Genomic DNA, 230,686 nt, shown 5'->3' with positions numbered 1-230,686 from the left:
GAGCTTATAAATCATGCCGAAGACCCTATTTTTGTAGAAATTTATGAAAAACAACTCAGTAATGCTATTGGTGTGTTTATAGAAATATCCATGAAAGTATCTTTTGCTTTCGTTTATAGCTTGATTGATGCTTATGATAAAGCAGTGAGTGCGAAGGATACAACTCAAGCAACGACTATATTACGACAAGTGGAACACGAAACAACATTTATGCAGCAATCTTATTTAGATGCTCAGCGTGATGGCCGCAGCCAAACCGCAGCCTTTATTGATTTTGAGAAGGACTTCTCTTATCTGCTTAAAAATTTAGAGGAATCTAAAAAGAACGCAGTGATAGAGCAAATGTGCACTAATTTTGCTAATGCAATAAATTTTAAAGAAACAAAGCAACAATTTTTTTATTGGTCCAGAAGCATGGCTATAGAGACACAGCCATCAAATACCCTAGGGGAATCACTCTCCTTGAAGTAATGATTCTACTAACTATTAGCCTAATGGCACTCCCTTAAGAAAAGGAAGGAAAAATCGTAGTCCGTATTAGCGCAGCATAATACGGGAATGCCTTAGCTCAGTGTACTGAAATCCCTGATTATGGGCACAAAAGCTTAAGGCAGCGCATGGGTTAAAGGATTCTCGACAATTACTCGAGCCGATCAGCCTCAAACATTCATCAATAAAAAAAGGAAACTTCCCCAGAAACAACATCGTATAAGCCACCGATGATTTTAATACTGTTTTGAGCAATGAGATCTCTTATAATACTGCTTTCATTCAAAATCATCTGTATACTTTCCGTAACATTAATTTTAGCAACTTCATTCACATAGGGTAAGTTTTTCCCATTTCTATCTTTTTTAAAAGAAGTTTCCTGTTCAATTGCTGGTTCAATTTTACGCAGCAACTGTGTTAAATGCCCTAACTGCTCCTTATCACAAGCTCCTTTTATGGCCCCACAATTCGTATGCCCAAGAACCACTATTAATTTAGAACCAGCAATTTTACAGGCAAACTCTAAACTACCGATAATGTCACTATTTACAATATTACCAGCAATACGAATACTAAAAACATCGCCCAGTCCCTGATCAAATATTAATTCGGCAGGAGTTCTAGAATCAATACAACTTAAAATAGCGGCAAAGGGATATTGATTATCAGCAGTTTCATTCACTTGTTGTAATAGGTTGCGATTAAATCGCAAATTTTGTATAAACCGCTGATTTCCCTTTATAAGCAAATCTATTGCATGATCCGGAGTAATATTAGACAGCTCTTCCTTACTGATAGTTTTCATAATAACTCCTTTTGAGTCAACTTAATTGGCTTTTGCTTATCCCCCACTTAGACGTCCAACCTCATAAGATACTTCCTCCACCACTTCTGCTGATTTTGTCTTCGTAAGTTTTGCTTTAAAGAAATCGATGATGGCATCAAGCGCCTTAATACCAGTATTGGACGCCTCATGTTGTTCTAGATGCGGCTTAGCCTTGGCTATTGCATTGGTGCATTTCTCGCAGAACTCGTTCATATCTTTATTTTTAGTTAAGAAAGTATTTCTTGCCTCGACTAAAGAGTTACGAAGCTCTTCTGCATGACCATATTTATGTTGCTTGGACGGAGATGCTTTCAAGCGATCTACCATTTTTTCTATTTCTTCTAAATGATGATCAAAAATTTCAAGTCCATTCTTGACGTGTACTAATTTTGCTTTAAAGTTATGATGTTTATGTCCTTTTTGACTTAAATCATTTTTATAGTCATGTACTGCTTTATCTATTCGCTCTCCAGCTGCTTTAAAGGCATTCTCTATTACTGTAGGTAGAGTTTTAGATATACTTAAATTATCTATACAACCTAAATCTCTTCTTGCCTGCTTATAGGCAATGCGCAATTCTTGATGCATCGCTCTTGCTTCCGTCCCTGCTCCTGAAAGTGTTGTTTCCTTAAATTTTATAGGAAAATCATTGAACTGCTTTTCATATGCGGCGATTAGAAGTGCATCTGATTCAGCCTTAATCTTATCTACTTTTGCTTTTTGTGCCCATAAAACAGCATCTTGATTACTTACATCAGCATACTCAGGCTTTTCTCTTATATTTTTTATTTCCCTCAGAAGAGCATTTCTATGTTCCCTTACTCCACTGATTGAATGATCCGGATAACTTACAGTTATTGCCTCAATCTCTCTTTTACACTTTGCTATTTTATCTTGTGTAACAGGAATTGGAATTGGGGTTATAATTGGAATTGGAGTTACAATCAGAATTGGAGCCCTAAGAAGATCCTTTACTAGCTGTCTCACGTCAGGAGTTAGTTGATCGGGAGCTTTAAGCCGCTGAAGATCGATTTGTTTAAGCTGTTCAAGTTTAGCTTGGGGTAAAGCGCCCATTCTAGCACCGATATTGGCTATATCTCGAAATAGTTCTTCCTTTTCTTTGGCACTCAATAATCCATCGTGATAGGGATCATTATTATATTCCTCTTTAACTTGCTCAATAACTCTAGCAATTGCATCCGCCCCTTTCCCTTTGACTCGACCGATAAGTATATTAACCTCCCCTAGTATTGTGTCTTTAACTTGAACTTTATCGTGTTTTAAATGCTCCTCTATAGCAGCATCTATTATTTGAGCTTTAGCAACAAAAACGCCCGTAATTTCAGGAGGATCACTTTTCAGACCTAACGCTTTCTTAGCAAGTATGTAGGAATCCTCATTTAATATGGAGCGTAAATCAACAGCGCGCTGTTCAAGCTGCTGAGTGTTTAATCCACCTAGATTGACTGGAAAATCCTTTATTTTTTGCACATGATTGTCAATAATTTTTTGTGCCGACTGCTGTTTAATTTGTTGTAAATGCCGTAGTTCTATTGTTGATACTTCCCTCATTTTAGCATCCAATGCCTGCTGGATTTCTGGAGGATTAGTGGGCATTCCCAGTACTCTTTTAGCCCTTTCTAATTCAGGATTTTTTGCTAAGTCCTCAAGCAGAGTGCGTAGTCTTTTGGAATGCTGATTAATCGCATCAACATTCGTTGGATCAGGGTAAACCACTGGTATCGAATTAATTTGCCTCACATTATTAGAAATTAATATTTGCGCATCAATTTTTGCTTGCTTATTACCATCCACATCCAGCCAATTTGATAAATCTGGCGAACTGACTGCACTTGCATTTTGGGCAAATCGTTCAAATGCTCCCGGATAAAATCCATCTACTTTTTGACGTCCTACAGTCAATAAATGCTTGGCTAAAGCAGGATTAGTGGCACTTAATTTATATAAGTCTTCACACAGCCGCTTCACATCAGAACAACGAGCTTTTGTAAAAAAATCATTAGCAAAACCTGCATCTATTTGTGTTGGAGTTACTTTACTAAAAAAATCAGTCAACCCAACGGGGATTGGATCCCTCGTATTTAAAAAATAATGAAGTGATTTAGAAAGCATAGTTGGCTGAGATAAAACTTGTGGTAAAGTCCTAATATCAATAACACCCGCATCAATAAAGGCTCTGAGATTAGGCTCAGTAACATAATTTTTGTTGCCTGATAAATAGTAATTAACTAATTCATGCTCTATAGAAGTTCGTGCTAAAGCCTTATCTCCCCCCATCATTGGATCTGATGATGCTTTTTGCTCAATAGCACCATCCAATATTCGTCTAACGAAATGATGAGAAGAAAAATACTGTTCCAATGGAAGGTCTTTTCGATATTTTGCATCCACGGCCATATCTCGAAGAATAGGACCAGTTAATCTTATGGGTAAAGAACTAAGCAAACTTTGATCAGGATGATAGACGAGTTGATTGACAATACCGCGCACTAAGAGATCTTCTCGCTGGTTGCTATATTGTATGTTAGTCGCTAAACGTGCAGCCTGAGTTGGATCACTAAGCAATTTATCTATAACAGGTAGTAGTTTGGGATTATTTTTATGAGTATTAACAAGTAATTCGATTATTTTCGGATTATTGGCTAAGTGCGGTGCTTTATCTTGAAAAGTTAGCAATGTTTTCATTAAATCAGGATTAGCATAAACATGCTTTCCTATTTGAGTACTACTACAAGCCAATAGAGTTTCAGTTAATGCGGAATGTTGACTGCTTGGACTATAATGGCTAAACCATGCATCTCTAACTTTTAAATCGGCGATATTGAATACTTGGGTTTCTAATCGGGTATTATTCCACGGATTAACTACATGCACATTATAGCTTCCTCGTCCATCTGGTACTATTTTTTCAACTCGTACGGCATGACGACCATGTATTTTGCCAAAAGCATCAGGCTGCCCCCAATTCAATTCTAAATAAACAGGAGCATAAGGATTCATTTCTCTTAAACGAATTAACTTGTTCACTTTATCATCGAAATTCATTTGTCTATCGTATAGTCGTCCAAATAGTTGATCTACATGAACACCCATTAAATTGGCGACGAAATCGGTTGCCGTTCCCATATAGCGCTCACCATGCCCTTGATGATTATGGGCTATTAGGCTTTCCCCAATTCCCGCAATTTTGGGGGGCTTAACATAGTAATATGAACTAAGACGTTCCATAATTTTTACCGCAAGGCAATTACTTTTTGCTCCATTACCCGGAGCATCCATGCGATCTATTTCTGATTTGGGAATATGCCAGTAATCAAAATTGGGATCACTTTGATCCAAAACATATTTTGAACCAATTACAGCAGGATTAAGATGAGGAGAATGTGGGTTACGAGGGATTTGTACACGCACGGAGCCATCGGGATATTCAACAAAACGCTGTTTCGCTAGGGCTCTTCCTCCTTGCATTTTATTAAGAACGCAATCTAGACCTGCTAATAGATAGCAGTTACCCACCCTTCCTTGTTCTATTTGTACGAGCTGATTATCAGGAGGGAAAAGAGGTGTTGGCATAAAGAATCTCCAATGCATTAACATTATGACTAAATTATAGACAATTAAATTATAGTTTATTCAAAATGAATGCTTTTTAAGATCATGTATTCGTTAGAGAATGGGATATTAAAAAATCAGGATATAATCATAGAGATCGGGATAATAGGTAATTTTAATTTCATTTAGCTTTATCGAAGAAAATTTGGTTCAATCTTCAAACAACAATCTCTATTGAGGTATAACTTGCCAAACACACCTATACACTATCTTCAGCATACTTGTCGTTATTTGCATATTTGGTAGATTGGGCGCGCACTAATTTCCTTATTAGCCCAAGACTTATAGGATCAATTGCCAGTGCTTTATTGCCCCAAATATTAACAGCGACCAACAAATCGTCGTAATTATAATTGCTATTAATGTTTTCTATTTCTCTGATCGCATGCAGGCCATGGAATGAACGTTGATGCTTATGAATTAATTGCTCCAAAAAAGCTCTGCCTTGACCTCGAGGTACCACATGATCCACGATACCGCGCCGGCACCCGTTCTAAAACAACTATTATTAAACATAGCAGATGCTCACTCACGAACACCATATCGACAATGAAATTTCCCGCCTTATTCGAATTGCCGACGAAAGTCGGCATCCATAAAATGTTGAAAAGCATTATAGATACCGGCTTTCGCCGGTGATCCGTCTCTCTTGCCAAACTCGCTGTGGTGAAGGATGTACGAGGATTACGCTGCGCCGATCGAGGCTACATTTATAATTTCTCCTCGATCTAACGCCCCTCCGTTATCCCTGCAGGTAATCCTGAATTTCCCTCACAAAAAGTAATGAGATATCCAGTGGAGTTCGGTTGACTTGGAAGATTATTAGTACAACTAAAACCACTTGTTTTATCATCAAAAGGATAGGTGTACGCTGAAGGACAGGTCGCTTTCATCCATTGAATCATAGGTTGTACGTATTGATTCCATTGAGGATCAGTTTGAGACATACAACTCGCTGCCGTTGAATTGGCCCCTATGGCCACACCACCAGTTTCGGAACTATTCCACCAATCAACACAACCGCAACAGGTTTGAATCTGCTCAGCAGTATAATTAGGATATGATAAATAACATGAGTTATAGGTTGGATTGGTGCTTCCTGTGGGGACAGAACATGCCATTAAGCTATAGAGAGTTGCTCCTGTTGGAAAATTCCCAGGTAAGGCCTGCTTGCATAGGAAATAATTGCTTACGGTAGAAGAAAGATTACTTTGAGAGCAGACTTGATCTGCTGACCAGTATCCTAGGAAATTACCGCAAGTTTGGTTAAAACTACTGTTTAAACCACAGAGTTGTCCAGCAGGACACTGAGTAGTTGTCGTATTAATATTACAACTACTGCCACCACCAGTTACCCAATAATAACCATTTTTTGTTGATGGAGGTATAGCATTGTCCCAATTACATGAACCAAACCCATTAGTGGTAACTCCGCCATTGTACCCTCCTGGAATACCACAGGTGTAATTATTTGCTGTCGCAGGTATACCAGAATAATACATAGGTGCCATGGAAATGGGGATATGGAACCCATTAATTACCTCAACATCATAGCTGTCATCGGTATTTAAATTCATGGTAATCTCAGCCTGCGTAGCCGGTTGAGTAAAGCCAATTCCAGGGGAGCAAGCGGTACTTCCATTACTATTTCCACAACTGGCTTGCCCACATGCACCACTTGGAGAACTTGGATTACACAAGGTACTGGCAGAAATGTTGCCACTCCATTGAATCCCGTTCGAGCTAAAAGATGGAGTAGGAATGGTAACAGTTGTTGTTCCACCACCCGATGCTAATTGGTAAGTTCCTGAATTGGGGCCGTAATTATTCCAGTAGCACTCGCCAGTACTTGCATTACAGCTGGTTCCAGAAGGACAACCTGCAGCACACGTCTGATTACTCACAGAGGAACCATTCAAAGAGAACCATACTGGAAAATTACATTGGTTTATCAAAGTAACAGTACGCGTCGTTGGAAGCGAAGCCACGACAGAACCGGAAGTAACCACTGTTGCGGGAGTTCCTGTACCGGTAAAACTTAACTGAGCTTGAATATTATAAGTCATTGCAGGAGTCGTTGCTGCTGGTGCTGTAAATGTCCCGGATATTTGACATGCCCCGGTGGTCGGAAGGGAGGGAATATTACAGCTATTATTGCTAGCAATGAAAGATATTTGTGCTGAGCAATCATGACCATTACTGTCCGTACAGGTCACACTGTTTGAACCTAGATTAATAGATCCTGAAGTGACGTTGGTGAATAAAAACTGTACGTTATGAGTAGTCCCTTGCACTATCAGCGGAGGAAGATAATTAGGACTGACTAAAGATCCCACTATATCACCAGGAGGCGCAGTTATTATGGTACTCGTAGATGCTGTAGCAGGACTTCCAGATGCTCCACTAAAGGTCAATTGTGCGGATACATTTTGCACACTAGGAGAGGTAGAATTTGAAATATATACCCCACTGACAGTACATGAACTGCCACTATTTAAAGAGTTAGTACAATTATTGTAGGTAATATTCGCTGTTCCAACAGTTTGGGATACGGAAACTGATAAATTGCTCGCTGTTGTCTTGCCCTCATTCGTGAATACAAAGCTATAGCTTGCACTCACGCCTGCCTGTAAAGTGCTAGGTAAGGATTGAGTTGTTCTCCCCTGAACCCCTGACTGAATTTGTCCTGTAGCCTCTGTTGTTATTTGAGGTAAAGGGACTTGATTATTATCGTATCCTGCAATCGTTAATTGCATCGATTTAGTCCCATTAACTAGCGGATTAAGATTAACTTGCACAGTACAGCTTTTTTTCGATTGCAGGCGAACTCCTGAGCAATTATCGACATAGCTGAACTCGCTCTGAGGACTGGCATTTTTCTTGATAAGAAGAGGCTTCACTAAGGGGAAAGGTAATTGATTCGTCAGGGTATATGTAATGCTTGATGTACGGCCAACAGGTACGGCATCACCAAAATTTTGGTTCAACTGCCAAGAAATTGGATTGGCTCCTGAAATAGCTTGTGAAGACAACAAAAATAGAGCAAGAAAAGAACACGATTTTATATTAGTCATTATACATTAATCCTTTAATGGCTATTTTTCAAATAGATAACTGACGCTAGCAAATACATCATTGGACTGATAAGTTCCTAAATTCAATGATTGACCAGACCAAGTCTGCATACCCAGACCCGAAGAGAAATGGCCCAAGTTGACATAGTTATATCCAACTGAAACAATCAATTGCGGTTTAATTTTGTAATCAAGACCAGCCCCAACCATGTATGCAAACTGATTAGTTGTATTGTCAGTAAACCCGGGGGTTATCCTAGGCGTCACTCCAGGTAAAGCCGCTTCGCTGTACCCGCTAGCCTTATTAAAGGCCCCGCCAATACCACCATTAACGAAAGGAGACAACTTTTGTGCGTAGTCAAAAAGATTTAACTTCGCTGATGCCATTACAACATTTGATGATAAATTCAAATTGTAAGTATAGTTGGTGAACTCTGGAAGAGAATATTGCATCACCGTACCACCAGCATTGGTCTCAAAAAAGTACTGATAAAGCACGCCTAGAGAATAAGATGGAAACCACTGACTATCTCGTTCCCAACGACGCCCCGCTGTCACACCAATAATTCCTTGGCTCGTATTACTAGTTGAATAGATATCTACGTCAAAAGGTGGTGGGAAGTCTGAATTATTATTAACGACCATATTGGAGTTAAATTGAGGAAATTGTGCCCCTCCCCCCACTGAAACAAACCAGTTTGCCGTATTATGCGCAGGAATTAAAACTGGAGTGACTCTAGTAACAACAGAAGTCTTGGATTGTTGCTCAATATGGTTCTGTTTTGTTTTCTGTGAAACCGGCTTTTGACGCGCACTAATAGTAATAGGCTTTGTTTTCATTGAAGAAGACATTAACCTACCGACTCGTCTTACTTCTGAAGATCGATGAATTGGACCTATAATCACCCTATAAAAATTATTATTTTTTACTATTTTTATGGGGTATGTGGTTTTTGATTGTAAAAAATATTGATATTGAATTGCTCTAGATTTGTTTGTAAAACTACCTGCCTGAATATAAAAATTGCTATTAGCTTTTTGGGTAAATTGCTGCGCCATGCCAAGACCAAATATGGTTTGTGCCGCTGCATCTTGTGCACCAATTGTTATACTAGCAAGTATTACCTCAAAAGCCAAAACGCTATAAAAACATTTTCGTATCATTGCCATAAATCCATTTAGTCCAGTTCACCTATTCTAGTGCCCAAGACTATAATCGATTAAATAGTTCAATTGCAAACTAAAAATAGCAAACCAAGAAAGTTCTCAATCAAAAAAGAGCACTATTCGTTGGATGCGACTACCTGAAAGGCACTTGCGACCCCGGCAGACTAAGTGCTATGTTTAATATGAGGATTTTTAAATGGAGTTAAAAATGGAAGCGATGATTGATATAGTAGGCTATATCGCTGCTTCATTGGTTTTTGCGACTTTTTATGTCAAAAGGATTTTGACATTACGTCTCATTGCCGCAAGCAGCAACGTGGCATTTATTTTTTATGCAGTGGGTAGCAATTTATACCCAATTTTTATCCTGCATTCTTTATTATTACCACTAAACTTATATAGGATATTTGAAATAAAAAAGACGGAAAGTGATTTTTCTCGTCTCAATAACACAAATTTAAAAACTTCAAATTAACTTTTTTATATTAGCTTAATGGGCATTTAAATTGTTAAAAACAACCTATAAAAATTACAAAATTAAGGTACATTATTTTTTTATTGGAGTCTAGTAATAATAAATATTTTTTAACAATATAAGAACCATTATAATTACTGCCATCTTTATTATTCTGAGCACAACAAAGGCTTTCTTTATTAGGTTGCTCATTGACGCCAAACCTTTATAGTGCTCAGGATTGACAACCACCTGATTAATTAAAGTCAAGCGCTTTATAAGGAACTCAATGAACTATTGGAAATTAGTAGTTGGCTTATGTCTTACATATAGCTCCACTGGGCTACAAGCCAAAAATTATACACCTAATTGCCCTAAACAAATAAATAGAATAGAGCATATCAATATTGCACCTAATAATTGGGAAACTATTTCTGATATTCCCAACAATTTTTTAAGTGGTATCTCTTTTTATTCGGGACATCCCAAAGAAGGAGCCAGTTTAAAACCCTATTCCATTACTAAAAAAATGGCTAAATGGCGATTCTCTTCCAAGGAAAAAATTTTTATCGTATGTGAATATCATCAAACAGGCATCAAATTAACCCAACCATTAGCTGCTAAAACCACCCGATGTACAATAAATTACAATCAGTATGTCAGAAGTGATAATGGCTTTTTGCCGAAAAAAATTTGGTGTGTTAAATAATATTTCTACATGAGCAACGGCAAGCGTCCAGGAAATAAATCGTAATGAAGAAAAGCTCGGTTATCGGTGATTTGATCTTTCTCTTACTCTTTTGAATATAGCGTTTAAAACAGGTAAAGCCCTCTGGTTGAAATGCTATCCAAAAGAAATTGGGCTTTTTTAAATAGACCTGATATTATTCATGTTTTGAATTTTACCACGATGTATTAATACGCATATGCAGTCCACCAAGGAAATGTCTTTTCAAACTCAAGAATACTATACTATCCGCGCGTGGTCTTACTTCATTATTAATTACAAGGACAGGCTATAATGCATACCCAACAAATGCCAGATACTTTAGAACGTTATCTTTCTTTTCTAAAACAAGATGAAAACAACCTCTCTTTATTGGTAGAGATAAGTTCTCTTTATCTCGAGCACGATAACCTGGAATTAGCTCAAAGCTACCTGGATAAAGCTAAAGCAATTGATCATGATGCTTGTTTAGGCCATCAAGGTTTACTCTACTTAAGCCAAGGCCAATTACCGCAAGCTGAGAATTGCTTCGTTGAAGCATTAAAATATATGGACACCCCGGCTCTTCGCTATAACTTGGGTTGTATTTATTTCATAAATCAGGACTTAGAAAAGGCATGGGAGGTATTGGCCCCACTTCTTGATGGCGATCATCATCCGGAAGCAGATCTGTTAATGGCTCGTATTCTACATAGGCAAGACTCAATGGATGAAGCCATTAGTTTGGTTGAAAATATACTGGAACTGAATCCTAATGATGCAGAAGCCCTAGGTTTTCTTTCCCTTCTTTACTTTGATCTCCAAGAAGAAACCCTCGCAAAAGAAACAAGCATTCGTGCTCTAGAATTAAGCGTTGATAATTACGATGCCAAGCTAGTCAATATTATGATTAGACTCATGACACAAGAAACATCTATTGAAGAAATTGAAACCTTATTACAAATTAGTCCGCAAGACAGCAGACTGTGGTTTGCATTAGGCACCACTTATATGGCCCAAGGAGAGTTTAACTCCGCAGAAAGTATCTTGCGTAAGGCCATAGAAATTTATCCTGAATTTTATGATTGCTATATCTCTCTAGCCTGGTGCCAACTACTTAATGACCATATTAATGAAGCTCAGAAAACTTATGAAAATGCAGCTGTACTGGCTGATGAATTAGCTGACGCCTGGGGTGGCTTAGCTTTAGTGCATGTCTTAAAGGAAGATCTTGTTAAGGCAGAGCAATTTATTGATAAAGCCAACGGTTTAGAGCCTGAATGTTTTCTCACGGAAATTGCACAAAGCATTTACTTTAATCATAAAAATCCTGAAAAAGCGAAGAAAAAATTGGTCAAAGCATTAAAAAATCATGCCATGCCAATTAATGAAAAATTGAGCCTTTTTATTGAGGGATTATAGAGGGGTAGCCAAACAAAATATCGTTCACCTTTCGAAGGCCCTCTCACTACCCCTCCCACGCGATTGACTATTGGATAAGAGTTTCTCGCGCAGGGGAGGGAATTTTTCGTGCTATATGAATAGTATCTAACAAGGTTGGGTTAAACAAAGTACAACCCAACCTACCTCGCTGATGTATGCCGTATTTTCTCAGTGCGTTTTTCGTTCAAAAATATGGCTCGAGGATGCAGCGTGAACACTTACATCAATTCTCGTCTATCACCCGACAATGCGTTTCTTTAATCACTGTTAACATAATCAAGGATAAAATCAAAGAAAGGGGCAATAGAGATAACGATAAGTAGTATCCTTTAATAGAAAATTGATGCATTCCATTGAGTATCTCCCCTCCCCAAGTCCAGTCCAGTATGGCTCCCACTACCGGTTCAAATAATGCTTCAAATACAGCATTAAAAGTATTCATAATGCCCAGAACTGTAGCCACTAGAACTAGGGGAAACAATTCGCGAATCATGGCAAAACTGGTGAAAAAGCCACTAGCACCAAAGCCAAAGATAAAAAGTAAAACCATCAAGGTGAACAAAACTTGACTTGGGCTGTAGAGTACTATTAACAAACAGATTAAAGCGGAAAATGTACCTATAAATAGAACGGGTTTTCTACGTTTAATATAGTCAGAAAACCATCCCCAAAAAGGTGCGCCAGCAGCGAAACCAATAAAAATACAGGATACTGCAAGTGCCGCATCTGTACGCGAAAGCTGATAAGCCTTCTCTAAAAATGGTACTCCCCACAATCCGCCGAATACTGAGACAGGAGCAAAGGCTAACCCACTGTATAAAGAAAGTGCCCATGCTTGTTTATTAGTCACAATATGTTTTAGCAAATGAGTGGCTTTTTCCTTATTATGATGAGGATGTACTGATTTTGTTGGTTTATCTCTGAGTACCAAGAAGTAAATCACACCCAGAACAATCCCCATGACACTGACAATTTCAAGCGCATTACGCCAGCCTTGATTTTGAACAAGGATCGATAAAGGCACTTGTCCGCCAACAGCACCTAGCATCGCTGCAGTCATGAACATTCCCGAAACTAATGCAAAACGTTTAGGGCTAAACCATACCGCTGCTAATTTAAAGCAAGATACTGCGGCAAATGCTGCTCCTGCTCCCATTAACGCACGGCTTGCACAAGCCACCCAGAACGTATCTGTTTGAGAAAAAATATAAGTGCTGATACTGCAAACAAAAATGGCTGTTGTTGTTAATAAGCGAGGGCTGTATCTATCTAACATCAACCCCACTGGAATTTGCATCACTAGATACGCGTAAAAATAAAATGCAGATAAATTACCCAAGCCAGCCCCATGAACCTGAAACGCCTTCATCAGATCATCAGTCATCACGCTGGGAGAAACCTGAATTAAATATTTATAGAAGAAAAAGCTCGCTGCTATGGTCCAAATAATCCAAGGATATGCTTTTGCTATCCATTGATGTTTATCTTTAAATGTATTCACTATAACTCCTAAAAATATTGTCAGGGCTTAAGAAAAACGCACAATATAATCATTATTTTCATTTCTATCTGCCTGGTCTATCGCCCTGAGGCGGGGCAGATAAGTTAGAGAGTTAGCCGGCTCAGAGCTTAGGAATGGGTATAGTGAAGCACCACCACAAGGACGAGTAACACTAAGACTACACGAACAAAAGAAGACCCTACAGTCAATTTACTGTAACTCGCATTACCGCATGTAGGATTAATCTTTAAATTCATTATCTAAAATATTCTTTATGTTAGATTCGATAGAAAACGAAGAGTTAATAGTATCAACTTAAGCACATATCGCTTGGTTGCTTACAGCCGAGCTTAAACTTTGTTGACGCCATTAACGATTCAAGTTCTGTATGCTAACTTTTTAAGCAATAATTTGTCAAGAATGAGAACGCTTAAAAGTATAAATAATCCTACCAACATGAATATCTGGATGCTGGTTCATCCTCATCAAAATCAACATATCCTCTGTACGCTGATGTTTGAGATACTTCTATGCCATTAGGGTGTACTATATTTTTCGGATTAAACTCATTTGACCGAAGCAGTTCATACAAGGATTCGGCACTGTTTTCTGGAAGGTGGCTTTTAGATAAGGTTTCTGCTTTACTGGCAAAATCTAGTGCTTTGTTCCTATCCGCAGAGACAAACACCCATTCCCCATCAATAAAACCAATGCGGTTATTCTTATATTCTTTTTCTTCATTACTATAAAAAGTAACAGTAAGAAGACCTACAACTGAACTTTCTCTCAATAACCAACAGGCTTTAGTATCCAGAAGATGCGCTCCTAAACAGGTTAGTTTAGCTGCAGCCAAGTCAACATTAATTTCTCTTGCAAAAATAATAGATGTACTTTCAGATGATGCATGCATAATAAATCCCAATTAATTATTCATTGCTCTATTATACAATAGACTTCTTATGTCACTAGCAGACTTTTTTTGAGAACAAAAGATCTAATAAATGATATACGCATTAGAACGATTAGGTATTGTTAGCTGTCCCAAATGCCATCCCAAATTTTTTTGCAAAAACACGCAAGCCCCCACTCAATATTTATTTGGATGCTATAATTAGATATATGGTTGTCTCAAAAGGAATAGCATCATGTCCAAGCGCACAAATACCAAACCTCCTCTTCTTTCACGAGAGGAATGTGATGCTTTACTTCCAACTTGTTGTGTTAATGCAATGTCTGCTCACAAGCTAAATTGCGAAGATTCCTATCTTGCCGAAATAGACTCTTTATCGAAAATATGTGACAACTTGGTAACTCATCATCATGAAACCTTCCCTTCTGTTATTGCTCAAATGGAAAAAGTAATGACTGATGCTCATAATCATGAAATGGAAGAAATAGATAAAAAAATCAAACACTTATTTAACCTTAGAAAGCAAACACCTTGTAATTCCTCCTATTGCGAGCAAGAAGTGATAAAACTTACTACAGAAATCCATATGTTGGAAGAACGAAAAGCAATACCAGTTAAAGATACAATTCAAGGTATTATTTATGAGTCAGTAGATAAAGCAATCCGCGTACTGGGCGCAGAGCCTGGAAATTTTAATCTGTCGCAATATGAATATCGACCCGTTTTTAATGAATCAGACACCAAACATCAAGCAAATCATGGTAATGAAACTACAAAATCGAATAAACAAGTTTAAGTTAACGTCAGTTTGAATAATGGATGTAGCATTGGGTTTTGTGAGTAAGCACTTGGATTTATCTCTGTTAAGCGTCATTCAGTCATGAATGATCCTTGAGAACACAACGAAGTGATTTTGCATCCCATCCCCCTCCTAGCGCCTTTATCAGCCCTACTTCAGCAGACATCTGTAATCCCGCCACATCATTAGCTGCTTTTTGTGCTGTATAGGCTGTAATCTGCGCTGTAATAACGCTGGTGTAATCTACAGTACCTGCCTTGTACTGATTAAATACCAATTTGAGAGCATATTTAGAACTGGCTGCAGCTCTATTTTGTACCAAGCGTTGTTCTCCTAAAATACGCAAAGCAATAAGGTTATCTTCAACATCTTGAAATGCAGTAAGCACTGCTTGGCGATAAGCAGCTATCTGAGCATAATAGGCGGCTTTCGCTGCTCTGACTGTGGCAGCTCGAAGTCCCGCATCGAATATTGTTTCGGCTATTTGTACGCCAGCGGACCAACCGATTGAAGGAGTATGAATGAGATGATGGAACGTATTGCCTGCAGCACTTGCAGTACTGGTTAAAGATAGAACCGGAAAGTAAGCAGCAATCGCCACACCAATAAGAGCGCTTGTTTTCTGCACCAGTCGCTCTGCCTCAGCAACATCAGGACGTCTTTCCAACCAGACGGATGGAACCTCTACTGGGATAGTTGGTGCTTTTAAAACCAAGGGCATAAACTTCAACGATAAAGAGGCGGGCGGACGTCCCATAAGCACGGCAATAGCATGTTCATATTGTCCGCGTAATATACCGTTATTTAAAGCTTGGGCTTCCGCTGACTCCAATTGAGCTTTAGCTTGAGCGACGGCTACTTGAGAGGCAACTCCAGAAACATATTGATTACGTGTCAATAATAATGCTCTCTTATACGATTTAACTGTATCATCTAATAATTTTTGATCGGTGTCCAAAGTGCGTAATTCAAAATAATATTGCGCTAAAGAACCTTGAGCTGATAAACGAGTATAAGCTATCAATGCCGCATTAGATTGAGCGGCAGCTAGATCTGATTCAATGGTACGTCTGGCTAATCCCCACACGTCAGGCTCCCAAGAAGCACTTAATACAGAAGAAAAAGAAGTCGTCGTTGCCGATGAGCCTGTTACTCCTGTTGTTGTTGTAGCTGTTGACGTTGCTCCGCCCGATGAACTAATTAATGTGGTAGTACCGCCCCCCTGCTTTTGACGAAAAATTTGAAAAGAACCCGCTACTGTAGGAAATAAACTAGCACGAGCCTGCTCAACGATGGCCAGCGCTTGTATATAATTAGCTTGAGCATTCACTATGTTTTGGTTGTACCTATTAAGCTGTTCTTCTAGTTCATTTAATAAGGGGTCATTAAATATCTCCCACCATTTACTATGCTGACAATAATTCTGCGGCTCTATAGGCTTCCAATCATTACTTGGTGGGGGCTCTTGTTTTGCTTGTTTTTGCCCTTTCATTTCTTTAAATTTAGGAGGGATAAATACTTTAGGGGCCTTATAATCAGGACCAACCATACATGACGGCAGCAGTAAGCCACCAATAAACATTAACGTTAATTTATTCGTTAGAGAACGACTGACTTTATAATTTTTTTTACAAACCACGGGAATTGCAAAAGAACTAAGTTCATCATTGTTAGTGTTCATAAGCACCTCTTCGTGATTTAATTTTTTCCAAAAATTGATGAAAGCGTAAAGAAGCATTTTCCATGCTTAAGTAGATAACGGGTGTTGTATATAAAGTTAAAAGCTGACTGACCACCAAGCCACCAACAATAGCGATACCTAGAGGACGTCTTAATTCAGACCCTAAACCAAAACCAATGACCAACGGCAAAGCACCTAATAGAGCAGCCATAGTTGTCATTAATATGGGACGAAAACGTAATAAAGCCGCTTCATAAATAGCATCACGAGAGGACTTATTTTCATTTCGTTCTACATGCAAAGCAAAGTCAATCATCATAATCGCGTTCTTCTTTACTATTCCTATAAGTAAAATAATTCCAATTAGAGCAATAATACTAAGATCCGTGCGACAAATTAATAAGGCAAGTAATGCCCCCAAACCAGCGGAGGGTAAAGTAGATAAAATAGTAATAGGATGAATTAAACTTTCATAAAGCATGCCTAAAACTATATAGACAGCCAATAATGCTGCCGCAATCAGATAAGGCTCATTAGCTAAAGATTGTTGGAATGCTTGAGCAGTTCCCTGAAATGAGCCAGTAATAGTCGGTGGTAATTTCATATCGTTTACCATTGCACTGACCTTTTGCACAATGTCCCCCAATGCAACCCCAGGCATTAAATTAAATGATAAAGTTGCAGCAGGCGCCTGACTTTGGTGATTCACCGATAATAAAGTTGAAGAGGGTGCAAAACTAGAGAATGCTGAAAGAGGTACCTCATTTCCAGAAGAAGATTTCACATAGATATCATTTAAAGTTTCAGGATATTGCCAATACTTAGGTGCCACCTCCATAACGACATGGTATTGATTCATAGGCATATATAAAGTAGACACCTGACTTTGCCCAAAAGCACTATATAACACGTTATCTATCTGTTCAGGAGTGATGCCAAAACGAGAGGCTGTATCATGGTCCACGTTAACATAAACTTGTAAACCATGGCTGAGTTGATCGCTATTGAGATCAGCTATCCCTCTTATTTTAGATAACTCCTCCATAACCCGAGGTGCCCAATAGTTTAGCTCCTGCAAGTTACTGTCTGAAAGAGTATATTGAAACTGGGCGCTATTTTGCCGTCCACCTATAGTCAAGTCTTGTGGTACTTGCATGTACAAGACCGCCCCTTGCACCGCCGTCAGTTTACTGCGTAATCGATTCAGTACCACGCTTGTTGATACCCCACGCTCCCGTAGAGGTTTTAGCATAATAAAAATGGACCCGGTATTAGAAGTATTTCCTCCTGGCCCTCCACTACCCATAAAAGCGGCAACATTCAACGTTGCCGGATCTTCTTTTATCAACTCAACGATTTGTACCATCTTCTTTTTCAAATTCTGAAATGAAATATTCTGATCTGCTTGTAATGAACCAACAAGTCGCTCGGTATCTTGTTGAGGAAAAAAACCTTTAGGTGTTACAACAAATAAATATCCAGTCAACACCACAGTACCCAAGGTAAGTAATAACATGGCAGAAGGATGTAACAAGGCCCATTGTAAACTGTGTGCGTAACGCTGGCGCATCGACTCTACAAAACGCATAAACATATGAGTTTTTTCATCACCTTCCTCGCGTAAGACTCTAGAACACATCATCGGTGTTAGAGACAAGGAAACAATTAATGAAACCAAAATAGCCACTGAAAGGACGACAACAAACTCATGAAATAAACGTCCAACAATACCCTGCATCAGCAAAATTGGAATAAAAACGGCGATCAAAGAAATACTCATTGAGACCACGGTGAACCCTATTTCTTTCGCTCCGTCCAATGCGGCTTGAACAGGTTTCTTACCCATAGCTAAATGACGAGATACATTCTCTAACACCACCACCGCATCATCAACAACAAAACCAGTAGAAATAGTTAATGCCATTAGCGATAAATTATCCAGGCTGTACCCCATCAACTGCATCACGCAAAAACTACCCAGTAACGATAATGGGACAGCGACACCGGAAATAATCATCGTGCGGAAACTACCTAAAAAAAGATAGGTCACAAAAATAACCAACAACATGGAAATCAATAAGGTTAACTCAACATCATGTAATGAGGTACGAATAGTAGAAGTACGATCTAATAACGTAGTTACTTCTATAGCACTAGGAATAGAAGCCTTGAGTTGAGGTAGTATCTGCTTTACATGATCCACCGTTTTAATAACGTTAGCCCCTGGTTGCTTGTATAGCACGAGTAATACCGAAGGTTTACCATTTGCAAACCCTGCATTGCGCAAGTCAGCAACAGAATCAACAACCTCCCCAACATCAGAAATACGGACTGGGCTATTATCCTGATATTTAATAATCAATGGCGCATATTCTGCTGCTTTAAACATTTGATCATTAGTATAAATAGTAGAAGTCGTTCCATCTGGACTGGTTATTTGTCCTTTTGCTTGATTGGTATTGGCTTGGGCAATTATAGTAGCCACTTGCTCCAAACCAATATTATATTGATTAAGCGCTGTGGGGTTAAGCTCTACTCGCACAGCAGGTAATGAGCTGCCCCCTACGTTCACTTGCCCAATTCCCTCAATACGCAAAATCTTCTGTTGTAAAATAGTAGACGCCACATCATACATCTCCCCGGTAGTATACTTATCTGAAGTAAGCGCCAGAATCATAATAGGCGCATCAGCAGGATTTACTTTACGGTAGGTCGGGTTATTCACTAAATTAGAAGGTAACTGGCTCAAGGAAGCGTTAATGGCTGCCTGCACGTCACGAGCAGCACCATCTATGTCTCGAGACAAATCAAATTGCACCACTATAGTCATTTGCCCAAGCATGCTAGAAGACGTGATCTGACTAATACCAGCAATCCGGCCTATCTGACGTTCAAGAGGAGTAGCAACTGAGGTCGCCATAACAATGGGGCTTGCACCAGGTAATTGCGCCTGTACTGTAATAGTAGGAAAATCAATTTGTGGTAAAGGAGCAACTGGCAACAGGTTAAAAGCAAGTATGCCGGCAAGTGCCAATCCTATGGCCAATAAGGTGGTCGCAATAGGTCGTTGGATAAACAGTAGCGATAAATTCACGTTATTGCCTCTGGCCAAAGAGAACACATGCAATACAGAGCAGAAGTATCGACAAAGTTTATCATGTGCTTTCCAACGGTAATTTCGACTGACCTATACTCATTATCCTGCGCCCCATTCTATCAAAAGCTAAATAGATAACGGGAGTGGTATATAGGGTAATGAGCTGACTAACCATTAATCCCCCGATAATAGCTATTCCCAGCGGCCTACGTAACTCACCACCGATTCCATAACTAAAAGCCAAAGGAATTGCTCCTAACATAGACGCCATCGTAGTCATTAAAATTGGCCGAAAACGCAAGAGAGCCGCTTCATAAATAGCATCTTGTGGCTCTTTCAAATATTTACGTTCTTGTTCTAAAGCAAAATCGATCATCATGATTGCATTCTTCATTACCAATCCGATTAACAAAATAATGGCAATCAAAGCGATCACACTCAGATCATTACGAGTAAGAAATAAAGCGAGTAAGGCCCCCATAAAGGCGGACGGTAATGTAGATAAAATAGTAATGGGATGAATGTAACTCTCATAAAGTACTCCCAATACGATGTAAACAACAACAATTGCAGCTAAAACTAACCAACCTTCGTTTCTTAATGCATCCTGAAAGCTTTTGGCTGTTCCTAAAAAGTCCGCATGGACACTTTCAGGTATATTCAGTTCTTTTTTCACTTCGTTGATTGCACTCACTGCATCCCCTAAAGAATAATGAGGAGCCAAATTGAATGACAAAGTCGCTGCAGGAAATTGATCCAAACGAGTGACCTGAAGAGGGCCAACAGTATGAGTTAAAGAGGAAAAAGTACTAAACGGTACTGAGCCACTAGTTGTGACTGTGTTACTAGAGTTAGCACTAACGCTAGCAGGGGAAACAGGACTAAGAGCACTAGTATTAGGTGCTATTGCCGTCAGATTAGTAGAGCTAGGTTGAGTTGAATGGGTTACAGTTGAATTAATATATAGATTTTTAAACGCCGTGGACGCACGCTGCAACCAAGGGAACACTTCCAGTACCACACGATATTGATTGCTTTGCGTAAACATAATGGATATTTGCCTTTGCCCAAAAGAATCATACAAAGTATCATCTATCATCTGCATGGTAATACCCAAGCGTGATGCAGTATCGCGATCGACTTTAATATAAGAAACTAAACCTTCATTTTGTTGATTGGTATTCACATCACTCAGCATAGGAAGATGACGCATTTTATCCAACATCAATGCAGACCATTTATTCACTTCAGCTGCATCAGGAGCACTGATACTGTATTGAAATTGAGTACGGCTCACCATAGTATCGATGGTTAAGTCCTGTACCGGCTGCATATAGAGAGTCGCGCCAATTACCTTTTGCAGATTAGATTGTATGCGATTAATTACCTCCATAACACCTGGACGTTCCTCTAAAGGTTTCAAAGTGATCAATATTCGACCGCTATTTAAAGTACTGTTAGTTCCATCAATGCCTATAAATGAAGATAGATTTTCAACGGCTGGATCTTCAAGTACCACTTTAGCTAAGGCTTTCTGTCGGTCAGCCATTGCTGGAAATGAAATAGTTTGTGACGCTTCGGATATACCTTGAATAACCCCTGTGTCTTGAATAGGAAAAAATCCTTTGGGTATTGCAAACAGCAAAATTGCATTAATCAGCAGAGTTAATAAAAAAATGCATAGTATCAAGGGCTGATGAGACAAAACCCACCCCAAAGACACTTTATATTTCTCAATAAAATAATTCAGGCCTTGTTCTAATGTCTTTTCGAGCTTACTACCTTTTTCATGCTCTCCACGATGATGTAATAACCGCGAACACAGCATGGGCGTAAGTGTTAAAGAAACAAAGGCTGAAATGAGAATGGCAATGGTCAAAGTTAAAGCAAATTCTCGAAACATTCTACCCACCACATCCCCCATAAATAATAAAGGGATTAATACTCCAATCAACGAAATGGATAAGGACAGAATGGTAAAGCCAATTTGTTTTGCGCCATTATGAGCTGCTTCTAACGGAGTTTCTCCTCGCTCCAAGTAACGCATAATATTTTCTATCATCACAATGGCGTCGTCCACAACGAAACCTGCCGCTATGGTTAACCCCATCAACGTTAAATTGTTCAGACTAAAACCCAATAAATACATAATACCCAAGGAACCTACCAATGCCAAAGGCACTGAAATACTAGGAATGATGGTGGCAGATAAGTTACGTAAAAACAGAAAGATAACCATGACCACAAGAGCAACAGAGAGCAGTAGTTCAAATTGAACATCATTAACTGAGGAGCGAATACTAACCGTTCTATCGGTTAAGACCTCAGCCTTGAGATTATGGGGCAATGCCGGGCGGAGGCGCTCCAATAAATCCTTTACTCTATCAGCAACCTCTATCACATTGGCACCGGGCTGACGTTGCACATTAACAATTACAGCAGGCTCCATGTTCATCCAAGCGGCCTGCTTCGTATTTTCAGCCCCATCAATTACCTTGGCAACATCAGAGAGGCGAACGGGGCCGTTATCATTATAGGCAACAATTAATGGCCTATATTCCGCTGCGGTTAATAGCTGATCATTGGTGTTAATGGTGTACGATAATCTAGGTCCGTCAAAATTACCTTTTGCAGCATTCACATTTGATGCACTAACAAGATTTCGTACATTTTCCATGGTCAACCCATAGGCAGACAAAGCATCTGGATTAGCTTGAATACGTACTGCAGGACGCTGACCACCCCCGATACTGACTAAACCAACACCCGATAGTTGTGATAATTTAGGCACCAGCCGTGTTTCAGCATAATCTTCGATTTGGGGTAATGACAAACTATCCGACGTTAATGCCAGGGTGATAATTGGTGTATCTGATGGATTAACTTTGCTATAAACAGGTGGATTAGGTAATCCTACAGGCAAATAACTACTCGCTGCATTAATAGATTGCTGCACCTCTTGTTCTGCTACATCTAAGCTAATCGCTAGATTAAATTGCATAGTAATAATTGAGGCGCCAGTAGAACTATTGGAGCTCATTTGCTCCAAACCAGGCATTTGGCCAAATTGACGCTCAAGAGGTGCAGTGACTGAAGAGGACATCACTTCTGGACTACCGCCGGGATAAAAAGTAGAGACTTGAATGGTAGGATAATCTACATCGGGTAACGAAGACACTGGTAATAATTTATAAGAAAGAACCCCTGTTAGTAAAATAGCAAACATTAAAAGTGATGTTGCTATCGCTCGGGTTATAAATGGACCAGAAATACTCATACTATGCTGTGTTTTGGGTTAGCAATTATTCTCTTCTTAACATTAGAGAATAATTTAGAAGAATGCCCCGCTACCACTTCAGAACCATCTCTTAATTTATCAGCCCCTTCTACTATGACTAGCTGTCCTGGCCCTATTCCCTTATTAATAACGGTATCATCACCGCTAACAGGTCCAGTAACAACGGGTTTAGTAGTGACCGTATTGTTCTTATTTAAAATGAATACAAAATCTCCTATTGTTGTAGAATGTTGAATCGCCGCAGTAGGCACGATGGTGGCATTACGTAAAGTCTGGGTTAATATCTTCACGTTGACAAACTGGTTAGCAAATAACTTATTGTCTTTATTGTCAAATATGGCGCGTAATTTTACTGTGCCTGTAGTTTGGTTGATCTGATTATCAATCGTTAATAGTTTTCCTGTCGCAAGTAATTGATTTTGCTGCCGGTCATATGCATTTACCACCATGGTTTTATCAGCATAAGCATACGGAATTATTTGCGGTACATTGTCTTCTGGTAAAGTAAAAATAACTGTTATGGGATTAAGCGTATTGACTATAGCAATGCCATTAGTGTCGCTAGTTTGCACCACATTGCCCGGATCAACCAAACGTAAACCAATACGTCCATCTACGGGCGAAGTAATGTGACAATAGATTAAATTGATTTTAGTTCCTTGAATCAATCCTTTATCAACTTTAACAGCTCCTTCATATTGCTCTACTAAAGAGACTTGAGTTGCAAGCACTTGTTGCGAAATAGAATCTTGTTTCCATAACTTTTGATAACGTTGTAGATCGATGCGAGCATTAGCAAGTAATGCAGTATCGCGCTTTAAATCCCCTTCATATTGAGTCAACAAAGCTTCATAAGGCCTGGTATCGATAAGGGCTAACAAATCACCAGCCTTAACCATTTGACCTTCTTTATATAGAACCTTCATCAAGATGCCATTGATTTGCGTTCTTACGGTTACTGAATATTGAGGGGTAACACTCCCAAGACCGGAAAGATAGATAGGGACATCTCGACTTGAGGAAGAAGCGGAAACAACTGGAATTGGTTTCACTACATTTTCTTTATGCTTATCTCTAACCAGAAAATACCAAATCAAAACTATCAACAAGATAATGACTATGATTATTCCCCAATTCCATGCTGGAGGTAACCACTCCCATTTACTTTTGGGAATCATCGATTCGTTATGGTCATTATCCTCGATTTGTTTTCCTTCCATCGGATACCATTATCCCTTACTTGTTAAGAATTATGTTAAGAATTAAGAGCATTTCATCATAGCGAATTTTGGGTCGGGTAGCAAAAAAAATGTTCCCTAATTATCCCCTTTCCTTTGCTAATGCAGGGGTTTTATTCAGAATTATCCAGATTGGACTCAAATAGCATGATTTTTAGGCGCCATTAGGCCTCTGGCATAACCGCGAAGGTTAAGGCATAAGTGTTTCGCGGAGCGGAGTATGAGCACCGGAGAAACACTTATAACGCAGCCATCAGGCAAAAGTCGCAGTTATGCTGCAACCAGGCACGTGTTGACACCATTAAGGGAACTCTCAGCGTGACACCATCTGATGAAGTTCAGGTCTGAACTTCATCCATTCATAAAAAGGAGAAAGCTCAGGATTACCCATTTTCTCTACAGGGAGGTAAAAGGTTTGCTCTAATAAATATTGACCACTTAGCGCCGCATGTGACACATGATCCGTGAAGACTATCCAAGAACTTTGTGCAGGAAAATCAATACGCGTTTTATCTACTTGAGTCTGATAGTGATCATCACGTTTCATCGTATCATGTAAATGAAGCATGTAATGATCATAAGGAGAACGTAAGGTTTTGGTTGTTTTGACTAACTTTAAAATTCGCGCGGTCAGTTTGCTGTATGAACGAATTTGTGGAGCAAAACGATCAAGCACGGTAGCAAAGGGCTCTCCAAGATTCCACACCCGAGGCTCTTGCTGTGGATTAACATTGCAAAAAACTCGCAAAATTCTTAAACCATTCACCGGACTCGCTGAAAATGAATCGACATGTAAACGAGTATCATCTTTTCGTTTAGACGTTATTCTTCCGCTAATTTGTGCGGGCCTAAAACTGGTTCGCCCCCACTGCAAATGAGAAATATAAGCTGGTAAAGCAGTCTGAATCAGTTGATAAGCAAATTCTGCGTAACCACGCATTAAATGCTCCAGTTTATTCTCTAACCCGGGAATATCTTTTTTATAAGCTCCTAATTGATTACGCTTATAATCATAACTCACATTTTTATGAGTACCATGTAAGATAGCTTCGGACATTAAGGATTGCTCTACATCAGAAAAATAATGCTCTGGAAAAAACAATATTTTGCCATCCTCTAATTGCTCCATGTTTTCCCGGTGATTGATTTGCTCCATATTTTGTGTCAACAGATAAGAGTTCATTTTTTTACCTTGCTTCCAATAGTCAACTTAGTGTAACAAATTAGTAGTACTCTATACTACAGATTCTAGGATGTTATGGACTAAGCAGAACACGCTAACAATAAAACTCTACTGCAGTGAGTTTGGAGAAAGTTCTAATCCCTTTGGTTTAGCAAAATCCGCATAGAACTCATCCCACATTCTATTACAATAGGCGACTATATTATTCTGTTTTAGGACATGATCTTTGAACGAGTCATCAAGAGGTGTGCAAATGATATTGGTTAAAAATGAAAAAGCAGTGGCATCTACAGTGGTTGGCTTATCTCCCAAGAAGTATTTTTTTTCACCTAATATGGTTACTAGTGCATCTAAGTTTTTCATTCCTATCAGCACTACTTCTTGCAAACTATGCCTTCCTGTTCCTTGATGATCTAATTGTTTTAACATGTATTTTCTAATCATGTTGGGTATAAACAATTTGGCGAGGGCTGGTACTTTTTCAAACATGCTTTCTTTAATATGCTCCCAACCAGCATCATACTGCCAACGCAAGTAAACAATTATCCAATACAAACTTTCACAAAATGCAATATCAATCAATGTTCCTAGTGCTTTTTGTTCTTCAGTTAACTCTCTATCTAGTTCATCACCGTAACGGGATTTTAATTCGCTTATAATCAATTCACTATCAGGATAAAACTTACCATCTATTCTAATATGCGGTAGCTTTCTCTTTGGACTCTTTTGTGGGTTATTCACAAATTTGCTTTCATAAGGCAGTTTAGCCATACGTAGATATGTTTCAACTTTCATACAGAAAGGACTCACATTAGGCAGTCCCCAAACTCGGTAAAACTGAAATAAAGTAATCATCCTAGAATATCCTTACGTTCTATACCTAGCCCAGAAATAAAACTCATCATGTCCTTACGCTCTGTTCCACTGCCATTAAGTTAAGATATTTCGAATCCACGCAGCTTGGACTGAGAGAGCCATGATGTGACTCCAGTTACAGATACTGCAGTCGAGGCGGCAGTAATTCGGCATTAAATAATCCCTTAACTTAATGGCAGTGACACCCCGCTTCTATTAGCTTCCGCGTAGTCTTAAGTTTTTAGTGAAGGAGCCCCTGAACCGGCATTGTGCCATACCTTGAACCCCTTCGCCACGCCCTGCATGACAATGGGATACTATGGGTAATATAGAAACACTTCCAATAATGAGAAAGACAATGATCTGCGTTCATATGTCATTACTAATAATTCACTATGAGTACGATATTCTATACAATAAGCTATAAGTCTTAATTATTAATCATTAAGGTCATTCAATGTCACATTGCCCTTGTGGTTCTGAAAAATCTTACGAACAATGTTGCGGACTGTTCATAGAACAAAAGCAAATACCACAAACCCCTGAGCAATTAATGCGCTCCAGGTATACGGCTTATAGTTTAGCCAAAACAGATTACATTAAAAATACCATGAAAGGAAAAGCCTTAACTGGATTTGACGAAGCAGAAGTAAAAGCATGGGCTCAATGTGTAACCTTGGTGGGTTTAAAAGTAATCCAAGCTTATGATGAAACGTCTGATAAAGGGTTTGTTGAATTTTCAGCTCGCTTTAAAGAAGGAAGTCAATTTAGAAAAATTCATGAGCTTAGTGAGTTTCATAAAGAAAATGGCGTTTGGTATTACGTAGCAGGACAACATCAAGATGCCGCTGTTAAAAATAACAAACAAAAAACATCACGTAACAATCCCTGTCCCTGTGGTAGCGGCAAAAAATTTAAAAACTGTCATGGTAGAGATTGAACAATTAATGGTATCAACTCAAGATCAATGGTATTTTAATAACAGATTACTAAACGTAGGTCGGGTCTTGGCTCATGGGTGTCATGGTTAAGAAGAGAGGGGCTTAGAACAATATTTTGTTCTTAACGGGCTCCTGGCCCAACAAAAGGTGTTGAGTTAAGCAAAAGCACATGTTGAGCCTGAGAGCCTAACCTACTTAAGTTAACGCCATAAAGTAAACAGTTACAACTCAGGCTTATAATATATGGGACAAAATCTTCTATTAAATACATTTATCTTCCTTGCCGCAGCCAGTTTCATGGTTCCTCTAGCCAGTCGCTTTAAAATGGGTTCAGTTATAGGTTATCTGATTGTTGGAATTCTCATTGGACCCTACGGCTTTAAACTCATAGGAAACGCAGAACAAATTATGCATTTTGCAGAATTTGGCGTGATCATGATGATGTTTCTGATAGGATTAGAATTAGAACCGCCCCAATTATGGAAACTCAGAAAATTAATTATAGGCTTAGGCGGCTTTCAAGTACTTCTGACTGCAAGTACCTTGACTGGAGTTGGTATCCTTTTAGGTTATGAGTGGCGCCCTTCTTTAGCAATGGGCATGGCACTAACTCTCTCCTCTACAGCCTTGGTCATACAAATGCTTCAGGAGCGAAATTTATTAAAAACCACCGAAGGTGAAGCTTCCTTTGCAACCTTATTATTTCAAGATATCGCTGTCATTCCCATTTTAATCATTATCCCCCTACTTTCCATCCAGGGTGATGTTACTGTTAGCACCCATGAACCTACTTTTATTAGCCAACTTCCCAAATGGCTTCACGCTCTATTAAGCACTGGCGTGATTGGTATAATTATTCTCACAGGCCACTATTTATCCCAACATTTATTTTTAATGATTGCACGCTCTCATTTACGAGAAGTCTTTACTGCCTTTTCACTCGCATTAGTTGTAGGAATTACTCTATTAATGGAATGCATCGGAGTATCTCCTGCTCTAGGAGCGTTTATTGCCGGTGTTGTTTTGGCTAACTCGCAATACAAACATACTGTTGAAGCAGATATTCAACCATTTAAAGGATTATTGCTTGGCTTATTCTTTATCTCTGTAGGTATGGGGATGAATTTCACCCTGTTATCTCAAAAAATGTCTCTGATTATTGCTGCTGTCTTTGGTTTAATGGCAATCAAAACACTTATTTTACTGATACTAGGGCGGATTTTCGAATTAACAAAAATCCAGACTATAGGTTTTGCTGTAGCGCTCTCTCAGGGAGGTGAGTTTGCTTTTGTCCTCTTTAAATATGCAACCAAAACAGAAGTGATTCCTGATGCTGCCGGAGCATTTTTCACCTTGGTTGTTGCCTTATCCATGTTGGCAACACCTTTTTTAATGCTCCTGTACCTTAAATATGCGGTACCTAAACTTATGAGTCTTATCCCGCAAAGAGAATACGATCATATATCAGAAAAAAATGGCATCATACTCGCAGGTTATGGGCGTTTCGGACAAATTATTGGTCGCATGCTTAATGGCGAAAAGATAAAAGTCACGGTATTGGAAAAAAATCCAGAACAAATTGAGTTATTGAGAAAATTTGGATACAAAGGATATTTTGGTGATGCCAATAGACTCGATCTTTTGCAAAGTGCGGGAGCCCAACACGCCAAATTGTTAATCGTTGCAGTCGGAAATGCAGACACCAATTTGGAAATAGTCAAGCTGGCCAAGCGGGAATTCCCCCACCTCAAAATTTATGCTCGTGCACGAAATCGTCGACATGCCTACGAATTGCATAAATTGGGAGTAGACTACTTCCGAAGAGAACTATTTGATTCTTCTTTAGTCATGACTAAAGAAATATTGAAGTTTCTTGGTTATAAAGCTGAGGATGCAGAGAAAAAAGTCACTGCTTTCAAGAAGTTTGATGAAGCAAGCTTGCGTAAATCGTTCGAATTTTTTGAAGAAGAAAAAGATCTTATTAATTTTGCACGTCAGGCCAAGGGTGAGTTAGAGCGTATTCTTCAAAACAATTAAATTGATGATAGAAGGAAAGTTCATGTTTATAAAACTTATAACCACCTTAAATCCGCATTAAAAAATAGGGGTATCAAAGTTCAATCGTGCAAAACTAAAAATAATAAGTCTCTAGATCAATAACTAGATCCGCAAAGTTCTTTGGGAAGAGGGTTCTGCATCTTCTAGTTCAATTTGTTCCTGCAGCATATTTCTCCCTAATAACTGGCTCAGAATGCTAACTGCTTCTCCTAATTTCATTCGTTTATTTTCTTCGGGGTGTGTCAGTCCTTCTATAACCTGGCGCAAACATTTCCCTTTTTCCTTCAAATACAGCATGTTTAAAATTAAATTGACGTTGTCCTGTCTCTGGATCTGGTGGAATCTGATAAGGCTCTTCATTGCCCTTTAGGCCAACAGCATACAGATAAATTGTCAATCCAAAAGGCTCCCAGGTTAAGGACGAAATACCTTTCTTAGGCCCTGGAATCCGACCTACTTTTATGTCAACAAATAATAGCTAAGATGCGCCAAAGTAAAAAAATATTTTATTCAATTAAAGTAATTACCAGTTGCTTACCGTAGCCTCAAAATGTTTAAATTAATCACTTTAAATTATCCTCTTTAAGCAACCCATGATTCATTTCCATGAAATTACTTTAAAAACTTTTCTCAGTGAATACTGGCAAAAAAAACCACTAGTAATCCGTCAGGCATTGCCTGATTTTATCAATCCTTTATCACCTGATGAGCTTGCTGGCCTAGCTCTTGAAGAAGATATAGAAAGTCGTATTGTCATTGAAACGCCTAAGGCTATGCCTCACTGGCATTTAAAGCGAGGACCTTTTACCGATGCTGATTTCAGCACATTACCTAAAACTAATTGGACGCTTCTAGTTCAAGGTGTTGATCGCATTATTCCTGAGGTTTATGAGTTATTAAATCATTTTGATTTCATTCCTCAATGGCGTGTCGATGATGTGATGATCAGTTACGCAGCACTTCATGGCAGTGTCGGACCTCATTACGACAACTATGATGTGTTTTTATTTCAAGCTCAAGGACGACGTGAATGGTCTTTAACCTCACAGAACTGTAATCCTAGTAACTATATAGAGAACCTTGAGTTACGTATCATGAATGAATTTAATGTAGAAGAGCGATTCATTCTCGAAGAAGGAGACATGCTCTATCTTCCTCCCCATATAGGTCATTATGGCATTGCACTTTCTGACGAGTGTATGACTTATTCTTTTGGTTATAGAAGCTACCAAGGACAAGAATTATGGGATAGCTTAGGGGACTATTTATCCGAAAAAGAATATTTTAAGACCTTGTACCAGGATCCCGACTGGTCTCAGTTAAAAAATACTTCTGAACTCACTGAATCATCCTGGAAAAATGCTCAATCTTTGTTACAGCAACTATTAAATGATGAACATCTTATTAAATCCTGGTTTGGATGTTTTTCCACCCGTCTGGATCAAAGTTCAGAACAGCACCTCCCTCTAGCCCTAGAAGAGAATGAGCTTATTGATCTACCTAGTTTTATAGGAGAACTGCAGCAATATTCCGGATTAGTTAGAGACCCTTGTTGTCGATTTGCCTATCAAGGTAATCAAAATTCAGAATATCTATTGTATATCAATGGCTGTCAGTGGGATGTTGAAGGTGTTTCTCCTGATCTGATTAAACTAGTCGCCAATAATCGCTTTCTACCAACCCAAGACTTACAACACTATTTGGATAATGATAATAACCAATTATTCCTGTATGAGTTATGGAAGTTGCAATGGTTGCAGTTTCAAGAAAACGAGCAATAGACCTTCCTAAAGGTGGAATAAAATTGGGCAAGCCATACACAAAAACATGATTCTTGTGTATGGTTTGCCCAATTTTATTTTTATTTGTTCTGGCTTATGCCTAAAGAGTACTCTTTAACGATGCCGATCTAACTATACTGGAACCCCATGCGGCACTGTTCGCTGCAAAAGGAGATAAAAAACTATCTCACTTCTATGATATTCTTCTGCCGTTAAAGCATCCCCATCATTCCCTACCTATCGAGCACAGTTCAGTTTTAGAAATTAATTAATGCCAAGTCGGCATAAAGAGCATCACCATGCTTTTTATGCCGCACCACGACGTTTGTCTGGAACTTTCACTGGTGCAAAAAAGTCAATACAATGAACTTATTGGATAAATTAGGAATCATATAGTATATTTAAAGTACACAACATGACAAGGACAGCCAATGAAAAAAATAATACTGGTCTTAATGGTCGTTGCCGCCTCTTCTTTACTTAGTAGTTGTTGTAGCGATGGAGGTTGTGGTTCTAGCGTTTGTGGCGATAGCTGTTGTGGATGCGGTGGCGTCGGTAATTGGTACTAAATAAAATGCCAATGAAAACAAATAGCATCCTAGGAATTTCTGAAGAGGGGTTCCATAATATGGTTTATACTGAATGGGGAGAGGCCTCTGAGCAGCTCCCTGCGGTAATTTGCGTACATGGCTATTCGCGTAATGGTCGTGACTTTGATGCATTAGCTCAATATCTTAGTATGCAAGGTCGTCATGTTTTTTGTCCCGATGTTGTCGGGCGTGGCGATAGTTCTTGGTTTAAGCAGTCTCACCATTATAATTTCAATCAATACATGGCTGACCTGAATGTTCTTATTGCACGAACGGGCGCTCAATCTATTGATTGGATAGGCACCTCAATGGGTGGCATGATAGGAATGATGTTAGCGGCTCAGCCCGGATCACCTATCAAAAGATTAATACTAAACGATGTTGGTCCACAAATCCCCATCCATGCGTTAAGGAAGCTGGCCAAATATATAGGTAACGAGCCCGAATTCAAAAGTGTAGAAGAAGCAAAACAATATTACAAAAAAAACTATTCTGACTTCGGTCAATTAAGCGAAGAACAATGGGATGATTTTACAAAGAATAGCATTGTACAACAGGAACCTAATCTATTCGTGGTCAAAGCAGACCCCGCAATTAAAAACCCCAAATCAACAATGCACGTTGTAATGGATTTCTTTCACCATCCTCATAAAGCGCTAGAAGGAATATTTTATGATATCGATCTGTGGTCTTATTGGGAGAAAATTTCTTGCCCTATTTTAGTCATCCGTGGTGCGCGATCTGAATTACTCCCTCTAACAATTATAAGAAAAATGCGTAGAAAAAAACCTAACATAGAGGTATGTGAAATTGAAGATGCAGGACATGCTCCAGCCCTACTCCAAATATCTGACCATGAAATGATTAATCATTGGTTAAGTTATTCAACACTCACAAAGACAAAATAACTATCTCAGGAAGTTACTCTGCTTGTTCTGATAGCAGTTTCTGCGATGCCCCTATTTTATGACTAAATAAGGTAATCAAAGCTCCAGCTAACACAAAAATAACGCCTAAAGCATGCCATGACTCCAACTCTTCATTCAATAAAAGTACACCTAATATGACAACAAATACAGGTTCTAAAACCGATAAAATAGATGCTTTTTCGGAGCTAATATATTTTAAGCTATGTAACATCAATAAAATAGGTAATACAGTGGCTACTATCCCTATCCCTAATAAATTCAACCACACTTCCATTGAAGTAGGTATCGTTAACGTATTAGTAAAAAAAGAAACGAAAAAGCTAGTCATCATACAGCCAAGACTAACCATCAAGGTAGAAACATTAGGAGAGACGGGGTTCTTCTTACTAAACATAATATAACCCGCATAAAACAATGCAGAAGCCAATCCTAGGAAAATACCGGTCAAATCAAAAGCCATCTCCTTCATATCAACTAGTAACACCATACCAGTCAACAGAATGAAAATGGCAAGATAATAAGCTTTAGGTATGGCTTGTCCATAAAGAAAATAATTTAATAGCATAATAATGACTGGATAGGTAAAAAATATCACCATAGACAGCCCCGAACCTAAGTATTGGCTCGCAAAGAAATAAAGTAAGGTCGAAATACCATAATAAAATGCACCACTGATAAAAGCGCCAAACATCTGTGTATAAGAATCATTAATGCGTTTTATTTGAGGCAATATAATAATCAAAATAATAGCGCTGGAAATTAAAAATCGCCAAAATAACATATTGCTGGCTGAGAGGTTGCCATTAATGGCACTTAATCCAAAATAGCCAATAAAACCATAGAGAAGTCCTGATATTATTGCGTATAAAGAACCTTTATATTCACGGGATTTCATGTTGTGATTATCCAATAATTTAAAATATTGTTTTTTCGTGAGTCCAAAAAATATACACGATATAAAAAAGCATAATATTATCATTTTTTAATCAAAAAGTAAAATATTTACCATTATTCTGACTTTTAAAAAACGCCATAAATCAACATGTTGATATCTCTATTGACAATAAAATATACACAATGTATCATACTCACACTTTGAATTTGGCCCATCACTATGCCTCGTTTTCTTATACTATTATTGTCCTTATTCATAATTGTCCCGACTGTTTCTGCTGAAAACGCTTCTTGTGATAAACATCAATGCATCACTGTGATTGATGCAGGAAGTACTGGCTCTAGAGTTCACATCTATGCATACGATCTGGACGAAACCAACACCCCTACAAATATCAATGAAATATGGACCAAAAAAATCAAACCAGGTTTTGCTACTATTGATCCTAACTACAATACTATTGACGCCTATCTTACCATTTTATTATCGGGTGCTCCTACTCAACAAGGACCAGTATATTTTTACGCTACAGCGGGCATGAGACTGTTACCTGCATCAAAACAGAAACTTTATTATCAAGAATTACAACGTTGGTTTACTCAGCAAACTCAGTGGCATTTTGTTGAAGCAAAAACGATAACCGGCAATGAGGAGGCTTTATACGATTGGCTTTCTGTTAATTACCATTTAGGCACCTTAAAATCCGTTCAGAATAAAGCTATAGGTGTTATGGATATGGGTGGAGCTTCAGTACAAATTGTTTTCCCAATACAGAAAAATGAAAACATACATGGGCGCTCTCAAGTCGAGCTCAATATCTATGGCCAACGTATCAACTTATTTGTGCATAGTTTTTTAGGGCTAGGACAAACTGAAATGTCACACCAATTTCTAAATTCAACCTCCTGTTTTACTAATGACTATCCTCTTCCTGACGGTGAAATGGGACTAGGTAATGCCTTATCGTGTGAGCAAGAAGTATCCTCCTTAATGAATGCAGTCCACGGGGTGAGTAAAACCATACAGCCAGTACTGGCAGCAAATTCTGTAGATTCATGGTATGCCATCGGAGGCCTAACCAATCTGGCTGATAATAAACTATTTAATTTTGTAAATGGTCAATTAACTAACCAAAGCTTAATTGAGCAAGCAGATAGTCAAATCTGTCATCAACAATGGAGCAAATTGGATGCACAATACCCAAATGATGACTACATCTATGGTTATTGTCTTTTTTCCTCTTATTTTTATGCATTAATGGTTGATGGATATGGAATTTCTCCTGAACAGACAGTGAATTACATTTCACCAAGTATCAACCTTGATTGGACAAAGGGCGTGGTATTGCATCATCTGAGTTAGTAAATGGTCAATTGGATCCTTTTGTCCCTCTGTAGTCTTGATGCAGCACTACGCTGCATCAAGACTACAGAGGCTTCTTACCAAATTTGCGATGATGATGTTGTTATAAGTTCTACAGATCGCCCAACACAAAATCCTCAATTTTAAATTCCGCTGACTGTTTGTAAAAGGAACATAAAGCCATACGAAATTGATGAGCGCGTTCAGATAGTCCATGCTGACAATAATGCAGCACTTGAGCGTGGATGGCTTTTTTAAACGTATCATTCTCAGTTGCCTCTCCGTTTAAGTTATCGCTACTAACGCGAAACTTATGCCCAGTCGCTTGAGACAAGATCCATTCAATGGCTTGAGGCTTTACCTCAACCTGTTGAAACAGCGCTTGTTGCTCTGCATTACGCCCATCTGGCATATACCAATAACCAAAATCGACTAATTTTCTTCGATCCTCGCCCGCAATCAGCCAATGCGAGCATTCATGCAAAGCACTGCTAAAAAAGCCATGAGCAAAAAATAAAGCGTTATAATGACGTTCACCATCAGCAGGAAGATAAATAGGCTCATCATCACCTTTTATCAAGCGAGTATTATACGTAGAAGCAAAGCATTCATTAAAAATAGTAATTAAATCTTGGTAATAGTGCACAGGACAACTCAAAAAAACAGATAATAAGCGTTTTATTTTATACAATTCGAGCCATATTGCGAATCATAAATTCATAGACATTGATACAATTAGGATTGGTAGGCCGTATAGGGTTCGAACCTATGACCAAGAGATTAAGAGTCTCCTGCTCTACCAGCTGAGCTAACGACCCAACCCAAATTAAGCATACCCAATCAGGAGAAAATTGCAAGTCTTGAGTCTGTTTACCTTGAGAAAAAATGCCCCAAAAGCGCGACATACACGTAGTATGTGAGCATCGGAGCGCAGAAATCAGGACAATCTAACCAAGACAGTAGAAATGTAAACCGGCCCTATTGAAATTCAATATTTTTTGCTGCATCAATTAGAATATTTTCGACTATTATATTTTTAAAAGTGACATGTTGGTGCAACCCTGCTGCAATAACAGATGGAGCCAATTCTCGCATCATCTCCATTGCTCCTTGTTTTTGTTGTTCAGAAGAGTGTGGATTTTCCAGGATATTAATATTCGCTAAGAAAGCAGCAATGGTCCCTTTTCTCACTACAGCTCCATTGATAGAGGTATTATCTGCTCCATCGGGGATAATATCCTCTGGTCTGACCGAGTAAATCGTTGACATCATATACCCTCATAATATTTAGTAAATCCAGGCTTAGATTTACTATTTATCTGCTCTAAATACAATGGTGTAACTAAGAATGTCCTTAAGTATATCAAAACCACTTAGGTCACTATAATATGGAGTAGAGCTTAAGAAAGCTCAGTCATGCTTACCAATACTATAGGTTTTATAATCGTGTTCTGCTGCTTGTTTCAAAGCGTGCGCATTTTCAATTCCTAGCTGTTCGACTAAAGTCAAAACATGGCGGATATGCACTGCTTTTGCTTTTGTTGTAGTGATACGAACTATCTTATCTTGATTTTCAGGTTGTTCACTAGCGAGCAATACCTCTTTTTTAGACAGTCCCTGAATCAATTGCTTTGAGCTATTATCATTGGGTATAAAATCTTTTTCTTTTACAAGGCCACGAATCACTTTATAATAAGTATTTATATCCTTATAGGTCAGTTCTACTTCCATCGTATTGTCTTTATTATAAATATCCATAGAAGGATTGCGAGGCAACGACGGATCATGGAGACTAGCAAAGTTTATATCCTGCTCTTTAGTCTCTTGTGAGTATGTGTTGCCTAATTTAGAGGCAATAAAAATACCGCCAGCAACTGTGGCGACAGCCAAAGCACCTAATAAAGCAGCCAAAGGTAAAGTGCCTGTGACGGCCAGCACAGCCAAAACACCCAAACCAATGAAGGAAAAAAAAGCTAAAGTACAGGCGGCCCAGTGTTTAGTGACAAAGTATGCAAAGGGGCGAATTACATAATTATATGGAATAATTGCTGAATAATAAATAAGGCTTCTTACCAGTGAATAAACTAAGAAATTACGAACTCTTCTTTTGGCATTCAGTTGCTCCGGATCCGTATAGGTAAATTCCGTTTCTGCAAAACCAGCATAATTCAAGAAGTGATCGCATAAAGCATTGGGGCCTTTCTTATCCGCCGGAGGATTTACCCATAAAATTTGCCAACCTTTTTTCCACACCCCAAAAAACGACACAGGATCATTAGCTTGCCGTTGAACAACTACCTGCGGTTGGGAATTTAAATTATCCCATTGATCATAGGGACTCTTATACCAACCATCATGCAAACCAGCAGGATTTAAAGCATCAACTCGTTGTAGATGCTGTCCCATATGTAACGCAAGAAGCAAGCTTAAGGAGCCACCAAGGCTCACACCGCAAACATGAGCCTTATCTTTTTGTCTCAACAACCATTGCTTAATTCTGTCTATACCGCTCTCATACAAAGATTTTCCTACAGTCTCAAACCCCTGAAGATCTGTTTGAATTTGCGGTATGAATCCTTGTCCAGCAGGATAAGTAGTCCCCATAAAGATCAAATGGGGCTGAGCATGTAAGTGACTAATTGGTTCAAGGCCATACGCAAAAACACGATCACTATCTTGAATAAAATAACTGTTAAATCCCGTCGTTGGTGTCAATTCAATCGGGGTGACAGAATATTCAACCAATTCCCACTCACCATTAATACTTTGAGGAATCTTAATAGACTCATAAGGGGTTAAATCAGAATAGGGTAATATACTCAGACAATTGCTCAGATAAAGCTGAACTTGCTCGTTTTGTTCTTCACTTAACTGTCTTCCTTGTAGTTGGGTAAAGAGCAATTCAAATCCCTGCTGGAAAGCAAAACGCAATTCTTTTAATAATGCCGGATCACGATAAACAAAAATTGCTTTTAAAATAGGCCAGGAGATAAATTGTTTCCATGAATCGGAGGGCCATCCCATCATTAACAAACGTAAAGCATTACGCGCTATAATAGGAGCGTGCTCTGATTGAGCTACATGATCTAAAGATTCAAATTCTGAATTAGCAACAAATTTTAAATTTAAGCCACCTTTAAACGTATCATTCATTGATTCTCCAATAATTGTATATTGTTTTTTACTCCATTAATTCATTTAATCGCGTGCAGAGCACTAACGTCAGTTTCTGATAAGAATGTCACTTACTTCAGAACCGTTCGTGCTGAGGAGGGATGGTAGCCATCTCGAAGCATCCATCAAGACAAAAATCGTGTGTCTATGCTTTGAGACGGCGCAAAAAAAACGCCTCCTCAGCACCAACGGGTTGGCGAGATGCCTGGACACTAATCTCCTTATCTGAAACTGACGTTAAATTAAGGATCGAAATGAAGGTAACCATTCGTTTATCCCTTAACTAAATGATAGTATAAATCTAATACAATAATTCACTCTTATTACCATGCATCAAAAAATTTTTTATGGCAATAATTATTCTTAGCCGATCTGATTTGCTTGCGCTTGCTCCAAATTTTCTTCTATTTTGTCAAACAATTGGGCCGTTGCTGACTTTCTTTTAAAGATAGTAAAACAAGCAAGAAAATCATCAACAAGGTTAGTTTCTCTTAACTCATCGATAACTAAATGATTTTCCGCTCTCCAGCTTTGAATGCTGACCAATAATTCGCTCAAGGATTGATCTTTTTTCGGACCAGCCATTTGCACATACAAATCTTTCAAACACTGAAATTTTCTTTGGGTTTGAACAGAGTTCGGGGCAATTAATAACATATGTTCCATACGTTCATATAGCTGAGATAATATATTTCTTTTGTGCTCGCTTAATTCCGGATACGCTGTTGGGGCTACAGGCAAGACATAAAAAGGAATATCTTGACTGGGACTGCCGTACTCCAATTGTGTTTTATAAGGTAAATCAGACATATAGTTAGTTGAAACTAAAGAGGGCAAAGGAGTATGAGTAGTTTCTTCAACCATTTGTATTGCCGAGTGACGACAATTATTATCAATGCTCAGCTTACATGTATTATCTTTTAACTTGTCTGTATTTACTTTGTCACTAAAAACTAAATCCGTAGTTAATTCTAGCGTAACCTCACTACCCTCTTCTTGTATCGGTTTAAAAACCTTAAATTGATTTTCGTTTGTTTGTAAACCTTCTAGAAGCTGAATAAATTCCTTATATTGCCGATAACTAAGCTCATAGGCTTGGTAGCTGATTGAAATTGGATCAAATTTGTTTCTAGCTACTCCCTCATCAGAAAGTTGAGCTTTAGCACCATTACCAAATAATATTTGCCATAGTTTGCTAAGAAAGAACAAACATCCTGAGTCTTCATCTCCCCCTTCAGAAGTAAACAACTTACCAACACGACAAAGCACTTGCTTTACTTTATTGTTTTTGTCGTAAACCCCTAACATAACAAATGAATGTCCCTCTTTCTTACAAATAGCAATAAATAAGTTATCTTTATCTTTATTAAGGGAAATCAGCTGTCTTTGTTTCTCTCTAGGCATAGAACACCTTATATGAATAAATATTTAACACTATACTACATTTTTATTAAAGTATTATTAAGACTGCTATAGCAGGTTCGGTCTTTAAATGAATATAGGTCATAACTTGGTCTATGTTTTCTTTTGTTAATTAGCAATGAGTTAATATAACCTTAAGAATAAAGTGATAAAGTTCGTTACTTAATTTAATCAATGTGAGTTAATTATGACCAATAAATATAGTTTCCAAGACACAGGGGTAACGCATATATTATACCAAGAGCAAATGGAACAATTTGATTTATCTATGGAGGCACTTAAAGAATTTGCCTTTGCATTGCGAAACGGTGACCTAGGCGCAATAAAATCCATGTTTACCCAGCTTACCCTACAACAAAAAAAAGGTTTATTGGCTGTAGAACTCGACTATTCTGTTCTTGATAATCCATTTGAATGGGGAACTCCGAGGCAAACAGCAACAGCAATGGCTCAACATTTCGCGCACGAACACATATTCAATTATTTGAATCAGCCTCTGTCCGCACCAACACTGTTCAAGAATACACTTGTACTCTTTCCACCAGATGCAATTTTTCCTTTTGAAGAACAAAAAGATGAGCCCCAATTTAATATGCGGAAGTGAGGAATAAGTAAGTCGGGTAATTTATTGTCCAATGGCGCTCCCTTAAGAAAAGGAAGAAAAAATCGTAGCCCGTATTAGTGCAGCATAATACGGGAATACCCTAGCTCAGTGCACTGAAATCCCGGATTACGCTGCGCTCATCCAGGCTACAAAAACTTAAGGTAGCGCCATTGGGTAATTTATTGCCCGGCTTACGATTGGCAGAAAATTATATCGATTTTAGCCCAATTAGATAAATTATGGGTTTACTAGAGCTCGTTATTGAAAATAACCTATAAAGAATAACCCGTTTTCAATTTTGCATTATCTTCTTTTTCACCATCCTGGATCTTAGTTAAAGGTTTGTACAATCGAGGACTGTTTTGTTTCAGCGAGGCTATTCTCTCATATTTTTTTAATACTTTTTCACAAGCAGGGGTTGGCTCAAAATCTAGCTTTGCTCGATCAATTTTTGCACCAGCGTTAAGCAATATAGTCGCTGTTTTTGCATATCCCCATCTTAGGGCTAGGTAAAGCGGGCTATTGGAGTGTTCTAAAAATTGATTCGGGTTTGCACCTCGTTTAAGAAGCTCATTAACGCCTTGTTCAAAATTAATCGCAACTGCGTAACTGAGAAGTGATATGCCTTTTATTTCTTGAGAAACATCAGCTCCATATTCGCACAATAAAATTAATGCATTAACTGATTGATGCGCAATAGCGTCAAATAATGGGCTACGTTCAATTTGTGGTTCCTTTTCACCATCGGGAAGATAGCTCGTGTAGTAATAAACCGCATTGGGATCGGCTCCTTTTTCGAGATATAATTTCGCGCACTCTAAAAATGAGCTCTCTCTAGAGCCTTTCTTTAAACAGCGAATCACAGTGTGTAATAAAGTTTCTTCTTCGCTATCGTAGTTAAACGCAACAGTATACTCTTTTCTGGTATTGGCCTTCAAAGTTCTCGGATCGATTCCATAATACAGATCTTTGGCCACTTTTGTTACTTGCCCATAAATAGCGTGTATGTGATAAGTACTGTATTTATAATGTCGTGTTATGTAATGACTATTATAATATTCCTTGAAGGCGTTTATCCCCTCAACCACGTAATTATATGAGGCTATTTGTAATGTAACCTTCCATATATTGTCTGCGCCCCCCTCTTCATTATTTTCAAACCTCAGAGTAAGCCAGCCAAGTGCCATGTTACTTGTTCCAAAGTCATTCTCTTTAAATAAATCATTTATGGATGGATCATATTTATAATCAGTAATTGCTAGATTAAGCGATTTTCTAGCCCTTGCTAAACTGTCTTTTGGGGAATAAAACATCCATAACTCTGCTATGTCCTTTTTTATAAGCCATGGAAAATGAAAATACTTGTAAGAAGGAAAATTGATTTTTAAATGTTCTGCGGCACATACATTGGTATCCAACACATAACCGCCCTCACAAGCCATCAAGAAAAAAGAAAATAAATTTTTGAGGCGAACTCTATCTTTAATCTGAATATCTACATCCGTTGTTCTTGATTTGAGTTTGTGGAAAACGTGCAACACTGCTGAAGCTTTTGTTCTAACATAAACCTCGCCACCATTCATCTCAAGCTCTGTCAAATACTCCTCAATTGCATTAACCTTGGCTGAAATTCCCTCTTTCCTTAGAAACTCAATATAATTATCTTTGTACTCATCTTGGCACCAAAAAATAAGCGGATTTTTCTGACCAAACCGTTTGAAATTTTCTGCTATCGAGGTTATACCAATAACATCTTGCCCGCCTTGATTGTATTTGGGAGGACCTATCCATATAAAGTTAATAACTTCTGTTCTTTGTTCTACTAACTCTTCAACTTGTTCATTCATGACAAAATTCAATGTCCAAAAATAATAAAAAAATATACATATTGTGCTTTTATTTTCTTAAAGGAATCTTAATATGAAGGAGATTTAGGACGGTTTTAGGCTAGGTCATTTGTATAGCACAGAGATATCATTCAACCCAATCTACAAAGCGACATATCATTAGCCTAGCTCCAACAGAGGTTGTTCAGGTCTATCGTCGGGCAATTGGATACCCGACGGTGATATAAGATTTCGAGTTAAAAACTATCTTATTGGGCGTTGGCAGCCCTTGCCTTTATCTTCTCCAGCGCCACGGCAAGGCGAGTTAATACCCGCTGTTTACCTAATAGGAACAATGTCATATCTATAGAAGGAGACATACTTGCTCCAGTAACGGCTACCCGTAAAGGCTGGGCGATTTTACCCATATTCATGTCAAATTGAGCACAAACATCATTAATACATTCTTGTATCATATCATTTTGCCACTCGCTAATGCTCTGAAAACGCTCATACAAAGCGGTTAAAGGCTCTAAAACAACTGGACGTAAGTGTTTTTTTACTGCATCTTCATCGTACTCAATAGAATCTGAATAAAAATACTGACTTATCTGACACATTTCGGCCAAAGTTTTGCATCGCTCTGCTTGGGTTGCAACTAAATCTTTTAATGCAGGCCCCTTACTTAGATCAATACCTGCTTGTTCAAAATGCCAACATAAGGCATCTGCCACCGATTCTGGTGAGTCACTTTTTTGATAGTGTTGATTCAACCAATATAGTTTGTCATAGTTGAAACTAGAAACACCCCTGCTCACGTGTCCCAAATCAAAATTAGCTATCATTTCCTCGACACTGAAAATTTCTTGATCACCATGAGACCACCCTAAACGAACCAAATAATTTAATAAGGCATGCGGTAAAATTCCCATTTCTTTGAACTGCAATACGCTCACTGCCCCATGTCTTTTGGATAAACGTTTACCATCATCACCTAAAATCATTGGCAAATGAGCAAAAACAGGGATAGGCGCATTGAGTGCCTTAAATAAATTAATTTGTCTTGGGGTGTTATTAATATGGTCATCGCCACGAATGACATGAGTAATGTTCATATCAATATCATCAATAACCACAGCAAAATTGTAGGTTGGATGACCATCAGAGCGAACCAAAATCAAATCATCTAACTCACTATTTTCTACATGGATGTCACCATAAACCTCATCATGAAAACTTACGGTGCCACTGTCAGGGTTTTTGAAACGAATGACAAAAGGAGTATCACTCTCAGGCAAATTCTTATTACGACAATGCCCATCATAACGTGGTTTTTCCTTCGCATTTAGCTGAGCTTCACGTAATGCTTCTAGTCGCTCCTTGCTGCACTCACAGCGATACGCCTTACCTTGTTGTAAAAATTGCTGAGCGACCTCATTATAGCGATGATATCGCTCTGTCTGATAAAATGGACCTTCATCACTATCCAAACCCAGCCAAGACATGCCATCTAAAATGGCTTGTACCGACTCTTGCGTTGATCGCTCTCTATCCGTATCTTCTATGCGAAGAATAAAGTGACCTTTGTGGCGTTTAGCATAAAGCCATGAAAATAATGCAGTTCGTACTCCCCCAACATGCAAAAATCCAGTTGGGCTTGGCGCAAATCGAGTTCTAACAGTCATAGTGTCTTCCATTGTAAGGAATAAAATAATCGGGCTATAATAGCCCAGTTTACCAGCAACGCAAAGATTCAACCGCTGAATTAACATAATCGGGAGTTATCTTGAAAAGTATTGGTATTAAATATCAGCTTAGAATCACTACACTTATCCCTGCTTTTTTAGTCGCTGTCCTTTTTGCAGTTTTTTATAACGATCAATTTGGTAAAGACTTACAACAACATACGTCTCGTTTGGGTGAGGCTTATATCCGTCAGTTACTGCCGGCTGCTCAATATGCATTGCTTCGTCATGATACGCGAACGCTGCAGGGGTTAATCAACGCATCCACAATCAATCCAGAGGTGAAAGCTTTAGCCTTTTATAACGCTAATGGGCAATTGTTAGCTTATCGAGGAGGAAAACATTCACTGCATAAACCGTTTAATCCCCCTGATTTCACAGGTGATTATATAGAAAGCAGGCAAATTAATCCCTTTACTATTAACTTTATCGCACCAATTACTATCCCTAAATTTAATCTCTACTCCAAAAGCTCCGTTGCCAACTCGTTAAGTCCTTCTGTATTTCAAGCCGATGACATCTTAGGATGGTTGTCTATAGATATAGATACCCAATCCACACTTATCAAGCGCTATCAAATGATGATAGTAACTATCTTCATTACCTTATTTGGTCTGTTAATAGGATTGACCATCCATTACTTTTTATCGAAGCAGATTTATGTGCCCATCGCTCGTTTACGTCGCAGTATGAAACAGATACTAAGCAATGAATTTGAAACGGAAATTCGCGTATCCAGTAAAGGAGAGTTAGGGGTTATTGAAAAAGGATGCACTCACTTACAGCAACAGTATTTAAGTACCATTCGTGATCTCAACCAACACATTGAGACAGCAACTGAGGATTTGCAACAAAGTCTAGAACTCTTAGAAGAAAAAAATATAGAGCTGTCACTGGATAAGAAAAAAAGCGAAGAAAAAAGCCGGCAAAAATCAGAGTTTATAGCAAATATGAGCCATGAAATTCGTACTCCTATGAATGGCGTTATAGGCTTCACCAATGTTTTACTTGAAAGTAAATTGGATCCGCTGCAATTGGATTATGTCAAAACAATCAAACAATCAGCCCAAGATTTATTAGGTATTATTAATGACATACTTGATTTTTCTAAAATAGAAGCAGGTAAATTACATTTGGATTGCATCCCCGTTGACATTCGTGGATGTGTTGATGACGTACTGGCTCTAGCCAGTCCTAATGCTCATAAAAAAGGAGTAGATTTAATTCCGATCACTGAAGTGAATGTGCCTAAAACTGTTTTAGGTGATCCCTTTAGGATTAAACAAATCATCAGCAATCTAGTCACTAATGCTATAAAATTTACTGACCATGGTCATGTATTAATCCGTACCAAAATCGAGCAAGAAACTGAAAAAGACTATACCTTATGTATTACTATCATCGATACCGGTATAGGGATTTCACCAGAAGATCAAAACAGGCTCTTTACTGCCTTTAACCAAGCAGATACAAGTATCACCAGGCGATATGGCGGTTCCGGTTTAGGGTTGGTTATATGCAAAAAATTATGCGAAGAAATGCAAGGACGTATCACCCTCGCTAGTGAATTGCACAAAGGCTCCGCTTTTTCGGCCTATATTAGAGTAGAAAAATTGATGGCCTATGAGATAGAAAAAAATCAACCTCATCGTTTTGCTCATCTAAAAGTACTCTGTTTTGATGATAATTCATTACATTTAGAAGCATTATGTAATGGTTTGGGTTATTGGGGAATAGAATGTGTTCCCGTCCATGCATTTAACAAATTAGCCAAAGCCATAGACAAAAATAAAGACTGTAAAATAGCCTTCGTTAGCGTCAATCAAGGTTATGAACAACAAATTGCAGAACTTATAGCCAAACACAATCACCTCCCTTATGTATTACTCTCTAAATGGCCAATAAATAATTACACGGCCCTTGGAGCTCAAGGCTTCGTGCATAAGCCAGCCATCATACAAAAACTTCAAGAGCTCATCGAGTCATTAAGTCCGATAAATAATGAGGTTTATTCTGAGAAAACGTTCAACCATGAATTGGATAGTTTGCGTGAACAATTACGCTTTCTCCATCCTGAGTTGTTAATTGCGGAAGATAATCCAGTTAATAAAATGCTGCTTAATTCCCTGCTCAGTGACAACGCCACCGTTACTGCGGTAGATGATGGCGAAATGGCTGTCTCTGCTTGTGAAGAAAAGAAATATGACCTTATTCTACTGGATCTGCATATGCCGAAATTAAACGGCTTGGATGCAGCACAGACGATAAAGCAAAAATCATCACTCAATAAACATTCCCCTATCGTCGTCATCAGTGCTAATGGAAACGAGATTAGCACCGCTGATTTGAAAAAATCTGGGGTAGATTTCTGTTTGCAAAAACCAATAGATGAAAAGCAATTATTAGTACAAATACTGCGTATCGTCGATAAAGCAAAACATGCCGCTATTGATTGGCAACTATGTATACAAAAAGTTTCTGGTAATCAAGCGCTAGCTGAAGAGTTTCTTGCCAAATTTATCGAAGAGCTCTATAAAAATCGCGAAGAGTTTATTCAGCTAATGCACGAAAAAAATATCAAAGGCATGGGAGATGCGGCCCATAAACTTCATGGAGCCTGCTGTTTTTGTGGTGTACCCCTATTACAAAAGAAGGTAATGCAACTAGAGAAATTAGCGCTACGCGCTACAACAATTGAAGAATTAAATGACCCTTTTGCTGAGTTAATACAGAGTATCGATGCAGTAATTAGTGAGTATGAAAATCAATACTCTCAGTAAACATCAATCAATGGAGATAAAATGGCTGTGAAAAATGCAATATATGCTCAATCTGGTGGAGTGACCGCTGTTATTAATGCTTCAGCTTGTGGTGTCATTCAAACCGCACGCATTTACCCTCAACAAATAGGTAAAGTCTATGCTGCAAAAAATGGAATCATTGGTGCTTTAAATGAGGAGTTGATTGATACCTCTTTTGAAAGTGATGAAGATATTGCCAAATTAATGCAGACTCCTTCAGGAGCTTTTGGCTCATGTCGTTATAAGTTAAAAGACAATGGTGAAGAATACCAACGTTTAATTGAAGTATTTAAGGCACATGATATAGGTTATTTTTTCTATAACGGTGGTGGAGACTCACAAGATACAGCACACAAAATATCGCAATTGGGCACCAACATGGGCTATCCCATTACCTGTATAGGAATACCTAAAACTGTAGATAATGATCTACCCTTCACTGACAATTGCCCAGGTTTTGGTTCTGTCGCCAAATACGTTGCTATTTCCACCAAAGAAGCTGGTTTTGACGTTGCTTCCATGGCTGCTTCATCAACCAAAGTCTTTATTCTTGAAGTAATGGGACGCCATGCAGGATGGATAGCGGCGGCTAGTGGGTTAGCCAGCGAAAACGCGAATGAACCACCCCATATTATTTTATTACCTGAAATCACTTTCAATCCCCAAAAATTCTTGGCGAAAGTCGATGAATGTGTAAAAACTAATGGTTATTGCGTCATTGTGGTCTCTGAAGGGATTCGCAATGCAGAAGGACAGTTTTTAAGTGATGCCGGTTTGAGAGATGCTTTTGGTCATGCTCAATTAGGTGGTGTAGCGCCGGTTATAGCCCAATTAGTAAAAACAGAATTAGGTTATAAATATCATTGGGCAGTTGCTGATTACCTACAAAGAGCGGCTCGTCATATTGCCTCTCAAGTGGATGTAGATCAAGCTTATGCCCTAGGTAAAGCCGCTGTAGAATATGCCATTAAAGGACAGACTGCGATTATGCCAGTCGTTATTCGTGAACAAGATGAACCTTATCAATGGTCTATAGGAAAAGTAGCTCTAGCTGATGTAGCTAATCAAGAAAAAGCAATGCCCGAAGAATACATTAGCGAAGATGGTATGGGGATTACTGCTGCTTGTAAACGTTATCTAGCACCATTAATTCAGGGGGAAGCTTATCCGAGCTATATCAATGGTTTACCAGACTATGTGAGACTAAAAAATATTTTAGTTCCCAAAAAACTAAAATAAATATCTTCGAAGCCCCTATCCCTCACTGCCATTAAGTTAGCGTGAGTTTCGGATAAGATCACGGGACAAGCCTGGGTGCAGCGCCAGCATAACCCAGGAACGAAGTGGCACCAAAAATCAGGATAAACACGGTATGAGAACTTCTTTATATGCCTAATTAAGTGCAATAAAGTTAACCCTGATCCTGGGTTACGCTGGCGCTGCACCCAGGCTACAAACGGAGGAGCCTTGCGGCGAAGGAACTCCTGAATGGGGAATAATACGTTTTGCAGAAGCTCCTTCGCCGCGCTCTGGATGACAGTAATAGTAAAAGTAGCAACTATTGGATGCAGTTCAAGACAGTTGCTACATTAGACCTCTTGCATAACCAGTATCTTTTGTTTTATTGAACGGAGTAAGCGTTTCGAGGAGCGGAGTTTACAGAAGGCAAAAGATGCAGGTTACGCAAGAGGTCTATTACTGAAAGACCTAACTGCTTATTATGCGACAGTAACTGGTAAGTGAATCGTCACTTTTAGCCCGCCTTCCTGGGGATTAGTTAAAGTAATAGAACCTTGATGCATTTGAATGATTTCTTTAGCAATAGTAAGTCCAAGCCCAGTACCACCTGTAGCACGTGAACGGGAGTTTTCTCCTCTATAAAATGGAGTAAAAACCTCCTCCATATCGCTTTTAGATAATCCCGGACCAGAATCTGTTACGGTAATTTCTATATGATGCGATGTTGCTGCTAGTTGTATGCTTGCTGAACCACCATAGTAAATTGCATTATTGATAATATTGTTAAATGCTCTTTTTAATAAATTCACTGCTCCGGTATACACTAATTTATTCAACTCCGTTTTAAAAACGACCCCCTCATGAAGTTCAAGAGCATCTTCTTGTATCGAATTGAGCATTGCCACCAGATCAAAACGCTGAAATTTTTCTTCCCTATGAATATCATAAAAATAATCGAGAGTTTCTCGGATCATTGTTTCCATTTCATTGATATCATCGAGCATTTTTTCATAATTAGCATCACTACTTAGATATTCGGTGCGTAGTTTTAAACGAGTCAGGGGCGTGCGTAAATCATGAGAAATCGCGGTGACTACCCGAGTACGGTTAGAGAGTAATTTGTTTACTTTACTTTGCAATTCATTAATTTTATTAAGAAGAGTTTTTTGATCAGTATTACCCGTTAAAGGAATGGGAGACCATTCCTCCTGAATTTTATTATCATCCAGACTTTGAATGACTGTTTGTATTGGCTGATTTAATGTTCTAACGGCCCAATAATTAATAAAAAAGAAAGCACCCAATAAGATAATACTCAAGCTCAAAACCAAATGAGATCGATTAGAAAAAAGCGATAAAATTTTAATATTAAGCCAAGCGTCTTTGGTAATAAAAACAGACATTTCCAGTTTTTGATGTGATTTAATTAAATCAAATACAGTAGCCGCATTAAGCTTTAGAAGAGCATTATTGAGGTAAAGAGGTTTATCCGACAAAGTGATTTTTGACCAAGGAGTAGATTGCTTCTCTAGTATCATTGTCCAATCAGTTTGCGGACTACTCTGCAATTTTTTAACTAAGCTTGTTAACGATTGAATGGCATGAGGAGGTATAACGGGTTTTCTATTACCATAGTAGTATTGCATTAATTGGAAAAATGACAAAATAATCAATAAATTTCCTAGAACAAGTCCTATCAATGTCTTTTGCGCGGTTCGAGTCAATTGGATCATGATGGACTGATCCTGCTTTTTAATTGATAGCCACCGCCACGAATAGTTACTAATAAATGAGGATTGCGCGGATCTTGCTCCAACTTCTTACGCAATCGACCAATTAACACATCTATTGTTCTATCTTGAGCATCACAATATTTATCGTATAAAAGATCCATCAACTGATCTCTACTTAATATTCTGTGAGGGTTTTCTAAGAAGACTAGCAACAGTTCGTATTCTCTCTGGCTCAGCGGAATGGCAATGCCCTCGGCATCAATTAATGAATGCGTTTCTCTGTCTAAAATCCAATTATCAAATTGGATTTGCTTTAATGGCGTAAGACGTTTGGTATCCGAATTTAATTCACCAGAATTACGTCTTAATTGCGCTTTAACTCGAGCCAACAGTTCACGGGCACTAAAGGGCTTGGAGATATAATCATCTGCCCCCAACTCTAATCCCGCGACTCGATCAGAAGTGCTATTGGCGGCACTGAGCATAATGATCGGTAAATCATGCGTTTGTCTAATCGTTCGACAGAGAGTTAATCCATCAACTCCTGGCAACATGACATCTAAAATAACGAGATCAAAATTATTTTCTCGCATTAAGGCATTAATATTCAAACCATTCAAAGCCATAGTAGTGCGATAACCATTTTTTAGTAAATAATCACTAATCAGCTCTGTGATTTCCTTATCATCATCAATAATTAAAATATGATTTTTTCTATTGCTCATCGCATATCCAAGATTAAATCGCTATCACTTATGGACTATTATAGTTGTCTCATTGTGATTACCGTTAGTATTGTAACAGCTCTGTTACATCAAAGATGCTCTTTGTCATATTCCTATTACATTCGTTCACTACCATTAACGGTGTAACCAATAGGAGAATATCATGACTATAAAACGTTTTTTACTTATTAATACTTTGGCACTTTCTTTAGGTGTTTCATCAATGGCAGCAATGGCAGCACAACCAGCCTCAGAAAAAATTGCTACATTGAGTGCCCAACAAAGCCAGCCTAAGCACCATCGTTGGGGAGGCCTACTCACTCAAGAACAAAGAGCTGAATTAAAAAATTACATGCAAAGCATGCGTCAAAAGATGACGCCCTTAGTCAAGGAAAAAAAGGCATTAAAATTACAACTCATGGGAAAAATAGCAACTCCAGGTGTACAATGGGATGAGATATCTAAATTGGTAGACCAAATCAATGCCAATAATGCACAAATGACTACGCTCTATGCACAAACTCAACTACAAGTCTTCCAAAAACTAGGTGTTTTATTGCCACCTCCACATAAACATCATTCTCGATGGCATAAACATATGGGATAAACATTAGGGTATATTCGCCAACTTGTCCTGATTGTCTGTGCTTCGGAGCACAACAGTCAGGTAATTTTAATCTAGAAAACGCAGTTGAATCGTAACGCGAGTGACTACTGCGTTTTTTAGGTTTAAATAATAACCAACACTACAATTCACTTGATTGAATCTCCTTCATCTGGATAAATCACCGAATTTTCGTGACTGTCGTTCCATATTTCTTCTTCGCTCAATTGGGTTTCTATAAACTCAATAGGAGTCCCTGACTCAATGATCATAGCTACTTTAAATCCAACGAAAGGCTCATAGGGGCCTAAAATAACATCTTTTCCTCGAGTCGCTTCTTCTATATTGTCCACTTTAAACGCAATATGCGGTATCGATTGAATTAAAGGATGTAAAGGAGAGCCTTCTTCAAATCGGTGGTACTGAATGCGAAACTCACTGTCTTGCCCTCCACTAGTATACATTTTAAAAGTGGAGCTGTATTTCTCTCCCTCTCTAATTTCCTTAGTCGGTATCCCCATATGATGATAGATATAATTTACTGTCTTCATTATGATCTCAAGTTATTAGACCTATTGGATAACTAGCGGATTTTGCTTTTGGTCTAGTGTGTATGTATAGAAAGATTACTATTCATTCCTTATTATTGTAAATGAACTTATTATTCATATACTATGAACTAATAGTTCATAATAAAAGGGATCTCCCTTGCACTTTTATAACCGTGGTCAAATTATCAATTTCCTAAAAGTTGCAGAATTGGGAAGTTTCTCTTTAGCAGCTGACTCCTTACATTTAAGCCCTACAGCAGTGAGCAAACAAGTGAAAAACTTAGAGGCAGCTATTGGGGAGCAATTATTTCATAGAACCACCCGGCAAGTGCATTTAACTGAATTTGGTACCTTGTTTTATCAAAAATGTAAGATGATAGAGGAACAAATTTCTTCGGTTAATCAATTTATAGAATCCACCAGAGAGCTACCTCAAGGAGAACTAAAAATTCTAGTATCGACCATCACTGCTAAAAACTGGGTCTTAAAGCAACTCAATCACTTCATGGAGCACTATCCTCTTTTGCAGTTAGAAATTGACTTTTCTGAAGAAGATGCCGCTTTAGCTCGCTCGGATATAGATATCATGGTTGGATTTCCCGTTATTCCACCGATAACAGAGCATCTGAAATACAGAAAAATGTTTGAGATCAATAATATACTTTGTGCTTCTAAAGAGTTTGTTGGTCGTTATGGTCAGCCCACAACAGCTGAAGAGTTACCTCAGTTCAAAATCATATCTCATACCTTACGAAAACCCGCTTATTTTTTACCATTGGCCAATGGCGGCCAATTACACTGCGCCCAACCAATTTTATATATGAATAACTTTGATGCATTAAACCAAGCTTGTCTTGCTGGCATAGGGATGTTTTTAACAGGGGATACTCTTGTTAAGCCTTGGTTGGAAAGTGGAGATTTAATCCAACTACTACCCCAATATGACTTTAGACAGTACGAAATTTTTATGTTTTACCGCACTTATGATTTTGAACTTCCCAAAATAAGGGCATTTCTTGATTTCTTTACAATGGGTTACCGTTCTTAAATTGATCCCAATATTATTTCACCATCTCATCATCTACAGCAATAAGCTTGCAGTGTTTTGGGCTATAACGTTTACAATAGGCTAAAGCATCTTGTTTTGCCTTCTCTGCCGTGTGTTGGCCGGTTCGCCATCCAAAAGCACCATCGGATGATAAAGCGAATGCTTTATGCGGCCCGCTAATGGCATAAGTTGCAAACGCTTTTTTTGCTGTTGTTGACAAATAATCAGGGGTCTTTAATGGAGAAGGTAAAGGCAATAATTGTTTTACCAAGACTAAATGTTGCTCCCGTAAAAAGGCATCGACTAAGGGCACCCATTGCTTTATCCCTTCTGCTGAAAAGAGAAAATGTCCCTCTGCTCCATAAGGTGCTGCGGAGATAAACTCAACTTTCCCCCCTTCTTTGGTAAAAGCAGAGTAAAAATGAGCGGCTAGAGAGGGATTAAAAAAATGATCATTTTTAGCATAAACCCAGAGCATTGGAACTCGTGATGTTTTACCTAAGTCATCAAAAACAGCAACGAGATTGTCTGCATGGCAGACCTTATCAGGAGCCATAGAACCCCGTCCTCCGGCAAAACTAATAGCGGCTTTTAAACCTGGAGGAGGATCAATAGCGGTTAACGCAACCGTGGCAAAACCACCGGCAGAGACACCTACAGCAATCATCTCGTTGGTATCAAACTGCGGTAATGATCCTAAATATTTTATTGCAGCATGTAAGTCCTCAGAAGATGCAACAGCTGACTGTTTATAATTAGAGAATTGGCACTTCTTATAGCCTTCGACCCATCCCCCGCCCGAGGATCCGTACCCACGTCGCAAAACTACGGCAACAGAAAATCCTCGTCTCGCAAATTCTTTAGCTATCGGCAAAAAGGATAAGGAAGTCATTTGCGCTCGCTCTGCTCCATCGCGTGGAGAACCATGGCTAATCAAGGCTAAAGGATGTTTTAAACCATCATGGGGCCATACTAGTACAGCCTCCAATCCCTTGGAACCAGCTGCTGCCATAGGGATAGTAGTTTGTTGCCAGGATATTTGTGTTTCTGCCATGCACTGAAACGATAAGAGTAAGAAACAAATAAAACCCGCGACAATTCGAATCATGGTGATTATTCCTAATCGTTTATCTATTTTACTTACTAAACCCTGTATATTTTGTTTTAGTGCAAGACCTAAGCATTTCGTGGAGCAGAACCGGAGAAACGCTTAAAACGCAGCAATAATGCAAAAGATGCGGGTCTACTGATTCACTCACCAATAACCTACAACTCTCTGTATTAAAGGCTAGTATCTTAACTGTTCTGCTCAATAGAAGCATAATGTGTTTCTAAAGATAAAGCAGAATTATCTAATTCCTTGGGTCCTATTTCAGGTTGACGAGAAAAATAATAAATCGCTACTAGAGCGACTATGATAATGACTATCATTGATATAATCCCAATATACTCATTTTTAGTATCTTTTTTCATGATCATCCTCGAAAAAATCCTATACTAAATTATAGTATGTTCCGAAGTCAGTGTCGCAACTGTCTTGAACTGCATCCAATAGTTGCTACGACTGACTCCAGAATGGGGCGACGTTGACTCACGCAGAAAAAGAAGCTTTCATTAACATGGATTCTAAAGTCAATCCGGGTCCAAAGGCGCAGCTGAATATATTTTTATTATGAGCGCTCTTATCTAATGCATCCCAAATGTTCTTTAAAACAAATAACACCGTCGCTGAAGACATATTGCCGAAGTTGCGTAATACCTCATAAGAGTACTTATTATCTTCAACGGAAATATTTAATGACTCTTCGCAGGATTGAAGAATTTTCAGGCCACCAGGATGAATGGCATAATAATCTATATCATTGAATGACCAATTAGATTGGCTAAGCAGTTTTTCCGTAAACGTAGAAATACCGTATTTTATTACTTTAGGAACATAAGCGCTTAAAATCATATCAAAACCATAATCACCAATACTCCATGCCATCTCTTGCTCTGTGTTAGGCACTAAATCAGTATGGAACGATACCAGTTTGAAGTGTTTTTGTTGTGCCGGTCGGCCTTGAACCAAAACGGCAGCAGCTCCATCAGCAAAAATGGCATTAGAAATCACATTTTCTAGAGAGAAATCATTTTGAAAATGTATAGAACATAATTCAACACAAACCATTAAGACGTTCGCATTAGGCTCCGCCTTGCAAAAGGCATCAGCAACTTTTAAACCATTAAACGCACCGTAACACCCCATAAAATTTATGGCTGTACGCTTGGTAGTTGGACTTAAACCCAATTGCTGAACGATTTCAATATCAATTCCTGGCGCATACATGCCTGTACAACTGATGGTGATTAAGTGAGTGATTTCTTTCTTATTAAACTCCTCGACAGCACTAAGACAGTTATTTATAGCAGCAAGAGCTAATGGTAACGCGCTGCTTTGATATAATTTCATCCGTTCTGATGTGGAGGGAAATGTATCTTGATAATGATTAGGGAAAAATTGAAAGTCGCCAGGGGCTTTAACATAATCTGCAATCACGCTATGCCTATACTCAATTCCTGAAGCTTTATAAATGGCTTTCAATGCCTTTTTCTGAGCCGCCTTTAACTGAAATCCCTCACAAATTAGTTCAGCAACCTCATGTTGTGCCCGTCTGTATGGTGGGTTAGCCACCCCAATGGCTATAATATTTGATTGCATTAGTTATCCTTATCAATAATATCAGTCAATTCCGTGCGTACTACTTGCTTTATTTTGCCGCTTAGTTTTGCCCCATAAGTTAGAATTCCAGGAAAGTATTTGATTAATTGAATCATAACAGCCTGCGACCATGGTCGCATAGCTACCTGAGAAAACAACGCGGCAGCATGAATACGAGTTGCAAAATGCTTGTACCATTGTTTGCTGTACTCTTCACCTGCTTTATTGCGCTCGGCCTCGGTCATCAACTTTCCTTGCCGTCGCAGCAAAGTAGAAGCCAGGATCCATGCTGATTGCATTGCCATACTGATTCCTTCAGCAACAATAGGATGTGCTTCACCAGCAATGTTACCTATATAGAATATCCCCTGATAATAACGATAACGAATCCCAGGGCGAATAGGTCCACAAGCGAGCCAACTACCCTCACGTTGAGCAGGCTCCAATACTTTTTGCACGCCTAAACAATATTTTTTTATATAACATAAAGAAGCTTCCCCTGCTTGCATTCCAGGATACAATTTTCTCACTTGTTGTAATACATCTCTACGAATACAAAAAGAAAGGGATACTCGTCCACGATCACTATGTACCAGCCCACCATATCCTCCAGGAAAGGCAATAAGAGGCATCAAATCGCTATCAAGCCCTGTATTTCTAAAATGAGTTTTGAATGCCAAAAGATCAGAAGGCTTATGTAAAAGTGTATTGAGTTGAGTGTTGCTTCCTTCCCAAGACCCGCAAGCCATTATTAAAAAGCGCGCAGAAATTTCTTTTATTTCACCATTGCAGTCCACAGTACATACATGTACCCCTTGTTTCTGTTGCATGTTCTGCACAACACCAGGCTGCCATAAAGCAACACCAAGCTGTTTCGCCCTATTAAGCAATGTAAAATCAAGATGATCTCTACCAAATGCTCTCCCCCACTTTTTCAAAGCACTATTTTCCGCAGGCATCTTTGTTGTCAAAACTGAATCTCCTGCAAATAATCCCACTCGTTTTATTTCAGGGCCACTGGCAGCAAGATAGAAATCAGCAAGACCTAATTGGCGTAGCAAGTCGAGATTAGTGACGGATATAAATTCACCACAAACTTTTGAGCGTGGAAAAATTTTTTTCTCAACAAGTCCAACAGACCAACCTGCTTGAGCGAGAAGTATAGCGGTAGTTGACCCAGCAGGGCCGCCTCCAACAATGAGCGCATCAAAAGACGTAATTATTTTTTCCACACTACAACACTCCATCGGAACGGAAAGCACCATTTGATTTGATAATTATAAATATCGGCACGCCGTAGAAGATAAGCGAGCTCTTGACGGGTGAAGCTTCTTTCAATGGAAACTAATCCATCGTTTCTGATTAGTCTATTCCGGAAAAATAAAGGGCATAGTAACTTGTATGCCCAGTAGGCCACTTTATTTCTATGCAAATCATTAATAATTAGCCCAACACGAACAGACTTAACTGCCTTTTTTAAAAAAGTAATTAATTCTTCATCTTCGAGGTGATGACATACCAAATTTAATAAAATAACGTCACTACTATCAGGTGATAGTCCTAGCTCATTCCCCTCTTGTAATGCAAAGCGAACATTGATGGTTTCATTGCCTTTTTTCCATTGCTCTAATTCATTTTTTGCAATGACTATGGCTTCTTTTGAAATATCCATTCCCAGCATCTCCATGTCGGGATAATATTTACTAAGATGCAAGAGAAATAATCCCCCACCACAACCTACATCGCTAATAGAACTATTTTTAGGAAATTTTTTAAGTAATTTTACTGTATGACCGAAAATACCGGTTATTTTATTTATTTTAAATAATTGCTTTAAACATTGCTCATATTCTTCTTGAGTATAAAAATCCCCCCCAAGATCCATTAATTCTTTTTCTGCGGAACGGTTTGTCAGCATGAGTCTTTCCTTACTTGGAATCCATGTTCAACGAATAGACCTTGATTATGCTGCACTGCATCAAGGCTACATTTGAATAAACACCATCTCGAAATCTGTTGATTTGAACTATAATTTAGGTGAAAGCTCCTCCAGGAAGACATCATGCTGGGTACCGTTTTATTGGTTTTATTACTCCTATCTTTTCTAGGAGGATTACCTTATTGGGGATACACTAAGGACTGGGGCTATGGACCAAGCGGTCTTCTAGGGCTCCTATTAGTCATCTATTTAATCCTGGTATTAATTGGCAAAGTTCCTATAGGCTTTTAGTTTAGATCCGCTTGCGGACGTACTGCTTTCCTAGCTTTCCTAGCCTTCCAGTTTTCTTCCCAAGTTTGTAGCATCACATAAAAAGCCGGCACAAATACCACAGCCAAACAAGTAGAGGCAAGCATACCGCTGCATACCGCAATTCCAATAGAGCGACGTGAATTAGCGCCTGCCCCTGTTGCAAATACTAGTGGTAGTACCCCTAGAATAAAAGCAAATGAAGTCATCAAAATAGGGCGAAAACGTGTTTTTGCCCCCAATAATGCAGACTCCATAATAGTCTTTTTATGAATTAACCTATATTCTCGTGCTACTTCCACAATTAAGATCGCATTTTTAGCGGCTAACGCAATCAATAGTAAAATACCAATCTGAGTATATATATTATTGGCAACACCGAGAGAAGATAAAGCCAATACCGTGCCTAATAATGCCAAAGGCACACTAAATAAGATGGCTGCGGGAGTAACCCAGTTTTCATACTGTCCGGCTAAAATCAAATACACCAAAACCAATGACAAAATGAAAATATAATAACTTAAGTTACCCGCTACTTTTTCCTGATAAGCAGTACTAGTCCATTCAAAAGACATACCTGCTGGCAACACTTGATTAGCTATGCTTTCTAATTTAGCAATAGCTTGCCCAGAACTGTAACCTTTAGATGACATCCCATAAATATTACTCGAAGGATAAAGGTTATAAAGAGAAATAATAGAAGGGCCAATAGCGGGATGGAAATCAGTAAGAGTTCCTATTGGAACCATGCCGCCGGATTTATTTCTAACATAATAGTTGCGTACATCCTCAACCGTCATCCGTGAATTGGCATCTGCTTGAACATAAACCTGAAATACCTGACCAAATTTTGTAAAAAGGTTTACATAAGATGACCCAAGATATGTTTGTAGTGTATCTGATGCATCACCTACTTCGACACCTAATGATTCCGCTTTATATCGGTCTATAGGTGCATAAAGCTGAGGGACAGACGCTCTAAAGGAAGTCATTAGTCTACTTAATTCTGGTTGCATACTGGCATAATGAATTAATTGGTCTGTAGCAATTTGCAATTTACGATAATCAAAAGAACCATCTTGTAACTCAACCTGCATCTGGAATCCACCCGCAGCTCCTAACCCTTGAATAGGTGGCGGTACCATAACTAACACTTTGGCATCTAATGTCTTTTGCGCAATATCATTAAGTTTGTTATAAAGCGACAGCAAGTCTTCATCTTTTCCCCTAACGCTCCAATCTTTAAATATGATATAAAGAGCGCCAGCATTGGCAAGGGTGGCGCTGTTATCTAAAAGCGAAATACCATCAATGGTTATCACATTATCAATCCCTGGAATTTTAGATACTTTGTCACTCAGATTACGCATCAGTGTTTCCGTACGGTCTAATGTAGCACCGTCAGGTAATTGAACACTCATCATGGCATAGCCCTGATCTTCAATAGGAAGAAAACCTGTAGGAATTTGGGACAAACCAAAAATAGCTAATAAAACTAAGAAACCACCAACTAAAGAGACCGATTTATTCTGGTGAACGAGCTTATCGATGAAACTTAGATACCTATTTTCAATAGGGTAATAAATTTTATCAAAAGCACGAAACACGAAATTTTTCTTTTTCTGGGGATCAACTGGTTTAAGCCATAAAGCACACTGTGTTGGCTTCAAAGTCATAGCATTAATAGCACTAATAAAGGCTGTAGCAGCAATCACCAAAGCAAATTGTGCGTACATAGCACCAGTTAACCCTGGCATAAACCCCGCTGGCACGAATACAGCCATGAGAACTAGAGTGATACCGATAATAGGCCCTAATAACTCACTCATCGCCTGAATGGCTGACTCTTTTGGCGATGTTCCTCTTTCAATATGCTGAGTTACCCCCTCGACGATAACAATCGCATCATCCACGACTATACCTATCGCTAAGACCAAGGCAAATAAAGTTAATAGGTTAATGGAGTAACCCAAGAGAAGCATGGCAAAAAATGCACCAATTATGGTCACAGGAACAGTAGTAGTAGGTACCAAAGTAGCGCGATAGTTTTGCAAAAAGGCGAGAATAACTATTAAAACCAAAATACCTGCTTCAAACAGTGTTTTATAGACCTCATCAACAGATGCCTTTACGAAAATAGTCGTATCAAATGGAATTGAATATTGCAGTCCAGGTGGAAATTTTTTAGCCATTTTTTCCACTATTTTCCGTACATTTTCCGCAACTTGCAGCGCATTAGCTCCGGGAAGTTGGTAAATCCCAATAGCAGCTGTTGGTTTATTATTTAACTTTGCCAATTGGTTATAGCTTGAAGAACCTAACTCGACCCTCCCTACATCTTTTATTCGTACGATTTGGGCCGTAGTATTGGAATTAGCGGATTGATTGGCTTGCGTAGGATTGGATTTGATTATTATGTTAGCAAATTCGTCCGGATCGACTAATTGACCAGGTACATTAACAGTAAATTGATAAGCTTGTTTACCTACAATTGGTGGCCCTGCTACCTGTCCTGCCGATATAGCCTTGTTTTGCTTACTGATAGCATTCAATACGTCTTTGGGATTCAAACCAAAGGCAAGCATTTTCTGTGGATTAAGCCATATCCGCATGGCGTAACTACCTGTTCCAAAAACAAGTACATTACCAACGCCATCCAAACGCGCCAATTCATCCTGCATATTAATTACCGCATAGTTATTCAAAAACAAGCCATCATATTCATTATTTTTTGAAGTTAAGGTAATAAATTGCAGAATAGCCGTAGATTTTTGCTGGACAACGACCCCCTGTTGTTGCACAGCCATAGGTAATTGAGCCATAGCCGCTTGGACGCGGTTTTGTACTAATACTTGAGCAAAATTGAGATCGGTACCAATAGCAAAAGTTACAATCAGTGTATAGGTTCCGCCATTAGTACTGGTGGATTGCATATAGAGCATTTTTTCCACGCCATTGACCTGCTGCTCGATAGGAAGAGCGACTGTCTCAATTAGAGTTTTAGCATCAGCTCCTGGATAAGTGGTAGTCACTTGGATAGTTGGTGGTACTATGGCGGGATACTGTGAAACGGGTAATACAATGATGGCGACTAACCCAACAAGAACTAGGAAGAGCGCAATCACATTCGCTAATATTGGCCGTTCAATAAAAAATTTAGAAATCATTCTTCTTCTTTCTCACTTATCCTGTGATGCATTGTTGTTAATTTATGGAGTCATCGTCGTACTAAACTTTAACTCCTTGGATCAACCTACATTAACTATGAAGGAAGCCCTCTCCCTAACCCTCTCCCGCGATTTATTATCGATTACCAAACAAGATCCCTTGCGCGGGCGAGGGAACTTTTCGTGCCATATTACTTATCCCCTCGCCTTCGAGAACACTTACCCAATTTAACACTCTTTGCCGGGCTAAGGCCTCTCCCTAACCTCCCGCGATTTATTATCGATTGCCAAACAAGATCCCTTGCGCGGGCGAGGGAACTTTTCGTGCCATATTACTTATCCCCTCGCCTTCGAGAACACTTACCCAATTTAACACTCTTGGCCGGGCTAGGGCCTCCCCCTAACCTCTCGCGATTTATTATCGATTGCCAAACAAGATCCCTTGCGCGGGCGAGGGGTCTTTTCGTGCCGCGAATTATTTTTCTACTTCTTATTCCCTCTCCCTCGAGGGAGAGGGTTAGGGAGAGGGGGAAAGCTATCGCGTTTACTCCTTAGTCTATCGATTATGGACCAACGGTCAAACCTACAATTACAGCTCAAAAACCCCAACCCTATTTAACTTTTTTTTCCTCATTCTTTTTTTGTTCTTGAGCTTGCACTTTATTTCCAGGAGTTGCATTTTGTAACCCAGCAACAATTATATTATCTTGAGCCTCTATCCCTTGAGTAATTGCCCTCACTCCCAATTCCACACCGCCTAGTATTACGCGTTTCAATACAACCACATTATTTTTATCAACCACTAATAAGTAAGGACCGATTTGGTCATAAAGTAAGGCTGTGTCAGGTACGGTCAATTGTTTTGCCGGCTTACTAATAGGGACTCGTACCTGAACAAAAAGACCAGGCACAAATAGATGTTCCTTATTATCTAATAATGCGCGCAACTCCATTGTTCCAGTTGAAGCATTTAATCCCGTGTTAATGAAATCAAGTTTTGCTTTATGGTTAAATTCCGCCTCATTTTGCAAACTGACATCAACAGTGACTTGATTAATATCTTTGGCTGTAACCCCTTGAGCACGCGCGGCTTGGCGCAATCTAAGTAAATCAAGCTCATTAAGATTAAAATAAACATAAAGGGTATCAACTTGATCTATAGTAGCTAAAACAGTAGCAGCCCCATTACCCACTAAATTGCCGACATCAACAAGATGACGTCCAATACGTCCATCAAATGGTGCTAATACACGAGTATAACTGTAATTAATAGCCGCTATCTCTGCATCAGCTATTGCCTTATCCACTTCGGCATCAGACTCATGCATCTTTGCTAACCATACTTCCACACTATTTAACGAAGTTGCATTTTGGCTATACATTCGTTTCTGGCGGGCATATTCTGATTTATCATAAGCACTGGCAGCCTTGTGCGCAGCTACAGCGGCCTGAGCCGCTTTTAATTTTTCTAGATAGGGTTTAGGCTGAATAACAAAGAGTTCTTTACCCTTTTTAACATAAGTTCCATCAGTAAATTCTATTTGCTCTAAATAGCCTTCAACACGAGCAACCAAATTAACCGAGTTAAACGCTACAGTAGTTCCCGTTTGAGTCACGTACTCAACCATTTCAGCCATTACGGGTTTTTGAACGGTCACAGCAGGAATAGGAATTTCAGGGCCTTTGGGTTTTGAAAAGTGATGAACTATCAAATAAAGCAGAAATAAACCAATAACAACCATCCCTGCTATTTTGACTTGTTTTGGATTTTTATCAAAATTCATACTGTTTACCATCTTGGTAGATAAAGTTGTTTAAATTCCTGTTTCTTGGTTAAAGCAGGCTCATGATTTTCTTGCTTTAATAAACTGCCCCAATTAGTACGTTTTGCCATTTCCTCTTTTATTTCTGTAGGAACAATATCATTGCCATCGCGAATTTGCCAACCGCCACCCAGTGAACGATAAAGTGCTACTACAGCTTGAGGAATATCCCCTTGAGCATTAGCTAGAGAAGTTTGAATGCGCAATAATTGTTGTTCGGCATTAAGCACCGGCGTAAAATCTGTTTCCCCTTCTTTATAGCGAATCAGTGTTAATTTGAGGGTTTCTTTTGCTGCATTATTGGCTTGAATCAGATAATGTTCTGCCTTTTTGGCTTCAATGTAACCACTAATATTATCCTGCACTTCTTGTTGTGCTTTAAGCACTAAATTCATGTAGTTTAATAACGCCTGTTGAAACGCCGCGTCCTGAGCACGTACGGAGTTGGTGATTTGACCGTAGTTCAATATTGGCCAAGTCATTGTTGGTCCAGCAGTTATTGCTCTATTTTGCCACTGAAACAGATCAGTTATCGAATTACTACCAACACTGTTTGAACTAAAGACAAAGGTTCCAGCCAATGAAAGAGCGGGGAAAAGATTCGCCTTAGCGGCGCCTATAGCCTCAGATTGTGCAATAGCCTCCTCGCGAGCTTGGTAAATGTCAGGCCTCTTTGCTAAGGCCTCTTTGGGAATACCTACGGCTATAGTCATAGGCGCCTTAGGAATACCACGACTTTTACGTAATAGATCATTCGCTCCATTGGGAACAGTTCCTAATAAGACAGCCAATGCATCTTGTTGTCGTTGTAATTCATTGACTAACGAAGGCAAACTTGCTTGAGTTTCAGAAAGTTCCGCCTGAGCCTGTTCCACATCGACAAGACCTGTTTGTCCTGCATTGTGGCGTGCGGTAGCTATTTTTAAACCGATTGTTTGTACTTGTATATTGGCTTTAGTCACCTTGATTTTGGTTTCAAGAGTACGAATCTTAATATAGATACTGGCAATATCTGCAGTGAGTGTGACTAAAGCATTATCATAAGCCGCAAATGAAGCTAAAAAAGCAGCATTATTAGACTGAATGGCGCGGCGGTATTTTCCCCAAAAGTCGATTTCCCAGGTTGAAGTAAAACCCAATAGAGCAGTATCAAATGTTTGCGGTAAAACAGACTGGAATTGTCCACCACCGATTCGATTATAGTTATAATTACCCATCAAAGCTTGCTGCTGGGGATACAACTGCCCCGTTGCTTGTGCCAGTTGAGCTCTTGTCTGAAGTACTTTAACCCCTGCACTTTGCAAGGATAAGTTGTTCTCGTAACCCTTATTGATTACAGAAGTCAACACAGGATCGTGGAAGACTTTCCACCATTTGGCATTTACAAATGGGGCTTCTTTAACTGATGCGTCTTTTTTAGGCCAATGCTGGGCCACTTGCTTTTTCGGTTCCTTATAATTAGGACCGACCATCATACATGCACCGAGGAGCAAGCAAGCTATAAGGGTAAAAAACTTTAACATATGCGCTAATATTTCCCTATATAAAACTATTTCATCCAAAAATGGAAACTCAATAGATTTGCATCAATCCCTATGCTCAATAGAGTTAGTCTTTATTTTCGATAGATAACTGATTGAACTGAGCCGTCAATGCCTGAGAATAAAATCTTCTGTTACAAGACTTTATCATCATTATTTCTTATTTGGTAGAGCGTGACTTAAAAACTAATTATCTCTAAATAGCCCCCAAGATCACGCCATTTGCTCCGAAAAAGTCGAGGCACTAATAATTTCATCCTGAATCTCTAAGTGACTCATCATGATAAAATAAAGTTTCTTTAATACCTTATTTTTCGTTTTTAGAGTCAGACAATTATCGGCCCCTTGGGTATAGTGCATTATTTTTTTGTTTAATGCCGTGAAAATAAAAGGATCTTTCTTCTGCAATTCAGGGAGCTTCTGCTGGATTTGCTCCATTAAAGCTAATTTCTTATTCGTTCTTGCTATAGATAAACGCAACTCCAATCTATCCATCAAGTCTTTTAATTCATCCTCAGTAGCACTACAAGTAATACGCATAAAGCCACAATCTTTTGCTAATCCAAAATAAGATAAAGGGGCAATCATTACTGCATCTTTAAATAATAAGTAGTAAGACAATTCTTCCCCAGTACTTACTCTGCCTGTTTTCTGTAGCGCCCTTTGGGCTTCTCTGGGCAATTCCAAATCGAATAGGTCACTAAAATCGGCTAAAGCATAGAATGTTGCTTCGACTTCATACTGGGAATCTGGCATGGCAGCTCCCATAGTCTGTAAACGATGGATGACATAGTCCACTTTCTTTTTATAAAAATCAGCCAGTTTTGCTTTCTCTTCAGCATTAAAATGCTTCATTGTTTGTGCATAAGCGATTTGCGCCGAGCGAGGAGCATGAATAAAATAGCTAATATTTTTATTAAGTAGTTCATTCATTAAAATTGAGTCAAAAACCAAAAGCACCGCCATACGTTCACCAGCAGCTGATAAGGCTTTGGTTGCAGAACGCATGATGATAGTTCTATGTTTTAAATCCGGAGCAATCTTCAAAAATGACGGCATTTCCTTATACGCCATTTCTGTATAAGCCTCATCAAAAATAAGATGTAGCTCAGGATAACAGCGCAATACGTTTGCTATTTTTTGTAATTCTGCCTCATCAATAATAGTCCCTAAGGGGTTAGATGGATTACAGATTAAAATAGCTTTTGGCCATCCCTGATCAGTTTCTGCTAAAAGATAAGCCTCTTCAATAGCCTTTTCTAATGCTTCCGCGGTCAATTTATAACCGGGTTCTTTCATGACATCAACAGGATGTAACCGATGTAATGGATTATTAGCATACGCACTATAATGAGGAAAAGGGGTAATAATTCTATAACCTGGTATCTCTTCGTAGTGGGTATTGAATGTTTCAAATAAAGTCCGCAAAGCGCCTATGCCCCCTACGGTAAATAGGATATGTTCTGGACCAATCTCGGACTCATACCATGCGGACATGCTCTCAGCCATCATAGTCCGTGGTATTTTATCACCGCGAGGATCTCCATAATCAATGGCTGTACTTTCTTGCATTTCCTCTGGATTAAGGCGCTCTTGTTGTCTTAAATCCTTTAATTTTTGCCAGTAAGAAAGATAGGATGTAATAGTTTGAGCATTAATAGGGTATGTGGGTTTTCCCATTCCAGCTGCAATTAGCTTTTTAGTTGTAACAGGATCCTGAAGTTCTTTTTCTTCTTTCAAAGCATTAGCCCACAAAGCGAGCAACATCACTTTTTCTATCTTATTGGCAGTCTGACCATTTGGAGTTAACATCATACAAACAAACATTTTTATTGGCGAAATACGATACCATTTAATCAAATTATCGTCAATTGCAGTTTATTAAAAAACCATATGACCTATATAAAAATCAACATGAACGGGAAATGGGTTATTGACTATACTTGTTATAGCGAAACAAAACTTACTTACCCCAAGGCTTCAATACATGACAAAACCAAATAGTGCGCATAAATCTTGTTCCGAATTGGAATATAAAAAGACTATTCAAAAGCTGAATCATAAAATTGAAGAATTGTCCGCAGAGAATTTTCAGTTAAAAAATTTAGTAGATACTCTTCCTGGAGATATCTATTGGAAAGACACAAAAGGTGTGTGGCTTGGATTAAATACCCGCTGTGTTGAAAGCTTATATAGACTAGGATTCATTAATGAGATCGATAAAAAACAAGTTATTGGAAAAACAGACTATCAACTCTTTGATCAAAAATCGGCAAGTGGGTACAGACAAACTGAGCTAGAGGTCATGAAAAAAGGAGCTGAGCTCTCTAGAGAAGAACTAGCCCATTTACCTTCCGGAGAAATAGTCACTCTGCTATCAACTAAAAGACCTCTATGGGATAAAGACGGCAAAATCATTGGCATCATAGGCAACACCATTGATATTTCTCGTTTAAAAAAAATTGAAATGGAACTTCATCAAGCTAAAGAAGCAGCCGAAGTAGCTAACCATGCCAAAACAGCATTTCTTGCCAATATGCGTCATGATATTAGAACACCTTTATCTGGTATTGTCGGTTTTTCCGAAATTATAAAATCAGAATCAACTGAGCCTAACATCAAAGAACATGCCGCAAATCTCGTCGCCTCAAGTCATGCCTTGCTTGATCTGCTGGATGAAGTACTAGAAGCGGTTAAAATCAGCTCCGGCGAAATACCGCTACTTAAAAGAAAATTTAATTTAGTACAAAATTTTGAGCACATAACCGCCCTCTACTCAGCAAAAGCTCAGGAAAAAGGATTAAATTTGTCTTTTACTATTGATGATTCCTTACCTAAATTTGTTATAGGAGATAAAATTCGAGTCCACAGAATTGTACTGGAATTGGTTGGTAATGCCCTTAATTTTACCCAGGTTGGTCATGTCACTATTGCAGTTATCCTTGCCAAACGAGAGCATCGTAATTTAACTCTCAAAATCACAGTAACTGATTCTGGTATCGGTATCCCCCAAGAAAAACAACAAGAGGTCTATATTCAATTTAATAGACTCACCCCCTCTTACCAAGGAATTTACAAAGGATCGGGTCTTGGCTTATATATTGTTAAAAAATTTATTGAAGAACTTGGTGGAGAAATTTATGTAGAAAGTGAACTAGATAAAGGGACTTGCTTTACTTGTCTTATTCCTGTCCAAGAGCCTCTTCTAGATGATGACTCGGGAATAGATAAAACAGAATATTCAAAAACTAAGCCCATCGTTACCCCCCCGGTTAAATCTTCATTAAACAATACAGCAACTCTAATAGATACAAATACAACCTCAGAAAAAGTCCAAGTATTAGTAGTAGAAGATAATCAAGTTGCCCAATCAATAGCTAAAACTCTTCTAGCGACACTCTCCTGTCATGTGGATATAGCGGCCAACGGCAATGAGGCGTTAACTCTTTACGCAAAACGCTCTTATGACTTAATCTTCATGGATATAGGTTTAGGCGAAGGAATGGATGGTTATGAGGTGAGTCGCCAAATTAAAAACATGAGCAATAAGCCTAATTCTCCCCCTATTATTGCTCTTAGCGCCCATGAAGATGAAGAAAACAAACAACGAAGTATTGAGGCTGGCATGACCGCGGTTCTAACAAAACCGCTAACTCAGGCTAAGGCAACAGAAATCCTTAAACAATTTATTACATCGAGTAACGCCACGCTGCCTAAAGATAATGTAGCAATTGGAAAAGATTTGCCAAATACTGATGCCGAATTATTTCAATTAGAACAATATGCTTTGCTCGATACGGAACAAGCTCTTAAAAATTGCGGAAGTATGTCGCTGTTAATCCAATTATTAACAGTAGTCTCTCAAGATGTTCCTGCTAATTTAATACAAATGAAAAAAGCATATGAAAACCAAGATTATCCTTCAGTAGAAAAAATTGCTCATTATATTAAAGGAAGCGCGGTCTACGTGGGCACAATACGAATGAAATATGCTTGTCAATATGTCGAACGCTATTGGAAATCAGGGGAACGTAAGTTCTTTGATAAATTATACCATCAAGCAGTACGTGCTATTGAAGAATCGTGTAACTACATTAAAGACTGGTTGCAGAAAAATCAAAAGTAAGTTGGAACTTTTGTAACGTCTCAACAAGTCATCTCAAACGAAGTGGGAGATCTCCAGACATTAGCACTGTGCCTGAATTTGGAGATCCCTCACTTCGTTCGGGATGACATTTTCCCCTGGGGCTATTGAAAAGTTACAGCCTTTTAACCCAACAACAATACTACGCCCAATTATATATTTGTGACTCTACATAAAGTGATAACAAACGATGCGCTTCATCAGTTGGGTGCAGGGTATCGGCAAAGATATAACCCGCTGGAGTGCCAGGAGGGCAGAATAAGGCACTGATAACATTACCACATGCAGGAGTATTATAATTAACAAAGTTGAATGTCTTCCCCGCCACTACATAAGGTTTCCCCTGCTGAGCCGCTAAAATCACATTATCTAAAAGATCATAAACATCTACATAAAGAACTTTAGTGTAGGGATGGGAAGCAATTACTTTACCAATGGATTGATTTAACATGGAGTTAAAGCTAAAGGTAACACTTTTTATGCTAGCAGGTAGCGATGGATTAGACGCAGCAGCTCCGAGTATTAAAGGAGTATACCCTATATTCGGCAAACTCATGATTACTATTCTTCTTGCCCCTCGGTCGCTTAAAAGAGCCACTTGATTGGCTATATTAGTAGCCGCATAATTTGCCGCCATCAATAGTTGAAATTGTGTTGGTGGAGTAGGTGATAAAAGTAGCTTTAGTAAATCATTTGCTCCAGACCATACAAAAATCACATCATTTGGCTCTATTACTACTTGATTAAGGAAATTACTTACTTGAGCAGCTAAAGATGGGGCATATGGAGTACCAACTCCTGTTGAATTAGTGGTACTACCTCCCGCGGCATAACATACACCATCCAGGACTGGTGAAACAGGCGCAACGACTGGTAATGAAAGAGGTGTAGTATTATTAGTGATCGTATCGGGAGGATTAGGTACAGGATAACCAACAGGTAATAAGAACCCTTTAACATCTCGCGCCACATATTGCGACCAAGTGTACCCACCATATGTAGTATAAGTAGGTGCTTTACCCGCAGGAAAATTCGGTGTAAAAGGCAATAAATTATTAAAGCCACTGTCAGATAAACTATCACCAAAAAAATAAACTTGATGAATCTGATTAAATGGCAGCGCCTGTACAGAATCAGTTATACCGCAGCATAGAAAGACAGAACTAGCCATAACAGCTAAGCGCGTCCTTGTGCGTTCTGCCAATGTTATTATTCTCTTTAACATGCCTTACTCTCCTTGAAATTAGTTAAAGCGATATCTTAATGCCAGTGCCACGATATCTACTGAACTCTGGTAAGTGGCATTGACTTGGTTTATTTCCAGAGGCACGGTGCTCGTTGCGCTGGTTCCGCTTGCTTGAACGATATTAACTGTCTGATCTCTTACAAAAATATGGGCATAAGCACCATCTATAGATAGATGTTTGTTCAAGGTATAGCTTGCTCCCACGTTCAACCAATAGCGGTCTGCATCAGGGATGCGAGGATCACGGAAGGCTGTTGTTGGTGTTTCATCATAAGCCACCCCACTACGGAAAGTCCAAGTAGGCGACATATGATATTCAGCACCTAAAGCACCGAACCAAGAATTTTTCCATTGTGTTTGAATAGTGCTATTAGTTGCAAAAGCTGCTGGCATATTAATACTGAGCTGATTAAATACATTCCAGAAGTTAATTTGCGCTGATGCCTTAAGAGTCCAATTAGCAATATCGCGAGCGGCACTAAAGGTCAAAACATCTGGGGTTGTAATATTCGCAAAAACCGGAGTTTGAGCATTGAATAGAAAGTTTTGTGATGGTGCGGGAACTACATCTCCTGGAGATACATACTGCTGACCATTGCCCTTAAGTCCCTGTTTAACTCGAGATCTATATCCTACACCTAAACGTGTTTTTTTATCAGGACTGTATATAGCACCAAGATTATAACCATAACCCCAACTATAGCCACCGAGACTGGTTGGATAAGTAGACGCTATAAAGGCATCTACAGGAGCATATCCTGTATAAGGTCCATTAAAATTAGCAAAGACCGCTTTTAAGTATTGAGCTTGAAAACCAGCACCAACTGCTAATTGATCAGTAATGGCATAAGATACTGCAGGGTTAATATCTACCGTTTTCACAGAGCTATAAAGTGCGTCAAACCGTACTACAGAATTTTGCGAATAGGCCGTTTTCAAACCAAAAGGAGCATTAAAACCTAAACCAACAACCATTTTGTCATTAATACGCAATCCCATATAACCGTCAGGCACAAAAGCAGAAGGCGAAACATTCCCTTGATAATTCTGCCCCAGTACCGGTGCAGTAATACTGCTCGCAGGAAAGCCTGGAATATTAACTGAATGCACTGCACCAGCATTAGTCATATTCACATGAGGAAAAATTTCGCTAGCGCCTAAATAACCCTGACTGTCTTTTAGAGTAGCTAGCGTAGCTGGATTAATAAACATAGCGGAAACATCATCAGTTGCTGCCGCGGCTCCTGCAGTCGCATCACCTTGTAGACTTGGACTAATCTCATTAATTTGGAATCCTGCAGCAAAAACAGACATGCTAACGAGAGACTGTGATACTAAAAAAGCGATTACTGATTTTTTGGGCTGTGTATATCTCATTCTTCTTGCGTCCTTGACATAAAATGAATAACACAGTCTGCCGAAGAAATTTTTAAAAGTCTATAGCCTTTTAGGTACATAAAGAAAAAATAAAACTTCCTTTATGTACCCCACATCAAGCCTAGCACTTACACGGGAATTCTAGCACCGTATCGACGAAGCCATTTCCCACCACATTCGAATTGTCGACGAAAGTCGGCATCCATTAATGGTTCAAAACCATATGGATACCGGCTTTCGCCGGTAATTCGTCTAAAATTAGACTTCGTTCCAAACTCGCTGTAGTGAGGAACGTGCAGGGAGACACAAAGCGCAGAACCAGGGTACGAGAATTCGAGTAGCGTATCGACGAAGCCATTTCCCACCACATTCGAATTACCGGCGAAAGCCGGCATCCATCAATGGTTCAAAACCATATGGATACCGGCTTTCGCCGGTAATTCGTCTAAAATTAGACTTCGTTCCAAACTCGCTGTAGTGAGGAACGTGCAGGGAGACACAAAGCGCAGAACCAGGGTACGAGAATTCGAGTAGCGTATCGACGAAGCCATTTCCCACCACATTCGAATTACCGGCGAAAGCCGGCATCCATCAATGGTTCAAAACCATATGGATACCGGCTTTCGCCGGTAATTCGTCTAAAATTAGACTTCGTTCCAAACTCGCTGTAGTGAGGAACGTGCAGGGAAACACAAAGCGCAGAACCAGGGTACGAGAATTCGAGTAGCGTATCGACGAAGCCATTTCCCACCACATTCGAATTGCCAACTAATCGGCATCCATTAATGGTTCAAAACCATATGGATACCGGCTTTCGCCGGTAATTCGTCTAAAATTAGACTTCGTTCCAAACTCGCTGTAGTGAGGAACGTGCAAGGAGACACAAAGCGCAGAACCAGGGTACGAGAATTCGAGTAGCGTATCGACGAAGCCATTTCCCACCACATTCGAATTGCCAACTAATCGGCATCCATCAATGGTTCAAAACCATATGGATATCGGCTTTCGCCGGTAATTCGTCTAAAATTAGATTTCGTTCCAAACTCGCTGTAGTGAGGAACGTGCAAGGAGACACAAAGCGCAGAACCGAGGTACGAGAATTCGAGTAACGTATCGACGAAGCCATTTCCCACCACATTCGAATTGCCGACGAAAGTCGGCATCCATCAATGGTTCAAAACCATATGGATACCGGCTTTCGCCGGTAATTCGTCTAAAATTAGACTTCGTTCCAAACTCGCTGTAGTGAGGAACGTGCAGGGAAACACAAAGCGCAGAACCAGGGTACGAGAATTCGAGTAGCGTATCGACGAAGCCATTTTCCACCACATTCGAATTGCCGGCGAAAGCCGGCATCCATCAATGGTTCAAAACCATATGGCTACCAGAAAATCCATTAGTGCCGGGGTATCAGGAACGTCCAATTTACTGCATTGATTATGTTTGTAGGAGTAAACTAATTCACGAAGATCTGCAATTTTAATTTTAGGATTCTGGCATGCCGTATTATTTTCAGCGTGACTATTGATAAGATTTGATAATAAGAAAAGAGAACAAATCAATTTATTCATTTGCAACTCTTAATAATTAAAATAATTGCTTTTGCGGCGAATTAAATAAAGGCTACAATAAAGCTATGAACAATGGATGTAAACATTGGGAGTCAATTTTGAATATCATCGTCGTAGGTGGCGGAGCTGGCGGCTTAGAGTTGGTTGTTTCTTTAGGGCGAGCCTATCGCAATCGCAAAGATATAAAAATTACCTTAGTGGATCAATCACTAACCCATGTATGGAAACCTTTATTTCATGAAGTAGCCAGTGGCAGTCTTAACAACGTTTATGACAAAATGGGCTACTTAGCCATTGCCAAAAAAAATCAATTTCATTTTGAATTAGGTCAACTAAGACAAATTGATAGAAAAAACAAAACTATATTAATCCACAACCCTAATGAAGAAGAGAGAGCCGAGCAATTAACCCTTTCCTATGACATTTTGGTTCTAGCTATTGGCAGTGTTACCAATAACTTCAATACGTCCGGAAGTGATCAGTTTTGTTATTATCTAGATGTAGAAGCCCAGGCAAAAAAAATTCATAAGGTTCTTTTTGAAAAATTAATTAATAAACACTATGAAAATTACGAGCAACCTATTCGGCTAGCTATTGTAGGTGGCGGTGCTACAGGTGTTGAATTAGCGGCATCACTACGAACATCCTTATCAGAACTGAGCGCACTCATTTCACAAAAATATGTCCCCAAAGAGATCGCCACTATTACTATTATTGAAGCGGCCTCTCGTATTTTGTCGCCCTTACCAGAGAATATTTCTGCAGTAACACAAAAACAATTAAAGCATATGGATATTGATATTTTAGCCAATACTCGAGTCACTGCTGTAAAAGATAATGGATTGATGACTCAAGACAACCAATTTCTGCCCGCCGATATGGTGATTTGGGCTGCCGGGGTCAAAGGCCAAGAGGGCGTAAAAACTCTAGCTGATTTTGAGTTAAATAATGCTGGTCAAATTAAAGTGAAACCAACATTGCAAACTACCGTTGATGATACCATTTTCGCACTAGGGGATTGTGCGTGCTGTATGATGCCTGATGGAAAGCAGGTGCCAGCTCGCGCGCAAGCGGCTCATCAACAAGCCAGCTTATTAGTTAAATCAATTAAGCATCGGTTAAAAAATAAACCACTGCCTAATTATCGCTATGTCGATTATGGTTCTTTAGTCTCTTTAAGCCATAATCGAACAACTGGTGCGTTATTTGTAGGCAATGAAAAAAGTGTATTTATTACGGGGTATTTAGCTAGAATGATGTATTTGTCTCTCTATAAATCACATCAAATTAAAATAATAGGTTACTGGAAAGTAGGCGTCATGACTGTCGCTAATTTTTTGATGAGGCGAGTACGTTCTGCTCTTAAATTACATTAACGTATTAAGGCTGGTAAGTCGAGCAACAAACTACCCGACACTAAGCTTGTGTTTGACTCAACATCCGTTGTTGGATCTTGCCCCAACTCAGATTAATGCATCCCACTGAAATTTGCTGACTGCAGCCCTTCCTCCACGTGCTCTTCAGGATGCTCTTTTATCTCTTCGATTGCATGCTTGAAATCGCGAGTTTTTTGGGCCAAGTGTGTTTAGCACCAATTGCAGTCCCAATGCTAGCCAATGCCAATGCACCGGCTACAGCCATACCAACAATAAGCCCAATGCCCGTGGGAGCAAGAACAAGCGCTCCGAACGCAGCAGTTATAGCAAGAGCTTGTGCGGAGACCTCATTCCTAAAACATCCATCTAAATCAAACGAATGATACACCATTGTACCCATAATGAACTCCTCACAAGCTAAAACAGAGATCTGAGCACTCCTATACTCAAGTGATATCGTTATCTTAAGTAATACTATTGATTATAGCTCTTTATATTATCTACTCTGAACGCTCTATAAATTAAGAAGATCTGCTCTTCCATTAAACTAGTTTGATTTTTTTTATCATGAATCAGCCTGCCATGACCTTGTTGGCTATAACATCAGATTCTCTATGTTCTTGATACATTAGGACACTTAATATAGAAATCGCTATGCCAGCTAATGGATAAATAGTCACCGCCAAAGGATTATCAAATAGCTTAATAAATAAAGTTACAAAAAATTGAGCGAAAGAACCAAATAATAATACGGATACGTTAACACTCAGAGACAAACACGTTGAACGAACATTAAATGGAAATATTTCAGTAATAGCAGCCTGGATTGCTCCGTAATACATTGCCAAAGGAAAACAAATAATACATTGAACCATAACAAGTCTTTGGAATGAGGGGGCTGCATTGAGCCATAAAAAACAAGGATAAAGTTCACTGAAACAACACAGCATAGATAATAATACTAGGCTCTTTCTTCCCACTTTATCAGATAACCAGCCAAAATAAGGAATGAATACTATCATCAAACCTACGCCGATTAAGCTGGAACTATAAGCATCAAAAGCATCAAGATGTAAGTACATTGTCACATAAGTTGGCATGTAGGATAAAAGGACATACATTGCGACCGTTCCACCACTAACCAAGCCAGTGACTATAAGCAAATTGCGCCGATTATGCTGCGTCGTTCTTAGTAATGACTTTTTTGATGATGTTGGCACAATAGCTAAAGGCTCTTTCACACAACGCCTAATATATACACCTACTGGAATAATGATTAATCCAATAAAAAATGGAATACGCCATCCCCAATCTTCAATCTGTGGGATTGATAGGTACTTTGCCAATAGTACGCCTATCCCCAAGCTCAAGAATACAGCAACCATCTGGCTAAAAGTGTGCAAAGAACAATACAGCCCTCTTTTATCTGCAGGTGAGGACTCAAATAAAATAACTGGAGAAACGCCACATTCACCCCCTGCAGAGAATCCTTGAATCAGCCGAGCAAATAAAACAATGCATGGAGCAATCACCCCAACCTTATTGTAGGTTGGCGCAAAAGTGATTAAGGCTAAGGCTAGAGTCATCAAGGCAATGGACCAATTCATTGCTCGAATTCGACCGTACTTATCAGCAACCATTCCCAAAACAATGCCCCCTAACGGACGCATAAAAAATGCAGCGCCAAAAGTGGCCGTTATAGCTAATAAAGAATTAAGCTCATTAGAGCTTGGGAAAAATATTTTGGCTAAATACACACTTAAAAAAGAGTAAACAAAATAGTCGTACCATTCAATTGCATTACCCATAATAATAGCCGTAATGTTTTTAAATGATAAATTGTTCTTCATAAGCTGTCTTTGATTAAAAGGATCGATGTATGTGCGCATTATAAAGCGAAATTAACGCGTCAAGAAGGCGTGATGTAGTAAATTTCTCTATGCATGCGGGACAATGTAGCCTGGACACCGCGTTCGCGTAACCTAGGAACCAGTATCAGGATAAACACAGCATTACAAATTCTTTATATAGTGAATAAGGTGCAATGAAGTCAATCCTGATCCTGGTTACACGAACGCGGCCCCCAAGCCACCAACTAAATCTCATTAAACTTTTTGAGAAAAACTCCCAGGTATAAAGCGCGGTTGACCTAAACAGTAACTACTATTTTCCCAATTTGCTCATTGGACTCCATAAAGCGGTGTGCTTCTACTATCTGATCCAAACTAAAAGTGCGGGCAATTTTGGGTTTAAAGGTTCCCTCTTGCAAACGGTCAAAAGTATATTGTTGTGCTTCAGCACTTACCTTTGGATCAGCGAAGAGCTCAAACAAAGTGTATCCACGCACAGAAAGTCCTTTAGCAAGAGCAGCAAACAGTGGAAATGGAGTAGGCTCTGGTGCTAAGGCTCCATATTCAAATATAGTTGCTCCTTCAGCTGCCGCCTCTGCAAGCTTTTCTAAATTTTTACCGCCAATGGGATCAAAAATAATCCTGGCTCCTTTGCCACCACTAATTTCATGAACGCGACTGACCAAATCCTCATGTTCAGTCACAATAACATGCTGAGCACCCAGTTTCAGTAGCTCCGCTTTTTTACTGCTTTTTCGGGTTATGGCAATACTCACAGCACCCTGGGCACGAGCTATCTCACAAGCAGCAATTCCCACGCTACTGCTTGCTGCAGTAATAAGGACATAATCCCCCTTGGCAATTTTTCCAAAATGAATCAGTGCTCCATATGCCGTAAGATATTGCATCCAAATGGAGGTGGCCTCACTAAAAGATAGTTTTTCTGGATAAGCCGCCAAGGCATAGGCAGGCACTATGGCCACTTCGCCATAAACACCGTATCGCCCCATATTAAAACAGGGAACTGTACTGAACTTGCGACCAATGAGTTGATTATCGACTTCTGGTCCAACCGCCTCAACAATTCCCGAGGCTTCATAACCGATATGAGAAGGCAACTGGGGTACAACAAGATAGCGCCCTTCTCTAAACATAACTTCAGCACGATTTAATCCAATAGCCTTAACACGTAGCCGCACCTCACCCTTACCTGGCTCAGGTAAAGGCATTTCTTCTAGGCGTAATACTTCAGGACCGCCAACTTCATGAAAACGGACAATTTTAACTGTAGAGTTTGCCATAACCTATCCTTGTTCAATAATACCCGGATAGGAGTATAGCCGAAAAACCATTCATTAATCTTTAAATCCCTTATAAATTAACACTAGCCCCAGAATGACATCGATACTGGCCGCAGTGTAAGATATAGACATGTTGCGTACAAAATGTATGGTAACGGTATCAAGATATTTAGGGAAGTAGATGATGCTAACGCCCTTAAACAAAATTAACCAAGCAATAATCGTGATAATTAATCGCCAACTCCACTGCCAGACATTATGGCTTACAACCATTAATAACCCCAAAATGAGTACAAAAAACCCCGAAACAAACATTAATTGAGTGTCATTAATGAGTTTTACAACATGACTGGTAAATTGATGCATGTTGAGCAGCATGGCACTACCAATTATAAATAAATAAAACCCTAGAACTTTACTTAAAAATTTTGATGTCTCCATGACTATCCCTCCTAAAGACTAAAGAAACTACTTGCAAATTTTCTAAAAATGAAACAAAAATCTTAATTTTGGGGAGTCGCGAAAAATATTGAGCTTTGATCACTATTAGTAGAACTTACAAACACAATCTAAAACTCTACCTAAAATATAAATGAGGTACTTAAAGTATAAGATACTTTGAGCATTAATTGAGCTCTTTGATGCAATTACTTATCTGTTACTTTACCCGAAGGCAACAAATAAAGCATGAGATAAGTTAATAATTGAAATCCCCCCTGCACCATATGATTTTCTTCTAAATCAAATTTCATCACCAGCTGATCTGCCAGAAAAAAAGCAAGCCAAAAACTAATAGAAATAACAAAGGCAATATCTGCTCTTCGCATCCATATTGTAACTTCTCGATGTAAGCTCATGCCTGTCCATACAAAGGCAGCGGTCGAAATGAATGACCAAAGCAAAATACCTATAAAAAATAGGTGAGGAGCCCATGAGGGAAGAGAATACATTTTTAAGGAATCAATTAAATGAGGTAGATTAGTATTGGGAGCCCAACTTTTAATCAATAATCCGTGATGAGCTAAAAGCCCTACAACATCAGTCCACAAAGCAATAAGCCACCAGATCATCCAAAAAATAATAATGATCTTTTTAAAAACCTCTTTTGGATCTTTTGTGAACATATGTATCAACCTGTGAGAATAATAAATACGACGCGTTAATTTAACAGATTACTCCTTTAGTAGAAATAGCACAAATAGTACAAGCATGACACGGTATGAGGTATAGGTATTCCTTAGCTCGCAGTCTATAGACCTGACAACTGCTTTATACAGCTAGCGAAGAAGCTTATTGTATCCTGAGGAGCATCACTATTTATTTGACAAAGTACAGTAGTTCCTCTTAAAGTGACACTATATCCATAAGGAATTTTATGCATGAAGCTGATAGTACTTATTATCTTATTAGTGAGCAATGTTCTTGCTTATGGCGACAAACTTAAGGTGGGTGTATTACAATTTGCCCCCCCTTTTTCATCAAAGTCAGATACCTCAAATCATTATTACGGTTTCGTAATTGAGCTTATGAACACAGTATGTAAACGCTTACAAGCAGAATGTGAATATGTCGCTATCCCTAAACAAGGCGAGCTTAGTGGACTAGATCAGGGAATTTTTGATATCACCTTCACCCCTAAGCCTATTACTTCGTTCTTACCTGACTCCTACCTTTACAGCCTTCCTTATTTACCTAGTCATGGTCAATTTTTAACGTTAAAGACCAACTCCATCAAAACACCTGAAGATATTAATAATAAGAGAGTTGGTTTTTATAAAATTAACTTTCAAGAGGCCCCTATTTTAAGTAAATATAGTAATATGAATACCTTCATAGAGTTTACGGATCCGGCGGAATTAATTAGCGCACTGATGAACAAAAAAATTGATGTTATTTTGATAAATCATTATGCCGCGCGCTATATTGTGACTACTGTTGGTCGCTCTACTGATAGTAATTTAATGCTAGTTGGCGACAAAATACCTATAGGAAGTGGTTACGGGATCATATCCCTCAAAAGCAATGCGCCCTTAATTGATAAAATAAACCATACCTTACTCGATATGGAAAAAGACGGCACTTATTCAAAAATTTATAATGAGTATTTTGGTTATAATCCGAGTTTTACTCATACTGAACATTGATACATATTGAGGGTCGCTTGAGTTATTTTGACCCAACTTACTATGATTGTAGCCCAGAGAATTGATGGTGGAAAACCCGGATTACGCTGCGCCGCATCCAGGTTACAAGGAACTACAAAGAACGTGCTTTAAGTTCAGCCATCTCAAGACGCATCTGGTAATGTGGTACAGGATGCCAAGAAGCTATAAATTCACCAATAATGCTAAAACCCGCTTTTTTATACACATGTATTGCTCGTGAATTACTCTTTTCCGGATCAATAAGAACGGACGAGACATGAGGAAATTGGCTGAGTAAAAATTCATGGATCATCTGTACCGCAAGTCCTTTCCCAATATAATCCAGTCTGCAAATGAATAAATCTAACGTTACAACTTTTTCAGGTTGTTCAATGGATGGCTCAACGTCAGAAGTGATAAGATAAGCAAAAGGCCTCTCTTTATCATAAGCTATCCAATGAGTCGCCCATGATTCCCCTTTATTGACAAACTGCTCTAAATCCACAATAGTATTGTTTAATCCATCGCCATGAAGCCATTCATTAATATGTGGCTGCGCAAACCAATCTAAAACTAGTTGCTGTTGTTTTTTCTCAACAGGTTTATAGGTAAAACGAAAGTTCCCCGTCATAATATCCTCTTTAATTTCGCATTCGACTGTTCTAGAGCATGTTAAGAATTTGTCCTTAATTTAACGTCAGCTTTGGATAAGGAACTCGGATTTTATCTTGCCCCGTTCGTCCTGAGGAGGGCTTTAGCGCCCCCTCAGGACGAACGGCTCGAGATAGAAACTGGATCTAATAAGTTTCTTATCCAAAGCTGACGTTAAATTAGGGAAGAATTCTTTAACTCGATTTCACACTCTTCTGCAATCATTGGATTAGAGTAATAAAATCCTTGAATCTCATCAATACGTTGATCTTGTAAGAACTTAAGTTGCCCCTCACTTTCAACACCTTCGGCAGTGACTTTAATATTGAGTTTATGAGCAATGTTGGTAACAGCAGAAATGATGGTTTGATCCAAATAATCATTATCACAATGCTTAATAAAGGCCTTATCTATTTTTATCTTGTGAACAGGCAAATGTTTTAAATAAGATAAGCTGGAATAGCCTGTGCCAAAATCATCGATTACTAATTTAATATTCATATTCTTTAACGCAGTAATTTCCTTATTCAAATTATCGGTATATTCAATAAAACTTGTCTCTGTAATTTCCAACTCGATACACGAAGTATCCAGTTGAATTTCAGCTAAGTTATTAGCAAGTAATTCACTTACTGAATGACGAATAAACTGCACCGCTGACACATTGATGGCTACAGAACCAGGAAGAATTTTTTTCTCATACCAGTCTTTGGCTTGTTGACACGCTGTTTTAATAACCCATTCACTGATAGGAATCATTAACGGGCTTTTTTCTAGGGTATGAATGAAATCTCCCGCTGGTATAATTCCTTTTTCAGGATGATTCCAACGTAATAAAGATTCCACACCAATAATTTGTCCTGTGCGACAATGATAGAGCGGTTGATACATTAAAAAGAATTCTTTCTTGTCATAGGCTCGTTGTAAATCTCTACCTAAACCATGGGATTGTTGGTAATCCTCATAAAGTGCTGTTGTATAAAAATGAAATTGATTTCGACCTTTTTCTTTCGCTTGGTACAGTGCCGTATCAGCCAATTTAAGCAGAGTTTGGATTTCATGACCATCAGTGGGATAAATACTAATCCCCATGCTTGAGGTAATTTGTATGGAATGATTATCAATTGGTACTGCTCTAGCCATTTCCCTAAGCAACAGTTCTACTATAGCAATGATTTGCTCAGTCGAGGGATTATTAGCAAGGATAACCGCAAACTCATCCCCCCCCATGCGCGCAGCGACATCACCTTCGCGCAAACAAGCATTTAATGTTCTGGCAACATGAATCAATAGTTTGTCACCGTTATCATGTCCTAAAGTATCATTAATTACCTTAAAGTAATCTATATCCAAAAATAATAGAGCGACTCGTTCCTGAACATGATTCGCTTGCTTAGTAATTTGATGGAATAAATCATAAAGTAAATTTCTATTAGCCAATCCTGTCAGCGGATCATGGGTTGCCTGATAGTAAAGCTTAGCATTCTCTAATGAAGTCATTGCTTGGGCGGCTAATAATTGTAAACTGTCTAGATGATTAGGAGTAAAAGTATAACTGCTACTATTATTTTCCAAATAAAGTATTCTGCTTAATTGTCCCTTATAAAATAAAGGCATCATCAATAGTGACAGAGGTTTCTCTTGCTGCACATAAGCATCTTGGAAAGTAAGATCAGATTGAATAGCATCATTTAAAATGATTGGTTTTTGAGTTCGCTGCACATAATTTAAAATAGATACAGGATAATTTGCAGATACTTCTGACGCGATAGGATTATTAAGATAAATAGTTTGCTGCTCTAAATTACCTTCTGCCTCGACCACCCACTGGTCATTCATTCGGTTGAGAATAATACTTCGTTGTGCCCCAGCATTTTCTAGTACGATAATCAGAAATTTTTGCAATAATTTATCCAAACGAATTTCACTGGATATCACTTGGGTAAATTTAAAAATAGCTAACATATCTAACTCTTGAGTATTCGTCTTAGTCAATAATTGATTGGATAATGCTGACTTATAATTTAAATGATGGTGATCATTATTTAAGCAAGAATAAGTATCCTCTAATAACTCTACCTTGGCGATTGCTCCCCACTCCTTAAAATATCTATGGGCATTTTGTAAATATAATTTAGCTACTCTTTCAATTTTTTGGTTCATGCAATAATGCCCCGCTCTCTCGCTGGCGAGAGCAGCAATTAACATAAGCCCTGTTGCAAGGGCTGCCTCTATTGTTTGTTCGTAAAGAGCCAGTACATGCTGGTCTTGATGTTCAAAACGAGCAAATTCACTGTCTATGAATAATGAATAGGCCTTAAAATTATCAGGACACCATGCAGTATGTTTGGCTATGAAACGTTGCAATTTCTTTAATAGTTTTAAGCTAGACTTGCGCTCATTTTTAGGTATCTGAGGTAAATAAAAAAATAAAGCTAAAGCATAGAAAAACTTTCCATCCAGGTGAATCATTAAGCCTTTATTATAGTCTGAATAAAGTTCATGCTTTTTACCCGCATCGATTGCTTTTGTAAAATTTCCCGATAGGAGATATAACATAGTCAGTGTGCTATAAAAAAAGCTTAATTCTGTTTTACTTTTCCCTAATAAAATATCGTTTTCAAAAACAGCAGCTCGATCGATATCTGCGAGTTCAGAATTTTCTAAACATTGAGTCAAATAGTCCCAAAATTTGGCCACGGTAATAAAATCAGAAATTTTGATTCGCGACATAAAGGTTAGGGTCGCTTGAATACTCCTCTTTATCTCTGTTAAATTTTTCCCAATTGAGAATGAATGGATGACTAATACCAAATTACTGTAATTGCTGTAGACCAAATCCCCAACTTCACAACATAAGCTAAATGCTTTGACTACCGCCTTATTGCAAGCCACAATGGATTTTTGGTAAGGCTCAATAAAGGAGCCTATAATAAATTGATTTTTCCCTTCAAAATTGGAACTACCGTACTCTTTTTTTAGACGGTTATAAAAAGTTACAACTGAAATTGCTTCGTCATACAAATTAAGTGAGTGCATCAGAATAAAGGCATAAACAGGAAGAGACATTGAGGTGCTTTCCGTGTATCCGTGTTTTAAACTTAAGCTAATATTCTTACAGGTCAACAAAACAAATAATTGTTGATTGGTAATAAAGGCGCTATTAAGTAATTGTGTAATTAAATCAACAATTGCTTTATATTTTAAATCTGTCATTGGCGGTAAATAGACATTCGCCATTTTTGTTTTTCTGAGCTGAAATCTAATTTTATAAATTGCAGTTAACATATGAGTGATATTAGGCTTATTGGGTATTTTTATGCCAAAATTGTGCAAAGCGCTAATTCCCATTGCTAAAGCTTCAGTATGTTTACCTAAAGTAGATAACATCTCGATTTTAAGTTTATACACTTCGAGAGTATCTAAGGAGTTTCTGGCTCTATTTAACAGTTCAGAAAAATACTCATCTGCTGCGGCAAAATCGCCAACTAAATACTTACAAACGGCTAATTCTTTATGCAGTTGGAACACTAAATTATAGTTTTCATTCCAATTTTCCAAATCTAACAAAGTGACACCGGCCATCAAATACTCATTAGCAGCATCATAGGCAGCAGCCGATTTTGCTTTTAATCCTGACCAGTAATTATATTTTGCTAATAAAAGCCGTTCATCCATATCTTCAATAAGGGATATCCCTTGATTAAAATGCTCCATGACATCAAATAAGCGTTCATCATGTTCTTCTAAAGGCTTTTCTTTTAACAACAAGCGACCTATCTTAAGGTGAATTTCTGGCCTGTCTTTTCCTTTAATGAGTGCATAAGTTGCTTGTTGAATGCGATCATGAGCAAATCGATAATGTAAGGCACTGACATTAAGCTCTATCATGGAATCATCTAAACCAACTAAACCCAGTGTTTTATAAGTTTCTTCAAGTGGATAAATTAAGTTGGCCTTTATTGCTTGCGCTAATTGGGTCGCTGTTTGGCTAATTGTTTGACCGCTAATAACCAATAAGGTATTAAAATCGAATTGGTGTCCTAAACAAGAACAGAGTTTTAATACATCCTGTGTTAACTTGGGGAGTAAATGAATTTTAGTGGTCAAAAGACTAATAACATTATCCGTGGCACTTTGCTGCTGGATCTTAGTCAAATCCCATTGCCAGACACCGTTTTCATAAGAAAAAAAGAGGATGTTTTCTTGATAAATAATTTTAAGAAACTCATTAATAAAAAAGGGGTTTCCTTGAGTTTTATCGTAAACGCCCTGAACAAGACTAGGAATTTTTTCTAAGGCACCCGATAAAGTATCCTCTAATAGTTGTTGAATATTCTCTAATTGTAACGGCTGTAAGGTTAATGAAGTACAAGGAACCTCGTGATTATTCAGATTATTGATGCATAGTTGTAAAGGATGGTTCTCATCAATTTCATTATCTCTATAAGCCCCAATGAGGAGTAAATAGTTAGTTTCCCCATCCTGTAATAAATTTTCTATAAAATTAAGGGACGCATTATCTGCCCATTGTAAGTCATCCAAAAATATCACTAAAGGATGCTCAGTCTGAGCAAATACTCTAACAAAATTTTGAAACACCAGATTAAAGCGTGTTTGAGCATCTGCTGGACTAAGAATAGGCACTGATGGTTGGCTGCCTATAATTAACTCCACCTCGGGAATAACATCAATCACGACTTGACCTACATTACCCAGAGCTTGAACCAATTGGTTTTTCAATACAACCAACCGCTCTTCACTTTCGGATAGCGCTTGTTTCACTAAATTTTGAAAGGCAACAACAATGGCACTATAAGGTATACTACGTTGTAATTGATCAAATTTTCCATGAATATAGTACCCTTTATGCTGTACTATTGGTTTATGTACCTCTTTAACCAAAGAGGTTTTACCAATGCCGGAATAGCCAGAAATCAAAACAATTTCTTTAGTACCTAAACTAACCCTATTGAATGCTTCAATTAAATGGAGAACCTGTTGTTCTCGACCATACAAATTACGAGAAATGGTTAAATGATCTTTAACGTCATTGATACCGAGAAAAAACTCATTCTTATTGTTTTCTTGCAACCATCGTTGCCGACATTCCTGAAGGTCGGATTTCAAACCAATAATACTGGAATAACGCTTTTCAGGCATTTTTTCCAGCAGTTTATCGATAATAGCCGCCAACATTTTGGGAGTATCATGTCTTATTTCTAATACTGTCGGCGGTTTTTTGGCAATATGACAATGAACTAACTCTAAAGCATCTTTCGTTTGAAAGGGTAATTGATTCGTCAAAAGTTCATACAGCGTAACGCCCAATGAATAAAAGTCAGTGCGATAATCTACTGGTCGGTTAATCCGTCCTGTTTGCTCTGGGGAGATATACGCTAAACTATCTTTAAACTCGATTAAATTCAAATAATTAAACGATTCTTCTGAAAGCTTAATCGAAGCACTTAAATCTACTAATTTAAGAGTTAATTTTTTAGGATCTATAACAATATTAGACGGCTTAATTTGTTTATGAATAATATTTCTTTGGTGTAGCTCGCCAATGATATCAACTAATTGTAGGGCCAAATTAAAAAAATCACCGAGTTGCATGAGATTCGTTGCAATATAAGAACACAGTAGTTGTCCTTTTACCCCTTCTAATATTAATGCAGGAACAGAATTGTTTTGTAGAAAATCATAAGCTTTTATAATGGAGGGAGTTTCTATCATTTTCAATAAATGAAACTCATGCTGTAATATTGCAAAATTTTCAGAGGGAGCAGAGTCGTTGCTAGGAATTTTTAATAAGACTTTACGCTTATCCTTTTGCCTTTGGGCGTAATAAGTGTCAATATTATGGTTATGGCGCATTTTTTCGTGGATAATGTATCCTGCTATAGAAATCATTTAATCCCTTGCTTTCTATTCAATAACCTCTCAATAAGTCGGACAAGTCAACGTTTTTTACGGCTCTCAATTTGTCCTTACAATCACCTAAATGAGTCATTGCACTCTCGCTATTGAGCCGAATATCGTAGGCAAGGTTTTTGACCATTATTTACTGAGACGTTACCGTATTTATAATCCATTGAATGGAATATTCATTCCATATCAATACTAAGCAACTTTAAGCAAGAAATGCATCCACTGCCTATCTTTAATTTTAGTTCTATTTTGGGTATTTTCCAGGTTAAGCTTAGAAATCAGGGGCTTTCCGGGCTTATTTTAACGTCAGTTTGAGATAAGAAATTCAATTACTCCTGAACCCTTCTTGCTGAGAAGGGGATAGTCTCATCTCGAAGTACCCGCCAAGAGAGAAATCTTGTGCTTATGCTTCTAAACGACACAAAAAGATGCACCTTCTCAGCATGAGCTGCTTTGTCCAGCAACGTTACTCATGCTGAAAAATCATTTCATAATATGCTGGATTTGCCGCAACATAACGATTACCTTTAGTTTCTAATTTGATATCAATTGATTGGCAATTATTCTCAGCGATGCATAATGTTACATGCATGCTACACAATTTCTGTTGTAGTTCACTAGCAGGTAAAACCATGCATAAACCTCCTGTTGTTTTAATTGCATCGGGGTCTTTAACAGAAAGATAGGGAGAAAAATGCTGACAATCGTGACTGACATCAACGGTAGATGAATAGAGCGAGCTTTTACTCGTATTAATTTTAACTACAGCAATAAGATCGCTGTCTTTTTTATATAATTTGTCCATAGCCAAGCGGCAAAAGTCTTCGCTTAATGCATAACTTGAATAAAGGGCTGTAAATAACACAATAACTATATTCTTATTCATATACATCTTCTTCTATAAAGATTGTTAACTGAAGTATGGATGATAATTTCTGAACAAGACAAAAACTGAAGGGCTATTGTGAGCTTTAACAAAGCCTGTGTAGGTTGGTCAACAATAGATTAAATCTTGCGGTAATTGTGGAATCAAATCTCTAATTGTGCAAATATAAATTATAAATATTGATCTATTTACGAATGCTCAAGGAGACAACAATGAAGGTTGGAGCTGTAAGGACGATTATCAACACAATAAAAAAAGAGTTTGAAAGGATTTCCCATCTAAGATCACAACAATTAATCCAACAAATAGAAGATTTATTTGATGAGATGCCTGACGAAGAACCCGCAGACAAAGCACTTGGCATCCTAGTAAAAAACACTATTGCAACATTTTGGCGCGAAGCAAGCCAAATACCGGTAACTAAAGATTGGGGTACTAATGCCGTAGTCTCCTCTTGGCTAAAATTGCAAAAAAATTTACAAGAAACAGAATGGGACATTCAACGGGCACACCATGGCTATTTTTATCACTGCCTGCAATTTCAGTACAACCAATCTGGTAATGGTATAATAAATACCGATAAATTAATGCCTATACTAATAGGTCTCTGCCGTAGAATCGGCTACGCAGAAAAAGATGGAATAGATAAATATCCCTTTCCTTTTTTGGAAGTGACTATACAGCGTATTGAAAAGGAAAAAAGAGGTCATCTGATAGAAGGATTTTCATTCATAGCAACTTCTTTTGCTATGATGTTTTATCTCCTTTATCACCATTGCTCTAAAGAGCAATGGGCTATATTACCGCAATTAATAAAATATCGCGCGAATACCACTGATGAGGAAATACGCTCAGAAACAGCCATGATAACAAACATGCTTAACTCACCTGATAAGGTATTAGCCTTACTAGCAACGATGGAAGTTTATATCGATGGCAGACCACTTTTAATCAATCCTCTTTTATCGACTTTGCCAGATTGCATTCCAAAATCGAAAAAAAAATTACTCGACTCAACCATAGAAAAACGCTTGTATTATGGCATTACGCACAGCCTCCATAATGCAGCCCCCGCAGAGCTCTCTGATTCTTTTGCCACAGTTCTAGAAAGAGACTTTGCGCTACATCAAGACCAATCATATCCAGCAGCAATAAATTTTGCGATGAGCGTAAATGCTCAATTTGCAGATTTACCCCCTACAAATCAAGAGCAATTATTTTCCGCTGCTTATACTTTCTCTCTTGGTCAGTACATTAAGTTATGTGAGAGTAATCAAGCTCCTAATCCTTATCTTTGGTTTTCTCACGAAACCAAATCCAGTGCCGCTAAAAAATTGCGATTACAAGAAAAAGGTGTGCCCACAGATATGAGCTTGTGTGAATGGGCAGCAACTCATGAAGGACGACTACACACATTAAAATCACAATTTGAAGAGCATAAAAAAAAGCTTCTGCAAATGCCTAATAGTGCCTTAGAAGCATAGTCAGCGCACTATTACTGTCATCCAGTGCTGAAAGTCGCGGCAAAGGATCTCCTACAAAACGCATTGTGCCCCATTCAGGAGATCCTCCGTCGCAAGCGTCTTTCAGATGACTGCACCGCTAGGGCGGTTTGTTGCTCAATGGCACTACCTTAAGCAGCTAGTGCCTCTTTTTCTAAGAGTTTAATTTTTTTATCTACTTTTTTTTGTAATTTAAGCTTCTGTACTTTCCTCGAAGTTCTCAGAATAGGAAAGGGCTTTGGTTGGAGTTTTACTGAGCGAGGCTCGCAGCGTCCCGGCCTATTACCTACTTTTTTTGTTACAATGAGGCATAAAAGCTCGTGATAAAGTGATATAGCCATTTCCGTTTACTAGAACAAGTGGATAGGTAAGGCATCAATTCATTAATCAATTGCAGAGCCCCTTTAAAGCTGATTTTGTTTGGCGGTAGGTCATGTTGTGCGGCTGCACTAACCATGATATAGCGAATGATAGTGTACGCTAAAAAATAGAAGCCTATCTCTTTTTTGACCATATCAGGCGATTTGCATGCGAGTTGGTTCATTCCCATAATTGTTTTAATAGAGTTCAAATGGATTTCTGCTTCCCAGCGCCGTTGGTATAGTGAAGCAAGCTCTTTTTTAGGATACTTTTTTTCCTCTAACAACGTCGTAATATAAACGGTGCCGCCCACTTTAAATTCTCTTATCTGAATATGATTTGGATAGTTTGCATAGTCCCTTTGCGACATGCCCACTGGCTTTCTAGGTTTTGGCCACATCACAATATGGTCTTTTTTGCCCAAACGAAGTCCTTTGCGAAAGTCATAACGGCGTTGATTATGTCCTGGAACAATAAAGTCAGCGTGCTGTTTTAACAAGTCGCAGGTTAAAAAAAATTACAATATAAACGATCTGCCACGAGTAGATCATTCTCTTTAATACTGCTTAATAGGTTTCTGAGCAAGGTAATTTCTCCTGTTCCTTTGCCTTTACACGCCGCTATCTCATAGTCAACCACGCTGCCCGTAGTTAGCGACATCACTGCCACTATGCGAGCGACTGGAAATCCAATGTGCTTCTTTTTATTGGCATGTTTGGGAAATTCTTTGCTGTTGGCTTTGGTATCAGGCATTTGAACCGTCGTACCATCAGCCAGTTTCACCTCTCGTCCAAAAGGCATCCATGCTTTGTTGACGCGTTTCAATGATTCTTCCCACACTGCTTTGACCAGAGCACGAGGGGTTTCTTCTGATAGTCGTTTTCTGGCTCTTACATAGGGTCCTGTATTCAAACTAATGGCCTTTTTTCCTTCATTAAGGCGCTCTGCTGCCAGACTAATAACCGCATTACTGCAAGAATGATCGGCATCAAGAATTTGCTTTATGAAACTTCGAATGATTTGAAATGGCGTATAAATGCGCTCTCGTATTGGACCACTTGCTTTTATAATCTCCTGGCAACATCTTAAATTTAAGAGGGTCGTTAGGAAATTCATTGCCCCTTCTTTTTGTAAATCGATTTTTAACTTTTTTATTTGAACTGATATTTTGTTTTGTTTACACTGCATTGGTCAGTTTCCTTTTGTTGATCGTTTTTGGCGAAATAATCATACATAAAAAGGAAACTGATTTCATTCAAAATCAAATAGTTAAAACCATTTAACGCTAACCTTTTGCGCTTAAGGTAGTGCCATTGGGCAATTGGTTGCCCAATGGCACTACCTTAATAAAAGGAAGAAAAAATCGTAGCCCGTATTAGCGCAGCATAATACGGGAATACCCTAGCTCAGTGCACTGAAATCCCGGATTACGCTGCGCTCATCCAGGCTACAAAAACTTAAGGTAGCACCATTGGGCAATTTGTTGCCCGACCTAAACTTGTTTATTGACAGACCAACTTTAGCGCTATAAATTGATACCAAGTTTAGTTTAGGATAGCTAATGACTCGTGATCTTATGGGATATGGCCCCCATCCAATAGCTAAGGAATGGCCAAACAAAGCAAAAGTTGCCATTAATTTTGTTATCAATTACGAAGAAGGAGCGGAATTAAGTCCGGTCAATGGCGATCCTACGGCAGAAGTCTATGGCAGTGATTTTCCCTTTAGCGCCAAACTGCCGGGAATGCGTAACTACAGTATTGAATCTTTTTACGAATATGGAAGCCGTGTGGGAATATGGCGTTTACTTAGATTGTTTGATCAACATAATATTCCTCTGACTTTCTTTGTCTGTGGTTACGCTTTAATCCTTAACCCCTTTTTTTCCAATTACTTAGCACACTCTAATCATGAGGTAGCCGGTCATGGATGGCGTTGGATAGACTACTCCAAAGAATCCAGAGCAACAGAAAAAAAGCATATAGAGCGCTGTATTAAAACTTTAGAAGAACTCACCGGCCAAAGACCTCTAGGTTGGTACACCGGTAGGCGAAGTGAACACACTCGGGATTTGCTAATAGAAATCGGGGGATTCATTTATGATTCAGACAGTTATGCAGATGAATTACCTTATACAATAAATAACCATCTCGTTATTCCTTATTCATTAGATAATAATGATTTCCGTTTTACCACATCCCCTGGATTTCATAATACCAATGATTTTTACTTGCAATTAAAAAATACTTTTGACTATCTCTACCAGGAAAAGAGAACAACCATCATGACCATAGGCCTACATCCCCGCCTTAGCGGAAAACCTGGTTATTGTATGGCAGTGCAGTTATTTCTTGAATACATCAAACAATTTCAAGATATTTGGATCGCCAAACGCATCGATATAGCTCAATATTGGTTGGCTCAAAAAAAGTAAATCTTTGGATGCCCGCTGTAAATTGGAGCAAAATGCCCTATGATCGTCAAGTTAAGGAACAGAGACCTATCTAAACCCTCTCCCTAGCCCTCTCCCGCGATTTATTCTCGATTTCCAAATAAATTCCTTTTCGCGGGCGAGGGGACTTTTCGTGCTCCTCAGTTTATTCTACTTCTGATTCTCTCTTCCTCGAGGAAGCTCGGCAAGGTAGGGTTATACGAAATGCGACGTAATCAAGGTTCCAGCCTTGCGCCGTTCAAACTGAAGATCAATTTAAGGCATTTCCGGAGCCAATGACCGTTCACCTGGATACCCCATTACTTCACCAAAATGAGTGCGATTATTCCATGAGTAGGTCGCCTCTTTGATTTCCTGTTTTGTCCGTGCAACAAAATTCCACCAAATCAGCACTTCCTCTTTGAATGGCTCGCCACCAATCAGCAAAACACGCGCATCTTGGGGCAGCTGAAGAGAAAGCTGGGTTCGGCCGCAGCCAAGATAGAGCATAGTATTTGTATCTATTGCCTCACCTTCCACCTCTATATTTTCTGTCAAAGGTAAAATGCCATATTCAAATTGAGGCTGTAAAGGTAGGGTCGAGGTCGTCTGCTCTTCGGCTTGCAGATGTAAGCCAATTAATGGAGAGTAAACCTTTGTTGGTGCCCTTATGCCCAATAATTCTCCAGCCATGACATCTATAGAAATCCCCTCATGACTTAATTTAGGAACCTCTGAATAATGAATAAAATTGGGCTCCATATGTCTTACTGAGTCAGGTAGGGCTATCCATAATTGCAATCCATGTAAAACACCATCCGGAAGAGATTCTTCCGAATGGGAAATTCCGTTACCCGCTGTCATTAAGTTGACCTGACCAGGTTGAATTACCTGTACGGATCCTAGACTGTCTCTATGAAGAATTTCTCCTTGTAGAGTCCAGGTAAACGTTTGTAACCCTATGTGAGGATGCGGTGCTACTTTTAGTCCATTACTCTCTTTTAAATTGAGAGGACCAAATTGGTCAAGAAAACACCAAGCCCCTATCATACGCCGTTCACGATGAGGTAAGACTCGTTTTATCGTTAAGTGTTCGCCGAGCAACGCAGTACGAGTGATAATTTTTTGCAGAATGGGTTTTTCTGAAAAGGCAGGGCAATCTTTCGAGTCTGATAATTGGGTTTTAGCTAATAAATCACTCATTTTCTTTCCCTTTAAAGTTTTAACTCAACATGTCGATAGCACATCAAATACACTTGAAATTAGGAGATTATATCATGGCCGATTATCATGAGCATTCCGATCTTAATTTATTAAAAGATTTGTTTGCCCTTGCTAAACCGGAGTCAGATGGATACCTCGCACTGAATAAAGCATTCAATCGAACTGATGGTGCTATTCCTAAAAAATATCGAGAACTTATGGCTCTTGCCGTCTCGTTTACAACTCAATGTCCTTATTGTCTTGACGTGCATATCGCTGCGGCAAAACGTGCAGGGGCGACTAAAGAAGAGGTTGCCGAAGCGTCCTTAATAGCCGCTACCCTGCGAGCCGGAGCGGCAATAACCCATGGCACTCTGGCATTAAAAATCTATGATCGATCGTAACAATATGCTTGATAGGGCAACTTGATGCATTGCAGTTGCTCTGTTTTTCTATTCCCGCCCTTTTTATTGTCCTTTTAGGCAATCTGCTTCTTAAATAGAACCATTTGATCAAAGACATACACAATCTTGATTTTCAATGTTAGTATCAATAAGACTCTATTAAAAAATATTCTTTTTTAATGAATGTCGCTCGTGTTTTCTGAAGTGATCAATGAAGATCATTGAATTTACAAGGAGATGTATTATGAAAGAAAAAACAGATAAAGCCGCGCTAAAAAAAGCTGCTCAGGAAAAAGCGGCGAAAGAGAAAGCGGCACATAAAAAAGCCGAGCAAGAAAAAGCAGAAAGAGAGGCCGGTCAAAAGGCAGCTTATAGCATGGTCAAAGAAGGATTAAAAGGAATCAAAGAAGCGCTACTCAAACGCTGTGATAGCGCAGCACATTTTCATTCTATAGTTGCTAGTTATAACAGTATTGATGTCAAGAGATCGGATGTCCAAGAGCATCTCAAAGTAAATGCGAGGTCACGCTCTAAGATAATTCAATTAGAAAGCGACATAGCCAAACTAATCGAAGCGAACAGACAGCTCTATGGGGCAACTGAAGTACTTACAAGTACAATCGACAGGAAAATTGTAATTGAGTCACCTAATACAAAGGATACCGCATCTAAGAAAACAGAGACAACTCCTCCCCAAGAAACGGTAACAACTAAACCTCAATCACCAGTAACTCCCCCTCAAGAAACGACAACAACCAAGACCCAAACACCTGTAATAACTCCCCCTCAAGAAACGACAACAACCAAACCCCAAGCACCGGTAATAACTCCCCCCCAAGAAACGACAACAATTACGCCTAAAGCACCTGTAACTACCCCCCCTCAAGAAACGGCAACAACCAAGCCCCAAGCACCTGTAATAACTCCTCCTCAAGAAACGACAACAACCAAACCTCAAGCACCTATAATAACCCCTCCTCAGGTACCTGTAGCCACTAAACCCCAGGAACAAGTAACAGCTAAGCCTCAGCTACCTACAACAGCTCCCCCTCAGGAAACGGCAACAATTCCTCCTCTGGTTCCGGTAACCGCTCCCACCACTAAACCGCTTGATGCAGCGACTAAAGAGGAACATAAAGAAAAAGCGCTACAATTGCGAAATGTAAGAGAAAAACAATTAAGTGAATTCACCAAATATCTTAATCAGCTAGCGGCAAAACGAGATAAATTTCATGAAGAATACCCGAAGGATCCCCCGGAGCATCCTCATAAAATCTATGGTGCTATGAATTTATTAGTGATGTCCCTGGAACAATCTGCTGAATCATATAAAAGCGGTTCAATCGATCTAGACCAATTTAAATTGGAAACCAGCCAAGCCATACGCGACAAACGCAATGGAATAATCAGTGAACACCGAGGTTATAAAGAAATATTAGTTAATCTGTTATTGGCTATTGGTACCTTGGGTATTGGTTATGCTCTTGCCGCATTATTTACTCAGAGTTTTACGCCAATAAAAGTTAATACGGATAGCGCAAACCAACTGGATGAAACTCAAGAGGCAGTTAATAGGCTACAAATGTAAGCGTTCAGTTCATGGTGCCAACTTTGCCTACATTCCGCGGTTTGTCCTCATAAGTGTTCACTTACGTCAGGACATGCCGCGAAGCTTAGGGATAAAATTTACTATCAAATTTTGTTCGCTCTAGGCCCAATCACAATTATTTAAGTATTTTGGGGATAATTGTCATCCTTTTTATCATCATTGATTTTCTCTTGAGATTCCTTTTTTTCCTCTTGTTCGTCTTTTATTTTTTCTGATTGAAACATTCCCAAATTTTCTAATGATGAGAGTCCCCTCTTGATTTTTGTAGGTTTTTTTTCTTTTTCTTTGCCGTCTGCTTCTAAGTGACTATGTTTCCGTTTGTAGCCTCTATCTTTAGGCTCACCCGCATCTTCAGAGACTTTTGTTTTTTTTGCCTGTTGTCCCTCTTCAGTCTTTATTTCCTCCAAACCAGGTTCAGGAGATTTCCGCTTTCCACTGGGGGTTCTCTGCAACTCTTCCTGCAGCCTCGCAACTTGATTATGTAACTCTTCATTTTCTTGCCTTAATCCACTATTTTCCTTTTGTAAATTATGTAGCATGGAGTTATTAGCATTTAGTATATCGATTAATGAACGACACTCTTGCTCTAACTGAGGGCATCTAGTTTTATAGCCCTCATATCGCTTGAGCTGAATGTCTTTATCAGCTAATCCAAACATCAACGGCACAGTTGGAGAATCAGTGATGTCAAGCGCCGAAAATCCGTCATTATTTTCTGCTGCTGGATTTGCGCCTTGTTTCATTAAAGGAATTAAAAAATCTGTTACAAATTGAAAGGATTCGTTATCAGGGTTACTCTCACCGGCATACCATTCTTTAGCTAAATGATGCAAAAGAGTCTCCCCATTTTCGTTTTTAATTAAATTAATATCCCCCACTAATTTGAAACACGAAGTCAATCGTCCGGAAAGAGGGAGCCTCTCTCTAAATAAGTAAGAATAATTTTTTGAAAATAATTCATATAAAAATAACCCTCTTTCTTCTGGGGATTTTAATTGCTTCGTTTGTTCATGAATTTGGTCTCTTAAAAAATCATAAAGATCGTCATCAACCTCTCCCAACCTTAAATCACCGCAATAGTTTGCTAAAACAACTAAGGGTGTATAACCTTCATTATTTTTTTCTATAAGAGCTTGAGGATTCCCTTCTATCAATACTTTCATCACCTCTATATACCCCTGCTCAGCAGCAAGATGAATCGGCAAGGACAACTTCCCAGTTGTCCTTGCATCAGATTTAGCTCCTGCCGCAATCAACAGGCTGACTACATCGCTATAACCATTGCAAGCGGCTAAATGAAGTGCTCTATATCCATCGGCACTTTCAACTTCCAAATCAGCTTTCTTTTCAATGAAATAAGCCACCAGAGCTTGATTGCCACATTTGGCAGCACAGTGTAAAAGATTTTCATTATTCTCGAGCACCTCATTAAGAAGCTCTGGGTTCTGCTCAATCAATGTATGAACAGCTTTTAAACTGTTCGACGATAATGATCGTAAAGATGCAAAATTGTGAATAACCCCTCTTCCTTGCTCATCTCTAATCAAGGGATCTGCCCCTTTTTCCAGCATTAGAGCCATCAGATCAGGGTGGTGATACTTCATGGCCACAAGAAGTAGCTTATTTTTAGTCTCAGCATTAAATAGTTCCTCATTGTGTTCAATAAAATAGGAGACTATAGATGTTTGACCTGCTTGCGTTGCCAGTAAAACCGTTTGATAAAAATCATTGTTCTTATTCAGTAAATCAGGTTGATACTCCACCATCAGTTTAATAATTTCTAGATGACCAAGTACTACAATTAAATTAACAAGTCTCAATAAGCTCCTTCGCTCTCCAGGATTAAATTCTGTTCTAGAAATTAGCAATAGTAATTCTGCATAACGCTCAGGAGATTGATACTGAGAAAACTGCTGTAAAATACCTGATGACTGTAGAGACTCCACATTAAGCTCCGCTCCTTCTGCAATAAGCTGTTTTGCTGCGTCCACGCGATTAAATAGCATAGCAATAAAAAGCGGCTGCGATTTATCATTATCCTCAGCCCTAACATTCGCCCCTGCTGCAAGAAGTAGTTTTATAATCTCTACATTCCCATTCTTAGCCGCATAATGAAGTGGTTCAGCCCCATCACTACTCCGAGCCTTAGGATCAGCCCCTGCTTTAAGAAGTAACTTGACTACCTCTAAGTGACCGGCCTTAGCAGCCCAATGAAGAGCGGTCATCCCTGAGGAAGAGGACGGACCTCTACTATGTGTTTGCACGCCTAGTTTGGCGTTGAGACTGATAAGATAATCAACCACATGACTTTGACCATCGACTGCCGCCCATAACAGAGCAGTTTGGTTGGCATCATCTAGACTATCCAGTAAATCTGGTCGAACCTTAAGAATCTCCTGTACTAGACCAAGACGACCTTCACGTGCAGCACAATGAAGTGGTTTAAGTCCTTTCCCACATAGTGTATCAAGCTGGCTGGCTATGCTGTTTACGTCTATACTCTGATTGCAGACAATACGCCAGTAAAGAAGGGATCTTCCCTGCGGGTCTATCCATCTTTTGTCTAATATCTCTCCTCCCTGCCCCTGGTATTTTCTTTCTATTTGTTGATAAAAGTGATCTAATACCAGCTGATTACCTACTTTTTTAGCCAGGTCAAATAAAGTGCTGACATATTTTTTATCTAACAAATTTAAGTTTAGATTCATTTTCTTAAGGCTAGCAATATCAGACTCAATAATGGCCGCAGCTATTTTTCGCAGTTCTTTTGGCCAAGCTGTAATCTCACGTACATAAGCCTCGCGAAATTCTTTATACCAATTAATATTTGATTGATTACTTAGACCATTAACTTGATGAGGAAAACATTGCGCAAATTTCATCTTCCACAGAACATTATCCTTAGCTAATTCCGCTATGAATTTATTCGTTAATGATAAGGTAGCTAACATTCTAACAGGTAAGAATGAAAATATACCTGTTGTAATTTCTGCAGGAGCTTCCTCCAAAATATTTTTTATATTCTCTAGTGAAACCTCTGATAAATAAGAGGCCACAAGTTGTTCAATCTCTTCTGGCGAATAGGGTGACAGAGAATCAGTCAAAGATTTTTCAACATCCTCTAACGATAATCCTGACAAAGGACTTTCAATATCCTCTAATGAAAATTCTGACAGAGAATCAACTTCACGTTCCTCAGATTGTTCAAACTCTTTGTCACGCATGAACTCTCTCCATAAATATCGGAACAATATGATTAATTATAATACAAAAAAGAGATTTTGAATTCTCTTCTTTATGAAAGACCTTTGTCTACATGCTTTTATCATCCATTTAAGAGAGTAGCTTGGTCGACTTTGGCCTTTTTCTAATTGCCGACGAAAGTCGGCATCCATAAAACTTTAACAGTCTATGGATACCGGCTTTCGCTGGTAATTCGTAAGAGTAGACCTCTTGCCAAACTCGCTGTGATTAGGTTGCTTGCTCAATTTGATAAGTGCCTCGGGCATCGTTCAAGGGCAAATAATCAAGATCAATATTTAATTTTTCTCCAGCCGCTAATTCACAAATAGTTGAATTAATCACTGAATTCCCACCAAGCGCCGCATAACAACTCTGTTTACCATTTACCAATTTGAATACGGATACACTGCCTTTATTTAAAACAACTTGAACAAATTGACTTTTGGTTGTCTGGTTAACAATAGAAAATCCTCCCATTTCGAGAGTAAGATGCCATTCAACCGGATTAAATGAAAAAGAGTGCTTAATAACTACAGAATGTTTTGCAAATACAGGGAAACTGGTAGCAAAAAGGCCTGTTAATAAAAGGGCCGTTAATAACTTTATAATGCTCATTCCTCAATTCCATTAGTTTTGTGCTGGACATCATAAACTTGAAACTCAATCTGTGCAATTCCTGTTACAAACAAAGACTGGACTTTAAAAGGTTAATTTTATTTCGTTTCCCAAAAATAGTATTGCATCCGTTCCCAATGGGACAGGTACATTATTATATCCATGACCGATACCATTGAGTCTAACCACAGGGATATCACAATGTACCGCAAAACGGTGTAACACTGGATCAATACGCGAAGAATTATCCGGCTCTTTTCCCTCAAGAAAATCGGCTAATACAATGGCTGCAGCCTGGTGAAAGACACCTACCTGTGTCAGGTGCTCCAACATGCGATCGACCCTATAACCTCGTTCCCCTATTTCTTCTATCAAAATAATTTTATTACGTGTCTCTATATGCCAAGGAGTAGCTATCCCTGCCTGAATGAGCGATAAATTTCCTCCTGTGATGGAAGATTGAATCACTTGATTTTTTATAGCATGTTGGTTCATTGCTATTAATCCAGTCAACTCAAAATGCTTGACTGTGCCAAATAAAATTGCTTTTAAAGAAGCAATAGATTCTGCGGAAAAACGATCAGGGGCTGAGGCACCATGAATTGTTGGCCACGCCCATGCCTGCTGTAAATAAAGTTGAAGCGCGGTAATATCACTCATGCCTACAAAAATTTTTGCTGACTCAGGCGGCGCAATCTCCTTTAATTTTGGAATTAAGCGCATGGAGCCATAACCACCTCGTGCACAAAAAATGGCTTTGCTTTGTGGATTTAATAATGCTTGTTTCAAATGGTTAAAGCGTGCTTCATCCGTATTGGCACACAATATATCTGTTCCGAAAATATCTTCTTTAACAATACAGTGTAGCTGCCATGATTCCAGTAACTCTCTCATGGCAGCGAGCTGTTGATCGGAGCAACGTGATGCAGGAGCAATAATTTCAACGGTATCTCCCGGTGTTAAAACAGGCATTTTTTGCATTGTTTATTCCAAAGTAAGATTATTTAAGTTCAACATAGATTCCCTTCGGCGCGGAAAGACAAATAAAGTCAGAACATGTAACCCGGTTGCGAGCAAGAGATCTACAATTATGGGTCCTTGCCTAACTCAAAACCCTTTGTTGAGCCGGGGATCTATAGAGGCGAAATCTCGTTTTTATGCTCTCTCCCTAGCCCTCACTGCCATTAAGTTAAGGGATTATTTAATGCCGAATTAACGCGGCTTCCACCGCGGTATCCATAACTGGAACCACATGACGTTTACGCCGTCTCGAAGCCTCTATACCAAGACCAGCAAAGCTTCGAGACAGCGGCTAAAGCCTCAGCCCCCACGGATTCAAGACTTTCCCCTTTAGCTTGCAGCTATGAGCCAGGAGCCCAATCTACTTATTAAATTGATACCATTACAACCCCTCAGGCTACTTTAGAATATAAAGCAAGCGCATTGCCTTCTGAATCGAGAATAATGGCTCTATGCCCATAAGGCCCCATTTGTTCTTTAGGGCTTAATATTTTACAGCCTTGCTTTTTGGCTTCATCCATAGCCTGCTCCAATCGTCCTTCAACATTAAGATAGACTAAGGGACCATTTTGAGAGGGTTTTCTATTCTCCATCACACAGAGACAACCTGAAACATTGTCTTGAGTATGTGGTAAAAGGCCAAACTCAAATCCGTGCTCTGTCATTTTTTCAACAGGTTTGCTTAAAACAGCTGAATAAAAGCGAATAGCTCTATCTAATTCAACTACAGGGATGTCAATCCAGCAGAACGTATTATCTTGACTCATGGTAATGCTCCTTATCTCATGTTTTGTCATCTTAGGATCAATTACTAGGCACCGATAGCGGCTTAGTAACAAAGGGAATTTTACAGAGTACTTTATCATACCCTAAGCAGTGAGTTTTCGTTATTTGGTCAAATAAGTCTAATTTTCTTCTAATTAAGTTATCTCGTGGGCTGCCTGGATTTCCCTCAAACCAAATATTAGCTATATTCGTATTTTGCAGTAAAGCGTCTATTCCTGTTATTCCTATTTGGTTATAGGCTAAATCAAGATACCAAAGTGTGGTATTTTGCGCCAAAGCAACCGCCCCCAAATCACCGATATTGTTATGAGCCAGCATCAGAATATTAATTGATGTATTCTTTGCCAAGGCCTCCGCGCCCGCATCACCTAGTTGATTATTTTCAAGTACAATAGAGGATAAATGAGGATTAGATGCCAAAGCCTCTGCACCTTGATCATCAACATGATTTACTAAATTGGGAAAATCCATATCATCGTAGTTACTCAATTGAACAAACTCCAAATTGTCCATAGCGGCTAGTGCTGCAGCACCCCGTGAACCAAGATTGGTATTAGACAAATCAATAAAATTGATGTGCTCATTAGCTGCCAAAGCAATCGCCCCCTCATCGCCCAAGTTACTATACCCCATTGCAAGCGAGGTGAGACTCGGCATTTGAGCAATCAGAACCGCATCATTAACTCCCAAATTACTGTAATACAGACCTAATGCAGAAAGCGTTTTATTCTGTCCAAGAGCAGCAATACATTCATGATCTATAGGGCTAAGATCTCCTATCCAGAGGGTATCTAAAGTCGTGCTCTTTGCCAAAGCTAAAAATCCATCAGAATCTATTGGATTATTAAGTAGAACCAACCTTTTTAACCGGGGATTTTTTGCTAAAGCGATTGCCCCTGTATCACCGACTCCGCTATCTAATGCATTAATAATCTCAAGCCTCAAATTATTGGCAATAGCTGCCGCGCCATCAGAGCCAATGGGATTTTTGCTAATATCAAGATAAGTAATAGATGATATTTCAGCTAATTGAGAGGCGCCTTCGGGGCCAATATTATTATTGGATAAAGAAAGTAAAGAAATGTCTTTGTGTTCTTCAAGATAGGTGCATAACCTTGAGATATCCTCATCATTTAACATGCAATCATCCATAATTAAAAACTTCATCCCACTATACTCGATTACCTTATCGTTTACCTGAGCAAGGCATTTATTGGGTTTCCTTAGCAACTCCACTACAGTCAGTCTATTATTTGATGAGTTGCCAATCATAGAAAATGACATCAAACTGATAAGTGAAGATAAAATAAATACAGAATTTCTAAACATAAGACCTATCCCTAATTATTAACGCTATCATCCATCGAGTATCATAAAAATGTTTCTGCAAAAGATAAATAGCATAACGGAATGCAAAGCAAAATATCGCGGATAAGCCTCGATGTATCGAGGTTAATGATGATAAGAAACCTAAGGCTACTTGGATATCAGATAAGAATAAAAAATATGGGGCAAATAAATTCAAAATCCACATCAATATTGCTACTCTTTAGATTAAGATAACTTTTATTTCTATGAATTATTATGAGCAACGATCCAATTGAACGTTTTTTACAATCCCCCGCCTTTGCTGTCGCAGGCGCATCATCTAATAGAGAAAAATACGGTAATAAGGTTCTCCGTTGTTATTTGCAAAATGGGAAAGTTGTTTATCCCATTAATCCTCATGAACAACAAATTGAAGGAGTGTCCGTTATTCATGCAGTTGATGACTTACCTAAAGAGGTAGACAGTATTTCCATCATTACTCCACCACAAATTACAGAACAAATTGTGGCTGATGCAATAAAAAAGGGAATAAAAAACATCTGGATGCAACCAGGGGCAGAAAATGATGCCGCGATTGCCAATGGCATAAAGCATGGAATTAATATCATTGCTAGAGGGCCTTGTATTTTAGTTATTATGGGATATCAAGAGCACTAAGCATCCGCAATGGCTGTTCACGATATCGATCCCCTTGAATTTATTATCTTGTGCAAAAATTTTCTGAAATTAAGCTATTTTAATAATTTGTTAATCTTAATAGATTACACTATGCACAATAAATAAACCTCATTTGGATGTTAAATTTATGTCGTCATATAGGTCATATAAGTCATATAAAAAGAGCCTCTCATTCTTCTGTAATGAAATAGACAGTACTTATGATGATGTACTTCATTCGGTCATAAAACTTATTCATGAAGGGTTAGAGTTTTATACTCCTCATATAGAAATCAATTTTATTTTAAGGCTTATATCCAAATTACGGCACGATTTTGAGCAGAATCCTCATGCAACTATGGAGTTATTAGAGGAAATGTTAAAGGGTGGTCATCTTAAGTTGGTAGACGATGGTTCATTGTATAATGAATTAGTTGCAACATTTCAAGAGTGTCTTCACGAACGCAGCTCCTCTCATGAATCCAGTGCCCAGCAATATTCTTTTTCGGGTCCGGTAGTTAAAGAAGTACTATTCGGTGTTTCTTATGATGAGAATGGAAATCGCAACACATGGATTCAATTTGAAAAACATAATACACGAAATATATTCAATCTGATTTTACATCTCTTGGATTATATAGTTCATAAATTCACCGGAAAAAATGTTGGTCCTTTTGGCCTATCAGAGTACACAGAACAGAATCCGTTAGTTTTAAGCGCTTAATAAATTAAACCGCTTTTAAAGAAAAACCGTAGCCTGGGTAAAGCATAGCATAACCCGGGTTTTCTGCCATCTATTCATCAGTCACAAGAATAGCGGAGTATGGTCAAGTCGTTGCGGCAGAGGGAGGGGTTAGTTTCCCGGGTTGCGGCCTACGCCTCCACCCAGGCTACTTTATTATGTACCAAGGGAATAATCGACTTTAAGTTGATTATCCCCTTATATCATTTTATATATCAAATGAGCAGTGGGCTGTTAATTCCGCGTCATCCTTAGCTGTATGCGATGTTCGGGTAGACGGGAACATATTAAATGGACTAACAACAGAAACTTTTGATGCCATGGTTTCAATACGGGCTATTTTTTCCGCCAGATCTGCTTCAAGGAGATTTACTTCCATCAACTCCTCCTCAAGCATGTCAATAAAAGCATTATGATCCGGACCATTATCGATAAATTCTTGAGGATTTTTAGAAAACGTCGACCTAAAAAGCTCGTCTACTTGAAGAGTCATAGCTTCCAGTGATAGCTCCATATTTTTTGCACGTTTTTCATTTAGAACATCATCAAATTTATTTTCTATTAGCCGACCTAATTCAACAATGCCATGAACTATTGGTGCAGCTAATAAAATTGCAGATATTGATTCTATGATTACAAGAGTCAGTCCGAGTAAAGGAAGGGTTGCGGTCAAAGCCATTATTAACGCTGGTGCGACAATAACAGTGGCTAGGAATAGCATATATAATGCTATCATAGTGCTATAAGCAAGAATCGGTTTTAATACATCATATATTGGTTCTAAATTGTCTGCTGAATCAAGCAATTCTTTTGCTTCTTTGATTTTTGCTTCTATTTCTGCCTTCAGTTTTTCACCACTAGGATCTTCTTCTAGTATTTTTGCATATCGTTCTTGAGCTTCTTTAGTGACTTCAGAATGCTTTTCTAATTGCTGAAATACAGTGGACGACAATTTTCTAATTGCTGCAATATCTGTTTCGATAGCCGCAATCCATTGTTTTAATTGTCTTCTCTGTTCAAACTCTTGAACAAACTCCAATTCTCTTAGTAAACGGTACTTTAATTTAATCTGTTGTATCAAGGTGATTTTATAAATATCTCGTAACGTATCAGGAAAGAGATCTGAGCCTTTAAAGGCATAAGGCATTAGTACCGGCTTCTTCAAGAATATAAAACTTAGAGCAGCAGATAGGTTTTCCAATGAAGGAAACAATAAGCTAATAGATAGGTTAGCGTCAGAAACTTTCTGGGACAATCGTTGATTGTTATAGGATTTTTTAGCTTCTTCAATATTCTTCGCCCCAATTAACGAAGGTAATGCATCATCAGAATATAGTTTAGGATTCAATGATGAAAAGATAGGTGCAAATTTAACCTGAGTTAACTGTTCAACTAAACTTGGATCTGCTTTAAGTTGAGCTAACGTCACTGGTTTTAAGTCAGCAGTATTTAATGTTGCCGCAGGGTTTCCAAGAAAGAATGAAGGCTTAGATGCTGCAATCTCTTCTTCTGAAGCCTCATCAAGGAATTGCAGTACATCATTCAATAAATAAATAGAGCCATCACTTGCTTTTATAAATTGCTTATCCAATTCAGGGGTGGTTTTTACTGCCCCGTCTTCGAGGGTTATTAAGTTTAAAGTTTCAAGATAGTCTAAAAAATCATTTAACTCTTGGGCTGTCTTAAAGCGTATAGGTTGTAATGGCATAATATCCCTCAATAGACGTTGGATTTAAAAACGATCGCAGTGTACTGTATTTGTCCTTAAATATCCACATTTTGCTCATGAATTAATAAAGCATGCTCTCTTTTTTATTTATTGTTTATATATCAATGAATTAGAAATATCCCGGGTTATAGCTTGCGTACTCGGCCAGGCTACAATTTATTATGAGCCAGGGGATTAATCGACTTTAAGTTGATTCTCATAGTCTATATCCCCTAGGACGATATAATTTTATATCTCAAATGATCCGCGGGCTGTTAATTCTGCTTCACCCTTAGCTCTATCCGATGTTCTGGCAGACGGGAACAGATTAAAGGGATTAACAACCGAAACTTTTGGTTTCATGGTAGCGATACGGGGCATTTTTTCTGCCAGCTCAGCTTCAAAGGTATTTACGTCCACCGAATCTTCCCAAAGCATGTCAACAAAAGCATCATGATCCGGACCATTGTCGATAAACTCTTGAGAATAGAGAGAAACGACCGTAGATCGAAACAATTCGTCTACTTGAAGAGAAACAACTTCCAGCGATAGCTCTTGATTTTTTGTATATTTTTCTTTTAGAACATCATCAAATTTATTTCTTATTAGTTGACCTAATTCAAAAATACCCATAACTAGTGGTATAGCTAATAATGGTGCAGCTATTGATTCTATGGCTAGAAGAGTCAGTCCGAGTAAAGGAATGGGTGCGGTCCAAATCGCGGTTAACATTAAAGTAACAATAAGTGCAGCTAGGAATAGCACATATAATGCTACCATAGTGCTATAAACAAGAATTGGTTTTAATACATCAAATATTGGTTCTAAATTCTTTGCTGAATCAAACAATTCTTTTGCTTCTTTGATTTTTGCTTCTATTTCTGCCTTCAGTTTTTCACCGCTTGGATCTTCTTCTAGCATTTTTGCGTATCGTTCTTGAACTTCTTTAACTGTTTCAGTATGTACCTCTAATTGCTCCAATACAGTGGACGACAATTTTTTAATTGCTGCATTCTCTTTGTCGATAGCCTCAATCCATTGTTTTAATTGTTGCTGCTCTTCCAATCCTGGAACAACCTCCAATTCTTCTAGAAGACGGTACTTTAATTTAATCTGTTGCATCAATGTGATTTTATAAATGTCTCGTAGCGTGTCAGGGAAAAGATCTGATCCTTTAAATGCAAAAGGTACTAGCATTGGTTTCTTCAATGATACAAGAGGCAATAAACTGCCCACACTAGCTGCTGATAGAGTTTCCAATGAAGGAAATAATGAGCTAAAAGATGAGCTAGCCTTAATAACTAGCTGTGATAATCGTTCATTGTTATAGGATTTTTTTACTTCTTCAATATTCTTTGCCCCAACCAACGAAGGTAATGCATCATCAGAATACAGTTTGGGATTCAATGATGAAAAGATAGGTGCAAGGTTAACTGGAGTTAACTGCTCAATTAAATTTGGATCTGCTTTAAGTTGAGCTAACGTCACTGGTTTTAAGTTAGCCGTATTAAATATTAACGCCGCATTTCCAATAAAGAATGAAGGCTCAGATGCTGCAATCTCTTCTTCTGAAGCTTCATTAAGGAATTGCAATAGATCATTCAATAAATAAATAGAACCATCACTTGCTTTTATAAATTGCTTATCCAATTCAGGGGTGGTTTTTACTGCACCGTCTTCGAGGGTTATTAAGTTTAAAGTTTCAAGATAGTCTAAAAAATCATTTAACTCTTGGGCTGTCTTAAAGCGTATAGGTTGTAATGGCATAAAATCCCTCAATAGGCGTTGGATTTAAAAACGATCGTAGTGTACTGTATTTGTCCTTAAATATCCACTTTTTGTTCATTACTTAATAAAATATGCTCTTTTTTATAAATCAACGAATTATAAAGATCCCGGGCTAGGGCTTAGGCATTGTTCACCTAATCTACAATTGATTATGAAGCAGTGGCGTGCTCGACTTTAACACGGATACCGGCTTTCGCCGGTAATTCGAAAATGAATAGAGCACTTAATTAAAAATATTGAGAAAAGACTATCTAGGCACGACGCTAGGTCCAACATATCCTCCGCTGCTATGATGCCCATACCCTCGACCACCATGCCAATGTCCATGTCCATATTGACCAGAAGCACTATTCCATCCTTGAAAATAAGAAGTTACATAATTATGCTTATTACCATAATCGACTATGCCATAACCTAAGCCGTAATCATCAACACCATAGCCATATTGATAATCAGTGATTCCATAGTTCAAACCATAACCTTTTCCAAAATCTGAACCATAACTCACATTGCTCACGCTACCAGGGTAAATTTTACCTAGATAAGCATAGTCAGTATTATAGTTATATCCTGGAGAATAATCATTTCTTGTTGCACAGCCGGTCAGATAAGTTGTAACGGTAAGGGTTAAAATTGCTACGGTGTTTTTATACATAATTACATCCTTGCAGGCAATTGTATATTAATTATACAGCACTATTGCCGATAAATCATTTCCGTCGGATATAATTTGCGATTTCCCTCCCCACACAAGCACTTATTATTATTTTGTTACCGCCAGAGCTACCTTTTGCTGCTCAGGCAAAGGCTCATCCGCCTTATAACCGCCAGCTAATTCCTGATATAAACTAACAGTAGTCAATAATTGTATTAATTTGTCTTCATTCAAATTGATATTGATCCGGTCTAAAGCAATTTTAGTTCTTAACATGTCAATATAGTTTTGAATGCCCCGGAGATATAAACGCCGATTTAATTCATAAGATTTCGCCAGTCGCTTTTGTGCCTCTTGGGTTCTTTTTAGTTTGTTAGTAAAACGTTCATTAGCTGATAAGGCGTTAGTCGTATCACGTAAAGCTTTTTGTAGCGTATCGATATAATTAAAATAAGATACTTTATCCAATCCTTTGGCCGCAGCGATTTCCCCTAATACCGATGCTTTTAATATAGGAGAACGGATTAATTGATCATTAAAATATACGTTTTGATGAGGCCATATGTATCTGCTGTCGCCTGCCGCTTTACCGCCAATCAAATCAAGAGTTATCGTGGGTAGAAGATTAGAGGCCGCTAAACCAATTCCATAATTGGATGCACGTAATCGATTTTCAGCTATTTGTAAGTCTGGTCTATTCTCAAGCACGGTTAAGGGTAAGGAGCCTGGTATTAAGTGCTTATTGTTGAGATCCGAAAACTTCACTACGGTTTTTATATCGCCAGGATTTAAATTAATCAGATAACGAATGGCATTACGACTGATAATAATATTCTTTTCAATAACCTCCTGCTCACCGCGAATAATATCTGCTTGGCTGAATAGCTCTTGTTGTTCAATATCAGAAGTAAGTCCCCCTTGATATACTTTATTGGAAATATCTGCAAGTTGAGTTAAATCATGAGCTAAAATTTCTAAAAGTCGTTTACGCTCTATCTCTGCCTGGTAAGTAAAATAGCTCGCTGTAATTTCAGAAATAATAGTGAGTTTTAGAGCATCATCTTCGGCTTTAATTTGCTCTAAATTATATCGCGCAATTTTTTGCTCTTTGATTTGGTGAATAATATTAATAATATAACTGGGTATAATTACTCCTAAAACACCAGGGAATCCTGTGGCGGGATTTCTGGAATAACCCAGCATTACATCAACAGTAGGAATCCATTGATAGCGAATTTTTTTAAGCTCGCCTTCTGCTGCTTTAATATGGTTACGTGACATGTTGAGGCTGTTATTATACTGTAATCCTTTTTCAATTAATTCATTTAAAGTGGGATCATTAAACCCTCGCCACCAAGCCAAATAAGGGATATTTTTTTCATCATTATTACTAATGTTTCTATCTGCAACAGTCCATTGATTCGCGACCTCAACTTCAGGTTTATGATACGTATTATTTAGGAGACAACCGGTCAAGATAAACGGTAATAATAAACCACAGTGTACATGCCAACACATGAGGACTCGAGCACCGTATCGACGAAACAATTGCCTACCACAGTAGAATTTGGAAAGAAGTCTATTAGTTAGGCGCTGCATGTAACTCTCCATCATGCTCCTCAGCATCGTGCACGTCCCTAACAAGGATTTTTAAACGTTTCAAATCAGCCTGTACTTCTTGGAGTAATAAGTTGTAATCGTATTTTCGACGTCTCTTGGTATAGGTAGCTAAATATAAAGCCTTGAGACGAATAAATATATGATTATTCAATGCCACAAATTCATTAAAATGATCACCTAATACCCCTTCGGAGATAATTAAAAATTGGGAATTACGCGCCAATTTATCCATTTCGAACAAACTGTCCGTATAGGTAATACATGCATCAAACCAATCAGAACGACTAATTTTATCTTGGTTTAATAAATGAATTAGCCTGTAGAGTTTTCTGATTACATCAGCTTGAGTATCTTTAATAAATAAACTCATCACGTTATATCGCCTAAACCAAAAATATTCAAACACTAAAATAATGGCAAAAGCAATCACGGTACACATTAGGTAGTCGAGAAGGAAATAGGTAAGGGGGAAAGTGCTCCTAGAGGTATCAAAATATCCGCTACCAATAACAGAGGTATTTACCGTAAACACAGTAGGAACAGTATAAGCCTGCCCTGCTAGAAAATAAGCAAGATAGATAGTAATTGGAATGATAATAATGAGTAATCGATAGTCTACATGTCCCAAAAACCATAACAGATAACCACTAAGCAAACCTAAAAGCATGCCCAAAAATCGATGATAGGCACGAAGTATAGTGGTACCATTATCAAACCCCGCATAAATCATCATCACAGCAAAGCCAATCCATCCGGCTCGTGGGAAATGCAATAATTCCTGAACAATAATGGTAAAAAAGAACACAACACTGATCTGTATGCCACGTAATGAGCGATAACTAAGCCTTCCAAACATTAAAGATCGGCGCATACGTAATTCCAGCTTAAAATTAATTGATGTAGGATTTTTAATTCGTGTGTTTCATTAAATAAAGGCAGCTCTTTGGGATCTATGAATACAGGATCTTTCATTCTTACCGCGTCGCGCATGATCACTAAATAATGATGAAATAATCGAATATATTGAATTTTAATATTTTTTTGAAAAGATACCAGATAAGAAATGGACATAATTAGCTCAAAAGCCAATAAAGTAATTTTTAATATACTGAAATATTTCATCTTCCTTGAAAGCATTTTGCAATGTCGCTCCATTACAATAATGCCCGAAAATATGGGTATGGTATTCACCTCTTCCCTACAGATCTTTTCAGTCAATATCTCTAAGTGGGTCACCACATCGCAAAATGCTCTGCGCCAGATGGACAGGTAATATATTTTGGGAAACATATATAAACCTACCAGCATAAGTACCATAGCAGCAAGTGTGTGCAAGGTGTTATTTAAAGCAATATAAAAGTTACTGTCCGCATTGACATAAATTAAAGAATAAACCGCTAAACTTAAGATTAATGGTACTAAAGCCAGCATTTTTTTTAATTTGTGTATCACAACGTAATAAAGTAGAGCGGTATAGAAAAAAACAAACAAGGCAAAAAATGTTCTATAAACTGAAAAAACGCCAAATAGAAAAATGGAAAAGGCACAGCCAGTAATCGTAAAAAATAAAAACAAGGATTTTTCTTCCAAAGTAGTGCCTACTACTTCGGCAGTAAATGCGGTTAAAGGGACGTAAAAAAAATAAAAATAAGGATTATTAACCGTGTAGATAAAGTTGAATATAAATAATAGCTCTAGAAGAAATAGAGCCTTTAACCCATTAACACGATGTATCCCATATCGGTCATAAGCAAGTACTTTATCTTTTAGTTGAGATATAAACATAAGCACTCGCACCAGGATTCAAAGGATAATCAGGATCCGGATCTAATATTTTGATTTGTATGGGAAATCGCTGAGGTAATAACAACCATTCATTTTCATTGCTCACTAGCTGGATCTGACTTTTAGGTGCGGTGGCTTGACGTTCAGCAGCCCATAAAGAATTGACCACCCTCCCATGAAATACCTTATTAAAATAATACATCCGTAAAATGATGTAAGCCTTATCCCCTATACGTACATTGCGTAAATCTGTTTCATTGAAATTAGCCTGGATAAAGTAATTTGATGTATCTATAAAAGAAAAAATAGGTTCACGAATTTTAATAGGCGTATTAGGAGACACGTACATATTGTCAATAACACCATCGCTGGGGGCTTTAACCACAGTGAGATCCAAATTGACTTTAGCGTTGTCTTTTTTAGCCTTCAGACTTTGAATGGTATGTTTTTGTTGTTCAATTTTTGCATGTAAAACCTCTACTTCTCGTTGCAAGGAAATACGTTTGTGCTTTAAAGTGTCGGCATCATAGGAGAGTTTTTTTACTTCCAAGATAGAAACCGCTTGAGCTACATACTTGCTTTTTTTCAAACCAAGCTCGAAATTAACCTTTGCCAACTCAGCATCTGTAGATCGAATCAATGCATCAGCTCTTTTTATTTCTTTTTCGTATACGGCGATCTTTTTTATTCCTTCCTGATAATCCGCTTCCGCTTTCTGATAAGCTAATTGATAAGGAATTTGATATACAGTAAAAATAGGTTGATCTTTTTTGACTCGTTGCCCATTTTTGACATGAAGTTCTGTAATAAATCCTGATACATCAGCTGCCACAGGAGTAACATTAGTGACCACAAAAGCGTTATCGGTAAATGGAATTAAATAAGAAAAAAGATGAAATAGTCCTATAGCAAAAGCAAGGACTACAATAATCACGGGTAGACTAATCTTTTTCTTAAAATATTTGGTAAATTTAGACATAATCAAACCAAAAAATACTACTATATATTTTGTAATTTCCGCAGCAATTTAGAGCTATTATTAGGTGCTTCATACAAACGACTTTTTCCATCCTTAGGTATGAACCCCCATTTTTCTTCTTCAGCCAATATAGCTTGAGCATCTTGATAACCATTTTCTATACGTTTACTGATGATCACTTGCCCAAAATTATAATCTTTTGACGCGGCCTTAACTATTCTCGCGCTATACATCAAATGAACTAAAGTACAATGATGAGGTACTCCAATATCGACTAAATCAGCATATTGCTGTTTTTGCTCTTCAGTCAGATGTTTTTTCAACTCAGCCATAGAGTTGCGCATTTTTTGTCGCTGCAAATAATTTAAAATTGTCCGTTGTGCATGAGTACTATAACTAATATCTTTCATTCGCTCTTCTATTTCGCTCATGCTCTGAGGGATATAGGCCGGTCCGCCAAAACAATCAATTAAGAAGCATAAGGTATTTTCGGCAGGGATCGCCTCTAAAATAACTTCTAGAGGTGAATTTGAATGTACACCACCATCCCAATAGACCTCTTCATCAATTTTAATCGCAGGAAAACCTGGGGGCAAAGCAGCACTTGCTAAAATATGATCAACCTCTATACGATAATTAATGTTATTAAAATAAATCAAATGACCTGTACGTACTTGCACGGAGCCTAAACTTAAACGGATCATGCAGGAGTTAAGCAAATCAAAATCAATGAGCTCAAGTAAGGTTTTTCTAAGCGGTGATGTATCGTAGAAGCTAAGAGTGGTCGGATCGCCCCATAAAGGAAACTCACCTGAAGCCCAACGAGGAGAGAAAAAATCAGGCTGCCCAAACAATAATGCTCGTGCTGCCCCTATTTTATTATACGCTTCTAAAGTTGTTTGAAACTCACCAAGGTAATCAAACATGGCAGGTGGTGCAACCCTCTCCCAAAATTGCTGTAGCCGTTCAACACGGCGCTCAGGGGGATTACCTACAATGATTGCCGCTTGAATAGCGCCAATCGATGTCGCAGCAATCCAATCAGGTTCATATCCAGCCTCTAATAAACCTTTTACGACTCCAAGTTGATAGGCACCTAAAGAGCCTCCGCCTTGTAATACATAAGCAACACGAGGAAAACAATTAGCTTTTTTAGGTGGTAAGTTATCAAAACGACTGGAAAAGGGATTATTACCGCGGGGAATAGTAGGTGCCACTTTCTCTTGTTGCATTGCCATAAAATCTCCTTTTCTATTGCGTATTTATCCTTAAATTTTGGTAACAAATTCTTAGAATAAGCACTTGAGAATCGCGAATCACTGCGACTATAAATCATTACATTTCAGTAAGGTATCATCTGCTGAGAATACTTTCAAATAGTGACACACATCATAATCTACTCCACAACTTAAAAGCTACAATCGTTCCTATGCCCCTCAGCTTGAATTTAATAATTCTTTAAGCTTGTTTTTAGTATAATATGCACACTAAAAAATCAATTATTTTAGGAAACACATGACGTTTAAAGAATGGTGCTTTAGAAAATTCGGTATCACAAGAATTACTGAGGGAAAAGTTGTAAACTACAAACTCTTGCCCATTGCTACACACCCTTTCTTAAGCAACTATCATCAGCTACTTGTTGCATCGTATGGCGCCATCCCACTGAATAATCAAGGTCGTTTCATAGGTTATATCCTACCGCAAGCAACTTGCCATGCTGTTGCACACTATTTGCGACTTCCTTCGTATGGCATGAAATTAAACGAAGAAGAATATAACTTTCAAGCTCCAGTGCTTGTTAAGGTGACTGATACCCAAAAAGCAGACATTTTTAGTCGATTTAAATCTTATCGCCCCATAGAGGAATTTGACCCTCTCTCCAAAGAATATTGTATTAGATTAGATTCTCAAGTATTGGATGCTCTCTATCACGACTATTATTTAGAACAGACACCAAAGAAAAGCATTAAGCAATTAAAGTCAGAGTTAGACACATTTAAATTAATGCAACAGAGGATTATAAGTAATAAGTTATCTGGTTATTTAGATAAGGCACATATTTTATCTTTAGATTATTCTAATTCTAAACAAGTAAACTGTGCTATTTACGAAGCAAGTAGTGCCTATGGCATGTCGCTCAAAATTTTTGCTGAATATCATAAAGAAGCCTTAAGCAATCAGCAATATATGACTCTTATGCATGCAACTGAAATATTAGCGAGTTATGATAAAAACAACTATTTACAACAAGGGCTAAAGTCTGACTCTAATTTTGTAGATTATATCAGTTGCCGTCTTCCTGGAGATAGAAGTAAACATGACGGCTCATTGAAGCTTATTAGTGAACTACCCAATCAACAACTGATTAGCCACTTAATCACTGAGAATGCTCATGACCTCCTGCACGGCAGAAAGTATGTTTCCTTAGGTAAAAATAAAATCTTTACTATGAGACGTTTTTTACCTGATAGCTCAATGAGATCAGAAACGAATGAGATTATTCTGCAAACAGGTGGAATGATTAATCACTCCAGTATGGTTAGGCTCATTAAAGTAGGAATGCTTAAAAATGGAACTCAAGCTCCTCAGGGCATGAGACCAGACTATTTTAATTATTTTAAAGTCGAAACTAATCTGGGAGCAGGATGCCATGACGCGGAATGGAGGTACAAAAGCTGTACAGGTACCTACATCACCCAATTACAGCCGACCATAAATCACAATGGAACTATCATTCATTCGCCAGTGAGTCCGATACAAAACCCCGATGAATACCAGCATCAAATGGAACATACCTTAACTGAATTGATTCAAACAGAACGTGAATTACGCTTTTACCGTCAACCTCAATCTGGACCCAATGGTGAAGGCGCTTCCCCTCCACATAGTGCAGAAGCCCACGAATGGCTACGATTAAACGCTAAAATAGATGAATTAAATGGAAGACCTGTATTGGGATGCGTTGATTTTCTATCAATCAACGTTGATGGCGACGAAATACCAATGCGGGTACATAATCAAAAGGGCTACATGCAAGAGGGTGGTAGCTGCCCTATTTTTTCTATCAAGCAGCTAGTCACTAGCATTACAGGTAAAGAATTATGTTCACTTCACAGTCAGTTTTTACAAACTCATAATGGCACCCAACATTTAAACATAATTGAACAACAAATAACGACTCTAGATAATCAAATAAAACAAATTACTAAAAAACAAGTACAGCATTATCTAGATAGCATTAATGCATACATTCTGGTTTTACAAAATCCTGACTTTTTATCACAAAATAAAAATCTTCCAAGCTTTTATCTTGCTGCAGATTTCGTAGAAAGTGTCAAAGATTTCCCTGATTTACATCGTACCTGCGTAAAGGCTACAAGCCGCTTATTCGAACAATTCACCGTAATCATGGCTCATGGTGTGCGAAATACGAAACAAAGTAGTTTTGTGTATGACCGCTGTTATGATGCTTACATGGGTCTTCCTACGGAGTTCAGAAATACAGCCCAAGATCTGTTAAATGAAATGCGCGACCTGTCTGAGCATAATTCGCGCTTATATCAAATATTAGATTCTGATAATTATACTCAAGAAGAACATAATTTCTGGTCTCAAGCCTTAAAAAGCAGCAAAGTAAGAGTGTCACCGGCAATAATTCACGATCTAAAAACGATAAGGACATTTTGTAATAATAAATTACAACTTGCAGAGCAAAATAATTTTGGTGAGGATTATAAAACATCCATCAAGGAATTTTATAAAAAAGTAATTCCTATTCGTTTATCTGATTTATCTCACCAAGATCAAGCGCAGCAGATGAAGGACGTGGCTCAAACTGAATTTAGTCATAGACACAGTACCCTTAGACTCCTAGCTGACATTATTACGATGATAGGCACATTGTTTGGTATGGGGATAGCAAGAGTATTGACGGGCCATAGTTTTTTTTGGAGCACCGCCGCCACAACAAGGGAAGCAGAGTTTACGCGTATGGTACAGCCCGGTACCCCCTCAGACACCTTTTTATCACCTATATTAGTTACTGGCTAATAAAATGTGACCATTGCTCTGCAGTCCATAGCTTCCAGGAAACTCTTCGCGTGATGTTACGGAGACGTATCCCGGATTAGACGAAGTCATAATCCGGGATTAAGGTATTCCCGTATTATTCTTTAGCTTGGTAGTTATGTCTTACCTCATTGATTAACGCCCAGAACCACCACCAACGCCACCGCCATGACCGCCACCGTGTCCACCAGTTCCTCCGTAGCCCCTTTCATCTGTATTACTTGGAGTAACACAAGAACTCAACAACGAAGAGACCCCAGCAATCGCAATTAAAGCAACCAATATACGTAACATTTTGCACATTGACATACTAAGACTCCTTGTAATCAATAAATCCCACTAGAAAGGTCATCATATAATTTAATAATATGGTTATCAATAAATCTTAAAAAGATTACTCTTTGAAATATCAAAGATTTTGTATCAGCTACTCCTTGTCGTCCGCACTCTACGAGCTTCAAACTGTTTATTGATTCCTTTGTTCCCTGCATTTATGTTGTGCCATTTTTTCACAGTTTTCCTGGCAATTTCTTTGGCTTGATGTAAGACAGAAACTATTAATACACGTCTGTTTAATATCAGAAACACATTTTAAAATGTCGTACTTCTCAGAACCTAAAACATCTGGAGGAATAGTCGCTGCAAAGATGGTAAATGAGCTTAAGAAAAAAAAGAATAGGCACAAGAGCTTATTAATACAGCACATAGCGCTTCCTTTTTCATCCTAACCCTGTATAAAATATAGCCTCTTATCAATTTTTATCCAGTTTTACTCTCTTAGCATAGTCTCTTCTCCATTCTCCTTTTTAAAGGATAAGCCCTGATTACACTGCCCCGCACAAAGACCAAATACAGAACTAATTGTGAAAAAACAAACCAGTCAATGGACAAGCAGGCTCTTAAGAAACAGCTGGAGTACGCTGGCTAATATAATAATCCTGATCAAGAACTCCAAAATTAGCAATTCGCACTCGAGGAATACAAATTAATTTTTGTTGTTCCACCTCAGGAACTATGTAATCTTCCAATATTTTCATTAACTGCAATGCTAATTGTTTTTTTATTGCTACTCGCTGTTCCGTTTCAACCCAATACAATTCGAGATACACTTTGGTTCTTTTATCCTCTCCCAAACCAATATATGAAAAATCTTCGTGAATGACTCCACTTTGACAGGTACTCACATCAACATTAGGCGCTTCGCGAAGCACATCATGAATGGCTGCAAATAACTCATTAAAATCCAATTGGACTATATCAATATTTTTTGATATTCGAAGGGAAATTTGTGGCATGAGACTCCTTAACATTTAATCAATGAAAAATTCTATCCATATGGACTATATTAGGAAATAAAATCTGAGAAAACCAGAATATGTTTCTTGGTTACTGAATGTCTTCGCATACTCTTGTTATTATTGTGTCATTAATTAGCGCCTGGCTTAGGCATTTTGCCTCATCGGCTTCGGATTTAGGAGTAAATAAGGTAGATTCCCCGATGATTATAAGAAAAAATTAGTTATCCATCCCTCGCTTTTTATTTTTTAACACATAATGATCTTATTTAAGCCAAATAGTGTATAATAACAGTCCATTTTGTATGACTAATCACGCGGAAAACAGATGACTACTTTATCCGAAATTGTTAACAAAGAAGTTAAATTAAAAACGCTGCTATCAGAGCCATTAAAAGAACTAGTTGCAACATCAGGATTTAAACTTCAAATAGTGAATGATGAACAACAGGATCTATTAGAAGAAATGGATCTATTAATTGAAGAAACCTTTCCCGAAAAAGAAGCCGAGGAATATAAGCCAAGTCAAATTCTTTATAGTGAGGATAATACACTGTGTATTGCTTGCCTAAAAAACGGAATAGTACAGGGCTGTATTACAGTAAATGTGGATTTAGAAGAGAACACTGTAACATTGATTTCTTTAGCCGTAGACAAAAAATATCGTAATCAAAAAATGGGATCGATGTTAATGTTAGCATTACACGATGTGTGCTGTGAGTTAAGCATTACCTCTATATCACTCATATCATCCAACGCTGGTAAAGTCTTTTATGAAAGTTTTGGCTTTAAACCGATGGCGCATAATTCATATGAAGCCACTCTACCCTTTGCACAATCTATTATTACAAAAAAGGTATCGTTTACCCCAGAAAAATTGACACCCCCCGTACCAAAAAATAATAAACGGTCAAATAAATATTTAATAAACAGCTCCATTTTTAAACCCACAGATGCGCCAAAGAGTACCATGCAAGAAGAAGCTCGAGATAATGGGGTAGATGAAAGAAACAATATGAGACCGATTAAGAGGCTAAAATCGTTAAAACCGACATTAGAAGCTCCAACACAATCCGAGCAACAAGTTAGTCACCTAAACACGCTCTAAAGTAAGACTACTAAAAATCACAATCGGAGGACATAACCACTATATCCTGAATACAGATATATTGTGGTGACTTCCAGCAGAATAAAATAATATCAGCCAACTCTTCTGGCCTTGAGAGTTAGGAATAAGGCCATGACCCAACCTAAATATCTCGTGATATGTTCGCTCTTTCTATAGCCCTAATCTTATCAATAACATCATTGTCATCATCTACAGATTCAAACCAAGCACTCAAAATTTCCTTAGCCAAATCTTGAGTAAGAAGACGGTTAGATAAAGCTAAAACATTAGCCCTATTCCATACACGAGCTCCACGGGCGGTTTGAGCATCAGTACATAAAGCGGCCCGGATTCCTGGAGTTTTATTAGCTACAATAGAAACACCCGTCCCTGTCCAACAAAAAAAGATACCTTCGTCACAGACTCGTTGATGAATGGATTCAGCAGCCTCTTGCGCCACCTGTATCCAAGATTCATTATTTCTAGAGTGTAGCGCACCAAATAAAATGACTTGATGCCCTAAGCGCTCAAGCTCTTTCACAACAAATTCATTAACAGGGTAAAGCTCATCACTACATACGGCAATTTTCATTATTCACTTTACCCCATCTTTTCTAATTAAATGACTCATACTATAAAAAATATCTCTATCGGCTCTTCTGTTTTTGCTGGCAAGCTTGAACCACTGAAGAATCTATTGTAACTCCAGTAACAGTTTGACCTGCTAAAATAGGCTTAAAGCAATGGAGAAATAAACCTTTTCCTGTTTTGTCGCCTTTAGAAAAGCCAGCAGCCTGACATGCTTTTTGGATTGCATGACAAGGATGTCGACTATTCATGAGAGCAGCACCTGGAGTTGGTGTAGTAGTAGTTGGCTTAGATCCAGCCGTTGCGCTGATATCTGCCCATGCACTAAAAGTAAGAGTTGCGCCTAAAGTAAAAGATACAATGGTTACAATTGATTTGTTCATCGTTAGCTCCTTGCATAATAATTACTGATTAATATCCATAAAATCATTAGTGTTATACTGCACATTTATTATTCTTGTTTCATATTATAGTCGGTAAATCAGTAATGTTCGTAATTAATTAAACCTAAGTGCTCAAAATCGGTAGTGAATTAATTTCTTTTTCAAGTTTATTGAGCGCCTGTGCTGATTGGGTATGCACAGGAAAAAATCCGAATACAATAAGCGGTAATGAAACGGGAAGAGTAAGCAATATAATAAAAAAAGCAGCAATCACTTTTTGCCACTCCCTATATTGCTCTAAAACAGGGCGAGCATCTGTAACCGCATCGATACTTTTTTGCTTCAATACACTTTTTCTTAAATCCCAACTAACTCCTTCTTGAAATAAGAATTCAGCTTTTGCTAAAGTCAATTTGCTTATCAAAACATCGACTGCTTCCACCGCTGAAATATAATGTTCGTTTCGTTGTTGCTTTATTTTCATGTTGTATCGTTTAGAAGAAAACACATCCAGATGAGCATCAATGTTAAGATAATTACTTAGCTCTATCTGATGGGCCTGATATTCTGCCATTTTATTAACTTGATTAAGCAAAGAAGGTAAAAGATCGGGATATTTGCACATTGCATAAATGAACACATTATCATAAATTCCCCCGTCCACCCTGCTTAAAAATGACTTTTGCTCCGCAGAGCTTAAAGTTACTGCTTTTAATAACAGCGTTTCTATTAACTGCGATTTTCTTTGTCTTATAGCGAGATCGAGAGCATTTTCTCCGCGAGCATTACGAATAGTCACATCAGCATCATGGGCTAGTAAAGAATCTACCACAGATTGCTTACCTTGCATTACGGCAATAAGAAGGGCCGTATTTTTTTTCTCGTCTTGTGCCTCTATATCACTACCTTGCTCCACTAAAAACTCCACGATTTGAGGCTCTCCCTTATAAGCCCCCCAATGTAATGCCGTTCTATTATTGAAATCTCGCTCTTTAATATCCGCTCCCAGTTGCCAAAAAGTCTGAACAGCCTCAAGACTTCCAACTGCAGCAGCGGCTATCAGGGCTGTTTTACCATATCGGCTCTTTGCACATAACATGTTTTTAATCAGACTAAGATTATTTTGTTTTTTCAATACAGCAGCTAAAGAATTAAAGCTCTGAGGACAGTGCTCCTCCGCATAGAACAACACATTTGGATAAACACCTCCATTAATCTCTCTTAAAAGAGACCTTTGTGCTTCCGGGCTTAACATAATGGCTTTAAGAAGTAACTGCTCAATTAGTTCTGGCTGAAGTTTTATAGCCAAATCAAGCGAATTATTCCCATTGAAATTGCGCGCATCTAAATTAGCATCATATTCAAGCAGGACGGCCACGGCAGAGCTGTTTCCATGAATTACAGCCAAATTAAGCGCCGTGTCACCGTGATGCTCTTCAAGCTCTATTTCTGCGTGATGCTCCAATAAATAACGAACTACTTCACTATGTCCATTATTCGCAGCCCAGTGAAGTGCGTTACTTTCATTCACATCTCTAGCAGCTATGTCTGCGCCGTACTGTAATAATAAGCTAATAGACATTTTAGCCCCTTGTTTCGCGGCAATAATTAATGCAGATTCATTACTTTTAAATCGAGCAACAATCATGTCTTTTTTCGCATCATCACCTAAAAGATCAATGTATTCAGGTAATGCCAGAGGCTCATATTCCAAAGCATATCTCAATGCATTTTCAGTTGAAGTGTATTTAAATAATTCGGTTTGTTGTTCTGCATTTAATTGAAAAATTTGACGCAAGACTCTTGGCTGAGTCAGCTTACTCTCATCGAGTAAAATCGAGAAATCGGCAGACTTCATCTTCTCTCTAACTGCCTGTTGTTGAGCAACTATTTGTTCCCGAAGTCTGACAATAGCGAATTCTGTTGCTTTAAATTGCTCAATGATGGGGTCAAGGTGGTTTGCAACAAGCTCAATACAATAACGTATATTATGATACTGCGTCTCTGTAGGCCGCATTAAACGTCCGAGAGTATCTTTTAAGTTTAGATATTCATCGTAATACCATTGCTTCTTTTCTTCGGGAAATGAATTCCAATACTCAGCGAATTCGCTAATTCCTTCATTCGCGACTGCAGCAGGATCATACTCTTCGCCGCTCCCATGCACCCCTCCGGCCCTTAAAGCACTAGTTAATTTAGCCAGTTGAGCTCCAAAATTTGAATCATGGAGTCTTTTCTGATTAAAGCTATCAATGACCTTATAATAATTTGCAACCTGAGGAAAATGATGAATAACGCGATCTAATTCACTTGGTGATAACTTAGGATAACGGTCCGTAGTGCTTACAAGATGAGTCAACTCACCGCTATTCGATTCTATCGCATAATTTAAACACTCCTCTATTGGAATAAATATTTGTTCGTCATCAGATAAAACAAATTCATGTAATTTAAGTTGATGAATATTATCATAATAAACCGTTTCATAAGCTTTTAGACTTGGCATGATGACAAAATAAGGCCCTTCTCCCTGCCGTAATTTATCGTAGTCTTCTCGATTTTTAGGGAGAGGAGAAACAAGATGAGCTAATGTCAAACAGAGTTGGTTCACTTTATTAAAAGGTTGCCGAGTATAAGAAGCGGTTGAATGGCGTATTCTTTCCCAGCGATTAGCTAATAATATAGCTAAATTTGCACATAATTTATCTGGGGAAGAAGTTGAAAAACAGAGTTCTATTTCAGCAAGGGTCAACTGGTTTTCAAATTGAACCAAAACTTCAGTATTACTATGAGGCGATGATTGATTAAGAAGTTGTCGTATTGTTTTTACATGTTCCATGCACTCTTGAATTACGCTGAATGAAACAGGCATGAGAAACCTCAAAATAAAATAATGCGATAGCCACAACGCCACAGCATCCGGGTTAAAAAATTAATTCTTTTATTTATCCTAAGAAATCATTAAAAATTTAGAAAGTACTATTTGTTATGCCATGCTTAATAATCAATTAGAATGTTTCTAAAAGTAAATAGATTTAAATAAGGAATTTCTCATATCAATTTATGCTAATATAGGCCCAGCCTCTAAGTAAACATCTATTTAAAGATTGACAAGGAGGTTCGTACAATACAAAATGCTTCATTTTTTTTCATTCGTGGTTATCTAAAAGTGAAATCTGTAAAAAATTCTTCTGACTCAATAGGCTCTGGATATCCTAAAACAACAGGTAGATTAAAAAAGATAGTAGGTACTTCTAATTCTGCCCCTACAAAAGTTGCATTTGCTGGGGACTCTACTCTAGATAATAGCGCGTGGATAGGCAGCAAAGGCACTCTCCCCCACGAGAAAGCCACTGTCCCGCACCAAACGGCCATTGCACTTGCAGAGAGTAAAGAAAAACCGGACTCCTCATACGATATAGCCAATTTCGCCGTTGATGGCGCTACCACTGCTGATTTAATGACCGATTGCCCACTCAATAAAGTTCTGCCTGCAGATTCTGATCATCCCAATAACACCGTTCACCAACTTGAGGCTATTACTCAATGGGGTCCTGATGTAGTGGTATTAAGCGTTGGAGGAAATAATTACAGAGAAGCGCTAATGGATACGTTGCAAAGTCAACTGAACTACCCTCAGCTTCTTTTACGGATTACCCCAGAAAGTGCCAAAGAAAGAATTCGCACTGAGTTTAAAAAAGTAAAAGAACAATTATTAGAAGATTATAAACAAATTATTGATAAATTAATTGACAATAATCATCAACTTAAGCGAATCGTTCTCTTATCCCAATACTACCCTGCTATTACAGAATTCACCCCTTATTTTATTTACACAGGATTTTCTCATATTGCACGAGCGGAAGGAAAAGGACAAAATCCCTTCACCGCGGTTGAAGAAACAATGAATGAGCTATATAGAGAAGTATTACAATATGCCACGACTAAAAATACCGAAATTGTTTTTGCCGACGCAACCTCCTCTCTAAGTCCTCTCGGAGGCAATCATGCATTGCAAATTGAGCCTAATGAAAAAGGTTCAAAGATTTTAGGACAGCTTATAGCCAACGCAGTTGAATATACTTTTCCTGATGAGGACTTGGAGTCGAACGAACGGTCAATCGCTCTACTTCGTATGAATGCAGATGAAAAAACTGTGCGTTCTCAACTGATGCAACAATCACAATTAAATGATTTTAAAGTAAAAACAGTAGAGCAGTTTATTCAAGAAAACCGATATCGCCATTTAGGATTACTGTTTTCTCCTTCTTCCAGATTAAATTCTCGCTTTGAAGGGGCCTATCATCTCATCATGGGGAAACAGTTTGATAGTGAATATACCGGTTTATTTGCTTTTGGATTATTGGATCTGACTTTAATACCCGTTTTAGCTTCTTATTTATGGCGAGTTGCTACGAAAGAGAATGTCCATACCTCTCTCAGAATAACCGCTGGTGTTGTCTCAGCGCCTATTTTACTCAGTAAAATGGTTGTTGGTCTTGCTTTGATGCTGGTACTTGCCTTACCCATCCTCGGCTATGATCAAGTAACAGCCCTTTTCTCTACCTCTGAACAATCACCAACTCCAACAGATGAGCAGGAAGAAACAATAAATAGCGACATTAGCCCTAAAGTGTAATATGGGAAGTAGCCTGAATCACGGATTACGACTTCGTCCAATCCAGGCTATACATCCTTAAATTGAAGCAATTATGTATTCAGCTATCTTAAATTTTTTATAGAAGGATCCTCGACAGGAAGAGAATCTATGTCTTTCTCAAATGTATTTAAACTTTGTTCTGATTGCGTTTTCAATGAGAAGACCCCCAACGCCATTAGGGGTAAAGAAACCGGAAGAGTCAATATTACAATAAAAAAAGCAGCGATAATTTTTTTTAATTCCCTATGTTGCTCTAAAACAGGACGCGCTTCTCTGGCCGCCTTAAGACAGGTATATTTGAATTGAGATTTTTTTTCTGCCTCTGTTGGAATTTCCTTAAAAAGGAATTCTGCTTTTGCGACAGTCAATGCATTAATTAATGACTTAACCTCCTGTATCGCTGACGGATAATTATCATTATGTTGTGCCTTAATTCTCATTTGGGAAAGTTTAGATTGAAATAAGTCTATATGCTTATCAATATCCACAAAGCTCTTTAATTTGCCTTGAGCAACAAGATACTCCTCTTTTTTACCCGTTTTCTCCAACAAAGTCTCTAAGAGAGTGGGATGCTCGCACATCGCATAAATCAAGACGTTATCGTAAACGCCGTTGTTGATTCTACTTAACAAGGATTTTTGCTCCTCGGGACTTAAAAGCACTGCCTTTAACAGCAGTTTGTCTATTACTCTTTGATGCCTGCCTTGTACCGCTAGATCCAGAGCGTTTTCACCGTACATATTTTTAAGAGTTATATCGGCATCCAGCGACAGCAAGGAGTCAACTATCTGGGCATGTCCATTTCTTGCAGCAATGTGAAGAGCGGTGTTATTTCGATAATCTAACGCATTAACATTCGCTTTGTTCTCTAACAAAAAGCCTGCGAGAAGCCCATGTCCCATGCGAGCAGCGTAATGTAACGCTGTATTTTTTTCCCTATCCATCTCTCCATTAAGGCTAGCCCCCCACTCCAATAAGGTGCGAGCCGCCTCAATACTCCCTACTCGAGCAGCGCAGAGAAGTGCTGTACTATTATCAAAATCAACTGTTCGAAGAATATTGTTGATGATTTCACAATCGTTATGTTCTTTCGCTTTAGCAACTAAGGCCTCAAAACTCTGTGGATATTTTCTTGCTGCATAAAATAATACGTTGGGATAAGGGTAATGGGTAAACTCGCTTTCTTGGAGAGTTTGCAACAGCATTTCCTGCTGTGACGGAATTAAAGTAATCGCCTTAAGAAGAATTTTGGGAACTAACTCAGGATGATGTTTTATAGCAAGACCAAGAACATTCTCATAAAATGAATTTCGGAGCATAATATTAGCATCACACTCCAATAAGACATTTACAACAGCAGCGTTACCCTGAGTAATGGCATAGTGAAGTGCTGTATTATTTATACGGCCAGGAGCATCTAATTGAGCTCCCTTTTGCAATAATAATTGAACAACATTCACATGACCGTTATTGGCTGCCCAGTGCAATGCTCTATTAGATGATACGTCTTCCGCCTCTATATCAACACCAAGCGTTAATAATGGAGCAATCGCTTCATTAGCGCCTTCTTTTGCGGCTGTAATCACAGGGGTATCACCAGACCTTAATCTTGCTTTAGCAATCTGTTCCCTTGCCTCAGCATCTAACAAATCTAGATACTCAGGTAATGCATGAGGCTCATGATCCAAAGCATACATTAATACACTTTTATCAGCCCTATGTTGGAATAGCTCCTCTTGTCGCTCTTTAGCTAATGCAAAAATTTGACTAAGCACCTTAGGTTGCTTCACATTGGTTATTGGATGTTTCAATGGATCTTTTACATTATCTAGCTCATCAATAACTCCTTTTTGTAATACAGTAATTCGCTCTTTAAGTCCTATCAGCTCATAGTTTGCGGCTTCCATCTGGTCAATGATGGGATCAATATCGTCGGCAATGAGTTCGATACAGAATTGTACATTTTGGTACTCGGCATCTGTAGGCCGCATTAAATTTCCAAGGATATCCTTCAATCCACGATATTGCTGGCAATACCATGCTTTTTTTTCTTCAGAAAAGGTGTCCCAATACTGGGCAAATTCAGCTATCCCTTCATTGGCAATAGCCGCGGCGTTTAATTCTTCACCACGGGCATGAGCCCCCCCAGCCCTTAACGCGTTAACTAATTTAGTCAAATGAGATCCAAAACCCAAGTCATGAAACCTTTTTTTATTGAATTCTTGAATTGCATTATAATATTCTTCGACTTTAAGAGAGCTCCCAACAACTCTCCCCAACTCAGTTGGTGTTAACTTAGGGAAAACATAATGTTCCGAAGCAATATGAAGAACCTCTCCTAGATCGGACTCCACAACACGTCGCAAACAGCCAACTATAGGAATAAATAACTCTTCATTATCTGACAAGACAAATTGATTTAATTGCAATTGATGAATATTTTCACCGTAAACTGTTTGATGCGCCCGCAAACTAGGCATAATGACAAAATAGGGTCCCTCTCCTTTAGCTAAATGGTCATAATCATCTTTTTGTTGCGGTAGCGGTGAAATAGATTGAGCTAATTCTAAACATAATTGATTAATGGGATTAAATGGTTGTTCAGTATAAGAAGCGATCGAACCGCGTATTCTCTCCCACCGCTTAGCTAACACAATACTTAAATTGGCACTCAAAGCCTCCGAGGAAGAGGTTACAAAGCACGTTTCTATCTCATCCAGGGTTAATTGATTTTCAAACTTAACCAAGGCTTCCGTATCATTACTCGTTTTTAATTCATTTAAAGAACGCTGCAACACCTTGACCTTATTAATAAAAGCATGACCCATGGCTGTTGAGAAAGACATAACTTCTCCAAGCAAATACAAAGAGCATCATGTCTAATTTTATAACATAATTGTTAATGCGCCATTCATTTTGTCATAAAGTATAAAATTTTTTTGCCTCAGCAATTTACCTGCTTAATATTACGGTAATCTTCATTCAGTATACTGAGTTCATTGTCATTCAATGAGGAGAGTGAAATTGATAAAGAAAACTATTCTTGCTCTAAGCCTTTTCATCTATGCCATCAATTCGTATAGTTATAAGTTTGATACTATAGTCTCTTTTGGGGATAGTCTGTCAGATAATGGTAATTTATATACTTATATGGCTCACTTTATTCCTAAATCACCGCCGTATTATCATGGACGCTTTAGTAATGGTCCTGTGTGGGTAGAAAACCTATACCAATCTTATTTCCCTAATGGTTCAAGTGATAATTTTCAAGACTTTGCCGTCGGCGGTGCCGGAGCGGTTTTATCTTACAAAGAAAATTTACCCTACACCCTAAGTTCTGAAGTGGATGATTATCTGTATCTGCATAACTATACCAATAAAGACACAAGTCTTTATGTAGTATGGATAGGAGCGAACAATTATCTTAATGGCCCTACTAACGTAGACGCAATAACCAGTTCTGTCGTCGATGCTATTGGTACTAATGTTGAGTCGCTTATTAGTAATGGTGCCGTGATGATACTCATGGTTAATATTCCTGATCTAGGAAAAACACCAAGTGCAGCCCAGAACAATACTCAAGCTTTATTAACTGAGCTAGCCAATAAACATAACGAAAAATTATTAGCTAAGTACAATGAATTAAAAGAACGATATCCGAATGTCAACATCGCTTATTTTGATGTCTATTCCTTATTTAATCAATTAATCAGCGAACCAGGACAATTTAACATTACTAATGTAACGGAACCCTGTTATTCTGGAGGGTTTTCATTAAGAGCTGTAGCGAATAATCCAGAGGTATTGGATAATTACCTGAAAACTCAGGCGAAACAATATCACCTGACATTGGATGAACAAAAGAAACAAGCAATTCTTGCTAACCCTACCCTTAAAGAAGCATTGATAGTAAGCTATCAAGAACAAACACTCCCCAAAATGAATGCCAATTCAAACTCTTGCACTGGTTATTTATTCTGGGATCATGTACATCCAACAGCACCTATTCATCAATTAATTGCTCAATATGCTAAAACAACTCTTGATGAAGCAGGAATGCAAGCGATTACCAAGTAATTGCCTACGCCTAAAAAATCTATCTAAGTACCTTATTACTTAGATAGATTTTTTCAGATTATCTATCTCCCTTTGTACATTGTCTATTTGAGATAAGACAGTCTCTATACCATATTCTGAAGCCTCGAAAAGTAACCCAGAATAAACTGCTTTTTTTGCTAGCAAGATTTTAGGCATCGCCTCATCACTAACTGCTTTTTTTCTTTCCGACTCTATTTGCGCTTGCTTCTGCATATAGGTGCTCATCTCCTTATGAGGATTAATATATTTTAAGCCATCGCTAATCAGATTTTTAACTATAATCTGTAACATCTCATAATTCATCGCGTCTTTATAAAGTGGATCAGCTGATGCATTTTGACAACTCAATAACAATGCAAACAAGTAATTAGCAGTTAAACTAATATCACGATCCATATAGAGGGAAATTACCGTATCAACATCCCGACACAGGGTAGTAATACCTTTCAAAATATCAATGTTTTCTGGTTTACTATAATCGGCCCATCGTGTAAAGCTAGCTACTTGCTCGTGCAAAGCCTTAGAGACGTTCTCTATCCATTTGAGTTCATAAGCATCAATTTCACGTTGTTTCCCGTTGGAATCAATAGTTAATAATACTTTAGCATGGGGCCGTTTATGTACTCTGCCATCACCCTTTTCAGAGGTTACTTTATGAGTAATAGCCAACTGCTGTCCACCTGGAGCCATTTGATAACGTTCATGCACCACATATTTATTGGCAATTACATCAACAAATACTCCATAGTGTTCCATTAATTTTTTTTGTAAGCCTTTGGCAAATCCTAATCCCTCGCAAACGCTCATCACTAAAGTCAGTCGTGGCCTCACATTAGGATTCTTAAAATTTGCATCCCGCAATAATTTTCCCACGTAAGCTGCTACATCATCTAAATGATACAGTTTGGCATCCGATGTACGTCTATTAAAAACATATTTTTTTGATTCCTCACTCCCATGAGCAGAGAAATACACTTTAGTTAGATTAGTACATTGAGGAAATAACTCAGGATCATCCAAGCTCTTAAGATCACAATCATCAGGAATTTTCACTAATTCAGCAACCCTATCATGAATAGTCAGCGTATCAATAGAAGCCGTTAACAGATCTTGAGTCAAATTAATATAAACAAGTTTATCGTATTGGGAGCGCATGGAAGATAGTCATTCTAATAACCTTGAATAAAGTATAGACCTTCCCCCTTAGCAACTGGAGTCACAATGCTTTTGACCCCTTATTTAATTACTATATACTTATTACATTGGATTATTGATATAGCTTATCACAATGAGAAACCTGATATGACAACGTTCATGTTTCCTGGGCAAGGAGCTCAGAAAAAAGGTATGGGAGAGCATTTATTTAATGAATTCTCGCAAAAAACCCAACAAGCTAATGATATTTTAGGTTATTCAATTCAGGAATTATGTCTCGCTGATCCTCAAGAACAATTAGGTAATACCCAATATACACAACCAGCCTTATATGTCATTGAAGCATTGTCTTTTCTTAACCACATTAATTCTACTCCTCCTCCAACTTACTGTATTGGCCATAGTTTGGGTGAGTACAGTGCCTTATTTGCCGCGGGAGTCTTTGATTTTGAAACAGGGCTTAGACTTATCAAAAAACGAGGAGAACTCATGGCTCAGAGTACAGGAGGGAGTATGCTAGCAGTAGTGGGTTTACCCCTTGAACGTTTAGCTGAGTTACTTAAACTACATCACCTTGAGTCCATAGATTATGCCAATTTAAACTCTCCAAAACAAACGGTTTTATCTGGGCCTTCAGCTGATATTGCCAAAGCCAAAGAAATATTATCTACTGAAGCAAAAATGTGTGTTACTTTACCAGTTAGCGGCGCATTTCATTCCCGTTATATGCAGGATGCAGCCCATGAGTTTGGCCAGTTTATAAAACAGTTTGAATTCAAAGCACCTGACATTACTGTAATAGCCAATGCCACCGTGCAACCTTATAATGCAGAAAATATAAAAGAAAATCTAATCAGGCAAATTGACCAATCAGTCAGATGGTCGGAGACTATTAATTATCTGCATCAACAGGGAGAAACGGAATTTATTGAAATAGGTCCGGGTAACGTACTCACTCGGCTATTAACTTATTTTTGAATACGTAGACGCCTATCTATTAAGTAATCATAGTGAGACTGAGTAATAACACATTATCTGATTGGTTAGTAAATGAATGAAGATATTGATGTAAATACCCCACATCCAAAATGGCTGATTTAGATAACTGTTTCGCCATCCCAATAAAGGCACGATTTTGCTCCAATAAATAAGGTGAAGTCCAGCTAGGATGATTAAGATTAAAAAAGATTTCATCAAAAAATGAAAAGGAATAACCGCTCCACTGTTGCAAAGGAACCCTAAACCATAAACGCTGGCGCAAACGAAAGGCAATTTGCGATCGGGGGGTATGATTTCGCTCTTCCAAACGCGTCCGGCTGTTCAAGGTTAAATTAGAGTTATTCAATATTCGCCAATTTAATTGCTGCCATAATCGCTTTTCCGTAGACGAGGTATTGTTTATTGGATTTTTTATTTCAATCCAACCAGGTCCTATAAATAGCATAAGATCTGGATTAAATTGATAACCTAATCCTCCTAAGAAAAGGAACTGATTAAACACCGATCTTGTATCAATCAAACGCAGCTGCGGTTCCAAATAATACTTAAAAGAAGAGCCCTCGGATAAAGGAGCAATAATATTCGCCACAGACCAGTCTTTAGTATAGGTCCTTGTTGCGTTGACGGGGTATATCACCAAACTAAGAAAAAAACTGGTTATTACTTTTATCCAAAAAAAACATTTTACTTTGGGCATATGAAGACACTCTTAACCTAGTAGAGTTTCCAAAAAAGTCTAATATCAATCTTATACACCATACAGGTTTTATCGTTACTTTAAAAGTCTCTATGAAATATAGTCTACTCTATTCATATAGGCTTATATTTTTTAGTTTCTCGGGCAAATAGCCCACCTACAGGACTCGCACAAAACTCAGAGGTCGCTTTTTAGTATAAGTCCTGACCTATACTAAAAGAGCAAACCAATGATACATTTAATTGTAGTGTTCAAGATATTTTTAAGCTTCAACCGTTGCATTTAACAAACCGTTAAACAGATTCTCTCACTAATTAAGGATATAGCTTATGAAAGAAGGACAAAGTCAACCGCATAATGAACAACAAACAAAAGCGGAACCAACGTCAGATTGGACTATCCGTCCTATCCCACCTTATATGCCAGGAGCGTTGCCTTATTTGTATAATCGACACTTGTTTTTTTCAGAAAGACAATCAGCTAGCAATTCATCTCAACCCACAAACCAAGCATCATGTCCATGCATCTTATTTTAAAATCGACTCGTCATTATCTCCTCAATGTCACGGTTATCCACATTGAGGAGACGACTTTACTTTCCTACTAACTATAATCTGTAGCAACCCCTGGATACCGCGGTCTAGGCCGCGGTAATTCGGTATCAAATAATCACTTGTAGTGCGGGCTAGAGACACTGTCATTACGTTATGATATTTCGAATTCCCCCAGCATCTACCAAGGGTAGCCATGATGTGGCTCCCGTTATGGATACCGCGATCTAGGCCGCGGTAATTCGGTATCAAATAATCACTTGTAGTGCGGGCTAGAGACACTGTCATTACGCTATGATATTTCGAATTCCCCCAGCATCTGCCAAGGGTAGCCATGATGTGGCTCCCGTTATGGATACCGCGGTCTAGGCCGCGGTAATGCGGCATCAAATAATCCCTTGCAGTGCGGGCTAGAGACACTATCATTACGTTATGATATTTCGAATTCCCCCAGCATCTACCAAGGAAGCCATGATATGGCTCCAGTTATGGATACCGCAGTCTAGGCCGCGGTAATGCGGTATCAAATAATCCCTTGCAGTGCGGGCTAGAGACACTACCATTACGTTATGATATTTCGAATTCCCCCAGCATCTGCCAAGGGTAGCCATGATGTGGCTCCCGTTATGGATACCGCGGTCTAGGCCGCGGTAATGCGGCATCAAATAATCCCTTGCAGTGCGGGCTAGAGACACTGCCATTACGTTATGATATTTCGAATTCCCTCAGCATCTACCAAGGAAGCCATGATATGGCTCCAGTTATGGATACCGCAGTCTAGGCCGCGGTAATGCGGTATCAAATAATCCCTTGCAGTGCAAGCAGGGACTCTGTCATTAAGTTACGATATTTCGAATTCCCCCACCATCTGCCATGATGTGGCTCCCGTTATGGATACCGCGGTCTAGGCCGCGGTAATGCGGCATCAAATAATCCCTTATGGAAAGGGGATACGAAGTGGAATAATATTTTGACGGCACGAAAAGTCCCCTCGCCCGCGCTAGGCGTTTTGTTTGAAAATCGATAATAACTCGCGGGAGAGGGCTAGGGAGAGGGATTTGATAGATCTTTATTTCTTAACCTGTCAGCGATGACTCAGCGAGCATAGGTTAATGTCATTACCAGGGCTATTACGTTATAACACCCAAAAAAAGTACCTTTAGGCACATCAAACTATAATTGTTACTTTCTGCACCATGTTTATATCGTTTTTCTTACTAAAGAGTCTGTAAAAATCGATGACTCTGTATTATAATGTTTCACTTTTATCACTGTTTGATACAAGTTGTTATAAACAGAGCAGAAAATTAGTGAGGTTGGTATGGGCTTCCCAAAATATTATGTAACTTACTGCGTTATGGATACTGATGCTGGAGCCAATCCGTTTGGTCATGCCAGTTTGATTTTCTCCCAGCAAGAAACAGAGACATCTCCTATCAAGGTATTAAATGGTATTGGATTTTATAGCCAACCCAGTAGTACTACCAACCCATTTGTAGCAGGAGTAAAAAAGCTCATCAGTTTAAATGTTGATTTACAAGACGGCCATGGTGTTTTAGAAAACGAGGATATGAGGTATCTTGATGGCGATGGACTACACGGCCTTAGCTTTGAGATCAACCAAGAGCAATTCAACGCCCTCAGAAATAATTACCAACAAATGATGAAGACTGAGCGCGAAGTGATAGAAGAGCTCAATGCAGAATTAATGAGTCAAGGCATAGAGCCTAACGGACACACCCGCTACGTTGCTGAAAAAGCAAAAGCAGCAGCAGAAGGAAGAATACCTCGTTTAAAACCTTTTCATATCACGATGAAATTAACTATGAGTGGGTTTGACAGCAGTGATTCCTATACCTGTAAAGATTATGCTCTCGAATTATTATCACAACATAAAATAATTCCCACAACAGTTAAAGATCAACTGATTAGCAACAAGGCCACCACAGCATTTCCAGTCTTTTCTTCATTGTACCTACCACCTATACGTCTCATTAGTACAGGAGCTCCAGGTGAAATAATTACCTCAAAAACGACAGGGCAAGTTTTTTATAATCATGTATGGGAAAAGAATTCTTTATATTGGGCAACCCCCATACATACCCCAGAAGAACAAATATCCGGCGAAGACGCTAATTATTTCCAACTCAAAAATTTATTTAATCGTATTCGTGAAAAGGAAAATGCATTACGTCAAAAAATCAGTGCAATCGAAAATAAACCAGAACCTGATCAAGAACATTTAAGGAAATTTAACGTACAACTACAACGTGTACAAAATCTTGTATTTCTTTTTAACAACAGTTATGAAAACCAAATCGCTGAACTCTTTACAGATAGACTCTCCATAGCAGATAAGGTTCTTGAGACAGCGACCCAGCACCTGAATGAAGATGAAGCAAATTACTCCTTCTTACTTAAGGCTTACAACGGTGTTTCATTATACGACTCAATAGTTGGCCTACTTGCTATTGCTATTACAACGACAATATCAATTTTGATCACTCCTGTAGCATTCGGCTTGGTCGCTATAAATTCATTGTATGCGGCACATCAGTTTTTTGAGCGCTATAATAAAGCAGAAACAAATCCGGCTGTACTTAATGATAAAGTGGAGCAATACCTTCTTGAAGGGCCTGAACCAGAAGGGTCAATAGCACATACATTAAGCTAGGTTGTGTATTTTGAGCCATAGCCATTAAATTACGATATTTCGAATCCCCACAACATCGACCGCATGGTCCATGATGTGGCTCCAGTTATGGATACCGCGGTCTAGGCCGCGGTAATTCGGCATCAAATAATCCCTTGCCGTGCAGGCAGGGACTCTGTCATTAAGTTACGATATTTCGAATCCCCACAACATCGACCGCATGGTCCATGATGTGGCTCCAGTTATGGATACCGCGGTCTAAGCCGCGGTAATTCGGCATCAAATAATCCCTTGCCGTGCAGGCAGGGACTCTGTCATTAAGTTACGATATTTCGAATCCCCACAACATCGACCGCATGGTCCATGATGTGGCTCCAGTTATGGATACCGCGGTCTAGGCCGCGGTAATTCGGCATCAAATAATCCCTTGCCGTGCAGGCAGGGACTCTGTCATTAAGTTACGATATTTCGAATCCCCACAACATCGACCGCATGGTCCATGATGTGGCTCCAGTTATGGATACCGCGGTCTAAGCCGCGGTAATTCGGCATCAAATAATCCCTTGCCGTGCAGGCAGGGACTCTGTCATTAAGTTACGATATTTCGAATCCCCACAACATCGACCACATAGTCCATGATGTGGCTCCAGTTATGGATACCGCGGTCTAGGCCGAGGTAATTCGGCATCAAATAATCCCGTGCAGTGCAGGCAGGGACTCTGTCGTTAAGTTATGATATTTCGAATCCCCACAACATCGACCACATAGCCCACGATGTGGCTCCAGTTATGGATACCGCAGTCTAGGCCGCGGTCATTCGGCATCAAATAATCCCTTATGGAGAGGGGATACAAAGTGGAATAATATTTTGACGGCACGAAAAGTCCCCTCGCCCGCGCTAGGCATTTTGTTTGAAAATCGATAATAACTCGCGGGAGAGGGCTAGGGAGAGGGCATTAGATAGCTCTTTCTTCCTTAACATAGCCGGAGCTGGATAAAAAAAAGTAACCTCGTGCTTATTATAAAACATATTTAAAACACATGAATTTGGAATAGCTTGAAATCGTTCGATGGTTGCTAAATCAATCTTACCTTGCAATTTAATGGTGAAAATCATCTGCTTTATTTCCTTACCTGACTCTATCCATTTCATAATAAGGTCATAGGCTCGCTCAGGATAACAGGCTACATCAGACAATACCCAATCGTAATTTTGCTCTAATTTAGAAGGCTCTATGGCAAAAGCACTTTGTTTTAAATAATTAATATGCGGTAATGCGGCAATTTTAGTATCCAAAGGCGCTTTATCGACTGCAGTGACCTTGGCTCCTAATGATTGCATCACATAAGTCCACCCACCAGGTGATGCACCTAAGTCTAAAGCGGATTCACCTGGCTTAGGATATTTATTTAAAAGAAAAAGAGCTTCCCACAATTTTAAATAAGCACGATTGGGTGGATTAACTTTATCTTCTATAAAAAAACAATGGCCTTGTGGCCATTTTTTTAAACGATGCGTACTGTACAACAAAGTATTATGATCCAGAAGACTAAAGCCTCCTAGCGTTGGAATTTCTTCTTCAATAGGGAAATGGCGTATTAACGGCGGATATTTACGTAATTGCTCTTCAATTAATCGCGAGCGTCTTATCTGACTCATAGGATGTAAATACCAAAACTTCCCTGCCTTACGAAGAAGTTTAACCGCCTCAGAAATAGACTGAAAGGATACAATTTGGGGCTCAAACCAAATATCTAAAGCAAAACATACATTGGTTTTCAGCTGAGGGGAAAAAACCATAGTGTCTACAACTTGCGACACCTCCCCTAATTCGTGACACAGTTCATCAAGAAACTCTGGTTTAGTCACATAAACTGCAGCACACTTCTTTTCTATAGCCATAGATTACATCATATTAATTTTAGAATTTGTAAGCCATTATTATCTTAAACTATTATAAATGTATCAATGGATAATCGACTATTAAAGGGAGTCTCATCATGCCTAGCCCCCTTCTTCAATCAACATTAAATACTCAATTAGGTCTTAAGTGGCCACTGATCCAAGCACCTATGGCAGGAGGACCATCAACACCTGAGTTTGCTGCAGCAGCATCCAACGCAAGAGTTTTAGGTTCATTAGGCCTAGCTTACTTACCGCCCGCCGAAGTTGAAAAAACTATCAAGCGTACGCAAACGTTGACTCAACGCCCCTTCGCTGTGAATTTGTTTGCTCCGGCCATTATGCCAGTCCTAAACAAGAAAAAAATTGATGCTGCACTTGCTGCGACTCGTCTTTATAGAAAAGAGCTTGTTCTTCCTGATCCGCTAGTACACCCCCCTTTTAATGAGTCTTTTGAGGAGCAAATCGTTGCGGTTATAAAATGTAAGCCGGCTGTTTTTAGTTTTACTTTTGGTCTTGTTGATAAAAATATTATTAAAGAATGCCATCAACACCACATCATTACTATAGGAACAGCAACCAGTGTGGAAGAAGGCATGGCCCTAGAAGAATCGGGGGTTGATGCTGTTGTTGCCCAGGGAGCCGAGGCTGGTGGACATAGCGCTATGTTCTTAACAAAGCACCCCAATCAACTCCTCGGAACATTGGCATTGACTCGCATGATGGCTCTTGCCCTACGCATACCAGTAATTGCATCTGGAGGTATTATGGACGGACAAGGTATAGCCGCAGCCCTCACTCTAGGTGCCCAGGCAGTACAATTAGGAACCGCATTTCTATTATGTGATGAAGCAGGAACCTCCCCTGCCTATAGAGAAACACTAGATCATGCCCAAGGTAATCAAACTCGATTCACACGAGCCTTTTCAGGACGATGGGCACGAGGAATTAAAAATCGTTTTATGGAAGAAATGGAGCGACGAGAAAACGACATCCTTCCCTTCCCGGCACAAAATGCCTTTACTCGGGATATGAGAAAAAAGGCGACTGAACTCGGAAAGGCTGAATTTTTATCCCTATGGGCTGGCCAGGCAGTTAACCTCATTCGTAAAATGACAACAGAAGAGTTAGTTCAGACCTTATATGGAGAAACAGTGCATGCATTACAGGAACGATAAAGACAGTTCAACGTGAGATTACCCAAGTAACTTTAATCACACCCAACTCAAAGATAGAGTTGTACCGCCTATTTCCTTATTGTAGGATGTTTATTAAATGACAGGAGTGTTCAATTTAATGTTAAGGAAATCCTATGGCTGCCCAAGAACCCATTGTTACAAAAAACATTCTTTTTGATAGAGTTATCGATAAAGTGAATCAACCCGTAATGGATCTTGAAGGAATAGAAGCCTTTTTGTTAGAAGAACTAAGAGCAATTGCAGCAGTTTTTTCTTAAATTAAAAGAGATTGATTTACTGTTGCCCGATATTTTGGAGCATATAATCCCTTTATTAAATCATTTAGACACTTTAGATACTTTTTTTTTCTATCTATTATGAAGAATTACACAACTCCGACTCACGCAGCGAAATGCTTAAATACTTACACCACTTTTGCCTCATGATACACCCTACCGAGAGCAGTTATGATGATTTTATCCCAAAGAACACCCCATTACACCAGGCGATTCTTGAACAGGATGGCAGGAAACTCGAACTCACTCTGTCTACTTTTGTCACACCTCAACTGCTCACTTATGCTTCGTGTAAAAATACAGCCCTGCTATTAGCATGCAAAGTAGCTGATAAAAAAGCCTTAAAGACCAGGAGTGGAAAAATTTGTGACTATTTTTACCATCACCAATTGACTCTCCGTGATTTTCGAATAATCGGGTCATTATTGAGGATCAGTTCAAATTAACGAATAGTGCACTAACCGATATATGCTTTCACATGGATAAAATGGCCTTAAATTTAAGATTGGCCATGCCTCAGGATATCAAATATTTATACGAAAATACTGAACTAGCTCAATACCGGGCTGCCAATAGATTTCAACTGTTTTTTAAAACATATCGTTCTCATCTAGTGAACTGGTTAGAACAATTAAAAAACTCCGACGAACTATGTGAACCGGTGCTTCATCTCTAGATCATAACCTCATCAGCAAGCTATCTTTGTAACAAACTTGTTACAATTATAAAACAGTCTGTTATATTGTTGTTACATTCCTTATTTAGACTATACGTAGAAAAATAATTTAAAAGAGGATGTGACATTATGATGACTAAAAAATTACTGCTATGTGGTATGTTAACTATCACCACTTTATGCCCCACCTCATCCTTCGCTTATTATCATTCGCACCCAACACCACAGCCGCGCTTTAAATACCATCACCATCATTCAAATCCATGGAGAAATGGCAGACTACACCATCACCGGCGCTCTCATGGCAGTTATATTGAAGTGCAACCAAGAAATCCTATACCCCAAATACATCATCATTATTGATGAAGAAACGGGGTAATTTCCCCTCTCCTTCAATGGAGAGCAAAATTAAGTGTAATAAGACTTCGATGGCACGAAAAGTACCTCACCGACTGAAGAAATTTTGATTAGAAAGAAGTCTATTGTTTAACTAATAGATAATTTAAATATGACAACGGCCAAATTTTTAATGAAAAGAAGTTGACTCTCTATTTGGGTCATCCTCACGATCTTCCTTGGAGTCTATTTCCTCTATGTCAGTATGAAGCTGATGCATTGCATTTTTATAAAAAAGAAAATTGCTATGAGTAACATCAGCCCATTCATAACCGGATTTAAGTGCTTGCCCTATAGTTTCAAATAAACTAGCACCATGTCTCTCATTCCATGCAGCTTTAATTCCATAAGTAAATCCATGGATGTAATTCGAAAGAGTTTGTATCGAGTTTGATAAAACTGATTTTGTAAAATATGAATTTAACTCTTTTTTATAAGTATTTAAGGTACTAAGTTTTTCTTCGCTAGACATATCAGGATTTTCTGCAAAGGCTTTTACCATCTTATTAGTACTCACAAGAATTTTTTCCAAGTGCTTCGGCATCATTGTCTGACCATCATTTTCCATAAGCATCGATTTTCTATATTCTGTGTAAATAGAGCTATAAAGAGATGAATCATTAATATCATCTTCAGATCCTAAAGATTGAATAAACTTATTTAGGTTCTCATTAGGTATTTCTTTATCACGATTTAATTCTTGTAGTTTTTTTACACTATCACTTAACTCCTTAAGCAATGGATGCGCTTTAATTACATCATGGAGAGGGGCTACTTCATTCGGCAGCAAGGGATCATCTAGATTTACTCCCGTTGTTTTTTTAACTAATCCGCCTCCTTGAGCTTGATGCATTAATTTATCTCTAAAAGAATCAAACCCCAATTCTTTTAAATCATTATCAGTTAAATTATAGTTAGACTTTAATAATTGACTCAGATCATTTATTGATTGAGTTAACTCCTTAACATCTAAATGCTCATCAACACTACTTAAACGCAATCCTACTCCTAATAATGCCTGATGTAGTTCTGGTTTTAAACGATCTTTACTTATAAAAACATCTTGTCCCAACCGTTCAATTAACTTATCTTCAAATTTTAGAAACTCTCTATTTAGCGCATTCCTATAACTATCCTGACGCACTTGTACCATGATACCTTCGTGTATCTCCCGGAAATAAGTAACTTTACTTCCAGTTTCTTGATGTTTATATACTGAGTCTGGTAGTTTTAATCCCATGTGTAATAATGCATCATATTCTCTACGAAGTGTCATAACCCCTCTTTCTCTTATATTATCAAAATCGATTACAACGTTTCTTAGCCGTCCGGTAACCCTGGAAACCACCCCTTTTTTTTCAATATAAGCATGCATCCTACCAGCAAAACTACTCTCTCCATCAGGCCCACCTCGACCAGAATTGCACATTTCACAATGAATTTTTAATGGATTTTCACCGGAGAAATTTTCTTTTTTTATGCCTGCCAACAAAAAATCAGCTATTTCCGTATACGATGCGCCAGGTATATAAGCATAATTAGGACTGCCATGCCCCCATACATAAATATCATCCTGTGAAGTAAGTCCTTCTAGCAATTCTCTTTCTTCTTCCGTGGGAGTCCGATGATTGCCATAAGTCATATAATCCCCTGTAGACACATCCGCGGGGTAAATTATATGAGCCTCAATGTCATCACCACTACCAGGATTTTCTCGTTCCGCTCTAAATCTTTTTCGAGAAATAAAAGCTTGAATTTCTCGTTCCTCTGATGAATCACAACACAAAAAAATTAATTTTTTGTTTTCTCTTCTTATTTCTTTGCCCATCACAATCTTCCACAACAATGAACATTTACAGTACAATAATACTCTAAATTTAATCTACCTGCAAAAATACATTACAATTTATTGAAATTAACGATACGGAAGTTAAAAGCATCATCAAAGATCAAGTCGATTATCTGAGATTCAAATTAGATAAAAAAATACAGCTCTCTCCTGAGGAATCCAAAGAATTGGAATTACAGCCCAATTTAGTAGCGCCCTCCAAAACTCGCAGACAACAATTTATAGAGCGCTCCCATGCTCAAAAAGCGAACCTAAATAACGTGGATAGAGAGCCTAAACTAAAAACTGAATTAGAGCGAATTGTAACGGATATACATCGAATGAAAGAGGCTTATAAATCACTCGAAGGAGTGCTTAAAGGAAAACACCGAAATGACATTGATGTATTGGTTGCCAAAGTAGAACATATAATGGTAAATAGCGTTCCTAACGAAGAAAAAATAATACAACTTATTGAACTATTAAAAGAGGATTATAAAAAAGCTAAAAGTCACCATACTCCCTCCTTTCTGAATAAGGAGCGCTCCTTTTTAGAAGATGTTAATTGCTCTTCAAACTCCCATCACTACAGCAGAATGCTAGGATTAATTTTAGCTAATCTCTTTGCGGTAGCTGAATTACCCGAAAAATTAAGGCATAAAGACTTAAATATCATAACTGAAGTAAGCCACATTATTCCTTCTAGTCAAAAAGAGTATTCGACGTTTTCATTTATGTCTCAGTCCAATACCTCTGCAGAAGATAAAGATGAGAAAAACATTCAACCCCATTAATTTCCTGCATTAAGCTAAAAATGGTTTATGATTAAATTAACGTCAGTTTTGGATAAGAAATGTATACGTCTCAATTATTATTCAATATTTTCAATACATTGTTTTTTTATTATCCGAAGCTGACTTTAAATTAGACTCTGGTGTTATTGAGTCAAGGTTGTAGCCGCATAATAAACTTCATAAGGTACATGAAGATGACTTCAAAACACTATCCCCAAAAACGAGATTTTAATAAAACGCCAGAGCTCGAAGGGAAAATAAAAAATCCATTAAAAGTTCTTTATCCAGAAGATCAGATCACCAAGAAGGATCTATTTAATTACTATGACACTATCAGCGACTACATCTTACCTTATCTGTCACAGCGTCCGTTAACTTTAGTACGTTGTCCCGACCTCTATTCCCAATGTTTTTACCAGCGCCATTATAATGAATCGACTCCTAAAGCCCTGCACGCCATTCAAATTAAGCATGATGACTCAGCAGAACAATATATTTATCTAAATGATAAAGCGGGCTTATTAAGCTTAATACAAATGGGAGTGCTAGAAATTCATCCGTGGGGCAGCCGTATTCCTCATTTAGACAAGCCTGATAGGATCATTTTTGATTTAGATCCAGCTCCTCTTGTAACCTGGGAAAAGGTAGTTGCTGCTGCTTTTGATGTGAAAGAGCAATTAGAACACCATCAATTACAATCCTTCGTAAAAAGCACTGGAGGTAAGGGCTTGCATGTAGTGGTTCCAATTAAACCGGAACATGAATGGGAAAAAGTAAAGAATTTTGCTCATTATTTAGCTCAGTTCTTAGAAAAACAGAAACCTAATAACTACGTCAGCACAATAAGTAAAGAGAAACGTCAAGGCAAAATTTTCATCGATTATTTACGTAATCAATGGGCAGCAACTGCTATAGGTAATTATTCTACACGAGCACATATTCATGCGCCTGTTGCCATTCCTTTAGCATGGAATGAATTAAGCAACCGAAAAGAAGACAATTCTTATACCATTAAAACAGTGCTTAAACGACTTAGCCATTTAAAAGAAGAGCCTTGGCATGATTTTTGGCGGATAAAACAATCTCTTCCAGAATTGACTTAATTGTAAAAAATAAAATACTATTCGTTTTGTTCATAACCAACAAATCATCATGAAAAAGACGGTCGAAGTTGTTCCTTATAATCCTTTATGGCCACAGATGTTTGCAGAAGAAGCCCAACGCATCAAACAAGCACTAGGCACTAACTGTATTGAAATTCATCATATAGGCTCAACCTCTGTGCCTGGATTGAGCGCTAAACCTATTATTGATATTCTTCCTGTTGTTCATGATGTTCTAACAGTCGATCAAGCTATAAAAGCAATGGAAGCAATTGGATATTCTGCCAAAGGAGAATACGGAATTCCTTTTCGCCGTTATTTTCAAAAAGGCCATACCGATAGGACGCATAATGTTCATGTGTTTGCCAAAGGTAATTCAGAAATTGAGCGCCATCTTCTCTTTCGTGATTGGATGAAAGCTCATCAGCAAGACCGTGACGCCTATGCAACACTTAAAATAGCGTTAGCCGAACAATTTCCTAATGATATTAACGCTTATTGTTTAGGTAAGGATGAATTCATTACCAATATAGATACGAAAACTGGTTTTGATAAACTTCGTATAGTCTGCACTTTAACAGAGCGCGAATGGCAAGCCACTCGTCATTTCCGCCAGAAATATTTCTTTGATAAAGTGCCTATAGCCGATCCTTATACCTGGACATTTGATCACCCAGATCACATACATTTTGTTCTTTACCGTGGAACGCTGATAGTAGGTTATGCTCACATTCAGTTGTGGCCTGACCAAAGAGCAGCACTGAGAATTATTGTCATTGAAGACTTTCTACGTAATCAAGGGATGGGTCGTTATTTATTAAGCTTTATAGAACGATGGTTAAAAGCAACGAATATACTTAAGCTACAAATCCAATCCTCCCCGGAGGCCTATCCTTTTTACTTACACCATCAGTACGTTAAAATGGCATTCAATGATCCCGATGATCACGGCAGTGATCCACGAGACATTGAGATTGGTAAAGTTTTATGATTGCATAAGTGCCCACATTTGCAATAGCCGTCACGTTAAGGAAGAAATAGCGCTCTAAGGCCGAATTACCGCGGCATCGACCGCGGTATCCATAACTGGAGCCACTTCATGCTGAAATTATTCTACATAGAACTGATTTCTTAAATGGAACTACCATAAAATTCTTTCAGAATCCGTGCGGCGGATAAAGCAGTAACATGATTGGGATCAAGTTTGGGTATGAGCTCACTAATATCCATGCCAACATAAACAAAATGTTCTTTTAGTTTGTGAATTAAATAAATCACTTGATTTATATCCGGTCCCCCAGGATAAGGGCTTTCCACGCCAGGAGCGCATGAAGGGTTTAGGCCATCGAGATCGACTGAGAAGTAAAGATATTTTAATCCCGAAAATTGAGTAACAATTTTTTGCACCATCAAGTCCAGACACAAGTGACTAAACTCACCGCAATTATTAGCATTTGAAGTGATCGTTAAAGAGGGAACTGTTCATGCCGCAGCAGAATCACTTTTTTTAACCCAAACAGCAGTAACGCAACGTCTACGGCTTTTGGAAAAAAAGATGAATACCACCTTATTCATACGCAGTCGCACAGGAATGTTATTAACTCCGGAGGGAGAACAATTACATCGTTATTGCCAACAAGTAAGCGAAATGGGAGGAACCGTGCTTGCAAGCATTCAAGGAGCCGGGGTTGTATCCAATATACGTATAAAAATCGCTGGCCCAACCAGTATGATGCGCTCACGAGTGATTCCACATTGCCAAGCGGTAATGAACGAGCTTCCTAAATTACATTTATCCTTTTTAATTGATGATGGTTTTGATATCAGCCATCAATTGAAATCAGGAGCATTCGATGTAGCGATTCTACGTCCAGAACAAATTACTCCTGAAATGGACAGCAAACCTTTATTACCAGAACATTATTTATTAGTTTGCTCTTCAAAATGGAAGCACCGCACTCTGCTCGATATTATCTCAAATGAGAAAATAATTGATTTTGATCAAGAAGATCAGATGACTTTTTCCTATTTAAAAAAATATGATTTATTACACGCGATTCAACCTGAACGCCATTTCGTCAATAATACAGAAAGTATCGCACAATTATTTATTGCCGAACTAGGTTATGGCGTACTCTCACAAGAGTTCGCGGAGCGCTATATCCAATCAGGGGAACTACATGTTATCAATGAGAATAAAGCCTATCTTAGCCACAGCTCATTAGCGTGGTATCCCAGACCTGAACAACCCCACTATTTTGCAGCCATTCTTCATGCAATTAGATAAGCAATACTCGGTTTGAGCACCAAAGACGTAGCGTTGATGCAGCGCCAGCGTAATCAAGAATCTCCATCTACCGATTCAAATATCAAGCTAGCCCAATAAAACGAATCGATACATAAGCCCCTGAGCCAGTCGACAATGATGTCCTAGTCTTTTTATTAAAAACCGGCTACAGTAAGCGCTTTTGCAAGGGATTGATTTTGAAAAAACTCATTATTAGTGCAATATTATGCTATCTGGCCTCAAGCATAGTTACTCTCCCCTCTTGGGCTAAAGAGAACACCGCAACATGTGATCCGTATACTGATTATAACTGTTTGGATGAGTATTTAGGGAATGACTTTATCACTCGTTTCTTACGTTATTACAAATTGGAAATGGGACATGCAACAGCTCCCGCTGATCCCCATGCTCCCCCATCGCATAGACCAGGCTGGCCAGCTACGCCTCAATCCACCCCACCGATGCCATTTACCGAATGGCCTTACGGAGCAACTACATCAATAGGAGTCAGTCGACCTAACTCAGTAGATAGTCCTCTGATGGTAGGCATTGCTAATACCACTACGGGTCAATGGCTGGAAAAAAAACATATCCAGGTATACGGCTGGGTCAATGGCGGGGGAAACTTCAGTAGCAATACCGTATCGCCGGGAGGCAACGCGCCTATGGCTTACATGTATACGCCTAATACCGGGCAACTGGATCAAGCCGTGATCTACATAGAGCGTGTTCCCGATACCGTGCAGACCAGTCATATCGATTGGGGATTTCGCTTTTCAACAATTTATGGAGAAAACTACCGTTACACTACTTCGTATGGCATAGCCAGTTATCAGCTTTTGCAGGAGAATAACGTCAACGGCTATGACTTCCCTATGATGTATGGTGAATTGTACCTCCCTAATGTTGCCGAAGGTCTAGTTCTTCGTCTTGGTCGTTTTATATCTATCCCAGATATAGAAGCTCAGCTCGCCCCCAATAATTATATGTATTCGCACTCTATGACCTACAGTTTCGACAACTATACCAATGAAGGTCTAGTGGCCAGTTTAGCGGTCACGAAGAACGTTATCCTTCAACTTGGTCTGGTCGGAGGAACAGAAACGACTGTTTGGAATATAGGCAAGAAAATAAATAATCCCGATCCCAATCCATTGTATCCAGGAGCAACCTTCTTAAAAGATCCTGGCGCTCAAGCCTCAGTTCTTGCCTGCGCTCGTTTTACTTGGAATGATGGTAAAGATACCTTTTATCCTTGCATGAATGGCATTAATAACGGTGCCTGGGGTTACAATAATCTGCAATGGTATGGATTTACCTTCTATCATAAATTTAATGATCGCTGGCATATTTCTTATGAAATCTATTCCCTACACCAAAACAATGTAGCTAACATCAACAATCCCATTGCAACAGCAGCCATTGCAAACGGAGGGACGCCCTTTTCGCCACAGCATATACCGTTTAATGCGCCCAATGGCGCTCAATGCAGTAATCCATTAGCGCTTACTTGCACCGCAACAACTATTGGCACTGTAGCCTATATCAATTATCAATTCTCACCATTAGATAATATTTCATTTAGGCCTGAATTTTACGATGATCAAGTAGGGCAACGTACTGGTGTAAAAACTCGCTACCTCAATTTTGGACTAGGCTGGCAACATTGGCTCTCACCACAAATTGAGATCCGCCCTGAAGTTGACTACGATTATGCGCTGGATACCAATGCATTTAACGGAAATGCTAATGCTGGAATTTCGCCCAACAAGCGTCATACTGTATTAGGAGCTATGGATGTTATTGCACATTTCTAACTTTGTTTTCTTTTATTAGGACATATAAAATGGCTATTACAGAATCACCTGATAACACGGTCACGTTACGGGATAATGCCTATGACTACTCATTCCATACTTTAGCGGGGCATAAACCCTTACCTCTTAACTCTTTTCGTGGCAAAGTTCTACTCATAGTGAATACCGCTTCTAAATGTGGATTTACCCCCCAGTATGTTGGTTTAGAAAAACTCTATGAGCAGTATAAAGATAAAGGCCTGGTTATATTAGGGGTGCCTTCCAATGACTTCGGAGGACAAGAGCCCGGTAGTGAGGAAGAAATTACAAATTTTTGCCAAATAAACTATGGTGTTTCATTCCCAATGACCTCTAAAGAAGTCGTTTTGGGAAAAACGGCTCATCCCTTTTATCTTTGGGCCAAGAAGAAATTAGGATTTGGCAGCGCACCAAAATGGAATTTTCATAAATATTTAATCGATCAAAATGGAAAGCTCATTACTTATTTCTATTCCTTTACCTCTCCGAGCTCATCACGATTGATTAAAAGCATAGAAAAAGCGCTTGCAGAGAAGCCTTAATCCTTTCACCTCATCACCGGCCGGGCTACATATTGCCCGACCTTGTCATCCAGAGGATTGCTAGGCTTGAATTAAAACTCATTGGCATAAGCGGCCAAAGCAGCCGTGCCACCAGTATGAAAAAAGACAATCACATCACTCTTTTTAAATCGGCCTTTCATAATGTAATCAATCAATCCCGCCATTGCTTTACCTGTATAAACAGGATCTAATAAAATTCCTTCGGTTTGTGCTACCAGTTTAATAGCAGCAAGAGATTCAGGCGTCGTTTGTCCGTAGCCAATGCCAATGTAATCCTCATCAATTTCGTAAGAATCTGCTAATTGGTCTGGATTAATATTTAGCAATCTACACGTGGAATCAAGAACTTGAGATACCCGTATTTTTTCTACGGGATTTTTAACGCCTACGCTAAATCCTTGAACAGCCACATCCCAATCGTTGAGGTGTTTACCAATGACCAACCCTGATTGAGTCCCCCCGGTTCCTACAGCACAAATAAGATGGGTTGCATCAATCTGGTTGTCTTTGCATTGCTGGTAGGTTTCTTCTGCTGCAGCAACATAGCCCATTGCACCAATTTCACTAGACCCACCTAACGGAATTAAATAAGGTTTAGCCCCTTCCTTTTTTAGATCCCTATAAACCCTATCCATTTCCTCTTCGACATTGGTCTCTTTGGGCATAATATGTAACGTGGCGCCAAAAATACGATCAAGAACAATATTTCCATTATTTTTGTATAACACATCCTCTCTATAACGTGACTCATTAACCACCGCCACGCATTTTAAACCAAACTGTGCCGCAGCAGCCGCAGTCTGACGCACATGATTCGATTGCATTCCTCCCGCTGTGAGCAAAGTGTCACACTGTTGCTCTAGTGCCTGCGCAAGCAAAAACTCCAGTTTTCTTGTTTTATTACCACCAGTAGCAAGTCCAGTACAGTCATCTCTTTTCATATAAATCTGAGGACCATTTAAGTGGGCGGTTAAATTTTTTAAAAAAACGAGTGGCGTGGGGAAAAAACCTAAATTGACTCTATTAAGATGATGGTAAATGCTCATAATCCCTCATTTGTAAGTAGATTAGGGCATTTTGACTATTGGTCCAATATCGTTCTAATGCCCTCCATTGCCATTAAGTTAAGGTAAAAGTAAAAGACCTTAACATGACGATTACGGATCATTTTTACCCAATCAAGATTGTTGAGTCAAGCAAACATAGGTTGACCTCTTGGTCTAACATGAGGCTCCTGCTTAACCCAATATCTTTTGTCGGGCAATTCGACCTACTACGCTCCGTGCCCTCTCATATGTTCCTCGCCACAGCGAGTTTGAAACAAGATCTTCTTTCAGACGAATTACCGGCGAAAGCCGGTATCCATTGGATATTGAACATTTGATGGATGCCGACTTTCGTCGGCGATGCGAATAGGCCAAACTCAACACATTAGTTGCTGGCATTAATTAGAAAAGGTTCTTGCACGATGCGCCACCCAGGATAAAGATCCTACATCCCCACGCTGGCAGTTCGAAGCTCTTGTTCTTGTACTTCGACTTCTTTAGCAGCATTGACTCTAAAGTTCACCACCCTACCATGATATTTTTCGACAGTTTGTCTATGAGCAATACTAACAATGGTCGTGTTCTTTAATTCTTTTACCAAACTATAAACACGATGCTCGCTTTCTTCATCCAGTGAGGCGGTTGCTTCGTCTAAGAAAAGCCAATCTGGTTTTTTCAATAAAGCTCTGGCAAAAGAAATACGTTGCTGTTGCCCCCCTGACAACTCTTTTGACCAAGGACGTTTCTCATGTAATTTAGCAATAAATTCGTCCATGCCTCCAATCGCTTTCAATACAGCAATATATTGCTCTTCGGTATAAGTTTCAGCTGAGTCAGGATAAGCTAAAATAGCAGCTAGAGTATCGTGCGGCAAAGTTGGCTTTTGCGGTAAAAAATACAGACTCTTCCCCTCAGGTACGCTAATTTTACCTTCGCCATATTTCCAAGTTCCGGCAATTGCTTTAAACAACGTACTCTTACCTAAGCCAGATGGGCCTTTAATTAAAACGTGTTCCCCTGGTTTAAATTTTAAATTCAAATTACGCATAATATATTGGGTACTGGATGCCTGTGGTTGCATAATATCCAGATGTTTGATATTCAACGTCTCTTTATTCTTTTGCTTGACCACAATAGATTTGGAGTTAGATGTTAAGCCATCGGGCTCCAGTGCATAATTCAACTCCGTAATACGCTCTACATTAGTCTCATAGGTAGCAAGGTTTTCATAAGTGTCAGCAAACCAACTAAAAGAAGAACTCACCTGGCCAAATGCCATCCCCACTTGCATGAGCTGAGCTAATTCAATAAGCCCAGAAAAATAGAGCGGTGCGGCGAGTAAATTAGGTAAAATCTCATAAATCTGCATATAAAAATTTTGAAACGCGACAAGCTTTGTTTGGATGTACAATTTTAGGCTAGCAATATCCTTAATATCTTGAACTCTGGTCACCAACTCTCTTTTGTAATACTTTTCTCCCTGTTCTTGCGCAATGTTTTCTGCATCATTGTTGAGTATGTCTAAGTCCTGCCTCAAGTCAGCTTCAGCCTGTTCTTCTTGCTTATTAGTTTCAGCTAGTGATTTTCCTATATAATGAGTTGCGACCGTGGCAAGTACGGCAGTAAGGAGTGCGGCCCAAACTAAATACCCGGGAATGACGATATTGACCCCGAAAAGCACAAATGACAAAGCACCACCCACAACCCATAAAGTGCCAACAAAAGCACCTAAGGTAAGAACAGAGTTCAAAAAATCAAAGCTTAAAGACAAGGTGAGCTCTACAAAAGACTTAATATCTTCTTGAATACGCTGTGAAATATTATCAATTTGAGACGAAAAACGTTTTAAATCCAGGTAGTTATTTTCACCATTAAATAGTTTGTCAAGAGTTTTATTGGTCAACCAATTGCGCCATAGTATAGAAAGCTGGCCAATAAGATAACTTTTTAAAACATAAACACCAACGCAAGCCCCAAGCATTAAGGCAAATTGCCCCATACAGATAAGAAATGCCGTTAATTCTTTTGCAGCAAGTGCCGCCCAAAAACCGGCTGACCACCAACCCAAAAGAGTCATTAAGGCTACAAGACTTACCACACAAAGTGTTATTCCTATGACATGCAACCAAGCAACGAGCTTTTCATCTGAATTAATAAAATAGTCCTTTACCAATGCAAAAACATTTTGCGTAGTCGAACCTTTTGAGATTTGTTTCTTATCTTTTTTTACCATTGGGTGATATCTTGCGAATAGTTGGATTGTTGTAGAAGCACATTTTAAATTTTTTTCCAAAAATGTCAAATATTGCCCATATCTTGTTTGATTCATACAATTTTATTAAAAATTGAATTTTAATTTTTATAATCAATCATATAGGGAATTTTATAGCCCTTAAGTTTAAAAATAAGCCTACTCTGTTTTTTCGTTACTAGATAAAGCTGATTTTTTTCGCTTATCAGAAGTTAATTCGTAGCGCAAATCTAATGTAGATTTCACCCCAATATGGTCATAATTACGAGCTAACCATTCGCTGGCTTTTGCCATTCCCCTGTTACGTAATCTTAATAAAAAATTCCAATCACTAGATAGCTTACTTGCAGTAGACAGATCCTGTAATGCCGTATCAGCACTTATTGAGTGAACAAAAACGTATTTCAATTTATTTTTATACTCATCTTTCAACCAATCTTCATCTATGAGCTTATGAACAAAGGCGATAGAACGAAATTCTCTTAGAAGAGCGGAGTTAAAGGAAATTTCGTTAATGCGGTTGAAGATATCAGATGGTTGCGTTGGCGGAGATGGTCGCTCTATAGGATTCACATGAATGATCATAATGTCTGGATTTTCTACATAGTAGAAGAATGGAAATAATGCGGGATTACCAGTATATCCCCCATCCCAATAATACTCACCATCTATCTCGACAGCTTTGAAAATATAGGGGAGGCATGCAGAGGCGAGAACCACATCAGAAGTAATCTCATCAGTATGAAAAACTCGGACCTGGCCTGTGCGCACATTCGTTGCTGAAAGAAAAAGTTTAGTCACTTGGCATTGTTGCAGCCTAGAAAAATCAACATGCTTCAATAACACGTCTTTTAAGGGATTAAAATCATGTGGATTAAGCTGATAAGGAGAAAACCATCGCGTTAAAGTTTGAAAATACTGATATCCCAAACATTGATCCATATGGTGTTCACCATACCAGAATGTTTCCCAGGGAAATTGTTTACAGGGGTTATAAAGTACGCCCGCTTGGGCAATATCCCACCAAAAATTTTCCAGCCTCTCCCGGGCTCTCTCACTTCCTTCCAATAAGCCATAAGCTAAAACTGCAGCATTTAATGAGCCAGCACTGGTACCACTAATACCCTCGATGCTAATTCTATCATCCTCTAAAAGGCGATCAATGACTCCCCAAGCAAAAGCACCGTGAGCGCCTCCACCTTGAACCGCTAGATTGATCTCTTTCTGCTTTTTTACTCTAATTGGGCAAGCAGCCCCTTCATTGTTCGATTCAGCAGAGGAAGAGTTACTACTGATGCTTTTCTTTTTTGCCATGACGCAATTCCTTATGCAAAATGAATCATTCAATAATTAAATAATTTAACAACATAGCCTAGTTAAATTTTAAAGATGAGCATATCATCCTAATTCTATTTTAGTCTCTAGTTATCTATCAACGCACTGATTATGTCTATTCAACAAGACAATAACATCACAACACCACGTAAGATAATCCACATCGACATGGATTGTTTTTACGCTGCTATTGAAATTAGAGACAATCCACTACTAAACAATAAACCTGTTGCCGTTGGCGGTTCAGCAAATCAACGCGGTGTCTTATGTACTTGTAATTACATTGCACGTCAATTTGGTATCCATTCCGCCATGCCCACCGCAAAGGCCTATCGTCTTTGTCCTAGTTTAATAGTACTACCGGTCAATATGTCTAAATATAGAGAAGTTTCTTTATCAATAAAGAATATTTTTCACCAATTTACTGACTTAGTGGAACCACTAGCATTAGATGAAGCTTTTCTTGACGTGACTAACTCGCCCCATTGTCAAGGCAGCGCTACCCTCATGGCTCAAGCAATTCAAAAAAAAATTTTTACCGAGCACCAATTGACTGCTTCAGCTGGTGTTGCCCCCAATAAATTCTTAGCAAAAATTGCTAGCGCATGGAAAAAACCTAATGGGCTATTCGTCATCACCCCAGCACAAGTCAGTGAATTTGTTAAAGCTCTTCCTATTAATAAGCTATTCGGTGTCGGTAAAGTCACCACGTTAAAATTAAATCAATTAAATATTTTTACCTGTAATGATTTGTATCAATACTCTCTGGAGTTTTTAATAAAACACTTCGGAAAACTAGGACAACAATTGTATTACCAATCCAGAGGTATTGATAACCGAGCAATTCAGCCCCATAGATTACGTAAATCATTAAGCGTAGAACGTACACTACAATCTGATATTGTTGATCCCCAAGAAGCGATCAACATAATTCGTCAACTTTATGAAACATTAATCATCCGGATACAGGAATATGCTGCTGATTTGCTAATAAAAAATCAGTTCATTAAAGTAAAAACCAGTGATTTTAAATTAGCATCGGCCGAAATTAAAAGTGGCCAACTTAATTTAGAATATTATCTTGAGTTATTTCAAAAAATTAGCCTGAGCCATTCTAAACCAATTCGCTTACTGGGGATTGGCGTTCATTTTCAACATGATTTAGCTGAGGAGCCGTATCACCAACCCTCCTTATTTTCCAACGAAGATGATGTTGATTCATAACAACGGCTACTCCGCTGATCTAGCCTGGTTGCAACCAAGCTAGATGTTACTTTGACACGAAATAATTTTTATCGAGAACCATATTCCAGGTATTTTTCTACTGCATCGTCATCCATAGGGACTCCTCCTGAATCCGCACCAGGCATCTCAGGGAAGTACTCAGCAATGACTTGTAGACTAGCGAATAATTCTTCATCAAATACTAATGACATATCCTGCATATCTGAGACAGATAGCTCAGGTAATGAACTATTTTCCACACCGGAGATAGATTCCTCGGATGAGATTGAAACTACTTTGTTTGAGGATTCCAGTTTTAAAGACGCTAATGATACTTTCGTATTGTTAATTAACTCTACTGTTAGCGGCGATGTTTTAGAGGCTCTTTTTAGTTCTTCTAGAAACTCGTTAAGATCAGTAATAGCACTTTCTTTTGTGCTTGCAAGATAGTTAGCAATATATGCTTGATCCTCATAACCAGCAGCCTGTCGAACACAATTACTCGCTATGGTCATTACTCCATTACAGTATTTTTCTATCAAACTATGGGTCGACGAATAATGAGTAGAAAAAAAACGGTCTCGTTCTAACTGCTCACCGTTTACCAATAACTTATAAGAGCTGACCACCTCATCGTTCCAAAAAGTGTTATATCTTTCTTCCAGTGTTGAACCTTCAAATTTCATTATCCGACCCTATAATTAGTTGGTTAAATGCACACATTTTAATCAAAATTAATTAAGGGAATATTAAATTCAACCTATTTGTTGTTTTTTTATTGCCATTAGTACATCAAAAGACTTGTTAAATATGAAGGGGATCTGTTTCTTTTAGACCACGACAAGTATCTGAGACATTAAAATTGGGAGCTAGTTTGATGATATTTGTTGAATGGAAATTACTCCAGTTTATTTTTTTATATAAGGCATTATCAAACTCAAAAGAATAACAAAAAATCCTAGATTTGTTGTTACCATAGAGATCCGTACCCAATAAATAGGTTGCAACATAAATTTTTTCTGTACTAGGATGCCTCTCATAAATTGTTCTAATGTTTATTACCGCATAGGGTATTGAGGCAAAAGCAGCTAATAAGGGCTGATAAAACTCCATTTCTGTTGTTGATAGATTAGGATCAATTAATTTCGCTTTTTGTAATCGAGGAATAAGTTTCGCTATTTTATTGGGATCCACATAGATAAACAGCTTTTGTTGAGAAAACTCATGCGTCATAGCCCCATTATTTATTTGTTGCTTATGAATCTGCTTTTTTGCTTCGGCAAAGGAAGTCAATGCTAAAAGAATTAAAGCTCCAATGACACATAATAATCTCTTCATGGACTCATCCTTGAATAAAAGCGCTGCGCGCCGATTATGTAAGAGGTCTATTAAATTATAGTGGATATATCCATCATATCCAGTAGCACAGTAGGTTGCAGCAATCGGAATATTATTCCACTTCTTATTCCCTCAATTGGAAACGCTACTGTAGGAAGGGCCTGCAGTAGCGTTTCAAAAGAGTAGTATTGGTGCATTTATAAATGCATCTTGACTTAAACCGCTAACCCAACTTGAGGCCTTAACACTTCCTCAGGATTACCAGAGTTAGTTGCTTGTGGGAAGAAATTAAGACCTCCCCCATGATAAGGCTCTTTCTCTTGTTTCACTTTATTTTCTTGAGATACTACTTCTGCTTTAGCAGTCGAAGCTTGAGGTTTTAAATCAATTTGTCTCTCTTGGGTTAACATGAACACGATAGATTGATGAGATAGTGCCTTAAGCCCTTCTATCAAATCCTGCGTTTTATGTGAAAACCATCCGGCATAAACCATATCAATATTGGGTTGAATATCATTTAAAACTTCTCTGAACTTGTTAGTATCAAACGAATCCCCGTTATAACAAGTTAATACAGCTTGGAGCGCTTTTATTTTTTCTCTTTTTCTATCTGCAAAAAACAAGCCCCAAAATCCTTTAGAGTTCTCTTCAAGTTGTTGTATCTGCTCTTCTATATTCTTTTTGAAATTTTTAAACTCCTGAGGAAGGCTCTCACGTAACTGGTTCCTACGCTCATCTAAAAGCTCCGCACGAGACTTCTGCAATTGAGCGCCTGTTTCTAACCAGGAAGAATCATTTAATGCCCCTTCTTCGGATCCAAGGAAATTCATCATTCCCCAGATACTTTCATTCATGGAAATAGTGTTTTTCGATTGAAAAGCACTTTTGAGGCCATAACTATTAAAAGAATAAGGTGCAATCTCTTCATCAAAATTATCAGAGTTAAAAACATAGCCATCAAATAGAAATTTAGCTATAGCTATAGGCCCTGTTGTACAAACAACGATAGATTTCAAATAAAGAGTTCGCTCTTTTTTCATTAAATAAGCAATCAAATCATCATCAGATTGTTGAAGTGCATTTTTAATTTCATTGTATTCACTTCTAAAGAATAACCATTTGAAGAAGCCAAGCTGCTCATTCAGTTCTTTGCGCAATCTTAAAATCACTTCTTTATCGGTTTCATCAGAGCCCTTTTTCGCAAACTCTAAAAATTTTTCTGGATTAGTCATTATTTGATTAATATGACTTCTTAATTGACGTGAGCCCATTGCTGGAAATTCAGATTTAGAACGCGCTATATATATAGATTCTGAACGATTTTTCATAAACTGAATAAGGTATTGGTTGATGAAGCTGTCTCGACCAAATTCCTCTATAGTTTTTTCAATAAAATCATTATCATATTGTTGTAATACACTGATTACTCCCTCTTGCACCTTTTCAATCTCTTCTTTTGCTGCTTCAGGATCAACCACTGCAATGTAGTCATTATTGGAAAGAATGACGTCTTTATTACGTGTCCGTAAACTACCGATATTCAATAATAATGGAGTATGAACGTTAACAGTTTCTGGAAGAGCAGAGGTATCTACTGGAACATCAAAATCTGTATACCCTCCTTTGCTATATACTGGATAGAGCCAACGTAGAATATCACTGGCTACGGCTAAATTACCGCCATCATTTAAGTTATTTATTTCATCTTTATAAAATTTAAATAATTTCTTTTCTTTTTCGGAAATAATCTCATGTTCAAATGAATTAGCATCAACAGGAGTAATTGCATGCTCTTTACAAAAAGCAGCAAGTTCATCAAGAGCTTTTGTATTCAGCAGTGAAGAATCATAAACAAGATGAATAACATCCTTAGGATTGAGCTCGCGCATCTCGATCAAGCGCATCTTGTTTTCTGTGTTCATAAAAACAGCAGGCTTGTTGCTCAACCATATTTTAACGTGATGATGAGGATTATATTGATACATTTCTCTTAACACTGGCATAGTATTATCCTTCTAAGTTACAACTAAGACTCTGTTGATTGTGAAATAAGCTGCATATAGTATAAAAAAAAAACATTAAGATTTTATTAACAAGTGACATATTTTATCATTTAGCCTTATTAATAATAATTTAATAACCAATAATATTCAGCGAACAGTCTTTTTTTTGTACGAATATTTACCATATGGCAACAATAATTAGGCATCGCGGTATTGCGCAAAAATATATCTCACTGTAACATATAAGTCCATAGCTAATCGATATTTATTTAGCTAAAGCGACCTATCTTTTCCTTAAGGATGAAAGGAAAACTGGTATCTTCCTAGTCTTAATTAGTAAGCGGGTTTGTCGCTGAGGTAAAAAACAGATGAAAAAAGTGTAATTGACTTTGTCAGTTCTTTTTCTCATTATGCTTTAGTTCAGCGAAATAAACTGTTACCTATTTGCGCTTTCTATGCATTATCTGTCTCTTGCCTGCTATTTTTAAATACTCTAGTGAGAGCCCTATGAAGCCAGTAAAATCGAACGCACCTAAAAACGCGTTAAAGTCTGTCGTGGATCGAAGGAAGAAGTATGCCAATAAGTTACTAACCGTCTTAATTGGCAAATACGACTCTAACGGAAGTTATATAAGATTTAATCCAGAAAACTCTGAACATGCTCAATTTCCCAAGAGAGAAATAACACAAGGTACATTTAACCGTAAACGTGAACGTGCATTAAAAAAGGCAGCTAATAGCAAATAAGGGATCCTCAGGATAATAATTACTCAGGTTTATGCTAAGATTAGCTAGGACAGAACTGATAAATTGAAGCAAAATTTAATATGAATATAAGCGTTTTGCATCAATCTTCGAAAAAAGAAAAGGAGCTTCGATGAAAGTATATTTAGTACAACATGGACCCTGTGTAGAAAAAACAGTCGCTCCGGAGCAACCTCTTAGCAATGAAGGGATGCAACAAATTGAGAATCTTCGCCAATTCATTTCTTTTCTCAACTTAGAAGTTCACCACCTATGGCATAGTGGTAAATTGCGAGCAAAACAAACTGCAGAAATATTATCCTCTAGTCTTATGTTTGGGGGTATGATTGAAGCTCATGAAGGTCTTGCCCCCATGGATGCAGTTGAGCCTATTGAGAAAATCTTAGAGCAATTAAATCAAAATATCATGTTAGTAGGACATATGCCGTTCATGGGGAACCTGGTCACTAAACTGTTAACCAATACCAAGAAAAATTTAGTTTCCTTTGTTCCTGGCACCATAGTTTGTCTCGAGCAAAATGAGCAACATGAATGGCATATTCAATGGATGCTCACTCCAGATATAGCGAAAAAGGTCTTGTTGCACAACATATCCCATTAGTCATTAATTTTTAATGCTAAAATAATGATGCCTCCATAAAATAACTGCCTATAACAACAGATAAAAACGATCATAAATTAATCAAATGGTCTAAAATTAGATGGGAGCCTTTTAAAAGGAGTTTTTATGAAAAAAATACTATATAGTGGATTAATAGGCCTATTTATTTTCATAAGCCCCACAACATTTGCCTATCACCACCACCATGGCCATCACCACCACCATGGCCATCACCACCATCATGGCTATCATCATCACCATGGCCATCATCATCACCATGGCCATCACCACCATCATGGATGGCATCATGGTTGAAAAACAGGGTGACAAGAAAAGTCATTACCACCAGGTCATTATAAAAAATAATGCAATTTCTCTTCCCTGCTTGCTGTTAAAGTACAAGTAGGGAAATAATAGCCACATCAATGGAATTACAACGCTCAAAAGTACATACTAATATTGGCCATTAATAACATTAATAAATAGACAAGGAACGTTTCATGATAAAAGCTAAAGGTTATGCTGCACAATCAGCCCAAAGTTCACTCGAACCATTTTCTTTCGAACGCCGAAGCCTAGGTCCTCAAGACGTACATATTGACATTCTTTACTGTGGCATCTGTCATTCTGATTTACATACAGCACGTAATGAGTGGGGTAATAGCGTTTATCCTGTTGTTCCTGGACACGAAATTGTTGGTAAAGTAGTAGAAGTTGGCGACCAAGTAAAAAAATTTAAAAAAGGGGATACAGTAGGAGTAGGCTGCCTAGTAGACTCCTGTCGTACCTGTTCTAGCTGCCAAGAAGGATTAGAGCAATTTTGCGAAACAGGGTTCACCTTAACTTATAATAGTCAGGAAAAGGAGACTGGCGGCATGACCTACGGTGGTTATTCTGATAAGATCATTGTGAATCAAGATTTTATTTTGCGAGTGCCTGAATCACTAGACCTCAAAGCCGTTGCCCCATTGCTCTGTGCAGGAATTACTACCTATTCTCCTCTGCGCCATTGGCAAGTGAAAAAAGGAGATAAAGTAGGCGTGGTTGGCCTGGGAGGACTAGGACATATGGCAGTTAAAATTGCCCACGCTCTTGGTGCCCAAGTCACAATGATCACTACCTCTCCGGATAAAGAAAAAGATGCCAGACGATTAGGCGCATCGGAAATACTCTTATCGACCAACCCAGATATGATGGCCCGATTTGCCAATCACTTTGATTTGATTATTAATACTATCCCCAGAACACATGATATTAATCCTTACCTGAATCTACTAAAACGCGATGCCACTATGGTTATCGTTGGCGCAGTTGAAGTACTACAAACAGGTTTGGATACACGCTTTTTAATTTTCAAACGCAAAAGTGTTGCTGGTTCACTAATCGGCGGTATCAAAGAAACACAAGAAATGTTGGATTTTTGCGCAGAGCATAATGTGTTACCCGATGTAGAGATGATCTCTATGCAAAATATTAATGAAGCTTATGAACGTTTGTTAAAAAACGATGTGAAATATCGTTTCGTTATTGATATGGCTTCATTGAAGGGTTAATAGCAAAAGAAGGAAGAGACTAATTCTAGTCATAGGCCGGGCAACAAATTGCCCGGCCTTGTATCTAAAAAATCTTAATTCCCCGGATCTTAATCCTATAGAGCATTAATGGGTTCAAGCTAAAAGCCTTCGAAGAACATTTAATTGTTCTATTGATGAGGCTATTTCAGCCCCATTGCTTATAATCACTTTATTGAGGCCAGACTAGCCCCTCCCCTATTATCCTGATTGTCAGCGGTTGAGCTCACAGGAGTATTTGCTTCCACTAGAGAGTAAGTATACTGGGTAGAGGCTTCATCATAGTCCTTACCATTATCGTAACAGACCCAATCAGAACTGATAGAGAAATAGCACTTTACTTTCTCTTTGGCAAAAGGACATTTTTCCCAAGGTCCCACATAATTCGCCCAAGAATCACAAACCAAATCTCCCACCATCACAAAAGCATGATCATTGGTAGTAAAGATACCAATAGGTAATCCAGTAGTCATATCCGCTAAACCTGATGCAATGAACTTTTTAATTAATTGGTCAAATACGGCAAAAGATTGCAACATGCAATTACCCGCGTTATATCTATTAACTTGCATGGAACAAAGCAAAATACGCTCGAGAATACTTTTTTTAGAATCACTAAGAATTCCATCGCAAGCGTTTTGTACGATTAAAACGAGGGGTTTATAAAGTCTATTACGTTCTTTATCATGGGGATTATTGCATTTTACTATCCGCTCATTAATATCGGAGACTACTTCAGCCATCAGTTTACATATTTTTTCTTTGCTCATTCAATAATAACCTTTATTTAGAAGAATAAGTAATGATAACACACAAAAGAGAAAAAAAAATAAACAGAAAGACGTTATATCGCACAAATAAAAAGAAATCCGGATAGCCCAGAAATGAAGGAAGAGACTAAGCTTAGAACCCAACCTATTGTTTTGTAGTATTGTTCAACGCATCGATTGAAATTAATTCCCCAGTAGAAAAAGCAAGCGCCGCGGCGGCTGTAAGTACTGAGGCATGAGCTTGAGCTAACACGGATTGAGCGCGAGCTCGTTCTGTTTCTGCAATCGCTGTATTAGTAAAGGTCTCTAATCCCTGACGGTAAGAGTCCAAGGCTGCATCATAAGCTGTATTTGCAGCGTTAACTAACGCGAGCGCTGAATCATACTCGGCGAGACTACTTTTCACTGTATCATATGCCCTTGCCACCTGTCTGATGGCTGAATCTTGAATTTTTGCAAACTCTTCCTTGGCCGCAGCATTCTTCGAACGGGCAATACGTAAAGTATTTCTCCGCGCCCCGCCATCAAATAAGGGCAAGTTAAGCTTAAAAAGAAACGCTGTGGCCGGATTATTCACTCGTGATGTTGGCCCATGGTCGATACTTAATGAGCCAATATTCTGGTAAGCAACTCCCTCAAAAGCAACTGTTGGACGGTATGACGCCTCAGCACCGGAAATATCCGCCTCACTGGCACGTACCCTAGCAAAAGCAGCAGCAATATCAGGACGCTTCATCAAGGCTCGTTTAATGTGGGTATTCACATCTCCAACAAGACGTTTGGGTAAAACACGATGAGCACTGTCAGCAACGTGTATTCTTAACGTTGGCGTCAATCCCATAGCCTCCAATAAGGCATGGTAGGCATCATTATCGACCGCTATTGCCCGCGCAAGTTCAAATCGTGCCTTTGCTGTCTCTCTCTTGGCAATAGCAACTTGAGTAGACGTTTCAAGTCCTCTTTTGTACCTGGCCTCTGCTGCATCAAGAAGAACTTTTGTATTTTTTAACGCACTTTTAGCAACATACAACTGAGCTCGTTCAGCATCGAGAGCAAAATACGCTTTACTAACCTCATAAATCAGTTTCTGATGGGCGCCAGTAAATTCTATATTAGAAGCTAAAGAAAGTTGCAGGGCGGCCTTTACCGTGCTATCTCGTTTACCAAAATCAAAGAGCAACCATTTGATCACTAATGAGGGCAATACCTCACTGGTATCGGCAGTGAATTTACCGTTAGGAAATAATAATTTTGGTGCAGGAAGAGGGGTATACTGTTGACCACCAAGCGCCACAGCACTAATATCCGGTAAATAACTTGCTTTGCTAAGCCCCACAGCATATGCCGCTTGTTTTGACTGTTCCCAGGCAAGACGCGTATCCGGATTAGCACTTTCAGCCAAATCGATTAGCTCTGCTAAATTATAAATATGCTTTTTATCAACAGGCACGTGTTTCTGCAAATACGGCGCAGCTAAATTGGCAGGAAGCTCAAACTTATTTACTGCCCGAGCCCCCTTGTCTACGCTATCATCAGGTACCCAGGGATGATCAGGCGATTGTGGTGCCAAACGTTCAACCGGTGAATAGCACCCACTTAGAAAACCTAAAGAGAGAAGACTAATACCCCCAATAGCGAAAACGAAGCGCTTCACCTTGTCTCCTCTTTTAAGCGATGCAACATGATATGTCCTTGGAAAATCAATCGATCAATCAAGCGCTTAAACTCGCTCACCTCAACGTCTAAGGATTGATACCAAGAAGCATAAGCAGAAAATAATGGATGAGCGAAGTATGCACTATTCGCTTGTTGAAAACTATGGATAAGAGGAGCAATATTAGGAGGCTCAAGCGCAGTAAACTCATTGCGTTGAATTTCTTTTGCTATTAACATCAACCACTTACCAAGCAATTGATTGTAATGGATTAACTCAGCATGAGTTGTCTCAGTAAACAATCCCTCCCTATTTTGTTCAGACACAATCATAGCGATACTACTCAGTGTTTGCACTTGCTCTATTAGGCTCATCCCTACTCTTATAATCTCATCTTCTGCACGCTCAGGCTCAAATGCATTAAGAACAATCAAACGACTGGCTTGAGACAAGGAATCCTGCAAGGAAAAAAACAATGCATCACCTTGCTCTTGTTGATTACTTAAGGAAAAGAATTGCGACAATTTATCAACAGCAGAGGCAAACGCTAATCGAGCCTGTCTTATAGCCCGTGTTGGCCAGATCGCGGAAAATACAAGGAATACAATAATATTGCCAAGAAGAATGCCAATAATCCTGTCTCGTGCCGAAGTAAGATCGATTGTTGGCCCATATCCGACAAGGATACTGACAAAAAATGCCAGGGCAATTTGTAAACCAGCATAAGATAAAAGTTCACTACTTGTGGCCACCCAAGCAGCAAAAAAAGAGACCAAAGCAATGATGATGCATAAGCCTGTAATTGTTGTTATATAAGGCATAATGAACACTATGGCCGCTAATCCCAATCCTCCGCCAATGAGTGCGCCAACCAGACGCAGAATCATTTTATGTCCTGTTTCGCCCATACTTCCCAGAGCAACAAAGAAGCAGGTGATCATACAGGTCCTAATTTCAGGCCAACTCAACATGGTGTAGGTGAAATAAGCGATAAAAATAGCAAGCGTCGTTTTCAACGCATAATGAACATAATCGGGATTACTAAAAGCATCTGGAACTATCAGCGGGCTATGTTCTTTATCACTTTTTTCTTGCTCATCGGTTGTGTCACTACGTGATGTGCCTAGCAACTCAGCTAGAGTGTTAACGACTGCAGTGATTTTGCTGAGTAATAAAAAAGCTTTGCTATCAGAGGCTGCATTTCCTTCATAATCAGGGATAATCAAGTTCTGCTGTGGGTATTCAGTTTGCGATGTCATTGCTTGAGCTAACGATAATAATTGAACTCCGCAATCTGTTTTAAGGGCGAGGAGACGAATGTCAGCAATAGGCAATTTACCTAACTCTGCAAGCAACATCATTAACCGCCCCGTAAGAGCAACTATAGCTCGATTAACGGATGTTTTTTGTTTGATCTCTTTCTGTAAAAGACCCGCCATCTTCAAATAATTAAGAAGTACTCCCATATTCGCTTTGGCATAAAATTGTTTAGGATCGATGACCGGTCGAGCGCCAATAAGTGACTGACCCGCCAGCTGAAAACGATCAATTAAACCCGTATTAAATAGTTCAATAGGAGCACGTCCGGCAAGGATATTACCCACAAAAACCAAACTGACAGGCAACATGGCGACGACCCATAACCATAGCACAGAACGAGTGAGGATCTCTGTACTCGGCATGGACGCAAGAGGAGGAACTATATCAATTAAGGTTAAAGAGAGAGTAACCAGAAAGCCAATAACAAAGGCCACTATTCCTATAGAAGAGATACGTGAGATAAACATGCCTAAAAAGACAATAACAGCCATCAAGGGTAGTCTCAGTCCAGGCTCTCCCACTGAAATTGTATAAATAGCTAAAGCCGAAAAAACCGATATGGTAATCGCCAACATGACAATAATTGCCGTTAATAAAGTTGACGCTTTCTCTTCCTTAGAAATAAAAAATACAATGTATGCTGAATAGGCTGGTTCAGGGATCTGAAATGTTTCTGATAGAATAATCACTAAAATGGTGAGTACGGTGATACGTGACACATTGGCAATACGTCCGGCTCTTGGAGACAGTTCATGAAGTAAGAATTCATTGATCTGCATTAATGGAATCGCCTACAGCACTATGTGAGTTGTGAACCTCATAATGAACTACTGCAACAGCAGAAGCGCCCACACGCATTAGATTATCTGGCGGATTATCAAGCAGGATACGCACAGGAAAACGTTGTGCTAATCTCACCCAATTAAGTGATTTAGGGATGCTAGGCAGCCCATTACCAAAACTGGAATCCTCCGAAGTCACGCCCCAACCGACACTGTCCACATGCCCCTGTAACGGCTGATCGGGATGAGCCATCACATAAACGGTCGAAAGAGCCCCTTTTTTCATTTTTCTGACTTCCGTTTCCCGAAAATTTGCTATCACATACCATTTGGACGTTTTAATCATCGTAAACAAAGGATGTCCCGTAGTGGCATATTCGCCAACTGCAATATTTAACCCTACAATTTTACCATCGAATGGCGCTTTCACGACTGTATTAACCAGATCACGTTTCGCAAGGGCTTCCGCTGCGCGCGCACTTTCTTTAGCTGCTCGAGCCTCATCTATCTGTTCTGCCGTCACATAACCTTTCCTCAACAAAGGCTCCATTCTAGTTAAGGATGTTGTAGCAAGATGATATTGAGCTTTTGCAGCATTGAGTCTCAGTTGATACGGTTCAGGATCAACAATAAAAAGGATATCCCCCACATGAACGCTTTGGTTGTTGTGAATATTTAATGAAATAACGCGTCCTGATACCTCTGGAGCAATATTAGCAATATCGGCAAAAAGGACTGCATCGTCAGTGCGGGGACGCTCATTCATACGCAATACAACTAAAGTTCCTGAAATAAGGAGCATCACTAATGCAGCAAAAGCAATAAGGTTACCCAATACTTTTTTCATTTAATTACCAAACCATATTAGCCAGATACAAAATGTGAGTGATGCCGCAAGACTAACGTATACCAATAACTTCATTGGAATAAATTCATCAACGCCAACCTTGATCAATACGATATGGATAATGACCGTCAGCACAAATCCAATAAAAGTACACAATAGCCACGAAGGAAAATAGGAACCTAAAATATCTTGGGATGGCGAGGTGTGACAGCCTGATAATAGAAAAACTAGGTTAAGTATTAGGTGTAGATTTAATTTTCTTCTCATGCTGAGAACCTTATACCATACATAGCATAGGCATCTTCCAATGCTTTAACAACGAATCGTTAAATTTATTTGAATGTATAAAACATCTTACTGGATTAATAAATGCATAGCAACGGCGTAACGCGCTTTGCGGGAGATCCTTCACTGCGTTATGGATGAAATGACTTTAATTTCAACTTGTATGCCATTTTTTTTGATCAAAATGTATCTATATAAAATTAATGCCCGCTACAAATTAATGTCTCACATTTTTCACTTGCGGATTAATATCAACTTCGACTATAAGCTGATCAAATAGACCACTGTATTTTGTAATGATTTCACCTAAGGCTGTAGAACGGCATAGTTCTATATCTTTGTCATTTAATGAGGCATTCTCGGTGTTGTCCCCATTAAGTAACTGTATCATTTTTAATGCAATTTCAACGATGGGAGCTGGTTTAAAAAAAGTAAGACCCTCGGATTGTTGACTCACTATAAACTCACGTAACTCTTTTATAAGCAGTTCCTTACCTAAATTAATAACGGGTTCTGCTTCCTGCGGGGAATTGTTTTTGTATTGAGGTTTTTCATCCTTTTCAGTCATAACAATATCTTCTTCTTCCTCTTCATCTAATTGCATTATGCTCTGCATAATGCTCTCCCTCTCTATTTGACGCTTACCTATTTGTAGATTTAATTCTTGTAGCGCAAAATCAGCATTAGATGAGTCATAACTTGGTAAATTAACTGTTTGAACAAGTTGATTAAATACTTTGTTAAATTCGTCAATACTCTCTTTTTGCGAATAACTCATATGTTTAAGCACTTCAGTAATACAATCTAATTTAATTAGCACATCTTCAGTAAAAAGAAGCGCCTCTGAAATGGAGTTCATATTGATAGCATGGAGATTGGTTAATAAAGAAAATAGCGGATTGGTAACCGTTTGCACCTTAAATTTCTTTAATTCATCCATTTCCAAGAACAATTGTTGTTCTTCAAGATTATTTTCCTTATGTAGGTAATAACCAAATATATCCTTACCGTTATAAATTGCGACGGTATTCAATATGCCTCGTTTCAGTACAGCAGCATAATGGTCATAAACATCATAGAGATTTGGTTGGAACAAAGTAGCCGGTGGCAAACCATTTTGTAGTAATAAACGATTTTGCAAAGCATTTACAAAAACTCGTCCATTCCCATCACCAAAAGGATGTATCCGCTCAAAAAACTCGGTTGTTTCACCGATTAAGTCTAATAAACTATCCAAGCTGGTGCAGTTTCTCACCCTCTTATTATAATGTTGGATAGTCATTTCCATAAGTCCATCAACCTCATCTGATGCTGGGGCTTGATAATGAAGACATGAATATTTGGAAAGAATATATTGCGCTAACTCTTTGTTGCTCAGACTCGCACCTTCCCCCTCTTTTTCCAATGCTGCTTTTACTATCGAAAAATTGGTTTGATCCAAATAAGTTTCAAAAGATTTATCATGCTTATCACCTAGGTATAAGCGAGCACTACCTAAACGACCCTGATCGATTTTATTGAGTAAATCTTCTAACCCCTCTACGGTTACACGACCAGATTCCGGATAAATATTAAAATTAACTTCTTTAGCTCTATAATCCCCTTGTACTGAATTCTCCTCCATGTTTTCTACATTCTGTGTCACACAGGAATGTAGTTTTTTTATTAGATTGCTACTTAGTTCTGTATCATCAATATTTTCTAGTGCAACATTAAGACAAGAAAAAAAAGCTTTTAATGAACCATGCTCCCTATTTTCGTAATCAACCCAGCCTTTATTATCTATTCGCTTTGTGATTTGCTCTCTTGAATTGCCAGTTATTTTGGCATACAACTGACCGTCAACAGCTAACTGCCATAGTCTATTTTTAGGATAAGAGGCATAAAACCTAGCTAAGGCTGTATGGGCATCGGTTGGGATAATAGGAAGGTCCTCTCCCTCTATTATCATTTTACATTGACGCAAATTATGCTTTATCAAGTTATCGAGATGCGAATACCAAGAATCAATATCACTGAAATTATTATGGCGTATACCGTCACATTCAAAATACGCTATATCTTCTAAGTCTATTTCTTCTCCTGTCATATACTCCTTAAGCTGCGAAGAAATAGGTATTGAGTTATCGGTAATATCGCAAAAAAAGCGTTGACTAGAATACAAAACAATTTTGACCTTCATCTTACTCTCGCTTGGACAACTATTTGATTAATTATAGAACAAAAAAAACCCTACTCCCAAGTGGATAAAAAAGGGGAAATATTGTTGTTTTTTATACAAAACAGTAAATAAATTTGCATAAAGCTAGTGATAAACATATAATCAAAGTGATTTATTATAAAGCATGTTGTTACAAAAACCGATAAGGAGGTCTTTATGAAGATCAAGGCATCAGCAGCTGGATTAATAATCGCTACTTCTATGGTTCTAGCAGTTGGACCAATCCAAGCCGCATGTTATAAACATCAACCAGGATGGCACATGGTTTCAAAAAAATGCCATGTCAGACCTGCAGAAAACTGGCAAGAATATAATAGTGGCGTCTACACTCAACCAATGACAGGAAAAGGCATGTTATTTATGGGTAGATAGATTCCCCCCAACCAACCAATGGGATCCAACAAAATTGGATCCCATTGGTTATCTCTCTGATTCATTAGGATTCAATTTAGCTTACTCAATATAGACCAAATGATCAAATAAAAACCAAAGAGACTTAGATACAAAAACATTGATCAACCAACAAACCAAATGATACATTATAAACACTTACTATAAAGATAGAGTCAGTGCGACCGCTCTTCTTCACTAAGGATAGGGGAAGGACAAGTAACTCCAAGTTTTAATGATTAAACGGGTTTGTCGCTGAAATATGAGCATATTATGTTGTGAATTGCTCATTCACAACAACAATTGAGCTTAATTCAGCGGTATAACTTTGTTACCTGCCTCGAAACTCAATTCGCTCATTATTTCATGAAGTACCTATTTCGAAATTTGACTAACAAAAATGAGGGTAAATAGGAACAGAAATGAAATTAAAAGTTTTTTAGCGAAAAGAAATAATTTGTGCTTATTTTTTGACCTCAATGAAGAAATACTGTATAATGCGCTTCTTATTACTACTTTTAAAATGTCTATGAAATACATTGCAGAGTAAACACCATACAAAAAATATACTTTGGAGGCGAATTTATATGAGAACCCATGTGCCAGGCTATTATATCCTTGAAAGACCTAACAAAAAATCATGGTTTGATTCTTTTAAAGCCCCATTCACCCAACTGAGTCAATTTTTACCCTCCAGTCTTAGCCGAGCATTTACCATCGTTGCTTTAGGACCAGATGAAATAAGGTTACAAAACCCCATTCATGTCATGTTCACAACGGATGATCGTAAAGAAAAAGGCACAGTCATTGTTAATATGCTTCCTAGTAAATCCCAAAAAGCACCGAAAAGTTATTTTGACAAAAAGAATCCATTCTCCCCAGTAAAACGCCAAAAATTATTATTTGATAACCCTGAACATAAGTCCCACGTGGACTCCATCATCGCTGAAATTGGAAAGCTCCTTGACGGCAGCTCTACTCAGGATAAATGCAAAGAGAAACAATTTGCAATTGAAGACATACACCTTAAAGGGCTCGAAAGGCTAGATGAAAAATTAGCAGACTATTTCAAAGAGCAAATACGTCAAAAATACGGCCAAGATTTTTTTGAGCGTCCTCGTAAAACTAAATTGGATTTTTATACCCTAGAGCCATCAGAAAGTGTAACGCTTGAGTCTGTAGAAGTATCCAATGCAGAAGAACAGATGAAGCCAATGTCGGAACGAAAATTTATTATTGCATGCATGGCACGCAACCAAAACTACATCTATTGGCTTAAAGATTTTTATATCTCATCTCAAAATATTGGTTGCTCTGTTATTGGATTTAATTATCGAGGAGTTGACTACAGCAAAGGGATGATTAAAACACAAAATGACATGGTCAATGACGCCATTGCACAAGCTGATCGCCTGCTTGAATTAGGTGTTAAGCCTGAAAATATAGCGTTTGAAGGGATGAGTCTAGGAGGTGCTATTGCTACTATCTCTGCGGCCACCATGCATGATAAAGGATTGGAGGTAAAATTATATAACGAACGCTCCTACCGCTCTCTCATTCGCTTAATGATTGGTTATATCATGCCTAAAAGCGATAGTAACCCCTGGAATCCTCTAACCTGGTTAAAATATATCGCTGTAGGTCTGACGTATCTCTTTTTGGCTCCTATCATGTGGCTAGAAGGATGGCATTTAGATGCTGCCAGTGCATGGGATAGGATTCCAATGGAATGTAAAGATTATTCTGTGGCACGTAATCACACCAACCCAGAACAACATGATGACGATGATCTAGTCCATGACAGTTTTTCATCTATAGCCTCCCTCATGGCCGAGCACCTGGAAGAGGTAAAGCAAAAACAAAAAGATGGTGTATCGCTTTCAAAAGCGGAACAACAGATTCTTGATGATAAACCTGAGTCCCATGAATTTTCACTCAATAGAGACGACAAAACCAATGCGAATGAATCCTCCCACTCCGCACCGCGTCGTTTCTTATTGGATACTCATACTCGTTCGCATACGATGCAATCCTATATGATAGAATCTATGCGTACAAAACTAGGCACTAAGCCACTAACACTAGATTCATCAGAAAATCCAACAGAAGTATGTGACTTATCAATTGGTGTTACAGCCTAAGTTCTGATGCCCCCGTTCAAAGCTCACTGCAGGGAAGCAAGAGCGACTACATACAGCTCTCGAATAGATCTCTTGTTGCATCCGAGTAGTTCGCTATATAAAGACCATTTTACCGTCTCAGATATTTTGTCGGGCAATTGGTTGTCTGACTTACGAGTCATCCAGAGGGCCTTGCGACAAAAGAGATCCTTCGCTGCACGCTGGATGAGAGTAATAGTAAAAATTGGATGCAGTTCAAGACAGTTGTTGCATTGGCTTGTCAACATAGTACTAGGGTAAATCAAAGAGAATAATCTCACTATCCACCACCGAAGCAATATTAAGTATCTCCTCACGCTCTAGAGCCAAACCATCACCAGAAGACAACCGCTCTTCATTAACAATCACACTACCGTGCACCATTTGTAACCAATATCGACGATTAGATTTTGTTTGAACTACTGTATGCTCCCCCTTATCAAACCGGCCAGCCAACATACGTGCATCCTGCTTGATCACTAACGATTGCTCCTCACCATTTGGAGAAACTACCACACGAAAACAATGATGCATTTCCTCAGGAGAGAAGAGTTTTTGTTGATAGTTAGGCCTTTCATTACGCACATTGGGCATAATCCAAATTTGCAAAAAATGCACCTCCTCTGTATTGGAAGCATTATACTCACTATGCATTACCCCAGTACCTGCACTCATGATTTGCACATCACCTGGTTTAATCACCGAGCCATTTTTCATACTGTCTTTGTGAGCCAATTGACCGCTAACTACATAAGAAATAATTTCCATATTATTATGAGGATGGAAACCGAACCCTGCTCCAGGAATAACCCGATCTTCATTAATAACACGTAAGGGACCAAATCCCATTTGCTCAGGATCATAATAATCGCCAAAAGAAAAGCTGTGTTTACTCTTTAACCAACTAATATTAGTTAAACCACGCGTCTCTTTGTTTCTTTTTATCATCATGTCTTATCTCCTTACACCAAAATAAGTCTCTCTAATTACACTATAGATTGTTTTAATTAATATGATAATATGTTGGCATTGAACAACATTATTCGAATAATTAGAACAATGGATAAACTAGCCAACATGCAAGCATTTGAGACCATCGCACACACAGGCAGCTTTGCTGAAGCAGCCAGAAGACTGGATCTGGCGAACTCAGTGGTTAGTAAGCGAGTTAAAGATTTAGAAGAATTTTTAGGTGTTCCTCTTTTTAACCGTACGACCCGTAAAGTAACCTTAACCGAGACTGGATACATTTATTTGGAATACGTACAGAAATTTCTGAATGAACTTGAGGAGATTGAAAGTCACATTCGTTATAAGACTGAAAAGCCTGTTGGAACAGTAAAACTAGCAGCGCCCCTAAGTTTCGGCATGCAATATCTAGGTTCAGCCATTGCCTCCTACTTAGGAAAAAATCCACAGGTAACCATAAAAACTTATTTATCAGATAGAGCAGTTGATTTGCTCGAAGAAGGCTATGATCTTGCCCTACGTACAGGCCCGATGAAAGACTCCTCTTTAATTGCTAAAAAGCTTGTTTCTTGTCGTCGTGTTGTTTGTGCAAGCCCTGAATATTATACAACTCACGGTAAACCGCAAACTCCAAGTGATTTAAAGGAGCACAACTGCTTGAGCTATTTAAATCTAGCTGAGGGCAAATCCTGGCCTTTTATAATTAATGGTAAAAAAACATGGCAACAAGTCACAGGAAGTTTTCTATCAGACAATGGGGATTTACTACACCAAGCCGCTCGTTCTGGATGTGGTATCACCCTACTCCCTACCTTTATTGTTAGTGAATCCATAAAGTCTGGTGCCTTGGAAATTGCATTAGAAGAGTTTGAAGAAAGTGATTTTGGCATTTATGCAGTCTATCAATACACACGCCATTTACCAGTAAAAGTGCGTACATTAATTGATCATTTAGCAGATAGTTTCAAAGAAATCTCCCTTTAACATGCATCGTTCAAAGTTTATCCAACGAAGAGAGTGGCAACCGTCTTGAATTATTGCTTCTTTTAGGCGAATTACCGGCGAAAGCCGGTATCCATTCAGTTTTACACTATTTATGGATGCCGACGAGGCAATTCGAAAATGGACAAGGTCGTGCAACAAGTTGCCTGACAAAACCATCCAGATCCTCTGGATAACAGGCAAATCTAAAACGCCCAACAAAAACATCCTCCCCATAAACCAGAATTATTGTGACAGGAAGAAAAATGGTGACGATGTTTGTGATGATGGTGAGAGTGTATCATTGACGAAGGCAATTTCCGTGGCTGATACCCCCCATAATATTTAACAGGAGACCAGGAAGGACTCACCGGAGGAATAGGCGGATTATACTGATTAAATTGTTCACAAGCATGAACAACGTCACCGCCAACTACCGTCATTAGCGAATAAATATCTTTAATATCCTCATCAGGCACTTGAAAGAAATCCTGGGAGAGGACAGCAAAATCAGCGAATTGATTCGGTAAAAAAGAACCTTTGCTTTCTGCCTCATTAGAAAACCAAGCACTGCCTTTAGTATAAAGCTCTAAAGCTTTTTCTCTGGAAAGGAGGTTATCTTCTTTGTAAAGCAATTGCCCTCCTACAGTTTTCCCTGTAGTCAGCCAATAAAGACATAACCAAGGGTTATAACTGGAAACTCGCGTTGCATCAGTGCCCATACCAACAGGAATTCCTGCTTCAAGGATTTTATTAATTGGTGGAGTATATAAGGTTTTTTCCCTGCCGTAGCGCTCACTAAAATACTCTCCTTGAAATGCCATTCTGTTTTGAATAGCAATCCCTCCCCCCAGTTTCTGTACTCGCTCTATGGAACGGTCAGAAATAGTTTCTGCATGATCAAAGAACCAATGAAGTGTATCTATAGGAACTTCGGCATGAATTTCCTCATAAACGGTAAGAGCTCTGGCAATAGACTCATCATAAGTGGCATGTAACCTAAACGGCCATTTATTCCCAGCTAAAACGCGTACCACCGGTTTTAACTGCTCCTCCATTACCGGAGGTAAATCAGGACGTGGTTGTAAAAAATCCTCAAAATCAGCAGCAGAGAAAACGAGCATTTCTCCAGCACCATTGTGCCTATAATACTCATCACCTTGCTGATACTTAGAGATTTGCGTCCAATGAGTAAAATCCTCTAACTCATGGCCTGACTTTTGGGTAAATAAGTTATAAGCAATCCGTACTGTTAATTTATTCTCTTTAGCAAGTTCCCCAATTACATCATAATCATCTGGGTAATTTTGAAAACCACCGCCAGCATCAATCACACTGGTAATACCAAGGCGGTTTAATTCCCGCATAAAATGCAATGTTGAATTGGTTTGATCTTCACGGCTTAATTTAGGACCTTGAGCCAAAGTAGAATAAAGAATGATCGCGTTAGGATGGGCAATTAACATACCGGTTGGATTGCCTTGCTTGTCACGCTGAATGTAAGTTCCCGGTAGTTCTTTTGTATTTTTATCATATCCTATGACGTGTAATGCCGCTTTGTTTAACAAGGCACGATCATAGAGATGCAAGACAAAAACAGGGGTGTCCTTGGACACCGCATTAATCTCATCTAAAGTTGGCATTCGGCGCTCTTGGAATTGAAATTCAGTCCACCCACCTACCACCCTAACCCATTGTGGCGCAGGAGTACGCTCTGCCTGCTCTTTTAACATGAATAAGGCATCATGCAGACTGGATACCCCATCCCATCTCAGTTCCATATTAAAGTTCAATCCACCACGAATGAGATGAATGTGAGAGTCATTTAATCCAGGGATCACTGTTTTTTGCTGCAAATCGATCAGCTTGGTTTGCGCGGTTTTTAATTTTATTATTTCTGTATCAGAGCCAAATTGAGCAAATCGACTATTGTTAATGGCAACCGCGGTTATTTTTCCCTTAATTCCAGAACCTTGAAAATTACCATTGTAAAAAATAACATCCATAGTGAAACGCTCCTTGTTTGACTCTGATTTTTAGCAAACTAATTATTCCCTAATTATTTAACCGTTTTGCCATTCCATTCACTGCGTGGTGGTTGTTTATGCACCAGAGTATAAGCATAGTCAACCCCCATACCATAGGCACCACTGTGTTCCTGGACAATCTGCATCACTCCATCGTAGGTTTCCCTTCTAGCCCAATCACGTTGCCATTCGAGTAATACTTGCTGCCAAGATACGGGAACTACACCAGCTTGTTGCATTCTATTCATAGAAGATTGATGAGCGGTTGTACTTGTGCCTCCACATGCATCTTCAACCACATAGATCTCATAATTATCTTGCATGGCAGAAAAAGCACACATGTTGATGCAAACTTCCGTCCATAGACCGCTGAGAATAAGCTTTTTCTTACCGGTGTTTTTAACCTGTTCTCTGACTTGCTGAGAATCCCAAGAGTTCATACTGGTGCGCTCGATAATGTCGTTTTTGGGAAAAACATCGAGTAACTCCGGCCAAACAAACCCGCTAAAACTTTCGGTTTCTACTGAAGTCAGGACGGTTGGAATGTTAAATAGTTTGGCCGACTTAGCCAGGGCAACAGCATTATTTTTTAACAATTGTCTATCAATGCTTACGACACCAAAAGCCATTTGCGGCTGGTAATCAATCATTAATAAGGTGCAGTTTTTAGGGGTCAATAATTCTATTTTTTTATCCATAATGATCGTCCTTGTACAGTATTAATTAGCCTATAAACTTATGCTCTCTAACTATAGACCATCAACGACAAAATAAACTATTTTTTAGAGGCTGTTGACATTTGATCTCCGTGCCGCGCATAAAGCGCAGCACGGCGTCGGAGGAGCAAATGGTAACGCCCAATACAAAACAAAAAAATTAGGATTATAATCTCCTACACTTAGATTGAATTCTCGTTACTTACTTTGCAAGGAACAGCAAATGAAACAAATTAAACTAGGAGTAGGTATTCTTTTCTTGTTGGCTTATTGGTCAATAGGTATCGCTCAAAATGGTTATGCGGTTGGACCTCAATATGACACCACTCATGTCTATGTTGCCCCTGAAGATTTCGATCGTTTTGTCGCTAGTTTCACTGCTACTTTTGGTGGAAAGACATCGAAACAAGGTGTTTTTCAGGTCACACCAACAGCGAGTCAAACCTTGTCACAGCTGGCATTGACGCCCGCAGGAACCATTTCTGTATTTGGTTTTAAAACACCCATTCCTTATCCTTTTGGAACGGAACGCACTGGCTACCTAGTGAACGATTTTGACGAAGCGATTGCCGCTGCTCGCAATATAGGAGCAGATATTATTGTCACCCCCTTCACAGACCCTATAGGTCGTGACGCGATTGTTCAATGGCCAGGCGGTATCAATATGCAAATCTATTGGCATTATACCCCACCTAACTATGACCCATTAACTACAATTCCAGAAAATAGAATCTATGTTTCCGCTGATCGTGCTAACACGTTCATTCAAAGCTTTATCCAATTTGCAAAAGGAAAAATCATTGCCGATGAGCCCCAAGCCCCAGGAGTAGAAATAGGCCAACCCCAAACCCCTTACAGACGAGTTGCTATTGAATCTGGTTTTGGAAAAATGCTGGTTATTGTTACAAATGGACATCTAGCCTGGCCGTATGGACATGAGATGACAGGTTATGAGGTAAGCAATTTGAAAGAAACACTGGCTAAAGCACAAGCTGCTGGTGTAGCCATTCTTGTAGCACCTTTTGCTTCAGGCGACCGTACTTCAGCTATGGTCAAATTCCCAGGTGGTTATATCGCAGAAATTCATGAGCTTTCAAAGAAGAATTAGAATTACATGAGTTTTAATTGTTTTTTACTACGAATGCTGAGAGTGATTTAAGCAATCTTTCTCAGCATCTATTATTACAAATGAAACAATGGCGAAAAACCATTACAAGCGCATAGTCGTGTTCGCTTCTTGTGCTTGTTCTTGTTCTTGTTGAGGAGCGTTTTTCTCTAAAGCCCCATTCGGGCCTATCTTATAATCATCTGCATTCTTCTTATATGCTTCAACATCAGCCAAAGTTCCATGCACAAAATTAGTACCATCAGAATAGATGCAGTGATCTTTCTCTTTACAGTAGACTTGAAATGGCCGACCTTGATCCGCTTGCTCTTTAAAGAACGCGACGGCCTCATCTTGACTTCCGAAAGCAAAACAAGTTCGTCCTTCTTTTTCTTCTACTTTTCTACCGGTTTTCTCTTCATAATCTTTGATAATTTTTTGCAAGACGTCTTTTTGTATTTTATCCAATACATAATCGACTTCTTTGTCGTCTTTTTTTATCCCTTTTATAATACTTGGATCTTTAATTATTTGTTTGCCGTATTCAGCCAAAAGTAGCTTATATTCCTCTTCTTCTTTTTCTGTTCTTTTAGTATTCTCTTGCAGCTGAATAAAAAGTTTCAGATCTTCTTCTTTTTTTCTTACTTGCTGTTCTACGTCTTCTCTTGGGGTACTCATATATTGTCTCCATTGGGTACAACATCTCTATACAAAATAGTATAGGCCTTTTTCGGTTATATCTAAAATTAAATCGGTTATCTCACCTTGCAACACACCAATCAGATAAAAAATAGAGCCATGCGAGTATCAAATAGAACAATCCAACTTAATTACTTGCCCATTTCTATTATTATTGATGGCAAATTTTCGTCATCACTGTCATCACTGTCATCACTATATAAGCTTCGGAAAAAGAAGCTCGTGATATTAGTTCCAGTAGAGATTACCGTAGCATAAGAGTGTTTTTGTTTTTCCACCCGTTTCGTAGCCTCATCTACCATTGGAACTGATAAGTTCAATTGATGTTTTTCACTATATCCCATGATGTATTCAATAAAGTGCTGTTTATCAAAAAGCACAGCAAAATCCAAAGCATTAGACAATGCCTCTCCAATAGGGACTGTAGAATTTTCCACTACATATTTAAATAATTCAAAATTATCTTTATAGGCGCAAACACCTAAAGGAGTATGACCATCATGACGCACTTTATTAGGATCAGCTCCAAACCGCAGTAGTAATTCAGCTACATCTGCCATATTCTCCTGACAAGCATAAGCAAGAGCGGTACTTTCCCCGCCTTTCATTCCTTGCAATTGATCCATTGCTTGAGGAGCATAGGCTAAAAACACGTTGGCCATCGGAATATTAATCAATTGCTTCTGTGTTCTCATTAACAAAGCACCCAAGGGAGCAAATCCGGTGGGTTCTAACGCTAATGGATTTGCTTTTGCCTCTAGAAGTGCCTCCATTTCCTTAGCACGACCATCCATACAAGCAGAAAACAATATAGGTTTTTTATTAGTGCATAGGATATTAGGAGAAACCTTATGATCCAATAAGAATTTGAACATCTCAAAATGGCCTTTCTTATAGGCAATTTCTAAGAGATATTGCTTTTCTTCCTTAGTTTTTATCCCTAAATTAATGTCTTTTCGTAGCTGCATTAATAGCTGCAAGGCTTGCACCCGATTACTTTCAACCGCTAACTTAACGAGTACTTCTGTTTTTAAATCGCATTGTTGCAGCAATGATCTCATAGATTGCCGATCTAGTTTTTTATATGCCGTTTCATCATTGAAAGCATTAAGGACCATACCATTAATTTTCTTTCGTAATTGGTTACACCTAATTACTGTATCAAGCAATTGCCCTTCACTTTTTTTGTTGCTTTTTGTTCCGCTGTCATTTTCTAGCAGGGCCAACTTTTTGTTTTGTAGTTCATATTCTCGAGATACTTGCTCAAGGACACCTATATCTTTTGAACCTAAAATCGCTACCAGCTCTTTATTTAGTTCGTTAATTTTTACTCCAGTACTTACCAATTTGGTTTTCTGCTTGCTCCCCTCTGACTTCTGAGAAGAAGGTCCAGGGCGAGTTGTTTCTTTAACTGTTTCAGATTGAGCCATAATAGCTTCACTATCCGCCAAAACAGATAGACCAGGTTGAGACGTCTTCGTTACTTGGCTTAATTCCGTTTGTTTAATAGTAACAACTTTAGAATTCTTCTCTGCTTTTTGAACCTCTTTGCGATGTGACGTTTTAGCTTCCATTTCACGTAACTCATGTTCCGTATCGCTTAGAAAACCCTTATAAATAGCCAATTCACCTGAATGCTCTTGATTGAATAAGGTCCCAGATTCAATATGACTAATAATATCTTGCAATCCTTTTTTGTAATCCAGGAGTTTTTTTCGTAACAAAGGGGGATTCGTTATATTGCTTAGAGCGCCATTCAGTTGAATGGCCCCATCAGCCAATAACTGATATCGCTCATCATAATCTTTTTTCAAATCCAAAATCATAGTAACAAAGAGAGCTATGTTATCGTCTCCAAATTTCAATAGATTGTCTTGAGGACCAATGTCAACAAGATTATGTTCTCTATCTTTAATAGTACTAAAGAGATACTTACCAAAGTCTTTGTAATAGATCCTTGCAACATAGCTATTTTTATTTTCATCAATTAAGCTAATGGTAATATGAAAGGTAGAGTTTTTAACGTCTTTCCTGATCTGATCATAGACTGTAATGTGGTAACCTATTGCGGTAAGCTCCCCCATCTCCGTACTGATTTTACTTCTGTCTCGGTTTCTAGGTACAAGCATGTAATAATTTTCATTAGATAAAGAAGTTCTTGGAAATAGTATGAATTCTGATTTCATGAAGTCATAGCATTTGTCAATCAGCCAATAGAGAGAATTTTTCATATTTAATACCTGGTTAGTCTTAATATTGATCGGTAAAGAGCACTTCATATTGACCTGTCGCTTCAGTTGATGAGATATCTTGTTACTATCAATACATGAAAATGACTAATTACTGGCAATATAGTTCTTTTAACCCCCATTATAATCAGTAAATCTTATCGAAATATTAAGTTGTAGGATTTAATTTGATTCTTCTATTAGGATAACTGGACGCTGTTACAACATAGTTTAACCCTCTCGCCTGAAGGATCTACTGGTTTTATTTAAACAACTTTTTGAACGGACAAATGAGTTGGCTTTTCTCCTCTCTCTAATCTTCATGGCCATCCAGTTACCATTTCGGATAAGAGCGCGGGACAATATAGCCCAATGGCGCTACCTTAAGTTTTTGTAGCCTGGATGAGCGCAGCGTAATCCGGGATTTCAGTGCACTGAGCCAGGGTATTCCCGTATTATGCTGCACTAATACGGGCTACGATTTTTTCTTCCTTTTCTTAAGGTAGTGCCATTGGGACAATATAGCCTGGGCGCAGCGTTCGTGTAACCCAGGAGCGGTGTGGCGATAAAAAGGATACATCGATAGCACGAAAAATCTTCTCGCCCCTGAGGTATCGCCACGGAATTATAATTCTCTCGAATTACCGTGGCTTGGCCACGGTATCCACACGTTGCATTATTAAATCACCTCTAATTCCTCAATGAAGTGGTTAAAAAGGAAATTTAATCGAGTCTATTTCTTGGGCTTAAACTAACCATTACTCCTCTTGTAGATACCATCCTCAAGCCACGGTAATTCGATCTTTAATCAATATGGGGGATATCTCAGCCCTCGTCAGCGCTAGTAATTTTATTTAAAAATCGATAATAAATCGCGGGAGAGGGTATTGGATGACATGACGTCTTTAGTTACAAACTAAGAGAAATAGGCATAAATATCGTAGCTATAGGCAAGATTATCAGTTATTCAGGTTATATAATTTGATACAGAATGTTTTGAATGCAGCGAATTGTTGAAAGGAGAACACAATGCAAAAACGTAAACTTGGAACTAGCGGCCTGGAAGTATCATCCCTCGGCCTCGGATGCATGGGATTGAACTTTGGTTATGGGGCTGGTGTCAGCAAAAATGAAGCAATAGCCTTGATTCGTCGAGCCTTCGAGCTGGGTGTTACCTTCTTTGATACGGCAGAGGCTTATGGTCCCTTCACTAATGAAGAAATTGTAGGAGAGGCTCTAGCACCAATCCGAGATCAGGTCGTCATTGCTACGAAGTTTGGCTTTAAAGAGGGTAATTCTGCAAAAGGTGCGGACAGTAGACCAGAACGCATTCGCCAAGTGGTTGAAGATTCATTAAAACGACTACAAACCGATAGGATTGACCTCTTATACCAGCACCGTGTTGATCCTAATGTACCAATTGAAGAGATGGCTGGAACGGTCAAAGAATTAATTGCCGAAGGAAAAGTAAAACACTTTGGTATGTCTGAGGCCGGAGTGCAAAGTATTAGACGCGCCCATGCCGTTCAACCAATCACCGCGCTACAAAGCGAATATTCTCTATGGTGGCGACAACCCGAAAAAGAAATTTTGCCAACTCTTGAACTATTAAGCATAGGTTTTGTACCGTTTAGCCCGCTGGGTAGAGGTTTTCTAACGGGAAAGATAGATGCAAACACAAAATTTACTGCCAATGATTTCCGTAATAGATCTCCCCGATTTGCTGAGGAAAATAGAAAAACCAATTTAGAACTAGTTGCTCTTATAGCAAAAATTGCTAAAGCCAAAGAAGCTACTCCCGCACAAATTGCCCTAGCCTGGTTGTTAGCACAAAAAAGCTGGATAGTACCTATACCTGGAACTACCAAAATCGACAGGCTTGAAGAAAATCTTGGCGCTGCAACACTGAAATTAACTGCAGAAGAGTTGCAACAGATCGAAGACGCAACAGCAAAAATTACCATTCAAGGTGATCGTTATCCTGCGGAATTGCAAAAATTAGTTGGCCAATAAGTTGTCCTCAAGGAGATTGAATCATGAAAACTATCGGATATGCAGCACACTCAACCAGCTCCCGTTTCACTTTGAACGGCGCAATTTACGCTCCAATGGCGTAGCTATTGAAATTTTATACTGCGGCGTGTGTCACTCAGATCTACATACAGCACGCAATGACTGGGGCAGAACACAATACCCTATTGTCCCCGGTCATGAGATTGTTGGCCTTGTTACCGAGACTGGCCCCAATGTTAGTTATAAAACGGGGATTATGTCGCTGTCGGTTGTCTGGTCGATAGCTGCCAAGAATGCGAGCAATGTCATCATCGCCAATCTTCGCAAAAGTACCCTTCGTAGCTTACCCTTACGGTAATGCAAAATGCCAATTCATCGCTTTAGAAAGACCTTCTAACATGATCTCCCCGCGTATGCTGTTTCCCTTGGCATTAACTCTTGGACTTAAAACGACAATACCTGCTTTACCGGGAACAACAGCAATAGTATAACCAGACACACCGCTTTTAGCCGGCATTCCGGTCTTCACCATATGGGTTCCCGTTTCATCATATAATCCACACGTTGCCATAATGGCTAAGGTGATTTTACAGGTTTCAGCAGAGATAACTTGTTCACCACTCTCTGAATTTACTCCGCCATTAGCTAATAGCGTAGGCAAAAAAAGCATCTGCTCTAACATGGCTTCATAAGAACATAATGCAAAATACAAATCGAGTGTTTCCGTCACGTCAGTTCCAAGATTGTTCCTACTTTGTAACAAATACGCCAGGGCACGATTACGATTGCCGGTTCGTTTTTCAGAAGCAAAAACCAAAGGGTTAATATTAAGGCGCTGGTTAAATAATTTTTGCACCCAATGCTCTAACCACCCAAATTTCTGCTCGCCTTTACCTGGAATGTAGGAGCATAGGGCGATAGCACCGGCATTTAACATAGGATTAGATGGTTTTGGGCCAAAACGCTCTAAGCGGGTAATTGAAGCGAAATCATCACCAGAAGGTTCCACTTTAACCCATTCAAATAATTGTTCTACCCCAACCTCTTCAAGTAATCCAATCAAAGGAATCATCTTGGACGTACTTTGCAAAGTTACAGGCTGAAGTGGGTTATTGGTATAAGAGAGCGCGGGTTCACCTAAAGGGTGAACGGCAATTGCTGTCAAGTCGTGATCAACATTGGCAAGCTCTGGAATATAGTCTGCCGTTTGGCCTTCCAGATTTAACTCGGCAGTATGCACGAGCTCCTCTAACACTTTAATTGTAAGCAATTTTGATGGCATATGATTTTTAGATTCAAAAAGGGTCTATTATCCTAAATTTAGCACATCAAAACAAATATTATTTCAGAAAAAACAATTTTTATAAATTATATGAGCTCAATATAAACGATATGATCATTTCTATTCATCCACACTCACACTTAGGAATATCAAAATATATTACCACCAGGCATACTAGTCAGTGCCTCAGCCGATAGTTTTTTAGCAGCCGTTGGCGTTTACTCCCCCAATGCTGACGTAACGCGCTATATTCCTGAGAGATCCTCACAAAAATTAGCCATACTGATCTATCTCTTGTTGAGTTTGAATAGTGTACAGATCAAAACAACCAAGATAATTGCCTTCGCAAAAACAATCCCAGAGCGTTCAACTAACTAGAGCGGTTCCTATTATGAAAACGTTCTAGAAGTTCTCTCATTGCAGGGGCACTTCTCTCAATACTCTCTCTGATTTCCTGCCCAGCATTTGTCCCTCTATTACCTCCAGACACATTACTTAATGCTTCAGAGGATAATTTTTTATCCGTCTTTTTTCGTCCTTTTTTGCGATTTTTCATGATAACTCCTACAATGAACAAAATAGTTACAAATTTAAGTATAGATAATCAGAACGCTCTTTTAACTGGAGCGACGTCTGAATTGATCAACTACTGTGGACCCTCCGGAAACTACTTTCCCAACTCCATCTTGAGTCCGGTTGTTAGAATTGGATGTACTATTCCCTCCAGAAACATTATTTAATTCTTCAGAAGACAATTTTTTAGCTTTTTTTCTTCGTGCTTTGCTCGGATTTTTCATAATAACTCCTACAACAAATGAGATAGTTACAAGTTTAAGTCTATATAATGAAACCAGCTCAATCTTTTAACGAGAACGACGGGGAATTTGCTCAACTACAGTAACTCCCTCAGGAATCGCTATCCCAATTCCATCTCGGATCCGACTACTAGAGTGGGATGTACTATTCCCTCCAGAAACATTATTTAATTCTTCAGAAGACAATTTTTTAGTTTTTTTTCTTCGTGCTTTGCTGGATTTTTTCATAATCACTCCTAAAAAAATAAATTAATTACACTTATATAAGTATAGGCAAATAAATGAACACTGTTGGGGGTAAATAAAAATAGACCTCTGAGAAGTAAAAGGCATCAATCAAAAAAGTGTTCCATTTCCAGATAATTTAATTTTGGTTAGGGTATAAAAATGTCAAAACATAGATATACTTAAATTGAATAGAACATGGTATGTTAAATAATTATGGATAAATTATTTCGCAAAAAAAGTCTTTTAAAATTAAACAATCCAGAAAAACTCAATAACGTTTTTCAAATTGTCTCGCCCCAAAATTGGATTATACTAATCTCATTAATCTTATTACTGAGTATGATTGCTGCTTGGTCTATCTGGGGGCATATTAATACCGTCATATCAGGTAATGGCATTTTAATTAATAGAGGTCAGAATATCTATGATGCGGTTGTAGAGTCGTCAGGAAGATTGCTCACGGTCAATGTTAGCGAAGGTGATGTAGTAAAAAAGGGACAACAACTTGCCACACTAAACCTCCCCCTACTTTCATTAGAAGCTGAAAACCAAAAACAAATATTAAGTTCGTTGCAACAGCAACAACAACATTTAAAGCAATTTATAGATACAGACCTCAAATTAGAACAGAAAAATAATGAAGAATTACAGAAAAATTGGGCTAATGATTTAAAAAATGCCGACCTTCATTTGCAATACTTAAAGAAGGCACTAGATGAACGTGAAAAACTGGTAGATAAAGTAGTATCTCGTCAAGAATTAGCGGATCTGAAAAGCGATTACTACAAAGAATTGCAAAGCCGAGCTGAAATTAGTAGAAAAATGATGGAAAGTACCGTTGAGTTTAATCGTAGAGCTGAAACCAATAGACAACGTTTAGTAGATATTAATCTTAAAATATTACAAGCCCAACTAGATCTTGCTATATCACAACGAAAGTTGAAACTTAATAGCGTTATTACCAGCCCTGTAGATGGTGAAATAATTAATATTACTGGAAAACCAGGAGAGCTCGTCCAATCTGGCGACAAAATTTTAGATATAGAACCTAATTCGGAACATGTCGATGCTGCAATTTATGTCCCAGCAGGTATGGGGAAAAAAATTGTTCCGGGAATGATAGCGCAAATAGTACCGCAAACAGTTAAAAAGCAAGAATATGGCAGCATAATAGGTGTAGTAGAATCCGTTTCTCGTTTCCCAAGCAGCCAACGCAGCATGATGTCCGTATTAGCTAATGAAAAATTAGTAGAAAATTTTACTCAAGCCGGACCGCAACTCTATGTGCGCGTTAATTTAATTGAAGCCAATACGTTAAGCGGCTATAAGTGGACTACATCTAATGGGCCCAATATGGCTATTACTAATGGTACCTTATGCACAGCGAATATCATCACTAAAACGCAAGCGCCCATAACATTGCTTATTCCCTCACTCAAACAAATTTTAGGGGTTGATTAAGGACTATGTTTCAACAAATAAAAAAAACACCTATTATTTTGCAAATGGAGGCCGTTGAATGTGGCGCAGTGGCTCTAGCTATAGTACTGGCATTTTATGGACGCTGGATTTCCCTAGATGTATTACGTACTGATTGTGGCGTATCACGTGATGGTAGTAGGGCAGATAATATTTTCAAAGCAGCAGAAAAACACGGAATGGAAGTCAATGCTTACAGCATTGAGCCGGAAGAAATAAACGAATTTCATTTACCCGCAATTATTCACTGGGAATTTAATCATTTTATCGTCTTAGAAGGAACTACCAAGAATCAGGTTTATGTCAACGATCCTGCCTATGGAAGACGTATCTTAAACTGGGAAGAATTTGATCAAGGGTTTACAGGTGTTTTTCTTGAGTTACAGCCAGGTCCGCAGTTCCAAAAATCAGGTAATAAACCTAAACTATTATCTAATTTAATCAATAAATTAAATCAGTCTAAAGAGGCAGTCGGATTTATTATTCTTGTCACATTATCTTTAGCGATTCCTGGTATTGCTATCCCTGGATTAATTAAAATTTTCATAGATGAAATTCTTGTCCAACAATTAGCGCACTGGCAAAAACCCTTATTACTGGCATTGGCCCTTGCTGCCTTTTTTAGCGCCGTACTCACTTGGTATCAACAAATCATGCTCGGTCGGTTGGAAATCAAGATAGCCCTGATCAATGGTGCCAATTTCTTCTGGAAACTACTTAGACTGCCCATGTCTTTTTTCAATCAACGATATCTTGGCGATATTCTTAACCGCTTTCAGTCATGTGATTCAGTAGCCAATTTGGTCTCCCAAGAGTTTGGCACCAATGTTGTTAACTTACTCTTAGCGGTCATTTATTTACTTATTTTATTGTTATTAAGCATTCCGTTGACTCTTTTAGTTCTAATAAGCACCGCGATAAATGCCATAGTCTTGATTTTTATTGCCCAACGACGCTCCGGCGAAAGTCAAAGAGAGACAAAGGCAAAAAATAGTCTCATGAGTACCGCCGTTAGTGGTTTACAAATGATAGAGACTTATAAAGCTTCGGGAGCTGAAGGAGATTTTTTTCATCGTTTCAGCGGAATGCATACCAATTACATGAGTGCTGAGCAACAACTAGGATGGACCAGAGATTGCATCTCCGCCCTACCCCAAGCGCTGAATTTGCTAACCAATTCCGCTATCTTATGTTTAGGTGCATGGCTAGCGATCCAAGGAGCAATGACCATAGGAATGGTCATTGCTTTTCAAATGTTATACCACAATTTTAGCCACCCCATTGACATGCTAGTTAGGCTTGCAGGCAGGGTGCAAGAAGCCTCGGCAGATTTATTCACCATAGAAGATATTACCTCTCATAAGCTGGCAACACGTTATCATAAGAAAGAAGATCTATCAGATGTAAAAAAACATAAGTTACTAGGCCACATTATCTTTGACCAAGTGACCTTTGGATATAGTCCTTTAGCAGAACCTCTACTTATTGATTTTTCATTAGAAATTAAACCAGGGCAACGAATTGCCTTAGTGGGCAGTTCTGGAAGCGGTAAATCGACTATTAGTAAATTGTTACAAAGCTACTATGAGCCGTGGACTGGTAGAATATTGATGGATGGGATGGAGCTCAATCAGATTCCGCACGACATCAGAGTCAATTCTATAGCGAGCGTAGATCAAGAAATCAATTTATTCAATGCCACGATTAAAGACAATTTGACTCTTTGGGACACAACAATTAGCGATGAAGAAATAGTTTGCGCCTCTCAGGCGGTGCTCATGCACGACATCATTGCCGGAGAACGTGAACAGGGCTATGAAAGTATGCTGACGGAGGGTGGGTCTAATTTTAGTGGGGGTCAACGTCAGCGTCTTGAAATTGCTCGAGCTATTCTTCAGAAACCAAGTATTTTAATACTAGATGAAGCAACGTCAGCTCTTGATCCCCATACCGAACTGCTTATCGATATCCATCTAAGACAATTAGGTTGTACCACATTATTTATCTCACACCGTTTGAGCACTATCCGTGACGCAGATGAAATTATTGTTCTTGATGCAGGACGAATCATCGAGCGTGGAACTCATCAACAATTGTTAGACATGCATGGTACTTATTATCAACTACTATCCAATGAGGCATAGGGATGAGTACTCAACACGAATCACCAATTCCTTCATCCAATGAATTTAACTTGCTTGAAATGCCTGAGCATTTTGAAATAAGTTCTGGGTCAATAGATGTGTTTATGGTACGCACTCGAGGGAATGCTCGAGGAAGACGTTTTCTGCTAGGGCATTGGAATGCAGGAGAACTCATAATCGGCTTAAAAGAAATTACAACTAAAAACATTCAGCTCATCGCATCCTGTTCCTATCATGCAAAACTTACCCCATTAACGTGGGATAACGTCACAGCGCCCCAACAGCGTGAAGCGCTTGCTCAATGGGAGGAGCATTTTCTTAGCTTTCTGCGCGCTAATAAAATTCATTATGCTAAAGAATTATTACTTGATAAATCAGCACAAGAACACCAATTACACCATGAAATTTTAAAATTTTATCAAAAAATTAATCCCCTACTGCTTAAAGCAATTCAATTAATTCAAAAAAAGGAACTACAGAACCGTCAGCAAAGAAAGAAAAATGAAAATAACCTTCTTCAACGCGCATACAAACACATGCTTTCAGTCTTACAACCAGGCTCGTCTGATGTGCTTCTGGAAAAAAAAGATACTTTGCAATTTTGTGTTCAAACCGCAGCACAATTTTATCATTTATCCTTACAAGATAATATTGTCATTAAACAGATAGAAGAGATAAGCCAGAATACGGGAATGCAAGTGCGTCAAGTAGAACTCAAAGATACTTGGTGGCTTGGTACAACGAATCCTTTATTACTAAGAAAGGACGGTGAAAACCATTTTTATCTAGCACTTCCCAAGTTTGGTCGTGGCTTAACCTTATATGATCCTCATCGGGGTATAAAGAAAAAATTATCACGAAAAGAGGCTCAATTATTTTCACCTATAGCATGGTTACTCTATTGTCCCTTACCGCAAAAAGCACTGACAGTAAAAGACTTAATAGTTTTTGCGTTCAAGGGCTGCCAAGGTGACCTGTGGCGCTTATTATTTATAGGATCGATGGCCGCTGTATTGAGTTTAGCCGTCCCTTGGTTTACTGGTGTTTTATTTGAACAAGTCGTGCCTTCTGGAACTATAGCTCAGCTAAAGCAAATCACATGGGCCTTGTTAATTGCCGCTTGTTCTGCCAGTTTATTCGAACTGGTTCGTGCGATCACCATACTACGAATAGGCAGTCGATTAAACTTAAATCTAGAGCTTGCTATTTGGGATAGATTGATCCGTCTGCCAGCCAGTTTTTTTCGTCAATTTAGTACCGGCGATTTGATACAAAGAGCGATGTCTACTAGTTCTGTACGGCATATCATGGCTGGAGTAGTAATCAATACCTTGCTTAGTGGCGTTTTTTCTGTCTGCAGTTTGATTCTATTATTCTATTATGACGCCATGCTGGCTTTAACCGCTATGGCTGTATTGGCAGTTATCTCCATTTATACTGTATTCATTAGCTTCAAACAGTTCTCTCTCTATGAATTGGTTGTTTCACTTAGTAGTGAGCTGTCTGGTTTAGTTATTCAATTGCTCGCAGGAATTGGCAAAATCCAAACCTCCGGCCGAGAAAAAACAGCTTTTTCCTTATGGGGAATAAAAAACAGCCAAATAAAGAAAGAGCATTTTAAAACACATTGGTATAACGCTTTATTATCCAGCTTAAATGCTTTAGCAATGCCCTTACTGTCTTTAATCATTTTCGCGCAATTTCTTAATCGCGATACCCAATTGGGTGTGGGAATTTTTATCGCATTCAATGCCGCTTTAGGTCAATTGACAGCGGGAGTACTTGGTTTAACTAATACAATGAGTACTGTTATTAATAGCATTCCTATCATAAAACGTACTATGCCCATACTAGAAAACTTACCCGAAATTCATACTGGAAAAAAAGACCCAGGTATTTTGGCTGGTAAGCTTGAGGCGGAACTATTAAGTTTTTCTTATTCACCTAAAGAACAAGCGATCATTCAAGACGTGTCTTTTATTATTGAACCAGGTCAATATGTCGCCATTACCGGACCATCAGGATCAGGAAAATCCACATTAATCAGGCTGTTACTCGGATTTGAAAAGCCCAACCATGGGACTATCTTGTTTGATGATCATGATATGAAACAATTAAATATACAACGTGTTCGCGAACAATGCGGCGTCGTTTTACAGGGTAGTTTTTTAATGCCAGGAACACTTTTCGAAAATATTGTAGGATTTAGTTCTCTGACTCAAGAAGATGCTTGGTATGCGGCAGAAATGGCCGGATTAGCGGATGATGTTCGTAAGATGCCCATGGGAATGCATACCATTATCTCTGAACGGGGAGGTTCTTTATCTGGAGGGCAACGCCAACGCGTCTTAATTGCCAGAGCCTTGGCAAAAAAACCAAAAATCTTATTATTTGACGAGGCAACAAGCGCCCTAGACAATATCACCCAATCGATAGTGATTCATAGCTTGGAGCAATTAAAAATAACGCGAATCATTATTGCTCATAGATTAAGTACTATAGAAAAGGCGGATTCTATCATTGTCATGCAGCAAGGAAAAATTATTCAGCAAGGAACTTATAAGAAATTAATGCAAGAAGAAGGTCTGTTCCAATCAATGGCAAAAAGACAATTATTAGAAACCCATTGCCCTTAATCTAACGTAGTTAGTTCGGGCATTTGTTGCCCGAACTAACTACGCCGGCTACATAGAAGGTGAGCAATTTGAATTAGATTCTTTTCCTTTCTCATTATCACTTGGGTTAGTTCTCGATTTGGCAGACTTCTTATCAAAGATCCCCGAAGACGATCTTGTAGCAGTACTTCTCTTATTTTGCTTGCTATCAACATCAGTTTCAGCAATTCTTGACGATGACGATGCGGAACTTGTCTGATTAGGCCCACTATCCATACGTTTCCACGTATGAATAGATTGCCTCATTTTGGGGTAAATGTCCCCTGCACTCACCATCCGAGTTCGATTAAAGTTGCTATCCCAAAAATATAAATTCCCGCCTTGAGATCCCGTGCATTGACTTACAACATTAGAACTTTTTCTCTTAGATGGATTTTGTATCCCAGCAACCGGCTTGTCATTATAACGCTCAGCTGAGAGCGCTACTCGTACAACATCAGAATCTTTTTCGTTAGCTTGTAGTTTTTCTAAGTCTCTCAATACCTCATCATAATCAAGAGTCAATTGAGGCTCTTGATTAGGTTGCTGTAGGCGCGCCCTCTCCCACTCATCAAAAACACGACTGATTTGTTCGTAAGCATCTTGATCTAACATAAATATGATTCTCCTAATAAATTATTTTTTATATAAAATGGTTCACTATTCAATCATCCCAAGAGACTTGTAACCAAGATGATAGTGAACGATCGATGGCTCAATTAGAAACCTATGATCCTTAATCTAACTACGTCTGCTACAGAGAAGAGGAAAAGCTTGAAGTAGACTCATTTCCTTCCTGATTATCACTTGGATTAGTTCTCGAGTTGGTAGGCCTCTGATCAAACATCCCCGAAGATGCTCCTGTAGCAGTACTGCCCTTATTTAGGTCAGCAGTTCCGGTCATCATTTGCGATGTCGATGTAGAATTTTCAGGAATTGGCTCACTCGCCAAAAGTTCCCACTTTTTAGTAAATTGCTTAACTCTCGGATAAAGTGATTCAGTACTCGCCACCAGAATTTTATTAGACTTCATATTCCAAAAATATAATTTCCCCCCTTCAGTCCCCTTACTTTGACTTACAAGTTTAGAACTTTTTTTCTGAGATGTCTTTTGCACCCCAGCAGCCTTACTGTGTTTTGAATAACGTTCTTCAGAACTCTCTACTCGAACAGCATCAGAATTTCTCGCCCAAGAATAAAAATTAGCTCCTGGAGGATTGTTACTTTGATTTACAACCATTGAGGATGATTTTTGCCTTGTTTCTGAATAAAGATTTTCAGCATGTACTACTCCGACTACACCGCAATTTATATGCCAATCATATAAATTAGCTCCCATGGTGTTATGAGTTTGATTTAAACCCCTAGAATCCTCTTCCTTCGCTGATAGTTTTTCTACGTCTATCAATACGTCATCATAATCAAGAGTCAATTGAGGCCCTGGATTTGGTTGCTGTAGACGCGCCCTCTCCCACTCATCAAACACACGACTGATTTGTTCATATGCATCTTGATCTAACATAAATATGATTCTCCTAATAAATTATTCTTTATATAAATAATGGTTCACTACTCATTCATCCCAAAAGACTTAGAACCAAAGTGATAGTGAGCAATCGATCGCATCAGCCTAAAATAGACATCATTCCAAACTCACTGTAGTACGGAAAGACACGGAGCACACGCAAATACAAGAGGATTCAAACACTGTATTGACGAAGCAATTTCCCACAACAGTAGACTTTGGAAAGAGGTCTAATAGGCTGGACGAAATAAAGCGGCTACTACTAGAAAGAAGCCGACTATACGCGGTTCTTATTGACGAATCGACACGCTTTTATTGGTTGTTTTCCTGGAGCGACTTCTCTAATTCGCTTAGCTGTTATCAGGGTTTCTTGCATGTATTCGTTAAACGAAACTTGATGTTTAACAGGGGAAAAAATAGACTTTCTCATAATCATCCCGGTCAAAAAACAAACCATTTTAACATATTTTCTTTTTTAAACAACTTGAAATATTTTAAGCCTACACGTACCGAAAAAAGGTTCAAGAGGCTGAATCATATTGACCCAGAGCCGTCAGGATAAGGAGTCAATATGATAGAGAATAATACTTCTATGGCACGAAAAGTTCCCTCACCCACGAAAGGGATTATGATTTAAAATAGATACTAAATCGCGGGAGAGGGTTAGGGAGAAGGTCTAAGGTATTCCTCTCTTAGTCCTGACGCCTCTGGGTTATTTTGATCCAACATTAAGATTTAGCGCTGTCATCAAGGCTATTAAGCAGGTTGAATCAAAGTGACCCAACCTACCTTTTCATAAAAAAATTTTTCATTGCTCATTCGGCGTGATAATATTAAATGTCGGTTGAAATACAACCAGCATATCGAGTAACTCGCTTAGTTTATTTCTATCCCCATCAATTTTCACTGTACCTTTCTTTAACTCATCATCCAGAGTAGTCTCACGCAGATTAATGGCATCTAATACATTTCGCGGTAAAGAAACACTAACATCCGCATTATCCAATTTTTTATTCGCGGTATAAATCAGTACTGAATTTTGCAATTTAATCGCGTATTGTTGATTTTTATCCGTGAGGCTTAAATTGATACTCATTTTCTTACCTTGCGCTTTTTGGCCATCCAAACGCATTCCTAAATAATCGAGATACATTTCCATAGGCATAGCGCGAATAGTATCCGAAGAAGAAGAACTAAATGAACTGAGAATCTTAGGCACCCCATTTCTCAATTCAAATGCCCCCATTAAATATTCATTACGCCATGTTGGATTTTCAGTTTGATAACCTAACTGCTCAAAAGCATCAGCCTCCAAATCGCGTGCTTTTTTATTATTAGGATCGGCGAATACCACATGATTCATCACCTCAGCAACCCACCGATACTCCCCTTTGTTGTATGCTTCTGTGGCTTTTTCAATGACTGCATCAGCTCCCCCCATGTACTCAACATATTTTTTGCTCGATTCTACGGGCATAATCGGGTCAAGATGCGCTGGGTTAGAATCATACCAACCCAAATAACGTTGATACACCGCCTTAGCATCATGGCTTACGGAACCATAATAATCACGGTTATACCACTTATTGGCAAGCTCCGGTGGTAATTGCATCATGTTGCCAATCTCAGTCATCACAAATCCTTGGTTGAGCATACGTAATGCTTGATCATGGATAAACTTATATAAATCACGCTGACTCTCGAGAAACTCCACAACGCGCTTGTTATCCCACATGGGCCAATGATGTTGCGCAAATACAACCTCGGTCTTATCACCAAATAATTCTATGGTTTCATTTAACGTTTTCCACCAAGAAGCAGCATCCCTTACTTGGGCACCGCGCAAAGTATAAAGATTATGTAAGGTATGCGTTGCATCTTCCGCCGCACATAATGCTTTGAATTGCGGGAAATACATTAACATTTCTGCTGGCGCCTCAGTATGAGGTGCCATTTGAAATACTATATCGATTCCATCAATATTTTTTATTTCTCCAGTTTGCTTGATTTCATCTGTTGGCGGAATAAGAGTGACTGTACCCGTTGAAGTAGTCTTACCTAATCCGGCATCGACTTGGCCTCTTTCTCCGCGGGGTAGAAAAGTGCCATACATATAAAACGAACGACGACTCATCGCATTACCCGCATAAACGTTCTCACTTACGGCCTCTTCTAGAAATCCCTTCGGCGCATAAATTTTTACTTTACCCTTCGTCACATCATCTTCATTGACTATACCTTTAACCCCGCCATAGTGATCCACATGACTGTGCGTATAAATCACTGCAACAACCGACTTTTTAGGTCGGTGTTTAAAGTATAAATCCAAACCTGCTTTGGCAGTTTCTGCACTAATTAATGGATCTACAATAATTAAACCTGTATTACCTTCGATAATATCCATATTTGATAAATCAAAACCACGAATTTGATAAATCCTATCAGTGACCTTGTACAGGCCATTATTCATATTAAGTCTTGCTTGACGCCATAAGCTGGGATTAATTGATGCAGGAGGCTTTTCGCCTTTAATGAATTGATAAGAATTGAGATCCCATATCACCCGATCTTCGTTCGTTTTTTTAATCACTTGTCCTTCATTGGTCGCTATAAATCCCCTTGTTGCGTCAGCGAAATCTTGTTGAGCAGCAAAAGGAAGTGATTGGGCCATTGCCGCATTTTTTTGCTGTGTCAGTTCAGTCGGCTCTTTAAATCCGCCTAAATTATCTGCAGCAAAACTAATCGATGAAGCAATAAGAGAAGAATATAACGCGATGCGCTGATATGGATTTGTCATAGAAATTCCTTTTCATTTTTTGCAAAAGATTATGACATGAATATTATTTCAGAGTAAGCAATTATAGCCTAGATACAAAGCTAAGTTTTAACGGTCATCCAGGATATCTCCATGTTAAAAAACTTTCTTAAAAGAGTAATAAATGATAAAAATGAACTATAAAGGAAACCTTATTAGAGCTAGGAATGCTAATTTATAAAGGTAAGGTACTCACCAAATTCAAAGATAAAAAGGCGGGTAAAAATCAAAGCGAGGTAGATGGTTTTTATCGCGATCCCAATGGATTTGAATTTTTCATCAAAAAACCCAAAGATCCTAAAGAATTATTCACCGAATTGTTCGCCGGTTTATTGCTGCAACAATTTAAGCAACGGGGATTAATTGACAAAATTTATCACGACTCTTTAATCGCGGCCGATCTCATTCAATTCGAAGATGGTAGCTACGGACTGATTCAGCCTAAAATCTCATTCAAAGAATTATATAAAATCATTGGAACTGGCTATAGAGATGGCTCAGACAGAGATCCACTGACTGAAATGTTTTGTGGCCCACAATACTACATACTACTCACCCAATTAAAACAATATTTTGGTCTTCCTACCGCTTTGATGATGTCTTTGCTTTTTGGTGATAACAGCGTTCATAGCGGCAATGTCGTGTGCCTGGATGTGATTTCAGCTATTGAAATGGCATTTATTCAATTTGCCCGTATTGACTGGGGAGCCGCATTCCGTTATTTCGGCCACCCCCAAAATAATGAAGAGTTATTGAACCCATTTGAATATCAAGGATGGTTCAATCCCAAAGGATACACTAAAGGTTATTTTCTAAACTATAAGAAAATCAAGGGACTATTTCCTGCAATAGCGGGACAAGCGAGCAAATTGCTAGCGCAAGTAGATGAAGATCTACTAGTTGACATAGTCACTACGGCTCTCAAGCAACTCCCTATAGATATAATAGACAACAAAACTAAAATGGAATTAGCTCAGTATCTTTATATTGAATCATTCAACAACATCAGTTTTGGTGAAAAAGGTAATTACCAGCAATTTACACACGACATAGCCAAAATTTTATATGAGCGCCTGAAAAAAATTACAGTAATGCATGATTTACTACCTACTTCAGTTGATTCAGATCTATCACCAATTCAATATGTAGAGAGTTTACCAACAGCGATTTCCTTGCCGGTTAATATGGTTACTCCATTTGCTGAACAGATGAATATTTGGCTAAATATATTGTCCTCATCCGATGAAAAAAGTATTTTTGATTTTAATAGGCTCGAACGCGATAAATTAGCCAAACAATTTAATTGTTTTATGGAAAACATATTACGCCAAGCTGAGCGATTAAATCAGTACGCTAGCGAAATGCCCCCAGTATCTCCCGATAATGCCTCAGAAAGCCATGTTTTACGTGAGTTGTTTATTTTAAATGCTGATTTAACCCCACATTATTCTTCTAATTTTGAAATAAAACATTCTTATCGACAGCTGTATTGGCAAGTAGTTCATACTGTATTAACAACCAGCTTCCATGCTGTAGTCACCATTCGAGTATTACAAAATACTCAAAACGCTACTGAGTTTGAAAAAGCATCAGCCATTCATTTTCTTTTCGATACATTAAAAGAACACTTGCAAACATTGAATAAAGCGTATCAAGTGTTCATAAAAGAATTAGAAACTACACTTTCCTCAATGTCCGGAGCACAACTCGCTACAATTTGTCATAGTGAAATAGAGTTTATTAATTCAAGTGTACTCATAGGGATAATAATTAGAAACCCAGTTCTTTGGTCGCGAATGGCTCTGTCTTTTGCTGAGGAGCGGGAAGAGTTAGACCAAAAAACAGAACAATATCACCTTATTAGCTTACAACAATGTCATCAAGGATTTACTCTCTTCTTAGAATTAGCGCATGAATTGCCCTCAATAACCCAGATTAATGCAAGGATAATTCTAGTTACTGAGCTCAACAGACTATTTGCCAAATTACCACAATTTTTACAAGCAGAGCTTGCCCCTACCCTTAATAAAATTCAAGATGAATTTAGGGAATGGCAACTCTGTAACGAAAAAGATATCCTATCGTTAGAAGAGGAAAATAAAGACCGCCCATCAATAGAAAGAGACTCTAACAATAAAGAATCAACACGACAAAAGCTAAAAACAGAAACAATTTCCACAAGCCATAATGCAGAAAATTATTTGCTTTTTTTCAGCCATGCCGACACCAGCAAACCATCGTCCTTTGTTGATGAATCAATAGCTAAATTAGTTTAAAGAAGCAATAGGCAGTTGCCTGTTTCCTAATAATATCCTCTCATGGTAGAATAATATTTATACATTAGGGGTGCTAAGTAGAGTTGACCCCAAATTCGCTGTGATAACGTAAGTTGACGCCGCATTATAGCAACCATCACAATAGAGTTTGGAAAGAAATCTAGCATTTGGCTGAGAGGATTAACCAACCCTTGAACCTGAACTCATTAATCTGAGCGGAGGAAAATGTGACCATAGCTATGTTTTCAGGCACGATTGCTTTCATTACTTCTTTTATTGGTTTATTACCACAAATCGTTAAATCCTTCAGGACTCGATCAACGCAGGATCTTTCCATGGTGATGTTGATTAACTATCTGATTTGCTCTGTTGCCTGGATTATTTATGGAAGTAGTACCGATTCTTTTTTTGTAGTGAGCTCGAATGTAGTCGGTTTAATTGTCAGTCTGCTGCTTATCCTATTAAAGAGGCACTATGATGCACGACCTAATTAATCTAAAAGGCTATCAATCTATTCTATGCCTTAATGGCAAATTGCCTGACTCCTCCTTTTTCACAACAATGAATTTGCCCATAATCGCAGCGGATGGAGCCGCAAACAGCTTGCTGGAACTGGGTATTAATCCGGCATTAATCACTGGTGATTTAGACTCTGTTCGACCTGATATATTGACCCATCATGCTTTTTTGCATTTCCCTGATCAGGAAAGTAACGATTATCAAAAAGCGATGCACTATTTAAACGATAATGATTTATTACCTGCTATCGTTGTAGGAATAAACGGTGGACATTTAGACCACATCTTAAATAACATTAATATTTTTATGGAAACAAACTGCCTTTTATACTCACCACCGCTTAAAGGCTTTGTTATCAAAGAACAATCTTGTATGAATTTGTTATTGCCGGTTCATACAAAAATATCTCTCATGGGAATACCTGAAGTAACGCTTTCTTCAAAAGGTTTAAAATGGGAGCTTAATGATTCACATCTCTCCTTCCCTGGAAAAACATCCTGTTTTAATAGAACTCAATCGCCAGAAATTGCTTTGGAAGTTCATCAGGGTGCAGCTCTGGTTTTAATTTATGACCAGATGATTACAGATGCAGGGCTTAACCTAATCGATTAACCCTAATTCTCACAAGCTAGGCTGCACAACTTTATTTCTGTCTCTTCAGCCGCTACTACCGATTCAGAGCGCACTAAACTAAAGAAGGAGTTAGATAGTCCAAAGGAAGCAACCCGAATGATTGCATTAGCGATTGATTTTAAAAGATTGGTTAAATAGTCCCCCCAACCCAAATCTCGTTCTAATACTGTTTTCGCCCTATTGATTAGGGTTGTACAGCGTGTTTCAAATGCTCGATTGGCAACTGAACTACTTACGCTTATATCGCCAAGACTTTGGAGGTATTCAGATTTCGCGTCTTCTAATGCCTCTAATAACTCAATAGACTTATCATAGGCCTCTGCAAGATGGTGCTGATCGATTTCACCAATTCTTTCTCTAAGATTATTCAGTATTTTTCCTAGCCGATCATTGGCCGCTCCAATAATTTGTTGGCGACGTGCTCTTTCTTGCTCTTCAGCTTGAAGCTCTTCCGCTTTTTGTTTACGTAGTTGTTCCTCTTTTCTCAGCTTGCCCTGCTCTACGTGCAGTTCATATTCAGCCTTTAGTTGTTTTGCTTCCTCAGATAAAGTTGTATCCATATAGATCAATAAATCAGGTTTATTCGGATGAGTTCCTGCCGTCAATTCTTCTTCATCGCTTGCATTATCTTCGACTACTATTGTTGGACTCTGGGTAATTTCAGTGATGCCAGGTATGCCACTATTCACGTCGTTAATATGATCTGCACCAACAAAGAAAATTGCTTTTTGATGTGATCTTTTTTCTTCCATGTAATTTTTTGCTGCCACATAGTTCATCATCAGACAGCGATCAGCTGGATCTTTTACTCCTGGTGCGCCTAAATATAAGGCTGAACCTGTGGAGTAGGAAGCGATTGTATCTATAGGGATAATACGAATACCGCATCGCTTGGCTTGTACGACCAACCCCAAAAAGCTATAAGGAGAAAAATCATTAGACTTAGAAAGATTGAAACCCCGATCCAAATATTGTAAATAATCTTTCAACATAACAGGTAACTCAAGACTATCTGATGAAAAATAAGCATCAAACAGATCTTTTTGACTATCATAAAAAACATGCTCAAGATAAACGACATCAACGCCCTTTTCTTTTAGTTTTTTCATGTTATCAATTAATATTTTTTTGCTTGATTTGTAAGTATGTATCTCACCAATAGCTACCGTATCATTGCTATCTAACAGGCTGCATAAAATATCTTGCGGTTGGTGTAAATTTTTTATGCTGTTTGTAACCGATAGAGGTTGTTTTTTGGGTAGCGTGGAAAAAAAATTTCCTGCCTCTTCTTTCAAATGATTTTGCTGCGCTTCAATAGGATTACGGGTTAATATTCGTGCATCTTGCGTATTATAACCATAGCTTTCTATATTATCTTCACTAAATGATTTAGTTGGTCTAACCAAGATAAAATTTGGCAGTTGTGGAAAGGCTGCATTTATTTCCATTAGGCCATGACCAAAATAGATAGCATCCTCTTCAATGATAATTCTACTAAGAGGATCTTGAGCTGCTGGGCAGCTTTTTATATAGTTTTTGATTGCATCGAAAGAAAAATTATCGCCTACTTTAGTACCCGTTCTTTGCAAAACGTAAAGTGGTTCAGACTGTGAAAAATTTGCTTTTGATTGCTGTCCCATATTATGTACTCTCAATATTTTTAAATGAACAATTATAATGCTGAGTTATTAAGGAAAAATTAACTTTCTTGCATTGAGGCAACAGACAGGTCCTGATTTATACGTAACAGTATCAACGTAAGAAGGAGATTGCAGAGGCCTATTTGGGATTAAAAGAGACGAGCTAGATTTCCCCTCTCCCTCAATGGAGAGGAGGATACTAAGTGGAATAATGTTTCGACGACACGAAAAATTCCCTCGCCCGCGCGAGGATCTTTGTTTAGAAATCGATAATAAATCGCGGGAGAGAGCCTTACGACTAGCCTTGATTACACTGCACCACATCGAGGTTACTTTTATTTTGTTTCAATACACTATTTACCCTACTCTAGTATCCGAAAACAAACAGCTTTCCTTCGATTCACGGCAAGTCCAATTACCTGGGTAACTACCTTTCTCCCAATTACTACCTACCCGACTATAATGAGTAGACTTAACTTGTATTGAGCCCATCAGTCTATGGCCATTATCAAATAAACTGTAATTACTTCCCGCCAATCCAAGACGTGACGAAGTAAAGGCATAATTCCATTGAACATCACTTGCTTGCTCGTTATTAGAACAATACTTCCCGTTAACTCCTTCCCCCATGAGCTCCCAAAGTGTTCCATCAACAGTAACATGCACCTGCCATTACGTGAACGATTACCCTAGATGCTGAAGATAAACCTCAGCATCTAGGGTAATAAAAACATGTAGGAAATGTAGATTCGATTTAATGTGCTAGAGTTTCAAATAAAAACCAAATACGTCGCTCTGTTTCATCAATATAATTTTCCAATATACTGGTTGTTGCCACATCATTGCCCTCACTGCACACATGATGGGCTCTTCGCATACGCGCCAAAAAGTCCTGATTGTCTTGCAAAAGTATTTGCAGCATCTCTTTAGCAGATAAACTTTCATTAACATCTTTAATATTTTTCAACTCGCTAATCTGCCCTATTGACTGAATCGTTCTTTCATCTAATTTACGCATACGCTCAGCTAAGACATCAATCATGGCAAAAATCTGATCGCTATGCTCGTCTAATAAAAGATGATAGTCACGGTAATGAGAACCTGACATATGCCAATGGAAATTTTTTGTCTTAACAAATAAAGCAAAGATATCTGCTATAAGAGGATTAACGGCGCGTGCAATTGCACGACGACTTTTCACATCAAGATCATTAAACGCGGACATCTTCAATTGTTCCACTTTTTTCATGTTAACTCCCTGTAGTTTCGATCCTTTAAATATAGACTATAAAATGCTAACGGTTAATTTATATTCACTATCAACCCAAGATTTTATCGAATTCTTTAATAGACCTCTTAGAAAACTCGCTTAGGGACGAATTGCTTCGCTGATCCGATGTTCTGCATGTACACTCCGGTTCCGTGCACCGCCTCACTGCCATTAAGTTAAGGAAATGCAACTTTAAAAAACCGAATTACCGCGGTATCCATAGCTGGAGCCACATCATGGGCCCCGCGGTCGATGCCGCGGGGATTCGAAATATCTTAATGGCGCGCGCTGTCCTTCCTCACACTTCATCCCCCTCAATGACACAAACAGTCCCCTCTCTCGCGCGCGAAATTATCATTAGAATCAAGTATTCAATTGCAGAAAATGGTTGGGGAGAGGGTCTTAGAAGGATATTTCGCTCTTAGTTTGACGGGCATGAGCCATGCCCCAACCGCCCTCTTCATAAACATGAAACACTTTACAATTTTGTTAATTAACTTGACGATTATGAAATGATCGTTTACTTTTTATTCTTAAACATCAATTTCAAAAGGAACGATTATGTTAATTAAATTAATGCTCGGTGTACTGGAATTTCAAGGTGAGCCATATAAGCAAATGCAGGAAATGTACAGCTATCTAGCTAAGGGCCAAAGCCCTAAAACACTATTCATTACCTGTGCTGACTCACGTGTAGATCCTAACGTCATCACTCAATCCAAACCTGGAAAAATATTTGTCCTTCGCAATGTAGGCAACATCATTCCCCCTGCTCACCTACCATCAGGTGAATCCGCGGGAATCGAATATCCCTTAAATGAACTGCCTATAGAAGATATTATTATTTGCGGTCATTCCAATTGCGGTGCTATGAAAGGATTATTAACACCTGACTTAAAAAGTCGCTTACCCAACACAGCAGCATGGTTGACCCATTCACACTCGGTTTTAGAACAACTAACTCATTCACAAGAAAGCAATTTTGATGCAAAAGTAAAGCAGGCAACTCAGCTCAATATATTAGTCCAGATGGAACATTTAAAATCACACCCTATCGTAGCGAAGAAGCTAGCCAATAATGATATAACAATACACGGATGGTTTTATGACATTGAAAAAGGCACAATATTTGTTTATGACACTCCATCGAAAGAATTCATCCCCTTTAAAGACGCATTAACCAAGGCCGTTTCTGCTCGTCGAGATAAAATAATAGAACAGATAGCAATGGATTACCTTGAACCCCTCACTCATCCGAAAACAGCCAAAGAATATAAAGCATTAATGCAGTTTTTTTCTCTTCTTGAGAAAGATTTACTACCTATTTGGTCAAACATAAAAGAGAAGGCAACACAAAAATTATGGACTGAATTAGGAGGATTATACTCAAATATAGATGATCCACAGTTCAGTACCTTATTAGAACAAGGCTCTCAACTAAAACTGAGCCATCTCAAAGATTTTCAACAAAATGTCATGGAATCTTCAGGGTACCATCAATATATGAGTAATATGATACGACACTCTCTATTTGCTCCCTCAACACGTCCAATAACCCTTCCAATAACTATTAATATACCTTATTCCTCTTCTTTAAATTTGAACTGTTGAATGAGATTAAGAAAACCCACCGGTCTTATGAATAATGAAAGGCTTTAAAGCCTTTCATTCAGCAAAGCAAGCAAATCAAGTAATTAAACTATTTTCGACCAACGTCATAAAGCCAGCAGTAAGTTCACCAGAAACTGGAATGATCTCAAGCCTGGTAAATAGCAACACATAAGCATTAATAAGAAACGTTTGTCGGGCAATTTGTTGACCAATGGCGCTACCTTAAGTTTTTGTAGCCTGGATGAGCGCAGCGTAATCCGGAATTTCAGTGCACTGAGCTAGGGTATTCCCGTATTATGCTGCACTAATACGGGCTACGATTTTTTCTTCCTTTTATTAAGGTAGCACCATTGGGCAATTTGTTGACTAACCAGTGCACGCTAGATTATCCGTATTTGCAACGGATGAATTTAACTCAAAATGATAATAAAATAGGCCAATTGTTTTCAAGGAGAATAAAATGCCATTTGCCTACACTAATACGAACATCCTTCTAGCCGAAGAAACGAAGGTTACCTTATACCAGGGCTTCAATAAATACACCCCGGTCATAGAAAAAGAATTAGATGAGCCAGTGGCAGAAACCCATGTAAGCTATCCATTGGGTAACACTTCTCCCTCATTTTTCCTATTAACGGTAAGTGGTAAACTTCATGCCTTCGGCGGTAATACTTATGGGCAATTAGGACTAGGATCCCGTTCCTCTCTTATTAATGAACCTCAATTAATTAATGATGAATCTATAGGCAAAATCATTAAAGTAAAATGTGGACTAAACCATACAGCTCTATTAAATGAACGAGGTGAGGTCTATGTTGCAGGTCAGAATGCCGCACGCCAGGTAGGCCGAGAGGGAAACGATGCTTTAACCTTCGAGAAAGTAGATTTAACAGCATTTGGTCCTGTAAAACATTTGGAATGTGGGCACCTTTTTACCATTGCCGTAACACAGAAAGGGCAATTAATTACATGGGGTTATAATCCACATGGAGCATCAAAAGGTGAAAAAAAAGGCTATATCACTCACCCATTACCTATTAATTTACCCGCAAATGCAGGCCCAATTATAAATATTTTTGCGCAAGGAACTACTTTTTATGTAATCACTCCAAACCAAGTGTATGCCTCTGGTGAAAATTGTTATAACGATGTATTTGGTTTTACTATTTGCAAGGATGTAGAATTTCACCCCATACCCCAGCTAATGAACAAAAAGATTATTGGAATGATGGGAGGAGACAAAATGCGCATCGCGGTAAACGACCGAGAGAAATTATTTACTTGGGACAACGTTTATCTTCATGCCCCAGGAAATACAACTGCCCCAACTCCATTCCCTATAAAGAGCAGATCAATGAAATACGCTAACAACGTGCTGTTCATGTTGACCTCAGATGATCAGCTTAATTTATATCATGCTGATACAATAGAAAATATGAAACCATTCTCGGTTAACCTACCTGAACAGCTAGAGTCAAGCATAAAACAAATACTCCTGGACGAATATGTCAAGTCAAGAAAACAATTATTATGTACTAACCTGTACAGCACTCAACAAACACAAAAGTTCATTGACTTATTATTCACCCACACAGAAGAACAAAACACGCCACCAACTGAAGATCGAGTAAATAGCCCTACATAAGCATTAACCCCAAAAGTAGCCCGGATTAGGCAAAGCCATAATCCGGGTTTCCTTTATTTTACCTCAGCTAGCTTTTGTTCAACTACATTTATCTCTTTAAGTAATTTTTGAGCGTATTGGCTTACCAATAACGCATCCCGCCCCTCAACCATAATTCGTAATAACGGTTCGGTACCTGAAGCCCTTAGTAATATTCGACCATCACCATTCAAAGTGATTTCCAAATTTTTAACGGCTTGAATGATATTAGGATTAGATTCTAATAATGTAGCATTTTTCGTTTTTAAATTGATTAAAATTTGAGGCAACAAATGCATACCTTGAGTTAATTCATAGAGCTTTTTATCCTGTTTCAACATAATAGCAAGAACTTGTAATGCAGTTACAATACCATCGGCTGTTGTTGTTTTATCTAAGCAAAAAACATGGCCAGACGACTCCCCTCCAATCAACCAATCGTTCTTTCTTAACAGTTCCTGAACATACCTATCGCCCACCTCAGAACGTTGAAAAGGTATTCCCAACGAAGTAATTGCTAATTCGAGTCCATAATTACTCATCAAGGTTCCTACTATCCCTCCTTCTAGTGTGCCTCGTTGATATCTATCTTGCGCAATAATGTAGACAATTTGATCACCATTAACAAAATTTCCTAGGGAATCCACTAAAATAACTCTATCTCCATCTCCATCCAAAGCAATACCAATATCAGCTCCAACACTAATTACCTTTTCTCTTAATAATTCTGGTGCTGTCGAGCCACAATTTTGATTGATATTAAAACCATTCGGATTTATCCCCATGGAAACGACATCAGCTCCTAATTCAGAAAATACATTTGGTGCAATATGATATGCTGCTCCATTTGCACAATCGACGACTATTTTAAAAGTAAATAATCGAGACTTGATTGGGATTGTGGATTTACAAAATTCGATGTAGCGATCAGCCGCATTATTAATACGTGTTGCCTTACCTAAGTTAACTGAAGGCACTGTTTGCAGCTGTTTTTCCAATTCATTTTCAATAGCGCTTTCCATACTATCAGCCAACTTGCTGCCATCTGGTGAAAAAAATTTGATGCCATTGTCTTCAAATAAATTGTGGGAAGCACTAATAATGATACCCGCATCAGCTCTAAGTGCCCGGGTTAAATAAGCAACGCCAGGAGTTGGCATAGGCCCCAGTAATGCAACATCAACTCCTGCCGCTGATAATCCAGCTTGCAAAGCAGATTCCAACATATAGCCAGAAACTCTGGTGTCCTTACCAATCACTACTTTTTTTCTTTTCTCATTTACAAGAACGCGCCCTGCCGCCCAACCTAGTTTTAAAATAAACTCCGGATTAATGTTGGATGATCCAACTCGGCCTCTTATGCCATCTGTACCAAAATATTTGCGTTGACTCATTCGTGCCTACCTTACAATTTAATTTTAGGGGCATAGTCATTTTTTTTAATCCTCGGCTCCAGGAATCGATTTATTCACTTACCAGATAAATTTACCTAAGAATATCCTCTAAGTACCTCCATTGGTTCCGCCAAATGATAGTTGCAAAAACGCCCCCAATAGCGTGCTGTTGCTGTGATCATGTCAGGCTGTAAATAAGGACGTAAATTTATTTGACTTTTAAATTCTGCGATAACCTTCAATTTGGTGTCCATAAACCGATCAATGTTAATAAATATATTGGGTCTAAAATCAACAGTGCCTGAAGGGGAAAGATAGCAAAATATATTAGGCACTCTTCGACACGCACTAATAGTTGCATGAAAAACGGCTCGGTGATCTTGATGATTATCATAGATAGAATGGGTATAAATATCAGTCGGATTAATCTCGTGAACGATGTCTTTAATATACTTTATCGTTATTGCAGCATCTGTTATTTTTGTATCTTCAAGATCACCTAAAAATAATTTAGCTCGTTGAATCTTGGCAGCTTTTTTAGCCTCTTTTTTTCTAATATTTGGATCTCCTCCTGCGGCTCCTAAACTTAATGTTAATATATTAATTTGATTTCCATTTTCGCGAAGTTTGGCTAAAGTTCCTGCGCATCCAAACTCTACATCATCAGGATGTGCGCCTACGGCTAAAACTATCCTATTGCCTCTCTCTTCTCTTTTCCTTTTTGACTGTTCGGCTAATTGCAATACCTTAGATATAAATTCATTTTTGTCTAAAGGCTTAAAGAGTAACGCATCAGCGTGATATTCCATAGCTGCGAGAATAAAATCTACTTTTATATTCTCAGCAATGATTAAGATAGCCGATGTTGAATCTGTTTCTTTCACAATCCTAGTAATATCTAAATCATTTATTTTAGACGAGTGAATATTAGTGATGACAAGATCCCACTTATCAATCGCGGCCTGTTTTAGAACGTTATGGTTATCTATCGCATGAACAAGACGAATTGGATTGCCTAGCCAATCTATTATTGTCTTAGCTAATTCCAAATCAGGTTCTATGAGTAAAATTTTATAAGGATTATCCAAGTTCTGAGTCCTTTAAATTTGTTCTTAATCCCTTCTTTAAGAATAGACTCTTTAAGAGCTTAAGCAACGTTAGGCTAAGTAAAGTTAAGCTTACAAATCTCTCCATTTTTAATCGGATTTGCTGTTTCTTGTTGGCGAAACAAGCTCATCCACTCGGAATTGGGTGCAAAGCCATGAGTCAAACCCATTTGATACGCCTTAAAAAACTGCCCGTGGCCAATGACAACGACAAAGCCTTGTTGTTTAATAATCTCGTTATGAAAATACGCGACCCGCTGCAAAAAAGCAGCAAAACATTCAGCATCATTGCCATCATTGTAGTAAGGATCACTTTTCTGCCAGTAACGCTTAATCTCTTCTTTTCTCGCCAATGGACTCAAACTCTGCAAACGATATGGTGAAAGATAAATAAATTCTTGAATAGGCCATATTTGATAAGAAGTGTTTGGCCATTGATTTAATAAAAATTCAGCGGTTTCTTTTGCACGGACTAAAGGAGAAACAATGAGTAGATCAGGTTGTTCCGTAATTTCTGTCGCAGCCTTCTTCGCTTGTCCTCTTCCTAAAGAGGTTAAATGCGCTTCAGAAGGCTTTGCACTCCAAACACCTGTATTTACTTCCGTTTCTCCATGTCTGATTAACCACAGTTTTAATCGGGGCATAGAGCTTGCCATTCATCAATGGGGAAGAATTTCTCTGTCCAGTATCGAACAACCATTAACTCTTTAAAAGGCAACAAGGCAGAGGCTAAAGGCTTACCTTGAATGTTTTGAATCAAAAGCCGTGGAATATCAATTCCTGCTGCGCCAGTTAAAGGAAGAGTACCAGGAAAACGAGGATTGATTTCTAATAATTTGAACTCCCCCTGTGCATCTGCTTTAAATTGAATATTAGCTACAAACATAATCCCTACTTTTTGTGCAATTTTAAGTGCTATCGTACTTAAGTGGGAGTTAATTTTGGTTTGGCAAGCGACCGCAATACCCGAATCAATTTTCATTCTTAAACGGGGGACGGCAGCTAAAGGGTAGCCATCACTATGGATATACACATCCACAGAATATTCTTCACCTGGGAGAAGCTCTTGAATTAAATAACTGTTGTTTTTAGGTAATTGATTCAGCTCCTTGCTATTAGCAATGATCATGGCTCCCCGCGAACCAGCACCAAGACGAGGTTTAGCAAAATAGGGAAAATTAATGAAAGAGGCAGCAGTCTCTTCTGTTAATAAAGCAAATGAAGGGGTCAGACCAGTATCCTCACAAAAGCGTAATAACTTATATTTATCACGACAAAGTTCTAGCGCCTCTGCTGAGCTTAACGGTACTATGATTCCTTTGCTGGTAAATTTCGTAACATCCTTCGCTATTGGAAACAATTCAACATCTACAGTGGGAATCAGTACTTCAATCTGCTTTTCTTGACAAATATTGAGTAAAGCAGGGATAAAATCGTCCGAGTCGCCGCGGGGAATTAACATACGCCTGTCAGGAGGAACTAAATACAATCCCGCCGCACACGGATCAATATCAACCATATAAATCTCATGTTCTTGAGCAAGGCTTTTCCAAATGCTGACAGCGGCTGCTCCTCCTGCACCAGTAATTAAAATTTTCATATCTCTTCCTAAGATTACGCCCAATATATACGCCAACCAGCGGTAATAAAGGTACTATTATTAAAAAAATAATGAGAACACTCACCTACTAAAGCGTGATGTTTAAAGATTGGCAATAAGAATTTGCCATGTACTTCCCAGCTTTTTTGCTGCTGGGGCAGATAAGAAGTGCCAAGATCATAAAAAAAACTATTACTAAATTCCTTACTAAAGTCAAGTACATAGGAAGAACTATAACCACCAATTTGTTGCTCTGTCCAAAAACCTGTGACCGTAATGTTTGCTGGTAATGGTGTATAAGCGGTTAGGCCTGAAATAAAGAGCCTCGTGTTCCATGGTTTCGGCGCAATCAACCTAAAGCCATTAAACCATTCCAGATTGGGGTGTACAAATAAACCCGCTAAAGCAAAGGCTCGGTGCTCAAAAGGGTGACTATTGTGTTGACGAGCATCATAACTTAATTGCCAACTGTATTTTTTAGGTACGATGCGTTGGTACCCTAGCAAAAGGCTGTTATTGGGCAGCAACGTAGGACCAACACCAAAACCACTTTCTATTTGTTTCGTATTATGTGTGGCCAAAAGCGTTAAACCATCTGTAGCATTTAAATTTCTAAAATAAAATAAGTTAATTCCCTCAGAGCTTTCTGGTGGCACAGCATAATGCCCCCCTGTGAATCCTAAAATATTTTTTGTTGCCTTATTAAGAATTTGTATGTCCGATGCAGTTTGCTTGTTTTCGGGACTTAAGCTTAAAGCCTCATTAAATTCTTTCCGCGCTTGTTTAAATTCATAATTAGTCAATAACGCTTCACCATAGCCATTAAGCGCATCAACATCTTTAGGACATTTATTAAGTAATTGTTGATAAATAGCCTTAGATTGAGGTATTTGGTATAACGCCCTTAATACACGCGCTTTTCCCAAAAGGGCACTACGGTCATTGGGCTTTTTAAAAAGTATCTCCTGATATACCAATAAGGCATTTTTAAGCTCTGACGCCCATTCATAGGCTATAGCTAATTCTAAAGCAGGTGCGTCATTTCCTGGCTTAGCAGTTTGTGCTGCTCTTCTTAGCCAAGAAATGGCCGATTTATACTCCTTCAAATAGCGTGCTAATAATCCGTGTAGCATAAGGGTAGAGGTACTATGAGGCTCATGGAGATCGGAGTATCTTAATATCGCTTGAATTTTTTCTATGGGCGGATTTTCCTGATTGAGTAAAATTAATCCACGCTCTGCTTCGGATAAAGGGGGAAGGATCGGGCGTCGTTGTGCTTCTGCTATTTTTGTTAATGCCAGTTTTGCCTCTTCATTGAGAGGCTGAATTTTCAAGCTGTCTGCGAAAAAGCGAATGGCTAAATCAAAATTAGATTTTGCTAATTCAATCCATCCTAACCCAATAAGCGCATCGACATCCTTGGGGTTTTTGGTAAGAAATTGATGATATATCAAACTTGCCTGTTGCAGTTTAGACATCATTCGAAAGGTACGAGCTAACCCTAGTAAAGCAACTCTATTCATCTTATCTTGGGTGAGGATATGCTGATAGATAAGTTGTGCTTCTTTGGGTTTTTCAGCCCATTCATAAGTGGTTGCTAATTCTAACTCAGGAGCTTGATTCTTGTTTTTTGCCGATTGTATGGCTTTCTGTAACCAGAAAATAGCTGTTTTATAATTTTTATTCCTATCGAAAGCCTCTTTGCGAGCCAGTAATCCATGTAACAGGAGTGTCTCCGTGTTTGTTACCTGATTGAGTTCACAGTGCTGTAAAATCGAGTGAATTTTTTCCAAAGGGGGATATTTATTGTTGAGCAATATAAGCCCGTTCACGGCATCACACGATGAGTTTACACTCAGGGCTTGTTCTTGGGTTTGCCTAATTTTATTTAAACCAAGTAAGGCCTCTAGATTTTGTGGCTGTATTTTTAAGGTTTCTTGGAAGTAACTATTTGCAGATGTTAAATCGTTTTCCGCTGCTTTAATCCAGCCTAATCCATTTAGAGCATCAACATCATGAGGATTATTTATTAATAAATTTTTATAAATAGCAGTTGCCTGATTCAACTGACCTTGTAATCTCAATACTCTCGTTTGTCCCAATAAGGCTGCTCGATTTTGCGGACTTTGCAGCAAGACTGACTGATAGATTTGTGCAGCTTTTAGCAAATTGTTTGCCATTTCATAGGTGCTGGCCAATTCCATGGTGATTGCTACATTCTGCGGCGCAGCTAAGTGGGCTTTTTCAAGCCAATCAATGGCTGCGGCATACTGTTTATTTTGCTGTGCTTTTTTTCGAGCATCCAAGCCATGCAATAGTAAAACAGAAACATTATTAGGCGAGACTTTATCACAATCAGCTAATATTTTTTCTATTTGAGATTCAGAGTATGTCTCTTGGTTAACTAACTCTAATCCTTTAGAGACATCACAAAGAACTACAGAATCAGCATTGACTGAATGAAGACAAAAAATAAGGAAGAAGAAGCTGATTAATTTCATAATTAGAACTTAAGAAAATGAAATAAGATAAATAACCCACAAACGATACCAATGCTGATAAGCTGGAGGCAAAAAAAGCGGTATTCACGCTGAAAATCTTTGGCTAAAGCTTTATCAAAATCAAAAGGCAGGAGTGGTTCGATGCGAGAGCGCAGAATACGCTTCGAACTTATTTTTTCTGTTTTATCCCATCGCAGGTTAGGTCTTTTAATTTCAGCGATATATGCCGCAAGATTTATTGTACATAAAAGAGGGCCATATCCAACGACCATCAATAAAAAATTGGTGATACGGGGTGATAAGCCCGCAAATTCAAACCGAAAAACTACCCATGCCCAAAACATACATAAGGCACTCCAACTCTCCATAAAGAGTAAAACTAGTTCACTGGTGCTCGTTGAGTCATTCGTGTTCAATAAGTAACTGAGCTGTTTAAAGAAAAACGGAGGATTTATTGAGATACAAAGAATGAATAAAGAAACCAAGCCCGGGTACATTATCCCTTCAAGGAAGGATAATTTTGAAGTACGCCTGTCCACAAAAAGCGCAAATATAGTAGTATACAAATAAACAAAAAGACTGATAGAAGCAAGATAGAAAAAAATATGGGATGAATGCTCTTTATCAAGAATAAAAAGACCTATGAGTCCAATAGCGGCAAGAATCATAATAATGGGTGTTAAGACAACACAGAACCAAATAATGCCAAAAAGGAAGTTTCCCAAACTTGTATGTTTGCTGCGAAACCAAACGTCTTTAAATGCTTTTGTAATTTGTATATTACCGCGCGCCCAGCGAAAACGCTGCTTCCAAACATCAATTATGGTTTTAGGCTCTTCGGCATAAACAAAAGCATTACCCTCAAAAATAACCTTTTTTCCTAACTTTTGAGTGGCGAAGGTAGTATAAGTATCTTCCGCGAGAGTTGAAGTATTAATTTCACTCCCTAATTGTTCAATATTTTCGCGTGTATGTAATTGGGCCCCCCCTGCTAAACAAGCAACAACACCCAATACACTTTGCGCCCTTCGAGTAATGGATTGTGAGACGATATACTCAAAGCCTATAGAGCGAGTAATGAAATTCGTATTTCTGTTACCGACCTTAATATATGCTGTTACCGCACCTACATCAGGATCTGCCAGATGGCGTGCCATACGTCGCAATGCATCCTTCTTAAAAGCAACATCAGCATCGATAAATAGTAAAGCTTGTGCCCAATCGTCGGCTAAAACCACATTTAAGCCATAATTTATGGCGTGAGCTTTCCCGTTTCCACCACCTTCTTTGTATACATTAATTATATTTTGTGGATATTCTAAGTGCTTTTTCTTAAGAAGTTCTTGGGTATTATCGGTACTGCCATCATCAATAATATAAAGACGTAGATTATCAAGGGGATAATCTATCATCAACAAGATATTGATCGTGTGCTCAAGCACCAAAGCCTCATTCCACGCAGGAATGAGCACAGCAACTCTTGGACAGTAATTTTTACATTTTCCAAAATGATTCACAAAAGCATAGAGTCCAGCAAGATTATGCTCAATAAAAAAAACAACAACAGGAACAATACCAGTTAAAGCCATTGTGAGACACAGATAATAAAGAAACGAATAAAACCATTCTTTACCAACAAAATGAGACTGGACTCCCCTTTTAGTGGGCAAGTTTTCATTGAGAATATTCTGAGCTTTGTGAGGCAATACAAAACTCCCTTTATCAGATGATGCAGAAGTTACTAAATAAATGAGTGGAGCTACTGAAGAAATAATCTGCGGTTTTTGATAAGCATGAGTGACCATTGACACGAACGACAATAGCAGAAAAAGAAACCTGCTTGGCCAAAAATCCGCTCTTGGTAAAAAGTGAATCATTATATTAAAAAATATAAGGTATTAGTTTTTGAATCTCCGTTGTCATACTCTGCTGGTTTTGAATCCATAACTTTTTTTAAAAAATATTCTTTTTCATTTTTGTCCATAATAGCTGCAATTCCTTTAATTAAGATCCATTGCCAAGCAGGAGGGATTGGACCATATTCATTTGCTATCAATTTTTTTATTGCTGGATAAGCATCCTTTAACCATTTTTTATTGAGTAATTCTGAAGTAACTGCCGTGAATGGGAGCATCTCTATGCCAAAAGAATACTCAAGTCCACAACGAAATTCGGCGTTACATTTTATAAAAAAAGCATTTGTATCAATTTTATTATCCCATAAATTGGCAACAACCTGATTATGCTCTTTGAATTTGTCGCTATAGATTGCACTATCCTTAGGGATTTGCCAATAAGTTTGTGCAGACACCAACTCACGTGTCATGAGGAACCGGGCCCAATCTAATAATTTTTTATCATGTAACGCTGCAGCATATAGCGCCATGGCATAATAAGCATTGACGGCTTCACTACTTGATTGTTGATTTTGCCCATCGACGAAGGAAGTCAATCCGGAAGCCCAAGAGTGGCCTGCATAATCATCTTGATAACGCTGTACTGGAAAATAGGGATCTCCTTTGTCTTCATTTGCATAATCACGGATCAAAGTTTCAATCCACTGTTTCGGTGTAAAAGATTTAGGCTTTAGACTACTGCTAAGCCACGTACGGTCAAACTGCGCAATAACAGCGAAGGTGTAAACCCAATAGCCGTAATGGTAATGATGATCGTTATAATGACGAGCGCCATAGTCATCAATACTTGGAATAATTCCACCCCAAGTTGTATCGTATTGAAATCGCCAGCCTGATTTAGCCAGCATTTTCTTCCTTAAGTGTGTTTCAAGATAATCCAGCATTTTCCTCTGTAGCGTATATTCTTTGAGATAGTTGGCAATTAAAATAAGACGAGCAGCACGTGCATAACGTTTACCAACTTGGTAAGGGCCATCATCCGGAAATGGATAGCGCAGCAAATTGTGCACATCGACCAATAATGACGCATGCAGAATCTTTATCTGCTCTGGCGATAAATTCTTAGGCTCTAAAAATAAAACAGGCACATTGGGAAGCCCTATTTCCCATCGCACTTTATTTTCTCCTAACATGAGCCCTTTTATTCCAGGGTAGGTTACAGAAGAGCTCTGCGGCATTGCATTACGCTGATGAGGTAGCGAAAGCATTAAAGGCGGTTTATTATTTTGCGTCTGCCAAGAAAAAGAATAAATTAAATTTTGATCCGTGACGAAATAATCCTGTTGATAATCAAGCGGGATGTTTGATCTGTAGGCGTCTAAAAGAGCGGCATCATTGTCTACATGCATTTGAGTATCTTTTTGTAAAACCAATCGTATCCAGCCAGAATACGGCTCACTGGATATTAAGTATTCTCCTTGAGAATTAATATTCCAATTAAAAAGAATTGGACTCTCGCTATATAAGAGCCAGGTCTGAGTATCATGCTCATTGAGAGCGAGTATCAATTCATAACGTTGGGCTTTGGCTAAAGGACCTGTTTTAGTTTGTTGATTAATGGAACGTATTTTAAAACGGGTGCTGAGTTGAGGTATGGTATTAGTAAAAAACTCGGTTAGATAAGGCGAGCCTTGAAGAATAGGCGCGGTAATTTTTTGCTGCTGATCATTTTGCCACTGCAGAGTAATTTTTAAACCATGATAAGAAGCCAGGCCGTAATTGTTCATTGGCGTGCTAGCACCTAAGGTCAACTGATTTTCAAATTGGTAATAAAAGGCTGATATGATTGATGGATAATCAGGTTCTGCATAAAAAGTTGGTCTAGTATAACTTAGGCTAATTCCCCGTGGACTTATTTTAATCGAATAAGGAAAAACATTAACTGCATTGCCAGGATTTGTCTGATTGAGTACTAAATTAATAAACCATGCATTGGTAGGATAAGGTTTTTTATTCTCAAGCCAAAATTGTGAGGGTATTTTTTCATTACTTGTAGTTGGAAAAATCTGCCGGGGATCGACGAAATTAGCAGCATAGAGCTTTGGCGTACTCAACAGAAGTGAATTATAAATAAATATTGAGAATACGCTTTTTTTAAAATCCATTTTCAATTACCAATCATTACTTATTTCGTTTTCTTACAAATATGATTAGGGGCACAATCAATACCAGTAAATAAATAAAAATTTGCGGATGGGTTTCTAAGTAATAAAGTATATTCTTACCAAGATTCGACAAATACATTGTAACTCGATGTTTCAAGCTAATATAGCGGTTATCGTAGCTATTAAAAATTTCAGTCGATTGGTCGGAGTTAATAATCGCTATATTGCCATTCAGCTTCATGCGGCTTTTATCATTAATTAATGCTTTAATAGCCCAAGAAAGCGCCGAATCACTGTCTCCACTAATAAGAAAAACGGCATTTCCCTCACTCCAGGGAGACGGTATAAGCTCTAACAATCCAGTGAAATGACTACCAGAAATCTCTAGTTTTTCCTGAGGTAGTTTTAACAAGCGCGAGTCTCTATTAAGTTGTACGGGCATGTAATCAAGCGCCAATTTAACCCATGGGTTATCAGAGGGTGTTCCAATAAGGATAATATTATTATTACGGATAAAATCCTCATCAACTTGATTGCTAGTACGAAAATTAAAATGCACTGCAGAAGGTTGAAATAATTGGCCGAATTTAAAAAATAGTTTCGCTAAATTATTTAAATGTTCTTTAGATAAATGCTCAGACAAAACAACGGTTACTTCAGAGTTAAAAGGAACCGGGAGCTGATTCAACATGGCCAGTGGAAAGCTATTAAAAAAAGAAGCTTGAAATTGCGTTTGCGAGTAAATAGTTGCCCATACCTCATCATAATTTTCCCGCGTACATTGCTCATGTTCAAGATGAAGATCAATTAAATAATCTAATCTATTTATTCCAGGCTTCAAAGCTCCAGAGTTTATATTAGCCTGCCATTCAGAATGCTCTTGAGTAAGCCAAAAAGAAGATTGCTTTAATCCATTCACTAAAAGAGTTATTTGCGAGTTATTATTACCGGGAAACTTGGGTGCAGTGACAAAGGTCTTAACCTGGGCAAAGTTTGGAACACGATCATTGGGAAGAGGGATGTTATAAATTAACTTGTGTCGCCCAAGTCCTGAAACACTCTGATCAGAATAACCCAACTCTTTGAAAGAAGAGCGATATACGTCACTTATCGAATTCGTTACTGTGCTAACTTGAATTTGGTCTATAACAGCAATCTGCCCTGATGCAAGTGATTTAAATTCAGGAGTTAAAAAAGCACTGACTGCTTTCTGTAAAGCAGCATAATTAGTACCTGTAATTGTTAATAAACCAAAGATAGTGTTATATGGAGACTGGCTTAATAAAAGAATTCCTGAGTCCTTATTCAATGCATTGCTCACCTCGGCGGAGTGATCAAGAGTATCTATTTGAAGACCACTATCTTTAAATAAATGGCTCGATGTCCCTATAAGAATTAAATTATTTTCTTTTTGTTTTTCTACAGAATCATTAATAAAGTCAACGGATAAATTAACTTTGCTATCACCTGCCAGTTGTCCCAATTGCCAAGCGACTTGCAAGAGTGAAAAAATTTCTTGCTGTGCAAATGCCTTGGGTAATAGCAACAATACGGGAACCGGATTAATTGAGCCTGGATCAATAAAAGGATAAGGGAGTTGATTTAATGAACCCCTAAATGGTAGTGGCAGAGTAGTCAAAGTGACACTGGATTCTGGTGAAATATAAATCCAGATATTGGGGATACATAAATTTTCTATACTGGATAAATAGGCAGAAAAAGTTAAAGCTTGCCAATCCGATGATAATTGAGCTAATGGTAACTCAATGTCCCAACTCCCTTCTTTACTTAAATCAGAAGGTAAAGTTAAACGACGGATAAACGTTTGATTAAACTTAATCTCAACGCTTGTTTCTTGGCCTACAAACTGAGAAAAAGCCATTTTTAAATGCAAAATGGCTTTTTGTGCGTTCACGTGAGTCCCGATCGGGAGATAAAAAGTATAATTCGGCTTATAGCCATTGAGCGTGACGGAGCTATCCCAGCCCAATTGCGCAAAGGTATAACTATTGGTAACTTCGTTGGAACTAGCCTGCACATTTTTTGTGTTAGGAGCAAAAGGCAAAGCGGCACAACTAAAGGAAAGGATAGAGCAAACTAATAGCAGAAGCCTATGAAGGAATAAACTATGTGTACTGTGCAATAAGTTCATATTTTATGGCGATTAAACCGAGTAGATGATGCAACACATACTGATTAAATATTAAAATTAGCTTACGCTCTTTAACTTATAGAAGCAATAAATCTCAATGAATCATATACACATACTCATACCCATGAAACTCAAGTTACTTTAAACACCTTATAAAATAACAGTGATTATTTAGAGTCTTTGTTAATGTACTCGTTAACAAGCTGTCTGCTGTAGATACTGCATTCCATGCGCCATTACTTTCCTGAACAATCACCGCATTAATTAAATCCACGGGAACACTAGGGTATTTATCGTGAGCCTGAGATATTAGCAATTTTTCTTAAACCAGCCAGAATAGAAATAAGAACGTTTCAAATCGTCTATCCTGGCTTTAGTTTTATTAATTAAACACACATCATATATGAATTGATAAAACTTCCCTCCATTGACTTCATTAGCAATATAATCACAATCCTCTTCTTTAAATTTAATCCATAACCTCTCTGTTTTTCGAAGCTGCTTGTAGGAGGAGTATTTGGATAGTCTATTATATAAAATATTTAACTCTTTATCGTACATAGCAACCTCTTTATCTAAACAATCTTCGAACTTCTCTTTATAATTATTAGCATTACAATTTCCTGTATATTCATATTTTTGAGCATTTAACTGAATGGATATAAAAAAAAGACCTACTAAAAAATAAATTTTATGCACTTTCATTTTAATAACCTTTCTCGTTTTAATACATCGGCCTCTTTATTAACTCTATCCTTATACCACCCTTCAGGTACATTATAATTTCTTAAATGTTTTTCTGCCTCAACCCAATTGTTGTCTAAGGCAGCTCTATAAAATTTTTGAGCAATTAGTAAATCAGGCATGCGTCTCCCCTGATGAAAAGTTCTTGAAAATAAAACAATTTGTTGACCAGAAGTTAAATCTCTAAAAGCTGGGGTGTTTTCAGACCTGTGAGCATCCCAGCGCTTAATAGCAGACCGTAGATGAAGTCCTTTTACTTTAAAATCGATTAGATTTGCTTCTTCAAAAGATATAAAAGTCCTCTCGGCTAAAGGAAGTAATTTTTTTGCATCTTCTCTCTGTGCTCCTACAAAAGGCAATAATTTTTCTTCCAGCTCTTTTGGGAAATTAAATTTCTTTATATCACTAGCGCTATTCTGCCCTAAATCAAATCCAGTGGCGAAAGTAATTCCACTCCTCCCAATCACGGTCCCAGTCTTCTTTTTAATTGGTAAATACCCCTGCAATTGTTGTCCTCCTTCAAATTCGCAAGGTAATGAAAAATCAATTCTCGTATCATATTTCGAATTTAAAGCCGACCAAACTTCAGCTATACTTGAGAATGAGTTTTGTTGTTTTTCATTTTCTCTAAATTCAAATTCCGAATTATCGAATTATATAGATCTAGAACAATATTCTTCTGAAACTGCTCGACCTCATGCTCTTTAAAACTCCAATACACTTTACTCTCAAAACCAAGCTCTTTAACTCCATCATTGCTAGATTTAAACAAATCCGAATCAAAGGACAAGCGTTCATAATTCCCTAAACTTAGTGTTTGCTGATTAGTAAGATGGGGTTGAGCAGATTCATATCCCTCGCTACCACTTAACTTCCGCGCTTCATAATTATCTTGCTCTTCCTGCTCCAAAGCAGCTCGTTGATAGGCTAGGATTTCTTGATGGAATCGTTCATAGGTACCTTCACGTATGGGGGAATAAGCGCCTTCTTCAGTGGGCTGAAGGCTTTAGATACAGATAATTCAATCTAGTTGCTCTTGACAGCCCCATCTTTTTCAGAGTTAGAGCGCTTAAAATGGCCAAATCGGAAATCATATAACTGGCGGCCGCAACAAAAAAAAGACTTCTCATTATCTGAGGATTCAAGTTGATGACCTATCATTTTTTCAATTTCTTTTGTATTACCTTTGGGCCAATCAGCTGGCTTGACTAGCATTCTCTTTTCATTAGGATCGTATATCCCAAAAATATCTTCTGGACACCCATTGCCACCGCAATTTTCTTGAAAAAGCATCAAATATTGTTTTTTATTATTTTGTATACATGCTGCTGCCAAGCTCATCCCTAGCTCCGTTTGATAGAATAATTTTTTTTCCTGATCAGCTATCTGGTAATACAGCTTATATAGCCTTTCGCCAATATCATTCTCATTTGTTATTTGTACCTGAAAAATATATTTCCCACATTTCTTTTCAACCACTAGAGCATCTGCAGTTTGTGGAGACATAGATATGCATACTAATAAAAAGCAGGTATTAAAATATTTTATGAATCGCATGAGTAATACTTCCTATTTTTGGCATAATTTTATTCATTGATAACGCTAATCCACCATAATTTCTCGTTGGACCATCGTGGTGGAATTTATAAATATAAGATTCAGTCAATTTTCTTTGCTTTACTAAGGCCTTATTATCTATGAAATGACTTACTAAAGCATCCGCCTGTACTTTTATATTCCATCTGGTCGAGCCGTTTATACCATATGCATCTCCTGTATGTTCAACAAACTGACCAAGACCGCTCGCTGTAGTAGAACCAGCAGCCGCATAAGGATTAAAACCTGACTCATGGCGGGCAATTACTAATACATGGGCAGTATCGCGTAAGCTTAATTCATGTTCGATAGCAGATGTAATTAAAGCGTCAATAGTTTCTATTTGAGTTTCTCTACTTGCATACCCCCATACAGGAGAGCCCGGGGTGCGAAAATAATATGATTTATCTACAACTTCATCTTTCTTGTAAGCAGAACCATGCTGTTTAACTAGGAGTTCATCATAATTAATGTCATATTGCCCTTCTCTACTATGACCACGCCACTCAAGTCCCTTAAGTTTAATTCCTGCAATAGTATTGCTCCCTTCATGCTCTTTAAAACTCCAATACACTTTACTCTCAAAATTAAGCTCTTTAACTCCATCATTGCTAGATTTAAACAAATCCGAATCCAAGGACAGGCGTTCATAATTCCCTAAACTTAGTGTTTGCTGATTACTCAGATGGGGTTGAGCAGATTCATATCCCTCGCTACCACTTAACTCCCGCGCTTCATAATTATCTTGCTCTTCCTGCTCTAAAGCAGCTCGTTGGTGGGCTAGGATTTCTTGATGGAATCGTTCATAAGTACCTTCAGGTATAGGAGAATAAGCGCCTTCTTCAGTGGGGATAGGACAATACTCATCCATCTCGTCGATTTCTTTTAGTTTTAATCGTGCTAAATCTTTGCCTGTGATTTGCGACTGTTCTAATTCGCTCCTTTTATCCGTTATTGCAGAGCCAATTGCAGCGCCTAAATTATCTTGAAGCACATCCAAGGCATTGAGTTGGCTGCCGGCAACCGCGCTGTTTAATCCCGCGTTGGTTAAAGCCCTTAATTCAGAGCTCAGCATGCCGGTGTTGTGGTCTAGGCCTCTTAGGGTTTTATCCAGTTTGCTTCCTAGTGCCCCTCCCATTAGACCCGCGGTGACACCAGATACGGCAAGTTGCTCCCAGTCGAAGTGTTGGTGTTTTTGCAGCGAAAGGCTAATGCTCTGGCTTAACGCGTTTTGCTCCATTAGTTGCGCCGCGCTGGAAATGCTAAAGGCTTTCGATACAGATAGTTCATCCATAGTGTTAGTGAACTGTTGATATACTTTGCTGCCATTTAATCCTCGTAACAAACCACTGGAGGCCGCAGTCGCAAGACCGGATTAGGTAAAGCCATAATCCGCGAGTTCCTTTAAAAATAAGATAGACCGTGGAGTATTAATCTGGGATAAATCAGATTACGCCGCCAAAGGCGGCTAATCCAGACTACAATACTACAGCTGAAGCAAGAATTGTGTTTTTAGAAGTCAAAATTTTCATCAAAAAGTAGAGCACTCCACTAATTACTCAATCTTCGTAATAACCTGATATTTTCTATAAAAATACCTGTTAGTTTAGAAAAAAAATCTGGATCAGAACCTTCCTCTAGTATTTTTTGAGCCCCCTCAATTTTTTTCTCCTTATCTAATTCATCCTGCTTAGCATTTATTACTGCTTCTCTATGAGTCTCCAACATAGCCTTGTACAAACTATAATGATGTTTTGAGGTATAGCCGAATACTTTACCGGGGTCTTTCACGTAGGTAGAGACATCAGTTAGATTACCCACCACATCATACCCGTAACTACTATGAGATACTTCAACTCCCCCTCCATTCACCGTCCTTTGCGCCTCCAATACCCCATGACGAAACGACATAATGTTGGATTGAGCCAAATTTCCACCAGCATCAAAACTACTCTCTAAATACACCCGGCCGGCTTTATCATAGTATCTATGCTGGCTATATAAATAGTTTACTTCATGCTTAATCAGACAAGCTCTAATCTTTGAACCATCCTCGATAGAAAACAGATCTTTTGAGATCAGATATCCTAGCTTTTGTTTTATTAATAAGGCATGCTCTATATATGAATGGGTACATTTTGCCACCATGAACTGTGCGAGCAATATAAACACAATCTTCTTTCTTAAATTTAATCCATAACCTCTCAGCCTTTTGTAATTGTTTATAGGATGAGTATTTAGATTCTCTCTTATATAAAATATTTAATTCTTTATCGTACGTAGCAAGTTCCTTATCTAAACAATCTTCAAAATTTTCTTGATAATTATCCATACTACAGTTTCCTGTATATTCATATTTTTGAGCGTTTACTTGGACGGAAATAAAAGAAACAACAACTAAAAAATAAATTTGGCACACTTTCATTTTAATAACCTTTCTCGTTTTAGTATATCAGCCTCATTATTAACTCGATTCACGTACCACTTAGCTTTTACATTATAATTTCTTAAATGTTTTTCAGCTTCAACCCAATTATTTTCTAAAGCTGCCCTATAAAATTTTTGAGAAACTGGTAATCTTGGCATACTTGGTCCTTGATGAAAAGTTCTCGAAAACAAAACAGTTTGTTGGCCAGAAGTTAGATCTTGAAAAGCTGGGGTATTTTCGAACTTATTGGCGTTCCAATCTTTAATTGCAGAATTCAAATGAATTCTCTTTATTTTAAAATCAATTAAATTAGCTTCTTCGGTAGATATAATAGTCTGATTAGCCAAAGGAAGTAATTTTTTTGCATCATCCTTTATTAACTCTGCGAAGGGTAATAGCTTTTTTTCTAATGCCTTAGGAAATTTCAGATCCTTAATTTGTCGCTTACTATACTGACCAATATCAAATCCAGTAGCAATAGTGATCCCGCTTTTACCTAGTACTTTACCATCCTCCATAGGCAAATAACCTCGTTTTGCTTGCCCACCTTCAGCATTGTTTATTGCTAAAAAATTTATCTTTGTTCCAAATTTAGAATTCAAAGCAACCCAAATCTCTTTTTTATTAGATAATGAATTGATGTCTAATTCATTATCTTTAAATACAAAATCGATAAGACCTATATTCATATTAGAATCGCCAACAAACTGCCCCACTCCATGCTCTTTAGAATTCCAATACACTTGACTCTCAAAACCAAGCTCTTTAACTCCATCATTGCTAGATTTAAACAAATCCGAATCAAAGGACAGGCGTTCATAATTCCCTAAACTTAGTGTTTGCTGATTACTCAGATGGGGTTGAGCAGATTCATATCCCTCGCTACCACTTAACTCCCGCGCTTCATAATTATCTTGCTCTTCCTGCTCTAAAGCAGCTCGTTGGTGGGCTAGGATTTCTTGATGGAATCGTTCATAAGTACCTTCAGGTATAGGAGAATAAGCGCCTTCTTCAGTGGGGATAGGACAATACTCATCCATCTCGTCGATTTCTTTTAGTTTTAATCGTGCTAAATCTTTGCCTGTGATTTGCGACTGTTCTAATTCGCTCCTTTTATCCGTTATTGCAGAGCCAATTGCAGCGCCTAAATTATCTTGAAGCACATCCAAGGCATTGAGTTGGCTGCCGGCAACCGCGCTGTTTAATCCCGCGTTGGTTAAAGCCCTTAATTCAGAGCTCAGCATGCCGGTGTTGTGGTCTAGGCCTCTTAGGATTTTATCCAGTTTGCTTCCTAGTGCCCCTCCCATTAGACCCGCGGTGACACCAGATACGGCAAGTTGCTCCCAGTCGAAGTGTTGGTGTTTTTGCAGCGAAAGGCTAATGCTCTGGCTTAACGCGTTTTGCTCCATTAGTTGCGCCGCGCTGGAAATGCTAAAGGCTTTCGATACAGATAGTTCATCCATAGTGTTAGTGAACTGTTGATATACTTTGCTGCCATTTAATCCTCGTAACAAACCACTGGAGGCCGCAGTCGCAAGACCGGTAATCAACGCGCCTTTAAGAGAGATGCTCTCTTGCAGCTCGAGTGCTTTGGCAACCCCTTGGCTTGCTATGTTGCCAATGAACCCCGCAGTAAAACCAGCTCCGAGCGTTGCACCTAAACCATGCATTAAACTACCGCCAAGAACTTCCATCCCCGTGGCGAATAAACCACCACTGGTGGCGCCAACACCCGCTAAAGCACCCATAATACCCGCAGTCATCACCGTCGCCACTACAGAAACAACAGCGACAACAATCTTGGAAAATAAACCATGCTTTTTCGGTAACGGCGGTGGGGCGGCGGGGGCAATTACCGTAGCACTGGTATCCCCTATCATCTGAGTGCCATTAAGCACTTTATGAGTACCACTGCTATGATGCTGGCCTGTGGCCACAGGAGGAATATTAAGCCTCTGTCCTATATGCAGCTGCTCGCTGCTGCCTGCCTGGGCGCCTCTATCACTTATGCCATTGGCATCCGCTAACAGATACCATAAACTGCTGTCACCATAAACCTGCAACGCAATGTTTTCTAAACTATCCCCAGACTGAACAGTATAAGAACCAAGATTGTCTTGCGGCGCATCAGGCGCGACTCCATTAACACGGCTCTCGTTCCCACCATTTAAAAATCCATTGATACTCTGCTCACTCGTCGGTCGACTCCATGAATACTTAGCCGCAGGCCCTGCTTTTTGCTGCGTACCCGTAGGTGTAAATCCTCCATAAACCGTTAATTGTTGGTTACCCTCTTGGTCTACGTGTAAATCACCTATCGTTTTTCCTGCAACACTCAAATAACTGATTTGACCCTCCTTGTCCTTGCGCGCTTTCATCCCTTCAAAGGTGCTATTCAAATAATGGCTGCTATTCGCTCCCCCCTCATCACGCGCTTCCTCTAATTGACCGTTCACATCATAGATTCTTCTACTACTGCCATTACTCCCCCCTCCCCTATCATCAATTTGCGTTGCTTCATCCAAACTTTGGAGATAACCATCCCATAGAGCATAGCTATAATGATGTTTTGAGGTATAGCCGAATATTTTACCGGGGTCTTTCACGTAGGTAGAGACATCAGTTAGATTACCCACCACATCATACCCGTAACTACTATGAGATACTTCAACTCCCCCTCCATTCACCGTCCTTTGCGCCTCCAATACCCCATGACGAAACGACATAATGTTGGATTGAGCCAAATTTCCACCAGCATCAAAACTACTCTCTAAATACACCCGGCCGGCTTTATCATAGCGCTTGGACTGCAGATTAATATCGTTTTTTTGAATCAACTCCAGTTGGTTGTCTTTATTGTATTCATAATGGTATTTTTGTTGTAAACCATGTTCATATTTAACAGAATCCTTGATATTGCCCGCCGCATCATAAGAAACCGTACTACCTTGGCTACTCGTCATCATAATCTGACCATTAACCAATTGCCCCTTGTTGACCGTCATACGATTGTTTTCATCATAAAGATAATAATCATCGCTATGAACTTGCCCTTTACCCTTGGTACTATCATGGGCACTCACTTGCGTGTGGCGTATATTACCCACTGCATCATACTCATAATCAATGGACAGTAAGGCATGCTCTTTGTTGGGAAAATTTTTGTCTGTATCCGCGGGGTTTCGGCGTCTCACCTCGATTAAGCGACCCAGGGCATCGTATTGATAATAGTCTGTTTCTCTAATCCATCCATCGTCAACCATAGCCCCCCGACCTGAATCTTTACTCGTCATCTGGCCTTGAGCATCATAGGTATAGCGGATTATTTCATTCTTCGTTTCATCAACAAATTGGGTTAACTCACCATCTCCCTGATAAAAATATTTAGTGTGTTTCCCTGAAGTAGAATGCTCCTCAATTAATAATCCATTGGTATTATAGTCATAGTGCGTAAGGCGCCCCCCTAAGTCCGTATGTTCTTCCAATTGCCCCTGATTGTTATAGACCCAGAACTGAGTGTGGCCTAAGGCGTCTTTTTCTTCCGTTTTACGACCAAAAGCATCGTATTTATAATTCGTCTCATATCCACGGGCATCACGACGTTTGACCTGATTACCTAAAGTATCATACCAAAAAAGGGTTTGTTCTTTCTCGCCATTTTGTTGCTTTATCAATTGACCAGCCTCATCATAGTCATACTGCTGATGGGTGTTTGCTGTATTGATTGCGACTAACCTATTGGCATTATCATAAGTGTAGCTGGTCACTGCCCCCAACTCATTGACGGATTGGGTGAGTTGCTCCAATAAATTATAATGCTTCGCTCGCTGATATCCCCGGGCATCCCTCTCTAAAATAACCCGCCCCAGTGCATCATATTCTTTACTCACCACGTGGCCATTCGCATCAACCATAGCTATAGCCTGTCCCAACTCATCATAAGCATAGGTGTTAACCGGTTTTAAAGTACTCCCTACCCCATGCTCATCAACCACCTGAACCTCAGGCAACTCCTGTTTGACTACCTGATTAAACGCATTGTATTCATAACGAGTCTGAAAGCCCAGGGAGTTGGTAAAGCTGAGCATATTGCCCCAACGATCAACGGTTTGTGACTGAGAGGCGTGTTTCAAATAACCAGTATTAATTTGCTCCGAAGCAGGAACACTAAACTCTTTCGTTTGGCTTAAAAGATGCCCTAATGAGTCATAAACATTATTCTGACGCTGTAAATCGTAGAGCCATGTACGCTGATCATAGCTCTCCGCCCGTTCAAAATCTTTTCCTGATAAATCCACACCAAATCGTTGATATTCATCACTAAATGTGTTGGTTGAAGTCACTACTTGAGTCACATTATTCATCAAATCATAAACAAAAATTTGATAATGCCCTTGAGTATTGGAACGCCAAACTCGCCCTAAACGATCATAATCCACATGAGTGCTATAGCTGCCGTTCATGCCTTTGGCAACAACTTCCCCAAACGCATTATATTGGGCGTCGTCCGTATGGAACACACCAAAGTTGTTGACCGTTGCCGTCTGCAACAGGTTCTGCTCACTATCATAACGATATCGTTTATCCTGAATTAACAGGCTGTTATCCACTTGTTTTAGTGTAGTCCAGCTACGAGCCAAATTCCCATTGGCATCATAACTGTAGTACACCTGATGCTTTATTCCATCCGTCTCCGTAATGACTTGCCCCTGAACATCATATTCCTGACGTGTCAGAATATCTTCGTGCGAAGCCCCCTTTAAAACAAAATGTTCAGCATCAGCCTCACTCACTCCCTGAGCCCAACGTCTGGTTTCTACTAAATGCCCCAATGCATCGTAGGCATAAGTGGTTGCTGCGCGTCCATCCTGAGTCCGCGGTGCAACTTTTGCAATCAATTGACCTAATTCATTATAATAACAATAAGCGGTGTTACCTTTGGCATCTGTGGTAGTTATTAAATGACCTAATGCATCATAACCGTAAGTGGTCGTTACATCTTGGGTAATGGTTTCATAAGTATTAGTGCCTGCTTTTAAACGTTCAAAACGAACCTGTTTTAAGGTTTTACTGGTCAATTGGCCTAAGGCATCATAGCTATAAGTCACCGTCCGATCGTGTGCATTGACTGATCCTTGATTGTATCGCTCCGTATTCCAATCCGCGGCAGCCAAAGCATGCTCTGTCATGCGGTCAACCTCACCAAATACATTCAAATGGTAGGTGGTTAAATAGCCTTCGGCATCAATAACCGCTGTTTGATGGCCGTCTTGATCATAATAGGTATAAGTCTCAGCCCATTCGGATTCATTGATTTTTACCGAGGATTTAATGAGTTCACCAAAGGCATTGTAGGTATTTTTTGTCGTAGGTTGGAGACTCGAATCGTAATGGCCGGTCTTGGAATTATACATTCTAACGGGATCGCGCCTGACCTCAATGACTTGATTATCCAAATTATAAACATAGAACTCCTGCCTATCGTATTGACTGGATCGAGATGCCTTTTCAATGGTTGCAGTATTGTATTCAAAGTCATTGCCTACCTTAAGCACATTGGCATAAAGAACTTTTTCAATAACACGGCCAAAGGCATCATATTTATATTGAGTTAGCCCGCCTTGAGTATCGACACTAAAAATCAATAATCCCTTATTGTCCAGAGCAAAATGCTTCCAGTTACCGGCTTTATCGCTGGTTGCTATTACTTCTCCAAAGGCATTGTATTTGATTTCTTCAGTTAAAGTTTGGATCACTTCCTGTTTTTGGTTGGAAGCACTGTTGCCGGCAGCATTTATTTTTACATCAGGATAAATAGTCTTTATTTTATGATTGTTATTATCAAAATCATACAATAGTGTTTGTTTGAGTCCCTCGGCATCACGTACCACAGCAGTTAAATTACCAAAACTGTCATAGCTATGACGTGTTATTATAGAACGTTGTTCTTGTCCCGAAGCAGTAATAACTTTTGTGCTAGGCGATCTGCTTTCTATGAGTTGATTCGTTTCATCGTACAGATACGTCCAAAGGGCATGATTGGCCTCCGATTTACTTAATACGTTACCCTGAGCATCATAAGTATAATGGGTCTCAGCATGCTGAGCATTAGCCTGAGTTAATAACCTGCCCGCTGCATCGTATTCATATCTAGTTATTTTAGCCTGTTTGTCCTGGTATTGAAGCGCGTTTTTAATACCGGCTAAAGTATAGTGTGATAGATGAAGAGGTGTTGCATGAGTTAATTCAGTAATGATATTGCCTACCCCATCATAGCGACGTTCAAGCACTCGCCCTTCGCTGCTGACGCGGTATACCTCCTGACCTGCTGCGTCATAAACAAAGTGATTGGTTCTGTCATTGGCACTTTTTATCAAGTGTTGGCTATCAAGAGTGATTAAGCCCGTAGAAGGAACCCGAGTAGCATAAACCGTACTGGCAATGACATGACCCACATTATCGTATTCATAGGATTTGGCAATTCCTTCGGCACTGAGCTCTATAGTGACCCGTCCGGCTTTATCGTAGGCATAGCGGGTTGTTTGATCTAGTTGGATGTTCGGTTTTACATGAGCAAGGAGCTCTTCTGAAGTAGTACTCAAATCAATGTCTAAAGAAACTTTCTCAGCATATTGAATATTAACTACTAATTGTCCACTGCTGTCATATTGAGATTGAGAGACATATCCATGATTGTCACATTTAAAAATCAGTTGATTTAAACCATCATAGATAAAATATTGGATTCGTTCCCCTTTTGCTGAAGGTAAAACAATATTCCCTTTCTTTAAATCGTCTATTGGCATTGCTGTTGTATATTGGGAAATACACAACAAATTGCCATTTCGGTCATAGCTGTACGTGGTGGCATAGCCTAGTGCATCAAAAGCGGAAACTACTTGGCCAAGACTGTCAAATATACGAAATTGATACTGATCGTGAAGGGCATCTTCCTTGAGTACCGACTTTAAACTGGCTTCGTTATATTGCGATAATGGAGGAATAGACTTGGCGTAAGTTACCGTTTGGATTTCATTACCATTAATATCATAGAGATGTTCTGTAACCACGCCCCGAGCATTCACTTCATAGCGACAGCGATTATTGACATCATAAATATAATGCGTCTGATGTTGATTCGCATCAGTCTGAGTAATGAGGTTATCATTAGCATCATATTCATAACGGGTAGTGAGTTTTAAGCCATCAGGATCACTAATGGTTGCAATTCTTCTGCCTAAATGATCCCACTCATAAGCCGTTATTTTATTGGCACCATGAGAATTAATCTCGCTCTGACGAATTAATAATCCCCTGTCATCATAAATAAATTGGGTGACTAAATTTAAACCCTGAGGATCAACGCAAGACTGAACCAGATTACCTTGATTATCATATGTAAATTGCTTAATGCAACCATTGGCTTCAATAATTTGTAATTGCCGGCCTATCGCATCGTACTGATATTGGGTCGTAAGCTGCAAGCCCTCGGGATCTAACGTTTTTGACAGAATATGGCCGGAGGCATCATAACGATAAGCAATCACTTGGCCGTTAGCGTCTTCTTGCCAGATAAGATTGCCCGATTCATCATAATGATATTTTTTAAACGTCTGCCCAGGAGCCTCTGTACTAATGAGTTGACCTTTTTCATCATAGTGAAAATCGGTAACATAGCCTTTGGCGTCAGTGACTGAAACCTTATCACCAAACGCATTAAACTGAGTAGTGATTTTTGCATTATTTTCAGGGTGAGTTACAACAAGAGTGTTGTTTTGATCATCATAACTAAATTTTTTTATGACCTTTGCATGAGTAAAATCGGTTTCCTTAAGCACTCGGCCAAAAGCATCATAGCTTATTTTTTTAAATTGGCTGCCTGCATTAACAATGGTTACTTGCTCCCCACGATTATTTAGAATAAAACTGGTTGCATTCAAACGCCCATCAATTGTTTTAGTCACCCAGCCAAATGCATCGTAATGGATAGAATTACTTCTAGCTATCCCACCAACATCATCAATGCGTTGGCTTAATAAACCGCGTTTATCATAGGTAAAAGAAGTTGTTGTTTGATGTTGCGTATCTATTTTATGAGTACTGAACTCTAATTCACCAAAAGCATTATAGCTATGAGTCAACAGCCCTGATGTTCCGCTGTATTTTGCAATAACTTGGCCAATGGTGTTGTATTCATAATGAGTGAACTCATCAAAGCGCTCATCTTGTAGGGGCTGCAATCGTATTGATAGCTCCTCAGTACTTAAGCCTCTAACATTAGTTTTTAAATAAGCGCTGTACGTTCTAGTAAATGCCGCCTGACCAAAATGATTATAACCCGTTTCTGTGATAGCCCCATCTGCATTGACTGTATAGCGTAGAGCTCTTGCCTCATCATAAAAATAATAAGTGGTTTGATTAAGCGCATTGCTTTTAGAAAGTAGCAATCCAGCATGATTATACTCAAAACGCACGCTGTGCTTTTGCCAAATCGACTCAATTTGCTCTTGAGATAAATCACTTTGTTGCTGCAATAATGCAGCCCCTATCTCATCAAGGCTTTGAACCACTCGCCCCAGTGCATCATAACGATAACATTGTTGGCGTGCAGCATGAGTATGCTCATCAGTTAAGGCTTTTGTGATTAACTGCCCCATGTCATCATAACTATAAGTAGTTACTAAACCGCTTTGTGTTTTTTCTTCAATTAATAAGCCTAAATCATTGTATTGATAAAGCGTATGATGATCATTAGAGTGAATCTGCGGTCTGATTTGTTCTATAGTTGTTGTTTCATTGATAAGGATACTGTTGGATATCGCCTGTTCATAGGAGCATTTCTCCTGCAATAAACCGCGGGCATCATAACGGTATTCTGTTAAGTACCTTTCACCATCAATATCGGCGACTTTTAACCCCCGGGCATCATAAAGAGTATAAGTATGAATATCCTTGCGACTATTCACTACAGGTTTATCATAAGACCAATTGCCACTATACGATTTTGTCATTTTATTAAAATAACGACAGGTTTCTATAAGATTTCCTAATCGGTCATAAACATAAGATGTGGCAAACCCCTCACCATTAATTTGTGCCGCTAACCGACCCTGGATATCATAATAACAATAAGACACCCTATCGTTCACATCAGTCATAAGCTGAATGGTGTCAACTGTTAGCAATTGCTCCGGATTAAAATCACCTAACCGTTTGACATAAGCAAGCGCTGCAATGACTTGTCCCTGTGCATTGTATTGATATCCAATCACTGCCCCTTGCGCATCGATGCGATAAGCAATTTGGTTATATTGGTTATAGACTATTTGGCTGATCCGATCATCAAGGCTATTTTGCGGTTTTATTGCGGTAAATGAAGGAAATTGTTCTAACCAATTAGAGGTTACAACTCGTTGTTCGTATTCACGAGTTTTTAATAAAAAACCTTCGTCATTATAAAGGTATTCGGTTAAATGACCGCTGGTATTGACTTGTGCCTGGACACGTCCTTGTTGATCATAGAAAGTATAGGTGGTCAGTCCATCAACTCCTGTTTGCGCAATCAAACGGCCTGCCGCATCGTATCGATAGGTTGTCGTGCCATAGGCATGGCTGTTGTCCAAACGGGTGACAGCAAGCAGTAATCCACTGCGGTCATAAAGACGAATCGTTTGTAATCCATTAACATCTGTTTCAATGATACGTTGATGTTCATCATCGTACTCAATACGCTGACTATGGTGTTGGTTATCTACAGTCTGAATGAGTCGTCCTAAATCATCATAAATATACTGAGTAATACTCCACCCACCGTCTATAGGAATACTTTTTTCTACTAACCGACCTGCGGCATCATAGCGGCTGCGCGTGGTGAGCGCTCCTAAAACAGAACCATGACCTGTCGCATTCACTTGTCCATAATGGATTTCTTCTATTAATTGTCCGCGCCAATCATAGCGATAATCAATCAAGCTAATCTCTTGTGGATTTTGCTTGGCTATCCATGAGTGTAGTGCTTCCCTGCTCACTAATTCATCAGAAGGCAGGTTGCTCAAGTCATAACCAGCTCGTAAATAACAACGAGAACTGATCAGTTGCCCCTGATCATCATAGCGTCGTTCAGTAACTGTTCCATCGGAAGCGATGGTAAATAACAGATGACCACGCTCATCATAGATGTAGCGGATTGTTTGCGGATTAATAGGATGATGGGCACCATCAAAATTTTGATAATGAGTCTCAGAAATTAGTCTATGAGCCGCGTCATAAATTCTTTGGGTGATCTGGCCTGAGGGTTCTTCAATATAGATACAATCCCCCTCATCATTGTAGCGAAACCGCCACACTTGATTGCCCTGAACCATGGAACTTAACCGGGTTCCCTCGTAATAATAACGAATACGGTACTGCTCTGGCCCATCGACAGCGGTTAATCTATTTTTATCATCATAATAATAAGTCCATGACTCGCCCAGACCATCAGTAACCGTCGTTGCTCCTGATTGATAGTCATAAGTGCTAACGCGTCCTTCCCCATCAACCAATTTTTTTACTCGTCCTTGTGCATCATAGTCTATGTGTAATGTTGTCCCATCAGACTGTCTTATATCGCTAATCCCATTCGAATCCCCGGCATAATCATAGGCGATCCAAAATGTTTTACCTTGGCCTAAATCACGGCTTACTTTTTGTAGGCGCTGTTGCTCATCATACTCATAGTGAAGATGATGAATTATTAAACCATCACTGGTTGTAGTCACATCCTGTAATAAGCCATTGTGGAAAGACCACGTTATTTTCTGTTTGCCACTGCTATCAAGAATACTAATCAGCTGATTGTTTTGATAATTAAAAGAAACGCTATGCCCATCCAAATCACGAATCTCAACCAACTGTCCTTGCTGAGAATAATGAAAGGCTGTTTTTTGGCTTCCTTCACGATAAACCCAACCATTTTGATTAAAAGTCAGTCGTGCTGTTCCGCCCTCCTGGGGAATATATGTTTGCTTATTCGCATCATAAAAAAAAACACTTCGGTGGCCATCTTCAGCAATGCGTGTTACTGATGAACCTACTGTATTAATCTCACCGTTTACTTCCAACTGAGACTGTAAATTGAAACGCCAAGATGATGCCCCTTCACCACGTGAATTATAAGTTTGAAATAAATCCAGACCAAAACCGATGTCCGCTAAAAAACCATCGGATTGGCGTAAGACCAGATTACCATTAGCCGCATTAACATACACAGATTCCCCGCCCTGTCCTAATGCGGCAGCCCCCTTAGGCCCATAAGCGCCTAAACCCAAAGAGGAACCCTGTAACCCTAATCCTTCACCGGTAAAAATCTGTGTCATCATGCGTCCTAATGCTGTATTTAATTTTTGTTAAAGATTTT

At 38.7% G+C, this 230,686-nt stretch carries 176 protein-coding genes, 1 tRNA gene and 1 pseudogene (1 of these 178 running past the window's edge); 61 read left to right on the top strand and 117 right to left on the bottom strand.

Features of this window, described 5'->3' with window-relative positions:
• Positions 1-471 carry the 3' portion of a hypothetical protein gene (locus tag LFA_RS03410; protein WP_045094930.1) on the top strand. It extends 120 nt beyond the left edge of the window, so the window shows 471 of its 591 coding nt (coding positions 121-591); its start codon lies beyond the left edge, outside the window; its stop codon occupies positions 469-471.
• 199 nt (positions 472-670) lie between these two features.
• Here LFA_RS03410 and LFA_RS03405 read toward each other — a convergent pair whose 3' ends face one another.
• The 5 genes from LFA_RS03405 to LFA_RS03385 all read right to left on the bottom strand — a co-directional run bounded on the left by LFA_RS03405 (position 671) and on the right by LFA_RS03385 (position 9,186).
• A complete protein-coding gene (locus tag LFA_RS03405) occupies positions 671-1,294 on the bottom strand; it encodes a carbonic anhydrase family protein (protein WP_045094929.1) in 624 nt (207 codons plus the stop codon).
• Positions 1,295-1,330: 36 nt separating this feature from the next.
• On the bottom strand, positions 1,331-4,909 hold the full coding sequence (locus tag LFA_RS03400; RefSeq protein ID WP_045094928.1) for a hypothetical protein: 3,579 nt from the start codon (positions 4,907-4,909) through the stop codon (positions 1,331-1,333).
• 238 nt (positions 4,910-5,147) lie between these two features.
• Positions 5,148-5,420: a Clp protease/crotonase-like domain-containing protein gene (locus LFA_RS03395; RefSeq protein WP_045094927.1), complete on the bottom strand. Its 273-nt coding sequence runs from the start codon at positions 5,418-5,420 to the stop codon at positions 5,148-5,150.
• A 256-nt stretch (positions 5,421-5,676) separates the two neighbouring features.
• Positions 5,677-8,022 carry a Dot/Icm T4SS effector LegT gene (gene legT / locus LFA_RS03390; protein ID WP_045094926.1) on the bottom strand — a complete coding sequence of 782 codons (2,346 nt, stop codon included), beginning with the start codon at positions 8,020-8,022 and terminating at the stop codon, positions 5,677-5,679.
• A gap of 21 nt (positions 8,023-8,043) precedes the next feature.
• The gene (locus LFA_RS03385) at positions 8,044-9,186 is read right to left on the bottom strand and encodes an SPOR domain-containing protein (RefSeq protein ID WP_172653456.1); all 1,143 of its coding nucleotides are present in this window, start codon (positions 9,184-9,186) and stop codon (positions 8,044-8,046) included.
• A 211-nt stretch (positions 9,187-9,397) separates the two neighbouring features.
• Between LFA_RS03385 and LFA_RS03380 the strand changes: the two genes are divergently transcribed.
• The 3 genes from LFA_RS03380 to LFA_RS03370 all read left to right on the top strand — a co-directional run bounded on the left by LFA_RS03380 (position 9,398) and on the right by LFA_RS03370 (position 11,771).
• Positions 9,398-9,664, top strand: a complete 267-nt coding sequence (locus LFA_RS03380) for a hypothetical protein (protein WP_045094925.1) — start codon at positions 9,398-9,400, stop codon at positions 9,662-9,664.
• A gap of 268 nt (positions 9,665-9,932) precedes the next feature.
• Entirely contained in the window at positions 9,933-10,352 is a 420-nt protein-coding gene (locus LFA_RS03375) for an STY0301 family protein (protein ID WP_045094924.1), read from the top strand.
• A 312-nt stretch (positions 10,353-10,664) separates the two neighbouring features.
• Positions 10,665-11,771, top strand: a complete 1,107-nt coding sequence (locus LFA_RS03370) for a tetratricopeptide repeat protein (RefSeq protein WP_045094923.1) — start codon at positions 10,665-10,667, stop codon at positions 11,769-11,771.
• Between the two features lie 244 nt (positions 11,772-12,015).
• On the opposite strand, the gene LFA_RS03365 is transcribed toward LFA_RS03370, so the two are convergent.
• Complete coding sequence (locus tag LFA_RS03365) at positions 12,016-13,293, bottom strand: MFS transporter (protein ID WP_045094922.1); 1,278 nt, start codon at positions 13,291-13,293, stop codon at positions 12,016-12,018.
• Positions 13,294-13,741: 448 nt separating this feature from the next.
• Entirely contained in the window at positions 13,742-14,203 is a 462-nt protein-coding gene (locus LFA_RS03360) for a hypothetical protein (protein ID WP_052673840.1), read from the bottom strand.
• A 235-nt stretch (positions 14,204-14,438) separates the two neighbouring features.
• On the opposite strand from LFA_RS03360, the gene LFA_RS03355 reads away from it, so the two are divergent.
• Entirely contained in the window at positions 14,439-14,999 is a 561-nt protein-coding gene (locus LFA_RS03355; protein ID WP_052673839.1) for a hypothetical protein, read from the top strand.
• A gap of 82 nt (positions 15,000-15,081) precedes the next feature.
• Here the strand turns inward: LFA_RS03355 and LFA_RS03350 are convergent, their stop codons facing one another.
• The 6 genes from LFA_RS03350 to LFA_RS03325 form a co-directional block, all read right to left on the bottom strand.
• Entirely contained in the window at positions 15,082-16,683 is a 1,602-nt protein-coding gene (locus LFA_RS03350; protein WP_045094921.1) for an efflux transporter outer membrane subunit, read from the bottom strand.
• Complete coding sequence (locus LFA_RS03345; protein ID WP_045094920.1) at positions 16,673-19,777, bottom strand: efflux RND transporter permease subunit; 3,105 nt, start codon at positions 19,775-19,777, stop codon at positions 16,673-16,675. Before LFA_RS03345 ends, LFA_RS03350 begins: the two co-directional genes overlap by 11 nt.
• Positions 19,778-19,838: 61 nt before the next feature.
• Positions 19,839-23,057 carry an efflux RND transporter permease subunit gene (locus LFA_RS03340; RefSeq protein WP_045094919.1) on the bottom strand — a complete coding sequence of 1,073 codons (3,219 nt, stop codon included), beginning with the start codon at positions 23,055-23,057 and terminating at the stop codon, positions 19,839-19,841.
• A complete protein-coding gene (locus tag LFA_RS03335; RefSeq protein WP_045094918.1) occupies positions 23,054-24,298 on the bottom strand; it encodes an efflux RND transporter periplasmic adaptor subunit in 1,245 nt (414 codons plus the stop codon). Before LFA_RS03335 ends, LFA_RS03340 begins: the two co-directional genes overlap by 4 nt.
• A 331-nt stretch (positions 24,299-24,629) precedes the next feature.
• Positions 24,630-25,499, bottom strand: coding sequence for a Kdo hydroxylase family protein (locus tag LFA_RS03330; RefSeq protein WP_045094917.1), 870 nt, complete (start codon positions 25,497-25,499; stop codon positions 24,630-24,632).
• A gap of 108 nt (positions 25,500-25,607) precedes the next feature.
• Entirely contained in the window at positions 25,608-26,354 is a 747-nt protein-coding gene (locus LFA_RS03325) for a glutathione S-transferase family protein (protein ID WP_045094916.1), read from the bottom strand.
• Positions 26,355-26,811: 457 nt separating this feature from the next.
• Between LFA_RS03325 and LFA_RS03320 the strand changes: the two genes are divergently transcribed.
• Positions 26,812-27,294 carry a YchJ family protein gene (locus tag LFA_RS03320; RefSeq protein WP_045094915.1) on the top strand — a complete coding sequence of 161 codons (483 nt, stop codon included), beginning with the start codon at positions 26,812-26,814 and terminating at the stop codon, positions 27,292-27,294.
• Between the two features lie 244 nt (positions 27,295-27,538).
• Positions 27,539-29,332, top strand: a complete 1,794-nt coding sequence (locus tag LFA_RS03315; protein WP_045094914.1) for a monovalent cation:proton antiporter-2 (CPA2) family protein — start codon at positions 27,539-27,541, stop codon at positions 29,330-29,332.
• 244 nt (positions 29,333-29,576) lie between these two features.
• Here LFA_RS03315 and LFA_RS19735 read toward each other — a convergent pair whose 3' ends face one another.
• Positions 29,577-29,750 (bottom strand): hypothetical protein, encoded by a 174-nt coding sequence (locus LFA_RS19735; protein WP_157010268.1) that lies wholly within the window; start codon positions 29,748-29,750, stop codon positions 29,577-29,579.
• 196 nt (positions 29,751-29,946) lie between these two features.
• Between LFA_RS19735 and LFA_RS03305 the strand changes: the two genes are divergently transcribed.
• From LFA_RS03305 to LFA_RS03300, 3 genes are all read left to right on the top strand, one after another.
• The gene (locus LFA_RS03305) at positions 29,947-31,134 is read left to right on the top strand and encodes a cupin domain-containing protein (RefSeq protein WP_045094912.1); all 1,188 of its coding nucleotides are present in this window, start codon (positions 29,947-29,949) and stop codon (positions 31,132-31,134) included.
• Between the two features lie 431 nt (positions 31,135-31,565).
• Positions 31,566-31,703: a hypothetical protein gene (locus LFA_RS20020; protein WP_172653455.1), complete on the top strand. Its 138-nt coding sequence runs from the start codon at positions 31,566-31,568 to the stop codon at positions 31,701-31,703.
• 5 nt (positions 31,704-31,708) lie between these two features.
• Positions 31,709-32,632: an alpha/beta fold hydrolase gene (locus LFA_RS03300; protein ID WP_231865900.1), complete on the top strand. Its 924-nt coding sequence runs from the start codon at positions 31,709-31,711 to the stop codon at positions 32,630-32,632.
• Between the two features lie 13 nt (positions 32,633-32,645).
• Here the strand turns inward: LFA_RS03300 and LFA_RS03295 are convergent, their stop codons facing one another.
• Positions 32,646-33,548 carry a DMT family transporter gene (locus LFA_RS03295; protein WP_045094911.1) on the bottom strand — a complete coding sequence of 301 codons (903 nt, stop codon included), beginning with the start codon at positions 33,546-33,548 and terminating at the stop codon, positions 32,646-32,648.
• 219 nt (positions 33,549-33,767) lie between these two features.
• On the opposite strand from LFA_RS03295, the gene LFA_RS03290 reads away from it, so the two are divergent.
• Entirely contained in the window at positions 33,768-34,910 is a 1,143-nt protein-coding gene (locus tag LFA_RS03290; protein ID WP_045094910.1) for an acetate and sugar kinases/Hsc70/actin family protein, read from the top strand.
• A 112-nt stretch (positions 34,911-35,022) separates the two neighbouring features.
• On the opposite strand, the gene LFA_RS03285 is transcribed toward LFA_RS03290, so the two are convergent.
• The 5 genes from LFA_RS03285 to LFA_RS03265 form a co-directional block, all read right to left on the bottom strand.
• Positions 35,023-35,556: an elongation factor P hydroxylase gene (locus LFA_RS03285; RefSeq protein WP_045094909.1), complete on the bottom strand. Its 534-nt coding sequence runs from the start codon at positions 35,554-35,556 to the stop codon at positions 35,023-35,025.
• A 96-nt stretch (positions 35,557-35,652) separates the two neighbouring features.
• Positions 35,653-35,728, bottom strand: a tRNA-Lys gene (locus tag LFA_RS03280).
• A 160-nt stretch (positions 35,729-35,888) separates the two neighbouring features.
• The gene (locus LFA_RS03275) at positions 35,889-36,182 is read right to left on the bottom strand and encodes a hypothetical protein (RefSeq protein WP_231865899.1); all 294 of its coding nucleotides are present in this window, start codon (positions 36,180-36,182) and stop codon (positions 35,889-35,891) included.
• A 138-nt stretch (positions 36,183-36,320) separates the two neighbouring features.
• Positions 36,321-38,063 carry a hypothetical protein gene (locus tag LFA_RS03270; RefSeq protein WP_045094908.1) on the bottom strand — a complete coding sequence of 581 codons (1,743 nt, stop codon included), beginning with the start codon at positions 38,061-38,063 and terminating at the stop codon, positions 36,321-36,323.
• A 384-nt stretch (positions 38,064-38,447) separates the two neighbouring features.
• Positions 38,448-39,488 carry a hypothetical protein gene (locus LFA_RS03265; RefSeq protein ID WP_045094907.1) on the bottom strand — a complete coding sequence of 347 codons (1,041 nt, stop codon included), beginning with the start codon at positions 39,486-39,488 and terminating at the stop codon, positions 38,448-38,450.
• A gap of 205 nt (positions 39,489-39,693) precedes the next feature.
• On the opposite strand from LFA_RS03265, the gene LFA_RS03260 reads away from it, so the two are divergent.
• Entirely contained in the window at positions 39,694-40,110 is a 417-nt protein-coding gene (locus tag LFA_RS03260) for a hypothetical protein (protein ID WP_045094906.1), read from the top strand.
• Between the two features lie 272 nt (positions 40,111-40,382).
• Here the strand turns inward: LFA_RS03260 and LFA_RS03255 are convergent, their stop codons facing one another.
• Entirely contained in the window at positions 40,383-41,957 is a 1,575-nt protein-coding gene (locus LFA_RS03255) for an ankyrin repeat domain-containing protein (RefSeq protein WP_045094905.1), read from the bottom strand.
• A gap of 248 nt (positions 41,958-42,205) precedes the next feature.
• The gene (gene gltX / locus LFA_RS03250; protein WP_045094904.1) at positions 42,206-43,621 is read right to left on the bottom strand and encodes a glutamate--tRNA ligase; all 1,416 of its coding nucleotides are present in this window, start codon (positions 43,619-43,621) and stop codon (positions 42,206-42,208) included.
• Positions 43,622-43,719: 98 nt separating this feature from the next.
• Here gltX and letS point away from each other — a divergent pair, with 98 nt between their 5' ends.
• Positions 43,720-46,461 carry a two-component system sensor histidine kinase LetS gene (letS, locus tag LFA_RS03245; RefSeq protein WP_157010267.1) on the top strand — a complete coding sequence of 914 codons (2,742 nt, stop codon included), beginning with the start codon at positions 43,720-43,722 and terminating at the stop codon, positions 46,459-46,461.
• Positions 46,462-46,482: 21 nt separating this feature from the next.
• The gene (locus LFA_RS03240) at positions 46,483-47,721 is read left to right on the top strand and encodes a 6-phosphofructokinase (RefSeq protein ID WP_045094902.1); all 1,239 of its coding nucleotides are present in this window, start codon (positions 46,483-46,485) and stop codon (positions 47,719-47,721) included.
• Between the two features lie 479 nt (positions 47,722-48,200).
• On the opposite strand, the gene LFA_RS03235 is transcribed toward LFA_RS03240, so the two are convergent.
• Together LFA_RS03235 and LFA_RS03230 are read right to left on the bottom strand one after the other, a co-directional pair.
• Complete coding sequence (locus tag LFA_RS03235) at positions 48,201-49,454, bottom strand: sensor histidine kinase (RefSeq protein ID WP_045094901.1); 1,254 nt, start codon at positions 49,452-49,454, stop codon at positions 48,201-48,203.
• Complete coding sequence (locus LFA_RS03230; protein ID WP_045094900.1) at positions 49,451-50,179, bottom strand: response regulator transcription factor; 729 nt, start codon at positions 50,177-50,179, stop codon at positions 49,451-49,453. The genes LFA_RS03235 and LFA_RS03230 overlap by 4 nt, the downstream gene beginning before the upstream one ends.
• Before the next feature lie 163 nt (positions 50,180-50,342).
• On the opposite strand from LFA_RS03230, the gene LFA_RS03225 reads away from it, so the two are divergent.
• Positions 50,343-50,786, top strand: a complete 444-nt coding sequence (locus LFA_RS03225) for a hypothetical protein (protein ID WP_045094899.1) — start codon at positions 50,343-50,345, stop codon at positions 50,784-50,786.
• A 146-nt stretch (positions 50,787-50,932) separates the two neighbouring features.
• Here LFA_RS03225 and LFA_RS03220 read toward each other — a convergent pair whose 3' ends face one another.
• Entirely contained in the window at positions 50,933-51,334 is a 402-nt protein-coding gene (locus LFA_RS03220; protein WP_045094898.1) for a VOC family protein, read from the bottom strand.
• 157 nt (positions 51,335-51,491) lie between these two features.
• Between LFA_RS03220 and LFA_RS03215 the strand changes: the two genes are divergently transcribed.
• A complete protein-coding gene (locus LFA_RS03215) occupies positions 51,492-52,382 on the top strand; it encodes a LysR family transcriptional regulator (RefSeq protein WP_045094897.1) in 891 nt (296 codons plus the stop codon).
• Between the two features lie 13 nt (positions 52,383-52,395).
• Here LFA_RS03215 and LFA_RS03210 read toward each other — a convergent pair whose 3' ends face one another.
• The 5 genes from LFA_RS03210 to LFA_RS03190 form a co-directional block, all read right to left on the bottom strand.
• On the bottom strand, positions 52,396-53,490 hold the full coding sequence (locus tag LFA_RS03210) for a prolyl oligopeptidase family serine peptidase (protein WP_045094896.1): 1,095 nt from the start codon (positions 53,488-53,490) through the stop codon (positions 52,396-52,398).
• 188 nt (positions 53,491-53,678) lie between these two features.
• On the bottom strand, positions 53,679-53,855 hold the full coding sequence (locus LFA_RS03205) for a hypothetical protein (RefSeq protein WP_157010266.1): 177 nt from the start codon (positions 53,853-53,855) through the stop codon (positions 53,679-53,681).
• A gap of 118 nt (positions 53,856-53,973) precedes the next feature.
• The gene (locus LFA_RS03200) at positions 53,974-55,083 is read right to left on the bottom strand and encodes a type III polyketide synthase (RefSeq protein ID WP_045094894.1); all 1,110 of its coding nucleotides are present in this window, start codon (positions 55,081-55,083) and stop codon (positions 53,974-53,976) included.
• Entirely contained in the window at positions 55,083-56,315 is a 1,233-nt protein-coding gene (locus LFA_RS03195; RefSeq protein WP_231865898.1) for an NAD(P)/FAD-dependent oxidoreductase, read from the bottom strand. Before LFA_RS03195 ends, LFA_RS03200 begins: the two co-directional genes overlap by 1 nt.
• Entirely contained in the window at positions 56,303-57,001 is a 699-nt protein-coding gene (locus LFA_RS03190; protein ID WP_045097383.1) for a methyltransferase domain-containing protein, read from the bottom strand. The genes LFA_RS03195 and LFA_RS03190 overlap by 13 nt, the downstream gene beginning before the upstream one ends.
• A 144-nt stretch (positions 57,002-57,145) precedes the next feature.
• Here LFA_RS03190 and LFA_RS19180 point away from each other — a divergent pair, with 144 nt between their 5' ends.
• Positions 57,146-57,313 carry a DUF3309 family protein gene (locus LFA_RS19180; protein ID WP_065814357.1) on the top strand — a complete coding sequence of 56 codons (168 nt, stop codon included), beginning with the start codon at positions 57,146-57,148 and terminating at the stop codon, positions 57,311-57,313.
• On the opposite strand, the gene LFA_RS03185 is transcribed toward LFA_RS19180, so the two are convergent.
• The 4 genes from LFA_RS03185 to LFA_RS03170 all read right to left on the bottom strand — a co-directional run bounded on the left by LFA_RS03185 (position 57,310) and on the right by LFA_RS03170 (position 65,677).
• Positions 57,310-60,498 carry an efflux RND transporter permease subunit gene (locus tag LFA_RS03185; protein WP_045094892.1) on the bottom strand — a complete coding sequence of 1,063 codons (3,189 nt, stop codon included), beginning with the start codon at positions 60,496-60,498 and terminating at the stop codon, positions 57,310-57,312. The two genes, LFA_RS19180 and LFA_RS03185, sit on opposite strands and share 4 nt — an antisense overlap.
• Positions 60,499-61,109: 611 nt before the next feature.
• Complete coding sequence (locus LFA_RS03180) at positions 61,110-62,282, bottom strand: efflux RND transporter periplasmic adaptor subunit (protein ID WP_231865897.1); 1,173 nt, start codon at positions 62,280-62,282, stop codon at positions 61,110-61,112.
• A gap of 5 nt (positions 62,283-62,287) precedes the next feature.
• Positions 62,288-63,844 carry an efflux transporter outer membrane subunit gene (locus LFA_RS03175; protein ID WP_045094890.1) on the bottom strand — a complete coding sequence of 519 codons (1,557 nt, stop codon included), beginning with the start codon at positions 63,842-63,844 and terminating at the stop codon, positions 62,288-62,290.
• Positions 63,845-64,075: 231 nt separating this feature from the next.
• Positions 64,076-65,677 carry a pyridoxal phosphate-dependent aminotransferase gene (locus LFA_RS03170; protein WP_231865896.1) on the bottom strand — a complete coding sequence of 534 codons (1,602 nt, stop codon included), beginning with the start codon at positions 65,675-65,677 and terminating at the stop codon, positions 64,076-64,078.
• Between the two features lie 172 nt (positions 65,678-65,849).
• Between LFA_RS03170 and LFA_RS03165 the strand changes: the two genes are divergently transcribed.
• The gene (locus LFA_RS03165) at positions 65,850-67,988 is read left to right on the top strand and encodes an ATP-binding protein (protein ID WP_231865895.1); all 2,139 of its coding nucleotides are present in this window, start codon (positions 65,850-65,852) and stop codon (positions 67,986-67,988) included.
• Between the two features lie 160 nt (positions 67,989-68,148).
• On the opposite strand, the gene LFA_RS03160 is transcribed toward LFA_RS03165, so the two are convergent.
• The 3 genes from LFA_RS03160 to LFA_RS03150 form a co-directional block, all read right to left on the bottom strand.
• Positions 68,149-69,231: an SGNH/GDSL hydrolase family protein gene (locus LFA_RS03160; protein ID WP_045094889.1), complete on the bottom strand. Its 1,083-nt coding sequence runs from the start codon at positions 69,229-69,231 to the stop codon at positions 68,149-68,151.
• An 18-nt stretch (positions 69,232-69,249) separates the two neighbouring features.
• Entirely contained in the window at positions 69,250-70,629 is a 1,380-nt protein-coding gene (locus tag LFA_RS03155; protein ID WP_045094888.1) for an OmpP1/FadL family transporter, read from the bottom strand.
• Positions 70,630-71,996: 1,367 nt separating this feature from the next.
• On the bottom strand, positions 71,997-72,200 hold the full coding sequence (locus tag LFA_RS03150) for a hypothetical protein (RefSeq protein ID WP_045094887.1): 204 nt from the start codon (positions 72,198-72,200) through the stop codon (positions 71,997-71,999).
• Positions 72,201-72,298: 98 nt separating this feature from the next.
• Between LFA_RS03150 and LFA_RS03145 the strand changes: the two genes are divergently transcribed.
• Entirely contained in the window at positions 72,299-73,576 is a 1,278-nt protein-coding gene (locus tag LFA_RS03145) for an NAD(P)/FAD-dependent oxidoreductase (RefSeq protein ID WP_172653454.1), read from the top strand.
• A gap of 157 nt (positions 73,577-73,733) precedes the next feature.
• Here LFA_RS03145 and LFA_RS03140 read toward each other — a convergent pair whose 3' ends face one another.
• From LFA_RS03140 to LFA_RS03120, 5 genes are all read right to left on the bottom strand, one after another.
• On the bottom strand, positions 73,734-73,976 hold the full coding sequence (locus LFA_RS03140) for a hypothetical protein (protein ID WP_045094885.1): 243 nt from the start codon (positions 73,974-73,976) through the stop codon (positions 73,734-73,736).
• A 172-nt stretch (positions 73,977-74,148) separates the two neighbouring features.
• Positions 74,149-75,426 (bottom strand): MFS transporter, encoded by a 1,278-nt coding sequence (locus tag LFA_RS03135; protein ID WP_045094884.1) that lies wholly within the window; start codon positions 75,424-75,426, stop codon positions 74,149-74,151.
• Positions 75,427-75,725: 299 nt separating this feature from the next.
• Complete coding sequence (locus tag LFA_RS03130; RefSeq protein WP_045094883.1) at positions 75,726-76,727, bottom strand: zinc-dependent alcohol dehydrogenase family protein; 1,002 nt, start codon at positions 76,725-76,727, stop codon at positions 75,726-75,728.
• A gap of 54 nt (positions 76,728-76,781) precedes the next feature.
• Complete coding sequence (locus LFA_RS03125) at positions 76,782-77,168, bottom strand: hypothetical protein (protein ID WP_045094882.1); 387 nt, start codon at positions 77,166-77,168, stop codon at positions 76,782-76,784.
• 206 nt (positions 77,169-77,374) lie between these two features.
• The gene (locus LFA_RS03120) at positions 77,375-77,851 is read right to left on the bottom strand and encodes a hypothetical protein (RefSeq protein ID WP_045094881.1); all 477 of its coding nucleotides are present in this window, start codon (positions 77,849-77,851) and stop codon (positions 77,375-77,377) included.
• A 255-nt stretch (positions 77,852-78,106) separates the two neighbouring features.
• On the opposite strand from LFA_RS03120, the gene LFA_RS03115 reads away from it, so the two are divergent.
• Positions 78,107-78,871 carry a transporter substrate-binding domain-containing protein gene (locus LFA_RS03115; RefSeq protein ID WP_045094880.1) on the top strand — a complete coding sequence of 255 codons (765 nt, stop codon included), beginning with the start codon at positions 78,107-78,109 and terminating at the stop codon, positions 78,869-78,871.
• A gap of 112 nt (positions 78,872-78,983) precedes the next feature.
• Here LFA_RS03115 and LFA_RS03110 read toward each other — a convergent pair whose 3' ends face one another.
• From LFA_RS03110 to LFA_RS03100, 3 genes are all read right to left on the bottom strand, one after another.
• The gene (locus LFA_RS03110) at positions 78,984-79,502 is read right to left on the bottom strand and encodes a GNAT family N-acetyltransferase (RefSeq protein WP_065814356.1); all 519 of its coding nucleotides are present in this window, start codon (positions 79,500-79,502) and stop codon (positions 78,984-78,986) included.
• Positions 79,503-79,696: 194 nt separating this feature from the next.
• Positions 79,697-85,435, bottom strand: coding sequence for an EAL domain-containing protein (locus LFA_RS03105; protein WP_045094879.1), 5,739 nt, complete (start codon positions 85,433-85,435; stop codon positions 79,697-79,699).
• 484 nt (positions 85,436-85,919) lie between these two features.
• Positions 85,920-86,339, bottom strand: a complete 420-nt coding sequence (locus LFA_RS03100; protein ID WP_045094878.1) for a hypothetical protein — start codon at positions 86,337-86,339, stop codon at positions 85,920-85,922.
• Positions 86,340-86,551: 212 nt separating this feature from the next.
• Here LFA_RS03100 and LFA_RS03095 point away from each other — a divergent pair, with 212 nt between their 5' ends.
• On the top strand, positions 86,552-87,823 hold the full coding sequence (locus LFA_RS03095; protein ID WP_045094877.1) for a hypothetical protein: 1,272 nt from the start codon (positions 86,552-86,554) through the stop codon (positions 87,821-87,823).
• A gap of 316 nt (positions 87,824-88,139) precedes the next feature.
• Here LFA_RS03095 and LFA_RS20460 read toward each other — a convergent pair whose 3' ends face one another.
• Positions 88,140-88,700 carry a transposase gene (locus tag LFA_RS20460; RefSeq protein ID WP_331709337.1) on the bottom strand — a complete coding sequence of 187 codons (561 nt, stop codon included), beginning with the start codon at positions 88,698-88,700 and terminating at the stop codon, positions 88,140-88,142.
• 8 nt (positions 88,701-88,708) lie between these two features.
• Positions 88,709-89,389: a transposase gene (locus tag LFA_RS20455; protein ID WP_045097380.1), complete on the bottom strand. Its 681-nt coding sequence runs from the start codon at positions 89,387-89,389 to the stop codon at positions 88,709-88,711.
• A 373-nt stretch (positions 89,390-89,762) separates the two neighbouring features.
• Between LFA_RS20455 and LFA_RS03080 the strand changes: the two genes are divergently transcribed.
• The gene (locus LFA_RS03080; RefSeq protein ID WP_045094875.1) at positions 89,763-90,635 is read left to right on the top strand and encodes a polysaccharide deacetylase family protein; all 873 of its coding nucleotides are present in this window, start codon (positions 89,763-89,765) and stop codon (positions 90,633-90,635) included.
• A gap of 273 nt (positions 90,636-90,908) precedes the next feature.
• On the opposite strand, the gene LFA_RS03075 is transcribed toward LFA_RS03080, so the two are convergent.
• A complete protein-coding gene (locus LFA_RS03075) occupies positions 90,909-91,835 on the bottom strand; it encodes a pirin family protein (protein ID WP_084602103.1) in 927 nt (308 codons plus the stop codon).
• 74 nt (positions 91,836-91,909) lie between these two features.
• Here LFA_RS03075 and LFA_RS03070 point away from each other — a divergent pair, with 74 nt between their 5' ends.
• Both LFA_RS03070 and LFA_RS03065 read left to right on the top strand, forming a co-directional pair.
• The gene (locus LFA_RS03070; RefSeq protein WP_045094874.1) at positions 91,910-92,239 is read left to right on the top strand and encodes a carboxymuconolactone decarboxylase family protein; all 330 of its coding nucleotides are present in this window, start codon (positions 91,910-91,912) and stop codon (positions 92,237-92,239) included.
• A gap of 244 nt (positions 92,240-92,483) precedes the next feature.
• Positions 92,484-93,827 carry a hypothetical protein gene (locus LFA_RS03065; RefSeq protein ID WP_045094873.1) on the top strand — a complete coding sequence of 448 codons (1,344 nt, stop codon included), beginning with the start codon at positions 92,484-92,486 and terminating at the stop codon, positions 93,825-93,827.
• Between the two features lie 140 nt (positions 93,828-93,967).
• On the opposite strand, the gene LFA_RS03060 is transcribed toward LFA_RS03065, so the two are convergent.
• From LFA_RS03060 to LFA_RS03040, 5 genes are all read right to left on the bottom strand, one after another.
• On the bottom strand, positions 93,968-97,072 hold the full coding sequence (locus LFA_RS03060) for an ankyrin repeat domain-containing protein (RefSeq protein ID WP_045094872.1): 3,105 nt from the start codon (positions 97,070-97,072) through the stop codon (positions 93,968-93,970).
• Positions 97,073-97,319: 247 nt separating this feature from the next.
• Entirely contained in the window at positions 97,320-97,706 is a 387-nt protein-coding gene (locus LFA_RS03055) for a hypothetical protein (RefSeq protein WP_045094871.1), read from the bottom strand.
• Positions 97,707-97,790: 84 nt separating this feature from the next.
• Entirely contained in the window at positions 97,791-98,687 is an 897-nt protein-coding gene (locus LFA_RS03050) for a S66 peptidase family protein (protein WP_045094870.1), read from the bottom strand.
• 431 nt (positions 98,688-99,118) lie between these two features.
• Complete coding sequence (locus LFA_RS03045; protein WP_045094869.1) at positions 99,119-99,493, bottom strand: VOC family protein; 375 nt, start codon at positions 99,491-99,493, stop codon at positions 99,119-99,121.
• Between the two features lie 37 nt (positions 99,494-99,530).
• Positions 99,531-100,841 (bottom strand): leucine-rich repeat domain-containing protein, encoded by a 1,311-nt coding sequence (locus LFA_RS03040; RefSeq protein WP_045094868.1) that lies wholly within the window; start codon positions 100,839-100,841, stop codon positions 99,531-99,533.
• Between the two features lie 255 nt (positions 100,842-101,096).
• Here LFA_RS03040 and LFA_RS03030 point away from each other — a divergent pair, with 255 nt between their 5' ends.
• Both LFA_RS03030 and LFA_RS03025 read left to right on the top strand, forming a co-directional pair.
• Positions 101,097-101,498, top strand: coding sequence for a CoA-binding protein (locus tag LFA_RS03030; protein WP_045094866.1), 402 nt, complete (start codon positions 101,097-101,099; stop codon positions 101,496-101,498).
• Between the two features lie 148 nt (positions 101,499-101,646).
• A complete protein-coding gene (locus tag LFA_RS03025) occupies positions 101,647-102,222 on the top strand; it encodes a hypothetical protein (RefSeq protein WP_045094865.1) in 576 nt (191 codons plus the stop codon).
• A 226-nt stretch (positions 102,223-102,448) separates the two neighbouring features.
• Here the strand turns inward: LFA_RS03025 and LFA_RS03020 are convergent, their stop codons facing one another.
• The 8 genes from LFA_RS03020 to LFA_RS02985 form a co-directional block, all read right to left on the bottom strand.
• Positions 102,449-103,948, bottom strand: a complete 1,500-nt coding sequence (locus tag LFA_RS03020) for a coiled-coil domain-containing protein (RefSeq protein ID WP_045094864.1) — start codon at positions 103,946-103,948, stop codon at positions 102,449-102,451.
• 249 nt (positions 103,949-104,197) lie between these two features.
• Positions 104,198-105,715 carry a hypothetical protein gene (locus tag LFA_RS03015; protein WP_045094863.1) on the bottom strand — a complete coding sequence of 506 codons (1,518 nt, stop codon included), beginning with the start codon at positions 105,713-105,715 and terminating at the stop codon, positions 104,198-104,200.
• Positions 105,716-105,983: 268 nt separating this feature from the next.
• Positions 105,984-106,391, bottom strand: coding sequence for a hypothetical protein (locus LFA_RS03010; RefSeq protein ID WP_045094862.1), 408 nt, complete (start codon positions 106,389-106,391; stop codon positions 105,984-105,986).
• Positions 106,392-106,499: 108 nt separating this feature from the next.
• Positions 106,500-107,990 carry a TolC family protein gene (locus LFA_RS03005; protein ID WP_231865894.1) on the bottom strand — a complete coding sequence of 497 codons (1,491 nt, stop codon included), beginning with the start codon at positions 107,988-107,990 and terminating at the stop codon, positions 106,500-106,502.
• Positions 107,974-108,882, bottom strand: coding sequence for an FUSC family protein (locus LFA_RS03000; protein ID WP_052673838.1), 909 nt, complete (start codon positions 108,880-108,882; stop codon positions 107,974-107,976). Before LFA_RS03000 ends, LFA_RS03005 begins: the two co-directional genes overlap by 17 nt.
• Positions 108,867-109,796, bottom strand: a complete 930-nt coding sequence (locus LFA_RS02995; RefSeq protein WP_045094861.1) for a hypothetical protein — start codon at positions 109,794-109,796, stop codon at positions 108,867-108,869. Before LFA_RS02995 ends, LFA_RS03000 begins: the two co-directional genes overlap by 16 nt.
• Positions 109,771-110,775 carry an HlyD family secretion protein gene (locus LFA_RS02990; RefSeq protein WP_045094860.1) on the bottom strand — a complete coding sequence of 335 codons (1,005 nt, stop codon included), beginning with the start codon at positions 110,773-110,775 and terminating at the stop codon, positions 109,771-109,773. Before LFA_RS02990 ends, LFA_RS02995 begins: the two co-directional genes overlap by 26 nt.
• A 20-nt stretch (positions 110,776-110,795) precedes the next feature.
• On the bottom strand, positions 110,796-112,013 hold the full coding sequence (locus LFA_RS02985; RefSeq protein WP_231865893.1) for a patatin-like phospholipase family protein: 1,218 nt from the start codon (positions 112,011-112,013) through the stop codon (positions 110,796-110,798).
• Between the two features lie 277 nt (positions 112,014-112,290).
• Between LFA_RS02985 and LFA_RS02980 the strand changes: the two genes are divergently transcribed.
• Positions 112,291-114,828, top strand: coding sequence for a hypothetical protein (locus tag LFA_RS02980; protein ID WP_045094859.1), 2,538 nt, complete (start codon positions 112,291-112,293; stop codon positions 114,826-114,828).
• A gap of 153 nt (positions 114,829-114,981) precedes the next feature.
• Here the strand turns inward: LFA_RS02980 and LFA_RS19730 are convergent, their stop codons facing one another.
• Together LFA_RS19730 and LFA_RS02975 are read right to left on the bottom strand one after the other, a co-directional pair.
• Positions 114,982-115,155, bottom strand: coding sequence for a hypothetical protein (locus LFA_RS19730; RefSeq protein ID WP_157010262.1), 174 nt, complete (start codon positions 115,153-115,155; stop codon positions 114,982-114,984).
• A 590-nt stretch (positions 115,156-115,745) separates the two neighbouring features.
• On the bottom strand, positions 115,746-116,141 hold the full coding sequence (locus tag LFA_RS02975; protein WP_045094858.1) for a hypothetical protein: 396 nt from the start codon (positions 116,139-116,141) through the stop codon (positions 115,746-115,748).
• 328 nt (positions 116,142-116,469) lie between these two features.
• Between LFA_RS02975 and LFA_RS02970 the strand changes: the two genes are divergently transcribed.
• The gene (locus LFA_RS02970; RefSeq protein ID WP_045094857.1) at positions 116,470-117,249 is read left to right on the top strand and encodes a GNAT family N-acetyltransferase; all 780 of its coding nucleotides are present in this window, start codon (positions 116,470-116,472) and stop codon (positions 117,247-117,249) included.
• Positions 117,250-117,391: 142 nt separating this feature from the next.
• Here the strand turns inward: LFA_RS02970 and LFA_RS02965 are convergent, their stop codons facing one another.
• The 3 genes from LFA_RS02965 to LFA_RS02955 form a co-directional block, all read right to left on the bottom strand.
• On the bottom strand, positions 117,392-117,841 hold the full coding sequence (locus LFA_RS02965; protein ID WP_045094856.1) for an RpiB/LacA/LacB family sugar-phosphate isomerase: 450 nt from the start codon (positions 117,839-117,841) through the stop codon (positions 117,392-117,394).
• Positions 117,842-117,896: 55 nt separating this feature from the next.
• Positions 117,897-118,220, bottom strand: a complete 324-nt coding sequence (locus LFA_RS02960; protein ID WP_045094855.1) for a hypothetical protein — start codon at positions 118,218-118,220, stop codon at positions 117,897-117,899.
• 124 nt (positions 118,221-118,344) lie between these two features.
• A complete protein-coding gene (locus tag LFA_RS02955; protein WP_045094854.1) occupies positions 118,345-121,092 on the bottom strand; it encodes an ankyrin repeat domain-containing protein in 2,748 nt (915 codons plus the stop codon).
• 297 nt (positions 121,093-121,389) lie between these two features.
• Here LFA_RS02955 and LFA_RS02950 point away from each other — a divergent pair, with 297 nt between their 5' ends.
• Complete coding sequence (locus LFA_RS02950; RefSeq protein WP_045094853.1) at positions 121,390-122,859, top strand: SGNH/GDSL hydrolase family protein; 1,470 nt, start codon at positions 121,390-121,392, stop codon at positions 122,857-122,859.
• An 83-nt stretch (positions 122,860-122,942) separates the two neighbouring features.
• Here the strand turns inward: LFA_RS02950 and LFA_RS02945 are convergent, their stop codons facing one another.
• Positions 122,943-125,726: an ankyrin repeat domain-containing protein gene (locus tag LFA_RS02945; RefSeq protein ID WP_045094852.1), complete on the bottom strand. Its 2,784-nt coding sequence runs from the start codon at positions 125,724-125,726 to the stop codon at positions 122,943-122,945.
• Between the two features lie 178 nt (positions 125,727-125,904).
• On the opposite strand from LFA_RS02945, the gene LFA_RS02940 reads away from it, so the two are divergent.
• Positions 125,905-126,957 carry an SGNH/GDSL hydrolase family protein gene (locus LFA_RS02940; RefSeq protein WP_172653453.1) on the top strand — a complete coding sequence of 351 codons (1,053 nt, stop codon included), beginning with the start codon at positions 125,905-125,907 and terminating at the stop codon, positions 126,955-126,957.
• A 39-nt stretch (positions 126,958-126,996) separates the two neighbouring features.
• Here the strand turns inward: LFA_RS02940 and LFA_RS02935 are convergent, their stop codons facing one another.
• A complete protein-coding gene (locus tag LFA_RS02935; RefSeq protein ID WP_045094850.1) occupies positions 126,997-128,133 on the bottom strand; it encodes a hypothetical protein in 1,137 nt (378 codons plus the stop codon).
• A 66-nt stretch (positions 128,134-128,199) separates the two neighbouring features.
• Here LFA_RS02935 and fabD point away from each other — a divergent pair, with 66 nt between their 5' ends.
• Complete coding sequence (gene fabD / locus LFA_RS02930; RefSeq protein WP_231865892.1) at positions 128,200-129,111, top strand: ACP S-malonyltransferase; 912 nt, start codon at positions 128,200-128,202, stop codon at positions 129,109-129,111.
• 19 nt (positions 129,112-129,130) lie between these two features.
• Here fabD and LFA_RS02925 read toward each other — a convergent pair whose 3' ends face one another.
• Positions 129,131-129,829, bottom strand: coding sequence for a DUF2490 domain-containing protein (locus LFA_RS02925; RefSeq protein WP_045094849.1), 699 nt, complete (start codon positions 129,827-129,829; stop codon positions 129,131-129,133).
• Between the two features lie 329 nt (positions 129,830-130,158).
• On the opposite strand from LFA_RS02925, the gene LFA_RS02920 reads away from it, so the two are divergent.
• The gene (locus LFA_RS02920) at positions 130,159-130,365 is read left to right on the top strand and encodes a hypothetical protein (RefSeq protein WP_045094848.1); all 207 of its coding nucleotides are present in this window, start codon (positions 130,159-130,161) and stop codon (positions 130,363-130,365) included.
• Between the two features lie 1,336 nt (positions 130,366-131,701).
• Positions 131,702-133,054, top strand: coding sequence for a hypothetical protein (locus tag LFA_RS02915; protein ID WP_045094847.1), 1,353 nt, complete (start codon positions 131,702-131,704; stop codon positions 133,052-133,054).
• Positions 133,055-133,931: 877 nt separating this feature from the next.
• Here the strand turns inward: LFA_RS02915 and LFA_RS02910 are convergent.
• A complete protein-coding gene (locus LFA_RS02910; RefSeq protein ID WP_052673837.1) occupies positions 133,932-134,936 on the bottom strand; it encodes an SAM-dependent methyltransferase in 1,005 nt (334 codons plus the stop codon).
• A gap of 98 nt (positions 134,937-135,034) precedes the next feature.
• Here LFA_RS02910 and LFA_RS02905 point away from each other — a divergent pair, with 98 nt between their 5' ends.
• The 3 genes from LFA_RS02905 (at position 135,035) to LFA_RS19720 (ending at position 137,449) form a co-directional block, all read left to right on the top strand.
• Positions 135,035-136,114: an NAD(P)H-dependent flavin oxidoreductase gene (locus LFA_RS02905; RefSeq protein WP_045094846.1), complete on the top strand. Its 1,080-nt coding sequence runs from the start codon at positions 135,035-135,037 to the stop codon at positions 136,112-136,114.
• Between the two features lie 134 nt (positions 136,115-136,248).
• Entirely contained in the window at positions 136,249-136,392 is a 144-nt protein-coding gene (locus tag LFA_RS19725) for a hypothetical protein (protein WP_157010261.1), read from the top strand.
• A gap of 823 nt (positions 136,393-137,215) precedes the next feature.
• A complete protein-coding gene (locus tag LFA_RS19720; RefSeq protein WP_157010260.1) occupies positions 137,216-137,449 on the top strand; it encodes a hypothetical protein in 234 nt (77 codons plus the stop codon).
• A gap of 163 nt (positions 137,450-137,612) precedes the next feature.
• Here LFA_RS19720 and LFA_RS02895 read toward each other — a convergent pair whose 3' ends face one another.
• A complete protein-coding gene (locus LFA_RS02895; RefSeq protein ID WP_045094845.1) occupies positions 137,613-139,310 on the bottom strand; it encodes a hypothetical protein in 1,698 nt (565 codons plus the stop codon).
• Between the two features lie 188 nt (positions 139,311-139,498).
• Between LFA_RS02895 and LFA_RS02890 the strand changes: the two genes are divergently transcribed.
• The 3 genes from LFA_RS02890 (at position 139,499) to LFA_RS02880 (ending at position 142,198) form a co-directional block, all read left to right on the top strand.
• Complete coding sequence (locus LFA_RS02890) at positions 139,499-140,104, top strand: hypothetical protein (RefSeq protein ID WP_045094844.1); 606 nt, start codon at positions 139,499-139,501, stop codon at positions 140,102-140,104.
• A gap of 194 nt (positions 140,105-140,298) precedes the next feature.
• The gene (gene ligD / locus LFA_RS02885) at positions 140,299-141,207 is read left to right on the top strand and encodes a non-homologous end-joining DNA ligase (RefSeq protein ID WP_045094843.1); all 909 of its coding nucleotides are present in this window, start codon (positions 140,299-140,301) and stop codon (positions 141,205-141,207) included.
• Positions 141,208-141,256: 49 nt separating this feature from the next.
• Entirely contained in the window at positions 141,257-142,198 is a 942-nt protein-coding gene (locus tag LFA_RS02880; RefSeq protein WP_045094842.1) for a bifunctional GrpB family protein/GNAT family N-acetyltransferase, read from the top strand.
• A gap of 140 nt (positions 142,199-142,338) precedes the next feature.
• Here the strand turns inward: LFA_RS02880 and LFA_RS02875 are convergent, their stop codons facing one another.
• The gene (locus LFA_RS02875) at positions 142,339-142,632 is read right to left on the bottom strand and encodes an arginase family protein (protein WP_407927628.1); all 294 of its coding nucleotides are present in this window, start codon (positions 142,630-142,632) and stop codon (positions 142,339-142,341) included.
• Positions 142,633-142,660: 28 nt separating this feature from the next.
• Here LFA_RS02875 and LFA_RS20450 point away from each other — a divergent pair.
• The 4 genes and pseudogenes from LFA_RS20450 to LFA_RS02860 all read left to right on the top strand — a co-directional run.
• Positions 142,661-142,810, top strand: a pseudogene (locus LFA_RS20450) (LysR family transcriptional regulator); the annotation flags it as partial.
• Entirely contained in the window at positions 142,799-143,494 is a 696-nt protein-coding gene (locus LFA_RS02870; RefSeq protein WP_331709341.1) for a LysR family transcriptional regulator, read from the top strand. The pseudogene LFA_RS20450 and the gene LFA_RS02870, both read left to right, overlap by 12 nt.
• A gap of 197 nt (positions 143,495-143,691) precedes the next feature.
• The gene (locus LFA_RS02865) at positions 143,692-145,311 is read left to right on the top strand and encodes an outer membrane beta-barrel protein (RefSeq protein WP_045094839.1); all 1,620 of its coding nucleotides are present in this window, start codon (positions 143,692-143,694) and stop codon (positions 145,309-145,311) included.
• 29 nt (positions 145,312-145,340) lie between these two features.
• Positions 145,341-145,871: a glutathione peroxidase gene (locus LFA_RS02860; protein ID WP_045094838.1), complete on the top strand. Its 531-nt coding sequence runs from the start codon at positions 145,341-145,343 to the stop codon at positions 145,869-145,871.
• Between the two features lie 71 nt (positions 145,872-145,942).
• On the opposite strand, the gene LFA_RS02855 is transcribed toward LFA_RS02860, so the two are convergent.
• From LFA_RS02855 to LFA_RS02845, 3 genes are all read right to left on the bottom strand, one after another.
• The gene (locus LFA_RS02855; protein WP_045094837.1) at positions 145,943-146,938 is read right to left on the bottom strand and encodes a D-cysteine desulfhydrase family protein; all 996 of its coding nucleotides are present in this window, start codon (positions 146,936-146,938) and stop codon (positions 145,943-145,945) included.
• 445 nt (positions 146,939-147,383) lie between these two features.
• Complete coding sequence (locus LFA_RS02850) at positions 147,384-149,171, bottom strand: ABC transporter ATP-binding protein/permease (RefSeq protein ID WP_045094836.1); 1,788 nt, start codon at positions 149,169-149,171, stop codon at positions 147,384-147,386.
• 177 nt (positions 149,172-149,348) lie between these two features.
• Entirely contained in the window at positions 149,349-150,503 is a 1,155-nt protein-coding gene (locus tag LFA_RS02845) for a patatin-like phospholipase family protein (RefSeq protein ID WP_084602099.1), read from the bottom strand.
• A 156-nt stretch (positions 150,504-150,659) separates the two neighbouring features.
• Here LFA_RS02845 and dinB point away from each other — a divergent pair, with 156 nt between their 5' ends.
• On the top strand, positions 150,660-151,748 hold the full coding sequence (gene dinB, locus LFA_RS02840; protein WP_407927631.1) for a DNA polymerase IV: 1,089 nt from the start codon (positions 150,660-150,662) through the stop codon (positions 151,746-151,748).
• Positions 151,749-151,816: 68 nt separating this feature from the next.
• Here dinB and LFA_RS02835 read toward each other — a convergent pair whose 3' ends face one another.
• The 3 genes from LFA_RS02835 to LFA_RS02825 all read right to left on the bottom strand — a co-directional run bounded on the left by LFA_RS02835 (position 151,817) and on the right by LFA_RS02825 (position 155,089).
• Complete coding sequence (locus tag LFA_RS02835; RefSeq protein WP_045094834.1) at positions 151,817-152,434, bottom strand: hypothetical protein; 618 nt, start codon at positions 152,432-152,434, stop codon at positions 151,817-151,819.
• A 118-nt stretch (positions 152,435-152,552) separates the two neighbouring features.
• The gene (locus LFA_RS02830) at positions 152,553-153,086 is read right to left on the bottom strand and encodes a hypothetical protein (protein ID WP_045094833.1); all 534 of its coding nucleotides are present in this window, start codon (positions 153,084-153,086) and stop codon (positions 152,553-152,555) included.
• Between the two features lie 215 nt (positions 153,087-153,301).
• Entirely contained in the window at positions 153,302-155,089 is a 1,788-nt protein-coding gene (locus LFA_RS02825; protein WP_231865891.1) for a glycosyltransferase family 88 protein, read from the bottom strand.
• Between the two features lie 507 nt (positions 155,090-155,596).
• On the opposite strand from LFA_RS02825, the gene LFA_RS02820 reads away from it, so the two are divergent.
• On the top strand, positions 155,597-155,836 hold the full coding sequence (locus LFA_RS02820; RefSeq protein ID WP_045094832.1) for a hypothetical protein: 240 nt from the start codon (positions 155,597-155,599) through the stop codon (positions 155,834-155,836).
• 130 nt (positions 155,837-155,966) lie between these two features.
• On the top strand, positions 155,967-156,455 hold the full coding sequence (gene sixA / locus LFA_RS02815) for a phosphohistidine phosphatase SixA (protein WP_045094831.1): 489 nt from the start codon (positions 155,967-155,969) through the stop codon (positions 156,453-156,455).
• Between the two features lie 169 nt (positions 156,456-156,624).
• Here the strand turns inward: sixA and LFA_RS20015 are convergent, their stop codons facing one another.
• Positions 156,625-156,795, bottom strand: coding sequence for a hypothetical protein (locus LFA_RS20015; protein WP_172653438.1), 171 nt, complete (start codon positions 156,793-156,795; stop codon positions 156,625-156,627).
• Between the two features lie 160 nt (positions 156,796-156,955).
• Between LFA_RS20015 and LFA_RS02810 the strand changes: the two genes are divergently transcribed.
• Positions 156,956-158,008: an NAD(P)-dependent alcohol dehydrogenase gene (locus LFA_RS02810; RefSeq protein ID WP_045094830.1), complete on the top strand. Its 1,053-nt coding sequence runs from the start codon at positions 156,956-156,958 to the stop codon at positions 158,006-158,008.
• Positions 158,009-158,193: 185 nt separating this feature from the next.
• Here the strand turns inward: LFA_RS02810 and LFA_RS02805 are convergent, their stop codons facing one another.
• The 6 genes from LFA_RS02805 to LFA_RS02785 form a co-directional block, all read right to left on the bottom strand.
• A complete protein-coding gene (locus tag LFA_RS02805; protein WP_045094829.1) occupies positions 158,194-158,796 on the bottom strand; it encodes a hypothetical protein in 603 nt (200 codons plus the stop codon).
• A gap of 145 nt (positions 158,797-158,941) precedes the next feature.
• A complete protein-coding gene (locus tag LFA_RS02800) occupies positions 158,942-160,450 on the bottom strand; it encodes a TolC family protein (RefSeq protein WP_052673835.1) in 1,509 nt (502 codons plus the stop codon).
• Positions 160,447-162,549, bottom strand: coding sequence for an FUSC family protein (locus LFA_RS02795; protein WP_052673834.1), 2,103 nt, complete (start codon positions 162,547-162,549; stop codon positions 160,447-160,449). Before LFA_RS02795 ends, LFA_RS02800 begins: the two co-directional genes overlap by 4 nt.
• On the bottom strand, positions 162,536-163,399 hold the full coding sequence (locus LFA_RS02790) for an efflux RND transporter periplasmic adaptor subunit (RefSeq protein ID WP_045094828.1): 864 nt from the start codon (positions 163,397-163,399) through the stop codon (positions 162,536-162,538). The genes LFA_RS02795 and LFA_RS02790 overlap by 14 nt, the downstream gene beginning before the upstream one ends.
• Entirely contained in the window at positions 163,400-163,666 is a 267-nt protein-coding gene (locus LFA_RS19325; RefSeq protein WP_084602098.1) for a YtcA family lipoprotein, read from the bottom strand.
• A gap of 235 nt (positions 163,667-163,901) precedes the next feature.
• Positions 163,902-165,866 carry a Fic family protein gene (locus LFA_RS02785; RefSeq protein ID WP_084602097.1) on the bottom strand — a complete coding sequence of 655 codons (1,965 nt, stop codon included), beginning with the start codon at positions 165,864-165,866 and terminating at the stop codon, positions 163,902-163,904.
• 195 nt (positions 165,867-166,061) lie between these two features.
• Here LFA_RS02785 and LFA_RS02780 point away from each other — a divergent pair, with 195 nt between their 5' ends.
• A complete protein-coding gene (locus tag LFA_RS02780) occupies positions 166,062-166,277 on the top strand; it encodes a hypothetical protein (protein WP_045094826.1) in 216 nt (71 codons plus the stop codon).
• A 605-nt stretch (positions 166,278-166,882) separates the two neighbouring features.
• Positions 166,883-168,436 carry an alpha/beta hydrolase family protein gene (locus LFA_RS02775; RefSeq protein ID WP_045094825.1) on the top strand — a complete coding sequence of 518 codons (1,554 nt, stop codon included), beginning with the start codon at positions 166,883-166,885 and terminating at the stop codon, positions 168,434-168,436.
• A gap of 270 nt (positions 168,437-168,706) precedes the next feature.
• Here LFA_RS02775 and LFA_RS02770 read toward each other — a convergent pair whose 3' ends face one another.
• Entirely contained in the window at positions 168,707-169,405 is a 699-nt protein-coding gene (locus LFA_RS02770) for a pirin family protein (RefSeq protein ID WP_045094824.1), read from the bottom strand.
• Between the two features lie 108 nt (positions 169,406-169,513).
• On the opposite strand from LFA_RS02770, the gene LFA_RS02765 reads away from it, so the two are divergent.
• Positions 169,514-170,407, top strand: a complete 894-nt coding sequence (locus tag LFA_RS02765; protein ID WP_045094823.1) for a LysR family transcriptional regulator — start codon at positions 169,514-169,516, stop codon at positions 170,405-170,407.
• A 203-nt stretch (positions 170,408-170,610) separates the two neighbouring features.
• On the opposite strand, the gene LFA_RS02760 is transcribed toward LFA_RS02765, so the two are convergent.
• Complete coding sequence (locus tag LFA_RS02760) at positions 170,611-172,410, bottom strand: amidohydrolase (RefSeq protein WP_045094822.1); 1,800 nt, start codon at positions 172,408-172,410, stop codon at positions 170,611-170,613.
• A gap of 53 nt (positions 172,411-172,463) precedes the next feature.
• Positions 172,464-173,129: a hydrolase gene (locus LFA_RS02755; protein WP_045094821.1), complete on the bottom strand. Its 666-nt coding sequence runs from the start codon at positions 173,127-173,129 to the stop codon at positions 172,464-172,466.
• A 241-nt stretch (positions 173,130-173,370) separates the two neighbouring features.
• Between LFA_RS02755 and LFA_RS02750 the strand changes: the two genes are divergently transcribed.
• Positions 173,371-174,255: a glyoxalase gene (locus LFA_RS02750; RefSeq protein ID WP_052673833.1), complete on the top strand. Its 885-nt coding sequence runs from the start codon at positions 173,371-173,373 to the stop codon at positions 174,253-174,255.
• A 102-nt stretch (positions 174,256-174,357) separates the two neighbouring features.
• On the opposite strand, the gene LFA_RS02745 is transcribed toward LFA_RS02750, so the two are convergent.
• Both LFA_RS02745 and LFA_RS02740 read right to left on the bottom strand, forming a co-directional pair.
• Positions 174,358-174,930 carry a hypothetical protein gene (locus LFA_RS02745; protein WP_045094820.1) on the bottom strand — a complete coding sequence of 191 codons (573 nt, stop codon included), beginning with the start codon at positions 174,928-174,930 and terminating at the stop codon, positions 174,358-174,360.
• Between the two features lie 152 nt (positions 174,931-175,082).
• Entirely contained in the window at positions 175,083-177,182 is a 2,100-nt protein-coding gene (locus tag LFA_RS02740) for an ankyrin repeat domain-containing protein (protein WP_045094819.1), read from the bottom strand.
• Positions 177,183-178,208: 1,026 nt separating this feature from the next.
• Between LFA_RS02740 and LFA_RS02735 the strand changes: the two genes are divergently transcribed.
• Together LFA_RS02735 and LFA_RS19320 are read left to right on the top strand one after the other, a co-directional pair.
• The gene (locus LFA_RS02735; protein ID WP_045094818.1) at positions 178,209-179,192 is read left to right on the top strand and encodes an aldo/keto reductase; all 984 of its coding nucleotides are present in this window, start codon (positions 178,209-178,211) and stop codon (positions 179,190-179,192) included.
• Positions 179,182-179,550 (top strand): alcohol dehydrogenase catalytic domain-containing protein, encoded by a 369-nt coding sequence (locus LFA_RS19320; protein WP_331709336.1) that lies wholly within the window; start codon positions 179,182-179,184, stop codon positions 179,548-179,550. The genes LFA_RS02735 and LFA_RS19320 overlap by 11 nt, the downstream gene beginning before the upstream one ends.
• Here LFA_RS19320 and glsA read toward each other — a convergent pair.
• From glsA to LFA_RS02715, 4 genes are all read right to left on the bottom strand, one after another.
• Positions 179,542-180,474, bottom strand: coding sequence for a glutaminase A (gene glsA / locus LFA_RS02730; protein WP_045094817.1), 933 nt, complete (start codon positions 180,472-180,474; stop codon positions 179,542-179,544). The genes LFA_RS19320 and glsA overlap by 9 nt on opposite strands.
• Before the next feature lie 370 nt (positions 180,475-180,844).
• A complete protein-coding gene (locus LFA_RS02725; protein WP_045094816.1) occupies positions 180,845-181,030 on the bottom strand; it encodes a hypothetical protein in 186 nt (61 codons plus the stop codon).
• A 61-nt stretch (positions 181,031-181,091) separates the two neighbouring features.
• Complete coding sequence (locus tag LFA_RS02720; RefSeq protein ID WP_045094815.1) at positions 181,092-181,271, bottom strand: bacteriocin; 180 nt, start codon at positions 181,269-181,271, stop codon at positions 181,092-181,094.
• Positions 181,272-181,337: 66 nt separating this feature from the next.
• Positions 181,338-181,517: a hypothetical protein gene (locus LFA_RS02715; RefSeq protein WP_045094814.1), complete on the bottom strand. Its 180-nt coding sequence runs from the start codon at positions 181,515-181,517 to the stop codon at positions 181,338-181,340.
• 213 nt (positions 181,518-181,730) lie between these two features.
• On the opposite strand from LFA_RS02715, the gene LFA_RS02710 reads away from it, so the two are divergent.
• Genes LFA_RS02710 through LFA_RS02700 form a run of 3 tightly spaced genes read left to right on the top strand, consistent with a single transcriptional unit; the run spans position 181,731 to position 187,776 of the window.
• Positions 181,731-182,978, top strand: a complete 1,248-nt coding sequence (locus tag LFA_RS02710; RefSeq protein WP_045094813.1) for an NHLP bacteriocin system secretion protein — start codon at positions 181,731-181,733, stop codon at positions 182,976-182,978.
• Between the two features lie 5 nt (positions 182,979-182,983).
• Entirely contained in the window at positions 182,984-185,140 is a 2,157-nt protein-coding gene (locus LFA_RS02705; protein WP_045094812.1) for an NHLP family bacteriocin export ABC transporter peptidase/permease/ATPase subunit, read from the top strand.
• Positions 185,141-185,142: 2 nt separating this feature from the next.
• On the top strand, positions 185,143-187,776 hold the full coding sequence (locus tag LFA_RS02700) for an NHLP bacteriocin export ABC transporter permease/ATPase subunit (protein ID WP_052673832.1): 2,634 nt from the start codon (positions 185,143-185,145) through the stop codon (positions 187,774-187,776).
• A 48-nt stretch (positions 187,777-187,824) separates the two neighbouring features.
• Here the strand turns inward: LFA_RS02700 and LFA_RS02695 are convergent, their stop codons facing one another.
• The 4 genes from LFA_RS02695 to LFA_RS02685 all read right to left on the bottom strand — a co-directional run bounded on the left by LFA_RS02695 (position 187,825) and on the right by LFA_RS02685 (position 192,116).
• On the bottom strand, positions 187,825-188,409 hold the full coding sequence (locus LFA_RS02695) for a hypothetical protein (protein WP_045094811.1): 585 nt from the start codon (positions 188,407-188,409) through the stop codon (positions 187,825-187,827).
• A 139-nt stretch (positions 188,410-188,548) separates the two neighbouring features.
• The gene (locus LFA_RS02690; protein WP_045094810.1) at positions 188,549-189,316 is read right to left on the bottom strand and encodes a hypothetical protein; all 768 of its coding nucleotides are present in this window, start codon (positions 189,314-189,316) and stop codon (positions 188,549-188,551) included.
• A 280-nt stretch (positions 189,317-189,596) separates the two neighbouring features.
• Positions 189,597-189,749 (bottom strand): hypothetical protein, encoded by a 153-nt coding sequence (locus tag LFA_RS19710; RefSeq protein ID WP_157010256.1) that lies wholly within the window; start codon positions 189,747-189,749, stop codon positions 189,597-189,599.
• Positions 189,750-190,127: 378 nt separating this feature from the next.
• Complete coding sequence (locus LFA_RS02685) at positions 190,128-192,116, bottom strand: alkyl/aryl-sulfatase (RefSeq protein WP_045094809.1); 1,989 nt, start codon at positions 192,114-192,116, stop codon at positions 190,128-190,130.
• Between the two features lie 185 nt (positions 192,117-192,301).
• On the opposite strand from LFA_RS02685, the gene LFA_RS02680 reads away from it, so the two are divergent.
• The 3 genes from LFA_RS02680 (at position 192,302) to LFA_RS02675 (ending at position 195,541) form a co-directional block, all read left to right on the top strand.
• A complete protein-coding gene (locus LFA_RS02680) occupies positions 192,302-194,410 on the top strand; it encodes a LepB GTPase-activating domain-containing protein (RefSeq protein WP_052673831.1) in 2,109 nt (702 codons plus the stop codon).
• Positions 194,411-194,637: 227 nt separating this feature from the next.
• The gene (locus tag LFA_RS19175; protein ID WP_065814355.1) at positions 194,638-194,904 is read left to right on the top strand and encodes a SemiSWEET family sugar transporter; all 267 of its coding nucleotides are present in this window, start codon (positions 194,638-194,640) and stop codon (positions 194,902-194,904) included.
• The gene (locus LFA_RS02675) at positions 194,888-195,541 is read left to right on the top strand and encodes a thiamine diphosphokinase (protein WP_045097366.1); all 654 of its coding nucleotides are present in this window, start codon (positions 194,888-194,890) and stop codon (positions 195,539-195,541) included. The genes LFA_RS19175 and LFA_RS02675 overlap by 17 nt, the downstream gene beginning before the upstream one ends.
• A gap of 2 nt (positions 195,542-195,543) precedes the next feature.
• Here LFA_RS02675 and LFA_RS02670 read toward each other — a convergent pair whose 3' ends face one another.
• The 3 genes from LFA_RS02670 to LFA_RS02660 all read right to left on the bottom strand — a co-directional run bounded on the left by LFA_RS02670 (position 195,544) and on the right by LFA_RS02660 (position 198,451).
• Entirely contained in the window at positions 195,544-197,202 is a 1,659-nt protein-coding gene (locus LFA_RS02670; RefSeq protein ID WP_045094808.1) for a membrane-targeted effector domain-containing toxin, read from the bottom strand.
• 357 nt (positions 197,203-197,559) lie between these two features.
• Positions 197,560-197,868, bottom strand: a complete 309-nt coding sequence (locus tag LFA_RS02665; RefSeq protein WP_157010255.1) for a hypothetical protein — start codon at positions 197,866-197,868, stop codon at positions 197,560-197,562.
• A gap of 88 nt (positions 197,869-197,956) precedes the next feature.
• On the bottom strand, positions 197,957-198,451 hold the full coding sequence (locus tag LFA_RS02660) for a Dps family protein (RefSeq protein WP_045094806.1): 495 nt from the start codon (positions 198,449-198,451) through the stop codon (positions 197,957-197,959).
• A 582-nt stretch (positions 198,452-199,033) separates the two neighbouring features.
• Here LFA_RS02660 and LFA_RS02650 point away from each other — a divergent pair.
• Both LFA_RS02650 and LFA_RS02645 read left to right on the top strand, forming a co-directional pair.
• Positions 199,034-200,083 carry a carbonic anhydrase gene (locus tag LFA_RS02650; RefSeq protein WP_045094804.1) on the top strand — a complete coding sequence of 350 codons (1,050 nt, stop codon included), beginning with the start codon at positions 199,034-199,036 and terminating at the stop codon, positions 200,081-200,083.
• Positions 200,084-200,543: 460 nt separating this feature from the next.
• Entirely contained in the window at positions 200,544-201,728 is a 1,185-nt protein-coding gene (locus LFA_RS02645) for an RCC1 domain-containing protein (protein ID WP_045094803.1), read from the top strand.
• A gap of 53 nt (positions 201,729-201,781) precedes the next feature.
• On the opposite strand, the gene glmM is transcribed toward LFA_RS02645, so the two are convergent.
• The 16 genes from glmM to LFA_RS02565 all read right to left on the bottom strand — a co-directional run bounded on the left by glmM (position 201,782) and on the right by LFA_RS02565 (position 230,648).
• Positions 201,782-203,140 (bottom strand): phosphoglucosamine mutase, encoded by a 1,359-nt coding sequence (gene glmM / locus LFA_RS02640; protein WP_045094802.1) that lies wholly within the window; start codon positions 203,138-203,140, stop codon positions 201,782-201,784.
• A gap of 95 nt (positions 203,141-203,235) precedes the next feature.
• Positions 203,236-204,228, bottom strand: coding sequence for a PIG-L family deacetylase (locus tag LFA_RS02635; RefSeq protein ID WP_045094801.1), 993 nt, complete (start codon positions 204,226-204,228; stop codon positions 203,236-203,238).
• A 74-nt stretch (positions 204,229-204,302) separates the two neighbouring features.
• Complete coding sequence (locus tag LFA_RS02630; RefSeq protein WP_045094800.1) at positions 204,303-204,890, bottom strand: histidine phosphatase family protein; 588 nt, start codon at positions 204,888-204,890, stop codon at positions 204,303-204,305.
• Positions 204,878-205,846 (bottom strand): ATP-grasp domain-containing protein, encoded by a 969-nt coding sequence (locus LFA_RS02625; protein WP_045094799.1) that lies wholly within the window; start codon positions 205,844-205,846, stop codon positions 204,878-204,880. The genes LFA_RS02630 and LFA_RS02625 overlap by 13 nt, the downstream gene beginning before the upstream one ends.
• Before the next feature lie 14 nt (positions 205,847-205,860).
• Positions 205,861-208,347 (bottom strand): tetratricopeptide repeat protein, encoded by a 2,487-nt coding sequence (locus tag LFA_RS02620; protein ID WP_045094798.1) that lies wholly within the window; start codon positions 208,345-208,347, stop codon positions 205,861-205,863.
• 2 nt (positions 208,348-208,349) lie between these two features.
• Positions 208,350-210,053 carry a glycosyltransferase gene (locus LFA_RS02615; protein ID WP_172653452.1) on the bottom strand — a complete coding sequence of 568 codons (1,704 nt, stop codon included), beginning with the start codon at positions 210,051-210,053 and terminating at the stop codon, positions 208,350-208,352.
• Positions 210,054-210,223: 170 nt separating this feature from the next.
• Complete coding sequence (locus tag LFA_RS02610; protein WP_045094797.1) at positions 210,224-212,368, bottom strand: glycosyl hydrolase; 2,145 nt, start codon at positions 212,366-212,368, stop codon at positions 210,224-210,226.
• Between the two features lie 16 nt (positions 212,369-212,384).
• Positions 212,385-214,520 (bottom strand): cellulose biosynthesis cyclic di-GMP-binding regulatory protein BcsB, encoded by a 2,136-nt coding sequence (locus tag LFA_RS02605; protein WP_045094796.1) that lies wholly within the window; start codon positions 214,518-214,520, stop codon positions 212,385-212,387.
• Positions 214,521-214,829: 309 nt separating this feature from the next.
• Positions 214,830-215,225: a lysozyme inhibitor LprI family protein gene (locus LFA_RS18735; protein ID WP_052673829.1), complete on the bottom strand. Its 396-nt coding sequence runs from the start codon at positions 215,223-215,225 to the stop codon at positions 214,830-214,832.
• Entirely contained in the window at positions 215,222-215,812 is a 591-nt protein-coding gene (locus LFA_RS02595; protein ID WP_269447748.1) for a pesticin C-terminus-like muramidase, read from the bottom strand. The genes LFA_RS18735 and LFA_RS02595 overlap by 4 nt, the downstream gene beginning before the upstream one ends.
• A gap of 41 nt (positions 215,813-215,853) precedes the next feature.
• Complete coding sequence (locus tag LFA_RS02590; protein ID WP_045094794.1) at positions 215,854-216,174, bottom strand: hypothetical protein; 321 nt, start codon at positions 216,172-216,174, stop codon at positions 215,854-215,856.
• Between the two features lie 116 nt (positions 216,175-216,290).
• Positions 216,291-216,743 carry a hypothetical protein gene (locus tag LFA_RS02585; protein WP_157010254.1) on the bottom strand — a complete coding sequence of 151 codons (453 nt, stop codon included), beginning with the start codon at positions 216,741-216,743 and terminating at the stop codon, positions 216,291-216,293.
• Positions 216,744-216,798: 55 nt separating this feature from the next.
• Positions 216,799-218,205, bottom strand: coding sequence for a lytic transglycosylase domain-containing protein (locus tag LFA_RS02580; protein WP_157010253.1), 1,407 nt, complete (start codon positions 218,203-218,205; stop codon positions 216,799-216,801).
• Between the two features lie 206 nt (positions 218,206-218,411).
• Entirely contained in the window at positions 218,412-218,825 is a 414-nt protein-coding gene (locus LFA_RS02575; protein WP_045094791.1) for a hypothetical protein, read from the bottom strand.
• Between the two features lie 70 nt (positions 218,826-218,895).
• On the bottom strand, positions 218,896-219,285 hold the full coding sequence (locus tag LFA_RS02570) for a lysozyme inhibitor LprI family protein (RefSeq protein ID WP_052673828.1): 390 nt from the start codon (positions 219,283-219,285) through the stop codon (positions 218,896-218,898).
• Complete coding sequence (locus LFA_RS02565; RefSeq protein ID WP_084602094.1) at positions 219,282-230,648, bottom strand: pesticin C-terminus-like muramidase; 11,367 nt, start codon at positions 230,646-230,648, stop codon at positions 219,282-219,284. The genes LFA_RS02570 and LFA_RS02565 overlap by 4 nt, the downstream gene beginning before the upstream one ends.
• Positions 230,649-230,686: the final 38 nt, after the last annotated feature.

This window comes from Legionella fallonii LLAP-10, from assembly GCF_000953135.1.
Lineage (GTDB): Bacteria > Pseudomonadota > Gammaproteobacteria > Legionellales > Legionellaceae > Legionella > Legionella fallonii.
Note: the sequence above shows the minus strand (reverse complement) of the source record. Positions and strands in the feature narration are given on the sequence as shown.

What these genes read in the sequence shown, in the direction of transcription:
- LFA_RS02980 (WP_045094859.1), top strand. Translation starts at nt 112,291, where the DNA reads ATGACGTTTAAAGAATGGTGCTTTAGAAAATTCGGTATCACAAGAATT.
- LFA_RS03235 (WP_045094901.1), bottom strand. Translation starts at nt 49,454, where the DNA reads ATGATCCAATTGACTCGAACCGCGCAAAAGACATTGATAGGACTTGTT.
- LFA_RS03210 (WP_045094896.1), bottom strand. Translation starts at nt 53,490, where the DNA reads ATGATTCGAATTGTCGCGGGTTTTATTTGTTTCTTACTCTTATCGTTT.
- LFA_RS02895 (WP_045094845.1), bottom strand. Translation starts at nt 139,310, where the DNA reads ATGGGCAAAGAAATAAGAAGAGAAAACAAAAAATTAATTTTTTTGTGT.
- LFA_RS20020 (WP_172653455.1), top strand. Translation starts at nt 31,566, where the DNA reads ATGAAAAAAATAATACTGGTCTTAATGGTCGTTGCCGCCTCTTCTTTA.
- LFA_RS02750 (WP_052673833.1), top strand. Translation starts at nt 173,371, where the DNA reads ATGAAACAAATTAAACTAGGAGTAGGTATTCTTTTCTTGTTGGCTTAT.
- LFA_RS02915 (WP_045094847.1), top strand. Translation starts at nt 131,702, where the DNA reads ATGGGCTTCCCAAAATATTATGTAACTTACTGCGTTATGGATACTGAT.
- LFA_RS19180 (WP_065814357.1), top strand. Translation starts at nt 57,146, where the DNA reads ATGCTGGGTACCGTTTTATTGGTTTTATTACTCCTATCTTTTCTAGGA.
- LFA_RS02610 (WP_045094797.1), bottom strand. Translation starts at nt 212,368, where the DNA reads ATGGATTTTAAAAAAAGCGTATTCTCAATATTTATTTATAATTCACTT.
- LFA_RS02775 (WP_045094825.1), top strand. Translation starts at nt 166,883, where the DNA reads ATGAGAACCCATGTGCCAGGCTATTATATCCTTGAAAGACCTAACAAA.
- LFA_RS03355 (WP_052673839.1), top strand. Translation starts at nt 14,439, where the DNA reads ATGTCCAAGCGCACAAATACCAAACCTCCTCTTCTTTCACGAGAGGAA.
- LFA_RS03095 (WP_045094877.1), top strand. Translation starts at nt 86,552, where the DNA reads ATGAAGGTTGGAGCTGTAAGGACGATTATCAACACAATAAAAAAAGAG.
- LFA_RS19725 (WP_157010261.1), top strand. Translation starts at nt 136,249, where the DNA reads ATGGCTGCCCAAGAACCCATTGTTACAAAAAACATTCTTTTTGATAGA.
- LFA_RS02650 (WP_045094804.1), top strand. Translation starts at nt 199,034, where the DNA reads ATGTTAATTAAATTAATGCTCGGTGTACTGGAATTTCAAGGTGAGCCA.
- LFA_RS03305 (WP_045094912.1), top strand. Translation starts at nt 29,947, where the DNA reads ATGATTCATTTCCATGAAATTACTTTAAAAACTTTTCTCAGTGAATAC.
- LFA_RS03025 (WP_045094865.1), top strand. Translation starts at nt 101,647, where the DNA reads ATGTCGTCATATAGGTCATATAAGTCATATAAAAAGAGCCTCTCATTC.
- LFA_RS02690 (WP_045094810.1), bottom strand. Translation starts at nt 189,316, where the DNA reads ATGTTAGATCAAGATGCATATGAACAAATCAGTCGTGTGTTTGATGAG.
- LFA_RS03260 (WP_045094906.1), top strand. Translation starts at nt 39,694, where the DNA reads ATGACCAATAAATATAGTTTCCAAGACACAGGGGTAACGCATATATTA.
- LFA_RS03075 (WP_084602103.1), bottom strand. Translation starts at nt 91,835, where the DNA reads ATGAGTGATTTATTAGCTAAAACCCAATTATCAGACTCGAAAGATTGC.
- LFA_RS02770 (WP_045094824.1), bottom strand. Translation starts at nt 169,405, where the DNA reads ATGATGATAAAAAGAAACAAAGAGACGCGTGGTTTAACTAATATTAGT.
- LFA_RS20015 (WP_172653438.1), bottom strand. Translation starts at nt 156,795, where the DNA reads ATGACTTTTCTTGTCACCCTGTTTTTCAACCATGATGCCATCCATGAT.
- LFA_RS03125 (WP_045094882.1), bottom strand. Translation starts at nt 77,168, where the DNA reads ATGGAGACATCAAAATTTTTAAGTAAAGTTCTAGGGTTTTATTTATTT.
- LFA_RS03010 (WP_045094862.1), bottom strand. Translation starts at nt 106,391, where the DNA reads ATGTATAAAAACACCGTAGCAATTTTAACCCTTACCGTTACAACTTAT.
- LFA_RS02860 (WP_045094838.1), top strand. Translation starts at nt 145,341, where the DNA reads ATGGCTATTACAGAATCACCTGATAACACGGTCACGTTACGGGATAAT.
- LFA_RS02695 (WP_045094811.1), bottom strand. Translation starts at nt 188,409, where the DNA reads ATGTTAGATCAAGATGCTTACGAACAAATCAGTCGTGTTTTTGATGAG.
- LFA_RS03240 (WP_045094902.1), top strand. Translation starts at nt 46,483, where the DNA reads ATGGCTGTGAAAAATGCAATATATGCTCAATCTGGTGGAGTGACCGCT.
- LFA_RS03340 (WP_045094919.1), bottom strand. Translation starts at nt 23,057, where the DNA reads ATGAGTATTTCTGGTCCATTTATAACCCGAGCGATAGCAACATCACTT.
- LFA_RS03405 (WP_045094929.1), bottom strand. Translation starts at nt 1,294, where the DNA reads ATGAAAACTATCAGTAAGGAAGAGCTGTCTAATATTACTCCGGATCAT.
- LFA_RS03270 (WP_045094908.1), bottom strand. Translation starts at nt 38,063, where the DNA reads ATGAATGATACGTTTAAAGGTGGCTTAAATTTAAAATTTGTTGCTAAT.
- LFA_RS03290 (WP_045094910.1), top strand. Translation starts at nt 33,768, where the DNA reads ATGCCTCGTTTTCTTATACTATTATTGTCCTTATTCATAATTGTCCCG.
- LFA_RS02825 (WP_231865891.1), bottom strand. Translation starts at nt 155,089, where the DNA reads ATGCCAGTGTTAAGAGAAATGTATCAATATAATCCTCATCATCACGTT.
- LFA_RS03190 (WP_045097383.1), bottom strand. Translation starts at nt 57,001, where the DNA reads ATGCTGACAAACCGTTCCGCAGAAAAAGAATTAATGGATCTTGGGGGG.
- LFA_RS02660 (WP_045094806.1), bottom strand. Translation starts at nt 198,451, where the DNA reads ATGAAAAAAGTGGAACAATTGAAGATGTCCGCGTTTAATGATCTTGAT.
- LFA_RS02675 (WP_045097366.1), top strand. Translation starts at nt 194,888, where the DNA reads ATGCACGACCTAATTAATCTAAAAGGCTATCAATCTATTCTATGCCTT.
- LFA_RS02780 (WP_045094826.1), top strand. Translation starts at nt 166,062, where the DNA reads ATGAAGATCAAGGCATCAGCAGCTGGATTAATAATCGCTACTTCTATG.
- LFA_RS02680 (WP_052673831.1), top strand. Translation starts at nt 192,302, where the DNA reads ATGCTAATTTATAAAGGTAAGGTACTCACCAAATTCAAAGATAAAAAG.
- LFA_RS03115 (WP_045094880.1), top strand. Translation starts at nt 78,107, where the DNA reads ATGAAGCTGATAGTACTTATTATCTTATTAGTGAGCAATGTTCTTGCT.
- LFA_RS03070 (WP_045094874.1), top strand. Translation starts at nt 91,910, where the DNA reads ATGGCCGATTATCATGAGCATTCCGATCTTAATTTATTAAAAGATTTG.
- LFA_RS03160 (WP_045094889.1), bottom strand. Translation starts at nt 69,231, where the DNA reads ATGTTAAAGAGAATAATAACATTGGCAGAACGCACAAGGACGCGCTTA.
- LFA_RS02625 (WP_045094799.1), bottom strand. Translation starts at nt 205,846, where the DNA reads ATGAAAATTTTAATTACTGGTGCAGGAGGAGCAGCCGCTGTCAGCATT.
- LFA_RS02790 (WP_045094828.1), bottom strand. Translation starts at nt 163,399, where the DNA reads ATGAAAAAAGTATTGGGTAACCTTATTGCTTTTGCTGCATTAGTGATG.
- LFA_RS03060 (WP_045094872.1), bottom strand. Translation starts at nt 97,072, where the DNA reads ATGCGTGACAAAGAGTTTGAACAATCTGAGGAACGTGAAGTTGATTCT.
- LFA_RS20455 (WP_045097380.1), bottom strand. Translation starts at nt 89,389, where the DNA reads ATGCAGTGTAAACAAAACAAAATATCAGTTCAAATAAAAAAGTTAAAA.
- LFA_RS02620 (WP_045094798.1), bottom strand. Translation starts at nt 208,347, where the DNA reads ATGAAATTAATCAGCTTCTTCTTCCTTATTTTTTGTCTTCATTCAGTC.
- LFA_RS02960 (WP_045094855.1), bottom strand. Translation starts at nt 118,220, where the DNA reads ATGAACAAATCAATTGTAACCATTGTATCTTTTACTTTAGGCGCAACT.
- legT (WP_045094926.1), bottom strand. Translation starts at nt 8,022, where the DNA reads ATGACTAATATAAAATCGTGTTCTTTTCTTGCTCTATTTTTGTTGTCT.
- LFA_RS03000 (WP_052673838.1), bottom strand. Translation starts at nt 108,882, where the DNA reads ATGCGCCGATCTTTAATGTTTGGAAGGCTTAGTTATCGCTCATTACGT.
- LFA_RS02630 (WP_045094800.1), bottom strand. Translation starts at nt 204,890, where the DNA reads ATGCCCCGATTAAAACTGTGGTTAATCAGACATGGAGAAACGGAAGTA.
- LFA_RS02920 (WP_045094848.1), top strand. Translation starts at nt 130,159, where the DNA reads ATGAAAGAAGGACAAAGTCAACCGCATAATGAACAACAAACAAAAGCG.
- LFA_RS02765 (WP_045094823.1), top strand. Translation starts at nt 169,514, where the DNA reads ATGGATAAACTAGCCAACATGCAAGCATTTGAGACCATCGCACACACA.
- LFA_RS19325 (WP_084602098.1), bottom strand. Translation starts at nt 163,666, where the DNA reads ATGAGAAGAAAATTAAATCTACACCTAATACTTAACCTAGTTTTTCTA.
- LFA_RS02845 (WP_084602099.1), bottom strand. Translation starts at nt 150,503, where the DNA reads ATGGCAAAAAAGAAAAGCATCAGTAGTAACTCTTCCTCTGCTGAATCG.
- LFA_RS02685 (WP_045094809.1), bottom strand. Translation starts at nt 192,116, where the DNA reads ATGACAAATCCATATCAGCGCATCGCGTTATATTCTTCTCTTATTGCT.
- LFA_RS02985 (WP_231865893.1), bottom strand. Translation starts at nt 112,013, where the DNA reads ATGGCAATGCAACAAGAGAAAGTGGCACCTACTATTCCCCGCGGTAAT.
- LFA_RS02795 (WP_052673834.1), bottom strand. Translation starts at nt 162,549, where the DNA reads ATGCAGATCAATGAATTCTTACTTCATGAACTGTCTCCAAGAGCCGGA.
- LFA_RS03320 (WP_045094915.1), top strand. Translation starts at nt 26,812, where the DNA reads ATGTCACATTGCCCTTGTGGTTCTGAAAAATCTTACGAACAATGTTGC.
- LFA_RS02995 (WP_045094861.1), bottom strand. Translation starts at nt 109,796, where the DNA reads ATGTTTATATCTCAACTAAAAGATAAAGTACTTGCTTATGACCGATAT.
- LFA_RS03315 (WP_045094914.1), top strand. Translation starts at nt 27,539, where the DNA reads ATGGGACAAAATCTTCTATTAAATACATTTATCTTCCTTGCCGCAGCC.
- LFA_RS03120 (WP_045094881.1), bottom strand. Translation starts at nt 77,851, where the DNA reads ATGTTCACAAAAGATCCAAAAGAGGTTTTTAAAAAGATCATTATTATT.
- LFA_RS02830 (WP_045094833.1), bottom strand. Translation starts at nt 153,086, where the DNA reads ATGAAGAGATTATTATGTGTCATTGGAGCTTTAATTCTTTTAGCATTG.
- LFA_RS02880 (WP_045094842.1), top strand. Translation starts at nt 141,257, where the DNA reads ATGAAAAAGACGGTCGAAGTTGTTCCTTATAATCCTTTATGGCCACAG.
- LFA_RS03105 (WP_045094879.1), bottom strand. Translation starts at nt 85,435, where the DNA reads ATGATTTCTATAGCAGGATACATTATCCACGAAAAAATGCGCCATAAC.
- LFA_RS03225 (WP_045094899.1), top strand. Translation starts at nt 50,343, where the DNA reads ATGACTATAAAACGTTTTTTACTTATTAATACTTTGGCACTTTCTTTA.
- LFA_RS02935 (WP_045094850.1), bottom strand. Translation starts at nt 128,133, where the DNA reads ATGCGCTCCCAATACGATAAACTTGTTTATATTAATTTGACTCAAGAT.
- LFA_RS02720 (WP_045094815.1), bottom strand. Translation starts at nt 181,271, where the DNA reads ATGAAAAATCCGAGCAAAGCACGAAGAAAAAAAGCTAAAAAATTGTCT.
- LFA_RS03055 (WP_045094871.1), bottom strand. Translation starts at nt 97,706, where the DNA reads ATGAGCATTATAAAGTTATTAACGGCCCTTTTATTAACAGGCCTTTTT.
- LFA_RS02910 (WP_052673837.1), bottom strand. Translation starts at nt 134,936, where the DNA reads ATGGCTATAGAAAAGAAGTGTGCTGCAGTTTATGTGACTAAACCAGAG.
- LFA_RS03300 (WP_231865900.1), top strand. Translation starts at nt 31,709, where the DNA reads ATGCCAATGAAAACAAATAGCATCCTAGGAATTTCTGAAGAGGGGTTC.
- LFA_RS03135 (WP_045094884.1), bottom strand. Translation starts at nt 75,426, where the DNA reads ATGAAGAACAATTTATCATTTAAAAACATTACGGCTATTATTATGGGT.
- LFA_RS02965 (WP_045094856.1), bottom strand. Translation starts at nt 117,841, where the DNA reads ATGAAAATTGCCGTATGTAGTGATGAGCTTTACCCTGTTAATGAATTT.
- LFA_RS18735 (WP_052673829.1), bottom strand. Translation starts at nt 215,225, where the DNA reads ATGAAAGTGCATAAAATTTATTTTTTAGTAGGTCTTTTTTTTATATCC.
- LFA_RS19710 (WP_157010256.1), bottom strand. Translation starts at nt 189,749, where the DNA reads ATGAGAAAGTCTATTTTTTCCCCTGTTAAACATCAAGTTTCGTTTAAC.
- LFA_RS03205 (WP_157010266.1), bottom strand. Translation starts at nt 53,855, where the DNA reads ATGAAAAAAGATACTAAAAATGAGTATATTGGGATTATATCAATGATA.
- LFA_RS03155 (WP_045094888.1), bottom strand. Translation starts at nt 70,629, where the DNA reads ATGAGATATACACAGCCCAAAAAATCAGTAATCGCTTTTTTAGTATCA.
- LFA_RS03080 (WP_045094875.1), top strand. Translation starts at nt 89,763, where the DNA reads ATGACTCGTGATCTTATGGGATATGGCCCCCATCCAATAGCTAAGGAA.
- LFA_RS03380 (WP_045094925.1), top strand. Translation starts at nt 9,398, where the DNA reads ATGGAAGCGATGATTGATATAGTAGGCTATATCGCTGCTTCATTGGTT.
- LFA_RS02785 (WP_084602097.1), bottom strand. Translation starts at nt 165,866, where the DNA reads ATGAAGGTCAAAATTGTTTTGTATTCTAGTCAACGCTTTTTTTGCGAT.
- LFA_RS02700 (WP_052673832.1), top strand. Translation starts at nt 185,143, where the DNA reads ATGAGTACTCAACACGAATCACCAATTCCTTCATCCAATGAATTTAAC.
- LFA_RS03185 (WP_045094892.1), bottom strand. Translation starts at nt 60,498, where the DNA reads ATGATTTCTAAATTTTTTATTGAACGGCCAATATTAGCGAATGTGATT.
- LFA_RS02745 (WP_045094820.1), bottom strand. Translation starts at nt 174,930, where the DNA reads ATGAGTACCCCAAGAGAAGACGTAGAACAGCAAGTAAGAAAAAAAGAA.
- LFA_RS02805 (WP_045094829.1), bottom strand. Translation starts at nt 158,796, where the DNA reads ATGAGCAAAGAAAAAATATGTAAACTGATGGCTGAAGTAGTCTCCGAT.
- LFA_RS19730 (WP_157010262.1), bottom strand. Translation starts at nt 115,155, where the DNA reads ATGTCAATGTGCAAAATGTTACGTATATTGGTTGCTTTAATTGCGATT.
- LFA_RS02855 (WP_045094837.1), bottom strand. Translation starts at nt 146,938, where the DNA reads ATGAGCATTTACCATCATCTTAATAGAGTCAATTTAGGTTTTTTCCCC.
- LFA_RS03265 (WP_045094907.1), bottom strand. Translation starts at nt 39,488, where the DNA reads ATGCCTAGAGAGAAACAAAGACAGCTGATTTCCCTTAATAAAGATAAA.
- LFA_RS02870 (WP_331709341.1), top strand. Translation starts at nt 142,799, where the DNA reads ATGTTATTAACTCCGGAGGGAGAACAATTACATCGTTATTGCCAACAA.
- LFA_RS03330 (WP_045094917.1), bottom strand. Translation starts at nt 25,499, where the DNA reads ATGAACTCTTATCTGTTGACACAAAATATGGAGCAAATCAATCACCGG.
- LFA_RS02725 (WP_045094816.1), bottom strand. Translation starts at nt 181,030, where the DNA reads ATGAAAAATCGCAAAAAAGGACGAAAAAAGACGGATAAAAAATTATCC.
- gltX (WP_045094904.1), bottom strand. Translation starts at nt 43,621, where the DNA reads ATGACTGTTAGAACTCGATTTGCGCCAAGCCCAACTGGATTTTTGCAT.
- LFA_RS02810 (WP_045094830.1), top strand. Translation starts at nt 156,956, where the DNA reads ATGATAAAAGCTAAAGGTTATGCTGCACAATCAGCCCAAAGTTCACTC.
- glmM (WP_045094802.1), bottom strand. Translation starts at nt 203,140, where the DNA reads ATGAGTCAACGCAAATATTTTGGTACAGATGGCATAAGAGGCCGAGTT.
- glsA (WP_045094817.1), bottom strand. Translation starts at nt 180,474, where the DNA reads ATGCCATCAAAATTGCTTACAATTAAAGTGTTAGAGGAGCTCGTGCAT.
- LFA_RS03370 (WP_045094923.1), top strand. Translation starts at nt 10,665, where the DNA reads ATGCATACCCAACAAATGCCAGATACTTTAGAACGTTATCTTTCTTTT.
- LFA_RS02740 (WP_045094819.1), bottom strand. Translation starts at nt 177,182, where the DNA reads ATGAAAAATTCTCTCTATTGGCTGATTGACAAATGCTATGACTTCATG.
- LFA_RS02955 (WP_045094854.1), bottom strand. Translation starts at nt 121,092, where the DNA reads ATGCCTGTTTCATTCAGCGTAATTCAAGAGTGCATGGAACATGTAAAA.
- LFA_RS03295 (WP_045094911.1), bottom strand. Translation starts at nt 33,548, where the DNA reads ATGAAATCCCGTGAATATAAAGGTTCTTTATACGCAATAATATCAGGA.
- LFA_RS02705 (WP_045094812.1), top strand. Translation starts at nt 182,984, where the DNA reads ATGTTTCAACAAATAAAAAAAACACCTATTATTTTGCAAATGGAGGCC.
- LFA_RS03065 (WP_045094873.1), top strand. Translation starts at nt 92,484, where the DNA reads ATGAAAGAAAAAACAGATAAAGCCGCGCTAAAAAAAGCTGCTCAGGAA.
- LFA_RS02970 (WP_045094857.1), top strand. Translation starts at nt 116,470, where the DNA reads ATGACTACTTTATCCGAAATTGTTAACAAAGAAGTTAAATTAAAAACG.
- LFA_RS03275 (WP_231865899.1), bottom strand. Translation starts at nt 36,182, where the DNA reads ATGATGTCAACGATTTACTCGGTCAGACCAGAGGATATTATCCCCGAT.
- LFA_RS03200 (WP_045094894.1), bottom strand. Translation starts at nt 55,083, where the DNA reads ATGCAATCAAATATTATAGCCATTGGGGTGGCTAACCCACCATACAGA.
- LFA_RS02670 (WP_045094808.1), bottom strand. Translation starts at nt 197,202, where the DNA reads ATGGGACAGCAATCAAAAGCAAATTTTTCACAGTCTGAACCACTTTAC.
- LFA_RS02975 (WP_045094858.1), bottom strand. Translation starts at nt 116,141, where the DNA reads ATGCCACAAATTTCCCTTCGAATATCAAAAAATATTGATATAGTCCAA.
- LFA_RS03360 (WP_052673840.1), bottom strand. Translation starts at nt 14,203, where the DNA reads ATGCATGCATCATCTGAAAGTACATCTATTATTTTTGCAAGAGAAATT.
- LFA_RS03350 (WP_045094921.1), bottom strand. Translation starts at nt 16,683, where the DNA reads ATGAACACTAACAATGATGAACTTAGTTCTTTTGCAATTCCCGTGGTT.
- LFA_RS02645 (WP_045094803.1), top strand. Translation starts at nt 200,544, where the DNA reads ATGCCATTTGCCTACACTAATACGAACATCCTTCTAGCCGAAGAAACG.
- LFA_RS03175 (WP_045094890.1), bottom strand. Translation starts at nt 63,844, where the DNA reads ATGTTAAAGTTTTTTACCCTTATAGCTTGCTTGCTCCTCGGTGCATGT.
- sixA (WP_045094831.1), top strand. Translation starts at nt 155,967, where the DNA reads ATGAAAGTATATTTAGTACAACATGGACCCTGTGTAGAAAAAACAGTC.
- LFA_RS02570 (WP_052673828.1), bottom strand. Translation starts at nt 219,285, where the DNA reads ATGAAAGTGTGCCAAATTTATTTTTTAGTTGTTGTTTCTTTTATTTCC.
- ligD (WP_045094843.1), top strand. Translation starts at nt 140,299, where the DNA reads ATGACTTCAAAACACTATCCCCAAAAACGAGATTTTAATAAAACGCCA.
- LFA_RS03170 (WP_231865896.1), bottom strand. Translation starts at nt 65,677, where the DNA reads ATGATGTTAACTCCAAATGGTCAGACTGCCAATAAGATAGAAAAAGTG.
- LFA_RS03130 (WP_045094883.1), bottom strand. Translation starts at nt 76,727, where the DNA reads ATGGCAAACTCTACAGTTAAAATTGTCCGTTTTCATGAAGTTGGCGGT.
- LFA_RS03110 (WP_065814356.1), bottom strand. Translation starts at nt 79,502, where the DNA reads ATGACGGGGAACTTTCGTTTTACCTATAAACCTGTTGAGAAAAAACAA.
- LFA_RS03030 (WP_045094866.1), top strand. Translation starts at nt 101,097, where the DNA reads ATGAGCAACGATCCAATTGAACGTTTTTTACAATCCCCCGCCTTTGCT.
- LFA_RS03400 (WP_045094928.1), bottom strand. Translation starts at nt 4,909, where the DNA reads ATGCCAACACCTCTTTTCCCTCCTGATAATCAGCTCGTACAAATAGAA.
- LFA_RS02565 (WP_084602094.1), bottom strand. Translation starts at nt 230,648, where the DNA reads ATGATGACACAGATTTTTACCGGTGAAGGATTAGGGTTACAGGGTTCC.
- LFA_RS02715 (WP_045094814.1), bottom strand. Translation starts at nt 181,517, where the DNA reads ATGAAAAAATCCAGCAAAGCACGAAGAAAAAAAACTAAAAAATTGTCT.
- LFA_RS03385 (WP_172653456.1), bottom strand. Translation starts at nt 9,186, where the DNA reads ATGATACGAAAATGTTTTTATAGCGTTTTGGCTTTTGAGGTAATACTT.
- LFA_RS02755 (WP_045094821.1), bottom strand. Translation starts at nt 173,129, where the DNA reads ATGGATAAAAAAATAGAATTATTGACCCCTAAAAACTGCACCTTATTA.
- LFA_RS02760 (WP_045094822.1), bottom strand. Translation starts at nt 172,410, where the DNA reads ATGGATGTTATTTTTTACAATGGTAATTTTCAAGGTTCTGGAATTAAG.
- LFA_RS03140 (WP_045094885.1), bottom strand. Translation starts at nt 73,976, where the DNA reads ATGGGTACAATGGTGTATCATTCGTTTGATTTAGATGGATGTTTTAGG.
- LFA_RS03220 (WP_045094898.1), bottom strand. Translation starts at nt 51,334, where the DNA reads ATGAAGACAGTAAATTATATCTATCATCATATGGGGATACCGACTAAG.
- LFA_RS03045 (WP_045094869.1), bottom strand. Translation starts at nt 99,493, where the DNA reads ATGAGTCAAGATAATACGTTCTGCTGGATTGACATCCCTGTAGTTGAA.
- LFA_RS02605 (WP_045094796.1), bottom strand. Translation starts at nt 214,520, where the DNA reads ATGAACTTATTGCACAGTACACATAGTTTATTCCTTCATAGGCTTCTG.
- LFA_RS02945 (WP_045094852.1), bottom strand. Translation starts at nt 125,726, where the DNA reads ATGTCTTTCTCAACAGCCATGGGTCATGCTTTTATTAATAAGGTCAAG.
- LFA_RS03100 (WP_045094878.1), bottom strand. Translation starts at nt 86,339, where the DNA reads ATGAATAAGAATATAGTTATTGTGTTATTTACAGCCCTTTATTCAAGT.
- fabD (WP_231865892.1), top strand. Translation starts at nt 128,200, where the DNA reads ATGCTTTTGACCCCTTATTTAATTACTATATACTTATTACATTGGATT.
- LFA_RS03015 (WP_045094863.1), bottom strand. Translation starts at nt 105,715, where the DNA reads ATGCCATTACAACCTATACGCTTTAAGACAGCCCAAGAGTTAAATGAT.
- LFA_RS02735 (WP_045094818.1), top strand. Translation starts at nt 178,209, where the DNA reads ATGCAAAAACGTAAACTTGGAACTAGCGGCCTGGAAGTATCATCCCTC.
- LFA_RS19720 (WP_157010260.1), top strand. Translation starts at nt 137,216, where the DNA reads ATGATGACTAAAAAATTACTGCTATGTGGTATGTTAACTATCACCACT.
- LFA_RS02990 (WP_045094860.1), bottom strand. Translation starts at nt 110,775, where the DNA reads ATGTCTAAATTTACCAAATATTTTAAGAAAAAGATTAGTCTACCCGTG.
- LFA_RS03335 (WP_045094918.1), bottom strand. Translation starts at nt 24,298, where the DNA reads ATGGAAGGAAAACAAATCGAGGATAATGACCATAACGAATCGATGATT.
- LFA_RS03020 (WP_045094864.1), bottom strand. Translation starts at nt 103,948, where the DNA reads ATGCCATTACAACCTATACGCTTTAAGACAGCCCAAGAGTTAAATGAT.
- LFA_RS02835 (WP_045094834.1), bottom strand. Translation starts at nt 152,434, where the DNA reads ATGAAATTTGAAGGTTCAACACTGGAAGAAAGATATAACACTTTTTGG.
- LFA_RS03255 (WP_045094905.1), bottom strand. Translation starts at nt 41,957, where the DNA reads ATGAATGAACAAGTTGAAGAGTTAGTAGAACAAAGAACAGAAGTTATT.
- LFA_RS02850 (WP_045094836.1), bottom strand. Translation starts at nt 149,171, where the DNA reads ATGGTAAAAAAAGATAAGAAACAAATCTCAAAAGGTTCGACTACGCAA.
- LFA_RS03040 (WP_045094868.1), bottom strand. Translation starts at nt 100,841, where the DNA reads ATGTTTAGAAATTCTGTATTTATTTTATCTTCACTTATCAGTTTGATG.
- LFA_RS03050 (WP_045094870.1), bottom strand. Translation starts at nt 98,687, where the DNA reads ATGCAAAAAATGCCTGTTTTAACACCGGGAGATACCGTTGAAATTATT.
- LFA_RS03230 (WP_045094900.1), bottom strand. Translation starts at nt 50,179, where the DNA reads ATGAGCAATAGAAAAAATCATATTTTAATTATTGATGATGATAAGGAA.
- LFA_RS02925 (WP_045094849.1), bottom strand. Translation starts at nt 129,829, where the DNA reads ATGCCCAAAGTAAAATGTTTTTTTTGGATAAAAGTAATAACCAGTTTT.
- LFA_RS03150 (WP_045094887.1), bottom strand. Translation starts at nt 72,200, where the DNA reads ATGAATAAATTGATTTGTTCTCTTTTCTTATTATCAAATCTTATCAAT.
- LFA_RS02905 (WP_045094846.1), top strand. Translation starts at nt 135,035, where the DNA reads ATGCCTAGCCCCCTTCTTCAATCAACATTAAATACTCAATTAGGTCTT.
- LFA_RS03165 (WP_231865895.1), top strand. Translation starts at nt 65,850, where the DNA reads ATGACAAAACCAAATAGTGCGCATAAATCTTGTTCCGAATTGGAATAT.
- LFA_RS03375 (WP_045094924.1), top strand. Translation starts at nt 9,933, where the DNA reads ATGAACTATTGGAAATTAGTAGTTGGCTTATGTCTTACATATAGCTCC.
- LFA_RS03180 (WP_231865897.1), bottom strand. Translation starts at nt 62,282, where the DNA reads ATGAATTTTGATAAAAATCCAAAACAAGTCAAAATAGCAGGGATGGTT.
- LFA_RS03005 (WP_231865894.1), bottom strand. Translation starts at nt 107,990, where the DNA reads ATGCAGCGCCTAACTAATAGACTTCTTTCCAAATTCTACTGTGGTAGG.
- LFA_RS02710 (WP_045094813.1), top strand. Translation starts at nt 181,731, where the DNA reads ATGGATAAATTATTTCGCAAAAAAAGTCTTTTAAAATTAAACAATCCA.
- LFA_RS03325 (WP_045094916.1), bottom strand. Translation starts at nt 26,354, where the DNA reads ATGATTACTTTATTTCAGTTTTACCGAGTTTGGGGACTGCCTAATGTG.
- LFA_RS02820 (WP_045094832.1), top strand. Translation starts at nt 155,597, where the DNA reads ATGAAGCCAGTAAAATCGAACGCACCTAAAAACGCGTTAAAGTCTGTC.